The 230686-nt window shown below is 46.5% G+C and carries 187 protein-coding genes, 1 tRNA gene and 1 other RNA gene (2 of these 189 only partly in view); 113 read left to right on the top strand and 76 right to left on the bottom strand.

The genetic code is table 11. The annotated features are described in order from the left end of the window. From AC5JBY_RS23415 to AC5JBY_RS23400, 4 genes are all read left to right on the top strand, one after another. Nucleotides 1–1203 carry the final stretch of a tetratricopeptide repeat protein gene (locus AC5JBY_RS23415; RefSeq protein WP_495907090.1) on the top strand. 1824 nt of this gene lie to the left of the window's left edge, so only the last 1203 of its 3027 coding nucleotides appear in the window; its start codon lies beyond the left edge, outside the window; it ends in the stop codon at nucleotides 1201–1203. A gap of 66 nt (nucleotides 1204–1269) precedes the next feature. Beyond that, complete coding sequence (locus AC5JBY_RS23410) at nucleotides 1270–2928, top strand: TonB-dependent receptor (protein WP_495907089.1); 1659 nt, start codon at nucleotides 1270–1272, stop codon at nucleotides 2926–2928. Nucleotides 2929–3060: 132 nt separating this feature from the next. Continuing rightward, nucleotides 3061–3693, top strand: coding sequence for a hypothetical protein (locus AC5JBY_RS23405; RefSeq protein WP_495907088.1), 633 nt, complete (start codon nucleotides 3061–3063; stop codon nucleotides 3691–3693). Nucleotides 3694–3727: 34 nt separating this feature from the next. Then, nucleotides 3728–4621, top strand: coding sequence for a class I SAM-dependent methyltransferase (locus AC5JBY_RS23400; protein ID WP_495907087.1), 894 nt, complete (start codon nucleotides 3728–3730; stop codon nucleotides 4619–4621). Here the strand turns inward: AC5JBY_RS23400 and AC5JBY_RS23395 are convergent, their stop codons facing one another. Further along, the gene (locus AC5JBY_RS23395; RefSeq protein ID WP_495907086.1) at nucleotides 4622–5449 is read right to left on the bottom strand and encodes a glutaminyl-peptide cyclotransferase; all 828 of its coding nucleotides are present in this window, start codon (nucleotides 5447–5449) and stop codon (nucleotides 4622–4624) included. A gap of 412 nt (nucleotides 5450–5861) precedes the next feature. Here AC5JBY_RS23395 and AC5JBY_RS23390 point away from each other — a divergent pair, with 412 nt between their 5' ends. Next, nucleotides 5862–7115, top strand: coding sequence for a M43 family zinc metalloprotease (locus tag AC5JBY_RS23390; RefSeq protein WP_495907085.1), 1254 nt, complete (start codon nucleotides 5862–5864; stop codon nucleotides 7113–7115). Between the two features lie 3 nt (nucleotides 7116–7118). Here AC5JBY_RS23390 and AC5JBY_RS23385 read toward each other — a convergent pair whose 3' ends face one another. Then, nucleotides 7119–8246, bottom strand: coding sequence for an NAD(P)/FAD-dependent oxidoreductase (locus tag AC5JBY_RS23385; protein WP_495907084.1), 1128 nt, complete (start codon nucleotides 8244–8246; stop codon nucleotides 7119–7121). A gap of 118 nt (nucleotides 8247–8364) precedes the next feature. On the opposite strand from AC5JBY_RS23385, the gene AC5JBY_RS23380 reads away from it, so the two are divergent. Beyond that, nucleotides 8365–9087 carry a DUF4197 domain-containing protein gene (locus AC5JBY_RS23380; RefSeq protein ID WP_495907083.1) on the top strand — a complete coding sequence of 241 codons (723 nt, stop codon included), beginning with the start codon at nucleotides 8365–8367 and terminating at the stop codon, nucleotides 9085–9087. A gap of 171 nt (nucleotides 9088–9258) precedes the next feature. On the opposite strand, the gene lpdA is transcribed toward AC5JBY_RS23380, so the two are convergent. Next, nucleotides 9259–10662, bottom strand: a complete 1404-nt coding sequence (lpdA, locus tag AC5JBY_RS23375) for a dihydrolipoyl dehydrogenase (protein ID WP_495907082.1) — start codon at nucleotides 10660–10662, stop codon at nucleotides 9259–9261. Nucleotides 10663–10853: 191 nt separating this feature from the next. Between lpdA and AC5JBY_RS23370 the strand changes: the two genes are divergently transcribed. From AC5JBY_RS23370 to AC5JBY_RS23350, 5 genes are all read left to right on the top strand, one after another. Next, nucleotides 10854–11987, top strand: coding sequence for a serine hydrolase domain-containing protein (locus tag AC5JBY_RS23370; RefSeq protein ID WP_495907081.1), 1134 nt, complete (start codon nucleotides 10854–10856; stop codon nucleotides 11985–11987). Between the two features lie 41 nt (nucleotides 11988–12028). Further along, nucleotides 12029–12766, top strand: coding sequence for a bacillithiol biosynthesis deacetylase BshB1 (bshB1, locus tag AC5JBY_RS23365; protein ID WP_495907080.1), 738 nt, complete (start codon nucleotides 12029–12031; stop codon nucleotides 12764–12766). Nucleotides 12767–13030: 264 nt separating this feature from the next. Continuing rightward, nucleotides 13031–14104 (top strand): fatty acid desaturase family protein, encoded by a 1074-nt coding sequence (locus AC5JBY_RS23360; RefSeq protein WP_495907079.1) that lies wholly within the window; start codon nucleotides 13031–13033, stop codon nucleotides 14102–14104. Between the two features lie 188 nt (nucleotides 14105–14292). Continuing rightward, nucleotides 14293–15168, top strand: a complete 876-nt coding sequence (locus AC5JBY_RS23355; RefSeq protein WP_495907078.1) for a carbon-nitrogen hydrolase — start codon at nucleotides 14293–14295, stop codon at nucleotides 15166–15168. Nucleotides 15169–15249: 81 nt separating this feature from the next. After that, a complete protein-coding gene (locus AC5JBY_RS23350; protein ID WP_495907077.1) occupies nucleotides 15250–16293 on the top strand; it encodes an agmatine deiminase family protein in 1044 nt (347 codons plus the stop codon). 90 nt (nucleotides 16294–16383) lie between these two features. Here AC5JBY_RS23350 and AC5JBY_RS23345 read toward each other — a convergent pair whose 3' ends face one another. The 3 genes from AC5JBY_RS23345 to AC5JBY_RS23335 all read right to left on the bottom strand — a co-directional run bounded on the left by AC5JBY_RS23345 (nucleotide 16384) and on the right by AC5JBY_RS23335 (nucleotide 19529). Continuing rightward, nucleotides 16384–17238 carry a DUF2911 domain-containing protein gene (locus AC5JBY_RS23345; RefSeq protein WP_495907076.1) on the bottom strand — a complete coding sequence of 285 codons (855 nt, stop codon included), beginning with the start codon at nucleotides 17236–17238 and terminating at the stop codon, nucleotides 16384–16386. A 63-nt stretch (nucleotides 17239–17301) separates the two neighbouring features. Further along, nucleotides 17302–18921 carry a hypothetical protein gene (locus AC5JBY_RS23340; RefSeq protein ID WP_495907075.1) on the bottom strand — a complete coding sequence of 540 codons (1620 nt, stop codon included), beginning with the start codon at nucleotides 18919–18921 and terminating at the stop codon, nucleotides 17302–17304. A gap of 8 nt (nucleotides 18922–18929) precedes the next feature. Further along, nucleotides 18930–19529 (bottom strand): RNA polymerase sigma factor, encoded by a 600-nt coding sequence (locus AC5JBY_RS23335; protein ID WP_495907074.1) that lies wholly within the window; start codon nucleotides 19527–19529, stop codon nucleotides 18930–18932. 242 nt (nucleotides 19530–19771) lie between these two features. Between AC5JBY_RS23335 and AC5JBY_RS23330 the strand changes: the two genes are divergently transcribed. The 5 genes from AC5JBY_RS23330 to AC5JBY_RS23310 all read left to right on the top strand — a co-directional run bounded on the left by AC5JBY_RS23330 (nucleotide 19772) and on the right by AC5JBY_RS23310 (nucleotide 25434). Further along, on the top strand, nucleotides 19772–21094 hold the full coding sequence (locus tag AC5JBY_RS23330; protein WP_495907073.1) for a prenyltransferase/squalene oxidase repeat-containing protein: 1323 nt from the start codon (nucleotides 19772–19774) through the stop codon (nucleotides 21092–21094). An 82-nt stretch (nucleotides 21095–21176) separates the two neighbouring features. Continuing rightward, entirely contained in the window at nucleotides 21177–22643 is a 1467-nt protein-coding gene (locus tag AC5JBY_RS23325; protein ID WP_495907072.1) for a carboxypeptidase regulatory-like domain-containing protein, read from the top strand. A 95-nt stretch (nucleotides 22644–22738) separates the two neighbouring features. Beyond that, nucleotides 22739–23845, top strand: a complete 1107-nt coding sequence (locus AC5JBY_RS23320; RefSeq protein WP_495907071.1) for a carboxypeptidase-like regulatory domain-containing protein — start codon at nucleotides 22739–22741, stop codon at nucleotides 23843–23845. A gap of 25 nt (nucleotides 23846–23870) precedes the next feature. After that, nucleotides 23871–24659, top strand: a complete 789-nt coding sequence (locus AC5JBY_RS23315) for a polysaccharide deacetylase family protein (protein WP_495907070.1) — start codon at nucleotides 23871–23873, stop codon at nucleotides 24657–24659. Between the two features lie 559 nt (nucleotides 24660–25218). Then, nucleotides 25219–25434: a hypothetical protein gene (locus tag AC5JBY_RS23310; RefSeq protein WP_495907069.1), complete on the top strand. Its 216-nt coding sequence runs from the start codon at nucleotides 25219–25221 to the stop codon at nucleotides 25432–25434. 12 nt (nucleotides 25435–25446) lie between these two features. Here the strand turns inward: AC5JBY_RS23310 and xerD are convergent, their stop codons facing one another. The 3 genes from xerD to AC5JBY_RS23295 all read right to left on the bottom strand — a co-directional run bounded on the left by xerD (nucleotide 25447) and on the right by AC5JBY_RS23295 (nucleotide 27332). Continuing rightward, nucleotides 25447–26346, bottom strand: a complete 900-nt coding sequence (gene xerD, locus AC5JBY_RS23305) for a site-specific tyrosine recombinase XerD (RefSeq protein ID WP_495907068.1) — start codon at nucleotides 26344–26346, stop codon at nucleotides 25447–25449. A 12-nt stretch (nucleotides 26347–26358) separates the two neighbouring features. Continuing rightward, a complete protein-coding gene (locus tag AC5JBY_RS23300; protein WP_495907067.1) occupies nucleotides 26359–26859 on the bottom strand; it encodes a YkgJ family cysteine cluster protein in 501 nt (166 codons plus the stop codon). Between the two features lie 116 nt (nucleotides 26860–26975). Further along, on the bottom strand, nucleotides 26976–27332 hold the full coding sequence (locus AC5JBY_RS23295) for a YraN family protein (protein ID WP_495907066.1): 357 nt from the start codon (nucleotides 27330–27332) through the stop codon (nucleotides 26976–26978). A 38-nt stretch (nucleotides 27333–27370) separates the two neighbouring features. Between AC5JBY_RS23295 and manA the strand changes: the two genes are divergently transcribed. The 4 genes from manA (at nucleotide 27371) to AC5JBY_RS23275 (ending at nucleotide 30664) form a co-directional block, all read left to right on the top strand. Beyond that, nucleotides 27371–28591 (top strand): mannose-6-phosphate isomerase, class I, encoded by a 1221-nt coding sequence (gene manA, locus AC5JBY_RS23290; protein ID WP_495907065.1) that lies wholly within the window; start codon nucleotides 27371–27373, stop codon nucleotides 28589–28591. A 76-nt stretch (nucleotides 28592–28667) separates the two neighbouring features. Next, nucleotides 28668–29231 carry a DUF6580 family putative transport protein gene (locus AC5JBY_RS23285; RefSeq protein WP_495907064.1) on the top strand — a complete coding sequence of 188 codons (564 nt, stop codon included), beginning with the start codon at nucleotides 28668–28670 and terminating at the stop codon, nucleotides 29229–29231. Between the two features lie 231 nt (nucleotides 29232–29462). Beyond that, nucleotides 29463–29975 (top strand): hypothetical protein, encoded by a 513-nt coding sequence (locus tag AC5JBY_RS23280; RefSeq protein ID WP_495907063.1) that lies wholly within the window; start codon nucleotides 29463–29465, stop codon nucleotides 29973–29975. Further along, nucleotides 29972–30664 (top strand): hypothetical protein, encoded by a 693-nt coding sequence (locus AC5JBY_RS23275; RefSeq protein WP_495907062.1) that lies wholly within the window; start codon nucleotides 29972–29974, stop codon nucleotides 30662–30664. The genes AC5JBY_RS23280 and AC5JBY_RS23275 overlap by 4 nt, the downstream gene beginning before the upstream one ends. 61 nt (nucleotides 30665–30725) lie before the next feature. On the opposite strand, the gene rnhA is transcribed toward AC5JBY_RS23275, so the two are convergent. From rnhA to AC5JBY_RS23250, 5 genes are all read right to left on the bottom strand, one after another. Then, nucleotides 30726–31202, bottom strand: coding sequence for a ribonuclease HI (gene rnhA / locus AC5JBY_RS23270; RefSeq protein WP_495907061.1), 477 nt, complete (start codon nucleotides 31200–31202; stop codon nucleotides 30726–30728). 12 nt (nucleotides 31203–31214) lie between these two features. Further along, nucleotides 31215–31946 carry a C40 family peptidase gene (locus AC5JBY_RS23265; RefSeq protein WP_495907060.1) on the bottom strand — a complete coding sequence of 244 codons (732 nt, stop codon included), beginning with the start codon at nucleotides 31944–31946 and terminating at the stop codon, nucleotides 31215–31217. A gap of 101 nt (nucleotides 31947–32047) precedes the next feature. Further along, nucleotides 32048–32755 (bottom strand): choice-of-anchor J domain-containing protein, encoded by a 708-nt coding sequence (locus tag AC5JBY_RS23260; protein WP_495907059.1) that lies wholly within the window; start codon nucleotides 32753–32755, stop codon nucleotides 32048–32050. A gap of 25 nt (nucleotides 32756–32780) precedes the next feature. Then, nucleotides 32781–33611, bottom strand: coding sequence for a choice-of-anchor J domain-containing protein (locus AC5JBY_RS23255; protein ID WP_495907058.1), 831 nt, complete (start codon nucleotides 33609–33611; stop codon nucleotides 32781–32783). 118 nt (nucleotides 33612–33729) lie between these two features. Beyond that, a complete protein-coding gene (locus AC5JBY_RS23250; protein ID WP_495907057.1) occupies nucleotides 33730–35361 on the bottom strand; it encodes an acyl-CoA carboxylase subunit beta in 1632 nt (543 codons plus the stop codon). Nucleotides 35362–35481: 120 nt separating this feature from the next. Here AC5JBY_RS23250 and AC5JBY_RS23245 point away from each other — a divergent pair, with 120 nt between their 5' ends. Continuing rightward, the gene (locus tag AC5JBY_RS23245) at nucleotides 35482–36561 is read left to right on the top strand and encodes a DUF3810 domain-containing protein (protein WP_495907056.1); all 1080 of its coding nucleotides are present in this window, start codon (nucleotides 35482–35484) and stop codon (nucleotides 36559–36561) included. Here the strand turns inward: AC5JBY_RS23245 and dcd are convergent. Continuing rightward, nucleotides 36558–37094: a dCTP deaminase gene (gene dcd / locus AC5JBY_RS23240; protein WP_495907055.1), complete on the bottom strand. Its 537-nt coding sequence runs from the start codon at nucleotides 37092–37094 to the stop codon at nucleotides 36558–36560. The two genes, AC5JBY_RS23245 and dcd, sit on opposite strands and share 4 nt — an antisense overlap. 69 nt (nucleotides 37095–37163) lie before the next feature. Here dcd and AC5JBY_RS23235 point away from each other — a divergent pair, with 69 nt between their 5' ends. Then, on the top strand, nucleotides 37164–37802 hold the full coding sequence (locus tag AC5JBY_RS23235) for a 4'-phosphopantetheinyl transferase family protein (protein ID WP_495907054.1): 639 nt from the start codon (nucleotides 37164–37166) through the stop codon (nucleotides 37800–37802). Nucleotides 37803–37813: 11 nt separating this feature from the next. Here the strand turns inward: AC5JBY_RS23235 and AC5JBY_RS23230 are convergent, their stop codons facing one another. The 4 genes from AC5JBY_RS23230 to AC5JBY_RS23215 all read right to left on the bottom strand — a co-directional run bounded on the left by AC5JBY_RS23230 (nucleotide 37814) and on the right by AC5JBY_RS23215 (nucleotide 40651). Further along, nucleotides 37814–37981, bottom strand: coding sequence for a hypothetical protein (locus tag AC5JBY_RS23230; RefSeq protein WP_495907053.1), 168 nt, complete (start codon nucleotides 37979–37981; stop codon nucleotides 37814–37816). Continuing rightward, nucleotides 37974–38504, bottom strand: a complete 531-nt coding sequence (locus AC5JBY_RS23225) for a hypothetical protein (RefSeq protein ID WP_495907052.1) — start codon at nucleotides 38502–38504, stop codon at nucleotides 37974–37976. The genes AC5JBY_RS23230 and AC5JBY_RS23225 overlap by 8 nt, the downstream gene beginning before the upstream one ends. Before the next feature lie 72 nt (nucleotides 38505–38576). Further along, on the bottom strand, nucleotides 38577–39281 hold the full coding sequence (locus AC5JBY_RS23220; RefSeq protein ID WP_495907051.1) for an SH3 domain-containing protein: 705 nt from the start codon (nucleotides 39279–39281) through the stop codon (nucleotides 38577–38579). An 89-nt stretch (nucleotides 39282–39370) separates the two neighbouring features. Beyond that, a complete protein-coding gene (locus AC5JBY_RS23215) occupies nucleotides 39371–40651 on the bottom strand; it encodes a DUF2130 domain-containing protein (protein WP_495907050.1) in 1281 nt (426 codons plus the stop codon). A gap of 441 nt (nucleotides 40652–41092) precedes the next feature. Here AC5JBY_RS23215 and AC5JBY_RS23210 point away from each other — a divergent pair, with 441 nt between their 5' ends. From AC5JBY_RS23210 to AC5JBY_RS23185, 6 genes are read left to right on the top strand one after another with little or no spacing between them, the layout of a single operon-like run. After that, complete coding sequence (locus AC5JBY_RS23210; RefSeq protein ID WP_495907049.1) at nucleotides 41093–41638, top strand: phage tail protein; 546 nt, start codon at nucleotides 41093–41095, stop codon at nucleotides 41636–41638. Then, a complete protein-coding gene (locus AC5JBY_RS23205; RefSeq protein ID WP_495907048.1) occupies nucleotides 41605–42237 on the top strand; it encodes a phage tail protein in 633 nt (210 codons plus the stop codon). The genes AC5JBY_RS23210 and AC5JBY_RS23205 overlap by 34 nt, the downstream gene beginning before the upstream one ends. 40 nt (nucleotides 42238–42277) lie before the next feature. Next, nucleotides 42278–42820 carry a phage tail protein gene (locus tag AC5JBY_RS23200; RefSeq protein ID WP_495907047.1) on the top strand — a complete coding sequence of 181 codons (543 nt, stop codon included), beginning with the start codon at nucleotides 42278–42280 and terminating at the stop codon, nucleotides 42818–42820. Between the two features lie 24 nt (nucleotides 42821–42844). Further along, nucleotides 42845–43966, top strand: a complete 1122-nt coding sequence (locus tag AC5JBY_RS23195; protein WP_495907046.1) for an ABC transporter substrate-binding protein — start codon at nucleotides 42845–42847, stop codon at nucleotides 43964–43966. A gap of 3 nt (nucleotides 43967–43969) precedes the next feature. Beyond that, nucleotides 43970–44890, top strand: a complete 921-nt coding sequence (locus tag AC5JBY_RS23190) for a methionyl-tRNA formyltransferase (RefSeq protein ID WP_495907045.1) — start codon at nucleotides 43970–43972, stop codon at nucleotides 44888–44890. Between the two features lie 20 nt (nucleotides 44891–44910). Next, a complete protein-coding gene (locus AC5JBY_RS23185; RefSeq protein WP_495907044.1) occupies nucleotides 44911–47685 on the top strand; it encodes a T9SS type A sorting domain-containing protein in 2775 nt (924 codons plus the stop codon). A 44-nt stretch (nucleotides 47686–47729) separates the two neighbouring features. On the opposite strand, the gene AC5JBY_RS23180 is transcribed toward AC5JBY_RS23185, so the two are convergent. Both AC5JBY_RS23180 and AC5JBY_RS23175 read right to left on the bottom strand, forming a co-directional pair. Beyond that, nucleotides 47730–48497, bottom strand: a complete 768-nt coding sequence (locus tag AC5JBY_RS23180) for a response regulator transcription factor (protein WP_495907043.1) — start codon at nucleotides 48495–48497, stop codon at nucleotides 47730–47732. 12 nt (nucleotides 48498–48509) lie between these two features. Further along, nucleotides 48510–51710: a ligand-binding sensor domain-containing protein gene (locus tag AC5JBY_RS23175; RefSeq protein ID WP_495907042.1), complete on the bottom strand. Its 3201-nt coding sequence runs from the start codon at nucleotides 51708–51710 to the stop codon at nucleotides 48510–48512. Between the two features lie 347 nt (nucleotides 51711–52057). Between AC5JBY_RS23175 and AC5JBY_RS23170 the strand changes: the two genes are divergently transcribed. The 15 genes from AC5JBY_RS23170 to AC5JBY_RS23100 all read left to right on the top strand — a co-directional run bounded on the left by AC5JBY_RS23170 (nucleotide 52058) and on the right by AC5JBY_RS23100 (nucleotide 72991). Then, nucleotides 52058–55243, top strand: a complete 3186-nt coding sequence (locus tag AC5JBY_RS23170) for a SusC/RagA family TonB-linked outer membrane protein (protein ID WP_495907041.1) — start codon at nucleotides 52058–52060, stop codon at nucleotides 55241–55243. 19 nt (nucleotides 55244–55262) lie between these two features. Continuing rightward, nucleotides 55263–57140, top strand: coding sequence for a RagB/SusD family nutrient uptake outer membrane protein (locus tag AC5JBY_RS23165; protein ID WP_495907040.1), 1878 nt, complete (start codon nucleotides 55263–55265; stop codon nucleotides 57138–57140). A 20-nt stretch (nucleotides 57141–57160) separates the two neighbouring features. After that, the gene (locus AC5JBY_RS23160) at nucleotides 57161–57859 is read left to right on the top strand and encodes a DUF3823 domain-containing protein (RefSeq protein WP_495907039.1); all 699 of its coding nucleotides are present in this window, start codon (nucleotides 57161–57163) and stop codon (nucleotides 57857–57859) included. Nucleotides 57860–57920: 61 nt separating this feature from the next. Further along, nucleotides 57921–59768: a glycoside hydrolase family 2 protein gene (locus AC5JBY_RS23155; protein ID WP_495907038.1), complete on the top strand. Its 1848-nt coding sequence runs from the start codon at nucleotides 57921–57923 to the stop codon at nucleotides 59766–59768. 15 nt (nucleotides 59769–59783) lie between these two features. Beyond that, on the top strand, nucleotides 59784–61841 hold the full coding sequence (locus AC5JBY_RS23150; RefSeq protein WP_495907037.1) for a beta-L-arabinofuranosidase domain-containing protein: 2058 nt from the start codon (nucleotides 59784–59786) through the stop codon (nucleotides 61839–61841). A 9-nt stretch (nucleotides 61842–61850) separates the two neighbouring features. Then, entirely contained in the window at nucleotides 61851–62888 is a 1038-nt protein-coding gene (locus AC5JBY_RS23145) for a glycoside hydrolase family 43 protein (protein ID WP_495907036.1), read from the top strand. 29 nt (nucleotides 62889–62917) lie between these two features. Then, nucleotides 62918–65362, top strand: coding sequence for a glutaminase family protein (locus AC5JBY_RS23140; protein ID WP_495907035.1), 2445 nt, complete (start codon nucleotides 62918–62920; stop codon nucleotides 65360–65362). Nucleotides 65363–65465: 103 nt separating this feature from the next. Continuing rightward, on the top strand, nucleotides 65466–66113 hold the full coding sequence (locus AC5JBY_RS23135) for a hypothetical protein (protein WP_495907034.1): 648 nt from the start codon (nucleotides 65466–65468) through the stop codon (nucleotides 66111–66113). 2 nt (nucleotides 66114–66115) lie between these two features. Next, nucleotides 66116–67147 carry a LacI family DNA-binding transcriptional regulator gene (locus AC5JBY_RS23130; RefSeq protein ID WP_495907033.1) on the top strand — a complete coding sequence of 344 codons (1032 nt, stop codon included), beginning with the start codon at nucleotides 66116–66118 and terminating at the stop codon, nucleotides 67145–67147. 24 nt (nucleotides 67148–67171) lie between these two features. Further along, nucleotides 67172–68209 carry a phosphotriesterase family protein gene (locus AC5JBY_RS23125; protein WP_495907032.1) on the top strand — a complete coding sequence of 346 codons (1038 nt, stop codon included), beginning with the start codon at nucleotides 67172–67174 and terminating at the stop codon, nucleotides 68207–68209. Nucleotides 68210–68438: 229 nt separating this feature from the next. Further along, nucleotides 68439–69296 (top strand): hypothetical protein, encoded by an 858-nt coding sequence (locus AC5JBY_RS23120; RefSeq protein WP_495907031.1) that lies wholly within the window; start codon nucleotides 68439–68441, stop codon nucleotides 69294–69296. Nucleotides 69297–69331: 35 nt separating this feature from the next. Beyond that, complete coding sequence (locus AC5JBY_RS23115; protein ID WP_495907030.1) at nucleotides 69332–70165, top strand: hypothetical protein; 834 nt, start codon at nucleotides 69332–69334, stop codon at nucleotides 70163–70165. A 34-nt stretch (nucleotides 70166–70199) separates the two neighbouring features. Continuing rightward, nucleotides 70200–71036 carry a hypothetical protein gene (locus AC5JBY_RS23110; RefSeq protein WP_495907029.1) on the top strand — a complete coding sequence of 279 codons (837 nt, stop codon included), beginning with the start codon at nucleotides 70200–70202 and terminating at the stop codon, nucleotides 71034–71036. A gap of 113 nt (nucleotides 71037–71149) precedes the next feature. Then, nucleotides 71150–72250: a DNA alkylation repair protein gene (locus AC5JBY_RS23105; RefSeq protein ID WP_495907028.1), complete on the top strand. Its 1101-nt coding sequence runs from the start codon at nucleotides 71150–71152 to the stop codon at nucleotides 72248–72250. A 78-nt stretch (nucleotides 72251–72328) separates the two neighbouring features. Further along, nucleotides 72329–72991, top strand: coding sequence for a hypothetical protein (locus AC5JBY_RS23100; protein ID WP_495907027.1), 663 nt, complete (start codon nucleotides 72329–72331; stop codon nucleotides 72989–72991). Here AC5JBY_RS23100 and AC5JBY_RS23095 read toward each other — a convergent pair. The 4 genes from AC5JBY_RS23095 to AC5JBY_RS23080 all read right to left on the bottom strand — a co-directional run bounded on the left by AC5JBY_RS23095 (nucleotide 72939) and on the right by AC5JBY_RS23080 (nucleotide 79842). Continuing rightward, nucleotides 72939–74078: an efflux RND transporter periplasmic adaptor subunit gene (locus tag AC5JBY_RS23095; RefSeq protein WP_495907026.1), complete on the bottom strand. Its 1140-nt coding sequence runs from the start codon at nucleotides 74076–74078 to the stop codon at nucleotides 72939–72941. The genes AC5JBY_RS23100 and AC5JBY_RS23095 overlap by 53 nt on opposite strands. 17 nt (nucleotides 74079–74095) lie before the next feature. Continuing rightward, nucleotides 74096–78457: a CusA/CzcA family heavy metal efflux RND transporter gene (locus tag AC5JBY_RS23090; RefSeq protein WP_495907025.1), complete on the bottom strand. Its 4362-nt coding sequence runs from the start codon at nucleotides 78455–78457 to the stop codon at nucleotides 74096–74098. Nucleotides 78458–78557: 100 nt separating this feature from the next. Next, nucleotides 78558–78935, bottom strand: a complete 378-nt coding sequence (locus AC5JBY_RS23085) for a hypothetical protein (RefSeq protein WP_495907024.1) — start codon at nucleotides 78933–78935, stop codon at nucleotides 78558–78560. 61 nt (nucleotides 78936–78996) lie between these two features. Next, nucleotides 78997–79842 carry a carboxylesterase family protein gene (locus AC5JBY_RS23080; RefSeq protein ID WP_495907023.1) on the bottom strand — a complete coding sequence of 282 codons (846 nt, stop codon included), beginning with the start codon at nucleotides 79840–79842 and terminating at the stop codon, nucleotides 78997–78999. A 232-nt stretch (nucleotides 79843–80074) separates the two neighbouring features. Between AC5JBY_RS23080 and AC5JBY_RS23075 the strand changes: the two genes are divergently transcribed. Next, a complete protein-coding gene (locus tag AC5JBY_RS23075; protein WP_495907022.1) occupies nucleotides 80075–80764 on the top strand; it encodes a hemerythrin domain-containing protein in 690 nt (229 codons plus the stop codon). Nucleotides 80765–80859: 95 nt separating this feature from the next. Here the strand turns inward: AC5JBY_RS23075 and AC5JBY_RS23070 are convergent, their stop codons facing one another. From AC5JBY_RS23070 to AC5JBY_RS23060, 3 genes are all read right to left on the bottom strand, one after another. Next, the gene (locus tag AC5JBY_RS23070) at nucleotides 80860–81633 is read right to left on the bottom strand and encodes a M90 family metallopeptidase (RefSeq protein ID WP_495907021.1); all 774 of its coding nucleotides are present in this window, start codon (nucleotides 81631–81633) and stop codon (nucleotides 80860–80862) included. Between the two features lie 11 nt (nucleotides 81634–81644). After that, entirely contained in the window at nucleotides 81645–85022 is a 3378-nt protein-coding gene (locus tag AC5JBY_RS23065; RefSeq protein ID WP_495907020.1) for a DEAD/DEAH box helicase, read from the bottom strand. A 625-nt stretch (nucleotides 85023–85647) separates the two neighbouring features. Next, entirely contained in the window at nucleotides 85648–88914 is a 3267-nt protein-coding gene (locus tag AC5JBY_RS23060; protein ID WP_495907019.1) for a protein-glutamine glutaminase family protein, read from the bottom strand. A gap of 244 nt (nucleotides 88915–89158) precedes the next feature. Here AC5JBY_RS23060 and AC5JBY_RS23055 point away from each other — a divergent pair, with 244 nt between their 5' ends. Next, nucleotides 89159–90688, top strand: coding sequence for a TolB family protein (locus AC5JBY_RS23055; RefSeq protein ID WP_495907018.1), 1530 nt, complete (start codon nucleotides 89159–89161; stop codon nucleotides 90686–90688). A 158-nt stretch (nucleotides 90689–90846) separates the two neighbouring features. On the opposite strand, the gene AC5JBY_RS23050 is transcribed toward AC5JBY_RS23055, so the two are convergent. From AC5JBY_RS23050 to AC5JBY_RS22995, 12 genes are all read right to left on the bottom strand, one after another. After that, entirely contained in the window at nucleotides 90847–91485 is a 639-nt protein-coding gene (locus AC5JBY_RS23050) for a response regulator (protein WP_495907017.1), read from the bottom strand. Nucleotides 91486–91487: 2 nt separating this feature from the next. Beyond that, nucleotides 91488–93449: a 7TM diverse intracellular signaling domain-containing protein gene (locus AC5JBY_RS23045; protein WP_495907016.1), complete on the bottom strand. Its 1962-nt coding sequence runs from the start codon at nucleotides 93447–93449 to the stop codon at nucleotides 91488–91490. A 149-nt stretch (nucleotides 93450–93598) separates the two neighbouring features. Continuing rightward, entirely contained in the window at nucleotides 93599–94642 is a 1044-nt protein-coding gene (locus AC5JBY_RS23040; RefSeq protein ID WP_495907015.1) for a DUF4249 domain-containing protein, read from the bottom strand. A 9-nt stretch (nucleotides 94643–94651) separates the two neighbouring features. Beyond that, nucleotides 94652–97276, bottom strand: coding sequence for a TonB-dependent receptor (locus tag AC5JBY_RS23035; RefSeq protein WP_495907014.1), 2625 nt, complete (start codon nucleotides 97274–97276; stop codon nucleotides 94652–94654). Between the two features lie 22 nt (nucleotides 97277–97298). Beyond that, nucleotides 97299–98477 carry a FecR family protein gene (locus tag AC5JBY_RS23030; protein ID WP_495907013.1) on the bottom strand — a complete coding sequence of 393 codons (1179 nt, stop codon included), beginning with the start codon at nucleotides 98475–98477 and terminating at the stop codon, nucleotides 97299–97301. An 86-nt stretch (nucleotides 98478–98563) separates the two neighbouring features. Continuing rightward, nucleotides 98564–99172, bottom strand: coding sequence for an RNA polymerase sigma factor (locus AC5JBY_RS23025; protein WP_495907012.1), 609 nt, complete (start codon nucleotides 99170–99172; stop codon nucleotides 98564–98566). A gap of 161 nt (nucleotides 99173–99333) precedes the next feature. Beyond that, nucleotides 99334–100767 (bottom strand): TolC family protein, encoded by a 1434-nt coding sequence (locus tag AC5JBY_RS23020; RefSeq protein WP_495907011.1) that lies wholly within the window; start codon nucleotides 100765–100767, stop codon nucleotides 99334–99336. Then, entirely contained in the window at nucleotides 100760–103927 is a 3168-nt protein-coding gene (locus AC5JBY_RS23015; RefSeq protein WP_495907010.1) for an efflux RND transporter permease subunit, read from the bottom strand. The genes AC5JBY_RS23020 and AC5JBY_RS23015 overlap by 8 nt, the downstream gene beginning before the upstream one ends. A 24-nt stretch (nucleotides 103928–103951) precedes the next feature. Continuing rightward, nucleotides 103952–105034, bottom strand: coding sequence for an efflux RND transporter periplasmic adaptor subunit (locus AC5JBY_RS23010; RefSeq protein ID WP_495907009.1), 1083 nt, complete (start codon nucleotides 105032–105034; stop codon nucleotides 103952–103954). A 154-nt stretch (nucleotides 105035–105188) separates the two neighbouring features. Beyond that, nucleotides 105189–105596 (bottom strand): hypothetical protein, encoded by a 408-nt coding sequence (locus AC5JBY_RS23005; RefSeq protein WP_495907008.1) that lies wholly within the window; start codon nucleotides 105594–105596, stop codon nucleotides 105189–105191. Nucleotides 105597–105833: 237 nt separating this feature from the next. Next, entirely contained in the window at nucleotides 105834–108134 is a 2301-nt protein-coding gene (locus AC5JBY_RS23000; RefSeq protein WP_495907007.1) for a M1 aminopeptidase family protein, read from the bottom strand. A gap of 3 nt (nucleotides 108135–108137) precedes the next feature. Next, nucleotides 108138–111137, bottom strand: a complete 3000-nt coding sequence (locus tag AC5JBY_RS22995; protein ID WP_495907006.1) for a hypothetical protein — start codon at nucleotides 111135–111137, stop codon at nucleotides 108138–108140. A gap of 444 nt (nucleotides 111138–111581) precedes the next feature. Between AC5JBY_RS22995 and katG the strand changes: the two genes are divergently transcribed. The 3 genes from katG to AC5JBY_RS22980 all read left to right on the top strand — a co-directional run bounded on the left by katG (nucleotide 111582) and on the right by AC5JBY_RS22980 (nucleotide 115803). Further along, a complete protein-coding gene (gene katG / locus AC5JBY_RS22990; protein ID WP_495907005.1) occupies nucleotides 111582–113855 on the top strand; it encodes a catalase/peroxidase HPI in 2274 nt (757 codons plus the stop codon). Nucleotides 113856–114027: 172 nt separating this feature from the next. Beyond that, nucleotides 114028–114846 carry an SDR family NAD(P)-dependent oxidoreductase gene (locus AC5JBY_RS22985; protein ID WP_495907004.1) on the top strand — a complete coding sequence of 273 codons (819 nt, stop codon included), beginning with the start codon at nucleotides 114028–114030 and terminating at the stop codon, nucleotides 114844–114846. 117 nt (nucleotides 114847–114963) lie between these two features. Then, nucleotides 114964–115803 carry a helix-turn-helix domain-containing protein gene (locus tag AC5JBY_RS22980; protein ID WP_495907003.1) on the top strand — a complete coding sequence of 280 codons (840 nt, stop codon included), beginning with the start codon at nucleotides 114964–114966 and terminating at the stop codon, nucleotides 115801–115803. Between the two features lie 11 nt (nucleotides 115804–115814). Here the strand turns inward: AC5JBY_RS22980 and AC5JBY_RS22975 are convergent, their stop codons facing one another. Then, nucleotides 115815–116273: a DUF4268 domain-containing protein gene (locus AC5JBY_RS22975; protein ID WP_495907002.1), complete on the bottom strand. Its 459-nt coding sequence runs from the start codon at nucleotides 116271–116273 to the stop codon at nucleotides 115815–115817. Nucleotides 116274–116686: 413 nt separating this feature from the next. On the opposite strand from AC5JBY_RS22975, the gene AC5JBY_RS22970 reads away from it, so the two are divergent. The 6 genes from AC5JBY_RS22970 (at nucleotide 116687) to AC5JBY_RS22945 (ending at nucleotide 122968) form a co-directional block, all read left to right on the top strand. After that, entirely contained in the window at nucleotides 116687–116923 is a 237-nt protein-coding gene (locus AC5JBY_RS22970) for a hypothetical protein (RefSeq protein WP_495907001.1), read from the top strand. Between the two features lie 60 nt (nucleotides 116924–116983). Next, nucleotides 116984–118156 (top strand): HlyD family secretion protein, encoded by a 1173-nt coding sequence (locus tag AC5JBY_RS22965; protein WP_495907000.1) that lies wholly within the window; start codon nucleotides 116984–116986, stop codon nucleotides 118154–118156. After that, nucleotides 118134–120422: a peptidase domain-containing ABC transporter gene (locus tag AC5JBY_RS22960; protein ID WP_495906999.1), complete on the top strand. Its 2289-nt coding sequence runs from the start codon at nucleotides 118134–118136 to the stop codon at nucleotides 120420–120422. The genes AC5JBY_RS22965 and AC5JBY_RS22960 overlap by 23 nt, the downstream gene beginning before the upstream one ends. A gap of 40 nt (nucleotides 120423–120462) precedes the next feature. After that, entirely contained in the window at nucleotides 120463–121788 is a 1326-nt protein-coding gene (locus AC5JBY_RS22955; RefSeq protein WP_495906998.1) for a TolC family protein, read from the top strand. A 248-nt stretch (nucleotides 121789–122036) separates the two neighbouring features. After that, nucleotides 122037–122552 carry a VOC family protein gene (locus AC5JBY_RS22950; protein WP_495906997.1) on the top strand — a complete coding sequence of 172 codons (516 nt, stop codon included), beginning with the start codon at nucleotides 122037–122039 and terminating at the stop codon, nucleotides 122550–122552. Between the two features lie 23 nt (nucleotides 122553–122575). Then, nucleotides 122576–122968 (top strand): VOC family protein, encoded by a 393-nt coding sequence (locus AC5JBY_RS22945; RefSeq protein WP_495906996.1) that lies wholly within the window; start codon nucleotides 122576–122578, stop codon nucleotides 122966–122968. On the opposite strand, the gene AC5JBY_RS22940 is transcribed toward AC5JBY_RS22945, so the two are convergent. Next, nucleotides 122945–123403, bottom strand: a complete 459-nt coding sequence (locus AC5JBY_RS22940; RefSeq protein WP_495906995.1) for a hypothetical protein — start codon at nucleotides 123401–123403, stop codon at nucleotides 122945–122947. The genes AC5JBY_RS22945 and AC5JBY_RS22940 overlap by 24 nt on opposite strands. Before the next feature lie 398 nt (nucleotides 123404–123801). Between AC5JBY_RS22940 and AC5JBY_RS22935 the strand changes: the two genes are divergently transcribed. Next, on the top strand, nucleotides 123802–124221 hold the full coding sequence (locus tag AC5JBY_RS22935) for a DUF1801 domain-containing protein (protein ID WP_495906994.1): 420 nt from the start codon (nucleotides 123802–123804) through the stop codon (nucleotides 124219–124221). Between the two features lie 209 nt (nucleotides 124222–124430). Here AC5JBY_RS22935 and AC5JBY_RS22930 read toward each other — a convergent pair. The 3 genes from AC5JBY_RS22930 to AC5JBY_RS22920 all read right to left on the bottom strand — a co-directional run bounded on the left by AC5JBY_RS22930 (nucleotide 124431) and on the right by AC5JBY_RS22920 (nucleotide 126532). Further along, nucleotides 124431–124504 (bottom strand) — tRNA-Lys (locus tag AC5JBY_RS22930). A gap of 121 nt (nucleotides 124505–124625) precedes the next feature. Then, the gene (locus AC5JBY_RS22925) at nucleotides 124626–126083 is read right to left on the bottom strand and encodes an ATP-binding cassette domain-containing protein (RefSeq protein ID WP_495906993.1); all 1458 of its coding nucleotides are present in this window, start codon (nucleotides 126081–126083) and stop codon (nucleotides 124626–124628) included. Nucleotides 126084–126208: 125 nt separating this feature from the next. Further along, nucleotides 126209–126532 (bottom strand): carboxypeptidase-like regulatory domain-containing protein, encoded by a 324-nt coding sequence (locus tag AC5JBY_RS22920; protein WP_495906992.1) that lies wholly within the window; start codon nucleotides 126530–126532, stop codon nucleotides 126209–126211. Between the two features lie 622 nt (nucleotides 126533–127154). On the opposite strand from AC5JBY_RS22920, the gene AC5JBY_RS22915 reads away from it, so the two are divergent. From AC5JBY_RS22915 to AC5JBY_RS22885, 7 genes are all read left to right on the top strand, one after another. Further along, complete coding sequence (locus tag AC5JBY_RS22915) at nucleotides 127155–129296, top strand: M43 family zinc metalloprotease (RefSeq protein WP_495906991.1); 2142 nt, start codon at nucleotides 127155–127157, stop codon at nucleotides 129294–129296. Between the two features lie 317 nt (nucleotides 129297–129613). Continuing rightward, nucleotides 129614–131527, top strand: a complete 1914-nt coding sequence (locus tag AC5JBY_RS22910) for a DNA topoisomerase IV subunit B (RefSeq protein WP_495906990.1) — start codon at nucleotides 129614–129616, stop codon at nucleotides 131525–131527. A 3-nt stretch (nucleotides 131528–131530) separates the two neighbouring features. Continuing rightward, on the top strand, nucleotides 131531–132316 hold the full coding sequence (locus tag AC5JBY_RS22905; protein ID WP_495906989.1) for a class I SAM-dependent methyltransferase: 786 nt from the start codon (nucleotides 131531–131533) through the stop codon (nucleotides 132314–132316). 8 nt (nucleotides 132317–132324) lie between these two features. Next, entirely contained in the window at nucleotides 132325–133164 is an 840-nt protein-coding gene (locus AC5JBY_RS22900) for a DUF1835 domain-containing protein (protein ID WP_495906988.1), read from the top strand. Then, the gene (locus AC5JBY_RS22895) at nucleotides 133157–134524 is read left to right on the top strand and encodes a serine hydrolase (protein WP_495906987.1); all 1368 of its coding nucleotides are present in this window, start codon (nucleotides 133157–133159) and stop codon (nucleotides 134522–134524) included. The genes AC5JBY_RS22900 and AC5JBY_RS22895 overlap by 8 nt, the downstream gene beginning before the upstream one ends. Nucleotides 134525–134552: 28 nt before the next feature. Beyond that, nucleotides 134553–137075 carry a DNA gyrase/topoisomerase IV subunit A gene (locus AC5JBY_RS22890; protein ID WP_495906986.1) on the top strand — a complete coding sequence of 841 codons (2523 nt, stop codon included), beginning with the start codon at nucleotides 134553–134555 and terminating at the stop codon, nucleotides 137073–137075. Nucleotides 137076–137163: 88 nt separating this feature from the next. After that, nucleotides 137164–137883, top strand: coding sequence for a hypothetical protein (locus AC5JBY_RS22885; protein ID WP_495906985.1), 720 nt, complete (start codon nucleotides 137164–137166; stop codon nucleotides 137881–137883). Nucleotides 137884–137898: 15 nt separating this feature from the next. Here the strand turns inward: AC5JBY_RS22885 and AC5JBY_RS22880 are convergent, their stop codons facing one another. The 3 genes from AC5JBY_RS22880 to accD form a co-directional block, all read right to left on the bottom strand. Beyond that, entirely contained in the window at nucleotides 137899–138876 is a 978-nt protein-coding gene (locus AC5JBY_RS22880) for a hypothetical protein (RefSeq protein ID WP_495906984.1), read from the bottom strand. 98 nt (nucleotides 138877–138974) lie between these two features. Continuing rightward, the gene (gene smpB, locus AC5JBY_RS22875; protein WP_495906983.1) at nucleotides 138975–139412 is read right to left on the bottom strand and encodes an SsrA-binding protein SmpB; all 438 of its coding nucleotides are present in this window, start codon (nucleotides 139410–139412) and stop codon (nucleotides 138975–138977) included. 85 nt (nucleotides 139413–139497) lie between these two features. Next, nucleotides 139498–140409, bottom strand: coding sequence for an acetyl-CoA carboxylase, carboxyltransferase subunit beta (gene accD / locus AC5JBY_RS22870; protein ID WP_495906982.1), 912 nt, complete (start codon nucleotides 140407–140409; stop codon nucleotides 139498–139500). 391 nt (nucleotides 140410–140800) lie between these two features. On the opposite strand from accD, the gene AC5JBY_RS22865 reads away from it, so the two are divergent. The 6 genes from AC5JBY_RS22865 (at nucleotide 140801) to AC5JBY_RS22840 (ending at nucleotide 148974) form a co-directional block, all read left to right on the top strand. Next, nucleotides 140801–141505, top strand: a complete 705-nt coding sequence (locus AC5JBY_RS22865) for a succinate dehydrogenase cytochrome b subunit (RefSeq protein WP_495906981.1) — start codon at nucleotides 140801–140803, stop codon at nucleotides 141503–141505. Between the two features lie 62 nt (nucleotides 141506–141567). Then, nucleotides 141568–143541, top strand: coding sequence for a fumarate reductase/succinate dehydrogenase flavoprotein subunit (locus AC5JBY_RS22860; protein ID WP_495906980.1), 1974 nt, complete (start codon nucleotides 141568–141570; stop codon nucleotides 143539–143541). A gap of 41 nt (nucleotides 143542–143582) precedes the next feature. Further along, entirely contained in the window at nucleotides 143583–144347 is a 765-nt protein-coding gene (locus AC5JBY_RS22855; RefSeq protein WP_495906979.1) for a succinate dehydrogenase/fumarate reductase iron-sulfur subunit, read from the top strand. A 103-nt stretch (nucleotides 144348–144450) separates the two neighbouring features. Next, on the top strand, nucleotides 144451–144936 hold the full coding sequence (locus tag AC5JBY_RS22850; protein ID WP_495906978.1) for a VOC family protein: 486 nt from the start codon (nucleotides 144451–144453) through the stop codon (nucleotides 144934–144936). A gap of 102 nt (nucleotides 144937–145038) precedes the next feature. Then, nucleotides 145039–147183 (top strand): S9 family peptidase, encoded by a 2145-nt coding sequence (locus tag AC5JBY_RS22845; RefSeq protein WP_495906977.1) that lies wholly within the window; start codon nucleotides 145039–145041, stop codon nucleotides 147181–147183. A 171-nt stretch (nucleotides 147184–147354) separates the two neighbouring features. Further along, complete coding sequence (locus tag AC5JBY_RS22840) at nucleotides 147355–148974, top strand: ABC-F family ATP-binding cassette domain-containing protein (RefSeq protein ID WP_495906976.1); 1620 nt, start codon at nucleotides 147355–147357, stop codon at nucleotides 148972–148974. A 45-nt stretch (nucleotides 148975–149019) separates the two neighbouring features. On the opposite strand, the gene AC5JBY_RS22835 is transcribed toward AC5JBY_RS22840, so the two are convergent. Continuing rightward, nucleotides 149020–149841 (bottom strand): hypothetical protein, encoded by an 822-nt coding sequence (locus AC5JBY_RS22835; protein ID WP_495906975.1) that lies wholly within the window; start codon nucleotides 149839–149841, stop codon nucleotides 149020–149022. A gap of 204 nt (nucleotides 149842–150045) precedes the next feature. On the opposite strand from AC5JBY_RS22835, the gene AC5JBY_RS22830 reads away from it, so the two are divergent. Further along, nucleotides 150046–153555 carry a DUF8818 domain-containing protein gene (locus tag AC5JBY_RS22830; protein ID WP_495906974.1) on the top strand — a complete coding sequence of 1170 codons (3510 nt, stop codon included), beginning with the start codon at nucleotides 150046–150048 and terminating at the stop codon, nucleotides 153553–153555. Between the two features lie 64 nt (nucleotides 153556–153619). Here AC5JBY_RS22830 and AC5JBY_RS22825 read toward each other — a convergent pair whose 3' ends face one another. Continuing rightward, entirely contained in the window at nucleotides 153620–154597 is a 978-nt protein-coding gene (locus tag AC5JBY_RS22825) for a DUF8428 domain-containing protein (RefSeq protein WP_495906973.1), read from the bottom strand. Between the two features lie 231 nt (nucleotides 154598–154828). On the opposite strand from AC5JBY_RS22825, the gene holA reads away from it, so the two are divergent. Beyond that, nucleotides 154829–155827 (top strand): DNA polymerase III subunit delta, encoded by a 999-nt coding sequence (gene holA / locus AC5JBY_RS22820; RefSeq protein ID WP_495906972.1) that lies wholly within the window; start codon nucleotides 154829–154831, stop codon nucleotides 155825–155827. Nucleotides 155828–155830: 3 nt separating this feature from the next. On the opposite strand, the gene AC5JBY_RS22815 is transcribed toward holA, so the two are convergent. After that, the gene (locus AC5JBY_RS22815) at nucleotides 155831–156763 is read right to left on the bottom strand and encodes a bifunctional riboflavin kinase/FAD synthetase (RefSeq protein ID WP_495906971.1); all 933 of its coding nucleotides are present in this window, start codon (nucleotides 156761–156763) and stop codon (nucleotides 155831–155833) included. Between the two features lie 134 nt (nucleotides 156764–156897). On the opposite strand from AC5JBY_RS22815, the gene AC5JBY_RS22810 reads away from it, so the two are divergent. Continuing rightward, nucleotides 156898–158067, top strand: coding sequence for an AIR synthase related protein (locus tag AC5JBY_RS22810; protein WP_495906970.1), 1170 nt, complete (start codon nucleotides 156898–156900; stop codon nucleotides 158065–158067). A gap of 440 nt (nucleotides 158068–158507) precedes the next feature. On the opposite strand, the gene AC5JBY_RS22805 is transcribed toward AC5JBY_RS22810, so the two are convergent. Genes AC5JBY_RS22805 through AC5JBY_RS22795 form a run of 3 tightly spaced genes read right to left on the bottom strand, consistent with a single transcriptional unit; the run spans nucleotide 158508 to nucleotide 162334 of the window. Continuing rightward, the gene (locus AC5JBY_RS22805) at nucleotides 158508–160436 is read right to left on the bottom strand and encodes a M56 family metallopeptidase (RefSeq protein ID WP_495906969.1); all 1929 of its coding nucleotides are present in this window, start codon (nucleotides 160434–160436) and stop codon (nucleotides 158508–158510) included. Nucleotides 160437–160463: 27 nt separating this feature from the next. Further along, complete coding sequence (locus AC5JBY_RS22800; protein ID WP_495906968.1) at nucleotides 160464–161966, bottom strand: M56 family metallopeptidase; 1503 nt, start codon at nucleotides 161964–161966, stop codon at nucleotides 160464–160466. Nucleotides 161967–161968: 2 nt separating this feature from the next. After that, complete coding sequence (locus AC5JBY_RS22795) at nucleotides 161969–162334, bottom strand: BlaI/MecI/CopY family transcriptional regulator (RefSeq protein ID WP_495906967.1); 366 nt, start codon at nucleotides 162332–162334, stop codon at nucleotides 161969–161971. Between the two features lie 414 nt (nucleotides 162335–162748). Between AC5JBY_RS22795 and AC5JBY_RS22790 the strand changes: the two genes are divergently transcribed. From AC5JBY_RS22790 to AC5JBY_RS22775, 4 genes are all read left to right on the top strand, one after another. Further along, the gene (locus AC5JBY_RS22790; RefSeq protein WP_014217201.1) at nucleotides 162749–163606 is read left to right on the top strand and encodes a sigma-70 family RNA polymerase sigma factor; all 858 of its coding nucleotides are present in this window, start codon (nucleotides 162749–162751) and stop codon (nucleotides 163604–163606) included. A gap of 99 nt (nucleotides 163607–163705) precedes the next feature. Continuing rightward, nucleotides 163706–164575, top strand: a complete 870-nt coding sequence (locus tag AC5JBY_RS22785; RefSeq protein WP_495906966.1) for a DUF4249 family protein — start codon at nucleotides 163706–163708, stop codon at nucleotides 164573–164575. A 236-nt stretch (nucleotides 164576–164811) separates the two neighbouring features. Beyond that, complete coding sequence (gene trxB / locus AC5JBY_RS22780) at nucleotides 164812–165750, top strand: thioredoxin-disulfide reductase (protein WP_495906965.1); 939 nt, start codon at nucleotides 164812–164814, stop codon at nucleotides 165748–165750. Nucleotides 165751–165857: 107 nt separating this feature from the next. Beyond that, entirely contained in the window at nucleotides 165858–166214 is a 357-nt protein-coding gene (locus tag AC5JBY_RS22775) for a dihydroneopterin aldolase (protein ID WP_495906964.1), read from the top strand. Here the strand turns inward: AC5JBY_RS22775 and AC5JBY_RS22770 are convergent, their stop codons facing one another. Further along, entirely contained in the window at nucleotides 166215–167588 is a 1374-nt protein-coding gene (locus AC5JBY_RS22770) for an MATE family efflux transporter (RefSeq protein WP_495906963.1), read from the bottom strand. 101 nt (nucleotides 167589–167689) lie between these two features. Between AC5JBY_RS22770 and AC5JBY_RS22765 the strand changes: the two genes are divergently transcribed. From AC5JBY_RS22765 to rnr, 6 genes are all read left to right on the top strand, one after another. Then, on the top strand, nucleotides 167690–168538 hold the full coding sequence (locus tag AC5JBY_RS22765; RefSeq protein WP_495906962.1) for a DUF3822 family protein: 849 nt from the start codon (nucleotides 167690–167692) through the stop codon (nucleotides 168536–168538). Next, nucleotides 168529–169068: an RsmD family RNA methyltransferase gene (locus AC5JBY_RS22760; protein WP_495906961.1), complete on the top strand. Its 540-nt coding sequence runs from the start codon at nucleotides 168529–168531 to the stop codon at nucleotides 169066–169068. The genes AC5JBY_RS22765 and AC5JBY_RS22760 overlap by 10 nt, the downstream gene beginning before the upstream one ends. A gap of 75 nt (nucleotides 169069–169143) precedes the next feature. Then, the gene (gene bioD, locus AC5JBY_RS22755) at nucleotides 169144–169773 is read left to right on the top strand and encodes a dethiobiotin synthase (RefSeq protein ID WP_495906960.1); all 630 of its coding nucleotides are present in this window, start codon (nucleotides 169144–169146) and stop codon (nucleotides 169771–169773) included. After that, the gene (locus AC5JBY_RS22750) at nucleotides 169770–170339 is read left to right on the top strand and encodes a 5-formyltetrahydrofolate cyclo-ligase (RefSeq protein ID WP_495906959.1); all 570 of its coding nucleotides are present in this window, start codon (nucleotides 169770–169772) and stop codon (nucleotides 170337–170339) included. Before bioD ends, AC5JBY_RS22750 begins: the two co-directional genes overlap by 4 nt. Further along, nucleotides 170329–171405, top strand: a complete 1077-nt coding sequence (lpxK, locus tag AC5JBY_RS22745; protein WP_495906958.1) for a tetraacyldisaccharide 4'-kinase — start codon at nucleotides 170329–170331, stop codon at nucleotides 171403–171405. Before AC5JBY_RS22750 ends, lpxK begins: the two co-directional genes overlap by 11 nt. 10 nt (nucleotides 171406–171415) lie before the next feature. Beyond that, nucleotides 171416–173500: a ribonuclease R gene (rnr, locus tag AC5JBY_RS22740; RefSeq protein ID WP_495906957.1), complete on the top strand. Its 2085-nt coding sequence runs from the start codon at nucleotides 171416–171418 to the stop codon at nucleotides 173498–173500. Between the two features lie 35 nt (nucleotides 173501–173535). Here the strand turns inward: rnr and AC5JBY_RS22735 are convergent, their stop codons facing one another. The 5 genes from AC5JBY_RS22735 to AC5JBY_RS22715 all read right to left on the bottom strand — a co-directional run bounded on the left by AC5JBY_RS22735 (nucleotide 173536) and on the right by AC5JBY_RS22715 (nucleotide 177658). Next, a complete protein-coding gene (locus AC5JBY_RS22735) occupies nucleotides 173536–174147 on the bottom strand; it encodes a hypothetical protein (protein ID WP_495906956.1) in 612 nt (203 codons plus the stop codon). 31 nt (nucleotides 174148–174178) lie between these two features. Beyond that, the gene (locus tag AC5JBY_RS22730; protein ID WP_495906955.1) at nucleotides 174179–175264 is read right to left on the bottom strand and encodes a DUF3500 domain-containing protein; all 1086 of its coding nucleotides are present in this window, start codon (nucleotides 175262–175264) and stop codon (nucleotides 174179–174181) included. 62 nt (nucleotides 175265–175326) lie between these two features. After that, nucleotides 175327–176136, bottom strand: coding sequence for a helix-turn-helix domain-containing protein (locus AC5JBY_RS22725; protein ID WP_495906954.1), 810 nt, complete (start codon nucleotides 176134–176136; stop codon nucleotides 175327–175329). An 11-nt stretch (nucleotides 176137–176147) separates the two neighbouring features. Next, nucleotides 176148–176960, bottom strand: a complete 813-nt coding sequence (locus AC5JBY_RS22720) for an oxidoreductase (protein ID WP_495906953.1) — start codon at nucleotides 176958–176960, stop codon at nucleotides 176148–176150. Nucleotides 176961–177073: 113 nt separating this feature from the next. Next, complete coding sequence (locus AC5JBY_RS22715; protein ID WP_495906952.1) at nucleotides 177074–177658, bottom strand: M23 family metallopeptidase; 585 nt, start codon at nucleotides 177656–177658, stop codon at nucleotides 177074–177076. 64 nt (nucleotides 177659–177722) lie between these two features. On the opposite strand from AC5JBY_RS22715, the gene AC5JBY_RS22710 reads away from it, so the two are divergent. The 5 genes from AC5JBY_RS22710 to rnpB all read left to right on the top strand — a co-directional run bounded on the left by AC5JBY_RS22710 (nucleotide 177723) and on the right by rnpB (nucleotide 182616). Next, nucleotides 177723–178688, top strand: coding sequence for a polyprenyl synthetase family protein (locus AC5JBY_RS22710; RefSeq protein WP_495906951.1), 966 nt, complete (start codon nucleotides 177723–177725; stop codon nucleotides 178686–178688). A gap of 60 nt (nucleotides 178689–178748) precedes the next feature. Further along, on the top strand, nucleotides 178749–180473 hold the full coding sequence (locus tag AC5JBY_RS22705) for an amino acid permease (protein ID WP_495906950.1): 1725 nt from the start codon (nucleotides 178749–178751) through the stop codon (nucleotides 180471–180473). Between the two features lie 2 nt (nucleotides 180474–180475). Beyond that, complete coding sequence (locus tag AC5JBY_RS22700) at nucleotides 180476–181114, top strand: HD domain-containing protein (RefSeq protein WP_495906949.1); 639 nt, start codon at nucleotides 180476–180478, stop codon at nucleotides 181112–181114. 75 nt (nucleotides 181115–181189) lie between these two features. Then, nucleotides 181190–182212, top strand: a complete 1023-nt coding sequence (locus AC5JBY_RS22695; protein WP_495906948.1) for a Smr/MutS family protein — start codon at nucleotides 181190–181192, stop codon at nucleotides 182210–182212. Between the two features lie 16 nt (nucleotides 182213–182228). Further along, nucleotides 182229–182616, top strand: an RNA gene (rnpB, locus tag AC5JBY_RS22690) — RNase P RNA component class A. An 8-nt stretch (nucleotides 182617–182624) separates the two neighbouring features. Here the strand turns inward: rnpB and AC5JBY_RS22685 are convergent. The 5 genes from AC5JBY_RS22685 to AC5JBY_RS22665 all read right to left on the bottom strand — a co-directional run bounded on the left by AC5JBY_RS22685 (nucleotide 182625) and on the right by AC5JBY_RS22665 (nucleotide 186678). Further along, complete coding sequence (locus AC5JBY_RS22685) at nucleotides 182625–183719, bottom strand: tetratricopeptide repeat protein (RefSeq protein ID WP_495906947.1); 1095 nt, start codon at nucleotides 183717–183719, stop codon at nucleotides 182625–182627. A gap of 173 nt (nucleotides 183720–183892) precedes the next feature. Further along, entirely contained in the window at nucleotides 183893–184816 is a 924-nt protein-coding gene (locus tag AC5JBY_RS22680) for a CPBP family intramembrane glutamic endopeptidase (RefSeq protein WP_495906946.1), read from the bottom strand. A 118-nt stretch (nucleotides 184817–184934) separates the two neighbouring features. Next, the gene (plsX, locus tag AC5JBY_RS22675; protein ID WP_495906945.1) at nucleotides 184935–185876 is read right to left on the bottom strand and encodes a phosphate acyltransferase PlsX; all 942 of its coding nucleotides are present in this window, start codon (nucleotides 185874–185876) and stop codon (nucleotides 184935–184937) included. 29 nt (nucleotides 185877–185905) lie between these two features. Then, on the bottom strand, nucleotides 185906–186097 hold the full coding sequence (gene rpmF, locus AC5JBY_RS22670) for a 50S ribosomal protein L32 (RefSeq protein WP_495906944.1): 192 nt from the start codon (nucleotides 186095–186097) through the stop codon (nucleotides 185906–185908). Nucleotides 186098–186126: 29 nt separating this feature from the next. Continuing rightward, a complete protein-coding gene (locus AC5JBY_RS22665; RefSeq protein ID WP_495906943.1) occupies nucleotides 186127–186678 on the bottom strand; it encodes a YceD family protein in 552 nt (183 codons plus the stop codon). Nucleotides 186679–186933: 255 nt separating this feature from the next. Between AC5JBY_RS22665 and AC5JBY_RS22660 the strand changes: the two genes are divergently transcribed. The 7 genes from AC5JBY_RS22660 (at nucleotide 186934) to AC5JBY_RS22630 (ending at nucleotide 196223) form a co-directional block, all read left to right on the top strand. Beyond that, entirely contained in the window at nucleotides 186934–187410 is a 477-nt protein-coding gene (locus AC5JBY_RS22660; RefSeq protein ID WP_495906942.1) for a DUF4920 domain-containing protein, read from the top strand. A 136-nt stretch (nucleotides 187411–187546) separates the two neighbouring features. Further along, nucleotides 187547–189673 carry a TonB-dependent receptor gene (locus AC5JBY_RS22655; protein WP_495906941.1) on the top strand — a complete coding sequence of 709 codons (2127 nt, stop codon included), beginning with the start codon at nucleotides 187547–187549 and terminating at the stop codon, nucleotides 189671–189673. Nucleotides 189674–189751: 78 nt separating this feature from the next. Continuing rightward, nucleotides 189752–190006 (top strand): hypothetical protein, encoded by a 255-nt coding sequence (locus AC5JBY_RS22650; protein WP_495906940.1) that lies wholly within the window; start codon nucleotides 189752–189754, stop codon nucleotides 190004–190006. A 59-nt stretch (nucleotides 190007–190065) separates the two neighbouring features. Beyond that, the gene (locus AC5JBY_RS22645; RefSeq protein ID WP_495906939.1) at nucleotides 190066–190989 is read left to right on the top strand and encodes a glycerophosphodiester phosphodiesterase family protein; all 924 of its coding nucleotides are present in this window, start codon (nucleotides 190066–190068) and stop codon (nucleotides 190987–190989) included. Nucleotides 190990–191752: 763 nt separating this feature from the next. Then, on the top strand, nucleotides 191753–192307 hold the full coding sequence (locus AC5JBY_RS22640; protein WP_495906938.1) for a T9SS type A sorting domain-containing protein: 555 nt from the start codon (nucleotides 191753–191755) through the stop codon (nucleotides 192305–192307). Between the two features lie 68 nt (nucleotides 192308–192375). Beyond that, nucleotides 192376–195696: a beta strand repeat-containing protein gene (locus AC5JBY_RS22635; protein WP_495906937.1), complete on the top strand. Its 3321-nt coding sequence runs from the start codon at nucleotides 192376–192378 to the stop codon at nucleotides 195694–195696. 17 nt (nucleotides 195697–195713) lie between these two features. After that, a complete protein-coding gene (locus AC5JBY_RS22630) occupies nucleotides 195714–196223 on the top strand; it encodes a hypothetical protein (protein ID WP_495906936.1) in 510 nt (169 codons plus the stop codon). A 61-nt stretch (nucleotides 196224–196284) separates the two neighbouring features. On the opposite strand, the gene AC5JBY_RS22625 is transcribed toward AC5JBY_RS22630, so the two are convergent. The 3 genes from AC5JBY_RS22625 to AC5JBY_RS22615 all read right to left on the bottom strand — a co-directional run bounded on the left by AC5JBY_RS22625 (nucleotide 196285) and on the right by AC5JBY_RS22615 (nucleotide 198179). Further along, on the bottom strand, nucleotides 196285–197079 hold the full coding sequence (locus tag AC5JBY_RS22625) for a DUF2452 domain-containing protein (RefSeq protein ID WP_495906935.1): 795 nt from the start codon (nucleotides 197077–197079) through the stop codon (nucleotides 196285–196287). An 88-nt stretch (nucleotides 197080–197167) separates the two neighbouring features. Beyond that, entirely contained in the window at nucleotides 197168–197599 is a 432-nt protein-coding gene (locus AC5JBY_RS22620) for an META domain-containing protein (RefSeq protein WP_495906934.1), read from the bottom strand. Between the two features lie 157 nt (nucleotides 197600–197756). Then, nucleotides 197757–198179, bottom strand: coding sequence for a YqaE/Pmp3 family membrane protein (locus AC5JBY_RS22615; protein ID WP_495906933.1), 423 nt, complete (start codon nucleotides 198177–198179; stop codon nucleotides 197757–197759). A 239-nt stretch (nucleotides 198180–198418) separates the two neighbouring features. Here AC5JBY_RS22615 and AC5JBY_RS22610 point away from each other — a divergent pair, with 239 nt between their 5' ends. Beyond that, nucleotides 198419–199813 (top strand): sensor histidine kinase, encoded by a 1395-nt coding sequence (locus tag AC5JBY_RS22610; protein WP_495906932.1) that lies wholly within the window; start codon nucleotides 198419–198421, stop codon nucleotides 199811–199813. Here the strand turns inward: AC5JBY_RS22610 and AC5JBY_RS22605 are convergent. The 3 genes from AC5JBY_RS22605 to AC5JBY_RS22595 form a co-directional block, all read right to left on the bottom strand. Beyond that, nucleotides 199801–200562, bottom strand: coding sequence for a hypothetical protein (locus AC5JBY_RS22605; RefSeq protein WP_495906931.1), 762 nt, complete (start codon nucleotides 200560–200562; stop codon nucleotides 199801–199803). The genes AC5JBY_RS22610 and AC5JBY_RS22605 overlap by 13 nt on opposite strands. A gap of 22 nt (nucleotides 200563–200584) precedes the next feature. Continuing rightward, a complete protein-coding gene (locus tag AC5JBY_RS22600; RefSeq protein ID WP_495906930.1) occupies nucleotides 200585–202651 on the bottom strand; it encodes a hypothetical protein in 2067 nt (688 codons plus the stop codon). A gap of 146 nt (nucleotides 202652–202797) precedes the next feature. Continuing rightward, a complete protein-coding gene (locus tag AC5JBY_RS22595; RefSeq protein WP_495906929.1) occupies nucleotides 202798–203631 on the bottom strand; it encodes a dienelactone hydrolase family protein in 834 nt (277 codons plus the stop codon). A gap of 177 nt (nucleotides 203632–203808) precedes the next feature. Between AC5JBY_RS22595 and prfB the strand changes: the two genes are divergently transcribed. The 4 genes from prfB (at nucleotide 203809) to AC5JBY_RS22575 (ending at nucleotide 208003) form a co-directional block, all read left to right on the top strand. Then, nucleotides 203809–204901, top strand: a protein-coding gene (prfB, locus tag AC5JBY_RS22590) for a peptide chain release factor 2 (RefSeq protein WP_495906928.1) whose coding sequence is annotated in 2 segments (ribosomal slippage) — nucleotides 203809–203868 and nucleotides 203870–204901 — 1092 coding nt in all. Because the reading frame shifts where the segments join, the coding sequence is not laid out codon by codon here. A 25-nt stretch (nucleotides 204902–204926) separates the two neighbouring features. Next, nucleotides 204927–206558, top strand: coding sequence for an L-glutamate gamma-semialdehyde dehydrogenase (gene pruA / locus AC5JBY_RS22585; protein ID WP_495906927.1), 1632 nt, complete (start codon nucleotides 204927–204929; stop codon nucleotides 206556–206558). Nucleotides 206559–207141: 583 nt separating this feature from the next. Continuing rightward, the gene (locus tag AC5JBY_RS22580; RefSeq protein WP_495906926.1) at nucleotides 207142–207627 is read left to right on the top strand and encodes a TM2 domain-containing protein; all 486 of its coding nucleotides are present in this window, start codon (nucleotides 207142–207144) and stop codon (nucleotides 207625–207627) included. Nucleotides 207628–207679: 52 nt separating this feature from the next. Next, a complete protein-coding gene (locus AC5JBY_RS22575) occupies nucleotides 207680–208003 on the top strand; it encodes a DUF2752 domain-containing protein (protein ID WP_495906925.1) in 324 nt (107 codons plus the stop codon). A gap of 88 nt (nucleotides 208004–208091) precedes the next feature. Here AC5JBY_RS22575 and AC5JBY_RS22570 read toward each other — a convergent pair whose 3' ends face one another. Next, nucleotides 208092–208637, bottom strand: coding sequence for an outer membrane beta-barrel protein (locus tag AC5JBY_RS22570; RefSeq protein WP_495906924.1), 546 nt, complete (start codon nucleotides 208635–208637; stop codon nucleotides 208092–208094). Between the two features lie 345 nt (nucleotides 208638–208982). Between AC5JBY_RS22570 and AC5JBY_RS22565 the strand changes: the two genes are divergently transcribed. From AC5JBY_RS22565 to AC5JBY_RS22535, 7 genes are all read left to right on the top strand, one after another. After that, the gene (locus AC5JBY_RS22565; RefSeq protein WP_495906923.1) at nucleotides 208983–209579 is read left to right on the top strand and encodes a porin family protein; all 597 of its coding nucleotides are present in this window, start codon (nucleotides 208983–208985) and stop codon (nucleotides 209577–209579) included. Nucleotides 209580–209769: 190 nt separating this feature from the next. Beyond that, entirely contained in the window at nucleotides 209770–210324 is a 555-nt protein-coding gene (locus AC5JBY_RS22560; protein ID WP_495906922.1) for a porin family protein, read from the top strand. Nucleotides 210325–210470: 146 nt separating this feature from the next. After that, nucleotides 210471–210992, top strand: coding sequence for a bifunctional pyr operon transcriptional regulator/uracil phosphoribosyltransferase PyrR (gene pyrR / locus AC5JBY_RS22555; protein WP_495906921.1), 522 nt, complete (start codon nucleotides 210471–210473; stop codon nucleotides 210990–210992). Between the two features lie 69 nt (nucleotides 210993–211061). After that, entirely contained in the window at nucleotides 211062–211997 is a 936-nt protein-coding gene (locus tag AC5JBY_RS22550; protein WP_495906920.1) for an aspartate carbamoyltransferase catalytic subunit, read from the top strand. A 40-nt stretch (nucleotides 211998–212037) separates the two neighbouring features. After that, nucleotides 212038–212529, top strand: coding sequence for a pantetheine-phosphate adenylyltransferase (gene coaD, locus AC5JBY_RS22545; protein WP_495906919.1), 492 nt, complete (start codon nucleotides 212038–212040; stop codon nucleotides 212527–212529). Next, nucleotides 212526–212951: a hotdog fold thioesterase gene (locus AC5JBY_RS22540; RefSeq protein ID WP_495906918.1), complete on the top strand. Its 426-nt coding sequence runs from the start codon at nucleotides 212526–212528 to the stop codon at nucleotides 212949–212951. Before coaD ends, AC5JBY_RS22540 begins: the two co-directional genes overlap by 4 nt. A 10-nt stretch (nucleotides 212952–212961) precedes the next feature. Beyond that, nucleotides 212962–214002, top strand: a complete 1041-nt coding sequence (locus AC5JBY_RS22535) for an alpha/beta hydrolase family protein (RefSeq protein WP_495906917.1) — start codon at nucleotides 212962–212964, stop codon at nucleotides 214000–214002. Between the two features lie 21 nt (nucleotides 214003–214023). On the opposite strand, the gene AC5JBY_RS22530 is transcribed toward AC5JBY_RS22535, so the two are convergent. Further along, the gene (locus AC5JBY_RS22530; RefSeq protein ID WP_495906916.1) at nucleotides 214024–214650 is read right to left on the bottom strand and encodes an NUDIX hydrolase; all 627 of its coding nucleotides are present in this window, start codon (nucleotides 214648–214650) and stop codon (nucleotides 214024–214026) included. Nucleotides 214651–214711: 61 nt separating this feature from the next. Here AC5JBY_RS22530 and pyrE point away from each other — a divergent pair, with 61 nt between their 5' ends. Both pyrE and AC5JBY_RS22520 read left to right on the top strand, forming a co-directional pair. Next, a complete protein-coding gene (gene pyrE, locus AC5JBY_RS22525; protein ID WP_495906915.1) occupies nucleotides 214712–215347 on the top strand; it encodes an orotate phosphoribosyltransferase in 636 nt (211 codons plus the stop codon). 25 nt (nucleotides 215348–215372) lie between these two features. Beyond that, complete coding sequence (locus tag AC5JBY_RS22520; RefSeq protein WP_495906914.1) at nucleotides 215373–215735, top strand: heavy-metal-associated domain-containing protein; 363 nt, start codon at nucleotides 215373–215375, stop codon at nucleotides 215733–215735. A 3349-nt stretch (nucleotides 215736–219084) separates the two neighbouring features. Here AC5JBY_RS22520 and AC5JBY_RS22515 read toward each other — a convergent pair. Next, nucleotides 219085–219534, bottom strand: coding sequence for an LEA/WHy family protein (locus AC5JBY_RS22515; protein ID WP_495906913.1), 450 nt, complete (start codon nucleotides 219532–219534; stop codon nucleotides 219085–219087). A gap of 295 nt (nucleotides 219535–219829) precedes the next feature. Between AC5JBY_RS22515 and AC5JBY_RS22510 the strand changes: the two genes are divergently transcribed. From AC5JBY_RS22510 to AC5JBY_RS22485, 6 genes are all read left to right on the top strand, one after another. Beyond that, nucleotides 219830–220456 carry a WbqC family protein gene (locus tag AC5JBY_RS22510; RefSeq protein WP_495906912.1) on the top strand — a complete coding sequence of 209 codons (627 nt, stop codon included), beginning with the start codon at nucleotides 219830–219832 and terminating at the stop codon, nucleotides 220454–220456. A 167-nt stretch (nucleotides 220457–220623) separates the two neighbouring features. Further along, nucleotides 220624–224886 carry a PKD domain-containing protein gene (locus AC5JBY_RS22505; RefSeq protein ID WP_495906911.1) on the top strand — a complete coding sequence of 1421 codons (4263 nt, stop codon included), beginning with the start codon at nucleotides 220624–220626 and terminating at the stop codon, nucleotides 224884–224886. An 11-nt stretch (nucleotides 224887–224897) separates the two neighbouring features. Then, nucleotides 224898–225920: a PorP/SprF family type IX secretion system membrane protein gene (locus AC5JBY_RS22500; protein ID WP_495906910.1), complete on the top strand. Its 1023-nt coding sequence runs from the start codon at nucleotides 224898–224900 to the stop codon at nucleotides 225918–225920. A gap of 184 nt (nucleotides 225921–226104) precedes the next feature. After that, nucleotides 226105–228879: a TonB-dependent receptor family protein gene (locus AC5JBY_RS22495; protein ID WP_495906909.1), complete on the top strand. Its 2775-nt coding sequence runs from the start codon at nucleotides 226105–226107 to the stop codon at nucleotides 228877–228879. A gap of 26 nt (nucleotides 228880–228905) precedes the next feature. Further along, on the top strand, nucleotides 228906–229655 hold the full coding sequence (locus tag AC5JBY_RS22490; RefSeq protein ID WP_495906908.1) for a GLPGLI family protein: 750 nt from the start codon (nucleotides 228906–228908) through the stop codon (nucleotides 229653–229655). Nucleotides 229656–229698: 43 nt separating this feature from the next. After that, nucleotides 229699–230154 carry an FKBP-type peptidyl-prolyl cis-trans isomerase gene (locus AC5JBY_RS22485; RefSeq protein ID WP_495906907.1) on the top strand — a complete coding sequence of 152 codons (456 nt, stop codon included), beginning with the start codon at nucleotides 229699–229701 and terminating at the stop codon, nucleotides 230152–230154. Here the strand turns inward: AC5JBY_RS22485 and AC5JBY_RS22480 are convergent, their stop codons facing one another. Together AC5JBY_RS22480 and AC5JBY_RS22475 are read right to left on the bottom strand one after the other, a co-directional pair. Further along, nucleotides 230155–230391 carry a hypothetical protein gene (locus AC5JBY_RS22480; protein ID WP_495906906.1) on the bottom strand — a complete coding sequence of 79 codons (237 nt, stop codon included), beginning with the start codon at nucleotides 230389–230391 and terminating at the stop codon, nucleotides 230155–230157. An 83-nt stretch (nucleotides 230392–230474) separates the two neighbouring features. Then, nucleotides 230475–230686, bottom strand: the 3' end of a protein-coding gene (locus tag AC5JBY_RS22475) for a M56 family metallopeptidase (RefSeq protein ID WP_495906905.1). The gene runs 1663 nt beyond the window's last position; 212 of the gene's 1875 nt are visible here — the last part of the coding sequence; its start codon lies off the right edge, out of view; it ends in the stop codon at nucleotides 230475–230477.

Genomic DNA, 230686 nt, shown 5'->3' with positions numbered 1-230686 from the left:
AGCCGTAAGTATCCCACCTCAAGTCTCGTAGCTGATGCCAATATGGAAGTGGCGGTTACTTTGCTGGCCAATGAGCAATTCAGAGAGGCTATTCCTTATCTCAAAAATGTAGTGAGCGATCCCAACTCTTCGCTGAAGCCCAAGGCGCATCTGAAAATGGGTATTGCTTATTATAACCTGGACAATAATACGGAGGCGTTAAATCAATATACTACCATCCTGAAGCAGTTCCCCAACTCGCCAGAGGCTGATGCCGCATTGGAGAATGCCCGTATCATTTACATCGAGCAGGGTAAAACCAGCGAGTACGTAAACTTTGCGCGCACCATGGGTAAAGAGGTTACCAGTACACAGGAAGATGAGCTGGCTTACCAGGAAGCGGAAGTGCAATTCAACAATGGCAACTTCCCGGCTGCTGCCAAAAAGTTTGAAGATTACCTCGCTAAATTCCCTGAAGGAAAAAACTCGCTGGAAGCTTTATATTATAAGAGTGAGATCTATTTCAACCAAAAGGATTGGGCAAAGGCTGCTGCCGGTTATGAAATGCTGGCCGACAGGGTGCCGCATAAGTTTGGTGAGAAATCACTGGTTAATGCTGCCCGCCTTAACTTCTTCGACCTGAAGGATTATGCGAAGGCTGAAAAATACTTTATCAAGCTGAAAGATTTTGCTTCTTCCCAGGAAAACAAGCTGGAAGGTATGCGCGGTTTATTGCGCAGCCAGTACCAATTGCAAAAATGGGATGATGCTGTGACCAATGCACGCGACCTGCTCAATCAGAAGGGGATAGGTACGGATGATAAAGTGTTGGCTAACCTGGCTATTGCCAAGTCTCACCAGAATGCAAAAGAATACGATAAGGCCATCACTGCCTATCGTTCTGTAGTATCGCTCAGCAAATCGGCTTATGGCGCTGAAGCGCGATATGAGATTGCCAATAGTTTCCTGGCGCAAAACAGGATGAGTGATGCTGAGAAAGCGGCTTTCGAGGTGATCAATAAGGCTGGTTCTTATGAAAACTGGGTGACAAAGGCTTATATCCTGCTGGGTGATGTTTACTTCAAACAACAGGACTACTTCAATGCAAAAGCCACTTATCAGAGTGTGGTAGATAATGCCAAGATCGAAGAACTGAGGCAGGAAGCTGAACGGAAGCTGAAGGAAACGGCTGATGCAGAGAAGAAGAATAGTAAGGTAGAATAGGAAACGAGGCAGCAAGGCATTATGGCAACGAGTAAAACAATTAACAAGAATCGAATCAACTTGCAGATGAATAATAGATCACTTTTTAAGGTAGTAGCGATCGGTGCCTGTTTTATAGGAGCCGGTATAGCCTCTATGGCGCAGGATACTACCAGGCGTAAAACGATCGACATTACTTCTACTTTCAAGCCGGTATTGCGTGATGCTGCCAAGATCAACTTCAATGCGGCGCCCCCGCTGGTGGATACTTCGCGGCCCATGCTCAAATACAATATTCCTGTTCAAAACCTGTATTTCACGTATCAGCCTGCAGAGTTGAAGCCAGTGGCCTTGTCTATGGACTCGCTCACCGGCTGGCAATACAGCAATTTCATCAAAGTGGGCATTGGCAATGTGCACCAGCCTTATGTAAAAGCGGGTTTCAGCTTTGGTGATAATAAGAACAGCTTCTTCAATGTATTTGCCAATTATTATAACTCTAAAGGAGATAAGGAATTTCAAAAGAACAGCCTTGCCAGTGTAGGTGCGGCGGGTACTTATAAAACATCGCAGAACCTGGAGTGGAATGGTTCTATTGGTTTTAGTAGTGATGATTATTATTTGTATGGGTTCCGTCCTGAAACGCTTGTCTTTACCAAGAAAGACCTGCGTCAACGTTTTCAGACTATTGAAGCCAAGGTTCATTTCCGCAACCTGGAGCCAACAGAGTTTGGCCTCAACTATCATCCAAGTTTACGGATCAGTGTTTTTGGCGATAACCACGATATCAAAGGACGTGAGGCTAATACCGTGTTGAACCTGCCGTTGGAAAAGACTTTCGGCGATGAGTTTGCTTTTAAGCTGGGTGTTACTGCCGACCTTACCAACTACCGGATAGACAATGGCAGCAGTAAGTTTACTGATAATAATAACCTGTACCAGGTAGCAGCTGCCTTGCAGTATAAAACGGCTAACCTTTATATCCATGGTGGCGTGATCCCTTCCTGGCAGAACGATCGTTTCAACCTGTTGCCTAATATCATGGCCGATATCACGACCAATGATAAGCAATTGACCTTGCAACTGGGCTGGATCGGTCATTACCTTAAAGGTTCTTATCAGCGATTTGCTGCTATCAATCCCTGGATAGCACAGCCTGATTCATTGATGAACACGCGTGTACAGGAATTGTATGCTGGGTTCAAGGGTTCTGTGGCCGGGCATTTCTCTTACTCAGCTAAGCTGGGCTTGCAGAAGTTTACCGACATGGCACTGTTCGTGAACGATACTACAGATGGCAAGACTTTTAAAACGATCTACGACCCGCAGATCAATGCCGTAAACCTGCACACGGAAATAGGATATAGTATTGGTGAGAAATTCAATGCAACGGCGGCTGTCAATTACAATTGGTTTACCAAGGTTACGCGTGAAAATAAAGCCTGGGGCCTGATCCCCATCGAGCTCAACCTTGGGTTGCGCTGGCAGATCATGAAAGACCTGTGGTTCAATACTGACCTGTGGGCCTGGGACGGTCCTCGCTACCGCTTCAAGAACGGCGACGATGGTAAAAATGATCCTGCCTTCGACCTCAATGCCGGCGCCGAGTTTCGCATAACAAAGAATTTCAACCTGTGGCTCCAGATGAACAATATCTTCAACAGCAAATACGAGCGCTGGAACCAGTACCAGGTATTTGGATTCAATATATTAGGTGGTATAACCTATTCTTTCAATACCAAATAGTTACAGGTTTCAGGATACAGGTTGCATGGCTGTTGGTTTATGCAGTGATGACTTAGCAGATTGAAACGTGTAACATGTAACCTGTAACCCGTATCTTGCGCCCTTGTTCCTGTATTTTAAATCAGGTGGATTATGACTGAAGCGCTGACCAGCTATTTACTGCAACATAAAAGTATAAGTATCCCGGGCCTGGGCACCGTTTATATTGAACGGATACCGGCTCAGACGGATTTTATCAATAAGCAGATACTGCCGCCTTCTTATCATTTCCGTTTTGATAAATATTTCGATGCACCCGATAAGGAGTTCTTTACCTACCTGGCGCAGCAAAAGGATATTGCCGATTACGAGGCCATCAAATGGTACAACGAATGGGCTTACGAGCTGCGCAACAAGTTGCGTACGGATGAAGTGGTTGAGTGGAAAGGGGTAGGAGCGCTCAAGAAAGATGTGTCGGGTGAGATCGTTTTCGAAGCAGCAGGCGCCATTCCCTCCGGGCAACAACCGGCCCCGGCTGTGCGGGTGATCCATAGTAACACGCAACATACCATGCTGGTGGGCGACCGGGAAGTAACCCGTGAGATCGTTTCTGAAGAAGGCGTGGCTTATGAATATGAAGAAGAGCAACCTGTAAAAAATAACTGGTGGATCTATGCGATCATTATCGGCGCCATTGCCTTAAGCATCATCTTCTTTAATTTCTACCAAAACGGTTTTTCTACTTCGGGAACCGGAAATCAACAACATATCGCGACCGGGCGATAGCTGAGAGTCGAGAGTTTTCCCTTTCTTTGCAGCCGTGGAAACTGTTCATTATACTTCATGCCCGGCTTGTAAAGCCACCGCCATTCATAAGGTACTGCCCGTAAAAGATTATACGGTATCTCAGGAGCTTTTTGAGGTATGGCATTGTGATGCCTGTACCCTTCGCTTTACCCAGGATATTCCGGCGGAGTCTGTGATCGGTAAATACTATCAATCCGAGAATTATATCTCCCACACAAATACCAATAAGGGGCTTGTCAACAGGCTGTATCACATTGTCAGGAACTATACCCTTTCCAGCAAGAAGAAACTGGTACAGTCAGTAACAAAGCGTGCTACCGGCAACCTGCTGGACGTAGGGGCCGGTGTAGGGGCTTTTGCCAGCTATATGCGTCAGCAGGGCTGGCAGGTGACGGGACTGGAGCCTGATGCTGAAACGCGTGCGCGTGCGCAAGAACAAAACCGCATTGCTTTGCAGGACACCAGTGATCTGTTCAAGCTACCGGTGGGCCAGTTTGATGCCATCACCATGTGGCATGTGCTGGAGCACGTGCACCGGCTGCATGAATACCTCGATCAATTGAAGGCTTTACTGAAACCGGATGGTGTGCTATTGATCGCTGTGCCGAACTATACTGCGCACGATGCAGACTATTACCAGCAATGCTGGGCTGCGTACGATGTGCCCCGGCACCTGTATCATTTTTCACCGGCTTCCATGCGTGGGCTGTTACAACAACATGGTCTTACCGTGAAGGCTACCAAACCCATGTGGTTCGATAGCTTTTATGTGAGCCTGCTGAGTGAAAAATACAAGACCGGAAAGGCCAGTGTGGTCAAAGGCTTCCTGCGTGGTTTTATCTCCAATATGAAAGCCATGGGCCAGCGGGAAAAATGCAGCTCGCTGATCTATATCATTACAAAATAACTACTGTAGTTTAATCTCGTATAATGTGGGCCACTTTTTACCGGTAATATAGAGTTTGCCGGTGGCGCTGTCGTAAGCGATACCGTTTAATTCTGCTGCACCGGGATAAGCCGCTTTTGCTTCTTTGTCGAGGCTGTCGAAGTTCAGGTGTCCCAATACTTTGCCGGAGGCAGGGTCGATCTTCAGTATATAAGTACTTCCCCATTTGTTGGCGTAGATCATGCCATTCACATATTCCAGTTCATTGAGGTTACCTTCAGGATTGCCATTGTGGATCACGTTAACGGTGTATTTCACTCTTAAAGAATCGGGGTCGAGGTAATACAGGTTGCTGCTGCCATCGCTCATGATGAGGGAGGCTGTATCGTGGGTGAGGCCCCAACCTTCTTCAGTAGGCAATTTAAATTCTTTGAGGAGCTTAAAGGTTTTGGCATCGTATACAAATCCAACACCGCTCTTCCAGGTGAGTTGATAGAGTTTGTCTTTAAAGACCGTAATGCCTTCTCCAAAATGTTTCGACTTGTCGAGTTTGGCTTTGGGAGTCACTTTACCTGTGGCGCGGTCCACTACGCCTAATTCGGAAGGGTAGGGACTGCCGTCGTCGTTGCCGCCGGAGCTTTCCAGCAACTGACCATTATAGAATTCAAGCCCTTCGGTGAAATAGCTGGTATCGTGAGGTTGCTTGTTGGCGACTGTATAAGGAATGGCTGGTGGCAAGGCATCAGAATTTCCGGTGTTGGGAATATCGACCGGTTTGTCGGCGTCTCCGCTGCCGCAAGCCCAGGCTGTAAAAGCGATGGCAAATGCTATGTAGCTGATTTTCTTCATAAAGGATGTCCTCAAAACGTCAAAAATACAATTTGCCCCCAAGTTACGGGATATCAATTAATTGAAAATTTTGGTAAAACGGCTTTGATTTGTTGAAAAGATTTGCTTGCTTTACAGTAGCTTATCACCTGAATACCACTCTACAACGTACCTCTTTCCTTTCTCAACCCCATCCGAGTGGCTCGATGAATAGGTAACTCTGTGGACCAATTAGTAATTACACTTTCCTATTGTATTGTTTTATTGTCTTACTCCAATATCGTCTGATATAGTACATGGTATTGTCGTACCGTTTGTTCTATAGCAGATGCCAATGGCATAAGGCTATTAGTTGTTCAATATAGAATCTCCAATTCCTGCCTGAATATACCTCTTCCAGAACCTGTGACGACCACAAAAGAAAGTCGTTACCATGAAACATTTTGTACCTCTTTACCTCTTATGCTGCCTGAGCTTTCAGGTTGCTAAGGCTCAGCGTAACTGTGCTTCGCATGAGTACCTGCAGCAGCAACTGCAGCGTGATCCGTTGCTGGCGCAAAGGATTGCGGCTATTGAGTCTTTCCAGGGGCGCGATGTAATGCTCAATGGTGCTGAGGCGCCCACGCCTGCAGTTATTAAAATACCTGTAGTAGTGCATGTACTTTTCAATACGGCCAGTCAAAATATCAGCGATGCGCAAATAAAGTCTCAGATAGATGTATTAAACAAAGATTTCAGGAGGCTGAATACCGATACGGCGAATACACCACTTATGTTCAAACACCTGGCTGCTGATTGTCAGCTGCAGTTTGAGCTGGCTAAGATCGACCCTGATGGCAGGGCTACTACGGGTATTACTCGCAAGGCAACTTCTATTATGATGTATGGCCTGGATGACCGTATCAAGTTTACCAATAAAGGAGGTTTCGATGCCTGGGATCCGGACCGTTACCTGAATATATGGGTAGGTAGCCTGGCGGGAGGTTTGTTGGGTTATGCCAGCACCCTGGGTTGCGATAAATCGATCGATGGTGTTGCTATTTCTCCATCTGTTTTTGGCACTGTGGGAACAGCCAGTGCACCTTTTAACGGTGGTCGTACTGCTACGCATGAGATTGGCCACTGGCTGGGTCTGCGTCATATATGGGGCGATACTTATTGTGGCGATGACCACATCGATGATACACCTCCGCAACGGAGCGCTACACGTAAATGCCCCACGGGCGTTATCATTACATGCGATAACAATCCGTATGGCGATATGTACAATAACTTTATGGATCTAACGGATGATGCCTGTATGAACCTCTTTACGGCAGGCCAGCGTAATAAGATGCGTCAACTGTTTCAACCCGGTGGCGTTCGTCATGCACTGCTTTCTTCCAATGCGCTCACCGCAACGCCTATAACTGATCCTGTAAGGCCCATCGAGGAACCTGTTGTAATTGCTGCCAATGTGGTAAAGGTTTATCCCAACCCGGCCATTACGACCATTACCATTGAAGGAAAAGATGGTGAGCTGGTAGGTAAAACGGTTACTATCCGCAACCACCTTGGCCAGTTGGCCCTGCAGGTCAAAATAACCAAAGGCAATATGCCCATCAGTGTTCAGCACCTGCGGGATGGCATGTACTTTATTCGTATTGAAGGCTCAGGAGAAGTGACTAAACTGTTGAAAGGAAAATAACCATCACTTCATCATCTCAGCTACTTTTTCTCCGACGACGGGGGCGAGTGCTACGCCCATGCCGCTCATGCGCACGGCACAATATACTTGCGGTGAAACCTCTTTCATGATGGGCATCTTCTCGGAGCCCATGCCCATGATGCCGCTCCAGCGGTCGGTAATGGCATATTCTTTACCTGGGAGTATATAGCGGGAAAGAAAGCGTTCGAGCTCTTTCTGGATCTTGTCGGTCGTATTCATATCTGTCGTCCGCTCTTCTTCAAATGCTTTGTTGCGGGCGCCGCCCAGCAGCACACGGTTGCCTAAGTTGCGGAAATAATAATATCCTTCTTCATAGTGAAAGGTACCGTTGAGCTTTAGCCCGTTGATGGGCGTGGTAACGAGCACCTGGCCACGGGCAGGTATGATATCTACCTTCGGTAGCAGGTCTGCAAATGCGTTGGTGCAAATAAGTACTTTGGCTGCTGTAAAACGTAATGTCTGATTGGTGTACAATACTATTTTATCGTGTAGCTTTTCATAGCGGGTTACTTCTACGCCGTTGAACACGATCACGCCCATCGATTGCACCAGTTGCAGCAATGCCTGACACATTTTACCGGAGTGTAAATAACCTTCCAGTTTGTTTTCCAATAAATGAGCCACATGCTGAAAGCCAAATTCACTGATCTTTTTGTCGGAGAGCTTGAAGGTCTGGCTGGTTTTGATCACCTGCTTCAGCTTCTTGTTCACGGAGGCTACCTGTTCTTCGAGCGCCTCAGCGCCGGGATCATTATCGGATGCGATCAATTCATAACCTCCACACAATTCAAAGTCGATTGCTTTTTCATCGAGCACTTTTCGTATGCGTTGCAAACCCTGGTAACGCATGCTTACCAGTTCCAGGGTTTTGTCTTCTCCCATTTTATTGAAGTCGTCATGCAATTCTGTAACACTGCCAAAGCAGGCAAAGCCGGCGTTGCGCGTACTGGCTCCGGTAGGGATAATGCCTCGGTCGATAATAGCAACGGAAGTTTTAGGATTTTGCTTTTTGATATAGTAAGCGCTCCATAGACCTACGAGGCCACTGCCGATGATAATGATATCTTTAGGTGCGTAGAAACTTTCTTTTTCCCAGACGGAGATTTGCATAGTGGTCTCTTTAAGAATTTGCCCACACACATACGGTAAAAGCAATCAGAATATTGTACGTTTGTGTTTGATCTAAAACAAATTTACGCCAATCAGTACGCCCTCAAATTATTTCCTTATGAAAAAATCACTCTATGCTTTAATCCTATGCACTATTCTCTTGAATAGTTGCGAAACTGCCCACCAGATTCTTAAAGATTACGGACAAACTGCCAATGGCGGATTGACAAATGCCGACATTGTGTCGGGTTTAAAGGAGGCGTTGTCTGTAGGCGCCCAACAATCGTCAAATCAACTGTCGGCACTCGATGGTTTTTTCAAAAATGCAGCTATCAAGATCTTATTGCCCGAAGAAGCGCAGAAAGTAGAAAAGACTTTGCGTGATGTAGGTTTAGGTAGCCTTGTCGATAAAGCAATTCTTTCAGTGAATCGCGCTGCTGAAGATGCAGCCAAATCTGCAGCTCCCATTTTCATCAATGCGGTAAAACAAATGACCATCCAGGATGCATTGGGCATTTTGAAAGGTGGCGATTTTGCTGCTACCAACTACCTCAAGCAAAAAACTACTGCTCAGCTCACTGAAGCTTTTCGCCCTGTTATAGAACAATCACTCAGTAAGGTAGGTGCCACCAAATATTGGGCGGATGTATTTACTAATTATAACCGGTTTGCAACAAATAAGATCAATCCCGATCTCAGTGGCTTTGTTACCGGTAAAGCAATGGATGGCATCTTTTACCAGGTAGGATTGGAAGAACAGAAGATCCGTAAAGATCCTGTTGCACGCACTACTGAGATATTGAAGAAAGTATTTGGCAGCAAGCAGGCACAGGGGAGTTAGGTCAGTTCAGAGTCGGGAGTTCAGAGTTAAGACCCCGGGATTACAATAAATTTTCAAGTCGTCTTTTCGTTCCAACTTCAACCAATAAAAAAGCGGTTCCCATAAGGAACCGCTTTTGCTATGTAATTGTTTTGTATTTCTACTCACAACTGACCACTCACTACTCACACTTTACAGGTGGATCGCCTCACCGTATGCATGCTCGATAGCGTCTTTCACGCTTTCGCTGATGGTTGGGTGGGGGTGGATGCTGTTGAGTACTTCATGGTAAGTAGTTTCCAGCTTGCGGGCTACTACTGTTTCCACGATGACCTCTGTAACGTTGTATCCGATCAGGTGGGTACCCAGCCATTCGCCGTACTTGGCATCGAAGATCACTTTGGCAAAACCTTCGGTATGGCCGGCGCCTACTGCTTTACCAGATGCGCTCAGCGGGAATTTACCAACCTTGATCTCGTAACCAGCTTCTTTGGCTTGCTTTTCAGTCAAGCCTACAGATGCTACTTCGGGTGTGCAATAAGTACAGCCCGGTACGTTGCCATAATCCAGTGCCTCTGGCTGGTGGTTGTATTTCTTTTCGTTGTATCCGATGTTCTCCACGCAGATGATGGCTTCTTTGGAAGCTACGTGTGCCAGGGCCTGGCCGGGAGCACAGTCACCGATAGCATAAATGCCGGGAACATTGGTTTGATAATATTTGTCAACAGCGATCTTGCCTTTCTCGGTCTTCACGCCAGTCTCTTCTAGGCCGATGCCTTCGATGTTGGCTGATACACCTACTGCGCTCAATACTACGTCGGCTTCGAGGACAACCTCGCCATTCGCAGTTTTTACTTTTGCTTTAACGCCATTGCCGCTGGTATCCACGCTGGTTACTTCAGCGCTGGTGAGAATATCGATACCTTTTTTCTTGAGTTGCTTTTCCAGTTCTTTGGAGATGTCCTCATCTTCTACCGGTACGATCCTTGGCAGGAACTCAACGATAGTCACCTTAGTGCCCATAGCTGAATAGAAATAACCAAACTCAACACCGATAGCACCACTACCTACAACGATCAGGCTCTTGGGTTGCTCGGGCAGTGACATCGCCTCGCGGTAGCCGATGATCTTTTTACCATCCTGCTTCAGGGTGGGCAGTTCGCGGCTGCGGCCACCGGTAGCAACGATGATGTGCTTTCCTTCTACTACCTGCTTGCTGCCATCAGCTGCAGTTACTTCGATCTGGCCTTTGGCTTTAATTTTACCAAAGCCCATCACTACGTCGATCTTATTTTTCTTCATCAGGAACTGTACGCCCTTGCTCATTTTATCGGCTGCTCCACGGCTGCGCTTGATAACTGCGGCAAAGTCATGCTTACCGGATGCTTCGATTCCAAAGTCTTTCGCATGGTTGATATAGTCCATAACCTGGGCGCTTTTCAGGAGCGCTTTGGTGGGGATACAACCCCAGTTGAGACAGATACCTCCGAGGTTTTCCTTTTCGATAATTGCGGTTTTAAAACCCAGCTGTGAAGCACGGATAGCTGCCACGTATCCACCGGGGCCGCTACCGAGAACTACTACGTCGTATGCCATATGTGATGTACGATTTTAGATTTCTGATTGCTGAATATGAACACTTTACTGATCAAAAGACCAGCGAAGCTACTCGAAAATGGTAAAAAAGCCAAATGAGCTACTTCTAATAACAGTAAATGGCGCTCAGATGTTTATGCAGGGGTTCCGTGGAACTTTTTCAGTATCTTCCTTATTCAAGCCGCTATTACATGAAAAAGTTCTTCCGTATTTTCCTGTATTTCCTCCTGTTCATCATGATTGTTTTTTCTCTTTACGCCGTTGCCAGTGGCAAAACCTACCTGTTCAAAGCCATCTGGTACAACTATGTCGATATCGATGATTATAAAATATTCAAGAATAATACGGTGACCACCGATGTGCACCAGCCCTGGGATACGGCCGCTGCGTACAACAAGGCCAGCATGCCCGACACCCTGCAGCAAATGTTGAAGGACCTGGAGACAGTTGCAGTGCTGGTGATCAAAAATGATTCGCTGTTATTCGAGCAGTATTATGAGGGATACAATGACTCGTCGTGGTCGAGTTCATTCTCCGCTGCCAAAAGCATTGTCAGTCTGCTGATCGGTGCTGCGTTGAAGGAAGGGAAGATACATTCCTTACAGGACCCTGTAGGCAATTACCTATCCGAGTTTGCATCAGGTAAGAAAGCATCCATAAAGATCATCGACCTGCTGACCATGAGCAGTGGTACCGACTGGGATGAATCGTATGCCAGTCCCTTCTCAGTAACCACGCAAGCTTATTATGGAACTGATATTTACAAAGTGGCTACCAGTGTCAATGTCATTCATACGCCCGGAACGCTACACAGCTATAAATCAGGCGATACGCAACTGCTGGGCCTGATATTGGAAAAGGCAACCGGCAAATCACTGAGTGCCTATGCGGCAGAGAAACTGTGGCAACCCATGGGTGCAGAACATCCTGCACTGTGGAGTCTTGACCATACGGGTGGTCACGAAAAAGCCTACTGCTGTTTCAATTCCAATGCGCGCGACTTTGCCCGGTTTGGCAAGCTGATGCTCGACAGCGGCCGCTGGAAAGGCACCGAGATCATTACGCCGGAATACTATGCTGCTTCTATAAAGCCCTGCATGATACCCGATGAAAGCGGCCAGCCCTGTGATTATTATGGATACCAGTGGTGGATCTATCCGGGCCAGCCTATCTTCTACGCCCGTGGCATCCTTGGTCAGTATGTGATCGTGATCCCCGACAAAAAACTGATCATGGTGAGGCTGGGTAAAAAGCGCTCCGACGTGCGCATCAATGGCGCCCCGGCTGAAGTGAACGCCATTATCAATTGGGGGCGAACTTTTTAGCTTCTTTTACGTTTTACTACATTTGTCCTTTAATCTCAGGTATGAAATTAGATATTCTCGCTATTGGAGTACACCCGGACGATGTGGAGCTGGGCTGTTCTGGTACTATTCTCAATGAATTGAAGCTGGGTAAAAAAGTAGGTATCCTCGACCTTACACAAGGGGAGTTAGGTACCCGTGGAACCATCGAAACCCGCTATGCCGAAGCGGCTGCCGCTGCAGGCATACTGGGTGTTAATGTGCGCGACAACCTGAAGATGCGTGATGGCTTCTTCCGCAATGATGAAGAACATCAATTGCAACTGATCCAGGCCATCAGGACTTATCAGCCTGAGATCGTCATTGCCAATATATTGCACGATCGTCATCCCGATCATGGCCGTGCTGGTCAGCTGATTGCCGATGCCTGCTTCCTGTCGGGGTTGATCAAAATAGAAACGAAAGATGCAAAAGGTAATCCACAGGCGCGTTGGAGACCCAAGTACGTGTTGCACTACATGCAGGACTGGTTTCACGAGCCCGATATCCTGATCGATATCAGCGAAGTTTTCGAGCAACGCATGAAATCCATCGAAGCGTATGGTACCCAATTCTTCCCCGGTGGGGTAGACAACAAGGAGCCGCAAACCTATATTTCCTCTCCCGATTTCCTCGATAGTGTCATCGCCCGGGCGCGCATGCTGGGCAAGCGTATCGGCGTTAAATATGCCGAAGGCTTTGTGAGCGAAAAGAAGATCGGCATCCGGAACCTGGATGCGCTGGTTCAGGTTGAAACTTAATTTGCGAAATCAGGAAAAAATAACCCGGTCACGCTGGCAGTTAAACTTGTCAGGCTGTAATTGGTTTTTTCGCTAAAATGCTTGCTACCACTGTGTTTGAGCAGGCTTTGTCCTGCCGTCTTTTTACAGCTGTTTGTCCCGGATTTGTCAGATAAGTTAGCGTCACGCTAAAATTCCCTCTTTCGGCACATCTATTGCTTTTTTTTAAACGTTTATTACAAGGTTAAACGTAACTTTGCCAACCATTTATATAAATTGTCGATCATGTCAGCAGTGCCCAAGTTTACAACAGTTCAACACTCTTTCCACACAGAATTAAAGAAGCGCATCGGCTCTTACTTTGAAGAAGTGGGGAAATCTCAAACGGGTGACTATCCCATCTTCATCAAGGCGGTAATCCTGATGGTGGCATTTTTGTTGATCTATGTACACCTCGTATTCTTTACGCCTGCTGTTATCTGGCAGGTGCTCGAAAGTGTACTGTTGGGTGGTGTAGTAGCGGCTATCGGTTTTAATGTGATGCACGATGGTGCGCACGGTAGCTTCAGCAAATACAAATGGATAAATTCTTTCGCAGCATTTTCTCTCAATATTCTTGGTGGTAACAGCTTCATGTGGAATATGAAGCACAATGTGATCCACCATGCTTTCACAAACGTGGATGGTGTGGACGATGATATCGATATCCAACCCTGGATGCGCATGAGCTCTACACAGAAGAAATACCGTTTACACAAATACCAGCACATCTATTTCTGGTTCTTGTATTCGCTCCTGTACATCTTCTGGATCTTCGTACTCGATTATCAAAAATACTTCAAGAGCAAGATCGGTAATATGCCACTGAAGAAAATGAAGTTGTCCGATCACCTCGTTTTCTGGGGCTTTAAAGTATTCCACTTGTTTCTCTTTGTAGGATTGCCCATTTACATGGTAGGCTTCTCTTCCTGGCTCATCAGTTTTATCATCTTTACGCTGGTAGCTGGTCTTGTTCTGAGCCTGGTATTCCAACTGGCACACACGGTAGAGCATACTGCTTTCCCTATGCCCGATGTTGTTACCAACAAACTGGAAGATGAGTGGGCTGTTCACCAGATCAAGACCACAGCCAACTTCGCTACCCACAACAAACTGGTGAGCTGGCTGGTAGGTGGATTGAACTTCCAGATCGAACACCACTTGTTCCCCAAAATATCACACGTACACTATCCTGCTATCAGCAAGATCATTCGTCAGGCCTGCCAGGAATATGGCATTGCTTATATCGAGTATCCCCGGGTACGGTATGCCGTAGCTTCGCACGTAGCGTTCCTGAAGCAGATGGGAAGAGCAGCGTAGCACGGAAGTTGAAAAGTTAATAAGTTTATAAGACTGAAAGCCCGTAAGTGTCATCCACTTACGGGCTTTTTTGTTTACTCATTTTTCATTAGAAGCAGCTGGTTTTCCCCACGCAACTATTAACGGTCATTTTACGTCTTGTTCCCGGCTAAAAAACTATTTTTGCACTTCATTTTTAAAGAGCTATCATGTCAACAGTAAAAGTAGGATTGGTGCAAACGAGTTGCACCGCAAACAAGGAAGAGAACCTGCAGAAGGCAATCGCAAAGGTAAAAGAGGCTGCCGCCAAGGGCGCACAGATCGTTTGTCTGCAGGAGTTGTTTACTTCTCTCTATTTCTGCGATGTGGAAGATTACGAAAACTTCAAGCTGGCAGAACCAATTCCCGGACCTTCTACCGACGCGCTTAGTAAAGTAGCGAAGGAAGCCGGCGTGGTGATCATTGCTTCCTTATTTGAAAAGCGGGCACAGGGCCTTTACCACAATACTACAGCTGTACTGGATGCCGATGGTTCTTACCTGGGCAAGTACCGCAAGATGCACATCCCCGACGATCCGGCATATTATGAGAAGTTCTACTTCACACCCGGTGATCTCGGTTACAAAGTGTTCAAGACTAAGTTTGCCACTTTCGGCGTGTTGATCTGCTGGGACCAATGGTACCCTGAAGCAGCCCGCATCACGGCGCTGATGGGTGCAGAAATACTGTTTTATCCTACAGCTATTGGCTGGGCTACTTCTCAGGACGAAGCCACCAATACCGAGCAATACAATGCATGGCAAACCATCCAACGCAGTCACTCCGTGGCCAATGGCGTACACGTAGTGAGCGTGAACAGGGTAGGGCTGGAGCAAAACGGCGCTATGAAATTCTGGGGCGGTTCCTTTGTGTCCAATCCTTTCGGTTCCTTGATCTACAAAGCCTCGCACGACCAGGAAGATGTAGCAGTGGTAGAGCTCGACCTGCAAAAGACAGATCGCTACCGCACACACTGGCCTTTTATGCGCGATCGCCGTATCGACTCTTATCAGCCGATCACCAAACGTTATATTGACGAAGCGTAAATAATATTCAATGCTCAATGTTCAACTCAATATTTATTGAGCATGTACATTGAGCATTTCCTTTAACAGAATCAACCAGCAATGGAATCAACTACTCCAAAGAGTTTAGGTTATTATTTCCCCGCCGAGTTTGCACCACACATAGCCACGTGGTTAAGCTGGCCCCATAAGGAAGCCTCCTGGCCAGGCAAGATCGATGCGATCTATCCCTATTACAGCCAGTTTATACGTGAGTTGGCACTGAGTGAAAAAGTGCGCATCAACGTCGCAGATGAAGCTATGAAAGCTTTTGCACTTAAGTATATCCGCGAAGCAGGCGCCGATCTTAACCAGGTGGAGTTCTACATACATCCTACCAACGATGCCTGGTGCAGAGACCATGGTCCGGCCTTTCTGATCAATCCTGCTGCTGATATCAAAAAAGTGGTGGTAGACTGGGGTTATAATGCCTGGGGTAATAAATATCCTCCTTATGATCTGGACGATGTGATCCCCACGCTTATTGGCAAGCAGTTCAACCTGCCGGTATACAATCCCGGTATCGTAATGGAAGGCGGCTCTGTAGAGTTCAATGGCAAGGGTACTTTGCTTACTTCAACAGCTTGCCTGCTCAATCCCAACCGCAACCCACACCTGAACCAGGCGCAAATAGAAAATTACCTGATCAACTACTATGGCGTTGAACAAATATTGTGGGTAGATGAAGGTATCATTGGTGATGACACCGATGGACATATCGACGATACAGTGCGTTTTGTGAATGAGGATACGGTACTGACGGTGATCGAGGAGAACAAGCAGGACGAAAACTACGGACTGCTGCAACACAACCTGAAGCAATTGCAAGCGATGCGCCTGCTCAATGGCAAACAACTGAATATTGTTGAACTGCCGATGCCTGATGCCGTGGAGTATGAAGACCAGCGCCTGCCTGCCTCTTACGCTAATTTCTATATCGCTAACACCTCTGTGATCGTACCTACGTTCCGGTGCGATAAAGATGACAAGGCTTTGCATATCATCCAGCAATGTTTCCCCGACCGCAAGGTAGTGGGCATCGATTCTACAGAGATCATCTGGGGACTTGGCAGTTTCCATTGCCTGAGCCAGCAGGAGCCGGCGTAGAAGCAAGCGAACTCAAAATAAAAAAGTCCGTAAGTAGCATTTACTTACGGACTTTCTATTTATTGTACTCCTGACTTCTTACCGCTTTCCTTATCCCTTCACACCCAATGTAGCCAGCAACTTCTTGTTCAGCGCTACGTAATCATCGTTCTTGGCTTCTTTGGCCAGCTCGATGGATTTATTGGCAGAAGCAATCGCTTCTTTCTTTTTACCCAGTTTGGCTTCACACTTGGCTTTATTGTGCATTACCCAAAATGCTTTGGGGTTTTGTGCCGCAGCTTTGTCAAACCATGTCAGGGCTTTGTTCAGGTCTTTACCATTGTCGAGGTAATATTGAGCAGCGCTGGAATAAGGCTTTTTAGCTTCGTCGCCGTCGCCATTGATTTGCTGGTCTATCTGAGCCATTACCTTGGCGTCAATGTCATTGGAAATAGGCAGACCCACTACTGTTTTATCCCACTGAAGCTGCAATTCACATTTGAAAGCAGTAACGTTTACAAACTGCATGGTAAATGATTGCGCAGTAGTAGCCACCAGACGGGATTTCGCTTTTACACGTACCACATCATTCTCTTGCTTGTAAGCAGCAGGTGAAGTAATGTCGAGTTGTTTGGTAATGATAAAAGTCCACTCGGTAGCACCGGGGATACTTACGAGGCCATATTTACCAGCGGGTATTTTAGTGCCACCGATAATTACTTCATCGGTGAAGTTGAGCGTAGTGGCCTGGTTAGCGCCAGTACGCCATACTTTACCATAAGGTACCAGGTCGCCCATGATGGTGCGGCCTTTCATGGCAGGACGGGAATAGGACAATTCGATAGTGCCCAGGCCAAAATCCTGTTTAATGTATTGTGTTGGTGAAGGAGCCGGCGTCTTTAACTGTGCCTGGCCGGCAAAGGCTGTGATGACTGTAAATACAAATACGTTGATGAGTTTGCGCATGGCAATTAATTTTCGCAAATGTAATTGATATTACAGATGCAACATGCGTAGATACACCAAAGGTTAAAAACGGACCAGCACGGTCACTTTTGTCTTGCGGCCTTTGTTGAGCTTCCAGGCAGGGCCAGCCTTTATCAGGCGGAGCGCTTCATCATCATATGCTTTGTCGAGCGACTGCTCGATCTTGAAGTCTGATAGGTCCCCTTTCTTATTTACATGGAAAGACACGACTACCACACCGGTCAATTGGGGAGTGCCGGGAGGGGTTTGTTTGTTCTTCTCCAGGTATTGCTGAAACTCCAGCCAGCCATCTTCCGGCTGAGCATCCTGCACCATTACTTCGGGGTAATTGTTGCGGCTGATCACCGTAGAGTCACCCTGGCGAACTGTGCTGACACCCCGTATGCGGATGGCTTCATTAAGCTGGGGATTAGGCGCTTTTACGCCCAATTGATTCAGGGAAATATTATTATAATTGGCGTTGAAGCTCTGGGAGTTATTGAACAGCTGCACATTCTGCGTGTAATAACCCGTACTGGCCACAGCGATATTAAGCACGGAAACGGTGTCTTTCACTGGTATTTTAAACTGCCCCTGCCGGTCGGTATAAAAGATCCGGTTGTCTTCCGCCCGCAGTAATGCATTGGACAGCGGGTTGTTGGACTGATCGGTGACCCGGCCGCTGATGAAACCGCTCAACAACGCATTGGGGTTCTTTTTTGCCTGCTTTTCCGATAGCTCTTTGCGTGACCTGTTCATGGCCAGCTCTTCGGGTTTGCCATAAAAGTCACGTCCGTTGGAATCTTTCTTCTTGTCGGCAACAACGATCTGTTCAAAATCAGATGGCTTGGTCGTATATGTTTTATCCAGGCTGTTGTAAAATGCTTTGCGGCTGTTCGCGTTATCTACCGCCTTATACTGGTCAAATGTCCCGCCATTTACAGTATCGGCTTTCTTGAAGGCATAATTATGTTTGTCGTCAAAAGCTTGTTTGTTTTCCGCAAGACTTACTGCCGGCATGTCTTTCACAGGCTTAGCAGGAAGTTTGTCGTGCACAGCAGCAGGTTGGTTGGCTGCCACTTCTTCTTTTGCCTTCAGGTAAGGGAGTGGCTGTTCCAGTGGTGAAGCTGGATTACTACGCCAGTTGCTGTTGCCGGCGTCATTAGTTGAAACAGAAAAATGTTGGCTACTTACTATTGTAGAATCTGTAGCCGCCTTTGAAGTCGCCTTGTCTGCAACAGATGGTGCTGCACTATCTGCAAGAGTAAGTGGCGCTTCATTAGCATTTTGTTCCTGTGTTACCACAGCCAACTGTTTATCTGCGTTCTTGGCTTCAGATTGATTGAAGTAATTAAGCGCCCAGATACTGCCCGTAAGTACCACTACAGCCGCAGCAGCCACCTGCCACCATCGGAAGGCACGCACCGGCGCCACCACTTTGGTAGAATCCTCCTGGCGCGTTCTTTCGGCCACTTGTTGGCGTATATCCTGCAGGTGACCCTGAATGAGGGAAGCATCATGCTGCTCCAGCGTTTGCTGCATACCCTCGATCGCGTCGGCCAGAAAAGGATCTTCCAGCGCCGCTTTTTCGAGCTCGTGCATTTCAGCGGGCAACATCCCGCCCTCCAGGTATCGCTGGATATCTGCTGCCGAATATTGTTTTATATGGTCAGTAGCGGACATGAATCTTATTAACTTTTTAACCCGATCAACTTATCAACTTCTTCCCCCTTTTCCATGCAAATCTTCAGGTTTCTTTTCCCATTCTGTATATTACTACGTACTTTATTCAATTCCAGACCGGTTATATCTGCAATTTCTTTATAACATTTACTTTGGAGGTAGAACATTTCCACACTCTCTTTTTGCTCTGCCGAAAGCGTCTGCAAGCACCGTTCCATCTTCTGCAAATGCTCCTCTTTCAGCATCATACCATTCAGATGCGTTTCTTCCCCGGATTGCATACTGTCGGGGTTAAATTCCGTGGTTTTCAGATTTTTGGGTGTTCTCAGCTGCATCAGGCAGTAATTCTTGGCCAGGGTATACAGCCAGCTCTTGAAATTGTCCACCTGGTGCTTGGGCAGCTTCCGCACCAGCTCTTCAAATACCTGCATCACGGCATCTTTGGCTGTTTCAGGGTCTTTCAGGTATTTAAGACAAACGCCATATAAGAGGTCCATATACCGCTGAAACAGCGTGGCCAGCACTTCCAGGTCGCCGGAAGTTTGAAATTGCGCTACCAGCTCCTTGTCTGGCAACGCGTTATCGTGTATGTTTTTAATAAAGGCCACGCGCTGATAAAATTAGCAAAAGATATTTTAATAACAGCATAAGCATAAGACGCCCGTTACTATGGCCTTCCACGCCATTATAAAATTTTTAACAAAAGATATTCCCCGGCAGGATATGTAAATCCTGACAAAGCCACATCTCAGAGTTGATAGTAGTATCGCCTTTCGCCTTTCTTGGTGGGTCACTCTGAAGGGGTGGCCCACTTTTACAAACCTTTTTTCTTCATTAAATATTTATTGGCATGACACAACATTCAAAGCCAGTTGCGTGGTTATTGACGTGCACCGTCGTGGCGGGTATTGCCCTGGTGGCTTTTGTGCCGCGGTATGAAAACAAAAAAGCGCCCAGGCAGGTAATTGAGTGCGCAACACCAGAGAAAGCCTGCGTGTTCCTTGCACTTACAGGGCTTGCCCCTTTCGATACCAGTCAGGTAACGGTAAACAGTAAACTCATTGATGCTTCTTTGCGCAGTGGACTTAGTTGGCTGATGCAGGCCCAGCAGCAAAATGGTGGCTGGGGTGCGGGCAGCCACCAATACCAGAATATACGCGACCCACATGCGGTGCAATCCGATCCCGCTACTACAGCGCTGGTAGGGATGGCCTTGTTGCGCATGGACGAAAAGCCCTTCGAAGGCAAAGAAGGGGCAAGGTTGAAGAAAGCCGTTGATTACTTGCTCGAAGCGGTCAACAATACACCGGCACAAGCCGTAAACATTACTACCCTCACCAATACACAACCGCAAACGAAACTGGGTAAGAACATCGATGTGATCCTTACAGCCCAGTTCCTGGGCAATGCCTTGCATCACCTTGATAATAACAAAGAGTTGAAGAAGCAGGTAGAGAGCGCCTTACAGAAATGTGTAGAAAAGATACAGCATGGGCAGGATCATGATGGTGGCTGGAAAGAAGGAGGCTGGGCACCTGTTTTACAATCAGCACTGGCCAACAATGCACTGGAAGCAGCTAAAGACAGAGGCGCAAAAGTGGATGATAAGGTGTTGGAAAAGTCGAGGAATTACCAGAAGCAGAACTATGACATGAAAACAAACTCTGCCGTGACGGGTAAAGCTGCAGGTGTGATGTTGTATTCCGTGAGCGGCACTGCAAGGGCCAGCGCCCAGGAGGCCCGGAAAGCAAAAGAAGTGATCGAAGAAGCTAAGAAAAAAGGCACCCTCGACAAAAATGCCGAAGTGAATGAAGCCAACCTCGAAAAAGCCGGGCTCAGTAAAACAGAAGCGATGGGATATGCCACTGCCTATAAGATAAAAGGCGCCGCCGCTTCGCGGGCACAGGATGCTGATGTGGTCAGTGGGTTTGGCAATAATGGCGGCGAGGAATTCCTCAGCTATCTCATGACCGGCGAATCATTGGTGATCGGTGGCAATAATGACTGGAAGAGCTGGTACGAAAAAATGAGCGGCCGTCTGGTGCAGATACAGAATACTGATGGAAGCTGGAATGGCCATCACTGTATTACCAGCCCGGTATTTTGTACTGCTACCTGTTTGTTGATCCTGTCGATCGATAAGGATATAGAGTTCCTGATCAAGACGAAGTGATGAGAATGTGAGTGGTGCTATTCACCACTCACATTTATGCATTTCTTCCGGTTACTGCATCTAACCTTAAAATCTGCTGTTTATGTCTGCACCTTTACACATTGATGTTAAGCAACCATGTCATGAGAATTGGCAGCAAATGACCCCCAATGAGCAAGGTCGTCATTGTCTTTCATGCCAGAAAACGGTGGTGGATTTTACACTTATGAGCGACCAGGAGATTCTGCACTATATCTCTAACGCTTCATCGTCTGTATGTGGTCGTTTCTATAATCACCAGCTGGATAAAACATACGAGGTCAAGAAGATCAAGCCGGCTTTCACCTTCCGTTATGCGTGGAACCTGATAACAGCAGCCTTTCTCCTCACCGGCAGTGCTGCGTCTGCTCAGGTTAAGAAAAAAACAAAGAAGAAGGCGGGTGTGAAAAAAGAATGGGCCTTTAAGTTTAAGTTAGAAAACTTGGTTGGTTCGAAGTACTACCTCACAGATTTGCCTTTTCAGGAGCCAATATCCTTTACGACGATCGGTTTTACTACGATTAAGGAACCAGTTCATTATGAAATATATGGTAATGTCATTACAACTGAAGCCGGGTTAGAGAACCTTATTGAACCTCCACTTAAAATGTTTGGCTTCATCCGTGACAACTATACCGGGAAACCCATCGATGCCGCCACTGTACGGCTGAAAGGTGTAAAAGCAGGTGTTGAAGCCGGTGAGGATGGACGCTTTGAATTTCCAATCGTCGACATCAGTGGAAAAGTTACGCTGGAAGTAACAGCCAAAGGTTATGCGACAAAAGAGTATGAGGTGGATGTAAACAGCTTCAGGGCTATGAATTTCTCTTTGGAGAGCGATGGATCAATTGTATATGATGCCGAGCGTAGCCGGGGCATGACGATGGGAGAAGTAGCGATAGAACCGGTCATGGGCAAGGTGGTAGTACAGGATACTGTATTGGTGGAGTCTGTGCCGGATGAATCCGAATGCAATGGTGTCATCATGGGAACGCCTGTTGTTCGGACACTGGATGTTATAAAAGAAGACAAGGTACCCGGTACAGTCAAACCGATAATTTATGATAGTCTGCAACCTGTAGAAGTAGTGGGCTATCCAGCTATCCATTGCACACGGGGAGTTCCTAATCCGCCTATTAAAAAGGCTGATATGCCCATATCGATGGATAGCCTGTTGAGCGGAAAACTAATAAGTTTCTCTGCCACATCTGTAGTAACGACGATAGAAAAAGTAAAGCCGGAAGAAAAGGAATGGTTGCCGATTAAAGCAGAGGTACGCATTTATCCAAACCCAATAACACCAGGTAATCCATTCAATATTAGCCTGAACCTGGATAAGACTGGTGAATATAAGCTGGAATTGATGGATGCTTCCGGCAGGGTAGTGTATGTGCAGGTATTACAGATAGCACAAAAGGGACAAGTCGTCAATATACCCACGCAATCATCGTGGAGCCATGGCATATATTGGATACGTATAACCAATGCCACTGATAGAAAAGTTTACCAGGCTAAGTTGTTATTGCAGTAACAGCTACGCGCGGTGAGTTTAGGACCGAGAGCCTGAGCTTTGTGTATTCACTTCAATTCCTGCATCTACATGGTAAATCACTAAACACTTCGTTTATGTCTACACCCGTACACCTGAACATCGAAGAACCATGTCATGAAAGCTGGCAACTAATGACGCCCAACGGGCAAGGCCGCCATTGTTTATCATGCCAGAAAACAGTAGTAGACTTTACGCTGATGAGCGACCAGGAAATCCTCGATCATATTTCCCGCGCATCCTCCTCCGTATGCGGCCGTTTCACCAGTGGTCAATTGAATAAAACATACGCTGAAAAGAAAGTCAAACCTGCTTTCACCTTCCGTTATGCCTGGAATGTATTGGTGGCCACTTTTCTCTTGACAGACAGCGCAGCAACAGCGCAATCGAAGAAGAACACCAAAAAGAAGGAGCCGGCTGAGCAACAGATTAAAGATATTTCCTTACCAAAGGATATCGTCATGGGAGCTTTTATGGAAGCTCCTACAAGGAAGATTACCGGCACAGTGGTAGATGGTACCACTGGTCTACCGTTAGGCTTTGCTTCTGTTCGTATAAAAGGAATTGAAACGGGTGTGTCAGCCAATGACACCGGCTATTTTAATATAACAGCACCTGCAGGAAAGAATACAGTAACCGTAATAGTAAGTGCGATTGGGTATGAAGACAAAGAATTTAAAGTGTCTGTATACGGCTCTAAGAAATACAAGATAGAGATGGTCCGGGAATTGAAACCAGTAGAAGTAAAAGGTGTAACGATGGGCAAAATAGCGTCCATAGAAGCGCCACCTATTGAGGAATGTGGGCCGGTCGATCATACTGCATTGCTTGGAAGAACTGCAGGAGTAGTAGCAGTTACAAGGAGAGTAACGAAGGTTGAAAAAATAAAACGAGAGGTGAAGGATTGGTTGTCTGGTAAAAAGGATGTACGCATTTATCCCAATCCGGTAATGCCGGGCAATACTGTCAATATCGGCCTGAACCTTAATAAAGGGGGAGACTATAAATTGGAGCTTACAGATGCTTCCGGCCGAATAATGCATGTGCAGCCATTAGAGATAGTGCAGAAAGAACAAGTAGTTAACGTGCCCACGCAATCATTGTGGAGCCATGGTATATATTGGGTACGCATAACCAATACGACTGATAAAAAAGTATATCAGGCTAAGCTGTTGTTGCAGTAGTGCGGTTTCTTTTTTACCTTCAGCCATGCGCACATCGATCTTATTGTATGTTGTAATATGTCTTTTATTTCCGGTATTTTCTTTTGGCAGGCAGGTTACTATCCGAACGATCAAAGGACAATCACCTGTCAGGCAGATCGATTATGCATTTCCGCATATCGTATACGGCGCTAATAAAACTGTTGCCACTAAGATCAATCATGCGCTTATAACCGACTTTTTGGAGATCGACCCTAAGAAAGTGCGTAAAAGCATTTTTGAAGCGGTATGGCCGCAGGAAGGAGTAGGAATACCAGCTTTTCTGAGCGAAATATCCTGGGAAACGCATACCAACACCTCAAAACTGTTCAGCCTGGCAATTTCGGCAGAAGGTTGCGGTGCTTACTGTGAACCCTTCACCAATTACTATTCTTTTGATCTTAAAACGGGTAAGTTGCTGGCGCTTGACCAGTTATTTACACAAGAAGGGCAGCGTCGTTTGCTCGACTCTGTTAACCTGCTAAAGAAGCACGAGCTACAAACTGCTGTTAAGCACTTGCAGGTATCCTTACAGGATACAGCCCAAAAAGAAGATCACGAAAGAGCAAAAGAAGCAATTGAAATGTACCAGGAATGCCTGGAGTTGGGAGGCGTTGAATCGATACAAGATTTGTCTTTCCACCTGAAAGCGAATTCCCTGCTCATTCATATTGGTCGCTGTTCGGCCCACGTGAACAGGGCGTTGGATGATGTTGGTGATTTTGAGTTTTCCTTTAGGCTTGCTAATTTGAAACAATACCTCACTCCTTATGGTCGTCAGTTATTGATGCAATAAACACGGCCATTTAAGTGTGCAGGTCTTTGCTCTTCGCCACAAATTTGTCCTGTTGTTGCAGAAAGATCCTTCCACACAATGATGAATCTGGGCGGCGGATTTCGTAAATTCAGGTAACGCCTTCGGTCAGGCCGCTCAAGGCGGCCAGACTGGATTAAGATTGAAAACCTTATAGTTATGCCGGCAAGCCCTTTCCTCCTGCCATCGTTTGTCTACACTTAACTAACATCCTTATCGAGACCTTACCGAGACCTTACCGAGACCTTATCGAGACCTTATCGAGACTTTATCGAGACTTTATCGAGACCCAGTTCCTGGGCAATTCCTGATCAGACCCTGATCAAACCTATACCAAACCCCGATCACATTCATATTCCCTCATCGCCTCCGGTGTCAGCCCGCTACCTATTAGTAGCTCTATCCATGTGCCATCCTTGTAGGTTAAAGCGCACTTTAGGCCGCCGGAAGCAAAGATGGAAGAGCTTTCAGGAAGGGATGGAAGGCCAATGGCATGCTGTTTATGTTTAACTTTGTAGTGTTTCAATCTAAATAACTTTGTATGAGTCAGGCATTTGTAAAAGAGGAGGATGGCCAGTGGCTGCACGATCTGCCGCCTACATTACCCGCATTGATCAATTACCTCACCTGCGACAATAATGGTGTCCGGGATGAAATAAAGACTTCCTCCAGAAAAGATGGCAAAGAGTTACACCACATGAGCAATGGGCTTAACTATTATGTGAGCGATGCCGGGCAGTGGGCGATTGAGTGGTAATAGCTGTACGCCCTATTTGAAGGCCGGGTGGAAGCGTTGAAGGGTGTCACGCAGGAAGTCCCGGTCGAGGTGGGTGTAGATTTCGGTAGTTGTAATACTTTCATGGCCAAGCATCTCCTGCACGGCCCGCAGGTCGGCGCCGCCCTCCACAAGGTGGGTGGCAAAGGAATGCCGGAAGGTATGCGGGGAAATATTCTTCGTGATACCAGCCTTCTTCACCAGGTCCTTCAGCATCAGGAAGATCATAACCCGGGTCAGCTTACTGCCCCGGCGGTTGAGGAATAAAACATCTTCCTGCCCCTTTTTGATAGGCATGTGCACACGAATATCGTTGCGGTAAATATTGATGTACTTGGTGGCCGACTCACCGATAGGCACCAGCCGCTCCTTATCACCCTTACCGATCACCCGGATAAAACCTACGTCGAGGTGCAATTGAGATAACTTCAGGTTTACCACTTCGCTTACCCGCAATCCACAACTATACATCGTTTCCAGGATGGCCTTGTTACGCCCGCCCTCGGGTTTGCTGAGGTCTATCTGGCCAATGATGTTTTCTATCTCTTCAAAGCCCAGCACATCGGGCAGGGCCCTTTTTAATTTGGGTGCTTCCAGTAAAACGGTGGGGTCATTAACAACGATCTGCTCCAGCGAGCAGTATTTGTAAAAAGCGCGGATACCCGAAATGATCCTTGCCTGAGAGGTGGGCGTCATGCCAAGTTCTGCCACCCATTTAATAAATTGCTGCAGATCGGTCAGTTCCAGCGCTGCCGGATTCTTTTCAATACCATTTTGTTGTAGGAACTGTGTGAGCTTGTCGATATCACGGCCATAAGCTTCCACGGAGTTTTCAGACAGTGATCGCTCCAGTTGCAGAAATGCCCTGAATCCCTTTTTATACGGTTCCCACATGGCTTCACGCCGTTATTTATTATTTACCTTCTCCACCATCTTCTCTACGAGCTTGTAAGTAGCCGGGCAATACTCCACGTTCTGTTTGAACACGTGCATATAATCTACCATGCGCCGTTTGGTATGATGGGGGAAGCCGGAACAATCACGCGGGCGTACCTCGTAAATGGAGCATTTATTATCCTGCAGGTTCAGGAACTGACAGGGCTGACTCTTATTGATCCAATCACCATTGCGGTCTTTATACAGCCATTTCTTGCGAAACTCTTCATCCTTCATGCCGAGGTGACGGGAGATACGTTTGATATCCACGCCTGTAAATGTAGGGCTCATCGTCTTGCAGCAGTTGGCGCAGGCAAGGCAATCCGTCTCCTTCCATACTTCCACATCAGTCTCTGTAGCCAACTGGTCGAGCCTGCGGGGAGGATCCTTTTCCAGTTTGGTAAGGAACCGCCTGAATGCTGAGCGGTTGAGCAGCATGATCTTTTTGAATGAACGAAGATTAAAGGCCATTAGTAATTAGCTGGATTAGATGTATTGAATTTCTTTGATGCAATATAGGGAAAGTCCATAAGCCAGGGAGATTAGATGTCCGGAAGATACTCACATGATTTACTAACTTGCTAACCTCATAAGTATACGTCTTCAATATAAAAGAATGCCGGCTCCTCCTGGTCTGTCAGTATAATGGAGAGCACATCATACTGTACCCGTTTCCATTGTGGATGCTGATATTGAAAAGCAACCCCTGCGGTAACGATGCTCCTGATCTTTTTATGCGTGACACTTTCTTCAGGCAATCCAAATGCCAGCGATTGACGCGTTTTTACTTCTATGAAATGAAGTACGGAAGATCGTGTGGCAATGATGTCTATCTCATACTGTTCATGCCGCCAATTACAATGCAGCACAGTGAATCCCTGTCGCTCCAGGTAATTCACAGCTAATGCTTCTCCCTTTTTACCGGTTTCATTATGTTGGGCCATGACAAGCTTTTTGTAATATTGTGCCCTCAAACAGGATTATGGACAATAGTACAAAAATAAGCAAGCTTCAGGGAAAGGTTCAACCATATGCATGGGGCGGTTCACAGTTTATCCCCAGTTTATTGCAACAAAGTAATACCGATAACAAACCATTCGCTGAATATTGGATGGGCGCCCACGACAATGCCCCGGCTGATGTAATAGATGCCAACGGTCAAAAGCAACCATTGAACACCATTGTGGCGCAGAACCCTGCCGGTTTGTTGGGTAAAACAGTGAATGACCGTTTTGGCCGGTTACCCTACCTGTTCAAAGTGCTGGATGTAAAAGATATGCTGTCCATACAGGTGCACCCTGAAAAGAAAGCAGCCGTAGAAGCCTTTGCCGCAGAAAATAAACTGGGTACACCCCTTGCTGCATCCAACAGAAATTATAAAGATGACAACCATAAGCCGGAACTGATGCTCGCTCTGAGCGATTTCTGGTTGCTGCACGGCTTTAAGCCCGCCGCTGCGTTGAAGAAAGTATTGCAGCAAACACCGGAACTGCAATTCTTGCTGCCCGTTTTTGGAGAAGGGGATTATGCCGCTTTGTATAAGACGGTGATGGAAATGCCACAGCAGGCCGTGAATGATCATCTGCAACCACTGCTCGACCGCATTCTTCCTTTGTATGAAAAAGGCGAACTGAAAAAAGACCAGGAAGATTTCTGGGCCGCCCGCGCCGTTAAAACATTCTGCGAGCCGGGCCGTACTGACCGCGGTATTTTTTCTATTTACCTGTTCAATGTACTGCACCTGGCTCCTGGCGAAGCTGTTTTCCAGGACGCAGGCATCCTGCACGCCTACCTCGAAGGACAGAATATGGAGATCATGGCCAATTCAGACAACGTATTACGCGGCGGATTGACCAATAAACACATCGATGTAAGCGAGCTGATGAAGCATGTACGTTTTGAGCCGGTGGTTCCCAACGTGATCAAAGGCACGCCCGGTAGGGTAGTAGGAGAGGACATCTTCCTGACACCAGTAAATGATTTTGAGTTGCACCGCCTCACTTTACAGGCCGGCAAGTCAATCAAGGTAACTGCCACTACTGCCGATATCTATTTCGTATACGAAGGCAGTGCGCAGGCCACAGCTGGTAATGACCAGGTAGCACTCAAAAAAGGTGAAGCCCTGCTGGCCAAAGCTGGTACAGAAGTAACATTCACCAGCACGGAGAATACGGTGATTTTCACGGCTACAGTGCCTGCATAAGAGCCAGAAAATCAGCACAGTCGGAAAAGCCCGACTTTCGGTCTTTTTAATTATTTTTGCCCTATCAATTCCGCATATGAAACTGAACAAGTCGACTCTTATCTATCTCGTTGTCATGATCGTTGTAGCGGCAGTATGCCGTACTTTCGGATTAGGTGCACCGCAAATTGCTATGGCATTGTTTGGCGGCATGGCTATCCAGAACAAGGGATGGGCTTTTGGATTACCCCTCATTTCTCTTTTTATCTCAGATGTTATCTATCAACTGTTATATGTAAATGGTTTGACACCCATTAGCGGATTCTATGATGGCCAATGGGTTAATTACCTGATCATGGGGTCTGTTACATTGGTAGGATTGCTGTTTAGAAAGGTGAATATTACGAACATCCTGCTTGGAACACTCATGGCGCCTGTTTACTTTTTCATCGTATCCAACTTTGCAGTATGGCTGGGCGTAGGAGTAGTTATTTACCCACGCACCTGGGCCGGACTGGTACACTGCTATAGTGAAGCAATACCATTCTTTAAGGGTTCGTTGATAAATACATTTATCTTCAGTACCATCTTCTTTGGCGTATACTACCTGATCAACAAACGCAAACCGGTAGCACAGCAACAAGCTGCTGTAGCTGCATAAGAAACCGGGTTGCACAACATATAAAAGCCGGGCATTCACATCGAATGCCCGGCTTTTTCTTTTGGGCTTAAGGTCTTTTATCTTAATACTCATTCTCATTCGATAAGCCACTTTTGATTGCAAATCAATTGTTTGTGTAGAAGTGGAGTAGGCTGCGGCAAGTCGTAGACGTATGGAGAATTAACTATTGTTCTCTGTTCGCGATTTGCGAACAATGTGTATATTTGCTCTATGAAAGCACAAAGCTCGATGCGCCCACAGGACATCGTCATCTTACTTAAGATGTTAACTATCCAGGATGCTGGCTGGCAGTACCGTGGTTTGGCAGCTTCGCTTTTTATTTCGATCTCAGAAGTATCCGACTCTCTTGTCCGTAGTCATGTAGCGGGACTCGTAGATGAAAGCAAGCGCCACGTTCACCGTCAATCGTTGATGGAGTTTCTTGAATATGGCATCCGTTATGTTTTTCCACAGGTGCCAGGCAGTATGGTGACTGGCATTCCCACAGCACATAGTCACGCATTCTATAAACAACATTTCTCCAGTGAGTTTAATTATGTATGGCCTGATGAAGATGGAGACATTCGGGGATTAGCTATTCAACCGCTTCATAAAGGAGTGCCCAAAGCCTGTGGGCAGGACGAGCTTTTGTATAAACTGCTGGCAAGCATTGATGTGTTGCGTGTAGGACGTGCACGTGAAAAAGAGCTTGCGTTAAAGCAACTAAAAAAAGCCATATTATGAGTCATGCCGACAATGTTGCCAGGATAAAAATGGTGTATGATGCACTGGAAGAAATTGCCGGAGAGGTCGTGTTTGTTGGAGGAGCTACGGTTTCTTTATACGCAGACCGGCCGGCAGGAGAATCACGACCAACAGAAGATGTGGATATACTGGTTGAAGTTGCTGGCAGAAAAGGCTACGCGAATATCGAAGATAAATTGCGGAAGAAGGGTTTCGCACATGATGCAAGCTCACAAATTATTTGCCGTTATATCATCAATAGTGTGGTAGTGGACGTAATGCCTACCGATGAGAACATTTTAGGCTTCTCCAATAGATGGTATGAACAAGCATTTGCTACTGCACTGAAGTTTCCTCTGGATGATGGCTATAATATCTCTATCATGCGGCCGGCATTTTTTCTGGCCACCAAGCTGGAAGCGTTTAAAAATAGGGGTAGAGATGATGGCCGGCTTAGTACCGATTTCGAAGACATCGTGTTTGTGTTGAATAACAGAACTGCGATTTGGCAAGAACTGGAAGACGCCGCACCGGAAGTTAGAGCCTATTTGCGCGAAACATTTTCAGTACTAAGCAGCGGCAATTACCTGCGCGAGTGGCTTGGCGCTCACCTGGAATACAATGAACAAAGACGTGTTCAGGATATTTTGAGAAATATAAACTCCTTTGCCCTCGCGGAACGATATTAAGCGTCCGAGCCTCGTACACTTGCCTTATCAACTTTTCAACTTGTTAACTGATCAACTTGACCTACCCCGCTTCTCCCGATTCATACCCCTGATCCACCTGCAGGTTCCTGCCATCGGCAGCAGAGGTGGCCAATTCATCACAGCGATTGTTGTATACATTCTCTGCGTGGCCTTTTACCCACACAAAGCTGATATTGTGTTTTAGAGAGAGTTGGTGATAGCGCATCCACAGGTCTCTATTCTTCTTCCCACCACTAAAATTGGTAGCGATCCATTTCTTCAGCCAACCTTCCTTTACAGCTTTTACCACATACTGGCTGTCAGAATAAACAGTGATCTTCAAACCTTCGCGGTTCAACGCCTCCAGTGAGGCAATCACCGCCAGTAACTCCATCCGATTGTTGGTGGTGCGGCGGTATCCGCCGGAGAGTTCCTTGCTTTTCCCACCATACATTAAAATAGCGCCATAACCTCCGGGACCCGGATTGCCGCGCGAAGATCCATCCGTATAAATAACCAGTTCTTTGTTGTTCGTCAAAATAACAGTCGATTAAAGCGTTTGAAAAGGGTATCGTTTTATTACCGTACACCAGGGATTCAGGTACAGATGATCAATAGGTATGATATCCCTGCTTACGATCTGTTTTTCGGTCAACTTGAAATGCCGTTTGATCAGCTTAAACTTATTGCGATCAGTGATGCGGTCTGTGGCGATCAGGATCTTTTTGTTAGTGGCTTGCGCCAGCCCTTTATAGATCATTTCCGAACAATACATCGCTGTATCGGTAGCAAGGTCAAATCGCAGATCAAATGCCACCTGCTGCCGGTATTGCTTGTCGAGATAGGCCAGGAATTTGGCTTTCTCAGCATCCGCCATATTATACCTCGCTACGGCAAACCCCAGGTTTTTAGCTGGATTACAAAAGCTGTCCAGTAATTCCTTACGCACTTTATCATGTATATGCTCATGATCCGGCTCCACGTGGTAAACATAGATCTTGCCACTGTCTGCAAAAGCGATCCCTCCGTGTGAATAAGTCCTGTCTTGTTTTGATAGCGCTTTGACTTGCTCACTGGCATAATCCGTACCGGTACGCAATACCAGGTCGCCGGATTGAATAGTCACCTTGGCATCCTTCAGTAGAGAGTCATTGGCTTGCCGCACCTGCTGCATTTCCAGCGCTACTACATCCGTTGTAGTAGCAGCTTGTTCTGCTCCGTTGCAGCCTGTAAGGGCCATTAGGATAAGTAAGGATAATATGGGAGAGATCAGGCGGTGCATTTACAAACAGGTATCAATGCGGCAATGATCGGCAAAAATGGACAATAAAAAAAATCGGCCCTGCTGGCGACAGGACCGATAGCAATGATGAAAAATAGGTTCTATTTACTGGTAAATTCAAAATCGTCGATACCTACCTGGTCACCGTAGGAGCCACCGGGACCGCCATCTTCTATAAAATACCGGAAAGCAATGCGTCCTTTCACGGTGCCGGTAATGCCGGCAAGCGTAAAGGTATATTTCGTCCATTCGATCGGGTAATCGACACCCATCGATTCATTAATATCCAGCAGCTTAATAGAGAAATCGCCAGTAGCGGTAGCGCCTTTACCGGGATTAGCATTACTGGTGGAGGTATTGAGCCACACCTGCATCCTGTCTGCATAATCGCCTTTGCTGCGGGAATAGAAAGTGAATACGTCGCCATTCTTCATATCGGTGGGTGGAGAGATCAGCCAGGCGCTCAATACGGCAGCGCCTGCTCCGCAGTTCATATCTACACTTACATATTCATTCTGACTAAAAGTTCCTGAATAGGCGGGAAACCCTACCACTTCATCACCCAGTTTACCACCGTATTCAAAGCGTCCTTGTCTCCAGGCAGTAGGACCAACGGGGTCACTGTTGTTGATGATCACCCATCCTTTTTTGGCGATGTTGCCTACAGTGTCGAATGATTCTTTGTATGATTTGGAAACAACGGGCGGTGGTGCAGGCTTTTCAGTTTCCTTAAAATCTTTTTCGCAGGAAACGATCAGTACGATCAATAGGGTAAGGCTTGTCAAGGAAAGGTATAATTGCTTATTCATAAGAATAATTTTTGAGGCCCGGGAATTAAGGTTTACTACTCACAAAAGCTACACTGTCGATGCCCACCGCGCTACCATTGCCCGTGCTGCCGGCATCGAGCGTGTAATAGCGGAAGCCAAATCTTCCTTTGACGGGCTTCACAAAACCAGTCAGTGTAATTTCAAACTTCGTCCAGTTGGCCGGGAAGGCCTTGGGATCGAAATTGGCCGGATCATCGGTAGCAGTTGCATAATCAAACCAGTCGTTGGCAGCATTGTACTTGGGTGGATTGATGGAATGGATCAGTTCAAAATCACCCCGGTCGGCATAATAATTAAAACCGGCAGAGCGTGGGTCTAAAGATTCACCCACATTGGTGCCATCGTTTTTACGGTTGATACAAATTTCGAGGTTGTTGCCATAATCCTGGGCAGCGCCTGCAGCGCCATATAAGGCGCAACGTGTGTAGAAGATGATCTTATCACCATTCTTCATCCATACTGGTGGGGATATCAGCCAGTTACTGGCTACGCTGGCACCGCCGGAAGTAACTTCTGCATCACATACTACATAACCTGCATAAGAACCCCGGGAAGAGAAAGCGGGAAAGAGCGGCATAACGATTGGCAGACCACTCTGTGTTGTCTGAGGACCACTGGCTTGTATCCAGATGTGGGAACCTTTGGGATTGCTGTTGTTGAGCGGTATCCAGCCACGGTGCCAGGCACTGGCCACAGTATCAAATTCTTCTACAAATGATTGATCAGGAAGCGGAGGTGGGATAAGGGACGCCGGATCATCCTTGGTACAGGCTGTCATTCCTATGGCAATGACATGTAAGGACAGGACGATCCTCGTCAGAGTAAATTTTCTCATGTGCACAGTAGATTTGGTAAATGATTACAGTGAAAATAACGAATTTTCAGTAAAATCTCAAATCTACCTACTCACCCTTAAACCGGTTGTTAGATACGGTTAGAGTAAGAGGAAACCACTACACCTGTATCACGCCGGGGTTGAACGGTGCCATGTACGGTTGATGATTAGCGGCAGCCAATCCTTCGGAAATTACCTGGCGGGTTTGCAGCGGATCGATGATGCCATCTACCCATAACCGTGCAGCAGCATAATAAGGACTGGTTTGCTGATCGTACCGGCCTTTTATTTCATTCAGTAATCGCTGTTCCTCTTCCGGAGTCACTTCTTTGCCTTTGGCCTTCATACCGGCTACCTGTATTTGCAGTAATGTTTTAGCAGCCTGTTCGCCTCCCATTACGGCTATTTTAGCACCGGGCCACGCAAATATGAAACGGGGATCATAAGCCTTACCACACATGGCATAGTTGCCGGCGCCGTAAGAGTTGCCTACTACGATGGTGATCTTGGGCACAACAGAGTTGGCCACAGCATTTACCAGCTTGGCGCCATCTTTAATGATGCCGGCTTGTTCGCTGCGTGAGCCTACCATGAAGCCGGTAACGTCCTGCAGGAATACGAGCGGTATCTTCTTTTGATTACAATTCATGATGAAGCGGGCTGCCTTGTCGGCACTGTCATTGTAGATCACACCGCCCATCTGCATTTCACCCTTTTTGCTTTTCATCATCTTACGCTGGTTGGCCACAATGCCTACTGCCCAGCCATCGATGCGTGCATAGCCGCAAAGAATGGTCTTACCATAATCCTGCTTGAACTGGTCAAACTCTGAGTTGTCTACCAATCGCTCGATGATGTCCAGCATATCATAGGCCTTGGTAGCATCAGCGGGAATGATGCCGTATATCTCAGAAGCTGATTTCTTGGGCGCAGCAGGAGCAACGCGATCGAAGCCGGCAGCATCAGGCCGCAGGCCCAGTTTGCCAATGATCCTTTTTACCTGGTCGAGACATTCCTGTTCAGTGCTGAACTTATAATCGGCAATCCCGCTGATCGCAGTATGTGTAACGGCGCCACCCAGCGTTTCACTGTCCACATCTTCACCAATGGCAGCCTTTACGAGATAAGGGCCGGCAAGAAATATAGAGCCATTGCCTTCTACCATCAGCGTCTCATCACTCATGATCGGCAGGTAAGCGCCACCGGCCACACAGGAGCCCATCACGGCAGCTATTTGAGGAATACCCATGGCACTCATACGGGCATTGTTGCGGAATATACGTCCAAAGTGTTCCTTATCGGGGAATATCTCATCCTGCATGGGCAGGAAAACACCGGCACTGTCAACAAGATATACCACCGGCAGGTGGTTCTCCATAGCGATCTCCTGCATGCGCAGGTTCTTTTTACCGGTAATGGGAAACCAGGCGCCAGCCTTCACTGTTTGGTCGTTGGCAACGATCATACATTGACGGCCGCTGATATAGCCAACACCGGCCACCGTACCACCAGAAGGACATCCACCCTGTTCCTGGTACATCTCATAACCTGCAAAAGCGCCGATCTCAATAAAAGGAGTGTCTTTATCGCGGAGGTATTCAATACGTTCACGGGCGGTGAGCTTGTTCTTTTCCCGTTGCTTCTCGATGGCCTTTTTGCCACCACCCAAAGCCACCTGGTCAAACCGCTGGCGCAGCTGACTCAGGGATAGTTTCATAACATCTTCATTCTTGTTGAATTCCACATTCATGGTGCAAGCGTTTGCATGCAAAATAAGCTTTTCGTGGAAACCTGACAGAGTTGGCCGATTTATACAAGTTTAACGTGAAGACTTTACCCACCCAATGAAGATTTTACTATTTTTAAAGCAATGTGGAAGAAAAATAAGACAATCGTTATATTATTGGCGGTGGCAGTTCTGATCAAAGTATTTTCCCTTTTCCCGGACGCGGTAGAGCGGTATTATACACATGGACTGTACTCCTTTACTTCAGCAGTACAGCGTATCCTGTTTGGCTGGATACCTTTTAGCATCGGTGATATTTTCTATGCAGTTGTGATCCTGCTTCTGTTGTATAAAGTCTACGATCTCATCAGGCGACTGCGGAAGAAGCAAGCCAACCGGCAGTACTGGCTGAGTGGGGGACGGTTATTCGTGCTGATCTTTTTATGGGTATATATATCCTTCAATATCCTGTGGGGACTGAATTATAACCGGCACGGCATTGCTTATGATCTTGGCTTGGCAGAGACACATTATACTAAGGAAGACCTATTGACGGTAATGAACACGATTGTCGAGAGATTGCACACATTGGATTCAACAGGTCGCGTGAACCGGGAGTCGATGAATAAAAAGAGAACGCTGTTCAATGGAGCAGTAGACGCGTATGATAGCCTTGCGCTGCATCAAAAGGGTATCCAATATTCCTTTAAGTCAGTAAAGCCTTCTTTGTATAGCTACCTGGGCAATTACCTCGGGTATTCGGGCTACTACAATCCCTTTTCAGGCGAAGCGCAGGTCAACACTACCATGCCGGTATTTGTACAGCCTTTTACAGCTTGTCATGAAATAGGCCACCAGTTGGGCTATGCCAAAGAGAATGAGGCCAATTTTGCAGGCTATTTAGCTTCCAAATCATCTGCCGACCCAACGTTCCGCTATTCCGTATACTTCGATCTGTATTCCTATTCCTGGTATTATCTGTACCGGCAGGATTCAGTGTTGGCAAGGCAGCTTACGACAACTTTGCCAGTAGGTGTAAAGAAAGATTATGCTGAGTTGAAGGAGTTCCTGCGGCGGCACCGCAACCCGGTAGAAGCAGTAATTGATAAATTATATGGGCAATACCTGAAGGCCAACCAGCAGCCTTCGGGTAAGCTGAGTTATAATGAAGTCATTGCCTGGCTCATTGCGTATTACAAGAAGTACGGCAAGGAAGCGATCTAAAACTTATTCTTCCACATCATACTTTCAATCGGCCTGTTGGGCTGACCACTGTATTTAGCGTTCTGCTTTTGATTGTATTTAACCTCGATCTCACCTTCCACAGGGAAGTAGATCAATTGTCCCACGGGCATGCCCGCATACACCTTTACAGGCTGTTTTACAGATATCTCCAGTGTCCAGTTGCCACAGAAGCCTACATCACCCTTTCCGGCGGTGGCATGGATATCGATACCCAGGCGACCGGTGGAGGATTTACCTTCAAGGAAAGGTACGTGAGCATGGGTTTCGGTATATTCCATCGTCACACCCAGGTAAAAAATATGCGGATAGAGTACAAATCCGTCGTCCGGAATATCGAAAGACTCTATGGTATTGTGTTTTTTGGCGTCAAGAATATGTTCGCGATACGTAGCCAGCGTTCTGCCGAGGTGCACATCGTATGAGTTACTGCCAAGGCATTCCCTCGAATACGGCTCGATCTTAATGGTTCCTTTCTCCATTTCTTCCAATATGCGCTTGTCCGACAAGATCATGTGGTATGCTTATTTTATATTTGAGGTGAATTTAACTCAGTGAGCGAAAGTAAATGCTAAAATTGTACAGTGGCGCTGTTTTATCAACATAATATCAACGGGAATACAAAATTGGGGATTTGGCGCATTGAAGAGCCGGAGTCCTTTTTTCTGGAAAAAGTGCCGCTGAAGCGGGATGTATCGCATCCCTACAAGCGTTTGCAGCACCTGGCAGGACGTTACCTGCTGCCCATCCTCTTTGAAGATTTCCCCCTTTCGGAAATACTGATTGCCGACACCCGCAAGCCTTTCCTGGAGAGTGAGCGCTATCACTTTTCCATTTCCCATTGTGGCAATTTTGCCGCAGCCATCGTAAGCGACACCCATCGGGTGGGAGTGGACATCGAGCTGGTGACACCCCGCTTACGCGGCATTTCGGAGAAATTCCTGCACCGCGACGAAGCCCTTTTCCTGCAGGAGTGGGAGGCCTTGCCACAAATACACCTGGAACTGACCACGCTGCTGTGGAGCGCCAAAGAAGCCATCTATAAGTGGTATGGAGCAGGTATGGTCGATTTTAAAGAACACATGCGGCTTTGTGGTCCAATCGTGTCAGGCGTCAATGAATGGGTTACCATGCCCTTTGAATTCAGGAAGCATGAGGCCATCCCCATGACTGTAACCGCCCGCCTCTTTGATCAACTCGGCCTGGCGTGGGTGGTAACTTAATTAATTTTTGATTAGGAAGCTTTCTTGACTTTATGTGCAGTAGAAGATGCTGCACGGGCTTTGCGGAAGATGTCGCCCGTTTTACGTTCATGGTTCTTTTGAGAAAGGGCTGACTTCTTTTCCTGAGTGCCTACAATCCGCACATCATCTAATTGATTATATTTCTTTTTGTCAGTCATTGAAGTAACCTTTGTAATACGAATTTACTAAATTTTTCGCTTCTTCTGTGAAAATTCCCATACGATTATGTCCATAAAGTAGTTGAGCCCCAAGCTTTTCGATGTAGTGGTTGATCAACTTGGTTTTAGCTGTAAAAGCTACAAAGCCATCAAAACCCAATTCAAAGCTCATTTTGCAGGCAAAAGCAACAAGATTGGCGGCTACACCTTCGAATTGTTTTTGCGAACCGTAATTATGAGGAGCATTTTCAATTAAGTGCAGTTCGATGTATTGCTGACTTTTGATAGGCTCCAGACTTATCAGGCCTTGTACTTGTGAGTTGCCTATCATCGTTAACTTATATACCTGATGGTTAGCTTCACGATATGCTGCTTTCCAGTTAAAAAGCCAGCCATCTTTCTTGTGGATCTTACTTATCTCTTCCTTTGTTACTAATTGCAATACAGTTGGAAAAGTTCTGCGTGTAGATTTTTCTTCAATGCAATCAGTTATTTTATCAATGATGAATACCTGCTCTGGCATCAGGCAAATTACATAAAAAGTATTAAATATAAATCATATGTGATTGCTTGCTGGTAGTGTATTTTATATGACTTAATCCCCTGCCATAAACGTATTGATGATCCACTTGCCCTTCTTCTTTTCCAGGATCAGGCGGTAATCACATATATCCCAGGTGAGGTCGTTGCGAACCCAACCGGTAAGCTTGCCATCGAAAGTTTGAATGTAGGTCCAGTTGTCTGAATTGCCGCCGGCCGTTTTAGATACAGGCTCATCTATTACTTTCACGATATCATAGCTCAGCCTGCCCAGGTTGGCCGATAACCTGTCTGGGCTCTTGCGTACATTGGCATCCGGCGATATGATAGTAAGACACTCCCCGCAGCCACCACAATAGTTAGTGCCGCCCTTCATGACAGACATGCCCATCACATAAGGAAATACAAACTGGCTACGTAGCTTGCTATCAAAAATGCCACCAAGGCCGATCACAGTCTCCAGGTTCTTCCACACTTTGGACGAAGGGAATTGTGGCGCATAGATCTCCTTAAAACCTTTGATATTGTTGTGTGAGTCTTCTTTGCGTTCTGCATCTTCAGCCGTTACTGTCACAGTAGGGCTCAGCAGTTTCAACAGGGCAGGAGCGTCCTTGCGGGCAATCACTGCTTTGAGCGTGTCTACAAATACTTTCAGGGAACTGTCTTTATTAACTTCATTACGGGGCGGATACTTATATGTTTGTGCAGAAGCTATCAACCCGGTCAGTACCAGCGCAAAAACCAATGTATATTTCTTCATATCAAAGCCTTAAATCGACCGCAAGTATACAGCTTTTTCGAAACCAAAAATCGTAGTCCCGCTTCACGGGAGCTCGTTGCTCGAAGCAATTATTCTTCCAATAGATCCGGTTCGTCCAGTAAATTCAATTGTATATTATCACTGCCCGCAATACCCTCGATGGAGCCTTTGATATGAGCGGCATTCAGTAGCACTTTCTCCAGTTGCTTTTCCCTGGCCTTCCACATTTTTTCCATGGCGTCCCGCTCGCGTTGTATAGACAGCTTCATAGACAGAAAGCCTTCGCGGATAGCTTTCCATTGCTCACCAAATTCATTACTGGTAAGATAGTCATATAGCAGATGCATTTTGTCGCCACGGTTTTCCTGCGATTTGGTAGCATTGAAGATCCGGATGATGCCATCGCGTAGTACATGTGATAGTGCTGTTACTTCACTAAAAGAACAGATCCAGATGCCTTCCAGTTGCCCAAACTTGTTCAGTTGCTCGGGTAGTGCCTGTGTCACGATCACTGCTACATCAGCTGTGGTGCTGCGCATATCGGCTTTCAGCTTTTCAATCCAGGCCTTATCAAAATGCTTGGTGCGTTTACTTTCATAAATGATGCGGCCACATTCCTGGCCAAACTGGTTGCGGACAGTTTGAATACAGTCTGCCCCACGTATACCTTTTCCTACTTCACTGATCATATCGAAAGGAAAGGCTGCCTTCAACATTTCTTCTAATGCCAGTTCTTGTATCTCTCCCTGCAGTTGCATAGAGCCCTGCTCAGCTTTGCGTTTCATCTCTTCAATGAGCCGTTTCTGGTCCTCGAGTTGTTTCTCCAGTTCCTTTTGGCGTAGTTGATGTTCCACTTCCTTGGCAGCTGTTTTCTCTTCTTCCAGTTTTCTTAACTCTTCCGATAGTTTGCTCCTTTCCTCCTGCAGTTTACGTTGCACGCTTAGTTCCAGCTCGGCTTCCCTGTTTTTGAGCGCCTGTTCTTTTTGGAGAAATTCAAGCTCCTTCTGCCGGGCCAGCTTCAGCTTCTCTTCGTTGTCTTTATTATTTTGCGTCAGCAGGTTCAATTGGTTCTCATAATCAGCACTGATACTCTTGCGCAGATTTTCTTCCAGCGTCTGTTGCAGCTTTACTTTTTCTTCCTGTAGCTTTTTAGTGTATTCAGTGGCGGCTGCCTGAGCCTGTTGAGCCAACTCTTTCTCGCGCCGGCTGAACTGCTCAGACTGCTCCTTCTCTTTCTTCGCAGCTTCATCCGTCACCTGCTTCTTATAAGCTACCATCTGTTCGCGCAGTTCCTTCTTATATTCTTCCGATACAGCATCTTCAATATCAAACTGATGCCCACATTTCGGGCATTTAATATCCGTTGCCATCCTGTTGTTTTGGCGCAAGTTAATTAAAAAGGAATTGGGAGGGTATTTAGTGCATTTTCATGGCGTAGTAACAAAAAGATAATCTTGATCTGTTACAGGTATATTTTACTAACGGTAACAGCGTAGTACTACGCAAAAATGAAAGTAAGGTGACCTGATTGTATATAATCAAATTTACCTACATTTACGACCTGTTTAGCAAATAGCGATCCTCCACTGATTAGTCCATACCGGGTAAACACACTGACTATTTTCTGAAAAGCAACTTTTACTAACCCCACCTAACCATTGACAAGGCAGCTCGTGTGCCCTGTTATATCCGTATACCTGTTTGGTTAATGCTCCTGTTTAAGTAATGACTGGTTTTGGCCCTGTTAAAAAAGTAAGCACTTTTTTGACACAGTATTTCTTTGCATTTACATAAAACCTAAACTTTCTATTATGAATGGAATGATGGCAGTCGTTACCTGCTTTGCAGGCGATTTTGCGCCAAAGACCTGGGCGTTTTGTAGTGGACAAATATTAGCGATCGCTCAAAACCAGGCATTGTTTTCTTTACTGGGTACCACGTATGGTGGAAACGGGGTTACTACTTTTGCTTTGCCGGATTTGCGTGGCCGCACAGCAGTCGGCATAGGACAAGGGATTGGGACAGCCAATTATTTCTTAGGCCAGCAAGCCGGTAGCGAAACTGTTACCCTTACTACTTCTTCCATGCCCGCACATGTGCACACGGGAACTGCCAATCTAAAATTGGAAGCCGACTCCACCGCTTGTGCTGATCCGGCGCCCGACTTTAACTACCCGGGACCTTACACAAATGCTTATGCGGCTGCACCTACCAATGGGGCCAACATGCTTGCTCCCAAATATCTGTCGGTAACGATCGGATCAACCGGTAATGGTCAGCCTGTACCCGTGCTGAGTCCTTACCTCGCCATCAACTACATCATTTGCCTGCAGGGAGTATACCCCAGCCGCAATTGATCATCATTGCTCCATCTATTCCTACATTATTAAAGCACAACATCATGTTTGAAGATCAATATTTAGCCAACGTTACCATCTTTGCGGGCACCTTTGCACCACGTGGGTGGGCATTTTGCCAGGGACAACTTATATCTATTGCAGAAAACTCAGCCCTCTTTGCCCTGATAGGTACTATTTATGGAGGAGACGGGCAAGTAACTTTCGCCTTGCCCGATCTGCGCAGCCGCGTGGCCATTCACGCCGGACAGGCCCCTGGTTTCTCAAATTATGAATTAGGGCAAGCGGCGGGTGTAGAAAGTGTGACCCTCGTCACAGGCCAGCTTCCTCCACATACGCATGCTTTTGTGAGTATTTCCGGTGCTCCAACCGTCAATACTACTGCAGGAACTGTATCTGATCCTACCAATGCGGTGCCTGCCCTCGTATCGGGCACCAACGCCTATGCAGCAGCAAGCACTGGTAATGTTATGGCCACATTTACCTGTAATACCAATACAGCTGTAACGGGACAGAACCAGCCCTTTGCTATTCAATCGCCCTATCTCGCTATGAATTATGTCATTTGTATGGAAGGTATTTTCCCTTCACGCAACTAAGCTACTAACACCATCTCTAACGCATTAAACACATCATACTATGAATGGCTTTATAGGATCTGTAACACTGTTCGCCGGCAGCTTTGCTCCCAGAAACTGGGCGCTTTGCCAGGGACAACTCATTTCAATTGCCAGCAACACTGCCCTGTTCTCTATTTTAGGAACTACCTACGGTGGCAACGGTACTACCACCTTTGCTTTACCCGATCTGCGCGGCCGTGCCGTGGTGGGAGCTGGCCAGGGGCCAGGATTGTCAATGTATAGCCTTGGACAAATAGGCGGTACCGAAACTACCACACTATTATCATTTAACATTCCGGCACACACACATACGGCTGCTGTACAAATACAGCCTAATGCAGCTTCTGCGGCCGATCAGCCTTCGCCGGGCAACGATGTATATGCAACGGCAGCTTCTGGCGAGCCATTTTATGGTCCCGCACCTACTGCGCAGATGCAAGCTTATCCAGGTACACTCACCACGGCTTCGACGGGTAATTCGCTTCCTTTTAGCAACCTGCATCCGGAGCTTGCATTATGTTATATCGTTTGTGTGCGCGGCATTTTCCCTGCCAGGAATTAATCATTATACGTTTAAAATACCATTATGTCCCTGTCCATAGGACTATTATTACCAAGATCTACTGACTATCCGGCATTGGGATTCGATATACTGGATGGCTTACGATACAGTACCGCTATCAATAACCAGGATGAGTTGCGCATCATACCTGAAAATATAGGATATGGAGAAGACCATGCCCTCAATTATGCAAAGGCTGAAAAGCTGTTATTGCAGGACAATGTGGATGCCATCATCGCCTATTGCAATGTAGCCAATGCTGAACCATTATACGGTTTGGCTGCGGCTATCGGCCGTCCATTCATCTTTGTTGATCCGGGTATGCAATTGCCGGAATTATCGGCACAACCCTATTGCTACCACATCTCTCTACAGGGTGTTCATGCCTGTCGCATAGCCGGCTATCTGGCGGGCGAAAAAAGCCGTAAGGTATTAATGGCTACTTCCTTCTATGATGGCGGTTACCGGGGGCCATGGGGCTATACCCGTGGTCTTGAAGAAGCAGGTGGCAGCGTTTGCGGCAATTATGTAAGCGGTTATAAAGAAGCAGAATTCAGCATCGATGCTTATATCGAACTACTTGGTCATTCAGGCGCTCAATCTGTGGCAGCCTGCTTCAGCACTTACCTGGCCGATCTGTTTATAAAAGCACTTAAGCAAAAGAACCCTTCTGCCATAGCATTACCTTTTTATTGTTCACCCTTCATGGCCGAAGAACAGTTACTTGCCAAATGTGATTTTCCCGGAGGTACTTTCCATGCCATTGTACCCTGGGGTTCAGGTCTGCAGGGAGAGGCGCAACAGTTGTTTACAAACACGATACTGAAAGAGAAAAAAAAGAAAGCCAACATCTTCCATTTACTGGGTTGGGAGGCTGGCATTGTGGCGTTACAAGCCCTGCGCGAAGGAGCAACAACATTAAATGGATTTTCCTACGCCAGCCCGAGAGGTGCGGTCACCATCCATCCACAAACGCAGTTTACCTATGCACCTTTATATAAAGCGGAGATCATGGGCGGTGAGCATAATAAATGTATCCTGCATATCACGGATGCCATAACTGTTACAGCCGCTGATCATGAAACGGTACACAAGGACAAACCTGACATGGCGTCCGGATGGAAGAACAATTATCTATGTATATAACCTATGAGAATCGCCATACTTTGTAACGACAGGATAGCCTTACCTGCATTGCATCAACTGCTGGCTACCGGTCTGGTAGTAGCGGTGGGCGTACCGGCGCTCAACCAGCAAATACGATTGCTGGCTGAAAGCGCCTGTGCCCGTGCAAATGTACCGGTACAGGGTTTTCGCAAACACAGCATAGCTGCCGATCTGCCGGAGTGGATAACCCGCTACCGGCCCGATGTAGTATTGGTAAAAACATTTCCCTATCTCATACCAGCAGAAGTGATCCACATGCCCCGGCATGGCTTCATCAACTTTCACTATGCCCCCTTGCCTGAATGGCGGGGCTCCAATCCCTTGTTCTGGATGATACGTAATCAGGCTACAGCAGGAGCTGTCACTGTGCATGAAATGACGGAAGAGTTTGATGCGGGGCCTGTACTGCTGCAACAACCAGTGCCGCTGATGCCGGATGTGAACTTTGGCCTTTTCTATACGCAGCTTGCTTACGCGGGAGTACATGCATCGGGTATGTTACTGAACGGGCTGCTTTCGGGAACCCTGCAAAAGAAAGAGCAGGACCCCGTAAAGGCCCGCTGGTATGGTAGGCCGGCGCCTGAGGATCTTTTTATCAATTGGAATACCATGAATGCCGGCGAGATCAATGCGCTTGTTAATGCCTGCAATCCCTGGAACAAAGGGGCAGCCACGCGTTGGAACGATTGGCTCTTTGGTATCAGCCATGCTGCCGTAATCGATCAGCCGGGAGGTGAAAAATTACCCGGTACAGTGCTTTCTGTTAATGCAGGGCAGGGGCTTATCGTTGCGTGCAAAGATGGTAAAGCTATTAAAGCCGAAGTGGTCTATTGTGAAGAAGGATTTTATCCCGGCCACAAACTGGCAGCTTTCGGATTACAACAAGGACATCAACTTACTTGAAAAATACCTAAAACCTTCATATGAAAAATAAACTGTACGCTGTACTACCTATTTTATTGCTAATAATAACTCTGTCAGATTCGATCAATACTCAGGCACAAGGCTGGGGTTATCGTGCTGGCTACGGCACAACCGACGGAGGCCAGGAAAGAGGGCTTGCCATCGCTACTGATGCTTCCGGAAATGTATACATTACCGGTAGTTATGTAGGCCCGGTCAATTTTGGTACTGGCCCATTACCAGATCCCGGTAACAATGAATGCTATGTGGCTAAATTCAATTCCTCCGGTGTATGCCAGTGGGCAGTTAGTTTTGCCGGTGCAACGGGTAATGATGTAGGATTTGCTATTGCTACTGATGGTACTTCCGTCTATGTAGGAGGTAATTTTTTGACTAGTATCACCGTGCCTCCATTAGCTCCTGTAGCTGGAACAAGTTTAGATGGGTTTATCGCAAAGCTCAATGCAAGCACTGGTGCAGGTATATGGGTATCTACTGTCAATGGCAGCAGTGTTGATAATGTGCAGTCGCTTTGCCTCGATGGAGCTGGTAACCTATATGCGGCTGGCAACTTTTTCGTAGGCGCCACTTTTGGCTCCTTTAACCGTACTGTTAATGGAAGTACTTCCTCCGATCTTTTTGTAGCACAGTTGAATACTACTACAGGTGCCTTCAATTGGGTAAGCACAGGCGGTTCGTCTGCTAATCCCGATAATGCCCAGGGAAGTAGCATTACTTATGTTTCAGCCCTCAACGAGGTCGTCGTTACGGGCAGTTATACAGGTGCTACTGCTACTTATTCTACAACTACACCAGCCTCATCTGTTGTACTCAACAATGCCGGTGCGGCAGATATTTGCCTGCTTGAACTTAATGCTGCTAATGGTGCATTCCTAAGTGGTGCAGGCATTGGTGGTGCGTCGGGAGAAGAAGGATTAGGCATTACCTATGATGCATTTACGGGTGATGTGGTACTGGGAGGGTATTTTCAAAGTGCCAGCATCACCTTTGGGTCTAATCCTGCATTGAATAATTCCGGCGGTACACAGGATGCTTTTTATGTACGGTATAGTCCGGACGATAACACCTTCGTTTGGTCTAAAGCAGCTGGTGCTACGACTGGTACCGATAGGGTGACTGGTATCACTTCCGATGGCGCCGGCGGCATTTTGATGGTGGGTTATTTCTGGGGCACCCTGAGCTTGCCCACCAACCTCGCGTCTCCTGTTTCGATTACCAATAGCCGGACTTCTGGTGAGGATATTTTTCTGGCGCGTGTGAGTGCCGAAACGGGTAATGGCCAATTGCTGGGGCAGGGAGCGGGCGCCAGTGGCAGCACTACCGGCAACCAGGGATTGGCAATAGCGCTTGGCTCGGGCAATAATCCCTGGATCACCGGCAGCTACACCAGCGATCTGACACTTTCACCATTGGCGGTACTGCCATTTGTAGGAAGTTCAGATATTGTATTGGCCCGGTTCAATAATCCTGCACCATTGACTGCCACCCAATCACAAACCCCCGTTACCTGTAACGTAGGCTGCAATGGTACTGCAACCGTTACTCCATCCGGTGGCGTCACTCCTTATACATATGCCTGGACACCCAATGTAAGTACTACCGGAACAGCTACCGGTTTCTGTGTGGGTGCTACGCCGAGTGTTACAGTAACAGATGCCATTGGCAATACTGTTACGAAGAATTATACCATCACCATGCCTGCCACGCAATTGGCTACTGCCAATACGACCAATACGACCTTCGTAGTATCTGCATCCAACAATAATATCTACGATGCAAGCTGTAACCTCATTGCTACCCTGGTGCCCAATGGTGGCAGCCAGGTAAGTGGTACGGTCGCAGCACGTGTGTGGTTTGAGTCAGGAGTACCTGTCTATCCTGCAGTTACTGGTAAGCCCTATGTGGCCAGGCATTATGAGATACAGCCTGCTACCAATGCGGCCACAGCTACCGGTAGAGTAACACTTTATTTTACACAATTAGAGTTCGATAACTTCAACGCTGCTCCGGGTAGCACAGCTAACCTGCCTACCGGTCCTTCAGATGCTGCAGGTAAAGCCAACGTGCGTTTCAGCAAGTTTGCCGGCGCCAGCAACAATCCTGCGACTGGTTTGCCCGGTACCTATACGGGTACAAAAGCACTGATCGATCCCGTAGACAGCGATATTATTTGGAATGCTACACTTAACCGTTGGGAAATTAGTTTCAACGTTGTTGGCTTTAGCGGCTTCTTCCTGCAGACAAGCACGTATATATTGCCTGTGACTTGGGTGTATGTTAATGGATCACTCAATGCCCAGGGCCAGCCTTTGATCACCTGGAAAGTACAGGAAGAGCAGGTAGCTTCTTACAGCATTGAAAGAGCAATAGAAGATGAGCCATTCATAGCTATAGCCACGATCACTTCTAAAGGCAATGGAGAAAATGAATATAGCTTCCAGGAAATACAGGCGCTCGCTGGTAAAGCATCTTATCGTATCAAACAAACAGACCTTAATGGACGTACCACCTACAGCCGCATCCTGTTGCTGAAGAGCGATCGTAAAGGCTGGGTAACTTTATATCCCAATCCTGTTAAGGGCGCAGCTACGTTGAATGTTACCGATAAAGAACTGATCAACACTACGGCTTGCCTGTACGATGGAACAGGCAGGGAGTTACAACGTATACAGATCACGCAAAGCGTTACCATCCTCCACATGGAGCAATACAAATCCGGCGTGTATACATTAAAGCTGAAGAATGGACAAACGATGAGAATATTGAAAGAGTAAGTATATTGAATACAAAATTAGAGAGCCCTGGCAAGCGTAAGCTGTCAGGGCTTTTTATTCATGCTGATATATTCAGTAGGCGTAATGCCAAACTGCTTCAGGAAGTTCCTGCCAAAGTTGTTCTGCGAATTATAACCCACAAGGTCGGCTACTTCATATACTTTATGCTGACCACCGGCCAGCATTTCAGCAGCTTTCTTCAACCGGGTAATATTGATCAGCTCATTGGGCGTAAGGTTGGAAATGGATTTGATCTTACGATATAGAGTAGGGCGGCTCATGTTCATGATCCGGGCCAGTTTCTCCACGTCCAACTCAGTATCTTCGAGGTGATTGCGGATAGATTCATTCAAAGTCTCCAGGAACTGTTCATCGGCAGTAGAGTAAGCCATACTCTTGATATGAACAAGAGGCGAGTTGGCAAAGTACTCCCGTATCTTATTACGGTTACTGAGCAGGTTGGCGATCTGCACTTCGAGGTGTTCCGGAGAGAACGGCTTTTCAATATACGCGTCAGCTCCCAGTTTCAACCCTTCGATCTTTGATTGTAAAGTATTCTTGGCCGTCAACAGGATGACGGGGATATGACTGAAGTCGAAATTGGTTTTGATCAGGCGACAAAGTTCGAAGCCATCCATGCCTGGCATCATGACATCACTCACCACCAGGTGCACAGCCTCTTTGTCGAGAACAGACAAAGCCTCCTGGCCATCGGATGCTTTTAAAACAGCATACTGAGCTCCCAACACTTCCGCCAGGAATTCAATGATCTCTTCATTGTCATCAACCAATAAGATGGTGGGTGGTGTCATAGCGTATAGGGTTTATTGGTTTGTTGAGATGATTGAGTTGTCGTTCTGCTCAAGACCAGTACCATTATTAGTGGGCAGCAAAGGTAAGCTGATCACAAATACATTCAAGTCATGATTATCCTCTTTGAAATACAGGTTCCCTTTAAGCAATTGCGCCAGTGAACGGGCAAGTGCCAGACCGATACCTGTTCCCTTTTGCTTTTCCGTTTTCTTGAGCCGGAAAAAAGGCTCGAATATCTTTTCCTTCATATCATAAGGGATAAGGTGGCCATCATTGGCAACCTCGATCATGAACAAACTGTCTTCCTGGCCAAAAGGTAACAATTGTACATGTACCTTTCGGTCGGCATACTTAATGGCATTGCTGAATATATTACTGAATATCTTATTCAAGGCCTCCAGATCAGCCATAGTATACAGCGGCTGCGAAGGTAACTCCATAGTGAATTGCAAATTGCGTTCCTCTGCCAGCGGTTTGAAGTTGGCATAAGTTTCTTCCAGCAACTCGGAAATGTTGATAGGCGTAAAGTTGAGGCTGAAACCCTTGGTCTCCGTTTGCCGGAAGTCCAGCAGCTGATTCGTGAGGTCGATCAGACGGTTGGTATTACGTTCCATGATCCGCAGGCTGTTGTGTAGATCAGGGCTTTCATCCGACTTCTTGATCACCTTTTCCAGCGGCCCTTTTATTAAGGTCAGCGGCGTTTTTATTTCATGCGCCACATTGGTAAAGAACTCTATCTTGGCTTGGTATAGCTCCTTCTCTTTCTCGTGCTCCAATAGTTCCAGCTTGCGTTTGTTCTTCTCTTCCGTTCTCCGGTGATAATTACGTATAATATAGAACACGATCAATACGCCAATTAAAGAATACACGGCATACGCCCAGGTGCTGGCCCAGAAAGGAGGCAGAATACGTATTTGTAATTGCGCAGTTTGACTGTTCCATTGCCCGCTACTATTGGCTGCCTTTACTATAAAACGATAAGTACCTGCTGATAATCCGGTAAAATATACTTTGCGGTTCGACTTCAGATAGGTCCAGTCTTTGTCCAGTCCTTCCATCTTGTACATATACTCCGTACGCTCTGGTGAAGTATAACTTAGTGCAGCAAAGTCGATGCTGAAAGTAGAAGCGGTATAGGGTAGAGTAATGCGGTTTGTTTGTATGACGGACTGAGAAAGAGGAGACTCCTTTTCATTGATGATCAACTCCTGGTTATTTACCTGTATACCTGTGATATATACTGGAGGAACAAACCAACTTTTGGTGAATTCATCAGGGTTGAAGCTGATCAACCCCTTTACACTACCAAAATACAAACGCCCATTTTTATCTTTAAAGGCCGAACTATAATTAAACTGATCGTTCAACAGCCCATTACTCTTGGTGTATACCTGTATATTGTTTGTTAAAGGATTGAGGCAGGTAAGCCCACGCGTGGTGCTTATCCATAAATTATGCTGATTGTCTTCCCGTACAATGAAAACAAAGTTGCTGGGCAATCCATTCTTGGTCGAGTAACGTTTCCCTGTTTTGGTGGCATGATTATACCGGTACAAACCGCCCCCTTCAGTGGCTATCCATAAATTATGATTACTGTCCTCGAAAACATTATTTACAAGAGGGCTGCTGAGGCTATTGCTATCATTGGGATCGGGACGCAGGCTGCCCTTTTCACCGGTGGCGGTATTGTAATAAACAACGCCATTACCAATAGTCGATAACCAAATAGTCCCGGCATGATCTTCGAGAATACCATGTACGGTGATACCTTCCTGTATAGCTACAAAATCATCCGTTTGCTTATCATACCTGAACAAGCCCAAAGGAGTGCCGGCCAGTAATTCACCAGCCCTCGTTTTATAAAAAGTGATGACAAAACTTGCAGGGAACGAAGAAGAACCATCACGTCGCTTGGAATAATGGCGTATCACTTTTCCGGTGCGGATATCCATCACATCAACCCCATGTTCAAAAGTACCGATCCATAATTCATTACCCATAGCCTGCACACCGTGGATGTTGGTATACGAAATCGTGGAGCGGTTACCGCCGGGCAGGTAATGCGTTATCTTCCCGGTAGATTGTTCCAGTTTATTCAGCCCCCCGTCTTCTGTACCAATCCAAAGATTACCATACTGGTCTTCACACATGGCGCGTACGGCATTGCCGCTGATATTATTCAAAGCGCTGCCCGGGAAATACTTTTGGAAAGCAGTATATTGATGAGGGAAATAGTTGACGCCACCAAAATAAGTACCCGACCATATACCACCTTCCTTGTCTCTGCAAAGCGAATAAACGGCGTTATCGGCAATAGAATAAGGATCATTAAATTGTTTGCGCAGGTTCTTCAGGCTGCTATCCCTGATATTATAAATATAAACACCCGATTCCGTGGCGATCCAATATTCTTCACCTCCATAATGTACAAAATCACGGCCATATACGATCGAATTATCGGCATTGTGAGTAACGACGTCTATATACTTTCTACTTGCAATATCGAAAAGTTTGATACCCTGGTGGGCAGTACCGATCAAAATTTGCCCTTTGTTGGTAGCATAGAGCTTGCCGATCCATTTCGATACGATGGGAGTAGTTTCATTAAATACATCATACCCTTCGAAGCTGTCAGTGTCCGGATGATACCGTAGCAGCCGGCCATCGGTGCCGGATGTCCATATTTGTCCTTCGGGTGTAACGCAAGCTGTAGAAAGCTCAATCTCAATACTGTTGATCCGTATCGGGATAGAATCTTTTAGCTCATTATACCTGTATAGCCGTAAGCCCAATATAAACCACAGATTACCATCCTTGTCAGAAGTAATATCCCGCACATCAGACCAGCCGGTGCTTTTTATGAAACGAAAGCTTTCTGTTTTTGCATTATACCGGTATACACCTTCGCGGGTACCTACCCACAAAGTACCCTTGGGATCGACATGCAGCGAGTATACGAAATTGTTGCCCAGACTGGTGCTATCGGAAGGATCGGGGCGGAATATCTTGAAGGTAATACCATCAAACCGGTTGAGACCATCTTTGGAGCCAAACCATAAAAAACCTTCCTTATCCTGTACAATGCAATGCACCGTGTTGTGAGAGAGGCCGTTCTCTACCTGGTAATGCCTGAAATAATAGCCCTGCCCATATATAGAAGATGTGCAAAATACAAGCAGCGCAATCGTTATGCAAATGACATTACTTTTCAAGCAAACGGCAGTTGAGTTTGCACAAATATAACAAGATAAAAGAACCACGTTGCATCCAGGCCTGGATTGCGCAGCGGACAGCGGGTTTAACCGGCTCAAGGTCACGACTTTCGTAGCAAATACGTGTTAGCACTGGCACTTTGACGACCTGTATAATTTGACCTTTTTGCTTCAAATACGCCTGAATTTGAGACATTTTGGGGAAACTATGAGACGAATAGCCACGCCCGTAAAAAAGATTAATCCAAATTTTACAGCAAGATTGCTTGGAGGCACGAACATGCCTAAGTGATTGTGCCTGCTTATGCAAACGTTTACATTGTTTTTTAACTAACAATTACTGCTGTATGAAACTATCTGCCAGGAGTTTTTCATCCGGCTGCAGGTTATCCAAACTGCTACCTGCACGAACCGGTATCTTTACCTTCTTCCTTTTGTTTTTTTCTTTTTCACTTACTGCCCAGGATAAAGTGCCTGTAACGGGAACAGTTCTCGACAGCGCAGGCAAAGCTATCCAGGGAGTTACTGTGTCGGAAAAAGGGACCCAGAACGTTACTGCCACCAATGAGGGTGGTGTATTCTCAATTCAAGTAGCCGGCGCCAATGCCGTGCTCGTTTTCACGTATGTTGGCCATACCCCCAGAGAAGTACGGGTAGGCAATCAGAAAAATCTTAGCGTTTCCCTGCAGTCGGCCAATGCCGATCTGGGAGAAGTAGTTGTCGTGGGATATGGCTCCCGCAAAAAGGAGTCGTTGACTGGCGCTATTTCTACAGTAACATCCAAAGACCTTGAGCGTGTACACGGAGGTTCTACCGTGAGCTCTGGCCTGGCGGGTAAATTGCCGGGCGTAACATTCCGTATGCCCGATGGACGTCCTGGTGCCAGCGCTTCCATCCAGATCCGCAACATGGGCGATCCCCTGTATGTAATTGATGGTATCCAGCAGGACGCCGGTCAATTCAACAACCTTGCACCAAACGATGTGGAAAGCATTACAGTACTGAAAGATGCGTCTGCCGCCATCTATGGTGTGCGCGCCGCCAACGGCGTAGTGGTGGTTACTACCAAACGCGGTAAAGTAGGCAGCCGCAATACCATCAACATCGATGCGTATACAGGCTGGCAAAACTGGTCACGCTTCCCCAAAACAGTAAACGCCTACGAATGGCAACTCGGCGTTTTGGAAGCAGATATGAACCGGGTGAACCCTTCTACCAATATGACGAAGGCTGAACTGGAAAAGTGGAAACAAGGTACCGAGTACGGTTACCGCAATTTTGACTGGTATGACTTCATCATACAGAAGAATTCTCCACTTACCTCCATGAACGTGAATGCCACAGGAGGATCAGACAGGATCAACTACTACCTGTCCGTTACACGCCTCGATCAGAATTCCGTATTAGGTCGTGAATTCACGTTCAAACGCACGAACGTACAAAGTAATATCGATGCCAAGATCTCCAACCGCTTCAAAGTGGGCATGCAGATCAATGGCCGTATCGAAACCCGTGATAATCCTGGTGTACCCGGTGGTGATGACTACTGGGCGCCACGCTTTGCGCTTTTCCGCAACCGTCCTTACGAACGTCCTTTTGCCAACGATAATCCGGAGTACCTCAATGACATTGGTCACAATGCCGAAAACTGGGGCCTGCTCAATAAAGCAAAATCCGGTTACTGGAAGCAGGACTGGCGTGTGATCCAGCTCAACTTCACCGGCGAGTACACTACACCTATCAAGGGCCTTACTGTTCAGGGAAAATATTCTTACTACCTGGCAGATATGGTTACCAACGGACATGAATATACCTATGATGCCTATACTTTCAATCCGGCAGACAGTACTTACAAAAGGACTGGTGGTAGCGACAACCCCTGGAGAGAGCGCATTGTAGAAAAAGTGTTCAACCAGGTAGCTCAGTTACAACTGAACTACAGTAACACCTTCGGTCGTCATACAGTAGGTGCGACGCTGGCCACAGAACGCATTGACAGAAGGAACATCAGGACCTTCCAGCATGCGGTGCCCAGCATCAATGAGCTGCCCAACCTGCAGTTTCCTGATATGGACGCCAACCAGTTTGATGACTATGATCGTCAGGAAGCCCGCTCAGGCTACGTAGCCCGTGTAAACTATAGCTATGATAACAGATATTACGTAGAGTTTTCAGGTCGCCGTGATGCCTCCTGGAAATTTGCACCTGGCAAGCGGGTGGGCTATTTCCCCAACGTTTCTGCAGGCTGGAGAATTACTTCAGAAAGATTCTTCGAACGCATGACGGGTGGTAACAGCGTCCTCTCTGATCTTAAAATAAGAGCATCCTATGGTGAGTTGGGAGATGACAACGTACCCAATCTCGGACCTTTCGATTACATGGCTGGCTATAACTATAATGTAGGCCGCTCAATATTCAACGGTAATACGGTGCTCGGCGCCCGCAACCGTGGTGTACCTGTCACCAATATTAGCTGGTTCGTAAGTACCATCACCGACGTTGGTGCCGATTTCTCTTTGTTCAATGGCGCTCTCACAGGTACAGTAGACTACTTCTACCGCAAACGTACTGGTCTTCGTGGTCGCAAATATGATGTACTGGTGCCTTCTGAGCTGGGATATTCATTGCCTGATGAGAACGTAGAAAGTGATGCCGTATTAGGTGGCGAAGGTTCATTGAACTATACTGGTTCGATCGGTGAGGTAAAGTTCAATGTAGGTGGCAACCTTTCTTTCGCCCGCAGAAAGTTCCTCGACTCTTACAAGCCAGTATATGGCAACTCACTGGATAAATACAACAACGGACGCGAAAACCGCTGGAGCGATATCTATTGGGGATACGAAGTGATCGGCCAGTTCCAATCGATGGAGCAGATCAACGACTATCCTGTAAACATCGACAACGAAGGCAACCGGACCCTCCTGCCCGGTGACCTTATATACAAGGATATCAATGGCGATAAGAAGATTGATGGCAATGATGTTCGCCCAATCGGGTACGTAGCCAACAGGAACCCGAATGTGAACTTCGGTTTCACACTCGGCTTCAACTTCCGTGGCATCGACTTCACGGCTGATTTCTCCGGAGGCTCCATGTATACCTTTGGTCAGAACTGGGAAATGAAATGGCCTTACCAGAACGGTGGTAACCTGCTGCGCCAGTTCTTCGACAGCCGCTGGCACCGCGAAGATCCCTTTGATGTAAACAGCAAATGGATCCCCGGCAAATATCCGGCGCTGCGTTTCAACCAGGGCGGTCATAGCAACTACCGCGATGGTAGCTGGCAGTCTACGTTCTGGACTACCAACGTAAAATACCTGCGTGCAAGAACAATTGAGCTGGGTTATTCTTTGCCTAAAGAATGGCTGCAAAGAGCAAAGCTCAACAAGGTGAGATTTTATGTCAACACCTATAACCTGTTCTCTATAGATAATCTGAAGGACATAGGGATAGAACCCGAAGTAATGGACCCCAATGGTCTGCAGTATCCCCAAAACCGCTTTATCAATTTTGGCGTAAACCTGTCCTTCTAACCACACAATTGTAGGCAATATGAAAAAGTACTTCTCAGCAATTATACTATCCGCAGCCCTGTTTAGCAGTGGTTGTGTAAAGGAAGATGACTTCCTCGATAAAAAACCTACCGATATCCTCCTCGATGAAGCGGTATGGAAAAGCAAGAAACTTGTACTCAACGTACTCGCAGATCTATATGACCGTATACCCAATTTTCAGGCAATAGATGGCTACTGGAACTACGGCAATTTCAACGAAGGTTTTATATCACGCAATGGCGATCGCTGGCGTTTTCAGAACAACGACTGGGGCTATGGCGAATGGGGTATGTGGGATTATGGGTACATGCGCGATCTCAACATCGCCATCCAGAAACTGGGCACAGCTACAGAACTGGAAGCTGTTGACCGCAACCTCTTCTTAGGTGAAACACGTTTCCTGCGTGCTTTGCTCTACTTTGAAATGGTAAAGAGAATGGGCGGGGTGCCTTTGATCACAGAGCCTATGACCTACGACTTCAGTGGCGATCCTACACCATTGCAACACCCCCGTGCCAAAGAAGCCGATCTCTATGATTTTATCATTGCTGAGTTGGATGCAGTGACAGCCATGCTGCCAGATGCACCCGGTGATAAAACAAGAGCTACAAAAGGAACAGCACAGGCCTACATCAGCCGCATAGCGCTGTATGCAGGTTCCATTGCAAAATATGGTGGCACTACACCATCCGTAACATTGGCTGGAGGCGAAGTAGGTATACCAGCTGCAAAAGCAAACACCTATTACAACAAAGCCCTCACTGCTGCCAAAGCAGTACAAGGTTATTCCCTGTACTTGAAAAAGCCGGGAGACCTTGCCGACAATTTCGCCAACATTTTCCTGGATAAAGGCGGTAACCCCGAGGTGATCTTTGCCGAAGACTACAAATTGAAAAGCGGTAAAGTACACAACTATACGATCGACAACCAGCCCATGTCTATGACCGAAGAAAGCTTTGGCAGTGGGCTCAACCCGGCGTTGAATCTTGTACAGGAATTCGAGCTGCTCAACAACACATATGCACCCCTTAACAATACAAACGGTTCCGACTTTGTATACTACGATAATCCGTTGGACATCTTCGCAGGTCGTGATGCACGCCTCGCTGGCACGGTTATTCTACCCGGCGCCAACTTCAGAGGCAGGCCGGTAGACATCTGGGGCGGCTACATGCTGGCCGACAAGACGATCATTTCCGGCACCAACTTCGGTGCACAAAAAACACTGCCTGGCAAAACCGCACCGGAAGTAGTGGTGGGAGAAGATGGCCCTATCCCAGGCCTGGAATGGAGTGCACAAACTGGTTTCCTTGTTCGCAAATGGCTTGACCCCAACGCAGGCGCTGGTTCCCTCGGTACCGCAAGCGATGTATGGTACATCCGTATGCGCTATGCCGAAGTATTACTCAATGCGGCAGAAGCTGCCTTTGAACTGGGACTTCCCGAAGCCAAAGATCACATCAACCTGGTGCGTCGTCGTGCGGGCTTTACAACCGATCTTACTGCAGTAGATATCACTTTCGACAGGATTGTACATGAAAGAAGGATAGAGCTGGCGTTCGAAGATCATATCCTTTGGGATAACAAACGCTGGAGACTGGCCCACAAAGTATGGAACGGAAGCGCCATGACAGAGGCCGATCTGAAAGCCAACATCGGAAAGTCGGACAAAATATATACACAGGTATTTGGCCTTACACCCTACAAAGTCTACACGCCAGGTGTACCGGCTACCAATGGAAAATGGGTGTTTAAGATCGAAAAACCCAACGCAGTAACAGGAGCCGACAGGTTCAGGCTCGGAAACTATTACTCCTACATTGGCGATGACGTCATCAATAACAATCCTAAGATTGTCAGAAATCCGAATCAATAAGTGGTTAAAAAGGTCAACTCATGAAAAAGATAACTAATTATATACTGCTGATTGCCGCTATAGGCTGCTTCGCATCCTGCGCAAAAGACAATTACGACGCGCCGAATGCCACATTGAAGGGACGTATCGTATACAACGGGCAACCCATCAATGTAGAATACAATCAGGTACGCTTTCAACTCTGGGAGAGCGGCTATGTCAATGTAAAACCCATCGATGTGACCATTGCGCAGGATGGTGGCTACTCGGCCATGCTCTTTAATAACACCTACAAACTTACCTTCCCGGGTGGTCAGGGACCGTTTATGACAAAACAAAGCGGCGCTGCGAAAGATACCATCGTGGTAAACCTGTCAGGCAACCAGGAACTGGACATCGAAGTGCTGCCCTACTACATGGTGCGCGATGCACAGTTTACGGCTTCTGCAGGCAGTATAGCGTCTACTTTCAAGCTCGAAAAGATCATCAACGATGCCAATGCCAAGAATATCGACAGGGTGACATTGTACATCAATAAAACCCAGTTCGTGTCCGAGGGTAACAACGTGGCTAAAACATCTATCAACGGAGCCGATATTACAAACCCCAACAGTGTAAATATGAGTGTAGCAATACCAGCACTGGTGCCCGCTCAAAACTATGTATATGCACGTATCGGGGTTAGGATTGCCAACGTGGAAGATTGGATCTTCTCTGATGTGAAGAAAATAACATTCTGATTCAGGTTCGTATTATTATCATTTTATTGAATAGATTTAGTGTAACAAATTCTAATTTATCATGCGTAGAGTGCCCGTCCTTTTTTTACTGTTGATTGTAACTACAGCCCTGAATGCTCAGCAACCCTGGCAAATAGTGCCAGGGAAGATTACTACCGAATGGTCTGCCAATGTAAACCCTGCGAGTCCTTTGCCCGAATATCCCCGCCCACAACTGGTGCGGAAGAACTGGCAAAACCTCAATGGCCTTTGGCAATACAGCATCTTGCCCAAAGCACAGGAAGAAACCATCCCTGCTACTTTTGCAGGTAATATCCTGGTGCCATATGCGGTAGAAGCATCCCTGTCAGGCGTAGGAAAAACAGTAGGGAAGGACAGCGTACTCTGGTATAAAAGGGTCATCGCTACCCCTGTTGTTAAAAAAGGCCAGCAGGTTCTCTTGCACTTTGGTGCGGTCGACTGGCGTTGTGCGGTATATGTCAACGGACAAAAAGTAGGCACACACCAGGGGGGCTATGATCCTTTTTCTTTCGATATCACAGCAGCCCTGAAAAAAGGAAAACAGCAGGAAATTGCAGTATCAGTATGGGACCCTTCCGACCAGGGACCTCAGCCTCGCGGCAAACAAGTGCGTAAGCCCGAAGGCATTTGGTACACCCCGGTAACAGGTATCTGGCAAACAGTATGGCTCGAGACAGTAGCATCCACCTACATCGTGTCTACCAAACAAACGCCCGATATCGACACCAAAACACTGAGCATTGAAACCAAAGTAGCCAACGCGCAAGCAGGCGACCTGGTAAAAGTGACAGCGTTGGATGGTACTACCAGGATCACTGAACAGAGTGTTACAGCTGGTGAGAATATCAAATTGTCTATCGACAATCCAAAACTCTGGACACCGGAAAATCCTTTTCTCTATGCACTCAAGATTGAAGTGTTGCGTGCCGGAAAAGTAGTAGACGAAGCCGACAGCTATTTTGCCATGCGCAAAATATCTATGGGCGTTGATGACAAAGGCATACAACGCATGCTGCTCAACAACAAGTTCGTATTCCAATATGGCCCTCTCGACCAGGGCTGGTGGCCTGATGGTTTGTATACTGCACCTACCGATGAAGCCCTCAAATTCGACGTAGTAAAGACCAAAGAAATGGGCTTCAATATGATCCGCAAACACGTAAAAGTAGAACCCGCCCGCTGGTACTACCACTGCGATCAGTTAGGTATCCTTGTTTGGCAGGATATGCCAAGTGGCGACCTCCATGCCCGCTGGGAAAACCGTCCCGGTATAGAAGGCATTGGCTATGATATGGAGCGTTCAGCCGAATCGGAAAATATCTTCCGTACAGAGTGGACGGCCATCATGGAAAGCCTCCACAACTTCCCCAGCATTGTGGTCTGGGTTCCCTTCAATGAAGCATGGGGACAGTTCAAGACCAAAGAAATTGTAAACTGGACAATGCAGAAAGATCGTTCACGCCTCGTAAATACAGCCAGCGGTGGTAACTTCCATTTAGTGGGACATATCGTTGACTTACACAATTATCCTTTACCTGCTATGCCAACGGCCGACCTGTTTGGCGCCAATTACGTACTGGTATTGGGTGAGTTCGGCGGTCTCGGATTACCACTCGAAGGACACACCTGGCAGGATAAGAACAACTGGGGCTATCGCAGCTATAAGAACCAGGAAGAACTCTTTACAAACTATTCACAGCTCGTCGATAAATTCCCGGCATTGATCAAAAAAGGATTGTCAGCCGCAGTGTACACCCAAACCACCGACGTGGAAGTGGAAACAAACGGCCTGATGACATACGACAGAAAAGTATTTAAAATACCAGTTCCCAGCTTGAAGCAAGTACACAATAAACTGTACGATGTGAACCTGGTAAAAATGAAATAACTCTTGAGTCACGCAATGAACAAGTATAAAAAACAGGCTTTGCTGACGATTGCTCTGCTGGGTTCGGTATATGCCGGCACCCAGGCACAGACGAGCCTGAAAGTAGAAGTAGTAAACAAGCCCGACAATACAGTTCTCAACAAATACTATATAAGCAACAAAGCGCCATTACAACAACAGTATTTCGTCAAGCTGCCGGTCACTGCGATAAAGCCCGGAGGCTGGCTCAAAAAAATGCTGGAGTTGCAACGGGACGGTCTCACAGGTAACCTCGGAGAGATCAGCATTTGGCTGTCGAAGCACGACAATGCCTGGTTGCACAAAGACGGTAAAGGAAAATATGGCTGGGAGGAATTACCCTACTGGCTCAAAGGATATGCAAACATTGGCTACATGCTGCGCGATCAAAAGATGATCAAAGAAGCCAAATTCTGGCTTGATGCAGCTATGGATAACCAGCGTGAAAACGGTGACTTTGGCCCCCTCGTTAACCGGAATGGAAAGCGGGACCTCTGGACCAATATGCCGATGCTGTGGTGTTTGCAATCATACTATGAATATGCACAGGATAAGCGCGTACTTGACCTGATGACTAAATATTTCAAGTGGGAGCTGTCATTACCCGATGATCAGCTGCTGGAAGACTACTGGGAAAACAGCCGCGGAGGTGATAACATATACAGCGTTTACTGGCTGTACAACCATACCGGCGAAGCCTGGTTACTCGATCTGGCAAAAAAGCTCCACCAGAATACGGCCAACTGGACGCAAAAGAACAACCTGCCCAACTGGCACAATGTGAATGTGGCGCAGTGCTTCCGTGAGCCGGCACAGTATTCACTCCTGAGCCGCAATGAAAGCGATCTGCAGGCCACCTACGATAACTTTAAATTGATACGTGATATCTATGGACAGGTGCCGGGCGGTATGTTTGGCGCCGATGAGAATGCACGTAAAGGCTACGACGATCCACGCCAGTTGGTAGAGACTTGCGGCATGGTAGAACAAATGACCTCCGACCAGATGTTACTTTGGTATACAGGCGACACCAAATGGGCGGAGAACTGTGAAGATGTAGCCTTCAATACATTCCCAGCCGCGTTTATGCCCGACTATAAGGCCCTGCGCTATTTAACAGCACCCAACCATGTTGTGAGCGATAGCAAGAACCATGCGCCGGGCATCGACAACAATGGCCCCTTCCTCATGATGAACCCTTTCAGCAGCCGCTGCTGCCAGCACAACCATGCGGCAGGCTGGGTATATTATGCAGAAAATAGCTGGATGGCTACGCCCGACAACGGATTGGCCGCACAGCTCTATGTAGAAGGAGAAGTAACAGCCCGCGTAGGCAACAGCAACACGGTTACGATTGTGGAAAATACACGTTACCCTTTCGAAGAGTCAGTTGAGCTTACTATTAAAACTGCCACCGCCACCAACTTCCCCTTATACCTCCGCTTGCCGGTATGGTGTAAAAAGCCGGTGGTAAAAGTGAACGGTAAAGCCGTGACATTTGAGGCAACGCCGGGTGGTTATGTAAAACTAACCAACCAATGGAAGGACAATGACCGTATATCCTTACAGTTCCCTATGGAGTTGGAGTTGCGTACCTGGGATAAAAACAAGAACAGCGTGAGCATCAATCGTGGACCGCTCACCTATTCGCTGCAGATACAAGAGCGCTATGAACAAAAAGACAGCAAGGCTACCGCCATCGGCGATTCCAGGTGGCAGGAAAATGCTGACCCAACCAAATGGCCTTCATTTGAGATCTATCCCGCTACCCAATGGAACTATGGTCTGCTGCTGAATACACAACCCTTGGATAAAACATTCACGGTAGTGCGCAAAGCTTGGCCAAAAGACAACAATCCATTTACCCTTGCAGGTGCGCCCATTACATTGAAGGCGAAAGGAAAACAGATACCTGCCTGGACCATCGATCAGTATGGATTGTGCGGATTGTTGCCACAAAGCCCGGTAGCAACAGGCGAACCAGTTAAAGAATTAACACTTGTACCAATGGGAGCAGCCCGCTTGCGGATAGCAGCCTTCCCCGTAGTACAATAAGCAAAGCATATGAGCAGGTTAAGCATTTTCGGTTTATTGTTAGTTTTAGTCGCAGTTAAAAGTGCGCCGGGGCAGACAACCGGCGCCACTTTTTCCAACCCCTTGCTGCCTGCAGGAGCCGATCCTTTTTCTTTTTATAAGGACGGCTATTACTATTACACCCATACCACAGGCAACCGTATCGATATCTGGAAGACAAAGAACCTGGCCGATCTGAAAACTGCCCAACGCAAAACGATCTTTACACCGCCACCCAACACAGCCCATTCCAGGAACCTGTGGGCTCCGGAAATTCATTACATACAGGGCAAGTGGTACGTATACTTTGCAGCCGACGATGGCCGCAATGAGAACCACCGCATGTATGTACTGGAAAATACGGCCGCCGATCCACTGGAAGGCAACTGGACATTCAAAGGCAAAGTGGCCGATCCTTCCGATAAATGGGCCATTGATGGCGATGTGTTTACCTGGAAAGGACAGCTATACATGATCTGGTCGGGATGGGAGGGAGACACCAATGGTGAGCAGGACATCTACATTGCCAAAATGAAGAACCCCTGGACCATTGAAGGCAATCGCGTCAAGATCGCGGCCCCACAGTTCGATTGGGAAAAGCACGGCGATCTCAAAGGCGATCCGCCCCACGTAAATGTGAATGAAGGCCCCCAGGCACTCATGAACGGCGATAAGCTGTTCATCATCTTTTCAGCCAGTGGCTGCTGGACGGATTTTTATGCATTAGGCGTGTTGAGCTTCACCGGCAAACAGGATTTGCTGGATGCAGGCAGCTGGAAAAAACATCCGGAGCCATTCTTCAAACAATCGAAAGAAAGCGGTGTTTATGCACCGGGACATAACTCATTCTTTAAATCACCGGATGGCAAACAGGATTGGATACTGTACCATGCCAACGATGCACCAGGGCAGGGATGCGGCAAACAACGTTCGCCACGTGCACAACAATTTACCTGGAGCAAAGAAGGTATGCCCCAATTTGGAGAGCCTATAAAAGTGGGCATACCGCTCCCGGTACCGTCCTTTTAACACCTAACAATCTAAAACAGGAATAAATAATGAAAAAAGCGCTGGCAATTGGTTTGGCCACCCTTCAGTTAAGCAATGCATTAGCACAGGAAATGCGTGCTCCTGCGTACCCTTTGATCACACACGATCCCTATTTCAGTGTATGGTCCACTTCAAACAAATTGAATGAGTCCACCACCAAACACTGGACAGGCGCCGATCAGTCCTTGCTGGGATTGATCAATGTAGATGGAACAGTGTATCGCTTCATGGGCGATGTAGAGAAAGTTTACAATACGGTGATCCCTGCTTCCGACGAGAAAGCATATGACGTAGCATATACAGAAAGTGAACCCGCAACTGGCTGGATGAACCTTTCCTTCAACGACAAAAGCTGGAAACGTGGCGGAGCGCCTTTCACAGATAACAGCTCCACTGCCAAAACAGTATGGAGAAGCCACGACCTGTGGGTACGTCGTGAGTTCACGCTGGATAAAACAGACTTCAACAAACTGTTCCTGAAGATCAACCACGACGACAATGCAGACGTATACCTCAACGGCGAAAAGATATACAGCTATGTTGGCTGGTTGAATAAATTCCAACACTTTGCAATACCGGAGTCTGCTAAACGCAAACTGGTAAAAGGGAAGAACGTACTGGCCCTCCATATAGTGAATACCCGGGGCGGTGCCTGGATGGATGCTGGTATAATGGATGAACCCAAACAGCAACCAGGTGGCAACATAAAATTGGCTACCCAGGATAACGTAACAGTAACTGCCACACAAACAAAGTACAACTTCACGGCAGGTAAAGCATCCCTTTCACTCACTTTTACTTCTCCCTTATTGCCTGACAACCTCGATCTGCTGTCAAGACCTGTAACATACGTTACAGCAAAAGTGAGTTCTGTTGACGGCGCAAAGCATGACGTACAAGTGTATTTTGGCGTGTCTTCTTCGCTGGCAGTCAATACACCCCAACAGGAAGTAAAAGCTGAGCAATACAATGCCAATAACCTGTCGATCCTCAAGGCTGGTACCATTGAACAACCTGTGTTGAAGAAAAAAGGCGATGATCTGCGTATCGATTGGGGCTATCTGTATGTAGCCGCTGGCGAAAACACTACACCACTCCAATACATTGCTACAGCTGCAGAAGCAGTGAATGCTTTTGGTCCCGCTAAATACAAAAGAGCTACCAAACTGGAAGGCAAACAACTTATGCTGAGCACAGTTTTCAAAGGATCGGTAAACACTGGTTCCGACTTTTCAAACGTATTACTGATAGGATACGATGACCTGTATGCCATACAGTACTTTGGCCAGAATCTCAAGGCCTGGTGGGCGCAAAAAGGCTCAACCATCGACCAGGAACTGTCGCATGCGGCTACTGATTATAAGTCCATCATGGAAAAGTGCGAAGCGTTCGATAAAAAACTGTACAACGAAACCTTGAAAGCGGGTGGAGAACAATATGCCCAACTGTGCGAATTGGCTTACCGCCAAAGCGTATCGGCACACAAAGTATTGAAAGACCCACAAGGCGAGATTCTCTTCCTCTCAAAGGAGAACTACAGCAACGGTTGTATCAATACAGTCGATGTTACTTATCCTTCAGCGCCTTTATACCTGGCATACAATCCTGATCTGCTGAAAGGCATGCTCAATGGCATCTTCTACTATAGCGAAAGCGGAAAATGGACAAAGCCTTTCCCGGCGCATGACCTCGGTACTTATCCCATGGCCAATGGCCAGCTGTATGGTGAAGACATGCCGGTGGAAGAAGCAGGCAACATGATCATCCTCACTGCAGCTATTGCCAAAGCAGAAGGCAATGCCAACTACGCAAAGAAACATTGGAACACCCTTACTACCTGGGTGGGTTACCTTGTAAGAGATGGATTTGATCCTGCCAACCAGTTGTGTACGGATGACTTTGCCGGCCATATGGCCCGTAACGCCAACCTCTCCATAAAAGCGATCATGGGTATTGCAGGATATGCCATGATGGCCGGCCAGTTGGGCGATCAGGCTACAGAGAAGAAATACCACGATACAGCAGTGGCCATGGCTAAGAGGTGGATGCAACTGGCGGCAGATGGCGATCATTACACACTCGCCTTCGAAAAGAAAGGCACCTGGAGCCAGAAGTACAACCTGGTTTGGGATAAGTTGCTGCACCTGAACGTCTTCCCGAAAGAAGTATACGAGAAAGAAATAAAGTATTACCTTACTAAACAACAGTCATTCGGCCTGCCGCTCGACAGCCGCCGCACATACACCAAATCCGATTGGATCATGTGGACGGCAGCACTGACTGACAATCAGCAGGATTGGAATGCATTTGTACAACCATTGTACAAATATGCGGCAGAGACCAGTACCCGTGTGCCGTTGTGCGACTGGCATGAAACTACCGACGGTAAGCAGGTAGGTTTCCAGGCCCGCAGCGTAGTAGGAGGATATTTCATTAAATTGTTAGATAAATAACTGCAGTGAATGGTGGGTTGCCCTGCAGCATAGCACAATAGCAGAACAGGCGACTCACCATTCACCATTTATAACGATTGCCAAAACCCCCCAATGCTTGTCTATGAAAAAGTACATTGCCCTCTTATCGCTGCTCATCGTGATACAGACATATGCCCAATCAGACAACAAGATCGGGGGCACTACAATTATCCACTACGTCTTAGATAATTTCTATCCCGGAAAAGTCTACATGCAGTCAGGTGAAGTAATCAGCCGCATGCTCAATTACAATACACTCACCAAAGAAATGATCTTTGAAGAAGGAGGAAAATACCTGGCCATTGCCAATCCCGAAAAGGTAGACTCAGTCGTAGTGGCTGGCCGTACCTTCATCTATGTCGATAAAAAATTCTACGAATGGATTGCGGGAACCACTAACAAGCTATATGTAGACTATCAATCTACCATTGTTGAAGAAGGAGTGCCTACCGGCTATGGTAATTCTCAGACGGCTTCAGCCCACACAGTAAAAACATTGGTAGGCTCAGGACTTGTCTATGGCCTTAAATTGCCGGATGATTATAAGGTAAGCACAAAGATCAATTACTACCTGATCAAAGGAAAAGCATACGAGAAGTTTGCCAACGCCCGGCAGCTCACATACATATTGCCCGATAAAAAACAACGCATCAACGATTGGGTAAAAAACAATAATACCAACTTTAACAAGCCCGCAGACCTCATTGCATTAGTAAACCAGCTTCAATAGCTATGAGCGAACCCGTTGTCAGAACCACCATATTGGATATAGCACGAGCATTGAATGTTGCTGCGGCCACTGTATCACGGGCGCTGAACGATCATCCGGCCATTAGCGATGCTACCCGCGAAGCAGTGAAGCGGGCGGCCAAGCAGATGAATTACCAGCCAAATAAGATCGCCTCCTCACTCCGCTCAGGAAAATCCAAGATCATTGGTGTCATCATTCCCAGTGCAGAGATCAACTTCTTTGGTTCTGTTATCCATGGTATAGAAAATGTAGCCAGCAGGAACGATTACAATGTACTCATCTATCAATCCAACGAATTATATGAACTGGAGAAAAAAGCAGTGCAAACATTCCTCCGGTCAAGAGTAGATGGGGTGCTGGCCTCCATTTCCAAAGAGACCATCAACCTGGGACATTATGCCGATCTGAAGACCAAAGGCGTACCGCTGGTATTATTCGACCGGGCACACGATTCCTTACAGGTTCCGGCCGTGGTGGTTAATGATTACCTGGGAGCCTTCAATGCCACCAGGCACCTCATCGAGCAGGGCTGTCGCCGCATTGCTCATATTGGAGGACAGCAACACGTCACCAATTTCAACCAGCGGCTGCGAGGCTATATAGATGCCCTGAACGTGCACAACATTGCAGTCAATGACGACCTCATTGTATATGGAAAAGTGAGCATAGAATCGGGTAGGGAATGCATGAAACAGCTCCTGCGCCATAAGCCCGATGCAGTATTCGCAGTAGAAGATTTCACTGCACTGGGTGCCATGCAAGCCATCAAAGAAGCAGGCGTCAGCATCCCCGACGAGATTGCCATTATTGGTTTCGCCAACGAAATGTTCAGCGAATACCTGACCCCTTCCTTGTCTACCGTCAACCAGCATACCGTACGCATGGGCGAAGAAGCTGCCAGCCTTTTCTTCGATATCTTCAATAAGAAAATAGCACTTAAAGCACCACCCCGCAAATTCATCCTCGAACCCGAGATCATCTGCCGCCAGTCCAGCATTAAACATATTAAGTAGTATCTTACAGGCAATACCTGCAATATGCTATCCCGCAGACAATTCCTGTTATCCACTGCTGGTCTGTTCCTGGCGCAAGTATGTCGCCAGGCCAGAGGCGAAGGGTGCTTGTACCACAATGCTGACAATAACCTAATGACCGTACTTGGTTCGCGGCCTTCACATTCAATGGGCACTACCTTAATCCACGAACACCTCCTCGTCGACTTCATCGGAGCCGATAAGATCGGCTACGACCGCTGGAACAAAGAAGATGTGATCAAGCGCGTATTGCCCTACCTCGAAGAAGCAAAAAAAGCAGGCGTCAAAACCTTCTTCGATTGCACGCCCGCCTTCCTGGGCCGTGACCCGCTTCTGCTGAAAACATTGTCAGAAAAAAGCGGACTACACATTATTACCAATACAGGATACTATGGAGCAGTAAACAACAAATACCTGCCCGCCTGGGTAAAAGAAGAGACGGCAGAATCGTTGGCCCAACGCTGGATCAAAGAACACAAAGAAGGTATAGAAAACACAGGAGTACGACCCGGCTTTATTAAGATCAGCGTCAACGAAGGAAAACTCTCCGAGTTGCACCAGAAATTAGTGAAGGCAGCAGCTCTCACACACCTCCAAACGGGGCTCACCATTTGCTCCCATACCGGTAAAGCACCAGCGGCTTTTGAACAGATAGATATATTAAAGAACAACGGAGTAAAGCCAGATGCGTTCGTTTGGGTCCATGCGCAGGCAGAATCAGACAAGAGCCTGCATATAAAAGCAGCGCAAATGGGTGCCTGGGTTAGTCTCGATGGCATAGCCTGGGGCGATCATGAAAATTATGCTGATTCCATTATCCGATTAAAGCAACAACAATTATTACACCGCGTATTGATCTCGCATGATGCAGGCTGGTACAGGCCCGGAGAGCCCGATGGTGGCCAGTTTACCGGGTTCACAGCAATCTTTACAAAACTGCTACCCCTATTGGAACAAAAAGGATTTACAGCAGCAGACACTAAACAGCTATTGGTAATAAATCCTGAGATAGCCTTCACAACAGGAGTAAGGTCAGTTTAATAATAAAACAGTAATGATTAAATCATCAAGTATTGATTAGAATATTACTTATCTTTAAATAACTGTTATAATTCAACCTGCCGTTTGCACCCAGCCGTTCCCTCCTAATAATCTATGTCCTCAATAATCCGGAACATTTCATTTTGGCTATCCCATAGCCAACCAATCTTCTTATGACCTTCTCTGTACCCGTCAGGACATTTACTTTCTTCACCTATTAACCTTCTGTATGAAAAAAATTACGATCGTATGCCTGTTGGCTATTGCCAGCTGTGTTATTTCATCTTGCCACAAACCAGATTACCCCTGCAAAAAGTATTGCCAGATCAAAAGCATTGAAGACATCTACCAACCCAACCCTTTCACTACTACGGATCGTGTTACTCGGTATGCTTACAACAGACAACGGCTACTTGATTCACTCACTGTACGGCCAATCACTGGCACACAACCGCCCCTCAATGTTAGGATAAGCTACAACAGCCAGGGCAAACCGGTAGGGTTAGTAGGCCCAAACGTTACCTATAAACTTATCTACCAAAGTGGACGCGTAACAAGAGTAGACCAACTGGGCACGAATGGTCAGTATCAGTCACTATATACTTTCGTGTATGATACACAAGGCCGCATCATAGAGCGCCAGGATGCATCCAGTGCCTTGCGCTTTGAATACGAAGGCACATCCAAAAACTTCAAGCGCAGGTTGGATATGCAACACATTCGCCCGGGTGAGCCGCTGGAAATATTTATGGCCTATGAGTATACCTATGATGATAAAGTAAACCCCATGCAAACCTGGCCCAACACGACACTGTTACCCTTTTACTTTGACATTGTAGCAGGAGCCGGTCGCCAGTTTGAGCCCATCCCCGAAAACAATTGGGTACGCCAGAATGTAACAGCCAATTTCCGTGGAGCACAGTTGCCATTCCGGGAATACCTGTACACCTACCAATATGACGATGTTTATCCCATAAAATATGATCTGCTGCTCCTGACCCGCAATCCCTTTATTTCAATAGTTGATACCACCAGAGGCACCACCCGATTTATGTACGATTGTCAGGGCAGCGGAGCCAATTTTTAATACATAAACTTTCTTAACCTCCACAACCTTTATTTATGAAAAGGATGAACCTTTTGCTGCTGTTACTGGCAGGCTGGGTAAGTATGACCATTTCCTGCCACAAGCCCGATTTCCCACACAACAAGCTTTGCCAGCTTACCATGTTGATCGATTCCACAAATATTTACGGAAGAGAATACCGCTACCTGTACAACCAGCACCGGTTGCTCGATTCCCTTGTTGCCCGGGCCACCTTTAATCCTATTCCTGCGGTAACATTGAAAATGGGATACGATAACCAGAAACGACCCCTTACTTTCCGGGATAATTATAACAACATGCATAAGTACGTTTACCAGGCGGGACGTATTATACGTGTGGATGGACTGGGCACCGATAACCAATACCATACCTTATATACATATACGTACGACAATCGTGGCAGAGTGGTTAGCCGGATATCTGGTTCCGAAGTGCTGCGCTGGGAATATGATGGTCCTTCCAATAATTTCAAAAGGCGTCTGTCATTCCCGCCATCTGACCTTACAACTCCAACGTTGATCTATGAGTACACCTATGATAACAAGCTAAATCCCTGGAATACCTGGCCCAATACCACACTTTTTCCCTTTTACTTTCCGCTTCTTGAGATCAATACAGTACAGTATGAGCCTATAACACAGAATAACGTTGTGCGCGAAACCGTGAAAGGCAATGTCGGAGATGGCACTTATTTCATGTTCCGGGAATCCATTTTCGCTTATCAGTATGATGACATATACCCGGTAAAACGAACAGCCCGTTACCTTAGCTACTTTGTGGCTGGGGGTAGCCAGGAAACACCCGGCGTAAGCCATTATTACTACGATTGTAAAGACGATATACACTAACAAACTCTATTCATTTAACCATCAATCTTTCTGTATGAAAAAAATCAGCTTAGGATTACTTGTATTTGCCAGCTTCATTGTTCTTACGCTCTCTTGCCACAAACCAGGAGAATGGCCCCACAAAAAATGCCAGATCAGCACTTTTATCGACTCTTCACAGACTTTTGGCCGTGTATACCATTATATGTACAATGAAAAACGGCTCATGGATTCATTTACTATTGGGGCCACCTTTACTCCTGTAGTTTCCTTGAGATTAGGTATTGGGTATAATAACCAGCACCGCCCGGTAACAGTGAGCATCAATAACGTGAACCACTATAAATATATATACCAGCAAGGCCGTATTATACGTATTGATGAATTGGGGCCAGACAATCAATACCATCCCTGGATGAACTTTGTATATGATTCGCGCGGCAGGATTATCGAACGTACCGGTGGGCAGGAAGCTTTGCGTTGGGAATATATTGGTAATACCAACAACTTTAAGCGCCGAATAGTTTTCGATCCCAATAACTCCTCATTCCCGGGAATAATCTATGACTACGTATACGACAACAAAGTGAATCCTTTTACAACCTGGCCCAATTCCATCCTGAACCCTTTCTTTATACCCAATGATGATATCTTCCAGGTCTTTGAACCCATACCCGACAATAACGTTACCTATCAGGGAGTTACTGGAAAACTGCCAGACGGAGCACCATTTAAATTCCGCGAAACATTCTATACCTACACCTATGATGACGCATATCCGGTAAAACGTACAACACGCTTCCTTACACATGATCCCAATACTGGCCAAACCAACGAGACCAAAGGATCAGGATATTACACGTACGACTGCGCCGGTGACGACGCACATTAAATAGTCAGACCGCTCCAGGCGGCCAGACTAATGCACAGAGGAGACATCTTTTTGAGAGATGTCTCCTCTAACTTTTTCCCCTAATCCCTATATTGCACCCCAAATAAAATACGGTGGAGCCTTTCAAGAATATTTACAACGATACCTTCTTCAACGGATTTACAGCAGTACTGAATAAGACCCTTACAGGATTCGACAAGAAACGCTTCCTTAAAAAAGTCTATGATGATGCCTGGGAAAGCAGAGAACTGAAGCAGCGCATGAAACACATTGCACTGGTGATGCATGAGTTTATGCCCGCAAAATACGAACAGGCAACAGGAAAGATCAAGGATATCATCACCACACTACGAAAAAATGGTATCAACGGCGGATTGGAATACATGATCTTTACGGAGTATGTCGACAACTTCGGTATCGATCATTACGATACCTCTATGGAAGCATTTGAATTCATTACACAATTCATCAGTTGCGAATTTGCCATACGTCCATTTATCCTTCGCTATCCCGAAAAGGCAATGAAACAAATGCTGGTATGGTCAAAACATGAGAGCCTGCACGTACGCCGTTTTGCCAGTGAAGGCTGCAGGCCACGTTTGCCCTGGTCGATGGCATTGCCCTTCCTCAAAAAAGATCCTTCACCCATATTGCCAATACTGGAGAACCTGAAAGATGATCCATCAGAGTTCGTCCGCAAGAGCGTAGCCAACAACCTCAATGACATCGTCAAAGACAATCCAGAGGTGGTATTAGGCATCGTAAAAAGATGGCAGGGACACTCACCACGAACAGATTGGATCATCAAACACGGCAGCCGTACCCTGCTGCGCAAAGCCAATCCGCAGGCCATGAAGATATTTGGATTGGCCGTGGCCGATAAGATCGTGGTAGATAAGCTGAAGCTGGAAACCAAAAGCATCAGTATTGGCGAAGCCATGAGCTTCTCCTTCACCCTCACCAATACCGGCGCAAAACCCATTAAGCTCCGGGTGGAATATGGCATCGATTATATGAAATCCAATGGCAAGGCCAACAGGAAACTGTTCAAGATCACCGAAAATACTTACCAGCCAGGTCAGGCCTATACTTTTAAACGCAACCAGTCATTTCGCAACCTCACTACCCGAAAACACTATGCTGGCCAGCATGCCCTGTCCATTGTGATCAACGGACAGGAGTTAGCCACAAAAAAGTTTATAGTTACGGGATAGGGAAGTCAGGAGATCAGGAAATTAACCCTAAATTAGCTGAAGCCGGAACCCCTCGTCATCAGTTAATAACCCTTGCGATTGAAAAAAGCCCCTCTTCATAAAGTCTGGCTACTCACGCCCTTTATTGGGTTCTGTATTTTTATCATCATGTATGTAGTAGCTGCTGCATTGTACCCCGGCGGTTCCGATGAAGATAAAAATGCCAAAGGATTCAGCATACTGCACAATTATTGGTGCGAACTATTAAGCGATCGGGCTGCCAATGGCAAATACAATCCAGGCGGGCGGGTAGCTATATGGGCAATGGGCATACTTTGCATAGCATTGGCCGTTTTCTGGTGGATAACTCCAAGACTTTTCAATCCCAACCGTTGGTATACCATCTGCATTGGGTATGCAGGTATATTGGCCATGCTCATCACGCCATTCCTTTCTACAAAATACCATGACCTGGTCATCAACCTTGCCAGCATACCAGGTATAACAGCCATGATCACAACATTCGTCGCCCTTTATAAGAACAGGTGGTACAAGCTGTTTGCATTTGGAATATTTTCTTTAATGCTGATAGGTCTCAACAACTATGTTTATTACACTGGCTATTGGCTTTATACCTTACCTGTCTTACAAAAGGTCACCTTCCTGCTCGTCATGACCTGGATGAGTATTATCACTTGGTTGATTTATCTTACTCCTCCCCGCTATTCTTCATCTTCATCAACAGCGTATAAGCATTCTTGATCACAACATTCCCATCCGGTAACGCACTCTTGATCTCCGTAAACCCGTCGGTAGCTACGCCTGTTTCAACCGGCAGCAGTTTATATTGATTATTACCCTGTTCACTGAATACATAATACCGGTTATTCCATTTCACGATTGCCTCTTCAGGTACGGCTGTTACTTTGGCATTGTTCAGCTCGATAGCTGCATTCATGAACATGCCAGGCATTAGCCCCTTGGTGCCATGTTCCAGGTGACAATGCACTTCTGCAGCGCGCTCTTCATCGATAGAAGGCGTAATGAGGCTCACGGTGGCAGCATATTTATTATCCGGGTTACTGTTGGTATAACAAGTGAGCTTTTGCCCAATAACAAGGTTGGCAGCATTGTTCTCAAACACAGTAAGGCTTAGATGCAAGTCATCCGGACTGATCAATTCAAAAAGCACATCAGTAGGACTTACATACTTGCCGGTATTCACATTCACCTTACTAACAAACCCGCTGATCGGTGCATAAAGATGAATGCTCCGGGAAATATTGTTTTCGTTCAGCCCTTCAGGATTGATGCCGATCAGGCGGAGTTTCTCAGCCAGAGAGCGCAACAAGATCTTCTGACTTTCAAACTCACTACGAGATTGCTGGTACACTTTATCACTCACAGCTTTGGTGGCATTCAACCCTTCTTGCCGAGTAAAGTCAGCTTGTGCAAAAGCCAGCCGGCTTTTGGCAGTAAGATAGTCCTGCTGAAGCTGAATATATTGTTGGTCCTCCAGTGTAGCCAGAATAGCCCCCTTGCTTATTTTAGCGCCAGGCAGCAGCGTAGCCTTCTTCACATAGCCACCCAGCGGCACGCTGATGGACACTATATTTTGCGGCGGTACATCTACCACACCGCTTACCTGTAAGGTCGTATGCATGGGCCTTGCTTCCACTTTACCGGTTACGATACCGGCATTGCTGGCTTGTACAGCCGTGAGCTTTACCACGTTCTCCTGCACCTTCAGCGAGTCGTTTGATGGAGCAGCCGCTGTGGGAGCAGGTTGATCCTTGCATTGAGAGAATAGGGTGATAAAAACAAGCGCTGATATTATTCGTTGTTTCATGATCATTCTTTTTAAACTTAATTGGAAGCAGTTAATTTTTCAATTTCAAAAGCAGCATCATTCCGTTGCTGCACGGCGTTATAATATTCGCTGCGTATTTGCAAAGCCTGATTTACCAGGATCACCCAGTCGAGATAACCGGTTTCTCCGGCCTGCAGCCGTTGCGTGGCAGTATGAATAATGGTGTTGGCATTAGGCAACAGCGTTTGCTGGTAATCCACCACGAGTTGGCTACTTTGCAGGTATACCTGCGTAGCTGCTTCCAGGCTGGCGTTGAGCTGTTGTCGCGTGGCCGCCGTTTCCTGCATTCGTTGACTTACCTGAATGCCGGCAGCTTTGATCCGGGAACGTTGAGCCCCGGAAAAAAGCGTAATGCCTACACCCACATTTACAGATGAGAAACGTTTGCTGCCACCGAAGTACATTTCATCCCCCTGTTTGCTGGTCTGCCAGCCAATGATTGAAGAATTATTGTACCCTGCACTGAAACTGGGTAGCAACTTGCTTTTCTCCAGTTTATGCTGTTCTGCAGCAAGTGCAGCTTGCTGTTCTTGCAATTGCACAATAGGGGAGGAAGATACCAGGCTGGTGTCGGGAATGGTAGCCAGGGCATATAAAGCAGTATCTGCTATTGGCTCGGGTTTATAAGTGCTGTTGATTAATAACCTGAGCTGCGTTTGCAACACCTGGTGGTCGGTGGCCAACAGGCGCAATTGACTGCCGATCTGCTTGCGCTGGTTCTCGATGGTGGTCTTCTCCAATACATCGATATCCCCGGCCTGAAAACGTTGTTGCGATTTTTGCAGCAGGCTGCTATACATACTATCAGCTTCTTGCAACAACCGGCGCTTTTCCTGCAACACCAGCATTTCATAAAACACTTGCTTTACAGTTGCTTTCAGTACTACCACTTGCTGTTGACGATTGGTTTCACTGATCAGCACATGCGTCTTGTTAATACTCCGCTGATGTTTATACACACTGGGAAATTGTATACTCTGCGAAATGGAAAACCGGTTATCATTAGCGAGACTATTGAATCGGCCATATTCTACGTCCAGAGCAGTTTTCTCCAGGTCGAAGCTGCTTTTCTGCAAAGCCTTGTAATAAGCGATCTCTGTGCCAGCTACCTGCAGGCGCTGATTATTCTTTAAAGCACTATCGATAGCTGCAGACAATGTAATAGGTTGTTGAGCTTGTGCGGCAGCAGTACCCAACAACAGTGTCAGAGTAACGGCACGTGGTCGGCGTGCTTTAAAATACCGGAAGCCCTTTTCAAAAACGATATACAACACGGGCAGCAGGAAAAGTGTAAGCAGCGTAGAGATGATCAACCCGCCGATCACTACTGTAGCCAAAGGCTTTTGCACTTCACCTCCGGCGCCGGTACTAATGGCCATAGGAATAAATCCAAGAGAAGGCACAAGTGCCGTCATCAATACAGCCCGCAGTTTCGATTTGGTAGCATGGATCACGATACGCCGTACATCATGCCAGCCCTCTTGCTTCAACCGGTTAAACTCACTCACCAGCAAAATACCATTTAGCACAGCTACACCAAATAGCGCAATAAAGCCCACTCCGGCAGAAATGCTGAAAGGCATATCGCGCATCCACAAAGCCACTATACCACCTATCGCAGAAAGAGGAATAGCGGTATAGATCAGCAAACCTTGCTTGATAGAGCTGAATGCAAAATACAGCAGCAGGAAAATAAGTAACAACGCCACCGGCACCACAATACTCAGCCTTTCTTTGGCGGCATTCATATTCTCAAAAGAACCACCATAAGAAATAGTATATTCTTTAGGCAGGTTAAGCTGCACTTGCACTTTTTGCTGAAGCTCCTGCACAATGGATTGCACATCACGCCCGTTTACGTTGAACCCTACAATGATGCGGCGACGCGTGTTCTCGCGCTGTACCTGGTTTACTCCCTCAGTTTCTTCAATAGTAGCTACCATAGACAATGGAATTTGAGTACCCTGTTTAGTGGGCACCAACAGGTTTTGAATATCAGTCATGTTCTTACGTGCATCACCGGCAAGGCGCACCACCATATCAAACCGTTTTTCACCCTCATACACCTGCCCGGCTGTTTGCCCTGCAAAAGCAGTATTTACCACGCGGTTGATATCACTTACATTCAGCCCATATTTAGCCATGCCGTCACGGTTGTATTTGATCACCACCTGGGGCATACCCGTCACCGTCTCTTCATAAATATTGATAGCCCCTTGCACACTTTGAATGATCCCATTCAGCCGGTGCGCATAAGCAGCCAAAGTATCCAGGTTCTCCCCGAATATCTTGCACACGATATCCTGCCGGGCGCCCGTCATCAGTTCATTGAAGCGCATCTGTACCGGGAATTGAAAACTAACTGTGATTCCAGGCACTGCTTCCAGTGCTGTGGTCATCTTGGCGCTTAACTCAGGAAATGTTTTTGCGGAAGTCCATGCTTTCTTGGGTTTCAGCACTACGATCATATCACCAGCTTCAAAAGGCATCGGGTCAGTGGGGATTTCAGAACTGCCGATCTTGGTAACCACCTTCTCTACTTCAGGAAACTCCTTCAGCAATATTTTCGAAGCCTGTTGAGTGGAGTGGATGGTATTGTTCAGGTTACTACCGGTCAGCAACCTTGTTTCCACGGCAAAATCACCCTCTTCCAATTGAGGAATGAATTCGCCACCCATACGGCTGAGGATCATAACTGCACCAATGAACAGCGTCAGTGTAACAGCAATGATAGATTTGGGATAACGTAGTAACCGGCTCAGCATGGGTTGATACCGGCGCTCCAGCCAGCCCATCAACCGGTCGGTCATGGTACGCTTATGATTGAGTTTTTTACTCAGGCACAAGGCGGCCATCATGGGCACATACGTTACAGACAGCAGAAATGCTCCAAGGATGGCAAAAGCAATAGTAATAGCCATCGGCTTGAACATCTTACCTTCAATACCTTGCAGTGAAAGAATAGGCAGGTAAACAATCAGGATAATAATCTGGCTAAACACGGCCGACTTGATCATGGCGCCGGTCGATTTCGTAACCTCCACATCCATTTGCTCCTGGCTGATGCGCGAAAGATGCCTGAAATGTTTGGAGTGAGAGAAACGGTGTAAAATAGCTTCCACCACGATCACCGATCCATCTACGATCAATCCGAAATCGATAGCCCCTAAAGACATAAGGTTGCCACCCACGCCAAACTTATTCATCAGGATAATGGCAAACAACATCGACAGCGGAATAACAGAAGATACGATCAGTCCCGCGCGAAGATTACCGAGGAAGAACACCAATACAAGGATCACGATCAAAGCGCCTTCCAACAAGTTAGTCTCCACGGTCTCGATAGCATTGTTCACCATTTTGGTTCTGTCAAGAAATGGCTCGATCACCACGCCCTCCGGCAACATCTGCTGGATTTCCTCCACCCGCTGCTTGACCCTTTTGATCACGGCTGAAGAGTTTTCTCCTTTCAACATCATCAGTACTGCACCGGCCACTTCGCCTCTGTCATTATAGGTCATTGCACCGTAACGGATGGCGGCGCCATATTGCACAGTGGCCACATCGCGCATCAGCAGTGGCGTACCATTATTCAGCGTCTTCACTACGATCCGTTGAATATCCTCGATGGCAGCCGTAAGCCCTTCACTCCGGATATACAATACGGTAGGCCCTTTTTCTATATAGGCGCCGCCGGTATTCTCGTTGTTCTTCTCCAGCGCATCAAAAACATCGGCAATGGTGAGGCCGTAAGCCTTCAATTGTTCCTGTCGAACAGCGATCTCATATTGCTTTAGCTGGCCGCCAAAGCTGGATACTTCAGCTACGCCCGGCGTGCCCATCAGTTGCCGCCGCACGATCCAATCCTGGATGGTACGCAGCTGCATCGCACTATACTTCCCTTCGTAACCGCTTTTGGGTCTCACAACATATTGATAGATCTCGCCGAGGCCGGTAGATACAGGCGCCATCACGGGCGAGCCGATGCCTGCGGGTATTTCCTGTTGCACCTGTTGCAATCGCTCACTGATCTGTTGCCTTGCCCAGTATACATCCGTAGCATCGTCAAAAACAATGGTCACCAGCGAAAGGCCAAAACGCGAAAAACTGCGTACCTGCTTCAAGCCGGGAATATTACTGCAAGCCTGCTCGATGGGAAAAGTAATGAGCCGTTCAATATCCGGCGCGCCTAATGAGGGAGATACAGTAAGAACCTGCACCTGGTTATCGGTAATATCGGGTACGGCATCGATGGGCAGCCTGGTCACTTCATAGCTGCCCCAGGCGGTGAGCGCTATAATAAATAATCCAATAACCAGCTTATTCTTTACAGAAAAGCTGATAATCTTATTCAGCATAATAGATGAGTCTGATTAAATAAATGAATACAGGTAGCTAAGCATTGCACAACAATACATGCCTAACAAACCTTCAAATCCAATAAATTTTAAGTGCAGACTACATGCGGGGAGGACGGAACAATGAGCCCAGAGCAGGCTGAGGGAGAACGTCATTATCGAAGACCGGCTGCACAACTACATTAGTAAATTCCGGGTGTTGAGCAATGGCCGGTTTAATAGCAGGAATAAGTGGATGATCGATAGACTGGAGGTTGACCCTTTTGTAAGGCAACTGCATGTCCCGGTCGTCATCATTATCATTCATATCGTTGCCTCCATAGTGCATGGCGAGGAACTGAACAAATCCCACACGTTCATCGAGTCGGTGATGCTCCATGAAGTGGGCCACCAGTACCGGAACCTTTAAAAACTGGTTCAGGGAAGTGTCATTCAATAACAAAACGAAAAACAATATGTACAGGCACCCTTTTTTCACCGGGGCAAATATAATCAAAAAGGGCGCTTGATTCGCGATCAGGCGCCCCTTTTGTGCCGAGTTACCGTTTGTGGCTGAGCATCCATTCATAGATGTTCACGCCGCCTTCCTTATAGGCTGGGTCCGATACTTTGGTCCAGCAATCATGTTGCATTACTGCATCAGAGGTAGGGAAAATAGTTTGCTTGGCAGGTATGGCCGGTTTATAACCATTGATAGCAGCTATAAATGCCTTGGTCTCCTGTGATAAGATCATCTGGTCTTGCTCGTTGTGAAAGCTCCATACAGGCAGGTTTTTATCGGCAATACCTTTTACTGCTGCAGGCAGGTTGTAATTAAAAGCCCCTGCCATAGTTACAATAGCAGCCGGTTCTGTGGGATAATTAGCCGCGAATTCCGCAGCCTGACGTCCACCGAGACTAAAACCTGTTAGATAAAAGTAAGATCTGTTGACACGATACTTGGAATAGGCATAATCTACAAAAGCCCGCAAGTCGCTAAGAACGGGGCCACTTTTAAACTGAGGGATCAGCACAACGAAAGAAAAGTGCTGGCCGTTTACCGTAAAGTCGGGTGGAAGCTTTTGTTGCTTTAGTAAAAGTCCGATGCCTTCATTTAATACTCTCGGCAGCTCATCTTTGCTGCCATTACCAAATTGTCCCGCTCCGGGAAGAAAGATCAGTACGGGATATTTGTTTTGATTTTCATTATATGATGCCGGAAGCGCTTCATAATAACCGCCAATAGTGCTGCTGATGTTTTGCGTAACAGGCGTTAGAACAGCAGGTTGAGTTTCAACATTGGTGGGAAGATCGTCGGCATCATTACCATCATCCTTATTACAGGATACTACAAGTAAGGACAGGCTTAACCAGGTAGCCAGCAGGTAGTGGATTTTCGTCGTCATATGTGGGAGGTTGAGTTTTCTGTAGAGTACCTATACATATACGAAAACTATGCCCGATAGGTTGAGGAGATCCTGACCCATTAACCAGCATATAACAGATAGCAATTTAGATTCAAACCACTTTTTGTGGCAATTCATGACGCCTATACCACAATTAACGCAGCCCTTCATTGTCCCCCCGAGCTAATAACAGGAAATTTGTATTGTCAAATGAACATTTAAAAAGTAGCAAATGGAAACAAAAAGGTATAACATCTTCAATCTCATTCACAAAGCCCTCCGCTCCATGATGTTCGAAGCGGCTACAGCAATTCAGCAAACAGATTTCACCAACCGCGACGAGGCCATCGTTACCATACAACGACTTGAAAAAGTATTGGATGCATTCGATGACCATGCAGACCACGAAGACAAGTACATTATGCCAGCCGTAGAGCGATATGCTAAACCACTCGTTGATGAATTGGAAAGCCAGCATGTGGTAGATCATGAGCTCACCCACAGCCTGCGTGATGCCATCAGCCAGTGGAAAACAACACAAGAAGAAACACTTATGGTAGAGATGGGACTGAAGATATTGTACGATTTCAACGAGTTTATCGCGTTCAACCTCAGTCACATGAACAAAGAAGAAGTAGAATTGAATGCAGTACTCTGGCAATATTACAGCGATCCTGAAATAATGCACATATCACATACGCTGGTAAGTTCTATCGAGCCTACCATACTATTCGAAACAAGCCGCTGGATGATGGCTTCCATCAACAGCCAGGAAGCAATTGCATGGCTCAAAGGCATTAAGCACAATGCGCCACAGGAGGTGTATTCATTATATATGAAGCTCGCCCAGGAAGAGCTACCCGAAAGCAGATGGCAGATAATAAAAACAGCCCTGACGAAAGGATCATTACAGATAGCCTAAATAGATTTTGTAGCGCTAAAGTGGCTCGCTTTACTGTCAAAGGGTGGGTCGCCCTCGAAGGGCGGCTCACCCTTTGACAATGTAAGATGGGGTTTCTATTTTAAAGCAGGTGGTAAGAAAATGCGCTTTAATAAGTCATACAGTTCAGGATGCTTCTTTTCCATCTCGGCCGGCTTTTCAAAGAAGTATTCAGACACAACAGCCAGAAACTCCGCTTCATTTGTAGTGCCATAATAATTAATATCAGAACGCCCTTCACGTATCAGCTGCATTTCTTCGTGAATACGCTTAAGCCAGGGCTTGGCATATTGATGAGGGATAAGCGCTTCGGGTAGGCCATCGGTAGAGCCATCAGATTTATCTACGAGGTGCACAAATTCATGGATAGCAGTATTGTGTTTATCCGGTGTATTCCGGAAACCATCCCGCACATTTTGTTGGGAAAGGATCATTACATTTTGCATGGGGCCGGTACCTACCATGCCCAGGATATTGCGGTCCTTCGTATCCTGCTTAAACTCATCATCGAAAGAACCGGGATACAACAGCACTTCATGAATGTTCCTGTATTCCCAGTCCGGGAATGAAAAGATGGGGATAATGGCGCCGGCAGCTACTAACGCGCGGTCAATATCTTCTACAGTGGTGTTCACGCCTGTGATGTGTACCTTTTCCAGAAACCCAATTACCCGTTTCTCAAATTGTGCTTTTTGTTCCACATTCAATGCCTGGTAGAAAGCCACATGCTCCTGCAATAAGGGCTGTATCGTCTCAGATGACAGCGTTGGAAATGCCTTCTTCCTCCTGAAAGCAAGCGACAGCAACACTCCCATAATAGCGATCCCCGCAATACCTATAATAGTTTCCATGTAGTAAACATTTACATCAATAGTTCAAGTAGCTCATCTTTCGACAGCGTATTCAACAACGAGCTGCCGCCCTTAACAAGGTCATCAGCCAGCGACTTTTTGGTGACCTGCATCTTTTGTATTTTTTCTTCTACAGTACCCGGACAGATAAGCCTGATGGCAATCACCTTTTTATCCTGCCCGATACGATGTGCACGGTCGATAGCCTGATTTTCCACAGCAGGGTTCCACCAGGGATCAACAAGGTATACATAATCCGCTTCCGTAAGGTTGAGACCAGTACCACCAGCTTTCAAACTGATTAGGAATACCCGCTTCTCAGGATTGCTTTGAAAAGAGTTGACAGCAGCGCCCCGGTTGCGTGTGCTGCCTGTAAGTTTCTCAAAACCTATATCACGGCTCACCAATTCTTTTTCGATCAGTTCCAGCATCGATACAAACTGAGAGAACACAAGTATCTTATGATGAGGAGATTTCGTTTCGATCTGTTCTATCAACGTATTGATCTTGGCAGAAGAGTGACCAGTAAGATCATCCTCGGCCAGTAGTGCAGGAGAATCGCAAATCTGCCGCAACTTGGTAAGCCCCTTCAATACGTTCATAGGGCTTTTCTTCAGTTCTTCATTCGTAGCGGCAGAAATATACTCCCTGAACTCTTTTTCATATACATCATACAGCTTGCGCTGCTCTTCATCCATTTCACAGAGCAATACCATTTCCGTTTTCTCCGGCAATTCAGGCGCCACTTCCTGTTTCGTTCTTCGTAGTATAAAAGGCTTTACCTTCTGATGCAGTTCCTCCGCCCGTTTGATACTCTTGAAAGTATCGATAGGGACAGAATAAACATCCCTGAAGTATTGCTTGTTGCCCAGCAGGCCCGGACAGGCAAACGATAACTGGCTGAATAGATCAAATGTATTGTTCTCTATGGGTGTACCGGTGATAGCAATTTTATTACGTGATTGCAGTAACCGCACAGCTTTATACCGTTGCGTTTCAGGATTCTTGATGTTCTGCGATTCATCGAGGAACACATAATTGAACACATAATCCTTTAGGAACTGTATATCCGATAATAGCGTTCCGTAAGATGTCAATATGATCTCATACCCGTCAAATGCGGCTGTACTTTTTATCCTGCCGGCACCGTGTACAGTATATATCTTGATAGAAGGAGCAAAGCGAGCCACTTCCTCCTGCCAGTTGAAGATAAGTGTGGAAGGAACCACAAGCAGATTGGTATTCACTTTCACTTTGCCCCTTTGCGAAAGTATAAAAGCAATGATCTGTATGGATTTACCAAGACCCATATCATCAGCCAGACAGCCACCAAAGTTGAGCTCATCCAAAAAGTTGAGCCAGTTCAATCCCGCCTGCTGATAAGGGCGTAGTGTGCCCTGCAATGCAGCAGGTACGGCCACTTCCTGCACGGCATGCAGGTCCTGCAGTTTGTTACGGTACAATTGTACTTCTTCTACAACAGCTGCATCCACCATGGCATCCTCATACAACTGCTCAACAGTCGAAAAATTGATCTTGTCGATGCGGATAGTAGCTTCATCGATGATCTCTGCATTGTTGAAGAAATGCGTAAACTTCTCCAGCCATTCAGCCGGAAGGATACCCTTGGTGCCATCATCCAGTTGAATGTACTTATTATGATTACGAAGCGATTTATATATCTGTTGCAGCGTAGCCTTCTGTTTACCAAATTTTACTTCCACCTTAGCATTGAACCAATTGATGCCAGTTAGCACCTTGATATCAATCTTTGCTTTGTGCGGGTTCAGCTTATTACCCTCCAGTTCATTGAAGCCTAAAACAGTAATACCTTCCTTACGCCATTCCTCAAACACATGCAGGAACCAATCTTCCGATAAAAAACGATCACGATGCAGGTACCAGTAGTGAAGATCATTTTCCAGTTGCTCGTCAAAGTGCGGGTGCTGGTTCAGGATCAGCGACGTAAAAGCTGCTTCAGCTGTATCATCCCGTTTTACCAGGAACTCCTTACCATGCTTGTCTACGCCATGCACCGGCTTCTTGGTGCGGATAGGGATCTCAACATCTCCGTACCGCATCACGGGGATGATCATCACATAATTCTTCAGGTCAGATAAATAAATGATGCGCTGCGGAGCATGATCAAAGCCCTGCTGCTCCAGTTGAGCACGCGTGCCAGGCTTGATATACTCATACCCTATATTGATCTTTTCTTCCAGCTTGTCCAGCAATTGCGATTTGAATTCCGCATACTTGCTGCTATGGATCAGGAAATGACTCTTTTTCTTCAGCAGTTCGATGATGCCCAATGCTTGCAGCTGATCCACGAGGTACAGGTTATCATCAACCTGCACGAAATACGTGAACCGCAGGTTTAGATCACCCAATGCATATTCCTTATCATCGAGGATCAGGCGGCCGCCTATAGAATAAAAATCACCTTCCTGTGCCACCGACAATATGATTCGGCCTGGAAGGGGAGAAGCTTGCACAGGAACCACAGAAGTAGCAGTTATATTATCAGACACTTCGGGAACATGACAATAAAAGCGATAATGCAATGGATTCCTGGTAATAGCTTTCAATGCAATGAGGTCCGATTGAGACCGTTTGGCGGCAGGATGAGTTTGGAATTTATGAACAGCAGTATAAAATTTCAAACATTCCGGATCATCCGAGCTCCACGCAAGCTCCAGCGGCGGCACCGGCGTCATGGGATTTTTGATCTTGCCTTCTTTCGATACTGCAGCACTATACAACTCTATGAGCAGGTGCTTATGATACTTGTGTTGCTTGAATACCACGCATACGGTTTTGCCAGTGGCTTCGGGATCTTCTTTAGGAAGAGTATCCGGTGCAGGATACAATACCTGCTGCATAGCTTTAAGGGTATCGGGGTTCACCGCCAGCAATGCTGACTGTCGCGGAGCAATAGATAACCTGCCATTTTCAAATTGCAGCGTAAAGAATTGGTCCAGGTCCGTGGAGGCAGATAGTCCATAGTCAACGGCAAACTTCTTCAGCTTTTCATGCCGCTGTTTCGTAAAGAAAAATACACCAAACTCTTCCTTACGAACAATAGCCGTCAATACCTGCGCTTCATGTTGACACAGCTGCTGCGATTTATGGTCACAGGTACAGGAAACCAGCAGTTGCTGCTCTTGCAACAAAACCGTTACTGGTGGAAAAGGAGGATTATCATACCGGCTGATAAAAATACCGTGACCAACTTCAAGACTATGAGGAATAATATGCTGATATTCCCGCGCTTCCACATAGCCGGCACTGTGTTGCGCTATGAGCGTTTCAGTAAGCTCTCCAATCGGAAATCTTTTAAAATGTGTTCCCCCGGAAGAGTGTGTTTCCATGCCGGCGTGCTGCTCCATAAGCCAGCAAATATCGGGTATTTTTTAAGGCATTAATAGTCGGGTTATTTTCCTTTAAACAGTGAAATCCGAGCACCCCTTGTACGGGGGTAAAACTCCCCCCCCCCTTGGTCGGGCCTTAGACCAATTGAGTGCGGAAAGTATCGAAAGTGACCAATTATCACAATCTGTCTCCACATAGATCGGAACACATCACCACACATTTGAGCCCATTACTTTTAGCACTACATTTGTTTGACTACGTTATAAATGACAATTGGACAGCAGAAGTGACAGAACGAGTGATTGGGCAACCAGATCAGGCAAAGATGAAGGCTGGGTAGAGTATAGATGAGGTATAGATACCCTATAGATGAAGTATAGATAGAGTATTGAAATAGCGTAGTTGACTAAAACGTGCAGTTTTCACCAAAAACAGCAGGGCTGCTGGTGCCCCTGCTTCAATATAAATATAGTTCTTTGAATTAACAGTATTGCGATAGACATCGCGAAAGTATTTCATACCCCAAGTGACACCTTTTCAAAAAGTGTCACCTGGGATATGGCTGTTTCACACTAACTGGCGCAAGTATGCAGCCTGGCTTTGTGTGGCTGCGTACTTGTGCCTGGTAAGTCAACCAGCCTATCAACTGCGCCCACGACTAAAGACCGCTGCCACAAGCGCAACAACAGCACTGGCTATAAGCACTCCCACCAGCTGCGGCGTACGTAGCCCACCGATCAAAAGCCCGCCGAGGATCACAGCACCATAGGCAGATCCAATAAGCAGTGCTTTCAGCATGCGCCCTTTATCAGGTTTGCAATGCTTGATCCAATAGGTGCCGGCTGCGATAAGCAGGGCAGCCACAACAGCGCCAACGATAAGCGGCAATTGATCACTCAGGGCGCCCAATGCTACGATCAGCATGATCAGCAACACGATGGTCAAGAGCCGCAGGTTATTACACTTACTACGCTTCTCTTTCCAGTCGCCGGCAGGAGAGGCTACAACAATGCTCGAATCACCACCCAATGCATCCACGCGGCTACCGATAATGTTCACATACCGGTTGAATACAGGATGCCAGCGATTGTTGAGCGGAATAGCCCGCAATATCCAGCGCAGGTTCGAAAGCAGGATCTCTTCATGCACCAGCATATGCTCCTTCGTGGTAACAGGCATGGTAAGTTGGAAAGAACCAAGCACACGTCGTCCACGCAGTGGTACACTGGCTTCACCAACATGCGTCAGCGGTTCTCTGGGTACATTGCCCGTTATCTGGTGGATCACGGTAGTAAAAGATTGCCCCTTCTTCACGTTCGAAGGCAGATCGATAGAGATGAGCGAAGCGTAATTGGCGCCTTCACCAGCGGGTATAGGAATATAAGTGATGCCACCAGTTTCACAGCGCAGTGTATGCGCATCGATGCGCACGAGCTCATGATGGCGGTAATGTTTGATGGCCAACGCCAGGATATCATTCGTATCGATGCCGGGAATATACAAAGTGGCTGCACAGCCAATAGGTGTATTGCCCCAGTCGACCATGATCTCATCAGGCAGTTCTTCACTGCCCTGCCTGGCCCGCGTAGGCTTGATCTCGAAAGTATGCGGAATACGGTGCGAAGCAATAGCTCCGGGATTATCAGATTGCACAATAGCCAGGTTCCTTTGCGCCAGCTTATCCGATGTGGAGGGCGATGCGTTTGCAGGAATAGGTATAGGATCGAAAGCGATCTCTGCCACGAGACACTGATGTTCATTACGAACAAGTTCCTGTATCGACTTCCGGCTTGCTGAGGGATAAGGGCCGTCGATGGGTGATGCAGGATTTACCGGAAAGTGCTGTTGTGTTTGGTTGATATCGAGCCAGCACCCAAAATACCGCACCACTTCAGCCCCACCAGCATTAGGAGGAAGAACTTGTACGTTAGCAGGATCAGATTGATCAGCCATTGAGGTAGTTAGTGTATCCACGCGTGGCGCAGCAAAACAAGGGATAGTTACAGTCTCGCCACCAACTATACCCAGCAGCGGCTTGGTGCTGCCACCTTGCGTGGTACGACGGTAAGTAGTACCCTGGTTAAACTCCATCGAAGTCGAAGAAGTTTGGAACAGACGGAAGAATACACGCACATTGGTAGCCGAAACAGATAAAGCCCGGTAACGCACTTTGGCCACGGCAAAGTTGTATACGTTCACACCACCTATCGATTGCGAAAGCTCCAGCCGCGAAGTCTGTTGATCGGTAGAAATATTCCCTTCGAAAGTTTGTCCGGCGGTGTTGCCCGTATTGAGATTATTGATCACATTGGTAATGAAAGCAGAACCATCAGCAGCCATGGCGGCATTGAACTTCGATTCACCCGTTCTGATCTGGAATACACGGAGGTCAGTACTCAACCACGAAGTAGCTCCATCTATTTCATAAGGATTAGGCTGTTTGATCAGGTAGAGCTTGGAGGTGCCCATGACTGTGCTGATAGATGCCGACAGATTTATTTCCGCCAGCTCAGCCACAAACCCTGTAGAACCTGTAAAGCTGATCTGATATTTCCACGTAATGCGCTGCGGGCGATTGAACTTGGTAGGATACTCCAGTCCCAGGTTAGGCATCAGCCCAATGGTCATTTGCGCTACGGGAGAGGTAGGCGTTAAATTGGGGTGTATATTCGGTATCCCCGATAAGGTGGCTGAGGTAATGCCCAACTCAGCAGGCGTAAAGCCTTCAACTACCACATATAAAGCAGCCTCTATTACTGCAGGATTGCTGGTAAACAACATGGCGTCCACTTCATCCTTTGAAATAGTACTCCGGTCGATGATGAAAAAACATTTCTTTACGATTGGGCACGAATAAGGCGAAGGCCCATAGTCGGCACACAATTCATTCAGGAATAACCTATACATCTCCATCTGGCTGTCTGCTGTTGATTGAGAAGCAGTACCTGAGGCGAGATAACTATACGCATCCCAGGAAGAAGGAGTAAGCGTAGCAGCAGGATCACTTTGCAGTCCTTTCCAGAAGTCCACGGTTACTGGTTCCGTACACAATGAAGGATCGATCACCATTTTAACATCCGCCCCGCCACCTTCAGGTGTCACCATGAGCGTAGGAGCTACGTGCCAGAACCATTTTACTCCACAGTCTGGTACATTGGAAGAAGCGGCGATCAGGCTGAGCCCGCCACTACCCGTTATCCATATCTTTTCAGGAGTTTCCCCTTCTGCGATAAGCTTGTAACACATCAGGTGCGCCCTGATCCAGCAACCATCCCGTGGGTACTTGAAAGGAATGCAAGGGCTGGTAGCCGAACACGGTGTACAAGTATCGGCATTCATCATGTTGAACAGCTCCACCGCCCTGTCCCAGCTAACCGGAGGGTCCGGAACCGGCGGTGGGGGAGGCTCCGGGGGACCTTCATTACCATAGGAGGGAGGCAACGGCCGCACATCGATGATCTCGAAATCCTGGTGCGTGGCAGTCACCAATATCGTTGTATCCGTATCCTTGGCCTGCTGCAATGCATCCAGCATATGCGGAAAGTCCGGGTGATGCCGGTTCAGGTAATGAGTAGCTTGGGAAGTGCTCAAGCCGATGTACACAACTTGCTCATTGTCCGAAGGCTGGATTTGTATGACGTTGGCAGCCTTGGGTATGTACAACTTGATAATGAAATTGGTATCAGGGTCGATCTCCACGTATACAGGCCTGTTATTCACCTGCAGGTAGTCAAGCATGTCGGCCCACACAGTTGCACGCCGGTGGCCCAGGTCCAGCACGGCCTCCCGGTCATAATCGAATTTAACGGCAACAGGAGAAGGGCGTTCTGCCAATGCCGAAGTTTGCATGGCTTGTTTCAGCGGTAAAGCATTCCTGATCTTGCCGAGGTATACAGAAGGTTGAGGCATATAAATATGCTTTAAAGGTTAAGTACAATAAAAAGATAGAAGGCCGGCAGGGCCGGGTACGTTGCGGCAGGAAAAACAGGCTTAAAAGGTAGGACCGTAAAGGTAGGACAGACACAGGCCGCTACAATACCCTTTTAGTAGTATTCACACTACATGCACTATTTTAATTAATAGTGCGGTTATGGTAACAACAACAAAAGAGGATTGGTAAATTAGGGGATACGCAAACCCACATGCTTCCATTATGAAATACCTGACCATAACTGCTATGCTATTGTGTTACATCCCTTTAATGGCACAATCCGGTACCATAGGCATTTTTCAGCGCAACGCCGATATCGGTAACCCTGCTATCAAAGGCGCTGTAACCTGGAACAGTAAGGACCAATCCTATAACCTCAAAGGCGGCGGATACAACATCTGGTTCAACCGCGACGAATTCCAGTATGCCTGGCGCAAGGTCAATGGCGATTTCATACTCACGGCCCATGTAAAACTGTTAGGTGCTGGTACCGACCCACATCGCAAAATAGGCTGGATGGTGCGTGCAGGTGAGCAGGAAGATGCTGCGCACATGAGTGCCGTAGTTCATGGCGATGGGCTCACAGTATTGCAATGGCGCCGGGCTAAAGGAGCATCCATGCGCGATCCCCACGACCAGCGCGCTACCATAAAGAAGCACTCAACCATTTTGCAACTGGAACGCACAGGCAGAACATTCATCATGCGCATGGCCAATCCCGGCGAACCATTACAGGAAGTAGGCCGCACCGATAGCATCGATATGCCGGATGATGCCCTGGCAGGACTATTCATTTGCAGCCACAACGCGAGTGTGATGGAAGAAGGCATGGCCTGGAATGTACGCATCGAGAAAACAGTACCCGATATACACAACGGATACCGCGATGGCATACTGGCCAGCCGCCTCGAACTGTTGAATGTATTTGATGGCAAGAGAACAATTATCCATGAAGACGATGGCAGGCTGGAAGCACCCAACTGGATGCCTGATGGAAAGAAGCTATTATTCAATAAAGGCGGTTCATTGTACACCATACCCATAGAAGGCGGCACACCGGAGAAGCTGAATACAGGATTCGCCAACCGCAACAACAATGACCATGTTATCTCCTTTGATGGAAAGAAGCTGGGCATCAGCCATCACCGAGATGGAATGCCGGGAGGGGGATCTACAGTTTATTACTTACCCCTGACAGGCGGCGAGCCAATACTGGTCACCGATAGTACACCTTCCTATTTGCATGGATGGAGTGTAGATGGAAAAGACCTCGTCTATACAGCTTTGCGTTCAAGCAAGATTCCCGCATACAATATTTACAAAAAGTCTATCAACGGAGGACCGGAAGTGGCCCTCACCACCAACAAGACCGGCTTGTCTGATGGCCCTGAGTATTCACCAGACGGAAAGTATATCTATTACAACGCCAACCAGAGCGGCACCATGCAATTGTGGCGCATGAAAACAGACGGCAGCGCGCAGGAGCAGATCACCTTTGATGAGTACAACAACTGGTTCCCCCACATATCACCCGATAACAAATGGATCGTATTTATTTCTTTCCCTACTACAATCAATCCCGATGACCATCCATTTTACAAAAGAGTAATGCTGCGCCTGATGCCAATGAGCGGCGGTGCACCAAAAGTGATTGCTTATTTATACGGAGGCCAGGGCACCATCAACACCCCCTCCTGGAGCCCCGACAGCAAACGTGTAGCTTTCATCAGCAATACCGGCCTATTCAAATAAGAACAAGTAGTCAGGCCGCTCAAAGCGGCCAGACTGAACCGTGTAGATAGTGATCTGCAGCGCTAAGGGATTGCGAAGCGCGAAGCTCTGCGAGGCTTGTAGCCTCGCAGCCCTATTCCATTGCCTTTGGCAATAGCATTGCCGTAGGCAACAAGTATCTATTTCTGCTGCGACTCCAGCGCCCGTATACCTTGCGCTATCAACTGGCTGTTTTGCATCGCCCACTTCAACAAAGCATTGTTGCCCTCTTCCAACTGCAGCTTGCGGCAAATAGTGTGGCGATGATTCTTGATGGTATAAGGACTGAGAAAAAGTGCCTGGGCAATATCCTTGGTGGTCTTTTGCTCACTGATGAGTTGTAAAATATTCAGCTCGGTAGCGTTGAACTGACTGGCTGCATTGGAGATTTTTTCACCGGCAGTAGGGTGTTGTTGTATCCTGTTCATCACCAGTTGTACACCGGCAAAAAGCTGGGCCTCGTCTACTGGCTTGATAATGTAGTTGGCGGGGTTCGTAGCAGAAGCCTGCTCGATGATACCCCGGTTTTGATAAGAAGTGATATAGATGACTTCAAAAGCATATTCACGACGCAGTTCGGTAATGAGGTCAATACCCGATTGGTCACCCTGCAGGTTGATGTCGCACAATAAGAGGTGAGGTAGCAATTGCGGCATCGCCGCCTTGGCCTCGCTTGTCGATACCGCAATGCGGGTAGTACAGGAAAAGCCCGATACCAGTTGTTGCTCTATAAAGCGGGCTATGATGATCTCATCTTCAATGATCAGTACGCGTACCATAATTATACAGGAATTAAAAACTGATAAGTCAACCCGTGGCCATTTTCCACGGATATTTTTCCATTCATTTGCCGGGTAAGATCATGGACCAGCGAAATACCCATCGTGGCAGGATAGCCCGACGATCCCTTTTCCATTCCTATACCATTATCGGCATACATAAACTGCATGGTGCGCAAGTCTACGTGTTGAATGTTTATGTTAATAATAGGATGCTCGTGGTACTCACCAAAAGCATACTTGAAAGAATTCGTCAATAATTCTGCCAGAATAAGGCCAAACGACAGCGCGTATTTACCCTGAAGCTGAATGCCATGATGTACATCCAGCTGAATATTTACCTTGTTCTGCGTATCATAAATACGTTGCAGGTGATCAGTGATCTCAGACGTAAACTGTTGAATATGTACCGATGACTTTTCGTCGAACCACAACAACTTTTCATTTACCAGCATCATGGCCTTGATCTTGGCCATATTGCCCTTCAGGATTTCGCGGGAGGCCTCATCGCTCACCATCGGCACCTGCAGGCTGCTGAGGCCATACAATAATTGCAGGTTGTTCTTTACCCGGTGGTTCAGTTCATTGATCAGCGTTTCGATCTTGATATTCCTGTCAGCCAGCAAAGCCTGTTGTTCAGTAAGATGCTGATTGGATACCCGCAGCTCAGAAGTACGGTTTTCCACCTTTTGTTCCAGGATGGCATTCTGGTATAGCTGCAGGCGGTTGAGCTCTTTAAGCGCCGCATGCTTGTCTATTTCATGCTGCCGCAGCTCTTCCTTCAGGCCCGTTGCAAAAAGCAGGAAGATGGCCAGCGTGGTAAAGTTGGTGATATAAGGAGCAAACTGTAGCGACCTCTCCCGCAGGAAAGCCGAACTGAATACAATGATGAGCGCGCCTGCAAAGAATAGCAATAGCCCATAAGCCATATACCGTTGCGCACGGGTGAGCCGGTGCCAGCACAGCCACAAAGAAGCGATGATAAAACTGAAAGGAATGGCAAAAGACCACAAGTTGATATTGTTGGCCAGGTTGAAATTGCCGGTAAAGTAATCGATGCAAAGGCCCGTAATGGTGAGCAGTATCAGTTCCACGATCAATATCCTGCCGATCTTATACAACTTGGGATTATGCTGCTTCATCTGCCAGAAATCGATCAACAACATATAAATACCAAAGCTGCCGAGGTGAACAAAAGTGACGTTGAACAGCCAGCCCATGAAAGGATTTTCAGGGAAAAACCACTCGATGAGATAGCCACCCGTGGCAATCCCGTATAAGCCGATACCGGTCATGTAACACAACAGCCAGAGATAAGGCCGGAAGCGGCTCACCAGCCAGGATAAGATGGTATAGATGAGGAACACCGCCACGGCCCCCTGCGACCAGGCATCGATCAGTTGCATAGTATGCAGCTGACTTAGAAAAGGATCCTTTTGTTGCAGGTAGAAATTGAATGACGGTGAGTAATGCTTGGTATGGTGCACCTTTAGCAGCAGTTCATAAGATTGGCCTGCCTGCAAAGGCAATAAAGTATAAAGCCTGCCATCCTGGGCAGCAAGCCGGCTGCGCTTTTGGAAAGCACCAGCCTGCCGATAGAGTATACAACGATTCCCCTGATACAGATATACATCCACAAAAGTGAGGCTTCTGAAAGAGAGCATCATGTCGGCAGTTGCCCCGGTTGCATTCTTAACAGGAATACGGAGCCAGTAAAAGCTAACAGCCGATTGCTGAACAAGACTGTCAAGGGAAACAAACTGAGCAAAGTGTTGGCGGGCAGTGGCCGTGTCGGACGAATTAGTAGGATCTTCCCAGATGGTAGCGTAAGGATTGAGCGAGGTCTTTTGAGCTACCTGTTCAGCCGTTCGAAGCGTCAAGGTGTCCGCTTTGCAGGGAATAGCTGCAATGAGGAACAACATCAACCACAGTGCGTGTTGGCGGGTCAAGGGAGCGATCGACATGTATCAAATAAAAATGCAATATAGTGTATCCTGTAACAGAAGCCAAAAAGCACCCTGAGTGCAGGGCGCTTTTTAATTTCCTAAGGGTAGGACTAAGGTATTTGGCGTGTAAGTAGACAAAATTTGCGGACAACGATCGGGAGCGATGCTTACCAGGAATAGATCAGCTTATCGGAAATAGTAGTGGCATAAAATAGCCCCAGCGCTCCGCCACTGATATTGCTCCGGGCTGAAGCCGGCGCCGGCTTGTAGATGTTTCCATTGGTCTCTAACTGCTTGTTCGTGGTATTGAAATAATCGTAAGCCTCTTTGGTTAAAGAATGCAGCCTGATCTGCAAGGGTGTGCCGGAATATCGTACGTAAGGATAATAATCGATGTAAGGGTAATGCCCTTCGGGCACAATAGGATATTGAATATTCAAAGGCAGTTCACGAACAGCAGCGGAACTTGTCTCGCCAGTTAATAACCTGTCATCGAAAACATAATAAGGAAGCACATTGAAAGTAGCATGAGAATAAATGCCCGGCGCCAGAGCATAGTCATACCGGTAGGCATTAAGTGTGAGGCTACGTTTGAGTGCATAATAGTTCTTTTCATTGGGAGGGTCTTTGAACCAGGCCACCGCTACAGTGCCCGAGTTCAGGTACGGGCTAAGCGTTGTATCCCTTACCCATTCCACGCGCTCCAACGGCGCCACTGGTGGCATATAGGCCGAAGACCGGAATACCGTATCGTTGATCTGCACTTCGAGGTGATAAGTATGGCCCGGTAGACCTTTTATTTTCGTAGTATGGTAATACCCACGTTCATGTGTAGTAGCACGATCGTCTACCGTGGTAAAGACAGAATCGAGACCAGTATAGTTGATAGAATCCCGGAAGTAATATACATACCGGTCGATAGTGGGTGGGCTGGGAATGAGCGTATCCTTGATGCCGGCATCATCCGTAATGATGACCAGCGCGTTTTGTACAGCTTCAGCACTATCACGCCACGGAAAATAGGGATCGGGATTAGCTGTCAGGCCGGTCGACTTCGTGACCCGCACATAATAAGGGCCCCACATATTACTGATCCTTCCCTCGATAACATACAAAGGCTTTACCGCTTCCTGGGCCAAATTAAAATCTTTGGTACAACCTGTAATGGCCATCACAAAAAGAATACTCACTATAAATGCTTGAATACGCATGACTGTCATTTAGAATTTAAAATTGTAAGTGATGGAAGGAATGACCCCACCGAGATATACCGCGTACGGTTTGAGGTAGGAATAATTGTCTGGATCTTGCCTTACAAATAGGGCAACTACGTTTTGCCGATTATAGACATTGTAAACGCTGAGCACCCATTCATCCTGCCATCTTCTTTTCTCTCTGAGTTTGCCATGCCAGGTCACACTAAGGTCAAGCCGGTGGTGAGCAGGTAAAGCATAACCATTGCGTGTACTATAATAGGTGAAACTCATTCCATTAAAAGCATAGCTGCCCAGCGGCATGGTCGTACGGTTGCCGCTACGGAATACCCAGTTGGCCGAAAAGCTAAGTCTTTTGGAGAGCGTTTGATTGTATACCACCGAAAGATTGTGCCGCCGGTCATAACTGGCCGGGTACCATTCATCGTTGTTGATACCATCGATCTGGCGCGAAGCCTTCGATAAAGTGTAACTAATCCATCCGGTGGCCACGCCTTTATTCTTTTTCACCAGCAACTCCACACCATAACCCTTGGCTTGTCCGGTCAACAATTGCGTCTCTACTTTATCATTTAAAAACAGTTCTGCGTTGTCCCGGTAATCGATCACGTTGTAAGATTTCCGGTAATACAACTCCATGCTGGCCTCCCAGGCCTCTCCGGCAAAAGACCTGTATATTCCTGCTGAAAAATGATCGGCATACTGCGGCTTGAAATAAGCATCAGAAGGCATCCATAGATCAGAGGGAAGGCCTACAGAAGAGTTGGTCAGCAGGTGCTGGAATTGATAGTTCCGGCCATAAGCAACCTTCAATGAAGTGAGTGTAGATAATAAGAACCGGACAGTAGCCTTGGGTTCAGCCCCAAAATAAGACTTGACGATCTTGCCCTTACCATAAAAAGTACTGTCCACAACAGCCGAGGTATCGGCATTATACCGGTACACCATGGCATCACCCAGCGCCGCAAAGCCGGTGGCACGTATGCCATAAGACACACTGATCCTTTTGTTTATTTTCTGTTCATGATTGAGGTAAGCAAACGCCTGCACCGACTTGCGATTGTTCAGTGCAACACTTTGTGCCGGTGAATGGTCTGAATCGGGAAGCGTTTTGCCGGGCAACACATCCTGCCCTGTAATACCGGCGCCGAATTTCAACAAGCTATTCTTGTTGGTGCTCCAATCGAAATCAGTCTTCAAGGTTACTTCCTTAAGATTGGCCCGCCAGGATAGATCACGCGCGCCGTCCAGTATGTAATGTGTGTACTTGTAATTACTGTACAGCAGAGAAGTATTGGCAAATAAGTGGGAATTGAAAATATGGTTCCAACGGGCGGTTACTGTGGTATTGCCCCAGTTCATACGTGTGCCCATATCGAGCGGAAAAAGATAAAAATTATCATGCCCTGTATAAGCAGATAGATAAAGCCGGTCGTGGCTGCCAAGCACCGTATTGAACTTTGCATTCAGGTCGTAGAAAGATATCTTGTTACTGTTGGTGCCGGCATCGATGATCCCCAACTTATAAGCAGTATTCAATACGGTACCAGTATTACTGTACCTGCCGGAGATCATGAAAGAAGATTTCCCCTTTTTGATAGGCCCTTCATAAGTAAGCCGGCTGGCGATTAAACCAACGCCACCGGAGAATGTGTGCTGCTGACTGTTGCCTTCCTTCATGCGGATATCTATTACAGAAGATAGACGCCCGCCATACTGTGCAGGAAATACACCCTTATAAATAGCCACATCCTTCAGGGCATCGGCATTAAAAGCAGAAAAGAAACCAAGACTGTGTGTAGGATTATACACCGGCGCTTCGTCTAACAGGATCAGGTTCTGATCGTAGGAACCTCCACGCACCGATAAATTGGTAGTCCCTTCCGCTGCAGCCTGAATGCCCGGTAAGAACTGCAGGCTTTTCAGCACATCCGGCTCACCGCCACCCATGGCTATCTTTTTAATTTCCGCCGTGCTCAGCCGGAGATTGCCGGTTACCACATTTTGCACCATGCTTTTCTTGCCCGAAGAAGTCACCATCACCGCCTGCAAAGTATCAGCTTCTTTTACTTGCAGACCTATATTGCGCCGGTGGCTTTCATCGACACTTACCTGCTCGCTCAGGTTGTTGAATCCCACAAACGATCCACTCAGTGTATATTCACCGGCAGGCACCGTGAGCGAATAAAACCCATATGCATTGGTAACGGTAGTGTAGCTGTTATCGCCCGATAAGCTGATAGTCGCGCCGATGAGTGCTTCGCCGGATTGAGCGGCAGTTACAATACCAAATACAGTAGCTATTTCAGAAGCCTGGCGGCGTTTCTTTACCAGTATCGTGTTTTGTAACAGCTCATAATACAAGCCGTTTTTGAGCAACAGATCATCCAGTACTTTCTTAAGAGAAACTTGTCGCTGATGATACTGCAGGTGCTTGATGTCTGAAACATCAGCCGTTTTGTAAGTAAATTTAAAAGACGTGAGCTTTTCTATTTTCGCCAATGCCTCTTTCAGCGTTGCATTGTTGAGCTCGATGTTGATGGTTACTTTACTGATGTCTTGTCCCTGGGTACGGAAAGTTGACAACAGGGCACAGAGCAAGGGTAACAGACAAATGATTATCCGTTTCATAAGGTTGAGTATAAGATTGCTTTTATTCGATTATGTAAATGCCATCCTTTTTTGAAAGGCGAACTTCCATGAGTGCGCATAAAAGTTCCAGTGCGCGCTGCATGCCAGTTTTTTTCTCTAAGCGCAGTGTGACTCGTGCTTTCTTGAAGGTGTTATTTCTGATAGTTACGGAGTCCTTGAATACTCTTTGCAGGTCAGCAACAACGGTTTCCAGTGCTTCATCATCATAGATCAGGTCACCCTGTTTCCAGCCAGCTATCAGTGCAGTATCGACAGCCTGGCGGTGTACCACTGTATCAGCAATTAACTTTACCTGCTGTCCCTTTTCAAGAATGGCCAGCGTTGTATCGGCGGTGGCCACTTTTACTTTACCCCTTTGAACAGATACAATTTTGCTTTTCTCTCCGGGATAATCCTTGATGTCGAAAGCAGTTCCTAATACAGAAGTGGTGAAAGAACCCGAGTGAACGAGGAAAGGATGCTGAGCGGCATGTTGCACATCAAACCATGCCTGGCCCGATAAGTCTACGATCCGCGCTGCATTGGCAAAAGCAGTAGGGAAGCGAAAAGAAGAAGCGGCGTTGAGCCACACCTGGCTGCCATCACTGAGCACCACTTCGTATTCACTGCCGCGTGCGGTAGAGATCACATGATAGCTGCTGGTATCAGCAGCACCGGCGCCGGTATAAGTGATCCGGTTATCCTGTTTGGTAATGGTGACAGTGCCCAGCGTGGCAATGGTTCCGTTCTTTGCTTCGTCAAGCATCAACTGAGTGCCATCCGGGAGTGTAAGCATGCTTTTCGCCACCGGTGTGAGCGCCAGTGAAGGGATATTCTTTTGTACACTTGTAATGTCAGGCCCTTGCCGGTTGATGAAGAAATAGACCACCGTGCTGATCAACAACAATACAGCCGCCGCTGCAGCCCACCGGTATATAGGGAGCGTTCTCCGCGCAATGGTTTTGACCGGCGTAGCAGATGGCCTGTCGATAGCTACGATGTCCTGTACCATTTGTTGCCACACAGCCGGGTTAGCAGGCACAGCCGGCGTTTCCTGCTGCATCAGGTCAGCCAGCACCGTATTGAACAATTCCCGGTCAGCATCAGCCTGCAACAGCATACTAAGCTCCTGTTGCTCTTCGGCTGAGAGGCTACCGGCGAGGTGTTGTTGTAATAAATAAGTTAACCGTTGCTTTTCCATGTTAGTGAGTAGGGAAGGCATTGTTGCCTGCTCCCTATAATAAGAAGCACGGGCAGCCAATTAGGACTATCGGCCCGAAAACTTTTTTATTTTTTGCCAAACAGCAGTAAAAGCACCGAAAGCGTGATACCCGATTGAGCCAGGTATTCCCGGATAGACTTTAAAGAAGTGACAAGGGCATTCTTGACGGTGCTGGGCGATAGCTGCAACTCATCGGCGATCTCAGGGATGGTCTTGCCTTCATGCCGGCTTAGCTGGTATATCCTCCGGCGTTGTGGCGGCAGCAATTCCACGGCTTCCCCAATAAGCCGGTTCAGCTCTCGTGCATCAAGGTATTCATGCGTAGTATCCAGCGGGGCTGGTTCAACAGAAAGTTCCTGGGAGAACTTATTAACCAGCATGCTTTTCCGGAGGTAAGTGTAACACTCATTGGAAGCTACCTTAAACAGCCAGCCGCCCGGATTATCGATGCTGTCCAGCTTATCCCGGTTGAGCCACACCCGGATGAAAGTTTCCTGTATCACCTCTTGCGCTGCATGCTCCGAGCGGGTGAGTTTAAGAATAAAGGGATGCAGCCTCGATAAGAATAGATGGAATAATTGCTCAAAAGCCTTCTCATCACCAGTGGCTACCCGGCTGAATAATTGCTTTTCTTCCTCCTGTGATACAGGGCTATGTTGGCTGTGGTTGGTCAATAAAAATAGCTTTGAACAAATGCGGTCGTTCCGCGAAGATGCAGAGAACACGGCATTTTTCAAAAGCGGTACCCTAATCTTAACACAAATGATTAAGTAGAGCATTAAAAAAATGGCCTGCAAAAGCAGGCCATCCTTAAAAACCCTATTAAAACACAATCTTAATTCCAGCCACCGCCTAATGCCTGGTAGATGTTCACCATGGCATTCATCTGCTGCTTCCTGGTTTCGATCAGTTCAAACTTCGATTCAAGCGCATCACGTTGTGTCATCAACACCTCCATATAATCGGCACGAGCCGATTTGAACAGGTCGTTTGAAATGTTGATGGATTGCGTAAGTGCCTCTACTTGCTTAGACTTCAGATCGTAACTGTTTTTCAGGTTGCCGATCTTCGCCAACTGATTAGCCACTTCCACATAGGCCTTCAGGATAGTACGTTCATAGTTGTACACCGCCTGTATCTGTTTTGCATTGGCATTGAAATAAGTAGCCTTGATCGCATTCTTATTGACCAATGGCGCCATTAATTCACCAGCCAGTGAATACAATATCGACTCTGGTGTTCTTACGAGGTAGGCCGGATTGAAAGCCTGGTAACCGATACCGGCAGAAATACCCAATGAAGGATAGAACTGCGCCTTGGCCACCTGGATATCTATTTTGGCAGCTGCCAGTTCCAGCTCAGCCTGCTTGATATCAGGTCTGTTGGCCAGCAGCTGTGATGGCAGGCCAGCATGGATATCTCCGGGTAGTGCCGTATCGAAGCTTTGGGCATTCCGCACAATAGGCTGCGGCGCGCGCGCCAGCAGGAAATTGATCCTGTTCTCTGCTTCCGTGATCTGCTGCAGGATATCATATTGAAGACTGCGTGTCTTGAATACTTCCGCCTCAAACTTCTTCACAGCCAGTTCCGTAACACGCGTAGCTTCCTTCTGCGCCTTCACGATTTCCAACGCATTGGTCTGGATGTCGATATTTTGCTTCACGATAGCCAGCTGATTATCGAGCGCCAGCAATTCATAATAAGAGTTGGCGATTTCTGCGATCAGCGTAGTGATTACGAAGTTCCTGCCCTCTACCGTAGCAAGGTACCTTGTCACAGCTGCTTTCTTGGCATTGCGCAGTTTGTGCCAGATATCTACTTCCCACGTAGCATACACACCTACCGTAAAATCGGGTAGGGGATCAGGCGTTTCTTTACCCGGCTTGATCTCGATGTTCTTCTCAGTAGCCCCCTGCATGGTATACCGGCCTGGTTTTTCAAGACCAGCTCCGCCTCGTATATTAACGAAAGGTAAATACTCCCCTTTACGCGCCTGTATCTCATTCCGGGCGATCTCGATCTCCTGCAAGGTGATATTGAGCTCCTGGTTGTTCTTCAAAGCCGTATCGATCAGGGTAGCGAGATTGGGATCGGTGAAGTAAGCACGCCATTGGATCGATGCCGGGTTGGTCGTATCCTGAGAGTTGCCGTAAGCCGCAGGCAGCGACTTGTTCTCCGTTTTCCCTGTTAAAACGGGCACCTTACAAGCTGCATACGCGAGCGCAATACAGCCTATCCCTAAATAAGTATATAATTTGTTTCTAAACATTGTGATCGATTTCTTCTGTTAAGGGATTTTCTTCCTCGTCTTTAATCAGCTTCCGCTTTTCTGCCATCTTGCCAAACACATAGTACAATCCCGGAATGACGATCACCCCGAATACAGTACCCAGCAACATACCACCTGCAGAAGACGCACCGATGGTACGGTTACCAATAGCGCCCGGACCTGTTGCGAACAACAGCGGTATCAAACCGGCAATGAAGGCCAGCGAAGTCATCAGGATCGGGCGGAAACGCACTTTGGCGCCTTCGATGGCCGCTTCCAGTACGGTAGAGCCTGCCCGGTGTTTCTGCACGGCAAACTCCACGATCAACACCGCGTTCTTACCCAACAGACCCACCAGCATTACCAGACCCACCTGCGCATAGATATCGTTGGCCAGTCCCATCGCTTTGATCAGCAGGAACGAACCGAACACACCAGCAGGCAGCGAAAGGATTACGGCAAATGGTAACAGGAAGCTTTCGTATTGAGCCGCAAGGATCAGGTATACGAACCCTAACACGATCGCGAAAATAATGACCGCTTCATTGCCGCGTCCTGCTTCATCTTTGGAAAGACCTTCCCAGTCGATGGCATAACCACGGGGCAATGTTTTGGCTGCTACCTCCTGAATGATCTGGATGGCTTCACCACTACTGTAGCCGGGAGCGGGCTCACCCCTGATCGCCGATGAGTTGTACATATTGTAGCGGGTGATCTCATTCAGACCATGCGACTTCTTGATCTTCATGAAAGCAGAATAAGGTACCATCTCATCATGATCATTCTTTACATACAGTTTCATCAGGTCATCAGGCAGCGCCCTGTATTCCGGAGAAGCCTGAACGAATACTTTGAAATAAGTACCGAATCGGATAAAGCCAAGCTCATAACTACTACCGATCAATACAGAGAGGTTGTCCATCGCTTTACCAATGGAAACGCCCTTTTGCATCGCAGCCTGGTTGTCGATCTCCAGGTCATATTGAGGATAGTTGGCACTGAAGAAGGTGAATAAACCCGTCAACTCCTTGCGCTGCTTCAAGGCAGCCATGAAGTCGTCGTTCACTTTCTCCATACTCGTGAAGTCATCACTGTTTGTTTTATCCAGTAAGCGCAGCGCGAAACCACCAGCAGCACCATAACCGGGTACGGCGGGAGGTCCGAAGAACTCGATGGTCGCGCCGGGTATTTCGTGTGTCTTTTCTTCCAGCTCATGGATGATCTCATTGACTGAATGTTTACGTTCTGACCAGTTTTTCAGGTTGATCAAGCAGGTACCGGCGTTGGAACCACGCCCTTCCGTCAACACCTCATAACCTGCCAGCGCCGAAACAGACTGAATACCTTCCACATGCTCTGCGATCTCCTGTACCTCATGCGCCAGGTGGTTAGTCCTTTCAAGCGTGGAGCCCGGAGGCGTTTGAATGATGGCGTAGATCATACCCTGGTCTTCGTTGGGGATGAAGCCCGCAGGCAATCCCTTACCAATACCGAATATGCCGAAGCCAAACGCCAGCAACATGCCAAAAGTGATCACGCGTCGGTTGGCAATCAGTTTCAGCAACCCTGCATACCGGCCCGTGAGTTTCTCAAAGCCTCTGTTGAAAGCATCGAGCATTTTATCGATCGGGCTCTTCTTCTTGGGCTTGCCATGATTATTCTTCAATAGAATAGCGCAAAGTACCGGCGTAAGCGTTAACGCCACCACACCCGATAGTACGATGGCCGTGGCCATGGTGATGGAGAACTGTCGGTAGAAGATACCCACCGGGCCCGACATGAAGGCAACGGGGATAAACACCGCGGTCATTACAAACGTAATGGCCACGATGGCGCCGCTGATCTCATGCACCACCCTGTAAGTGGCCTGGTAAGGCGAAAGATTCTCTTCATGCATCTTGGCGTGTACAGCTTCAATAACAACGATCGCGTTGTCCACCACGATACCGATAGCCAGTACCAGCGCGAACAAGGTGATGAGGTTGATGTTCAAACCAAAGAGCTGCATAAAGAAGAACGAACCCACCAGCGATACGGGCACCGCCAGCGTAGGGATGAGGGTAGAGCGCCAGTCGCCTAAGAACAGGAACACCACGATGGCCACCAATATGAAGGCCTCACCCAATGTATGCAACACCTTTTCGATAGAAGCATCGAGGAAGGTAGATACGTCATAACTGATCTCGTAGTCCATGCCCGGAGGGAAAGAACTGGCCTTGATCTCATTCAGCTTTTCCTTGATGGCCTTGATTACATCACTGGCGTTACTACCATAGGTCTGCTTCAATACGATCGCCGCAGAGGGGTGACCGTTCAGGTTGGAATAGATATCATAATACTCACTACCCAGCTCCACATCGGCTACATCTTTCAGGTGCAGCAATTCACCATTGGAGTTGGCGCGGATAATCACATCCTTGTATTGTTCCGGCTGGTTATACCGGCCCTTGTAAGTCAATACATATTCCAAGGCTTCTGAACGCTTACCGTCGCTTCGGCCCAAACGGCCGGGAGAACCGATGATACTCTGGCTGCCCAGCGCTTCCATCACTTCTTCAGTAGACACATTGTAAGCGCGCATCCGGTCGGGTTTCAGCCACACACGCATCGCGTATTGACGGCTACCGAGGATCTGCGCGTTACCTACACCCGTTACACGCTTTAATTCATTTAAGATATTAACGTTGGCATAGTTGTACAGGAACTTCTCATCAGCCTTGGGGTCTTTACTGTACACGTTAACATACATCAACATGTTTGGCTGAAGAATGTTAACGATGATACCTTCCCGCTGTACGAGGATGGGCAACCTGTTGGTCACCTGCTCGATACGGTTCTTAACGTTCACCACCGCCTGGTTGGGATCGGTACCAAGATCGAATACTACTTGAATGTTGGCCTCACCCGCACTGGTGGCATCGGAAGTCATGTACTTCATGCCCGGTACACCGTTCACGGCTTTTTCCATGGGGATGAGTACAGACTTTACCAACACGTCGGCACTGGCGCCGGGGTAAGATACACTAACGATTACCCGGGGCGGCGCAATAGAAGGGAACTGCGAGGTCGGCAGGGTATTGATGGCCAGTACGCCCATGAAGATAATCATAACAGATATGACTATCGCGAAGACTGGCCGCTTCATGAATATATTAAACATCTCTTGTTTTTTTGGGTACTTGCATTATTCCGTTGGCAACTTCAAATGAGCGACTACTGTCCTGGGCTCTGCGAATTCAAAGACGATCTTTTCATTGTCCTTGACCTTGCGGATACCTTCCAGCATAACCTTGTCGCCATCGGCAATGCCTTCTTTGATCACATAGAGATCGGGCATTTCAGCGGCAATCGTAATGGGCGTTAAGTGAGCTACATTGTTTTTATCTACGATGTACACATACTTTTTGTCCATGATCTCCAGCGTTGCTTTCTGGGGGATGATCAACGCGTCTTTCAGGTGCTCTTTCATGAGAATGCTACCGGTTTCGCCATGCCTCAGCAATCCCTCATGGTTGGGGAAAGTGGCCCTGAAAGCGATGTTACCGGTTTCGTTGTTGAACTCACTCTCGATGGTTTCTACCACACCGGGGTGTTTGAACAATTCGTTATTGGCCATACGCAGGCTTACAGCCAGCTTACCTTTGGTCTTGGCCTGGGCAGCAAAATTCAGGTACTCAGGTTCAGACACGTTGAAGTAAACCCACATCTCACTGTTGTCGCTCAGGCTGGTAAGCAGTTCGCCTTCCTCTACGAGGCTACCCAGCTTTAAATGCAGGCGGTCGATCAGGCCGTCGAAGGGCGCTCTGATCTGTGTAAATTCGAGGTGAACTTTAGCCAGTTGCAGTTCGGCTTTCGCTTTACCGAGTTTTGCCTGCGCCATGGCCAGTTCATTTTTAGATACGATGTTCTTTTCAACAAGCGGCTGTGTGTTCTGCACTTCAATTTCAGTAGCGTTTACTTCCGCCTGTGCTTTCTGTAGTTCAGCTTCATAGATCTTAGGCATGATCCTGAAGAGGAGCTGACCTTTTCTTACAAACTGACCTTCATCTACGAGAATCTCTTCGAGATAACCTTTTTCCTGCGCTCGCAGCTCGATATTACGTATGGAACGTATCTGGCATACATACTCATTGGTTACCGTGGTATCCATTTTCAGCGGGCTGGTAACGAGGAACTTTGTTTCTTCTTCTTTTTTTTCTTCCTTGTGTTTGCAGCTTGTGTAAGTCAATGCTCCACACAAACTCATGAGAATAAAAATTCGCTTCATAAAATTAACAGGGGCTTATCCAGCTTTGCTCGATAAATCTTTTTTAGTTGAAATGAAATCACCCGGCCCAACAGCTAATAAGCCATGGAAAACGAGCCTTACATAACGATGGTGGAAAGGTGGAGGCAGGATTAGTTGCCTTGAAGATGCAGGATCATATCCTGATCACACGATGGAGGATAAATTTATTGGAAGAATGGTAAGAAAAGTGTTCACAAAGGGGGAGCGGAGCATTGAGATATGGCAGGCAATTGCCGGCTGTCAGCCCATCGAGAAAAGAGATGGAGCCATGGCCGCCTGATGAACGTTTTTTGAAAGATTCGGATTCCTCGTCCTCCTCTTCAATTTCTTTGGCCTCAGGAAAATCTCCTGTACTGCTATTGTCTGATGGATAGTTCTTACTGATCCGTACCCTGCCATCATGTTCACCACACGAACTGGCCTGTACAGGTCTTTCAATGTGTTGCTGATGGAGATCGTATAGACGCTGCTGGTGTGCATGACTATAGCTTCCCCACAGGAGAAAACACAGTGATATGATAAATCTGATTAAAACCCTCATCGTCTGGTCTCAGAAAAAATAACAGTCATTCAATATGGCTGAAAAAAATAAAGCCTTTCTATGGAATATGGAAAGGCATCGTTTCTCTTGCCACATTATTAAAAACAGTTGTTGATGATCTGTATTTCTATAGCAAGCGGAGTAAAATTAATAGTAATGCGCAAAAAGTCGGGGCATACCTTTGTAAATGACTTGTTAACGGGGCCGTTAAAAAGCCCCGTTAACAGCCTGAAATGCTTACCGGACGTGTATTTCAACGGCAATACCGCCAGTTATCTTTTTGGTTTTAATATGTCTTTGTACAATATGAGTTTTAAAAACCTCTCCTTTCTTCGTATTAGGCGGAACATCCACCTTTAAGCCGGCCACGGTTTGATTGTGTACAGGCAGTGAGATGGTCAGCGCAGCCTTCTTTCCTTTGGGCATAATGGCCTGTAAGGCATAGGGATATCTCTTCCTGATAAGTTCGGGGTTATCAGAAGTAAGCATCTTTGTTTTGTACACCGTACCCTTATCCTGAAGATGAGCGCCACACTCAAGCTGTGCATCATCTGAATGTAGATGATTATGTGTATTATTTTCAATGCTTAAAGGCACAAGCTTCACGCCTTTGTGGTGGCTGAAGAAATCCTTGGAAGGATGTACGATACTTACGGGGTAATCTGTCACCCTGCTATCCCGCCATATTTCCAGCTCATGCCTGTCTTCCTGTCCCAGCAGTACGTTGATCAATACGAACGGAATGATGATGAACATATCAGGCTGCAGGTTTACGATCGTTAGGTTTTTTTGCGCCAGGTTATTGTGCTCCCAAACATGCAACCCGGATGCAGGATGATCGTTGCGACTGATAACAGACGCCAGCAGACAGGAGTGGGTACCGGCTGGTGGCACTTTGGAGCGTGGCCAGCGTGCCTTCACGATCCTTGTCTCGCCAGGGCCAAGATCAAACTCTGCTTTGGCTGCTATGCAGGGTAGAAAATCACCGGGGTACACAAACTCAGTACCGGCAAATGATTTGGCATTGAAGGTCACCACAAAGTGTCGGGCAGTGCCCGTTGCAGCTTTGTTGCGTACACGCGCATAAAACCAGTTGTCCTGTCCATATTCCGGCGCCTGGTGAGTAGTAAGCCCATCATCCACATTGCGTATCCACAGATCAGGCGAATCCCAGAAAGCGCCATCCGTAAAGTTACCACCGGGATCAGGAGCATTGTCTTTCATCCAGAGATCAGGCGCAGGAGAAGGATTGGGTAGGTTGTATACAAAGCGGTGAAACGCATCTACCAATTGATCATTGTTGTGTTGCGTGAGTAAAAACTCTTCCAGCATGGCAGTAGATGCCGGGTTGCCTTTGTAGTACTTGTAAAACTCACGCAGGCTATTGTTGAGGGCGCTGGTACCCAGCAGAGAGGCCATGCCTTGCCAAAACCTGTTACCGTCCGAGTAAGAGTTGTTGGGAGTCCTGCGTTGGAAAGGATCGCGCGTGCACAACAAGATGGGCGGATCGGTAAAGTCGAAAGGAAGTGCATCATCACCGCCATCATCATGGAAGGACGTATATGCTTCATCCCACCAGCCATCGGCCTGACCAGCAGGTTTTACGCCGCGGGCAAACCAGCTATGAAAAGTTTCATGCAGCAGCGCGCCGCTGCTGGTAGTGGTGCCCCCTTCATACTCCATGCCGCCACTGCCATTAAAGAAAGCCACGAAGCGGTTACCATGCACGTAAGCACCATAGTTATTCTCATTGTCCTGCAGAAAACTTTTGATGTTGTTGATCTCCGTGGTAAGATTAGTGCCGCTTCCGCTGGGTTTCCACGCTTCAATCGTTACCAGGGTGCCAGATACAGGTAAGACAACCGTATCCGTTTGCGATTGCAGCGTGTCCGATGCTCTTATTTCCAGCATGGGCGATAGGGCGGTAAAACGGGCGGGAAATGTCAGGCTCCAATGATTGCTGCCAAGGTTGGTGACCTGGGCATTCGTAATAACGGAGTGCGCAGCCAGCGTATTGGTGATCTGCACAGTGAGCTGTAGGGTAAACTGGTCGAAGATGAGGTTGGCGGGCAGCCATGCTTCGAGGTAACGGCCTGCATTAAGGTCCGACAGGCCAAATACGAACCGCAGCTTGGGGCCGGGCTGCCATTCAATGACGGGCAAATAAGTGCCGCCCAATTGTGATTGCGGCAACGCCAGATTATATACTACGCGCAAGGTGTGCACAGAGCCTGCAGCCTGCACCGATTCAATAATGCGCAAGCCGGTATTGGCGCCACCACCAAAATCATGCAGCGCAATTTGTGCAGGAGCGAATACGGATCCATCCAGCCATGCCTGTGAGATCGTTTGCCGCAGGTCGAAGAAGGGATTACCTGCCGTGGGACCTACTGTATATTCAATAGTGGCATCGACTGAAGTAGTAGAAGTGCTACCATCAAAAATGATGGTAGCACTGATATTCTGGATGTCGATGGGCACTGCAAGTAAGCCGTCTACCGTTTTTGCCGGAGGGGCTATATGGAAGTTCGTTGCCATGCATTAACATTTACAATCGTTATTCAACTCGATGTCCAATGAGATCTTCTTTACACATACCTTCTTTACTTCGGCATCACCGAGGTGCAGGCACTTCAACAACTCCTGTGCTTTGTCATTGCACTTGTTGTCGCCTTTAGTACCGCCGGGTATGTAACCAGGTACTTTCTTATCCGGGTCGAGCCGGTAAACCATACCACCGAGTGATATATCGTTGCCCAACAATTCTACAGTGATATCCTTGTTGTCCGCATTCCTTACCTGGTCTGCCGTAAAGTCCTTACCGGGTATCAGGTTGATCACGATCTCTCTTTTCTCTCCGGGCTTCAGCACAAACTTGTTTCCGCTGATGCCTTCAAACGCTAACTTCCAGCCTGCGTCTGCCAGGAACTTCGGCAGTTCTGTTTTCAATTCCATGGTAGCGCGCTTGCGGAAAGAGTTGCCGGCATAGAAGATATGACGGTTGAGTCCGAGCATCAGGCCATCCTCGCCACCGCCACCGGGCAGGATGTTTACGTTGCGCTGACCCACGTTGTTGTCGTTGGGCACCAGGCGCCATTCTTCAATGGTTTCACCACCGGTGAAGTTGTCGATATTGCTGGGGTCGCCGGGCGCTGATACGATCATTAGTACACAGTCGTGACCATAAGCGTTCACGTTAGGTATCCATTCAAATGGTCCTACGGTGATCTCCGCTGCGTTGTTGGCAGCGATGCTGGCGATGGGTAAGCCGGGAGCTGCTGGCATTTCAGTAAAATCGTTGGGCCAGGTGAGGCCAGCGCCGGGTAAGCTGTGGAAGGCGCGCACGTTTACATTGGTAGCCGCTTGCGTACCCCTGTTCTTTACTTTGCCATACATATAGTTGGTAACGCCGGGCAAGGCATCTTCATGACCGGGCAGCCCGTCGGGATTGTTGCGGTTCCACATCGACATATTGCCCCAATGCACTGCCTGGAATTGGTATTCACCATTACGGCCATCGTTGATGTATACATCTACTGCCGGAGGTGCACCTTCAGTGATAACGGGTGTAGGCGCACCGGCGGGCTGATAACAACCTTGTTTTTCAAAAGCCCAACGGATCACCTTGTTGTAAGCACCGCCTGAAATGCCTTCACTGGTCCAGTTCTCCAAATCTGTATCCTGCATTTCCTCACACCATACCTCCGGATCATTGGGATTGGTGCCGGGTGTAAGATTACCAATGGTGCGCAGGATGAGATACGTGGCTGCACGGGAAGCAAATTTCCTGCGCCCCAGGTTGCTGTGATCACCACCGATAGAGCGGTATATTCTGAAGTGACAGGTAGCCAGAATTTGTTCACTGCCATAGCCGCCTTCATCACCACTTACCGTATTACCACTCATATCAAATACCGGTGTGCCACCCCATGCCCAGGCCGCCACAGTGCGGTCAAACCGGCGCTCATAGCTGCCGGGAGGTATGGGCCGGAAGGGTGCATACCTGAAGCGTTCAGGTAAAGTGCGTAGTGCTGATTCCGGATCCATTTGTATGCAGGCCAGACTGTCTCCTGCACTATGTGAGAATCCGAGGTTGCCCGAGTTAACGTGATCACCCAGTGTACCGTGCCCACCCATTTCATGCCAGTGTACCCAAGGGTCTACGGCACGGCCCAAAGGATTGCTGGTATCAGAGAGGTCGCAAAGTGCAAAACACATGTGATCTGTACCGCCGCTACCATTGTATGACCAGTGCGCATTGATAGTAGTACCCATGCCACGATGGTCGACAGGAATGGGGAAAGTGGTGCCATCAAAATAAGTAGCGATAGGGAAGCCGAGGCTTTCTATTGTTCTGAACAATTCTGTTTCGTGGTAATAGGCATTAACCGCTGCAAAGTTATCTGTGCGTGGGCTATAGTCGAAGTCATTGCCGGTTGGTTGAGTAGGAGGGGCTATGTTGGGATTTTCTACATTCTGGATCACGACATAGGTACCACTGAGGCTTTGTGTGCCGGCCACTGGTGCTGCAAGGTTGTTGAGTGTCTCGCTGCTGTCGTGCATAGCCAGCGTAGCGCCGGTTGATGAAGCAACAACAGTGAGGTCGCCGGATGATACCATAGGATCTTGCTTAAACACAAGACCATTGACGCCACAGGTCATACATTCAATGTACAGGATGGAATTGGTAGCCACTTCTACGAGTATCAGCCAGGTCACGTAACCATGATCTGCTTCGTATTGCTGAAATATAATTTCAGCAACGAGATAGGTTTGACCGTTATGGATGCTTTCATCCACTGCGGGCAGTTGGGGGAAAGTATGTTCGTGAAATTCTTCTGACACTACGGCATTGTCTGCTCTCCTTTTAGGTGGTGCAGGTTTATCTCCATAGCGTTTCTCTACATCATATTTATAAGCGAAGAAGCGGCCGTTCAGGTAGCGTGTTCTTTCTGTGGCAGCTGCTGCGGCATTCTTTTTAACAGCAGTTTTCGGTGCTGCTTTACCGAATGCTTTCATCATAAAAGTATCAGTTTCAGAGGCGGCATCCTCGCTCACTACCTCGTTGCCAGCCAGCTTCATCGCACTCATGGTACGGAATAGCTGTTTGTACCGGTCAATGTGCTTGGGGTCGGGCAATTTACCTTTCAGCCCGTTCTCGCTGTTGTTGGTAGAGCCTACTACCCGGTAAGGGTTCTGTTTTATTTTCACCGCGAAACCTTTGCGCCATACGGGTACATTGAGAAATGTTTGTGCGTAGGCTATTGTATGACCATCGAAAAGATGTTTATCTTCTGCAAACTGGTATTCTATATCCTGTTCACGCGGATCAAAGTGTGATGCTTTCTGGTGCAGGTTCTTTAACTGAGCTTCGGGTATCTGGTACACTTCAGACCATTGTTGCAGGTATTCGGCAGCGATAGGTCTGGGCGCTGCTTCCTCACTGAACCAATATTCCTGGCTGTGACGGATGTGCTTTACTTGCTCGTTGTCATCAATAGACACGTGTGCCTTCAATGAAGGCCGGTAGGTGGTTTTCATTGTAATTTTCAATGTTGGTTATATAATTCCCGTTGTAAGAATGGGCAATAAGAACATGCCTGGCAAAACCCAGGAAGGCTAATAATCAGATAATGATAATAATTGGTTGGATCTGTTATACTCCTTAAGATCTCCTTTGGCAGGGATAAGAGAGACAGCTTAAGAAAGCAATATGTGTGAACGGCAGGGAGAAAAAATTACAGACCAAAGCTACGTGCTGTATACACGAAAGTCAATAGCCTGTTAGTAGTATTTTATAGTATTGTGTATGTACTACTCTTTGTGGAATCCTGTGTTTCGGCAAGGTTAATTTATTGATAGGTTTTGGCTATTGAAGTATAGAATTAATTGATGTTGTTTATGTGCCCAAAATCCTAATTTTACCGGCCTGCGTAAATAACTACAAGCAGGCAACTGTTCTTTCAATATCAAAATCTTACAACAATGGGAAAAGAATCTAACGACATCAGCAAATGCCCGTTTCATAATGGCAGTATGAAGAACAATGTTGGCGGTGGCGGAACCAGGAATCGTGACTGGTGGCCCAACCAATTAAAGTTAACGATCCTGCGTCAGCATGCTGACAGGTCAAACCCAATGGGGGAGGATTTTAACTATGCCGAAGCTTTCAAAAGCCTCGACCTCGAGGCGGTGAAGAAAGACCTGCATGCGCTCATGACCGATTCTCAGGAATGGTGGCCGGCAGACTTTGGCCATTATGGTCCCTTGTTTATCCGCATGGCATGGCACAGCGCCGGTACCTACCGCGTGACCGATGGTCGTGGTGGCGGTGGTGCAGGTCAGCAACGTTTTGCTCCCCTCAATAGCTGGCCCGACAACGTGAGCCTCGATAAAGCACGTAGGTTGCTGTGGCCCATCAAACAAAAATATGGTAACAAAATATCGTGGGCCGATCTGATGATCCTTACTGGTAATATAGCATTGGAGTCAATGGGCTTTAAAACATTTGGTTTTGCCGGTGGACGTCCCGATGTATGGGAACCCGATGAAGATGTGTACTGGGGTTCAGAAACTACCTGGCTGGGTGGCGACATTCGCTATGCACATGGTTCTCCCGGTGTGGTGGAAGGACATGGCGTAGTAGTATCAGATGACGATGCTGATGGTAAAATACATTCCCGCAACCTGGAGAAGCCGCTGGCGGCTGTACAGATGGGTTTGATCTACGTGAACCCTGAAGGGCCTGATGGCAATCCTGATCCTGTGGCTGCTGCTAAAGATATCCGTGATACGTTTGGCCGCATGGCTATGAACGATGAAGAAACAGTGGCGCTGATAGCTGGTGGCCACAGCTTTGGTAAAACGCACGGTGCTGCTCCTGCTACACACGTAGGCAAAGAGCCTGAAGCGGTAGACCTGGAATTGCAAGGTCTGGGCTGGAGCAATAGCTATGGTTCTGGCAAAGGCGCCGATACTATTACCAGTGGTCTTGAAGTAATATGGACAAAGACACCTACCAAATGGAGCAATAACTTCTTCGAGAACCTGTTTGGTTTTGAATGGGAGCTCACCAAGAGCCCTGCCGGTGCCCACCAGTGGGTAGCTAAAAATGCAGAAGGCATTATTCCTGATGCATATGATGGTTCAAAGAAGCATAAGCCAACCATGCTGACTACCGATCTTTCCTTACGCTTTGATCCGGCGTATGAGAAAATATCCAGGCACTTCCTGGAAAACCCCGATGCTTTTGCCGATGCATTTGCACGGGCATGGTTTAAATTAACACACCGTGATATGGGACCACGTGCCCGTTACCTCGGTGCTGATGTGCCGAAAGAAGTATTGCTTTGGCAAGACCCTATTCCTGCAGTTGATCACAAATTGATCGATGCTAATGATGTTGCAGCGTTGAAGTCAAAAGTATTGGCATCTGGATTAAGCGTAGCTGAATTAGTTTCCACTGCCTGGGCTTCTGCTTCCACCTTCCGTGGCTCCGACAAGCGCGGTGGAGCTAACGGAGCGCGTGTTCGTCTGGCTCCTCAGAAAGACTGGGGGGTAAACAATCCGGCGCAGCTGCAAAAGGTGTTGGGTAAACTTGAGGGCATCGCCAAAGAGTTTAACGGTGCGCAGAAAGATGGTAAAAAAGTTTCGCTCGCCGACCTGATCGTTTTGGCTGGCGGCGCTGCTGTTGAAAAAGCTGCAAAGGATGCAGGACATGATATTACTGTTCCCTTTACTGCTGGCCGTATGGATGCTGCCCAGGAACAAACAGATGTTGAATCTGTTGGCTACCTCGAGCCACTGGCTGATGGCTTCCGTAACTATCGTGGAACTAAGTTCCGCGTATCTACTGAAGAGCTGCTGATCGATAAGGCGCACCTGCTTACGCTTACTGCTCCTGAGTTGACAGTACTGGTAGGTGGCATGCGTGTATTGGATACCAACTTCGATGGTTCCAAACATGGCGTGTTTACAGCACGCCCAGGTAAGCTCACCAATGACTTCTTCATCAACCTGCTCGATATGAACACGGCCTGGAAGGCTGCCGGTGAAGACCGCGAACTGTATATTGGCAGTGATTGCACTACCGGTCAACCTAAGTGGACCGCTTCCCGTGCAGACCTGGTGTTCGGTTCCAACTCAGAACTGCGTGCTGTTGCGGAAGTATACGGAAGCTCCGATGCGCAAGGCAAGTTCGTGAAGGACTTTGTTGCTGCCTGGAGCAAAGTAATGAACCTCGACAGATTTGATATATAGCTTGATTGTAAAGTTTAGTTCCTAATACGCAAAGCCTCCGTTATCGGAGGCTTTGCTTTTTATTGCCAACGTTACAGCTCTCAGGTAAAAATGTATCAATCTTCCCCACTTCTGTATAAATCGATCTGCGCCGGCCGTTCTAAGTTTGCCTTATCATTTTAAAACAATAATAATGGCAAAGACAATTTTCATTACCGGTGCTTCAAGGGGCTTCGGTAAACTATGGGCCGAGGCGCTTTTGCAACGCGGCGATAAAGTAGTAGCCACTGTACGCGACCTGCGTACGCTGGATGATCTGGTACAGAAATACGGCAACAATATTTTACCACTGCAACTGGATGTTAACGACCGCAGTGCAGGTTTTGCAGCTATCCAAAAAGCAAAAGCTCATTTCGGCAGTATCGATGTGCTGATCAACAATGCGGGTTATGGCTTGTTTGGTAGTGTAGAAGAGACTTCTGAAAAGGAAGCCCGCGAACAGATGGAAACCAATTTCTTCGGTTTGTTGTGGCTCACGCAGGCGGCATTACCTGTTATGCGTGCACAGGGGCATGGTCACATCATCCAGGTTTCAAGTATATTGGGTCTCATCACTTTACCCGTGTTGGGACTGTACAACGCTTCTAAATTTGCCGTAGAGGGTTTAAGCGAGACATTGGCTACTGAAGTAAAAGGTTTTGGCATTAATGTTACGTTGATCGAACCCAATGGTTATGCCACCGACTGGTCGGGCGCTTCAGCCATACAAACAACAGCCATGCCTGCGTATGATGGAGTGAAGGCTGCTTTTCAGGAAGGGTTGGTTGATGACATATGGGGCGTTCCGGAGGCTACCACAGCTGCTGTGATCAAACTCATTGACAGTGAAAATCCTCCTTTGCGCTTATTCCTTGGTAAACATGGGCTTCCGTGGGTTAAGCAAGCTTATGAAGGTCGCCTGGCCGAGTGGAATAACTGGAATGAGGTGGCATCTGCCGCTCACGGCAAATAGTTTTAATGAGTTGTTAATAACATAATCTACGCCGCATCCGGCGTAGATTTGTATAATTTTTAGATCATGCTGCATTTTAAGAGTTTGTCTGAGATACACCGGTTTAACGGTTTTCCAATGCCTGAGAATCCGCTCTTCAGTGCTTACAGGTGTTTACGTACCTGCGATTTTGGTAACAGGGAGTTTACTTCCGATTATTATATGATCGGATTCAAGAAGCTCAAGGCTGGTGTGATCATGTATGGCCGTACTAAATATGATCATGATAATGGCAGCATGATGTTCATTAAGCCCCGGCAGGTCATCGAGTTTAGAAGTGTGGAATATGAGGAAGACGCTTTTATTATGTTTATTCACGAAGATTTTCTGCATGGGCATGTGCTGCACAATGCCATCAACAAATATGCTTTCTTTGATTATGAAGCCAACGAAGCACTGCATCTCTCACCATCGGAAGAAAAGATCATGTGGGACCTGTTTCACAAAATAGAAGGTGAATACCACAATAATACAGATGAATACAGCCGGGATATCATACTTGCGCATATTGACTCGATGCTGAAATATTCACAGCGGTTTTACAAGCGTCAGTTTATTAACCGCACTGAGATATCTGGTAAAACAGTATCGAAGTTCAATGATGCTTTGGCGGTTTATTTCAAGAATGGCTTGCTGGCTGCTCAGGGATTACCTACTGTCAACGCGCTGGCATCGAAGCTGAATTTATCACCCCGTTACCTCAGTGATCTGCTGAAGCAGGAAACGGGTAAGACTGCCATCGAGCTGATCCATATTTACCTGATCAACGAAGCCAAGAACCGGCTTAAGACCGATGATCAGCGCATCTCTGAAATAGCGTATGAGCTTGGTTTTGAAAACCTGCCTTATTTCTCCCGGCTTTTCAAGAAAGAGACAGGTTTTAGTCCCAACCAGTATAAAAAGAAGCTGATCAATTAACGGAAATGATTTCACTGCTCAAAGGCTGGCTTCGTCATGCTCCAGAAGTTGTCCAGGGCTATGATGCGAGGCTTCAGGAATGAAATGATAGTTGCCCAATCGGACTGGTTAAGGACGTTTACTCCCTTGAGTGTTTTGCTGATGGTACTATTGTTTTTACCAGTCATTTCTCCATTTGCCTGTTGCCATTCCCAATCCTGTTCTTCCAGCGAATCCTCCAATATACCTTTCAGTTGCAGGAACTGATCGTAGTGTGATTGTTGTATGGTGGCATTATTATTCGATAGCAGGATCATGATTACAGCGTGGTCACGATCAGCATCCATTTTAAAGCTGATGCCCGGCACGCCGGTTTTATAGTTCAGCCAGCTTACCGGCATTCCATCAGCCGACAATACCGGGCGCATATACTTGCCAAATGCTGTCCAGAAGGCTTGCCTTAATTTAGAAATTTCCTCTCGGGTATACATATGAATAATAGTATATGCCAAAACAAAAGTAAGGTTGCTTTTGCAAACCATCTTCGATATAGGTTTAAAGTATGGGTAATAAAAGTTGATAGTAGAATTAGTTACTCAGTTTGTGGAGCATTCTTCTGTTCATTTGCTTTGATCTTTCCGGAAAAAAACTTTTCGCATAAAAAATATTTTTCTTCACAACTACCCGGTGATCTTGTCATTTCGTGCAAAAAAAGCAGTTTTCTTGTAGAAGAACCCCAGATACGTAAAAAAGAACCATAAAGTTTTGTTGGCCACAATCCTGTTTTTTGGTGCTCAGAATGGCATGTTATTCGTTCACTCTTAATCGAATCATTTGAAGTAACATTCAACGGGGCATGCTGAAAACCCGAAATAGAGTAGGCATCATTACTAATATTACGATTATGAAAACGAGAAACTTAGAACTCCAGGAAATGCAGACAATCAATGGTGGTGGTATCTTTGGTGGTAACCATGGTTCCAGCAATTCAAGCTTCAATCTGGGCCTTGGTCTTAGCCTCGGTATCGAATCAAGCAATGAGTACGAAGGTGGTCGTCATCACAACAACTCCAGCTCCAGCAGCTTCAGTCTGGGACTTGGACTGATCAGCAACCTTGGCTTCTCTTCCAACCGTCATTAATCTACAAACTATAGAAAAGGGATAGCCAAACAGTTATCCCTTTTCTATTATAGTTGCACTATGCCTGTTAAAAAACAAATAGTTCCCTTTGTATTGATGCCCCATCCTGTGGAGCAACAGCTTGCTCATGATCTAAAGCATACAAGGATCGTATACATCATTATTCTTTCTTCTTTGTTCATAGCTTTTATATTGTTGTTTGTTATAAAAACAGATGTCACGGTGAAAGCTGGCGGAAGCATAAAATCCCTGGCTGAGAAAAACGATATTAAGGTGCCGGCTGATGGTGTTGTAGACTCCTTATTTATTAAGGAGAATGCATACGTAACGGCAGGTCAGCCATTGATGAAGGTGCGAACGGAGGCATTGGAGCAAAAGGGCTCTGCTATGAGTGGACAACTTAAAGATATTGAAGACCGTATTAATGACCTGAAGATCCTTACGGCTGGAAAAGCTACTGGCTTGCGATCTTCCCTGTATTTACAGCAATATAGATACTACGTACAAAAATTAGCTGATGCTAAGAACCGGTATAACCTGGCCTCAAAAAATTTCAGCCGCTACGCTTATCTCTACGAAAACAATGCTGTATCACAATTGGAATATGATAATGCCTCTTTTGAAAAGGAGACTGCAGCCAGTGAGGCTGGCCTTGTTAAGCAGCAACAAATAAGCCAGTGGCAAACTGAGTTGAATGCTCTTACTAATCAAAAGAAGGATCTTTCTGCCGATCTTGGCGTAAATGAGGAATATAAGTCACAATATCTTGTCAAAGCCCAGGTGAGCGGTACTGTGCAGGACCTTAAGGGTATACAGCCGGGAAGTTTTGTTACAGTGGGTGAGGTGCTGGGTATTGTATCTCCCGACAGTGGACTGATTGCTGAAACATATGTTTTACCTAAAGATATCGGCCTGATCAAAAAAGGCAACCCGGTCAGGATGCAGATAGACGCATTCAATTATAATTCCTGGGGCACCATTGACGGAAAAGTAGAAGCTATATCCGGAGATGTATTTGTTCAAGGGCAGCAACCTTTTTTCAAAGTCCGTTGCCGGCTCGATAAAACCTCTTTGCAGTTGAGGAATGGTTATACCGGTCAGTTAAAAAAAGGAATGACCGTGCAGGCGGGTTTTAAGATTGCAAGGCGAACCATTTTCCAATTGTTGTACGATCAGACAAGTGACTGGCTAAACCCAAATAGTATGAATCATGAACAGTCAGCAAGCAAATAGCAATTCATTTTTCTACCGGTTAACAAACCTGTTTTCATTTAACAGGATGAACCGGAAGAAGATACAGGTAAGGCAACAGGATATGACTGATTGCGGTGCAGCTTGCCTGGCTTCTGTATCTGCGTGGTATGGTTTGAAATATCCTATTGCGCGGATCAGGCAGTTTGCGGGAACCGATAAAAAGGGAACCAGCATATTGGGCCTGGTAGAAGCTGCGGAAAAGCTTCATCTTTCTGCTAAGGCAATCAAAGGTGAGCCTGAAAGTATTATGGAAGTGCCCCTGCCTGCTATTGCTCACGTGGTACTGCCCAATGGACTCCATCATTATGTGGTGGTATATGAAGCGAATGAAAAGCTGATCAGGGTTATGAACCCCGGCGATGGCCTTATGGAAGCAATTCCGAATACACAATTTCAGCAACTATGGTCAGGCATACTGGTATTGCTGGCTCCCTTGCCGGAATTTGAAGTCGGAGATAAGACTGTGTCCGCACTTACCCGTTTCAGAGAATTGATGAAACCTCATAAGTCAGTGCTGATCCAGGTGATGATCGGCGCACTTTTTTATACGCTTCTGGGCTTGGCTACTTCGATCTATCTGCAAAAAATAATAGACAATATCATTCCGGATGGTAACCAGCATTTACTAAATCTGCTAAGTATCATTATGATTGGCATTTTACTGGTGCAGGTTTTTATTAATTATGTAAGAACGTTGTTGACTATGCAAACCGGCCAGCAGATAGATGCGCGGCTCATTCTTGGTTATTATAAACATCTTTTGCGGCTTCCCCAGCAGTTCTTCGATAATATGCGAACAGGTGAAATTATCAGTCGTATGAATGATGCGGTTAAAATAAGGGCATTTGTCAACGAGGCCCTGGTATCATTTGCCATAAACGTTTTCATACTCATCTTTTCCTTTGCACTGATGTTTACTGCCTATTGGAAGCTCGCTGTTATTATGCTGGTGGTGATACCACTGTATGTTCTTATTTATTATGTCTCTAACAGGCTAAATAAAAAGACGCAACGGAAAATGATGGAGAACAATGCCGAGCTGGGCGCTCAGTTGGTAGAGTCTGTGAATTCGATCAGTACCATCAAGCAGTTTTCCCTGGAAGAATACGCTAATATTAAAACAGAAAACCATTTTGTAAAATTTCTTGGTTCAATATGGCAATCGGGCTATAATAACCTGCTCATTGGTACTGCAAGTAGCTTAGTATCTGGATTGTTTGTCGTGGTCATGCTTTGGGCAGGTACCAGCTTTGTGCTCAACCGGTCTCTTACGCCGGGCGAGTTGCTTTCTTTTTATGCACTGCTGGGTTATTTTACCGGACCAGTGCTTTCCCTGATAGGAATGAATAAAACGATGCAGGATGCCCTGATTGCATTTGACCGGTTGTTTGAGATCATGGAATTGGATAAAGAGAAGTATGAGAACAAGGTGCAGTTGGAAAAGGAGATGGCTGGCGGTGATATAGTATTGAAAGATGTAAAGTTCCGTTATGGCACCCGTGCCGATGTATTTGAAAAATTATGCCTCACCATTCCTGCTGGAAAAACAACTGCTATCATTGGCGAAAGCGGAAGTGGTAAAACGACCTTACTGGCTTTACTGCAAAATATTTATCCTTTGCAGGGCGGCACTATCAGTATTGGGGAATATGATATCAAATATATAACGCCCGATAGCCTGCGTAATGTAGTAAGTGTGGTGCCCCAAAAGATCGATCTTTTTGCGGGTACGGTACGGGAGAATATTGCTGCTGGTGAATTTGAGCCGGACATAAAGAAGCTGATCAATACCTGTAAAAAGATAGGCATACTGGATATGATTGAGTCTCTGCCTAATGGATTTGAGACTGTGTTAGGAGAAAATGGCGTGAACCTGTCTGGTGGTCAGCGGCAACGACTGGCCATTGCCCGGGCGCTTTACCGTGAACCGAAAATACTCATCCTGGATGAAGCTACTTCGGCGCTTGATAGTTTGTCGGAAGAGAAGATACAGGAGGCTTTGCTGTTATTGCAGCAGGAAGGATTGACCATCATTGTAATTGCTCACCGGCTTAGTACTGTGTTATTCGCAGATAAAATTCTTGTATTACAGCAGGGACTTTTAGTGGAAGAAGGTGATCATGATTCATTGATTGCGCAGCATGGTCATTATGCCCAGCTGTGGGATAAGCAGTTTCCTGTGCTCAAAAAGACAACCGCAGGAAAAAGAAGTACTACTGTAAGGAAAAACCAGACAAAGACATAATTACAAGGTTTTATTACTATACGATTAAATAAAATATACTATGGTCCGTAATTGTATACTTATCCTTGTTCTCTGTGTCAGCTACATAGCTGTTCATGCACAGGGGCAATACAAGCTTACATTGCAGCAATGTATCGATACAGCACTCAGGAAAAACATCGAGATCAGGCAAGCGAAATTTTCAGCTGAGGCTGCAGAAGTAAATCTCCGGCAGGTGAGGACCAGGCAACTTCCGGCAATTTACGGTAATGTTGATCAGGCCCTGAATCTTGGCCGCAATGTTGACCCATTTACAAATGCCTATGTGAATGAGACTGTCGCGTATGGCATATATGGGGTATCGGGTGATGTTATTATTTTCAATGGTTCCAATATTCGTAATACTATCCGGCAATCCGAAGCAGCGGCTATCGCTTCTAATAAGGATGTGCAGCAAAGTAATCGTCAGATAACGCTTAATGTACTACTTGCATACTTGCTGGTATTGAGTACGGAAGAACAGCTGGCTATGGCAAAAAATCAGGCAAGATTGAGTAATGAACAGTTGGACAGAATGGAGTTGAAAAAGAAAAAGGGCGTCGCGGCTCTTTCTCAGGTGACTGATTTAAAGGGACAGTTATTAAATGATAATCTGGCAATCGTTGATTTGCAAAATACCCTGGAATGGAATAAGATGGAACTGGCGCAGCAGATGAATATTCCTTATAATAAAAATATTGTACTGGAAAGTATATCTGTAGATGAATTGATGGGAGCTTACCAGAAGAATAGCCAGGAGGTCTATGCTGCTGCTTTGAACGATTTTGCCGCCATCAAGGCTGCTGAGTTGCGCACCAAAGCTGCTGAATATGGATTGAAGGCTGCAAGGGGATTGAAATATCCTCAGATCTTTGCAGGATCGACTATATCTACGGCTTATACAAGTTCTGCCAACGTTGCTGCACAGAAAGTATCATTCTCCAATCAGTTTGTCAACAACCGGGCTGCCAATTTTGTAGTAGGTGTTCGCATTCCTATTCTTGCCGGTAACATTAAAAATGATATCAGGCTGGCTGATATTAACTTGCGTAATGCAAGCCTGATCGAGGAGAAAACTAAAATGCAGGTTTGGCAACAAATAGAGCGTGCCTATGTAGCTATGACGAATGCTTATACCCGCTACCAGACGCTGTCCAGCCAGTTAGAGGCTTACAAAGTTAGTTTCAAGGCTGCTCAGGCAAGGTTTGAGACAGGCGTAGATGGTTCATCTGTCAATTACCTGATTGCAAAAAACAATCTCGACAGGGCTAATATCAACTTTGTCAATGCCCGGTATGATTTTATCCTGAAGACAAAGACACTGGACTTTTATCAAAATATCAGATAGTGGCTGGCTTATGATTATCCGCGTTTACCAGCTATCTTGTCACTTTGCAGTTCCATGCTATTTGAGGGCCCTGTCTTTACTATTTTCCGGATGGCGTGAGTCATAGTAGCGTTTGTTTGTGTGACAAAGCCTCAAGTGAATGGCATACAGGAAATTGTCGTAAAGTGCCTTCTTACTGACGCAAATGCCCCCGAAGTGAGTAATCTGCCCATTTTACCTTCGTTCCATCACTAACACAGTAAACGAACATGAGTAATATTAACAACACCATTGCCGGACTTGAATTTGCACAGATCGGCTGGGTAGTCCCGGACATTCACGCGGCTGTAAAATTCCTCTCAAGTGCTTTGGGCATTGCTGGCTTTCACGAACCGCAACACGTACGAGCGCAGGACTTGGATATGACTTACCATGGCAAGGTGGTGCCTGCTGAATGGCTGACCACGCAGACTTATAATGGAGGCAGTTTTATCGAGCTTGTTCAGCCTTTATCCGGCCAGAGCATGTTTCATGACTACCTTGCAAAATATCCTGCAGGCGGCACACAGCACCTGGCATTTCGTTTGCCGGTTAGCGATTTCGAGCGTATCACCAGCGAGCTTCGTGAACAGGGTTATGCAGTCATCAGTGAAGTGGATCACCCTATTGCACGCATGGCTTTCTTCGATACTTATCAAACGCTCGGCGTTGTCACCGAGATCATGGGTATCACACCGGAAGGGTGGGTAGCGATCAAGCAAATGGAACAGGCCGGACAAAAGTAATTGGTCACTCAAAACTCAAGAATATGAAAGCGAAAATGATATGGGCTAATTTCAGTGTAAAGGATGCAAAGCGTACCCATCAATTCTATACACATTTGGGATTTACTCCCAATAAGTCCAGCGATCCCAAACTGGCCAGTTTTCGTTTTGGTGATAATAATTTTGTGATCCACTTTTTTGAGCAGGGTTCACAAATAGATGAGTATTTATCCTCCGGATCAAAAGTCAGCGAAATCATCTTCACCCTTTCTGCAGAGACAGAGGCGGAAGTGAAGGAGTGGGCAGATAAAGTAAAAGAAGCCGGCGGTACCGTTTTTAATGAAGCGGGTAGAGACTCAACCAATCACTATGGTTTTGCCTTTGCTGATCCTGATGGCCATAAATTCAACATATTATTGATGGAGAAAGGGATGTGATAGCGTCCTGGATGAACCTCTGTCAGGAGGCCGGTCGTCTATCATTGAAAAGTCTCCCCGGCGAAGCGTACGCAACAAACGACGGTTCATACGTACTTTGAAATGCGTAATCACTTGTTCTTCTGTTTGTGAGACTTTCGCAATCGCTCGTTCTTCTCCCAAACGCTCGCAGAAGATATTGATCTCTTGTGGCGTGTAGCGTTGCTGTAGCCATTCCAATACATCTGTTTCTTTCCATCCAAACTTTAGCCAGGTCATGGCTTCGCCGGTTAACTTGCGGTATAACGCATGCTGCTTTCGATGGGCTGGTATGTTTGCATACACCGTCGAACCAATGCGAGAGGCTTTCGCCAGCAGGGTAGCATATTCCATCGTCTTACGGAAAGCAGCATCCTTCTTCACGCGCTCACCGGTCAAGGAACTACGACTGCGCATAAAATACCGTCCATGCATCTTGTAGATGCAAACGGGGCCAATAGTGCCTGTAACGAGTGGTATGCCTTCAAGCCTTGCGATAGAATGATTGTTTTGTGCAAAGTTAGCGTGGCCAAACGCCCTTTGGGAATTTATGTCGTGAAGTACATAAATGTTGGGGTGGACTCCGACAATGGTTGGGGTGAAAGCATGCGTTTAGCGGACCGGTCCTGGCTCCAATCATGTGCCATCCTTGTGGGTTAAAGCGCACTTTGAGCTGGATTACCCTTACCTGGAGCATGGATAGGACAAGGATTGGCGTGATCTACCCCTTAGATCGTCGCATTTTCCACCCGTAGGTTCGGAAAGGGCGCGATACATTTGGGAAACCAATCTTTAACCGGTAATTTATATTTCATATGAGCGTAAAGCAACAAATTAAAGAATATATTACCAGCCAACCTGAGGCAAAACGTAACGACATGCAGACGTTGCATAGCGCTATTCTGAAGGTAATGCCCGGATGTAAATTGTGGTTCCTGGATGGTAAAAACGAGGAGGGTAAAGTTGTTTCTAATCCTAATATCGGATATGGCTCCCGCATGATGGAATATGCCGGTGGAAAAACCAGGGAGTTTTATCAAGTTGGAATGAGTGCCAACACCACCGGAATCTCTGTTTATATACTTGGCATAGAAGATAAGACCTACTTAGCCCAAACGTATGGAAAGAAACTCGGCAAGGCCAGCGTGACCGGCTATTGCATTAAGTTCAAAGCGCTGAAAGATATAAACATCAATGTACTTGAAGAGGCGATAAGATATGGGGTGGAGGGATAGCATAGAAGCAATGGCTGTCATGAGATTTTAGCGAGTACCTGGTCTCTGCGGTTTGATAAAGTACCGCTTACTTTAATTGTCTTTATCGTTCCCACTAACGTCGTTTTACCGACGTTGTGAGCGCCGAGTATAGCAATTTTCATATGTCAGTCAGGCTATGGAGTACGACAAAATAAAACAGGTTCGCATTTGCGAACCTGTTTCTTTTGTGACCCCCCTGGGACTCGAACCCAGGACCTACTGATTAAGAGTCAGTAGCTCTAACCAACTGAGCTAGGGAGTCTAATCTTTCCTTCTAAAAAAGCACCGCGAGCGGTTCAAATCGTAAAAGGGATTGCAAAAGTAAGAAAAGACAACGATATAGAACAAATTTCTCTCAAAAAATGTGGTTAGCTATCTGCAAATCAGATAGTAATTGTTCCTTTTCCCTTCTCCAGTTGCAGGAATTTGTCTACACAGGCCGGGATTTCCGCGCGGTAGTGACTCACATATACCAGCGTGGTCGGCGCTTTGGCGCAGATGGTGTCTACCAGGTTGCGGAACAATTCCGTGTGGGCAGCGTCCAGTCCCTGACAAGGCTCGTCCAGTATCAGCAGGGCAGGACTCTTGATCAATGCCCTCGCCAGTAAGGTCAATCTTTGCTCGCCGGCAGATAGCCTCGACAGGCCGTGATGGGCTTTCTTATCCAGTTGCATGAGCTTGATCCACTGGTACACCAGCTCTTCCTGTTCCGCGGTCAGCACTCTGAACAATCCAATAGTATCGAACAGGCCCGAAGCAATGGCCTGGAAGCAGGTAGCGGTGAAATCGAAGTACAAATGCATCTCGGGCGATACGTAACCTGTCTTTTTCTTGATGTCCCAGATACTCTCTCCACTGCCTCTGCGCCGATCGAATAAATAGATCTCATTGGCATAGGCTTGTGGATTGTCGCCGGTGATGATGCTTAGCAGAGTAGACTTGCCTGCGCCATTGGGGCCAGACACGCTCCACCGCTCTCCGCGCTTTACTTCCCAGTTAATATGATCCAGGATATGTTTACCCTCGTATTGTATGGTTACATCAACCATCTTAATGGCCGTGGAGAAGTCTGCATCCGGCTCCCCGATCAACGTTTGTAATGCCTCCTCTGTAATGGGCAATGATATTTTTTCTGGTGCAGGTGCTTTGTATTGCGCTATGGGGACTGCATTGGTAAGGCCGCCGTTTTGTAAGGTTGCCACATGCGTAATGCAGGGAGATAACTGATCGGGCGTGGTGATGAGTAACAAGGTGATGCCGGTAGTGCTGATCTTTTGCAGGATATCATGCAGCACTTCTCTTCCTTTTACGTCAAGGCCCACAAAAGGATTGTCCAGCACCAGCAGTTTGGGTTGCTGCAATAAAGCGATGATCAGCTGTAAGCGTTTATTTTCTCCGTTGGAAAGTTGTATCAAGGGTTCTTCCATCAGGCTGGTGACCTGCAACAAGGACACCCATTGTGCGGCCTGCTCTTTGTTGGCAGGAGTGATGTATTGCGACAGTTCCTGTGCTACTGTGGCTGTTTGTTCGGCATCGAAGGAGTTGAATCTTTGCTGGTAATAAAAATCACTGCGGTTGGTGAGGTCTTTGAAGCGGTGTTGTTGTTCTACTATTACGATGGAGTGGTGGTAGGTTTCTGGAGTGCCGAAGGAAGCCTGAATATGCCCGCTGAAGAAATGTTTGCCGGTCAGTGTGTGTGCCAGTACTGTTTTACCGCTGCCGGATTGTCCGGTTATAGCCCAATGCTGCCCTTCATAAATGGTAAGATCGATATTATCTAAAACTTTTTGTGCGCCCAGCTTTACTGATACCTGTTCCAGTTGCAATAATATATCCGCCATGGTGTTCTTTGCTTGAAAATTCCGGCAAAGATAGGGTATAAAAAAGCACACCACGGCTACAGGATGTTACTCCCGCTCCGTGGCGTGCTTTGAGTAAGGATCAATAAACTATATCAAATGATAGACTATTGTTCCAGTTTGATTTCGCCAATGTCAGTAGGCTGTCCGTCTACTACTGTAACTCCATCTTTCGCTGCATTCTTGTAAGGCGGTTTAGCCTCGATGATCACACGATATGTACCGGCTTTTGCACCAGTAATTTCAAATGCGCCTTTATCGATGGTCGCTTTTAGTGTGTCCGTGCCAGACAGAGCCCATGCACGTACAGCACCATCAGCGGGTGATACAGTACCTTTTACTGAACTTGTTTGTACAGCCTGGAATGCGAATAATCCTGCAGTGGCGGCAACAATACCTAATCCCACCATTCTTGACTTGATGCTTTTCATAAAATCTAAAATTATAGGTTAATAAAAATGGTTACTACTTAACTAATATAAAAGAGCGTTCTTACGGTTCGGTTGTTCGTGGAGTCATAATAGTATAGACAAGGACTATGCCATAATCTTTCTTCATGTATAAAAATTAAATTAACAACTCTTTGCGAGCGCATAAGCCATTGCAGTGTCTTTTATGGCACGATTGTTTTAACACGTGATCATAGATGCATGAGCAAAAAAATCTACACTGCTTGTTTGAAAATTTATTGTTGTTGTGCTTTATATTTTATTGAATAGAAGTGCATCGTGGTTGAACACCGCGTTATGCTGATCAAATGAAAGTCTGATCCGGTGATCATAATACCTCTTATCATTAAATGATTTTAATTCCATCAAGTTATAAAAGAAGGCATAGCGTCGATAAGGTGCCTATCTGCCTGTTTACCGATATATTCTGCCTGCTCATCCTTTTTATAATGGGACAGCTTCTTACTTTCTGTAATTTGTGGTTGTAATCGATGCCTTCAAAATGCAGGCTGGCAGACAAAATACCCAGTTTCCTCGATTTTAGGACCAGCCAGCCAACAGTTTGGAAACATCCTACGTAGTTAATCATAATAAACACTTTCGCATGTTGGCCGCTCACCGATACTTCCTGCCTACCGTAGCTTTGTTGCTGGTGTATTGTATTGGCTTTGCTCAGCAAAAGGAAAAGACCGGCCGTTGTGCAACGGTTGAAGTATTACAAAGTGCACTGGAACGCAATCCCGCTTTAAAAACCAATTTCGAACGATCGCTACAGGATGTAAGGCAGGCTACTGTGCAGCGCAAGCAGTCAAACCTCCGGGAGACCGGAGAGCCCATGTACGTGCCTGTAGTATTCCACATCGTATTGCAAAATCCAAACCTGGTGACGGATGCGCAGGTGTTGGCTCAACTGGATTCGCTGAATAAGGATTTCGCGGGCATCAATGCCGACTCTACTAAAATACCGGTTGATTTCAAGGCGCTTTTTGGCAAGGGGAGAATTCAATTCAAGCTGGCGCAACGTACGCCTAATGATGAGCCTTCTACCGGTATCAACCGTTATGTTACTACTAAAAGCTCCTATGCGTATACCGACAATACGCTTAAATATACTGCGCAGGGTGGGGCTGATGCCTGGGACCCTTCGCGCTATCTGAATGTGTGGCTTACCAATATTTCCGGTGGCATATTGGGTTATGCTACTTTTCCCGGCGGCAGTGTCACCGCAGAGCAGGGGGTGGTGGTATTGTACAGAAGCCTGCCGGGCGGCACGGCGGCGCCTTATAATAAAGGCCGTACGCTTACGCATGAAACAGGCCACTTCTTTTTCCTGTATCATATCTGGGGTGATGATGATGGCGCCTGCACCGGCACTGATTATATAGATGAAACACCCAACCAGGCGGAAGAGACTGGTGGTTGTCCCAGTGGTGTTCGTACAGACGATTGCACTACGCAGTCTCCGGGCATCATGTACCAGAACTTCATGGATTATACCGATGATGCCTGTATGGTGATGTTTACGAATGAGCAGGACGAGCGCATGGAAACAGCTTTCACGATGTACCGTGCATCATTGCTTACCTCCAATGGCGCCGATCCTGTGGTGCTGAAGAATGTCAATGCTTCTTTACGCAGCATCAATACACTTTCCCGTATTTGCAATGCCAGCTTTTCACCTGCTATTACGTTACGTAATCTCGGTGCACAAGTGCTTACTTCGGCCAATATCTATGTAAGTGTTGATGGAGGCACGCCTATGCGCACGCAGTGGACAGGTTCACTGGCCAGTCGCTCAGCGATCGATATTACCCTTTCCAGCCTTACTGTAAATACCGGCAGGCACAATCTTAAGATTTATGTGGCCGATCCCAATGGTACAACAGATGGTGAACTGACCAATGATACACTGACTTCTGCTGTTGAATATTATCCTCCGGTTGAGCCGCCATTATCCGAAAGCTTCGAAGGCAATACATTCCCGCCGCAAGGCTGGGATATTGTAAATCCGGATGGTTTCTTTACCTGGGAAAAGGTAACCGGTGTAGCTAAAACAGGCAATGCGTCTGTAGTGATGCGCAACCTACAATATGAACAGAATGGTCCCAGGGATTACCTGCGACTGCCACAGATCAATATAAATTCCGCCGACTCGGCTTTCCTTTCTTTCCAGGTGGCGGCAGCAGTACAAACTGATCCTTCTACACCGAACAATGTGTGGGATACCTTACAGGTGCTCGTCAGTACCGATTGTGGTAATACGTACACCAGCTTGTATAAAAAGTGGGGCAGTTCGCTGGTGACGCGCAAAACGGCTGTTACTACATCCTTCGTCCCGCTCTCCTCTGAATGGAGGAAGGATTCTGTTGACCTCACTGCTTACATCGGCCGTGGGCCTATCATGCTGGCTTTCCTGAACAGCTCAGAATTTGAGAACAATATTTACCTGGACGATATCAATGTGAATAAGGTGGTCATTAATCCGAACCTGAAAGAAAAAGGTATCCTGGTGACGCCCAATCCTACCTCTGGTGCGCTGAGCGTTCAGTTTTACCCTAATCCGACCAACCTGAAAGGCATCGGTATTTATGATGCGGCCGGGCAAAGGATCGTAGAAAGAATGATTGGCAATAATGGCTCGACCAGGTATGATTTCGACCTCAGTCCTTATGCCAATGGCTTGTATACTGTGCGTATTGTGTTCAGCGACAGGACGGTAGTGCACAAAGTGATCAAGAACCGCTAATTGGGTTATCTGTGTTAATAAGGCTAAACCCGGTTTCCCGGCACAAGGGTGCTGTTGGAGCTGGGTTTTCCACATTTATGCCGGCGCAACGGCCAAAATATGATGCAAATTGTTCATCATCAACAGCTTTTTTCCACAAATCGTTAATATTTAGCGCAAAGGGCTTGTGACCTGCTTTTGCTATATTTGCCCGTCCCTGAAAAGGGGCACAGGGCACTGCCGTGTCCATGAATAAGTGTAAAAGGTTTATAACCAATACTATATAAAACCCGAGTTAATAACCAAAAAGATTGCTCCGCCCGGCGGAGGATTGGAATATGGCAAAAGAAAAAGATAGCAACCTGTTTGATTACAACGAAGAATCGATCCGTAGCCTTGACTGGCGGGAGCATATTCGCCTGCGCCCCGGTATGTATATCGGGAAACTGGGCGATGGCAGCAGCCCCGACGATGGTATCTATGTATTAATAAAAGAGGTGATCGACAACTGTATCGATGAGCATACCATGGGTTATGGTAAGCACGTGGATATCACGATCGAGGGTAAAACTGTTACCATACGGGATTATGGTCGCGGCATTCCGCTCGGTAAAGTGGTGGATGTAGTGAGCAAGATCAATACCGGCGCCAAATACGATAGTAAGGCGTTCCAGAAGAGTGTGGGCCTTAACGGTGTGGGTACCAAGGCGGTGAATGCCCTGAGTAACTACTTTAAGGTAACGGCTTTCCGTGAAGGAAAAGAAAAGACCGCTGAGTTTGAACGCGGCGTGTTAACAAAAGAACATAAAGAAGTAAAGACGACTGAAGAGAACGGTACCATGGTGTCTTTTGTACCAGATGATACGGTGTTCAAGAACTTCCATTTTATTCATGAATACCTGGATGGTCAGCTCTGGAACTATTGTTACCTCAATGCTGGTCTGGTCATCAACCTCAACGGTAAGAAATATGTGAGTAAGAATGGCTTGCTCGATCTGTTGCATCGCAAGACCAATGAGGATGAGTTGCGCTACCCCGTTATCCACCTTAAAGGCGAGGATATCGAAGTAGCGATTACACATGAAAATCAATACGGCGAAGAGTATTACTCTTTCGTGAATGGTCAATATACAACGCAGGGTGGTACGCACCTCGCGGCTTTCCGGGAAGGGTATGTAAAGACCATCCGTGATTTCTTTAAGAAGGATTATGACGCGGCGGATATCCGTGCCAGCATTTGTGCGGCGGTGTCTGTTCGTGTTCAGGAGCCGGTGTTCGAGAGCCAGACGAAAACGAAGCTGGGTTCACAGGTGGTATTCGATGGTGGTCCTACCATGCGGAACTTTGTAGGTGATTTCCTTTCGAAGGAGCTGGACAACTTCCTGCACCGTAACCCCACTACTGCTGAAGCGTTGAAGAAACGTATCGAACAGAGTGAGCGCGAGCGTAAGGAGTTGGCGGGCATCAAGAAACTGGCCAATGAGCGGGCGAAGAAGGCTAACCTGCACAACCGTAAGTTGCGCGACTGTCGCTATCACCTCAATGATGAAGCAACCGGTAAAGAAAAGGATACCATTTTAGAAAAACAAAAGGAGAGCACCATCTTCATTACGGAAGGTGACTCTGCAAGTGGATCTATTACTAAGGCCCGCAGTGTGGAAACGCAGGCGGTATTCAGTTTGCGTGGTAAGCCGCTGAACTGTTTTGGCCTTACCAAGAAAGTGGTGTATGAGAACGAAGAGTTCAACCTGCTGCAACATGCGCTCAATATTGAAGAAGGGTATGAAGGGTTGCGTTATAACAATATTGTGATCGCTACCGATGCCGACGTGGATGGTATGCACATCCGCCTGTTGCTGATGACTTTCTTCCTGCAATTCTTCCCCGACCTGGTGAAGAACCAGCACGTCTATATTCTGGAAACGCCTCTGTTTCGCGTTCGTAACAAACAGGAGACTATCTACTGTTATGACGAAGGTGAGAAGCAGGCTGCCATCAAAAAGCTGGGGGGCAAGCCGGAGATCACGCGCTTTAAAGGGTTGGGTGAAATTTCTCCTGATGAGTTTGCCCGTTTTATCGGTGTAGATATGCGCAAGGAGCCGGTGATCATCGAACAGGGAGAGCATATTCAGCAACTGCTGGAATATTATATGGGTAAGAACACGCAGGAGCGTCAGGAATTCATCATCGATAACCTGAAAGTGGAGCTGGACCTGGTGGAAGAAGAAGCTGCAACTGAAAAGAAGGGATAATCTATGTTTGAATTTCATGCCGACAGGAAGCGATACTTTGATATTCAGCGTGAGAATGCGTTGAAGTATGTGATTCCGTTTATCGAGGAGCGGGTTCCTGTGAAGCCTGGGCAGCGCGTGCTGGAAATTGGATGCGGTGAGGCTGGTGTGTTGCTGGCTTTCCTGGAAAAGGGCTGCACCGGAGTAGGGGTGGAACTGGATTCTCCACGTCTGGTTCATGCGGCCGAATGGACGAAGGAATATGTCGATGCCGGTAGAGTACAATACATAGATAAAGACATTTATAAAGTAGATGTAGAGCGGGAATTGGGAGGTAAGTTTGATATCATCATCCTGAAAGATGTTATCGAGCATATTCATGATCAGCCAAAGCTGATCGCTGAGATGAAACGGCTGTTGCAGCCAAATGGGGTGATCTTCTTTGGCTTTCCGCCCTGGCAAATGCCTTTTGGTGGTCATCAGCAAATGTGCCATGGCAAATGGTTGAGCAAACTTCCCTGGTATCACCTGCTGCCGAGAGGCCTGTACCGTTACATCCTGAAGCGGAATGGAGAGCCGGTTGATGCACTGCTGGAAATCAGGGATACACGTATCTCTATAGAGAAGTTTGAAAGGATTACCAAAAAGACAGGTTATAAGATCAGTTTGAAACGGCATTACCTGTTCAATCCGATCTATGAATATAAATTTGGCTGGAAGGCCCGGGAGCAGTTTCCGATCATAAGGAATATTCCCTGGCTAAGGAATTTTGTAACGACTTGTGTTTACTATCTCATAACACCTGAATAACTGTTGTAATGATCCATATCGTTTTTAATGAAGCTGATGTTGATGTGCTGAAAAAGGCCATCGAGCTGGATACATCCCTGGAAGGAGATGTCATTCAGGTAAAAGATGATTATGCAGTAGGTCCGTTGGCTGGCATCTATACTACTGAAGGTATTGAAGCGCGCAGGCAATGGTGGCGTGATGTGCTGGCCGGTGGCGATTATGCCGGCAAGGTAGATGAGGGAACCATCGATGATAATAAACTGGTGGCCGATCTGATAGAACGTTTGCAGAACGATCCTGCCGAACTGGTGTGGATATGGGCTGCTCAGAATAAGCATGATGTGAGTGGTTATTACTGGCTGATGAGTCAGCTGAAAGATTTCCAGAGCAGGATATATATATTATACCTGAACAACCTGCCTTTCATCAATGAAAAGGGATTGATCTTTTATCCTGAATGGCTGCATGTTATTCCGCCCAAAGAGTTCCTGAAAGCAAGGAAGCTGGCACGCCCTATCACGCTTAGTGAATTTGAAGTAGATCCGGACGAGTGGGCCAAGTTGCAACAGGAGGAGGGGAAAGGTGTACGCTTGCTGGAAGGGGGCAAAAAGCTGTCCCAACAGGATTATACCTATTATGATGCCGACCTGCGGAAATACATTACCGGCGATTGGCAGAAGGCGTCAAAGATCATTAACCAATTCCTGAGCAAGAATAAGCAAACCACTGGCGATGCTTATGTATTATGGCGCCTGAAGACACTGTTGTCGACAGGAGAGTTTGATGTACAGGGTGAGGTAAGGAATATGAAAGAGTTTGAAGTAAAGAATAAAGTTGCGCAAACTGCGGAGGCGACCAATGCTTAAGCGAATCATGAAATATAAGTTCTGGCTGGCGCTGGTGATCGCTTTGCAGTTTTCGGGCAGCGTCAATACGGTCAATGCCCAATCGGATGCAGACAAGATCAATGAGCTGTTGACGGCTTATGCCCGGCAATACAAGTTCAATGGCACTGCATTGGTGGTTAGCAAAGGCCAGGTTGTTTTCAGCAAGGGATATGGATTTAAAAATACGAAGGACAGTACGTATAATGATGTGAACTCCATCTTTCAGATAGGTTCTGTCACCAAGCAGTTTACGGCCACCATCATCCTGCAATTGCAGGATCAGAAGAAGTTGTCGCTGCAGGACAAGCTCAGTAAATACTTTCCCGCATTTTCATGGGCCGATTCCATTACCATTGAAAACCTGCTGACGCATACATCGGGTATTTACAACTATACCAAAGACAGTAAGTTTATGACCACTGAGGCTACTAAACCTGCCTCACAGGAAAAGATCTTTGCTTTGTTTAAGGATAAGCCGCTGGCATTTAGACCGGGTACTGACTTTTCTTATAGTAACTCCGGTTATATGTTGCTTGGATATATCATTGAAAAGATTACCGGGCAGCCTTATGAACAGGTTGTTCGTGAACGCATCTTCAAGCCACTGGGGATGACGCATAGTGGCTTTGATTTTGCCCATTTGACTGATCCCCATAAGGCTACTGGTTATTCACTGTATACGGAAAAGATAAAAGTGCCGGCTGTTATTGTAGATTCTACAGCCTCTTTTGCAGCAGGTGCGATCTATACCACTGTCAATGACCTGTGGGAATGGCACAAGGGGCTGATGAAGAACACGGTCATCAAAGCAGCTTCGCAGGAAAAAGCTTATACGCCTTATAAGGGAAATTATGGCTATGGCTGGATAATTGATACCATCTTTGGTAAAAGACGCATATCGCACGATGGTGGCATATTTGGGTTTGTTTCTGCTTTTGCACGTATTCCGGCAGATGATGCCTGTGTAGTGCTGCTGGCCAATATGGGTACGGGTTCATTAGGCGACATCTGCGAGGGGATATTGTCCATCCTGTATAATCAGCCTTATGAAATGCCGAAGGAAAAAGTGGCTATTAAAGTAGATACGGCCATTCTGCAGCAATATGCCGGTGAATATGAATTAAAGCCTGGATTTACCATTACCATATGGGTAGCGAATGATGGATTGAAAGGAAGGGCAACAGGCCAGTCCGAATTTGACATGTTTGCCGAAACGCAAAGCAAGTTCTTTTTAAAAGTGGTAGATGCTTCTGCAGAGTTTATAAAAGATGCCGATGGAAAAGTCATTACAATGATCTGGACACAGGGGGCATCCATATCAGCGAAGCGAATAAAATAAATGAGCATTTAGCTTTATAACATTATCTATGGCAAAATCAAAAATAAACGAACAGGCTTTTAATCTTGACAGTGGGTTGACGGGTCAGTACAAGACCTGGTTCCTGGATTACGCTTCTTATGTAATCCTGGAAAGAGCGGTGCCTGCTGTTGAAGATGGGTTGAAACCCGTGCAACGGCGTATCCTGCACGCCATGAAGGAAATGGATGATGGCCGTTATAATAAGGTGGCCAATATCATCGGTCAGGCCATGCAATATCACCCGCATGGTGATGCCAGCATTGGTGATGCGTTGGTAAACATGGGTCAGAAAGACCTTTTGATCGATACACAAGGTAACTGGGGTGATGTGCGTACGGGGGATGATGCGGCTGCTGCCCGTTATATCGAGGCGCGCCTCAGCAAGTTTGCGCTGGATGTAGCTTTCAATGCCAAGACCACTGATTGGGCCCTGAGTTATGATGGCCGTAAGAACGAGCCGGTAACGCTGCCCATGAAATTTCCGCTGCTGCTGGCACAGGGTGCGGAGGGTATTGCAGTAGGTCTTGCTACAAAAATATTACCGCACAACTTCATCGAGTTGATCGAGGCAGCTATTAAATACCTGCGCGGTAAGAAGTTCGAGTTACTGCCCGACTTCCAGACCGGTGGTATGATTGATGCTACTAATTACAATGAGGGTAAGCGTGGCGGCAAGGTACGTGTACGTGCACACATCGAAGAGCTGGATAAAAAGACCTTACTCATCAAGGATGTACCTTATGGTGTTACTACTGCCCAGTTGATGGACTCTATTGTGAAGGCCAACGACCAGGGTAAGATCAAGATCAAGAAGGTAACGGATAATACTGCTGCTGAAGTAGAGGTGCAGGTTGATCTGGCGCCTGGTATTTCTCCGGATATTACCATCGATGCGTTGTATGCTTTCACGGATTGTGAAGTAAGCATTTCACCCAATGCCTGCGTGATCGTTGAGAAGAAACCTCAGTTCCTCAGCGTATATGAGTTGCTACGCTTATCGGTAGATAGGACCAAAGATCTACTGAAACGTGAATTGGAGATCAAGCTGGCCGAGCTGCAGGAGAAATGGCATTATACTTCATTGGAAAAGATCTTCTTCGAAGAAAAGATATATAAAGAATTAGAGAAGAAGCACGAAACCTGGGATAAGGTGTTGCTGGCCATCGCCAAGGCGTTTGAGCCGTTCAGAAAGCAGCTGAGGCGCGATATAACCCGGGAAGATATAGTGAAGCTGACAGAAAAACCGGTACGTCGTATTTACAAGCTGGATATCGATGAGCTCAATGATCAGATCAAAGGGTTGGAGAAAGAGATCAAGCAAGTGAAGCATGACCTGAATAACCTCGTTGATTTTACGGTGGCGTACTATGAAAATCTGCTGAGCAAGTATGGTAAGGGCAGGGAGCGTAAGACAGAGATCAAGCAGTTTGAAGCTATTCAGGCCAAGCAGGTGGCCATCGCTAATATCAAGCTGTATGTGAACCGCGCTGATGGTTTTGTGGGCTCAGGTTTGAAGAAAGATGAATTTGTAGGTGATGTATCTGCGCTGGATGATGTAATCGTATTTACCAAGAGTGGTAAGATGAAGATCGTGAAGGTGTCTGATAAGGCTTTTATCGGTAAGGACATCATTCACGTGGCCATCTTCCAGAAGAATGACGAGCGTACTACTTACAATATGATCTACGTTGATAGCAAGTCTGGCATTGCTTATGCCAAGCGCTTCAACGTAACTGGTATCACACGGGATAAGGAATATGACCTTACCAAGGGTGATGAGAAGAGTAAAGTGCATTATTTTACGGCTAACGCCAATGGCGAAGCGGAGATCGTAAAGATCGTATTGAACCCTAATAGCTCTGCGCGTAACAAAGAGCTTGATTTTGCTTTTGAAGAGCTGGAGATCAAGAACCGCAGCAGCATGGGCAACCAGGTTACCAAGTACCCTATTAAGAGTGTTAAGTTCAAAGAAGCTGGCCGCTCTACGCTGGGTGGCAGGAAGTTGTGGTTCGATGACCAGTTTGGCCGCTTAAGTACGGAGGCGAAGGGTGAATACCTGGGCAGCTTCCAGCCGGAAGACAGGTTGTTGGTCATGTATCATGATGGCACTTATCAAATAGCCGATCAGGAACTTACCCGGAAGTTTGATCCCGAGCAGGTGGTAGAGATGGAGAAGTTTGATCCTGAGAAAACGGTTACTGCTATTTACCTCGATAATGATAAGCAGCAGTTCAATGTAAAGCGTTTCAAGATCGAGACCACTACGTTGAACAATAAGTTTACGTTTATCAAGGAAGGGGAGGGTAATTACCTCGAAGCGGTGACCACGCACCCTGAGCCTATTGTGATGATCAAATCGGGCCGTGGCGCACAGGCGCGTACGCAAAAGATCAAGATCAATGACTTTGTGGAAGTGATGGGCTGGAAAGCGGTTGGTAATAAGCTGGCTGACTTTACGAAGAGTACTGAATTTGAATGGACCATGAAGGTGATCAAGGAAAAAGATTCCGATCAGCCTGAGCTATTTTAATCCAGGCTCCATACATGCATAAGATTGCAGGGCTGCCCTTCGTTAATGGGTAGCCCTGTTTACGATACCTTAACCCAAATCGTGTATAATGAAAAGGATTTTACTCTATTGTCTGGTGATTGCGTCTTTGGCTACCAGTTGTAGCAAAGAGATCAGTGTTGAAACCAATGGCAATGGACCGGGCGGCGGCCCCGGAACTGGTGGGGGCGGTGGCGGTTCGTCATCCGGGAATGATACTTATCAGCCTGTTTCTAAAAACAGCACCTGGAAATACGTACTTACTGGTGTATTCCCAGGGGAAACAACTATAACCAGCACAGGTAATACAAGGGTTGTAAATGGCCTCTCCTGTTTCGTGTTTACAAGCACAAGTACTATTGCCAATGCTGCGGGCGAAGGGTTGTTTGCAATCAAAGATCATAATTATTATACAGTTCAGAAAGGGACTTCTCCCAATACGGGCGCTGCGTTTGATGTTAACCTCTTATACCTGAATGATACTGCTTCTGTTGGGTATAAGTGGAGTTATGAAGCTGGCCATGGTAACGGATTTACGGCCATTATAGATGGAGCCATCATTACAAAAGGAACCACAATGACAGTGGAAGGAAAAGTTTATAATGATGTGATTCGTACGGAAATGGTACTCAAATATGATATACCGATGCTGGGAGTATTGACATTTGCGACCTACGATTATTATGTGGCAAAGAATATCGGCATAATAAAGGTAGATTCAAAGGGTGATCCGGTATGGGGAGGCGGCTTACTGTCGGAAATGAACCTGGTTAGCCATTCTATAAAATAATAGTCAATTAGCGCGTCACTTCTTTTTCTTGCGTAGCCGCACCAGTGCATTTTGGTGGAGGCTGCTGGACAGGTACATTTCGTACCGGTGTTTTCCGTCTGTAATGACCATAAGGGCTGTATTGGGGGGGTATTTACCAAGGTTTTCAGCAAACATACCTATCTCACTTACCGGTCTTTTATCATCGAGCACTACATAGAGCGTGATCGCTTTTGCACTCAGTTCCTGCTTTACCATGATGGGCGTTTTATTCAATAACACGCTAATGGTGTCATGGTCGATATCGCCGTTATCGTAAAAGCTGATGCGGATAGAGTCTCCTTCTATTTCCAACTCCTGTGTATAGATGTTCTTCCTGCTCTCAAAGTTTTCTACGAGTTTCTTTGCAACTACATCCTCTACTTTGGTGGGAGTTAATACCAGGGAGTCTTTGGCAAATGTTGCTGTAGAGGTTGCCGGCTTGTCTTCAGGCGTATTGGCAACAATCACATCTTCCTGTTGCGGTTTCCAGAACTTCTGACCGGTTACTACATTGTCCAGCATGCTGTCCTGATCGGCAGCGATGTCCAACGTAAAGCTGGTGCGCAGTTCGGGGCAGGTATATTTATATTTGGGTTCGGTGAGAAAAGAGCCGCTAAGGGTGCTTTGGGCCTGGCTCACCATCAGTTTACCATAGAAGTTCATAGGGCATTCAATACCGCCGCGTGTAGACGAGCTGTAATGAAACATGGATAGGTTGGGGATCGTTACTTCGCGGGTTGTTTTGTTGTAACTGCCGCGCACAAAGAAGCTTTGATAACTGTCCTTGAAGTAATAACCGAAAATGCCTTCTACTTCGTCGCCTTTTTGTTTCAGGATAAATTCTGTGAGGTAGTTATTCTTAGTGCCCTGGCCTACTACATCGGCCCTGCCAAACCAGGCGCCGGTTATTGTTTGTGCTGCCACGTGGTGGGCTGCAAAAAGTGATAACAGGAGAAGCGTGTTTTTCAGCATACGTGAAATTAAGGAGAAAAAATCAAGCCAGTTTCATTTGGAGTCTTGAGTTCTGTACTGAGAGCCGAACGTCCACGCTTGGGAATAGAAATGGGGGATTATTTCATGTACCGCTTCAATTCGCGGTCATTATCGCGTTGCTTGATGGTCTCACGTTTATCATACAGCTTTTTGCCTTTGCCCAGCCCGATCTCTATTTTGGCCAGGCCGCCTTCGTTAAAGAAGATACGCAAAGGAACGATCGTATAGCCCTTTTCTTTAACCTTGCCTTCAATCTTGCGCAATTCCTTTTTTTGTAGCAAGAGCTTCCGTTCGCGAATAGGGTTGTGGTTGTTGCCGATGCCGTGGGAGTATTCTGAAATGTGCAGGCTTTTGATCCACAGCTCGCCTTTCTGAAAATAACAATAACTATCATTAAAGCTGGCCCGGCCTTCGCGCAAGGCTTTTACTTCGGTGCCCAGCAATACAAGGCCTGCATCGTATTTGTCTTCGATGAAATACTCATGGTAGGCCGATTTGTTGCGAATTTCTGACATGGTGAATACAGGAGGCCGGAAGTAGGAGGTAAGAGAATTACCTATAACGTACTTACTTCCGGCCTCTTATTGCTTACTTCGTACTTTAGTTCTTAAACAATGAAAGCACAGTCGCCAGTTTGTCTTTCAACTCTTTGCGGTGTACGATGAAATCGAGGAAGCCGTGCTCCAGCAGGAATTCACTGCGCTGGAATCCTTCGGGCAGGTCCTTCTTGATGGTTTCTTTGATCACACGGGGGCCGGCAAAGCCGATAAGGGCGCCGGGTTCTGCAATGTTCAGGTCGCCCAGCATACCAAAGGAGGCTGAAATGCCGCCGAAGGACGGGTCTGTCAGGAAAGATATATATGGAATACCGGCATCTGTAAGTTGGGATAACTTACCTGATACCTTAGCCAATTGCATCAGTGAAAAAGCGCTTTCCATCATGCGCGCACCGCCCGATTTACAAATGATCATCAGGGGTATGCGGTGTTCCAGGCAAACATCGGCTGCCCGGGCTATCCGTTCTCCCATCACACTGCCCAATGAGCCGCCGATGAACTCGAAGTCCATACAGCCCACTACCAGGTCCAGCGATTTGACCTTACCTCTGGCAACGCGGATAGAGTCGGTGATATCGGTCTTGGCCCAGGTTTCCTGCAAGCGTTTGTCGTATGACTTCAGGTCGGTAAAGTGAAGGAAATCCTTGGAACGGATATTTTCAAACAGGACCTCGAAATGGTCCTCATCGAAAATGACATCAAAATATTCGGAACTGCCAATGCGGTGGTGGTAATTGCATTTGGGGCAAACAAACATATTTTCCCGGAGCTCGGTAACGGTGCATATATAACCACATTCCGGGCATTTGCTCCAGAGTCCTTCAGGTGTTTCTTTTTTTTCGGCGGTGCTGGTGAGAATTCCCTTCTTGATCCTTTTGAACCAACTGCTCTTCGTTTCTTCACTTTGTCCTTCTTCTCCTGCCAGATTGGCCTCAAAATCCTCTTCTTGCTTCATTAGGTCGATTTTAAGGGGGCTAAGATAGGTATTTTAGAATAAGTGAAAGAACTACAGCGAAAAGTGCGCCTGAAATGGATAAAATAAGTAAGTGGAGGAGGATGCGGAAAACGTGTCATTATTACAGTAAGGAAAAATGTTAACCGTTATCAATCATATATTGACCACATGGAATAACGAAATGATACCATTAATTGTATATATAATAGGAATTTTTTTACCGAAATATGATATTTCACGTTGCTGCGTTATTTTTGCGGTCGAAATCAGCCGAATAGATCACCTTGCCTCACGATGAATCCAATATAACTCATCCTGAGACTCGCCCAAGCAATCAATTATTTACAGATGGGACCACAGTTCCATCCGGCACTAAAAGGAAATATAAACGATGAAATGGTCTGCCTTCTTTACGTCCTCCATTGGTAAAAAACTGGTAATGAGCTTAACGGGTGTCTTTCTTATCACCTTCTTAGTTGTACACGCGGGGATCAATGCCTGCATTTTCGCCGATTTTTTCGATCCTACAGATGATGGAGAAATGTTTAACCGGGCTGCTCATTTTATGGGTTCCAGCTGGGTGATCCGCGCTGCAGAGATCGGTCTCTTTGCTTTTATCCTGCTGCACGTTATTCAGGGTTTTGCAGTAGAGATCCAAAACCGCAGTCGCCGGGGTGTAGGCTACGCCAAGCAAATGGGCAACAAGGGTAGCAAATGGTACAGCCGTTCTATGGGCTTGCTGGGTACTTTGCTGTTGTTGTTCCTGATCATGCATATTTCTCACTTCTGGGTGCCTTCCCGCATCACGGGGTTACCCGAAGCTTCTTATAATCCTGAGCACCACGACCTGTTCATTAAAATGATGGTGACATTTGAGAATCCTTTCATCGTTATATTATATGTGCTGGGTTGTATTTCCCTGGCTTATCACCTGGCGCATGGTTTTCAAAGCGCCTTCAGGACGCTGGGTGTATTCAACAAGCGTTACCTGATCTTGCTTCATGGTGTTGGTCTTGGATTTTCCATCCTGATACCATTGGTATTCGCACTCATGCCTATTGCCATGCATTTTCAGTGGATAGGTTTACAGAATTAAGCAAACAAAAAATTACTCTGGTGGCTTGCCTCCGGATACATTCAAAACCATAAATTGGTTATATGTTGAATTCAAGAATTCCAGCGGGTCCTTTAGAAGACAAGTGGACAGATTATAAAGGCCATTGTAAGCTGGTGAACCCGGCCAATAAACGCAGCATCGAGATCATTATCATTGGTACTGGACTGGCTGGCGCTTCGGCGGCAGCAGCGCTCGGTGAACTGGGTTATAAAGTGAAAACCTTTTGCTTCCAGGATTCTCCCCGCAGGGCTCACTCTATTGCTGCACAAGGTGGTATCAACGCTGCCAAGAATTATCAGAATGACGGTGACTCTGTGTTCCGTTTGTTTTACGATACTATTAAAGGTGGTGACTACCGCGCCCGTGAAGGCAACGTACACCGTCTGGCCGAAGTAAGTGCCAACATCATCGATCAGTGTGTGGCGCAGGGTGTTCCTTTTGCCCGTGAGTATGGTGGTTTGCTCAGTAACCGTTCTTTCGGTGGTACGCAGGTTCAAAGAACTTTTTATGCTGCCGGCCAAACCGGTCAGCAATTATTGATAGGTGCTTACCAGGCGTTGGAACGTCAGGTAGCACTGGGTAATGTGACACAGTACTCCCGCCATGAAATGCTGGACATCGTTAAGATCGATGGCAAGGCACGGGGTATTATCGCCCGGAACCTGGTAACAGGTCAACTGGAGCGTCATTTCGGACACGCTGTATTGTTGTGCAGTGGTGGATATGGCAACGTGTTCTACCTTTCAACCAATGCGATGGGTAGCAACGTTACTGCTGCCTGGAAAGCACACGTGAAGGGTGCTTATTTCGGTAACCCTTGCTATACGCAGATCCACCCCACTTGTATCCCTGTGAGTGGAGACCACCAGTCCAAGCTCACGCTGATGTCGGAGAGCTTGCGTAATGACGGTCGTATCTGGGTGCCTAAGAAGCAAGGCGATAACCGCCGCCCCAGTGAGATCCCGGAAGATGAAAGAGATTATTACCTCGAAAGAAGATATCCTGCTTTTGGTAACCTGGTACCGCGCGACGTGGCATCCCGGGCTGCTAAAGAGCGTTGCGATGCCGGTTATGGCGTAGGTACTTCCAAACAGGCTGTGTACTTAGACTACGCAGCGGCCATCGAGCGTTATGGAAAGATAGAATGCCGTAAGCTGGGTATCGAAAACCCATCTGCCGATGTGGTGCGCAAGCAAGGTGTTGCTGTAGTAAAGGAAAAGTATGGTAACCTGTTCGATATGTACGAAAAGATTACCGGTGAGAACCCTTACGAAGTGCCGATGCGTATCTATCCCGCGGTACACTATACCATGGGTGGCCTGTGGGTTGATTATGAACTGATGACCACTGTGCCCGGTCTCTATGCGTTGGGTGAAGCCAACTTCAGTGACCACGGTGCAAACCGTCTTGGTGCTTCTGCGCTGATGCAAGGGTTGGCTGATGGATATTTTGTAATTCCTTATACCATTGGTAACTACCTCGCTGATGATATTCGCACCAAACCTATCCCCACTACTGATCCGGCTTTTGAAGCAGCGGAAAAAGAAGTGAGAGACCGCATCGAGAAACTGATGGGCATCAAAGGAAAGCAAACAGTAGAAAGCTTCCACAAGCGCCTTGGCAAGATCATGTGGGATAAATGTGGCATGGCGCGTAATGAAAAGGGATTGCAGGAAGCGATCGTTGAAATACAGCAACTGAAGAAAGAATTCTGGAGCGATGTACGTATCCCCGGTGGTATCAATGAAATGAACCCCGAGCTGGACAAAGCGAACCGTGTAGCAGACTTTATCGAACTGGGCGAACTGATGTGTAAAGATGCCCTGAATCGTAGAGAAAGCTGTGGTGGTCACTTCCGCGAGGAGTCTCAAACCGAAGAAGGGGAAGCAGCACGCGACGACAACAACTTCCAGTATGTAGCTGCCTGGGAATTCAAAGCTGATAGCCAGTGGGAACTGCACAAGGAAACGTTGGAATTTGAAGTGGCCAAGCCATCTCAACGTTCTTACAAATAATCAAAAGTAAAGACACTTATACCCGGACTTAATAATATACTATGGAGCATTATAATATGAATCTGACCCTCAAGGTCTGGAGACAAAAGAATAAGGATGACAGGGGACAATTTGAAACCTACCAGGTGAAGGATGTTTCTTCGGAAATGTCTTTCCTGGAAATGTTCGACGTATTGAACGAAGAGTTGATCCGCGAAGGGAAGGACCCCATCACTTTCGACCACGACTGCCGTGAAGGTATCTGTGGCGCCTGCTCCATGTATATCGATGGCCGTCCGCATGGCCCCTGGCAAGCCAACACTACCTGCCAGCTTCACATGCGGGCTTACAAAGATGGCGATACCATCGTGGTAGAACCCTGGAGGGCTAAGGCTTTCCCGGTGATCAAAGACCTGATGGTAGACCGTTCTGCCTTCGACCGTATCATCCAGTCTGGTGGTTACATCTCTGTAAATACCGGTAACCCGGTAGATGCCAACGCTATCCCCATCGAAAAAGACAAGGCTGACCTGGCTTTCGCCAATGCTGCCTGTATCGGTTGTGGCGCCTGCGTAGCTGCTTGTAAGAACAGTTCAGCCATGCTCTTCGTATCTGCCAAAGTAAGTCACCTTGCCTTGTTACCTCAGGGCGATCCAGAGCGTAAAGACCGTGCTATCAATATGATCGCACAGATGGACAAGGAAGGATTTGGTGGCTGTACCAACACCGGTGCCTGCGAAGCAGTATGTCCTAAAGAGATCTCTATCAGCAACATTGCCCGCCTGAACAGCGAGTACCTGCGTGCAGGATTGACGATCGACAAATAAGGATTGACTGATAATATATTATCTTATCTATTGATAGAAACCGGCTTAAGGGCCGGTTTTTTCGTGCTTCAACTTTTCAACGCCAATTGTTGTTACTTTAGGGATGGAATACAAAGTCCCTTCTCAAACCCGTATTGGGCATGTGCACCTTAAAGTGGCTGACCTCGATAAGTCGCTGGCTTTTTATCGCGATCTGTTGGGATTTGAGGTGATGCAGCAGTATGGCTCTCAGGCCGTATTTATTTCTGCCGGCGGTTATCATCATCATATTGGTCTTAACACCTGGTATAGCCGCAATATGCCCCCGGCGCCACAAAAAGCCCCCGGCCTGTTTCATACGGCTATTTTATATCCCACCCGTAAAGACCTCGCCATCATTCTTAAACGGTTGATAGATGCTCAATATCCGTTGACAGGTTTGTCTGACCACGGCGTATCGGAAGCAATTTATCTTGATGATCCCGATGGAAATGGTGTGGAGTTGTATTGGGATAAACCCAGGGAGGCATGGCCGCTGGACGCCTCAGGTAATCTCCAAATGGTAACTGAGCATCTCGATGTGAAGGGGCTGCTGGCGCAAGCAGAGTAATCATCGCTACCCATTTCCCTTGAATTTTCTTTCTTTACACCAGAGGTAGTATTAGCTGTCTTGGGAATGAGTACTTTCATTCCCACTAAATTTACCTGCTGCATGAAAAATCTATGTTATTTGTTTTTGGCTGCCGCATCGGTGGCGGCCTGTAATCAAAGTTCTACTACCATGAAACCATATGAATGGCCAAAGGATCTTAAGACGCCTGTTGTTGACAAAGAACCCAAAGAGTTTAAAGCGCACGGCGATGTGCGTATCGATAATTACTATTGGCTGAACCAGCGCGAGAATGCGAAAGTGATCGACTATCTCAAAGCAGAAAATGCTTATCTCGATACCATGATGTCGGGCACAAAAGCCCTGCAGGAAAAGCTGTTTGCTGAAATGAAGGGGCGTATCAAGGAAAAGGATGAGTCATTGCCTTTTAAGAATAATGGCTATTGGTATTATTCCCGTTTCGAAGAAGGCAAGCAGTATCCCTTATTCTGCCGCAAGAAGGAAACGCTGGATGCTCCTGAAGAGATCATGCTCGATCAGAACAAGATGGCCGAAGGATTCAAGTACTATTCTGTGGGTGGCCGTGTAGTGAGCGACAACAATGAGTTGCTGGCTTATACCGTGGATTCTGTTAGCCGCCGCTTATACGGTCTGCGCGTAAAGAACCTGAAGACAGGTGAGATCTATCCTGAGAACATTCCCAATGTGGAAGGCGGCAGCGTGGCCTGGGCTGCTGATAACAAGACCATCTTCTACGTTAAGAAAGATGTGACTACTTTGTTGGGCTACCAGGTTTGGCGCCACGTATTGGGCTCCGATGCTCAAAAGGATGTGATGGTATATGAAGAGAAGGACAACCGTTTTTACATGGGGCTATTCCGTAGCAAGTCGAAGAAATATATCGGCATCGTTTCCGATCTCAACAATGTATCTACCGAATACCGCCTGTTGGAAGCTGCCAATCCTACCGGCGCTTTCAAGGTATTTGAGCCACGCCAGGACAACCTGCAGTATACCGTGGAGCACTTCAATGATAAGTTCTACATCGTTACTGATTGGGAGGCGCCCAATTATAAACTAATGGAAACGCCTGAAAATGCTACTGCGAAAGCAAACTGGAAAGAAGTGATCGCTCATCGCAAAGATGTATTCATTTCGGGCCTCACTGTATTTAAGGATCACCTCGTATTAGGCGAAGTAAAAGATGCCATGAATCAGATCCGTGTCATCAACCTCACCAACAAGAAGGATTATTATGTCTCTTTTGATGAGCCGGTATATACAGCATTCGTGAATGTGAATCCTGATTTCAATACCAACATTTTACGCTTCTCTTATACATCCATGACCACGCCTTCTTCCATTTATGACTATAATATGGAAACACAGCAGCGTGAGTTGAAGAAGCAAACAGAAGTGTTGGGTGGATTTAAGAAAGATGAATATGCTTCTGAGCGCATCTGGGCTACTGCCCGTGATGGTGTAAAAGTGCCTATATCGCTGGTGTATAAAAAAGGTATGAAGAAAGATGGCAGCAATCCTTTATTGTTGTATGCCTATGGTTCTTACGGTTCCAGCATGTTCCCAGGTTTCAACGGCAACGTGATCAGCTTGCTCGACCGTGGTTTTGTATATGCTGTAGCGCATATACGCGGTGGCCAGGAAATGGGCCGTCAGTGGTATGATGACGGTCACCTGTTCAAAAAGAAAAACACGTTCTACGATTTCATTGATTGCGGCGAATACCTCATCAGTGAAAAATATACAACCAAAGAACACCTGTATGCCAATGGCGGCAGCGCCGGCGGTTTGCTGATGGGTGCTATCACCAACATTCGTCCCGACCTGTGGCATGGTGTGGTGGCTGACGTACCCTTTGTGGATGTGATCACTACCATGAGCGATCCTTCTATTCCGCTTACTACGGGTGAATACAAAGAGTGGGGTAATCCAGCTGATAGTGCGGAATACTTCTACATCAAGTCTTATTCTCCTTACGATAATGTTGAAAAGAAAGCTTATCCCAACTTGCTGGTAACAACAGGTTTGCACGATTCTCAGGTGCAATATTTTGAGCCTGCCAAGTGGGTGGCCAAACTGCGGGAACTGAAAACCGACAGCAACATAGTGCTTTTCAAAACCAATATGGAAGCAGGCCACGGTGGTGCATCCGGCCGGTTCGATTACCTGAAGGATGTGGCACTGCGCTATGCCTTCTTCCTGGCATTGGAGGGAAAAGTGGAGTAAAGGAAAGTTGACAGGTTCACAAGTTGATAGGTTGATAAGGTAACTGGTTGATATACAGGGGGACGGATTTTAATACCGTTTCTTTGAAAATCAGGTACTTATCAACCTATTTACTTGTCAGCTAATCCACCTAATTATCGTACCTTTGCGCCCTGAAATTCCCTCGTAAATATGATATCGGTAAATAATGTAACGCTTTCGTTTGGTAAGCGCGTTTTGTTTGATGAAGTAAACCTTTCCTTTACAAAAGGCAATTGCTATGGAGTTATTGGCGCCAATGGTGCCGGTAAGTCTACTTTCCTGAAAATTCTGTCTGGTGAGATCGAGCCTAATAAAGGCACGGTAGACATTACGCCCGGCGAACGGATGGCTGTGTTGAACCAGAACCATTTCGCATTTGACGAATCCACTGTATTGAGTACGGTGATGATGGGGCACAGCAAACTGTGGAAGGTGATGCAGGAACGCGATGCGATCTATGCCAAGGAAGACTTCACCGAAGAAGATGGTATCAAGGCTGGTGAACTGGAAGGCGAGTTTGGGGAGATGGGCGGTTATACTGCCGAGAGTGATGCTGCTACTTTACTGAGTGAGCTGGGCGTAGAAGAAGAAGTACATCAAACGCTGATGAAAGACATCAGTGGTGCGCTTAAAGTACGCGTATTGTTGGCGCAGGCCCTGTTTGGTAATCCTGATATCCTCATTCTCGATGAGCCTACCAACAACCTTGACGTCGTAACTATTTCCTGGCTGGAGAACTTCCTGGCCGAATATGAAAATATTGTGATTGTTGTATCTCACGACCGTCACTTCCTCGACTCTGTGTGTACGCATGTGGCTGACGTAGATCGTCAGAAGATCAAGATCTACACTGGTAACTACACCTTCTGGTATGAAAGTAGCCAATTGGCTGCCCGTCAGCAGGGAGATAAGAATAAGAAGATGGAGGAAAAGCGTAAAGACCTGATGGACTTTATCGCGCGTTTCAGTGCCAACGCTTCTAAATCCAAGCAAGCCACTTCCCGTAAGAAGGCATTGGAAAAGCTGGTTATCGAAGATATCACGGCTTCCAATCGTAAATATCCTGGTATCATCTTCAAGCAACTGCGTGAAGTAGGTAACCAGATATTGAATGTAGAACAACTGTCTGCATCAACAGTGGATGGTCGTAACTTATTCAAGAATGTAAGTTTCACTGTCAATAAAGGCGATAAGATCGCTGTGGTAGCTGATGACCAGATGGCGGTTACTGCTTTCTTTGAGATCATCAATGGCAAGCAGACTGCCGATAGCGGTAAATTCGAATGGGGCACTACGGTATCTAAAGCCTACCTGCCTAATGACAACTCCGAGTTTTTTACCACCAGCTATAACCTGATGGATTGGTTGCGCCAGTATGTGCCACCGCATGTAACTGATGTGGATGAGCCTTTCCTGCGTGGTTTCCTGGGTAAGATGCTGTTCAGTGGAGATGAGATCATGAAGAAAACATCTGTATTGAGTGGTGGTGAGAAAGTGCGTTGTATGATCAGCCGTATGATGTTGCAAGATCCTAATGTGGTGATCCTCGACGAGCCTACCAACCACCTCGACCTGGAGTCTATTCAGGCTTTTAACGAAAGCATGGAAAACTTTAAAGGTATTGTACTGATCACTTCACATGACCATACCTTCCTGCAAACCGTGGCTAACCGCATCATCGAATTGACACCTGCCGGTGCTATCGATAAGCTGATGACCTTCGATGAATACCTCGAAGAAAAACAAGCCCGGAAGCTGAAAGTTGCTTAGTAAGTTTTGATAATATTTACAGGGCTGGCAGATTGCCAGCCTTTTTTATTTACCAAGGCGTAAGCTAAAGCCGGTTTGCATGTTAGCGGCATAAGAGCCAAGATTAAATTGGGCATACAACGTTGCTCTGTGTAGTCTTAAATGGACGGTCTGCGAAAAATAGGTTGGGGTAATGCTGTGTGAAACATCATCTCCCTGGAGCGTTTGGGGAGATACTACGCAGGCCATCTTATATCCCAACGCCTTATCATCGTCGAGACGACCTACTACTTCTGTAAAGAAGCTCATCGTGAAATAGTTGTTTTTCCGGCTTACAATATTGGCGACACCATCGGGTAAATCCTTTCTAAAGTCGAGGTACTTGCCAAACTCACTATTCCAGGATAGTTCGGTGCCGAATGCCCTCCACTCACTGCTCCGGCTAAATGGTACCACCACATTGATGCTACCCATCAGTCCCCAGGCGCCAAAAAACTTGTTGCCCGACCGGCTATTAATCGCTATTTCGTCGAATGGCCTGAAGCTGTTCGTTCGGGGAGTGTTTGTAGTGTCATTGGAGGTGATATATGGCCGTACGTCGTAAACACCCAGTGTTGTGTTGGCGCCGTAAGAGGCCTGGAACATGCCGAAATTATGACTTCTGTGCAGAGAGCCGCTAAAACTCCAGGTATTATCGTGCCATCTGTGATTGGCGCCGCCCACCATAAAGTTGATGCTGGCATAAGTGGCTGCGGCTATACTATCACTTTGTAAAGGGGTGGCTTTATAACTGCTGGTATTGCTGTGCAAGGGGCTTTGGTAAAAAGCATATTGCCGGCAGCCGGTAAATACGGTGATCAGTACGGCGAAGGGTATAAAATTCCTCATTGGTGTAGGGTGTCAGGTAAGCTATTGACACGATTATAGGCTGCGGCGTTGCACGCGGCTTTCCCAGTGCCTGATAAACAGTATAAAAGCCCGTGTTGAGGCAATAAAATCCTAATTTTAAGCGCTATAAACAGCGAGCAGCCTTTTCCGGAAGCCATGTGCCTTCCACTTCCGTAAAAGGATTCAGTAAAACGAAATTGCACCTTGTTGATCGGGAGGATATTGATACTCGCTTTATTGTGTCTACCCTTGCTGCAGCCGGCATTTGGCCAGGCTCCGCAGACAGGTAAACCTTTGTCCAACCTCCGCAAAAAGATCATCCTCGCCAACCAGCATGTTGTGCAGCTGGATACCTTAAGCATCATTCCCAAAACATTGTTCATTCCGGGCGTTCCGGATAGCCTTTACAGCCTCGACTTTGTGCGCGCCCGGCTTACCTGGAAAGCAAAACCAGTGCTCGATACCCTGACGGTCTATTACCGGGTATTTCCTGCAAAGCTGGATGCTGCCATGAACAGGATGCCTTACGACAGCATTATGAACAATTTTATCGGGCAACCATTTATGCCCAACTATGCTGGGGTGTCGCAGGCGGAAGGGTTCTTCAACTTCGGGAATATCAATTACAATGGTAGCTTTGGGCGGTCTATCTCGTTTGGTAACAGCCAGGACGCAGTAGTTTCTTCCAACCTCAACCTGCAATTGAATGGCTTTCTGGCTGATAGTATCGAGATCGTTGCAGCCATTACCGATAACAATATCCCTATTCAACCGGATGGCACTACCCAGGAGCTGAATGAGTTTGACCGCATCTTTCTTCAATTCAGGAAAAAGAACTGGCAGCTAAGCCTGGGTGATATCGATATCCGTCAGCAAAAGAGTTATTTCCTCAACTTCTATAAACGCTTGCAGGGTATCTCCTTCGAGACGCAAACCGCTATCACGGATAAGATCAGCAATAACCTGTTGGTGAGTGGTTCCATCGCCAAAGGAAAATTTACGCGCAATGTATTCAATGGCCAGGAAGGTAACCAGGGGCCATACCGTTTGCAAGGGGCAAATAATGAATTCTTCTTCGTTGTGCTGGCCAATACTGAACGGGTATTCATCGATGGAGAATTGCTGCAACGGGGCGAAGACCAGGACTATGTGATCAACTACAACACAGCCGAGATAGCCTTTACGCCCAAACGAATGATCACCAAGGATAGGCGTATCCAGGTGGAGTTTGAATATGCCGACAGGAACTACCTCAACTCGAATATCTACCTGGCCGATGAGGTGAAGCTGGGACAGAAAGCGGCATTACGAATAGGCTTTTTCAATAACGCAGATGCCAAGAGCTCACCCATCAACCAATCTTTGGACCCGCAGCAAAAGCAATTTCTGAATACCATTGGCGATAGTATTTCAAGGGCTTTTTATCCTACTGCCGACCTCGATACTTTTGCTGCCGGTAAGATTCTTTACAAAAAGATCGACACTACATGGAATGGTGCACCTACCCGCGATTCCATTTATGTATACAGCACTAACCCCGATAGTGCCCATTACAGTTTATCATTCATCGATGTGGGTGTAGGGAATGGCGATTATATTCCTGATCTCAATGGCGCCAATGGAAAGGTATACCGCTGGGTAGAGCCTGTTAATGGCAACAAACAGGGGCAATACGAGCCGGCTGTATTACTGGTAACTCCCAAGAAACAACAGCTTGTGAGCATTGGGCTGGACTATAACATTACGAAGAACACGATCCTGAATACAGAGGTCGCCATGAGTAGTTATGATGTAAATACATTTTCTTCGAAAGATAAAGGGAATGATAAGGGTTACGCTGGTAAAGTGCAATTGAAGAATACCTTACCATTTAAGTCTTCCAAGATTGGATTGCAGTTGGTGACAGAAGGAGGGTTTGAATACGTGGAAGCAAGGTTCAAACCACTGGAAAGATTAAGGAATGTAGAGTTTACACGTGACTGGGGATTACCGCTCCAGGTAACGTCCGATAATGAGGCTATTGCTACTGGCGCCGCCCAACTGGTGGACGCCAAAGGCAATTCTCTACGCTACCAGTTTACGCGTTATAACCGGGGTTCCGGTTTTACCGGGGTCCGTAATACAGTGGCGCACACTCATAACATCAAAGGCTGGAAGCTGAACAATGTGTTCATGTATTCAGCGGTAGATGCTACTACAGATAAAGGTTATTTCCTGCGCCCTACCATCGATATCTCACGTCAGTTTCCCCGATTGAAGAATTACACCCTGGGACTTAATTATTCGGTGGAGCATAATGAGATTCATAACAGGTTTTCCGACAGTGTCTCATTCCAAAGTTTTTCCTTCGAAAACTTCCAGGCGTCTATTAAATCAGACGGATCAAAACTCAATCGCTGGGGCGTTATTTATTTTACTCGTACGAATGCTTATCCGCTGGGAAAAGAGTTGGCTACTTCCGACCGCAGCCACAACGTCAATGTTTTTGCAGAGTTGCTTAAAAACGAAAGGCACCAGTTTCGCTTCAACGGTACTTACCGAACGCTCTCCATCCTGAATGATAAGGTAACCACACAGAAGCCCGATAACAGCCTCCTGGGCCGGGCAGAGTACTTGGTGAATGAATGGAGGGGATTGCTAACAGGTAATGTCCTGTATGAAGTAGGTGCAGGGCAGGAGCAGAAGCGTGATTTCGCTTACCTCGAAGTACCTGCCGGACAAGGGGAGTACACCTGGATCGATTATAATAATGATGGCATACAACAGCTTAATGAGTTTGAAGTGGCCCTGTTCCAGGATCAGGCAAAATACATCCGCATCTTCACGCCGACCAATCAATTTGTAAAAGCTAATTACAACACCTTCAACTATACGGTGGGTTTAAATCCCAGGTCCGTGATTAATATGGCGGAAGCAAAGCCTTTCATGAAGTTATTGGCCAATTTGAACCTGCAGTCATCTTTGCAGCTTAATAAGAAAGAATTAGCCAAAGGCATTGTACAGTTCAATCCTTTCAAGGCTCCGCTCAATGACACATCGTTAATCACCCTGAACTCCATATTTATCAATACGCTTTCATTCAACAGGTTTAGCCCGAAATGGGGCTTTGATATCAACAACTCACGCAACACCAATAAATCCCTGCTTACGTATGGCTATGAAAGCCGTAAGCTGGATGAATGGAACCTGCGGGGGCGCTGGAATATTACCCGGATGTTCATGCTGGAGCTGAGTGGAAAAACAGGCATCAACCAGCTCATCAGTTCCAATCCAAAATTCGACAACCGCAATTTTAAGATCGATCAATATTCCATAGAACCCCGGTTTACTTTTACCAAAGGGGCCAGTTTCAGGGCAATGGTGGGATACAAGTATGCTGATAAGAAGAACCAGACAGGCAGCCAGGAGAAATCATTGTCGAACTCGATCCTTTCCGAAGTAAAATATAACATCCTTCAAAGTACTTCTATACAGGCGCGCTTTACTTATAACAATATTACGTTTAGTTCACTCGATGCTACGCCCAATACCAACTCTCCGTCATCTTACATCATATTGGATGGATTATTACCCGGTAAAAACTTTTTGTGGAATTTGGACCTCACCAAGCGATTGTCCAACAACCTTGAAATGAACATCCAGTACGAAGGTCGTAAGCCAGGAACATCGAGGATCGTACATATTGGAAGGGCGGCCATCAGGGCTTTGCTGTAAAGACATAAAAAAACGTCCCGACAATTTGCCGGGACGTTTTTTTATAGATCTTATAGAAAGATTATTAAGAGAAGAGACCACCTTTCTTCAGCTCACGAACGCTTTCGCCGATCTTGAAGCCGTTGTGGTAAACTTCGATCTTGTAGTTACCTTTCTTGAAACCGCTGTTTTGTTTCCAGGGATATTCTACGTGTACTTTCTTACCAGTTTCGATAGTAACAGGCATTTTGAAAGTGTAGAACTTGTCACCTTCTTCACGGGTAGTGAAGGTGCCAGAACCCAGTGCTTCAACAGTTACAGGCTTACCTTCTGGGTCAGTTACTGCAACATATACGTCAGTAGAACCAGCTGGTGCGATACGGTTGTCAACATCGAAAGAGATAACCAGTTTGTCTACGCGTTTTGCTGTAGTAGTTACTTTTTCGCGACCACCACTCTTTTCGTTGATAGGAGTGATACCGATGTTTGAAGCGTTCAGAGTAGAAGCTACGTCTACTTTCTTTTCCAACTCTACCTTAGCGGTAGTAGTTGTAGTAAGATCAGTAGTAAGCTTTTCCTTGTCGGCTGTCAACTGAGTTTTTTCAGTAGTCAGCACTTGATTTTCCTGAGTCAGACGGGCAACTTCTGCTTCCAGATTACCGATCTTAGTGTTCAACTCAGTGATTTGAGAAGCCAGTTCTTTCTTCTCTCTTTCAGTCAGCCTTTCTTTTTTCAGTTTGGCTGCGATGTTATTCTTCATCTTTTGGATCTCGCTGTTACGCTCGCTCAGTTTACCTTCCAGTTCATTGTTATAACCGGTCAGTGAATCAAGACGGATAACTGCGGCATCAAAACTCTTTTGCAATTCATTCTTTGAGGAGTCAACTGCAACATATTGAGTTTGCAAAGACGTAATCTGTTGGTCAGACTTGTTCTTGTCCCACAGGAAATAACCCCAGGTTCCGAGGATACCAACGGCCAATAAGCCGATGATAAGGTTTTTAGAATCCTTTTTAGGAGGTTGATTTTGTGGACTGGCTGATGGATAATTGGTTGTGCTCATAATTAATATGTGTTTTCAAAAGTTTAAAATTTGGGTTGTAACCCCTATCATTCAGGTTGTCGATATTGGGTTAGTCCAAAACCATGCCAGAATTACCCGAGCAAGGGTGCATGGCGGGGTCAAAAACGCTGAAATGTAGTGTAGTATTGTGTTTTGGCCCTGTATATTTACTCCCCAAACTACCCTTTTTTTGGTGTAATATTGCACCAATTTCAAATACTTTACTTCCACATGTCTGCAGAAAAAATATTGTCTGATTGGAAAAAAAAACAGTTTAAGCCCGTTTATTGGCTGGAAGGAGAAGAAGATTATTTCATTGATAAGGTAGTTAATTATGCAGAGCATCATATCCTGAGCGAGGCGGAGGCAGGGTTCAATCTTACCATCTTTTATGGTAAGGATGCCAATTGGCCCGACATCATCAATGCCTGTCGCCGGTATCCCATGTTTGCCGACAAACAAGTGGTTTTGTTAAAAGAAGCACAACAAATGCGGGATATCGATAAGCTCGAGCCTTATATAGAAAATCCTTTAAAGTCTACCATCTTCGTCGTATCATATAAAGAAAAAAAAGTAGATGGCCGTAGTAAGCTGGCCAAAACCCTGAAAGAAAAAGGGGAGATGCTGACGACCAAAAAAATGTATGATAACCAGTTGCCCGACTGGACCAACGAGCTCGTACAATCCAAAGGTTATTCTATTTCCCAAAAAGCTTTGTTGCTGCTGGTGGATCATATCGGCAACGACCTGAGCCGCATCAACAATGAGATCGACAAGATGCTGGTGAACCTTGGTGACCGCAAAAGCATTACAGAAGACGATATTGAAAAGTATGTAGGCGTAAGTAAGGAATACAATCCTTTTGAACTACAGAGTGCGGTAGCTTCGCGCGACCTGTCCAAGGCCATGCGTATCATCCAGTACTTCGAGGCCAATCCCAAAGCGGCGCCCATACAGCTTGTGTTGCCAACCTTGTACAACCTCTTCAGTAAAACCTATATGATCTTTGGGCAGAACAGCTCTGACGAAAAAACCATTGCAGCCAACATCGGGGTCAATGCGTGGTTTGTAAAAGATTACTTACTCACTGCCAGGAACTATAAATACGAAGGTACAGAAGGCGCTTTGCTGTTATTGCATCAATATAACCTCAAAAGTATTGGGGTCAATGATGTCGGTACTTCCGATGCATCCTTGTTGAAAGAGATGGTAGCAAAAATGATGGCATAAATGCTATAATCCGAAGTAACGTAAGCTGACTTGCTTATCATTAGCCAGCGCTACTTTGAGGGATTCCAGGCCATCGAACTTTTCTTCTGCGCGGATATATTGCTTTATGTATACACGGAGTGTGCGGCTATAGATATCGGCATTAAAGTCAAACAAGTTCACCTCGATGGTACGCCTGTTATCGGTAATGGTAGGACGTATACCAATGCTCATCATGCCTTTTAGTGAGTTATGGCCTTCCACTTCTGCAGATACTACATAGATACCATTACCCGGCACCAGCTTTTCTTCATTTTCAATGCGAAGGTTAGCAGTAGGATAGCCCAGTACCCTCCCCAGTTTGTTGCCTTCCACTACGGTGCCTTCAAAAAAGAAGTCATAACCGAGAAGGGTATTGGCCTGCCCGATATGGCTTTCGAGGAGGGCTTGCCTGATGCGGGTGGAACTGACGGTATTTTCATCGATCACATGGCCTGGTATTTCCAGGAGCCGGAAACCCAGTCGCTCGCAATAAGTCTCCAGGAGCTTGTAATTGCCTGTCCGGCCCTGTCCAAATCGATGGTCATAACCGATAATGATCGTATGGGGGTGGAACTTTTCGATCAGGAAATGCTCTATATATTCCTCCGGGGTTTGTTGGGCGAAAGCAGGGGTAAAAGGAACAATCACCAGGTGGTCGATACCGTTCTTGTCCAGCAATTCAATCCTTTCTTCGATGGTATTGAGCAGGTGGAAAGCAGGCTGCTGGCCCGATACCACCTTGCGGGGGTGGGGGTGGAAGGTGATGATAACCGTTTCACCGCCTATCCGCCTGGCCTCCTGCTTCAGTTGCTCCAATATCTGCTGGTGACCCAGGTGTACCCCGTCGAATGTGCCTATGGTTAGCACTGCCCGGTTAAAGGCAGGTATATTATCGATTGAATAATAGACTTTCATAAATGCGGTGCTAAATTAGTCCGAAAGTCGGAAAGTCGGTAAAGTCAGGAAGTATCTTTGATTATTTATCGACATTCTTTCCGCTTTCGGGCTTACTGATTTACGGTCTTTCGGACTTTTCTTAGTTTTGCCGGATGAGTCTATATTCACAGCGGGGCGTTTCTGCTCAGAAAGAAGAAGTTCACAAGGCTACCGAGAAACTGGACAAGGGCTTATATCCCTATGCTTTTTGTAAAATATATCCCGATTACCTTACCGGTGATGCCAACTGGGTGAACCTGATGCACGCAGATGGCGCCGGCACCAAAAGTATCCTGGCCTACCTCTATTGGAAAGAGACTGGTGATATCAGCGTGTGGAAAGGCATTGCGCAGGATGCTATCGTCATGAACCTCGACGATCTCCTGTGTGTAGGTATCCACGACAACCTCTTATTCTCCTCTACCATCGACCGCAATAAAAAGCTCGTTCCGGGCGAAGTGTTGGAAGTAATCATCAATGGCACCCAGCAAATATTCGACGAACTGAAGCAATATGGTGTCAACATCCATTTCCTGGGTGGCGAAACAGCCGACGTAGGTGATGTAGTGCGCACGATTGCGGTAAACGGTACCATGACAGCCCGCTGGCCTAAGAACAAATTGGTGACCAACGAAAAGATACAACCAGGTGATGTGATTGTAGGGTTCTCCAGCTTTGGCCAGGCCAAATATGAGACTGCCTACAACAGCGGCCTCGGCAGCAACGGACTCACCAGCGCCCGCCATGATGTATTGGGTAAGTTCTATGCACAGCAGTACAAAGAATCATACGAAAACTCACTGAGCGATGAAGTCGTTTATATAGGGCCACACAGAATGACCGACCGGCTTCCGGCTCCCTATGCCGAGCTCAACGTTGGTCAATTGCTCCTGAGTCCTACGCGTACCTACGCGCCGCTGCTCAAGCAACTGTTCGAAAAACAGTTTGATGATATCCACGGCCTCATCCACTGCAGTGGTGGCGGACAGACCAAGTGCATGAAATACCTGCCCGGCGATTTCCGTATTGTAAAAGACAACCTGTTTGAGCCGCCTGTTATTTTCCAGGTCATACAAAAAGCCTCTGGCAGTGATCTGCGGGAGATGTACCAGGTATTCAACATGGGCCATCGTCTTGAAGTATTCACTACCGAAAAAGCGGCTGCCGGCATGATCAAAGAAGGTGAAGCATTAGGTATTGAAGCAAAGATCGTAGGCAGGGTAGAGGCAAGTGATAAGAAGGAATTGGTGCTTAAGATTGGCGGAGAAGAGATCGTTTACTAATTGAACAAGCAATCAGCACAGGTTGCTGAACATGATAAGCGAAAGCGGTACTTTCTACACGAAGTGCCGCTTTTTTATTAGATAGAATAAATAATAAGGGGCAAGTGGAAACCTGCCCCGTGTTAACAAAAGTTAACTTGCGTATAGAAAAAAAAGATTGAATTCAGTGTTTAAAAGACACGTAATGAAGTGAAATGTTTCAAGGGCTATGCCATTTTATGAAACATTGATAATCAATAGTTATTAAATAAATTAGTACTTCCTGGCTGACCGGTTACGATACATTATGTGCGCGTTTACGGACGTTCGCTATTGCTACAGGATAAGTTGAAAGGACATCTATTACGGTTGCCTGAAAACGTTATGCGAAGAAGGTTACAAACCACCGGCCATAGAAACTATGGCCGGTGGTATTAAGGCGAATGATAAAGTGAGCGTTATTAGTCTTCTTTTTGCAATTTGAAAGTAGCTTTAAAATAATAGCGGGCAGGAGTTACTTTGGTACCTTCCCTGAAAGGAGTGGTATTTTTTGCGGCGATCCGTAAGACCTCGTTCTTCATTTGTTGTTGTAAGTTTTCCGCACTTATGGTATTACCTGTTTGTTTGGAATACCCTACAATTACAATTTCCCATATTTTCCCTTCTACGGCAGTAGGTGCTTTATCGAATACTTCATAGTCAACCGGTTTACCGGATTCATCCAGTTTGAAAGAATACCATACAGAACCCTGGCCATCATTTTCTATCATGTCTTTGGGATAACGAAAGTTCTTGTTGAAAAAGCGTTGCAGTGTTCTGATGGTGGTATCTTCTCTGTACTCAAAGTTTGATGGCACGCCGACCACGTTTTTCTGGTAGTCCTGTATGGCCTGCAGTTGCAAGTCGATCTTTTTCAGGCGTTCTCCCTTTTGTGGATCATTGCCGGCTTCAAGCTCTTTTTTGAGAAGCGACAATTGTTTTAATTCGGTTTGTAGCTTCTGATGATCCTCATCGGTATAGTAACCCGTTTTATCATCTTTATAGTAGCGGGTCTTATCGTCGGTATAGTAACGAGACTTGTCATCGGTGTAATAACGGGTCTTGTCATCCTTGTAGTAATGGGCCTTATCATCCGTATAATAACGGACATCATTTTTGACAATCTTCTCTTTAAGAACGAATTCCCGCTTTGCCTGTAATTGCTTTTCCTGCATTTTCAGGTCATTCAATTCCTTTTGCAGCACGATGTCCATGTGCTCATCTTTTGTTTTATTCTGTTTCAGGATCTTCTGCAGCAATTCCTGCTTTTCCCGAACGATCTGCAACTCTGACCCTTTGAAACGCTCTTCAACAAAAAAGAATTCCTTTTCTTCCTTTGTTGGTGCTGTTGCCTGTGCCTGTTTCCATTTTTGCACTTTAATATAGGGCTGTGGAGCGGTGTCTGTAACAGACGCTATATTAAATCTATCAGTGTTATCCTGCTTTAGCGTAGGGGATTGCTTGTTTTCACCAGCATACAGGGCCAGCGAAAAGAAAAGTGTTATAGACAATGGGAGCACCATTACGCGGCTCCAGTAGCCATATTTTGTTTGATTAAGCTGAGTGATCATGGTAATTCGTCTTTTTAATTGATGTTGAAAAAACGGATGTGCAAGCGAGGCTGCGCGCGAAGCCATTACCTGCTCAACCAGTAATTCGGCATATTGATAGCGGTTGCTGCCGGAAGCAGCATATTGATCGGCCAGAAATTCGTGAATAGCTTTCAGTTCTTTCTTGATAAGATAAAAGAACGGGTTGAACCAACACAGCATCGTGATGATCTCTGCCAGCAGGATATCTGCAGTATGCTTCTGTTGCACATGAAATAGTTCGTGCCGGAATATCTGTTGTCCCTGCTGACTATTAAAATTCAATGCATCGTTCCAGAAGATAGACCGGAAGAAAGAAAAAGGCGTACCTGGTTCCTGTGTCTGGTAAAACTTCAGATCATTTACCCGTTCAAAAGGATACCGTTGCGATATCTTCCGGATGTATCCCAATGATCGGCCAAGCATGAACAGCAACACCAGGATACCCAACCCATACACCGTCCAAACCAGGTTGCCGGCCGTAAACAGGGTACTTGCTTCCTGCGTTGGAGAAGCCTGAGCTACTACTGGCGATACGGTAATGACCTGTGCAGTCCGGTATACTACCTGGTTCAGTGTGCCGGAGTCTTCATTGAACACCGGTATCTTGAACAACGGCAATACCAGTGAAAGTACAAGTGCTCCCAGCAGGTAAAACCGGTTATAATGATGGAAACGTTTGTTTCGCAGGAACAGGTGGTAATAACCAAACAGGATGCCTGAACAAAGGATCACTTTCAGAAAATACAACAGTATGCTCATACAACTGATTTGAGAGGTGATGGTCAACTATTTGCCGTAATCAGGATTATGTTCATTATAATTGAAGGAACGTACCAATTGGTGGCCGTCTCCCAGTCTGTCGAATTCAATGCTCAATTGTTGATTGGGTAACTCGAATTGCCAGGTTTCTGCATCCTTCTTGACAAAGATGTTTGTGGGTTTGCCGAACAATTGTGTGATCATCTCTCCGGTGGTTTGGCCTTCCTTGATGGATTTTACCTGCTCATAGCTGAGCTTTTGAGCAACAGATTTTCCAAACTGCACGTAGTTGAACGATTGGATGGTATCAGTATTTCTGTCAAACACGATGCGAAGTGATTTCCCGCCCGCCGTATAACTCCATACACTTTCGCCGGTCGAAAGCGTCTTTTGCCTGGGGGCGCCTAATTTTTCCTGCACCTGTTTCATATTAGTGATCTCTTTTTGCAGAAGCCTTGCGATAGTGATATCAGGCCCGTTCCCGGGGACTTCTTTAATAGTCTTGAATTCATAGACGGGCATTTTTTGCAGCTTAGTGCTTTTTACAGCAAGCATACCGCGATTGTCCGTAGCAAAATACATTTCCGCAGATAAGCCTTCAGGTAGTTTAGAGGCAACCTGTTGTGCCTTTACAGCAATCGTTCCGGCAAGCACCAGCACTACAGGCAGTGCCATAATCCGGCTCAGGTAGCCGAATCTCGTTGGGTTGGATGATAAGATCATGGTAATACGACGTTTTATGGGATGAGTGAAAAAATAGTGATTAAGCATTCTGTTATTGGCCTGGGCCACTTGAAGCACCAACAACTGGGCATAATCCGAAGGGTCGCTGTCGGCAGCAGCATATTGGTCGGCCAGGAATTCATGAATGGCCGATAGTTCTTTCTTCAGCAGCCAAAAGAAGGGATTGAACCAGCAGCCAATTAAAACAAGCTCAGTCAGCAGAATATCCAATGAATGCAACTGTCGGCAATGGAATACTTCGTGCCGGAAGATCTTTTGACCGGCTGTACCGGAAATGTCCAACTGCTGATTCCAGAATATGGAGCGGAAAAAAGAAAAAGGAGTTCCCGCGGCTGTAGTATTGTAAATAAGCAGCCCATTTATAGACGATGGCCGATACTGCCTGTGCAGGCGGAACAATTGATATAGGGCACGCACCAATGTTAGCAACAGCCAGGCTGCTCCGGCCCAATATAAGATCCAAAGGCAGTTTGCAGTGGTGATCATTGGTGTTGCCTCGATCTTATTAACTACAACAGGAATTGCCATTGTAGTAGGAGTGGGCGCACTTTCAGTTGGTAAGCTAATGGCCTGCACCACCCGATAGGCGGTCGACTGAACCGGTGCCTCCGGATCAAAGATTACCGGTAGGCTTGCCAACGGCAGCAGCAGCGATAGCGCCAGCGTGCCCAGCAAAAAGAACCGGTTATAGTGGTGAAACCGCTTGTTGCGGAGGAAGAGCCAGTAATAGCCCGTCAGTACTCCCGAGCAGATCACCATTTTGAGGAAATAAAGCAGGAACACCATAATTACTTGTTTTGGGCGTCACGGATTTGTTGCAGCAGAGCCTCCAGCTCTTGCTGGCTTAGTTTATTGTCGCTAACGAATTGCGATACCAGCTTGGCAGGAGAGCCTTCAAAATACCCTTTAACCAGCTGGTTCACGCTTTTCTTGCCATATTCTGTCTTGCTGATCCTTGGTTTGTACAGGTTGTTCCTGCCCTGCACCTCATACTCTATAAACTCCTTCTCTACCAGGATCTTCAAAATGGTGGCTACCGTGTTCGAATGGGGCCTGGGCTCTGGAATGTGCTCCATTATATCCTTCAGGAATCCTTGGCCAAGGTCCCATACAACCAGCATTACCTGTTCTTCTGCTTTGGTGAGCGGCTTCATAACTAATTTTTTAGTTGTAGCTCAAATCTATAACTAATTTCTTAGTTACAAAATAATATTTTAGGTTATTCACAATTTTTTTAGAGACGGATTTTGAAGCACAGGAATCTTGTAGTTACATCGTCTATAGTAGTGTTGGCGCGGTTTTCAGCTTATCACACGCAAACAGGCACAAACGTTTGCGTTGACATTCAATCCGGAATCTACCCTTAACAGCTTTGTTTTTATCCACAAAGGCTATGAGATTTCGTGATTGCGTGTTATTTTTGCAGACGGTTCTGGACGGATCTAACACATTAACAGCTCATTTTGCGGTTGATTTGCAACCTCCCCCTGAACTTTTCAGTCTATTTACTGTTGATACTGTACCCTGCCCCCAATTGACAGTTATTATTTTTCACTTAGAAATTTGATATGAGACAGCTCAAAATTGCTACCCAGATAACTAATCGCGACTCGCAGGCAGTAGAGAAATATCTGCAGGAAATTTCAAAAATCCCAATGATTACTCCCGAAGAGGAGACTGTACTGGCCCAGCGGATCAAGATGGGGGATCAGAAAGCGTTGGATAAGTTAGTACAGGCGAACCTACGTTTCGTAGTATCCGTAGCCAAGCAGTATCAGCACCAGGGCCTGTCCCTGAGCGATCTGATCAACGAGGGTAACCTCGGTCTGATCAAGGCGGCACAGCGTTTCGACGAAACCAAAGGTTTTAAATTCATCTCCTACGCGGTATGGTGGATTCGTCAGTCTATCTTACAGGCATTGGCTGAACAAGGCCGTCTCGTACGTTTGCCCCAGAACAAGATCGGTACTTACAATAAAGCTAATAAGGCTTACATGGCCTTCGAGCAGGAGCATGAGCGTGAACCAAGTACCGAAGAGCTGGCAGAGCTTCTCGAAATGAGCGAAACCGAGATCAATAATATCTTCCAAAGCAATACCCGTCACACTTCCCTCGATGCCCCTGTGCACGAAGCAGAAGATGTGGCTATGGGTGACCTGCTGGAAGGTGGTGATGATACAGATGATGATGTGATGAAAGACTCCCTGCGTAATGAAATACGCCGGGTGTTGAAATCACTCAGCCCACGTGAAGCAGAGATCGTAAACGCCTATTTTGGCCTGGATGGCGAAAATGGTGTTACCATCGAGCAGATCGGACAGAAATACGATCTTACTAAAGAGCGTATCCGCCAGATCAAGGAAAGGGCTATCAAACGTTTACAAAAGGCCCGCTACAGCAATGCATTGAAAGCCTATTTAGGTTAGTAATAGTACGTTAATCAAATAAAAGCCCGGTATGGTGAAAACCTGCCGGGCTTTTTGTTGCTATCTTTATAGCGTATGAGCATGATCGCGCGAATAAGTATGGCACTAATACTGCTGGTAGCCCTCGCTGCCTGCGAAAAAGCCATCACCTTTACGCCCCGTAATGCAGAGCCCGTAGTGGTCATAGAAGCTACTATCGAGAATGGCGAGGCACCCACAGTCATTCTTTCACGCAGCCTCAACTACTTTAGTGAACTATCGCCCGATTCCCTGGCCAACTCGTTTATCCGCAATGCCGAGGTCTATGTGTCCAATGGTGTCAAAACACACCGCCTGAAGGAATATGCTTTCCCCGCTAACAATGGTTATACAGTATATTATTACTCCATCGACTCGGCCAACCTGGCCACAGCCTTTGAAGGCGAATTCAATAAAAGCTACTCCCTGCAGGTAAAAACAGGAGGCAGGGAATACACAGCCACTACCACCATCCCGGCACTCACCAAAAAGATCGATTCCCTTTGGTGGCTGCCCGCACCCAATAATCCCGACTCATCGAAAGTCATCGTTATGAGCCGCACCACCGATCCGCCCGGCTTTGGTAATTATATCCGGTATTATACTCAGTCCAATGCAGAGTTCTTCTACCCCGGCCTAAATTCGGTATTCGACGACCAGATCGTGGACGGGAAAACCTATGATATCCAGATAGAACATGGCGTGGACAGGAATCAGTCGATCGATTTGGAGGAATATGCCTTCTTCTACCGGGGTGATATAGTCACGGTCAAACTCTGCAATATCGATAAAGCTACTTTCGACTTCTGGCGTACGATGGAGTACAATTATAGCAGCATCGGCAACCCGTTCTCATCACCCGTAAAGGTGCTAAGTAATATTAAAGGGGGCGGCCTGGGTTACTTTGGCGGCTACGCTGTTCAGTACTATACGTTGGTCATCCCGCAATGATTAGTTGATAAGTTTACAGGTTTAAAGGTTGAAAAGGGGGGTACTGCGAGTTTTTGTCCTGTCAACTTATCAACTTATTAACTTTTCAACTGCTCCCGCCCTTTTCAACCTGTCAACATATCAACCCGTTAACTGTTATAATAAGGTTATGCACAAGGAATCAAGGTTTGCCAAACCGGGCATTTTGATAACCCTTTTGCCTTTATTTTTGCCAAATTTCTTTTTAACACGCTACTATGGAAAGTGAAAAAGTACACTGTTTAATTATAGGATCAGGACCAGCAGGATATACAGCAGCTATCTATGCCGCAAGGGCCAATATGAAACCTGTGTTATACCAGGGCATCCAGCCTGGCGGTCAGTTGACGATCACCACCGAGGTGGAGAACTATCCCGGTTATCCGGATGGTGTACAAGGCCCCGAAATGATGATCCATTTCGAAAAACAGGCTACCCGCATGGGCGCAGATATCCGCTTTGGACTGGCTACTAAAGTAGACTTCTCTCAGCAGCCATTTAAAGTATGGATCGATGATGAGAAGCTGCTGGAAGCAGATGCAGTAATCATTGCAACCGGAGCTTCTGCCAAATGGCTGGGCCTGGAAAGCGAACAACGCCTCAATGGCTTTGGCGTTAGCGCCTGCGCCGTGTGCGATGGCTTTTTCTTCCGTGGTAAAGAAGTGGCGATAGTAGGAGCAGGCGATACAGCTGCAGAAGAAGCTCTTTACCTGTCTAAACTGGCAACTACAGTGCATATGTTCGTACGCCGTGATAGCATGCGCGCTTCCAAGGTGATGCAGGAAAGAGTACAACGTACACCAAACATTAAAGTATATTGGAATACGGAAACCGAAGAAGTAGTAGGAGAGAACAAAGTGGATTCGGTACGTATTAAGAATATCAAGACCAACGAATCACAAACAATTCCCATCAGTGGTTTCTTTGTGGCCATTGGGCATGAACCCAATTCAGCTGTTTTCAAACCATTCCTCGACATGGATGAAGCAGGCTATATCAAAACCATTCCCGGTACTTCCAAAACAAATGTGGAAGGCGTATTTGCTGCAGGCGACGTACAGGATAAGATCTATCGCCAGGCTGTAACGGCCGCCGGTAGCGGCTGTATGGCTGCCCTTGATGCAGAACGTTACCTGTCAGCCAAAGGGTTGGTTTAATTGCAATTAGTAGAAATACTGTGTTGCAACCGAAAAAATAACATTACAATTCCTTACTTCTTTCTAATTTGGCCCCCGTTCCGCAAGGCGGGGACCAAATTTCATGTATGGTTACTATTGAGCTGCACAACATTAGGTTACAGGCGTATCATGGTCTTTATGAAGGTGAACAGAAAACAGGAAGCCCTTACGAGGTAAGCCTGAAAATATCGTACGACGAGGGGCATGTTAAGTTCGACGACCTGAAGAATACCATCAATTATGTGGATGTATTTGAGGTGGTAAAACAAAGGATGAAGGTACCAACTCCCTTACTGGAAAAAGTTGCCGAAGGCATCATCCGGAAGCTCAAACATCAATACCCATTCACTACCGAGATCATCATCTCCATTTACAAATTAGAGCCACCCATCGAAAACATACAGGGCAAGCTGGGCATCACCATGCACAAAAAGTTTGAGTAGCTATATCTCCTTCTTCTTCCATTTTCCACTTCTAATATACCAATAGGAGAGGGTAAACATGGAAATCCAGTATAGCCCCTCAGACATCCAGCCCCAGATAATGGACAGGTTGAATACTTCCAACACGAGGTATACGTAGGTGCTATAAAGAATAATAGCTACGGCTTCAATGCCCAGGTTTACCGTCGAATTACCGGTGCCGGTTACAGCGTTCAGCCATATGGTAGAAAAGGACATCAATACCAGTGCACACGATACCACTCTTACAACAGGGATTGCATCAGTAATGAAACCTGGGTCTTGTCCATAAACAGATAGCAGTACCTGTGGGAAAATGTTTAGCAGGATCGCAACAACTACAGCAATGCTGAAACTAAGACGCACGATCTTTTTTACCAGCGTGATCACGAGGTCTTTTCTGCCCTGGCCAATGATGTTGCTCACCATTGTATTGGAAGTAGCAGCGAAAGCCCAGGTAAACACCCCGAAGAAACCAAACAGGTTGCGCATGGCATTGGAAATAGCCAGGTCGCGGTTGCTATGTCCGGCGGAATAACCATGCCGCTCGATGAGGATATAAAAGAATATCCAGCTGATGATGCTGATGGCATGTTGAAAAATAAGTGGAGAAGACTGTACCAGAATGAGCCTGGAAATAGCTTTATTGTACTTGAAGTGCTTATATAGAGAAAAACGTTTGCTGATCCCTTTTCGGTGGATCACGGCAAACACCACAAACATGCCGGTGGCTTCAGCAATCACTGAAGCAATAGCGGCGCCGTTGAAGCCCAAATGAGGAAACCCGAGCTTGCCATAGATGAGCGTATAGTCAAAGAAAATATTAGCGACAGTCTCTGCTATCGTACCGATCACGAGATACTTACTTTGGTTGGTGCCTACCAGCAGCGCATTGCGCATCTGGTAAATAAATAAGAAAGGCAATCCCCAGATGCGGATATACAGGAAGCTCATGGATTGCTTCAGCACGTTTTCATCATGCAGCGAGAACTTCAAAATGGCAGGAGCCAGCAGGTAAGTAATGGCAATACCAATTACGGCAATGGTGAGCGCGATCCGTACACCTTGCGAAAACAGTTTACCGATCTCTTCTACGCGGTTTTCCCCGGCACGGCGTGAGATCAATGCCTGCAACCCATTGTTCAAACCAGCACCAATAGCAGCGAAAATGAGATAATATACACCCGTCAGGCCGGCGGTGCCCAATTCCTGTTCACCCAGCCCGCCCAGGAAAATATTATTCGTAATAAAATTAATCTGAGGTACCAGTAAAGCAAAGCTGATCGGCAATGCGATCTTCAATATTTGACGGTTGGAAACTTCTACCCGTAGATCATCTGATAAAACAGTGGCCATAACTTAATTAGCTACCCCCTTAATGCTCATGTGCTTTTGGGAACCTGCAAAAATAGCGCACGTATGGCACAATTCGTGTATTATTGCACCTCCAAATAAATATGCTCAAAGCCACATTCGATATCATACCGGAAACAAACCGGCAGGAAGACATACAGAATAGCCTGTTACTCATGGAAGTGGGTGAAAAGGTATTTAGTTATGTGTTATACAACAAGCAGCAGCAGCGGTTTATGGGGCTGCGCCAGTATAACCTCGATTTCATGCCCGGCAAACCGGTAATGGAGGCTTTACAGGAAATCTTGGCCGGCGATGAGCTACTGCAGCTTCATTACCGCGAAGCATTCGTCATCTATCATTATACCGACAGCAACCTGCTACCCGAGAAACTCTTTCATATTGAATTGAATAAGCCGGTTACGGAACTGATCTTTGGCAATGCCCACAAGGGACTGCTGCTCAGTGAAAAAGTACCCGGCTGGAACGTATACAATATCTACCGCATACCCCGTGAGGCTCACGCCCTTATGCAGCACAAATTTGCTGCAGGCAAATACTGGCACTACTATACTATTATGCTTTCCGGCATAGAAAAAGGAACATACGGCGATGGAGTGATTAAAGTAGTGGTAGCATCCGACAGGATCGTGGCGGCAGTATTCAAGAATAATGCCCTTCAACTAATACAGACCTATAATTACGATACGCCCGACGACGTATCGTACCAGTTGTTGGCGCTGTGCGACCGCTTCAGTCTCGACAACGAAAAGGTGATACTTAAAATATCCGGCTTGCTCGATGAGCAATCCAAACTATACCAGGAGCTCTTCAAATACTTCCTCCGTATGGAGTGGGAGGCGCCAACCGCCAGCTCACGGCTGCACGAAGCATTTGAGGCATATCCGGCGCATTATTTTTCACCCTTGCTGAACATGGCCCTATGCGTATAATCAGTGGAGAATTAGGAGGACGGCGCATCAACCCGCCGGCTAAAATGCCGCATACCCGACCCACTACGGATATTGCTAAAGAAGGGCTCTTCAACATTTTACAGAACAACCTCGACATCGCTTCCCTCAAAACGCTGGACATCTTTGGCGGCACAGGCAGCATCAGCTACGAGCTGGCTTCCCGTGGAGCAGAAGACCTTACCATCGTGGAGAAAGATACAGCCATGTACGAGTTCATTAAAAAGACATCACAAGACCTGAAGCTCGAGAACTTCAAGGTGATCAAAATGGAGGTGTTCAAATTCCTGGAACAATGCACGGATAAGTTCGACTTCATCTTCGCCGGACCTCCCTACGCATTGACCACGATCGATGAACTGCCTAAAAAGATCGCAGAAAAACAATTATTAAAACCCAACGGCTGGTTTGTTTTGGAGCATACTCCCCGCAACAATTACGAAAACTACCCACTCTTCGTTACCGCCCGCAACTACGGAACTACAATTTTCAGCATTTTTGTAAATAAGTAAATAGGCATTAGCTGTTAGGTATTGGCTGTTAGCTAACAGCTAAAGGCTAAAAGCTAATAGCTAAAAGCCTTTATCATGAACAAGATTTTCATCACAGGAATAGGAACCGGCATCGGTAAAACTTTTATCTCAGCCCTGCTTGCCAAAGCACTGGAAGCAGATTACTGGAAGCCCATCCAGGCAGGATATGAAGACGGTACCGATAGTGAGTATGTACAGAATACGCTTAAGGGTACAGCTTCTATAATACATCCCGAAGTATACAAACTTAAAATGCCTGCATCGCCACACATAGCAGCGCGTGAAGAAGGCATTGACATATCCATTCAAAAAATTTGTGAACAGGTTCCGCCAATTAGTCGTAATTTGATCATCGAAGGGGCTGGAGGATTACTCGTTCCGTTAAACGGAACTGAATTTGTGGCAGACCTGATAAAAGCCCTGGGTGCGAAAGTGATATTGGTCAGTCGCAATTACCTGGGGAGCATCAATCACTCATTATTGACTGCCCGCGTGTGCAGGGAGATGGATTTGCCGGTGATAGGGTGGATATTCAATGATCAGTACCTTCACTATGAAGAAGAGATTGTACGCTGGAGCAACTACCCACTGATAGCATCTGTACCATATATGAAAACAGAAAACGGGAAATTTATCGAGGCTCAGACGGCTGCACTACAAAAGCAACTGAAAGGATTTCTATGATAAAAAAAACCGTTAGAAAAGACTACCTGCAACGCAGGATGGATATTCCCGAAGAAGACCTGCAACAGCAAACCGCCCTCATGGCGTTTAACTTTAAGAAGTTAACCTTCCCCCCTGTTAAATACCTGATGTCCTATTCACCCCTGCTGGCAAGGCGCGAATTTGATGTCTCCGTGTGTGAAGACATGCTCAAGCAGCAAAACCCTTCCCTGCAAACGGCCTGGCCCCGCATCGAAGAACATTCCTCCGAAATGGAAGCCACGCTGGTACAAAGAGGCGGCCTGTTTACCAAGAACCGCTACAATGTACTGGAGCCCATCAGCGGCGATACCATAGCCCCTGAATTGCTTGACGTGATCTTTGTACCCCTCGTTGCCTTTGATGAAAAAGGATACCGCGTAGGCTATGGCAAAGGATATTACGATCGTTATATGGCCCGCTGCCGGCACGATATAATACGCGTTGGATTCTCCTTCTTCGAGGCTATACGGGGCATCGAAGACATCAACCAATATGATGTACCTTTAAACTTTTGTATCACACCGTATCGTATTTATGAATTTTAATGCACCCTTGCTACGGCCAATACGGATCCTGCTGTTTCCTGTCTCACTTGTTTATGGCGCTGTAATATGGTTGCGCAACAGACTTTTTGATAAGAACATCCTTAAATCCTCCTCCTTCAACCTACCGGTTATTTGCGTGGGCAACCTTTCGGCAGGAGGCACCGGGAAATCACCCATGGTAGAGTTTTTGCTGAAGCACCTGCACAGCAATATGGAAGTGGCAGTACTAAGCAGAGGATACAAACGCAAGACCCGGGGCTATGCCCTCGCCGGGCCGCGCACCACTGCGCTGGAAATAGGCGACGAACCCATGCAGTTCCACCTCAAATTTCCGGACGTAACCATTGCAGTAGGTGAAGAAAGAGTGGTGGCCATACCCCAGTTGCTGCATGATAAACCCGATACAAAAGTGATCGTGCTGGATGATGCTTTCCAGCACCGTACCGTGAAAGCGGGTCTTAACATCGTGCTCACAGATTATAGCAATCTCTTCACCCGCGACTGGTTTTTGCCTACCGGCGACCTTCGCGACGAAAAGAATAGCTACAAGCGTGCCGATATAATGGTAGTCACCAAGTGCAGGCCCAACCTTTCCGAAGAAGAAAGAAAAGCCATCCTGGAAGAGCTGAACCCACTGCCGCACCAGCGGGTATTCTTTTCCACCATACGCTATGGCGTCCCTTATCACATCCTCCACAGGAATGAACAGCTCCTCAACGATTCCATGGAAGTATTGCTGGTAAGCGGCATCGCCAATCCTGCACCCCTTAAAAGATATCTGCAGGAAGTAACCAAAACCTACTATGAGATCCCCTACAGCGATCATCACATCTTCTCCATTGATGATCTGAAAGACATGATCAAGCGCCTCGATGCCATCCAGGCACCTAACAAGATCATGCTCACCACCGAAAAAGATGCAGTACGGCTGGTGAAATTTGAACAACAATTAAAAGAATTGCCTGTCTATGTAATTCCGATCGAAGTGCAGTTCCTCTTCAACGAACAGCAGGTATTTAGTGATTTAATCACTAAATTCATTCAGGAATTTACATACAGGTCTTAAACACTTACGGATGAGTAAGAAACAATCAAAGAAGAATAAGAACAAGAGTAAGAAGAAAAAATCGTTCAACGACCAGGATACACTCAAAGGAGTGCTGGACATTACACGGTCCGGAGTAGGGTATGTAGTGATACCCAATGCAGACAATGACATACTGGTGCGCCCCGGCGATTTTAATACAGCCCTTCACGGTGATACCGTGCGGGTAAGAGTGGTCAACAGCGGCGGCAGACAAAGCGGTCGCCAGCAGGGCAAAGTAGTGGAAGTGGTACAGCGCAAGCAGACCGAGTTCCTGGGCAAAATAGAAATAGGGAAGACCTTTGCCTTCTTTATTGCCGATGTCGACAAGCCGATGCCCGACATCTTTGTACCGCTCAACAACCTTAAAGAAGCAAAAGACAACGACCAGGTAATAGTGCGCATCGTAGAGTGGCAGCCCAACAAAAAGCCTGTAGGCGAAGTAGTACAGGTCATGGAAAAGGGTGATGCCAACGATATGGCGATGAAGGAGATTCTCATGCAGAATGGGTTCCCCCTGTTCTTCCCTGAAGATGTAATAGAAGAGACTGAGCGCATACCCGATACCATACCACAGTCAGAGATCGATAACCGCAAAGACGTACGCGAAATACTTACATTCACCATTGACCCGGTGGATGCAAAAGACTTCGACGACGCCATTTCCTTCCGAGTATTGAAGAATGGCAACTATGAAATAGGCGTACACATTGCCGATGTGGGCCATTACGTAGAGCCCGATACTGCGCTGGACAAAGAAGCCTACAACAGGGCTACATCAGTATACCTGCCAGACAGGGTGCTGCCAATGCTGCCCGAAAGAATATCCAATGAGCTGTGCTCCCTGCGGCCTAAAGAAGATAAGCTCACTTTCTCGGCCATTTTCCAGATCACTCCGAAAGGAGAGGTGAAACAACACTGGCTGGGTAAAACAGTGATCCATTCCGATCACCGCTTTACCTATGAGCAGGTGCAGGAGATCATCGAGCAGCAGGAAGGCTTATACAAAGACGAGGTATTGATCCTGAATGAGCTTGCCCAGAAATTCCGCAAACAGCGGTTTAAGAAAGGAGCTATCAACTTCTCATCACAGGAAGTACGCTTCAAGCTGGATGAAAAAGGAAAGCCCATCGGCATCATGATCAAAGAAAGCAAAGAAGCACACCAACTTATAGAAGAGTTCATGTTGCTGGCCAACCGTACGGTGGCAGAAAGTGTGTCGAAGGTCAAGTTCAACAAAAAGGATATACCCTTCCCTTACCGCGTGCACGATACGCCCGATGAGATGAAGCTGGAACCCTTTGCGGCATTTGCCCGTAAATACGGACATGAGTTCGATACCAAATCACCGGAAGGTATAGCACGGTCATTCAACCAGATGTTGAAAGATGTGCAGGGCAAACCCGAGCAGCATGTACTGGAGCAACTGGGTATCCGTACCATGGCTAAAGCTATCTACACGTCTGAGAACATAGGACACTATGGGTTGGGCTTTAAATACTACTGCCACTTTACCTCACCGATCCGTCGTTACCCTGACGTGTTGGTACATCGGGTGCTGTTTGATATTCTGAACGAGAAGATAGAGCCCGATAAGAAGATGGAGCAGAAATGCAAACACTGCAGCGACAAAGAACGCAGTGCCATGGAATCTGAACGGGCAGGCAACAAATACAAACAAGTGGAGTACATGCAGAACTTCCTGGGCGATGAGTTTGAAGGTGTCATCAGCGGCGTGGCCGCCTTTGGGTTCTGGGTAGAGACCATCGAGCACAAATGCGAGGGCCTGGTAAGCATCAACAGTCTGTTGGAATATGATGACTTCCGCCTTGTTGAAGGAGATTACAGTCTCGCAGGCATGCGCAGCGGCCGTAAATTCAGGATGGGCGACAAAGTACGCATCAAAGTAATTGCCGCCAACCTCAGCAAGCGCCAACTGGATTACGAATGGGTGATTACCGCCACCACGGGCGATGATAAGGTTGAAGTCAACCTGCAAAAGCCTGCTTACCCGATACCAAAAAAATCAGCCAAAGGGAAAGGAGGTCGACCCGGAGGTAAGGGCAAGAAAAAATAACAAACACAAATAGGGGGCACATAAGTGCCCCTTTTTTATTTCCTCTTATTTAACCAGAAACCAAGTGTAATGCGGGTTGGAATAAAGAATTGACCATCCCTTTGGGTAAATACCTCGCCATCGTTCACGTAGTTATCACCTCCAAATATATAGCCTGCGCCAATATTTACATCCACGCAGAGACGGCTATTGAAATTGCGCTGAAGCCCCCAGGTGACACCTACGGCATTGATGTTCTTCCGCTTGCTATCGATGTTTCCCATTTCATCCACATAATCCCGCTTGGCAAAAACTGTCCGGAAAAAAGGCGACAGGTAATTTGCACTATTCATATCTACTCTTTTGCCACGTTCTTGCCGGCTCCGGAAATTATAAAAATACCGATATTCCAGTGACAGCGTAGGGTCAACATAAAAGTGCGACAGAAATCCCTGCGAACTTGAATAACCAACACCTCCGGATAAACTTAAAAAGCCTTGCAGGTACAACGTTTGATATTTACCTACCCGCTTTTCATAGCCGAGACCGGGACTTATCAGGTTGACCCTGGTAATGTCTCTGACATCATCGGAAGATTCGGAATACTGTGCTGTACAATGGATGCCTGTAATTAATAGCACAAACGCGATGAGTGATCTTGCATTCATGTTTAGGGGTTATATTGTTTTGATGACTATACTAATGCGAGGCCTGGTAATGCTTTTTTAAAACATCACCGCCAAATTCATTGCCTTTCTCACGCCAGATGGCATGAATATGATTACCATCGTTGTTAAAACCACTGTTGTCAAATTCAATGAGGAAAGTAGGACCATTGATCACGAAGTAATGAGCCTTATGTTCCTCATAAGGGCCGATCCATCCAAAATAAACATTGCCAATGCCTGCCTTGATGATCTTGTCATATTCTGCAGTAGCCTTTTCGTATTCCAGGTTATAAACAAATTCACGAATGATCCTTTTCAATAACTCCTGTTGCTCTTTAGTAAGCACATCACCTTTTACACCCCAGTAATCGATCAACCGTTTTCCACTCTCGGCAGCGGTGATAATATCCCCCGGTACGTTTCCGCTCATCGTGGCCTTCTTTTGAAGTGCGGGCGAAAGAGCGTTGATGAGCTTAACACCCAGGTCTTCTTCCTGGCCAAGGATGCGCCAGCCGGCATATTCCGTGATACCATATTCAGCAGGGTCACTACCCACAAACATAGGCGTTACAGCAAGCTGTTGACGATTAAAAGTAAAGTTTAGCGAAAGATGATGCCCTTCCAGCTTAAAGCCCCAAATACTATCAGTAGAAGGATTACTGAACACGGCGAGGTAAAATTGTTGGTGGCTCCATTGCAATGCCCGCAGCTGCTTGTGAAGCCCATCATTGATCTCTTTGCGATTTAATAAAGTATCATAGTAGGCATTCAACAGGTTGTCCATGTGCATGATACCGGTAGCTTTCAAATATCCCTGAGAACTTAAAGAAGCGGAAAGAATGCGGTGCAATAGTTTACGTTGATCATCAGACAAGCTCCCAATATTGATACCTACACGCGGGCGAAGCCCTACCGGCAGGTTATTCCACTCCGTACGCATAGTGTCTCTGAAATCGACCAGTGCCCTTTTCTTCTGAAGTGTCGAAAGACCATCCACAAAAGCTGATACAGACTTCTTTATTTCTGTATGAAGGTCCTGGCTTTGTACATGAACAAATGCAAACACAGCAAGGGCAAATAGCAATAATTTACGGGGCATGATGTCGGTTGTTGCCATGTAAATTATTGATTTCTTAGCGACTGTCCAAAGGTGCCTTCCAAAGGCGGCCCATCTTTATATTACTGCACACTGGAGGGGGGATAACCAAACTGCTGCTTAAACGAAGTAGAGAAGTGCGAGAAGTTTTCAAACCCCACTTCGAGATACACATCAGAAGGCTTTTGTTTCTTCTGCGTCAGCAGGTAATGCGCATGTTCCAGCCGTTTGTGGTGCAACCATTTTTCAGGAGAAGTATCAAAGTGCTTTTTGAAGTCACGCTTAAAAGTGGCAAGGCTGCGACCCGATAAGGTAGCAAACCGGCTCATGGTTACATTGTACATGAAGTGGCGGTTCATGAAAGTGGCCAGGTCTATCTTGTGCGGCTCATGAAAATCAAACAGGATATCCTTCAATTGTGCATCATGGCGCAACAGCAAGGCAATAGCCTCTTCTGTTTTAAGTTCAGCCAGCTTTTCGGTCAGTTCATCAGGCGCATCGAAATAAGGCATCAACGAATTAAAGAAGCCTGCAATGAATGGATCTTTATCCAGTTCAATCATATTCGGGCCTTTATATACGGCAGCCGCAGTCAGCTCATGCTTTTGGTTATAAGCCCGCAATAATTCTTGTGGCAGCAGGATGCTGATAGAAGTAAAAGGTTCGCCGGTAATAGCAGGCAGTTTAAGCGATTTGGCCAGTTGATTACGCCTGATCAACCCCAAACTGCCTGCGCCGTATTTGAGCACACCATCATTGGTGTGAAACTGTATCTCCCCGGCTATCATATAACACAGTGCATGCTCTTGCACAAACTGTTCATTGCCCCTCTTCTGCGTCTCTATGCACGAGTATAGAATATTATACTGTGCTCTGTCGGTAATTGCTGGCATGATTACACGTGTTATTTAATTTGACTCATCATTAGTTTATCCATCATTCCATCCGAAAGCAACTTGCGGGCTATCAGCGTGAGATGGGCAAGGTAACCGACAGCGTACCGGGCTTTAGGTTTCTTTGCTTCAACAGCTTTAAGGACGAGACGGCCAATAACTTCCGGTTCAGGGTTTTTATTTTCTGTTCCCTTGAAAGCATCGGCAAACTTGCCGGCCATTTCCCGGTAAGCAGTAGCGCCCGAAGTTTTTACAAGACTGTCGAAAGCAATGCCGCCCCATTCCGATTTAATGCCACCCGGCTCTATTACGATCACATCGATACCAAAAGGCTTCACTTCATTGCGTAGCGAATCACTGAGTCCTTCCAGTGCAAATTTACTGGCATGATACCACCCGCCAAACGGGGTAGCTATTTTTCCGCCGATAGAGGAAATATTAACGATGCTGCCCTTACGTTGCGTGCGCATCACAGGCAATACCAACTGGATCAACCTGGCTGCCCCAAAGAGGTTTACTTCTAATTGATACTTTGCCTCAGAGAGAGGCACATCTTCAATAGCACCATAAGAGCCAAAACCTGCATTGTTGACGAGGATATCGATCCTTTTTTCAGCAGTCAGAATGTGGGCAATACCTGCCTGCATCGAATCATCATCAGTAACGTCCATGGCAAGCGGCTTGATGCCATGTGTAATAAGATCATTTAAACGGGTTAGCCGCCTGGCGGCACCATACACCGTATAACCATTTTGAGCAAGGACAAGGGTGGTGGCCTTGCCGATACCGGCAGAGGCGCCGGTCACCAATACTACCTTTTTCATACCTAAGCGTTTTTAATGTTTGTATGTCAAAGGTCGTCACGATGCCGGCCGGTGATTTTTGCCAGCAGCTCAAAGGTAGTTTTGTCAAAAGCTCATGAAGTGTTGGGAACAGCTCAGTCGTGTACACACTTATACCAGTTGCCGGGGCGTAAATATTTAATGCCCCTCCTTGTATAGAACCGTGTTAAGATCTGCCGGCCGGTAGCATCATTAATCTGAAAGTGTAAGTGCGGGAAAGCAGTATAGCCGGTATTACCTGAGGCACCAATATGCTGCCCTTTTTGAACAGCATCGCCCACCTTCACGAAAACACCATCCTTTTCGAGGTGCCAGTATTTGGCTACACTGCCATCGGGATGGCGAATGATGATATAGTTTCCATCTGCAAGATTCTCTTCTTTTAAGCCACCCTTATCACTGTCGCCCCTTGCTTCAATGACCACGCCATCACGTACAGCGCAAATCTTGCTGCCCTTTTTCATTTTGAAGTCGAGTGACAACTCCTGCCGGTGACTCATCTTGCTGTTGGAAGCCTGTATCAACAGAAAACTTTTCTTCTCCGCATAAGGCAGCCAGTAAACATAACTGGTATCATCCTTCCTTCGGCCTGTTTTCAGGTCCATGACTTCACTATCCGATAACTGGCTGAAGCCGGAAAAGGAAAGAAATATCAAGGTAAGTGCAAAGGCTACTTTCATGCGAGGGGTTTGGATATGAATATAACCAATTTTCAGCCTATCTTGCAACCCATACCTCACCACCATGCAGTCATTTGAAGCATTATCCAAAGAGTTCACACAAAAGTTCAGCATCAGGCATTTCCCGGAACAGCCCGCATCCTTATATGACCCCAACGAGTACTTCCTGAGTCTCGGTGGCAAAAGAGTGCGGCCGATCCTTTGCCTGATGGGCAATGAGCTGTTTGATGAGCTTGTGCCTGATGCATGGCATGTGGCTACTGCCATCGAGCTCTTCCACAACTTTACGCTCATACATGACGACATTATGGACAAGGCCCCCTTGCGGAGGAATATGCCTACCGTTCATGAGAAATACGGTGAATCAACTGCCCTGCTGGCTGGCGATGTGATGCTGGTAGTAGCCTACGATCACCTCAACAAAGTGAAGTCAGAACATCAGCGGAAAATAGTGAGCCTTTTCAATAAAACTGCTAAAGAAGTATGCGAAGGCCAGCAGCTGGATATGGACTTTGAAAAACAGGAAGTAGTGCACCTCGACGAATACATTCGCATGATAGAGCTTAAAACCTCGGTTTTACTGGCCGCCAGCCTGCAACTGGGTGCTATCCTCGGCGGCGCCTCCAGGGGCAACCAGGAGGAGCTATATGCGTTTGGACGCGAACTGGGCATTGCTTTCCAGGTACAGGACGACTACCTCGACGCATTTGGCGATCCCGCCAAGTTCGGCAAGCAGGTAGGAGGAGACATTATGTCCAATAAAAAGACTTTCCTCGTTATCAAAGCCCTTGAATCCTGTACGCCGGTACAGGTAAAAGAACTGAAGCGGCTGATGCAGGAAAATCCTGCAGATAAAGTAGACCGCGTGCTCCAGATCTTCCGCGATGGGGGAGTAGACAAATGGGCCTTTGACCTCAAAGAAAAATACATCACCAGCGCCTTTGAGCACCTGGACAATATCACCATCATATCCGGTCGCAAAGAACCCTTGATACAGCTGGCACACTTCCTCGTTCAGCGCGAGTATTGATTGCTTATTGGCCAAAAGCGGACTTTTCCCTAATTTCCACCCCTTAAACCCAACACCAGCATGGCCAATTCATTGTTCCGTACAAAAAAGGTTGATTCAATACTGGCAGAAGGAGGAGATGGGGAACACGGTTCCGGATTAAAAAGAGTACTTACTGTAAGGGACCTTACATTCTTTGGTATTGCGGCCATCATTGGAGCAGGTAGCTTCAGCAGCCTCGGGGAAGCCTGTTTTAAAGGCGGTCCGGGTGTAGTGGTGTTGTTCATTATTTGTGGTATAGCCTGCGCATTTACAGCATTTTGTTACTCAGAATTTGCCAGCCGCATCCCAGTGGCCGGTAGCGCTTATACCTATGCCTACGCATCCTTTGGCGAGCTCTTTGCCTGGATCATTGGCTGGGCCCTCGTCATGGAGTATTCCATTGGCAACATCTATGTAGCCTTCTCCTGGAGCGATTATTTTACATCCTTGTTGCACAAGATCAATGTGCATATACCGGATTACCTTACGTGCAGTTACCTCGAAGCTAAAAAGGCAGTAGCCAATGCTTCATCCAATACAGAGTTGATCAATGCGTGGAACTCTGCCCCTATTGTTGGCGGACTGCGTATCATTTTCGATCTGCCTGCCCTGATCATCAATATGCTTATCACGGCGCTGGTATATGTGGGCATTAAAGAATCCCGCAACTTCAGCAATGCCATGGTGATCCTGAAGCTGGTAGTGGTTGCGTTGGTGATCATTGTAGGAGCAGCCTACATCAATACTGATAATTGGTTCCCGGCAAATGATGCAGGCGTGCCCTCCTTCATGCCCAATGGCTTTGGTGGTGTTATGGCAGCAGTGTCAGGTGTATTCTTTGCTTACATCGGATTTGATGCTGTGAGTGTGCTGGCCGAGGAGAGTAAAAATCCTCAGCGTGATCTGCCCAAAGGCATGTCTTATTCCCTGGTTATTTGTACGATTGTATACATTCTGCTTGCACTGGTATTGACGGGCGTTGTCAACTACCGCCAATTTGAAGGGGTAGGAGACCCGCTGGCTAAAATATTTGAAGTAAAAGGAGTAGGTTGGATGCAAATGCTGGTAGCAGCTTGTGCGGTGGTGGCCATGACAAGCGTAATGCTGGTATTCCAGATGGGGCAGCCGCGTATCTGGATGAGCATGAGCCGCGACGGATTGTTGCCTCCTGTATTTCAGCGTATTCACCACAAATTCAAAACACCTTCCTTTGCCACCATACTTACCGGTTTGGTAGTGGGTATTCCCATCCTGTTTACCGATAAATCATTTGTATTGGACTTCACGAGCATCGCCACCCTGTTTGCCTTTGTGCTGGTATGTGGTGGTGTATTGCTGCTGCCACGTAAAGAAAAAGTGCCCGGACGGTTTAACATGCCCTACATCAACGGAAAGTTTATCTATCCTGTAATCGTATTCGGTAGTATGATCATCCTGGTTGCGTTGACTGATAACTACTTTGGCGACCTGTTCAATTATGACTTCTCGGGCGATGCTGATTATGCAGCAGGAGAAGTAACATTTATGGACCTTGCTATCCCCAAGATATCGCTTATCATCTTCTGGCTCGTTTGTATCATACTGAGCATTATAACCATCTTTAAAGAGTACTCACTGATACCACTTATGGGGGTTACCACCTGTTTATACCTCCTTACTGGTATGACCAAGAGCAACTGGGTATGGTTCATAGGTTGGTTGGCGATAGGACTGGTGATCTACTTTGCCTACGGCTATCGTAAAAGCAAACTGGCCAAGGGCTAAAAATGTCAGCCGATCTTAAAGAGATATGGTTCATCCTGTGTAGCAGGTATACCAGCAATGCTGAATTGATGGAAACGCTGTACAAAGAGCTTCACCGGAAGTACACTGGTTCCAGCCGGCATTACCACAACCTGCAGCATATTCGTGAACTGATCGGCTTATCGGAGCAGTATGAGCAATATCTGCAGGATAAAGACCTGGTACATTTTGCCATCTTTTACCACGACATCATATACAACGTTCTGCGCAAAGACAATGAGCAGCGAAGCGCTGTACGTGCAGTTAAGCGCCTTACGGAATTAGGTGTGCCTGCCAGCAGGGTGGAAGCTGTCGCGTTGTTTATCGAGGCCACTAAAACCCATCAGGTGCCCGAAACGGCGTCCAACAAGACGGACCTGACCTTTTTCCTCGATTTCGATATGGCCATCTTAGCGGCGCCCTGGGAGGCTTATAGTACATACACCGGCCAGGTGCGCCGGGAATACAAAATATACCCCGATAAGCTCTACAAGCCCGGCAGAAAGGCTTTTTTGCAGCAAACCCTGCAAACTACCTATATTTTTCACACAGCCGTCTTCCGAGAACAATACGAAGCCCGGGCCCGCACAAATATGGAAAAAGAACTACAAGCGTATATCTAAGAGATTTCCCACTCGCTCGCGGCTGGCTACACCCTATTCGCTCCCCATTTCCGCGAATTATAATAATTTTGCACCATGAAATTTCAGATAGGCGATAAAGTGGTGGTGCTCCACTCCAATGACGACGGAGAAGTAGTGGATATAATCAACGACAAGATGGTAATGGTCGATGTGCGTGGCGTGAAATTCCCGGCTTACACAGACCAGTTGGATTTTCCGTATTTCAAACAGTTTACACAGAAGAAGATTGTTCCGGATAACAAGCCCAAAAAGAAATACATCGACGATCTCCCGCGCGAGAAAAAGATCGTCAAGGACAAAGTGGTGGATGGTGTATGGCTCATCTTCATACCGGTGATGGTGCCCGATGAGTTTGGGGATGATGTGGTGGAAGAATTGAAAGTACGACTGATCAACAGAACACACACAGGCTATAAGTTCATTTATAAGCTCAATTATCAGGGGGAAACATCCTTTGAACTGCCCAATCAGGTGCACCCCTTCGAGGACTTCTACCTGCATGATGTACCGTTCGAAAACCTCAACGATAGTCCCACCTTCTCCTTCGAGTTCTCGTTGATGACACCCGATAAGAACAAGGCGGAATATTATGAGGCATCCCTGAAGCTGAAGCCTAAACAAGTCTTTGCCCGTATTGAGGAACTGAAGCAAAAAGGCGAGGCTATGTTTTCTTATAAGCTGTTTGATACTTACCCGCCACGGGTAGAGGAACCCAGCATTGATGTAAGTGTTTTGGGAAAAAAGGGCTTTAAGGTATACGACGTATCCCAAACCCGCCAGAACCTGGAGCCAGCTAAAAATGAGATAGACCTTCACATTGAAAAGCTGACACCCGATCCGGATGCGTTGGACAACTTCGAAAAGCTCGACCTGCAACTTCGCACCTTCGAGAAATATCTCGACCTCGCGATCCTGCACCACAAGCCTGCCTTCATCGCCATCCATGGTGTAGGCAGTGGTAAGTTGCGCGACGAGATCCACGAAATATTAAAGTACAAGAAAGAAGTGAAGAGCTTCTTCAATAAATACCACCCGGCCTACGGCTACGGTGCCACGGAGATCTACTTCCAGTATTAATTGTACCTTTGTACCAACTACAAACCGGGTTATCGCTTCCCGACCTTTGGTCGGGAGGAGGAAAGTCCGGACAGCATAGGGCAATGTACCGGTGAAGAGCCGGGCTCCGGTTTACTGGAGACAGATAGTGCCACAGAAAATAACTGCCTCACTTCGGTGCGGTAAAGGTGAAAACGTAGGGTAAGAGCCTACGGTGTTGTACAGTAATGTATGGCAGGGGTAAACCTTACATGCTGAAATGCCATGTATACCAACGGCCGAGGGCGGCTCGTCCGATCATCGCAAGATGACCGTTGGGTGGGTAGGCAGCAAGAGCCTGTCAGTAATGCCAGGCCCAGATAAATGATAACCGTATCCGTTTAACGACGGGTAAACAGAATCCGGCTTACAGGTTTGTAGTTATTATACCTTCTCAAAAAAACTTGAAGATCAATTGAAGGATAACGGCCAGTAAAGAGACGACAGAAATAGAAACCTGCACTTTTTGATCGGCAAGACTTTCCTTCCTTTTATAAATGTTCCTGATCGCCAGAATGGAAAAAAAGATAGCTGCAGCGGGTAGCAGTATAAAAAAGGCGATTTTCAACACCTTCACAAAAATATCACGTTTGCCAATGATTGTTTGAGCATTGATGAAGAACCTGGAATCGGGCGATATGGTTTTTAAATGATTGACGGCAGTAGTGGATTGGCCAAGCCGTGAATAAGCAACGTACAGGTTCCAGTTGGCAAGATCATAATAACGTGGATTGTTTTCAAATTGTCTGTAGTATGCAATAGCCCGGTTCACCTCCCCGTGATGCAGATAATAATTACCCATTTCAATCAGATAACTACCATTTCTCGGGCTTTTCCTGATAGCATCTTCCAAAAAAGTCTTATAGAGTGCATCATTGTTTTGGTATTTATAACATAGTGCTTTGGCAAAATAAGCCCGGTGATGTTGCGCATCACTGGCTATTGCACTGTCGAAATACAAATGAGCCTCGGGGTAATCGTGCATTTTTAAGAATCGCAAACCCTGTAAATAATGTATATCGGCTTCCGATACCATATCCTCTGCAGATAAAAAATGTTGTATCTCATCGGGGTTGATCTGCTGCAAATGAAGCGTGAATATTTCAGAGAATTTTTTGTACAAAGCATTGAAGTCGTCGGCTGGTACTTCAATTAAGTAAGGATCAGGTTTGGTGCGTTGAAAAAGACTAATGATAAAAGATTTGTTGGTAGCAGGATAAATATCGCTGATGAAATAATCTATCGAAACAGAACGTGTTGGAGAGATGATTGCCAGAATTTCATCAGGTTTAATACTGATACTGTCAATGCCAGAAATGAACAGGTTGTTCTCCTGTTGTACAAGAATACCAATATTCTGGATGATCCTATCGATTGCAGGAGATGATTGTCTGACCTTATAACCAATTATGAATTTGACAGCTGGAGGGTCTGTTGCTTTTGCCGGGATCAGGATATACATGCAAAAGATAAGTAGGTACCACTTCATAACATCTTGATTACCGTTAAGGAAATGAGCAACTAATTTGCGTTGTACGGAAAAAAAGCACGATGATAGTTATCCGGGATACGTGTAATGAAGATTGATTATAGGGAGGATAGTAATTAAAATTAAGAAAAGATGCTTGCAATAGAAATACCACTTTAGTAGTATGAAGTGGTTCAGTCAGCTATCGCTTTACCTGCCCATCCTGCTACTTCCATCAACCAGGCAATGCCCAGGTGCACGATCAGGCCGCCCCAAATGCTTCGGGTATGGTACACCACTACCCCCAGGATCATACCTCCAAAATAAGAAGTGATACATTCAAACAGCGGCTTACCAAAGTGAATAGCGCAGTAAAATGCGGCCATGGGTAAGATGGCATCTTTGCCTGCATACCGAACAAAGGCCAGTATCATGAAGCCACGGAAGAAGAATTCGATGGTGAGAAAGTCGATGCCATAAGCAAGCTCATACAGCAGCTTCCAGGGCCAGGAAGGAGTGACATAATCATCGATAAAAGCAACCCGCTGTACTTTGGGATACGTATGCTGAAAATCCGCCTGTGTGGCCGCAAACACCAGGAGTGGCACCATAAACAGCAACAACAGGAAGTAAGGCTTCACATCAAACCCCCGCCGCTGCATCCCCGCCACAGGCCCTTCATACTTGCCTACCCGCCATACCAGCAGCACCAATAGCCAGGCAAGCAAACACTTCAGCGGCCAGTTAAGAGTCAAATACCCATACCTGTCCCAGGGCTCCTCCAGGCCAGCTGTGAGCCAGCGGGCAATATCATCCGCTGAAACCTTAATAGCGAAGATCAAAGGACACGCAATCAGCAGCACATAAAAAAATCGGGGAGGATAACTTACATTGCTCACGAGCAGGAACTGCAGCAGCCAGGCACTGCCATATACAAACAGGAAGAAGCAAAAGAAGCCAGCCAGCCGGGCGAAAGTATCCATCGCCATCAGGTGCCGTTCAATACCGGTAGAGTAATTGATGTAAATGAGCACAGCCATCAGTAAGCTTACCGATGCCAGCACTTTCGTATTGAGCCCACGAATGTATTCCCGTAAATACCCGAGGATAAGTTTCATTGCAAAACGTCAGGTGAGGAGGAAAACAAACAACAAAGAATAAGCCAGTAATTCGCCGGCAATCGTAGAATTGGAAATAGGGGATGCTGAATCCGTAATTATGAAGTAAAGCTATCCTTTATGAAGTAAAGCTATCCTTCATCTTGCTCATCAGGTCAGATTCGATCATCTTCTGCGCTACCTTGATCATGTTGGAAAACGCTTTTGCATGCGATATGCCATGACCAATGATCACTGGCTTGGCCACACCCAGTACAGGCGTGCCGCCATAAAGCTCAAAATTGAACAGATCGAAATATTCGTGCTTGATGTCTTTACGGTGGGTAATGTCGTAGATCGATTCAGCCATCTTCAGGATCACATTACCGGTAAAGCCTTCACACACCATCACGTCGGCTTTATCTTCCAGTACGTCCCGGCCTTCGATATTGCCGGTAAAATTGATCTGGGTGTTGGCTTTCAGCAGGGGATAGGTATTCTGAGCCAGGATATTGCCCTTACCTTCTTCTTCACCGATATTCAGCAGTGCTACCCGGGGATTGGAGATACCCAGGATGTGCTGAGCATACAGGGAGCCCAGGATGGCAAACTGGTTCAGGTGTTCGGGCTTGCAGTCGGCATTTAAACCAACGTCGAGCAATAAACCTGTTTTACCGTTCTCTTTGGGAATGATGGTAGAAATGGTGGGGCGCTGAACACCTTCTATGGCTTTGATGCTGTACATGGCGCCTACCAGCATGGCCCCGGTATTACCGGCGCTGATAAACGCTTCCGTTTTGCCCGATGCCAGCAGGTGGAACCCGATGGCAATAGAAGATTGCTGCTTTTCTTTCAGCGCTTTGGTAGGATGTTCGTGCATGTCAATAACCTGTGGCGCATGCACTACTTTCACCCGGTCTGCAGGAATATTATATTCCTGCAGCAAAGGATTCAACTGTGCTTCATCACCGGTTAAAAACAATATTGCCGGACTATCAGTTTCCGACAAATATAGCTGGATACCTTTCACCGCTTCCAGCGGTGCAAAATCTCCACCCATCATATCTAAACCAATTATCATCCGGCAGGTAAGATTTGTACTAAAAAGGATTACTTAATGGGAGAATTTTCTACTACCACTTTACCTTTATAATACAATTTACCCTCGCTTGTGTGAGCGCGGTGACGCACGTGGATCTCGCCGGTAGTGCTGTCCTTGCTCAATGTAACCTTCTCAGCTTTGTAGTGAGTTCTTCTCTTCGCACCCCTTTGTTGGGAATGTCTGCGTTTGGGATTTGGCATGACCTCAAAATTTATAAACTACTAAAAAATCAATTGTCTCCTAAATCTTTGAACTTTTCCAATCCTTTCCATAAAGGATTTTTGGGAGCTTCGTTGTGCTGATCGTCCATTTTCTTCAGCACTGCCAGCACTTCTTTATTGCAGTGCGGGCCTCCCATTTCATCTTCACTGCACATCCGCTGCATGGGGATACTCAGGTTGATGAATTCGAATATCCAATCAGACACACGTAAGTGGCTTTCACCCCTGGATATATAATATACATCCGGATCTTCTTCCTGATCGTTCATTACTTCGGGGTCTTCCACCATCTTTACTACGATGTTGAAATCTTCCCAGAGTTGAAGCGGCAGGTTATTTCCACAGCGGTCACACGTCACTTCCAGTTGTCCGCCTATTTCAAACTTCAGCAACATAAAACCAGCCTTCTTGTCCAGCGTTAGCTTTACCTGGGCCTTGCAGTTGCGGAAGTCCTGCTGTGGATGATCTACAAAGAACTTATCGTCGATATTGTACTCAAACTCATGAATCCCCGGCTTTAACCCTACGAATGCGATATCAAAATTCCTGCGGCTACTCATGAGCATCCCTTTTAAAGAGTTTGCAAAGGTAGGGATAATCCACTAAAGATTAAGCCCTAAGAACAAAAAAGGCGTAAAATATTCCCACATTTGTTAGTAGGTTCGTATTGGCCTGTAAATCAGGCCCACAGGAATCAATTTCCCGTTTTCGATACACAATCTGGTGCGTTTTCCGCACCTTTGTAGTAACATTAAGAAGGAACAGGACAACGAAATGCCGGTTCCGTCAGTCAAAGTAAATTAAAAAAAGAACAGATGAAAAAGCTTTTATTACTGGTGGTAGCCGCCACAACCTTATCACTGGCCCAGGCCCAACCTCCCAAAGGACCTGCCAACCCCGGCGACGTATACGGAGCCCCCACTACATCTAAAGGTGCAATGGACATTGCCAAACTGCCCGCTGCCCTTGCTAAGAAAGACAGCATCGGCCAAACCAAGGTGATTGCCAAGGTATTGGACGTTTGCCCCAAAAAAGGCTGCTGGATGAAAGTGCAGATTGATGAAAACACGACCGCTTTCGTGAAAATGAAAGATTACGGTTTCTTCGTTCCCATGGACGTAATTGGCAAAACAGTAGTATTGGATACAGAAGCCAAACTCCATACCACTTCAGTAAATGAATTAAAGCACTACGCTGAAGACGCTAAAAAGCCACAAGCTGAAATAGACGCCATCACCGAACCCAAGAAGGAGATCCGTCTCCTTGCTAATGGAATACTGGTGTTGAAATAAATGAATTGTTACAATAAGAAGGCAGGCTATTAACAATAGCCTGCTTTTTCATTTTATAGAGTAGTATTGTAGGAAGCCGGATTGGGGCATTTGGGTAATTTATCCGTAATATTGACAATTATTATCAGCGATGCATATGAAAATATTTTACACTGTAGTCGGTACCTTACTCTGTTCAGGCGCTATGGCGCAAACGATCGATAGCCTCGAAACCATTGTGGTAACAGCACAGAAGAAAGAAGAAAAGCTGCAAAAGATCCCTGTGAGTGTAACAGCGATCACCTCAAGACAAGTGATAGATTATCGTTTGTGGAATACACGCGAGATCACAGCCATCGTTCCCAATCTCTATTCAGCCGATCCCGGCGATAACAGGAATGTAACTTCCATTCGTGGCATTACCACTACTTCCTACGACCCGGCAGTAGCTACCTATATCGACGGTGTGAACCAATTTGGACTGGACACTTACATTTCTCAGCTATCCGATATCGAACGCATCGAAGTATTGCGCGGCCCGCAGGGCACCTTGTACGGACGTAATGCTATGGGTGGTGTCATCAACATCATCACCAAACAACCGGGTAATAACATCACAGGCTTTGCAGAAGCCAACATCGGCAATTACGGACAACAACGTTATGCTGCCGGCATCCGCACTCCCCTGATCAAAAATAAACTCTACCTGGGTGTATCCGGTATGTACGATAAGCGTGATGGATTTTATACCAACGTGTTCAACGACAAAGATTTTGATCGCCAGCACAATGTTTCCGGCAACTACTACCTGAAGTATATCGCTAACCCACGTTGGTCTGTTACTTTCAATCTGAAGCACCTTGCCAACCGCAACAACGGTACCTTCCCCCTCGTGAACGGCGTGGAAGAAGCATTGGAACAACCATTTCAGCTGAACCAGAATGCTGTAACGAAGATGATCGATAATACATTCAACACGTCATTATCCATCAATCATACCGGCCACACATTTAATTTCAGTTCACAAACAGCCTGGCAGTCCAATCACCGGTATTACAACAGCCCCATCGATGGTGACTTTTCTCCTATTGATGGAATAACCATTATCAACGACTACGGAAAAGATTTTAATAAAGTAAAAGTATTCACCCAGGAGTTCAGGTTCACATCACCCACTGCGGCCGCCTCACCACTCAAATGGACAGCAGGTACTTACTTGTTTGTACTGGACAACCCGGTAAAACAGGCCACGCATTTCGGAGAAGATGCTCCATGGGTGACCGGCACTCCCGAAAAGAATTATGCACTCATCAATACTTCTAAAGGCAAAGGTTTTGGCATTGCCATTTATGGCGAAGCTAACTACGCGCTCAACAGACAGTGGGAAGTGATAGCCGGCCTGCGCTATGATTATGAGCGTAAGAAACAACAGGTGTTGGGAGAATACAAGCCCGACGACCAGCCGGCTCCTATTTTCGACTTTCAACCTGATACTTCAGCGAGAGCAAACTTCAGTGCCTTTTCTCCCAAAGTTGGTTTGCTGTACCACGCCGCTGCCAACAACGACCTGTACGTTACCTATAGCCGCGGTTACCGTGCCGGTGGTTTAACGCAACTTGCTGCTGATCCATCAACACCGCCTTTGTATGCTTATAAGCCTGAATACAGCAACAATATCGAAGTAGGTAGCAAGAACACTTTCTTTAGCAATAAGCTGCGTGTAAATGTCGCCTTATTCTATGCCACGATCACTGATGCACAGGTGCCTACGCTGGTGCTGCCCGATGCCATCACTATTACTAAAAACAGTGGAAAGCTCAACAGCAAGGGAGCAGAAATAGAACTGGCTGCATTACCCGTAAGAGGACTGGAAATAAACTACCAGGCGGGCTTTACTGATGCTGAGTACAAAACCCTGAAAGTGCCACAGGGTGGGGCAGAGGTAGATCTTTCTGGCAAGAAACAACTCTTTACTCCAGACATGACCTCTATGCTGGCCGTTCAATACCAGTTCCCTGTTATCGGTTGGCAAAATATTCAACTGATGGCACGTGGCGAATGGCAGTACATTGGCGAGCAATACTTTGACCTATCCAATAACATCCGTCAATCACCTTACAACCTGATCAATACCCGTGCAGGCATTCTAACCAAGTACGTAGACCTGCTTTTCTGGGGCCGCAACTGGGGCAACAGGAAGTACATCAGTTATGCTTATGATTTCGGTGCCGTTCACCTCGGAAATCCTGAAACCTGGGGCTTTACCCTGCGGGTGAAATGGTAAAAATCAGTAAATTTAGTGTGCTGCTATATGGGAAACCCGGTGCTTAACGAAACCCAACACACTAAAAAGAGGTTGACCATGGTGAATAAGGAAAAAGACAAACTCAAGATCAGTGCGGATAACAAACCGGCAATCGATGCCGGTACCACAGATGATGCCGCCAACGTGGCTGCTAAAGGAGCTGTATTGCCCGATCCCGAAGAGATCAAAATGCCACGGCCACATAAACCCGAAGAACACCGCACTGTTATAGATGGAGGTAAGCCGAAAGAAAACAATACCAAAGAAGATAGTGACGAATATAAGCCATTCGATTACCGGGGAAATAAATAGTTATTTAACCTGCTGATCAGACTGCACATTGTATATTTACGGCTCAACTATCGATCCCCATGAAATATACGCTGACACTGCTGTCTGTAACTTCGGTTATTGCAATGTTTGTCCTGTTTTCCTGTAAAACAACTCAAAAAACGGCTGCCATCAATCAGTTTCCCGCATTTTACAAAGAAGGCCATCGTGGCACAAGAGGATTGATGCCGGAAAATACCATTCCTGCAATGACAAAGGCCATTGAAGCAGGCGCCAATATCATCGAGGTGGATATCTACATTACCAAAGACAAGCAGGTATTGATAGCACATGATCCGATGGTGAATGTGAACCATTCATTCTATGAAGATGGAAGTGAGATAGCGAAAGAGGATGCTAAGAAGTATGTATGGCGGCAGATGAACTATGCGGACATCCGTAAGTTCGATGTAGGCTCCAAACCATATAACGGCTGGCCACAACAGCAGAAGATAAAAACATACATGCCACTGTTGGGCGAACTGATCGATTCTGTAGAAGCATTCACCACTGCCCATAAATTCACACCGGTTATCTATAACATCGAAGTAAAAACAAGCCTCAAATTCGACAGCCTCGATTACAATGCAGGCCCCGAGGAAATGATCAAGTCAGTGATGGATGTGGTGAACAGCAAAAACATTGGTAAGCGTTTCTATATTCAGTCATTCGATATGCGCCCTCTGCAGGTGGTGCACCAAAAATACCCAGGCGTTATAATCGGCTTCCTGACGGACTCCAAGACAGCGTCAGTGGACCAGAACCTGGCCCAGCTGGGTTTTACTCCTGAGATTTATAGCCCGCACTACAAACTGGTAACTCCAGAAGTGGTGAACGCCTGCAAGCAACATAAAATGAAGCTGGTGCCCTGGACTGTCAATACCGTTGAAGAAATGAAGGCCCTCGTTAAATTGGGTGTAGATGGTATCATTACTGATTACCCTAACTACTTCAGCCAGTTGTAAATCAAATACTTCCATCATTTCCCGCTTCCGTAAACACCTTTTACCGAAACCGTAACTATTTTATGCCTGCTCCGGGCCACATTTGCATGCAAGAAATCAGGTGGGGCCTCCGGAATGCTTTCCAGCGTTGAATTTAACGGATATGTGGACCTGAATTGAACATCATCACGCTCCACCCTTTTTTTCGAAATAGCTGTCACCCTGAGTTTATTGAAGAGTTGTAGAAGACAACCTGAGTAAACGCAGGGAGACATTAGACCGATACTAAGTCCTTTGAACGGTTCCATTTACCTATGAAGAAAAAGCTAAACCGGTTCCTTTAAAGGCACTAATTATTCGCAGAAGTCCTTCATTGTTGGAGGACTTCTGTTCTTTTACACATAAATACCACAAACAGGGAATTTTTTATATTTAAAAAACTCTCTATTTTTACGTCAGTTTAGATGATACCCACCCAGAGACTCCAACCGTAGCGTAACCATCCAGGTTATCACCCATTGCCCGTAAGCAAGGGCATTTACAGAGATCAAGACTTCCTTAGCCTGTTGTGTATTGACATTTCCGGATGATTTCCAGCTTGTTCACATGCCTGTGAGCGATCTATGATCGCATTGAATGTATTCCCCTGCGTTGCATGATACATAGTGCAACATGACCTTACTGTGCCTGTTCCTTTTCCATACAGCGTAATAATCGCTGCCATTGGGCAGCGGGCGGACATATATTCTGTATTGTTTAACCTTTAAAACACATCAACCTGCTTATGGGTAAATTTTACAAAGCATGGTGCGTGTTGCTATTGGCGGGTGCTACCTGGCAGGCAACAGCGCAGAGTGCAAAGCCTTTTGTATTGAACGCAGGAGGAGGATCTTTCAATGATCCCAATTCTTATTTCCACTTTGAATGGAGCATCGGGGAGCTCACCCTGATCAATGCCATGGCTCCGGCCGACAGCGTTATCCTGCTGACGCATGGCGTGTTACAACCTTGCACAGAGTTTGTAACCAAGTCAAACGCTTCAACGCTATTTGCTTCCGGCGAATACCGGCTCTTTCCCAATCCCACCGCTGGCAGATTTGAGCTGGACTTCTTTGTACGCGAAAGCGGACGCATGGAGTTGCAGCTGACAGATAGCTGGGGTAAAATACTTGAAAGAAGGGAGTATCAGTATGACGGTTGCTGCCGCATCGAATTCTTCAACCTCACGCCTTACCCGACAGGCACTTATTATGTAATAGCCAAATTATCTCCAAAACGAAATGATGGTAATGCAACCACACGCTACAGTGGCTTCCGTGTGGTGAAGATTGGTAAATAACGGCAATCTTATAACTACTGTTTTTTCTAATGATTAGCGTCTCTCTAAAACCATAAAACAAACAAATTATGAAGCGATTTCTATGCATACTCTTTGTATTGCAACTGGTGTCCATGATCACGATCGGGCAGGCGCCAAACCTCCTGAACTACCAGGGTGTTGCCCGTAACTCTGTAGGTAACGTCTTGCCTAATAAAGATATTAAGTTGCGGTTGAGCATCCGGGATGGCTCTGCTGCCGGTCCTATTGTATATACTGAAACAAGAACTGTAACTACTAACCCCGTGGGCCTGTTCAATGTGCAGGTAGGAAGCGGCGGTGCTACTAATATAACCGGCACTATAGGCGGGATCAATTGGGGTACAGGCGCCAAATACATGCAGGTGGAAGTAGACCCCAATAACGGTAATTCGTTTGTATCCATAGGTACCAATCAACTGTTGTCTGTTCCTTATGCCATCTATTCCGGCGGCGGTAATCCCGTAGGTCCTGCAGGTGGTGATCTTACAGGTACTTATCCCAATCCAACCATTGCAGCCAATGCAGTGACTACTGCCAAAATAAATAACGGCGCGGTAACTACTGATAAGGTGGCTAATGCAGCTATCACAACGGCTAAGCTGGCGGATGGCAGCGTTACCACTGCTAAGGTGGTAGACGCTAATATCACCACTGCAAAGCTCGCAGATGGTAGTGTAACTACTGCCAAAGTAGTGGACGCCAATATCACTACAGCAAAACTGGCTGATGGTAGTGTTTCCACGGCTAAGTTGGTTGACGGCAGCGTTACTACTGCCAAGGTAGCTGATGCTAACATCATAACAGCTAAATTGGCTGATGGCAGTGTAACTACTGCCAAAGTAATGGATGCTGCTGTTACTACTGCTAAACTGGCTGATAATAGTGTCACTACTGCGAAAGTGGTTGATGCTAATATCACAACTGCAAAGCTTGCGGATGGAAGTGTTGCTACTGCCAAAGTAATGGATGCTGCTGTTACCACTGCTAAGTTGGCTGACAATAGTGTAACTACTGCAAAGGTGGTAGACGCCAACATCACTACAGCTAAGCTGGCTGATGGTGCAGTGACACAGGCCAAGATCGATCCTGGTGTGATGTTTCCTCCCAGCGGTCCTGCGGGTGGTGACCTGAGTGGCACCTATCCCAATCCCGCTGTGGCAAAGATTATGGGCGTAGGTGTTTCAGCACTGGCGCCGGTGGCCGGACAAGTATTGAAATTCGATGGTATTAACTGGGCACCAGGTGCCATTGGTGGTGGTGGTTTTACACTTCCCTATGTAACACTCGAGAATAATGCAGGCACCTTGTTTTCCCTTACCAACGATGGTGATGGAACTTCTATAGAAGGTGTCAATAATACTACCACTTCAAGTATTGCTGCTGTACGTGGTATCATTAGCTCAACTTCACCTGGAGGTTTCTCTTCCGCCGTACGTGGTATCAACAACGGAACAGGTGGATTGGGTATTGGTGTATGGGGCTCACAGGCTGGTTCCGGATGGGGTGTTTACGGTGTTACGCCTAATGGACTGGGTGTATATGGAAATTCATCTGCCAATGGTACGGGTGTATATGCCAATAGTAATACTGGTACAGGTTTAACTGCTACTTCCAATAATGGTATACCTGCCAGCCTATCCATTTTCAACAACGCCAACAATAACAATGTACTCAATGCCAATTCTGTTGGTAATGGTACTGTGATCAATGTCTCTACCACTGGTAACGGAACGGGTGTATTTAGCTCTACAGGCAGTGGTTTTGGTGTGCATGGTATAACCAGTTCGCAAAGTTCTGCCGGTATCATAGGAGATAACAGCGGTGCCGGTGAAGCGGTAGTAGGACGTACTACCAGTAATATTGCAGGTGCTGTGGTAGGCCGTAATGATGGTGGTGGTTATGGGGTGCGTGGGTTTGTTGCCACCAACACCTCAGGTACTGCGGTAGGTGTACTTGGACAAATAGGTCTGAATAACAGTACCGGACGTGCTGGTCGTTTTGAAAACTTCAATGCTACCAACACGATGGGTAACACCCTGGAAGTGGAGACCAATGGCAACGGTAATATTCCCGATAATACACAGGGTAATGCTTCTTCATTCCTGGTTGATAATACTAATAGCGTAGGTGCTGCTGTTCGGGCAGAAGTGAAAACCATCTTCGGCAACTTTGGCGCAGCAGGTATCTTCGGTATATCCTCTGGCACCGGCGGCTTTGCCGGTTTGTTTCATGCTTCCAACACTTCAGGTAATGGTGCTTCATTGGTGTCTATCAACGATGGTAATGGCAACGCCATTACAGCTAATGCCAGCAAAGACGGTAATGGTATAGAAACCAATATTGATGGCGCTGGTAACGCTCTGTATGCATGGGTACCTTCTTTCGCTACTGGTAGAGCCGGCCGTTTTCAGATATATAATGAAGATAATGACAACGATGTAATAACGGTAAAAACTGTAGGTAATGGTACGGCTGGTAATTTCACGGTAGACCGTACTACAGGTACCTCTCCGGCAGTAAAAGGAGAAGTGAACTCTATGTTCGCCAACTTTGGTACGGCGGGTATTTATGGTATTTCTTCCGGTACGGGTGGTTTTGCAGGCCTGTTCCATGCCTCCAATCCGGCTGGTAATGGCCCTGCTATAGTGGCTATTGCTGACGGTAACGGTAATGGTATTACTGCGAATGCCTCTAATGGCGGCGACGGTATAGAAGCAACTGCTGACGGTACAGGTACAGCTGTTTTTGGTTGGGTACCCAACTTCGGTAATGGAAGGGCCAGCCGGTTCGTAAATTTTAATACAGGTAATACCAATGCAGTACTTACAGTAGAACAACATAGCAATGGATCTATTGCTCTCTTTAAAAGTGGTAACCCCGGAACTGTAAACGTAGCAAGGATCAACGCTGCGGGAAGAGGTTTCTTCAATGGCGGTACACAGGTTGGTGGCGCTGACGTGGCCGAGTTCTTTAATGTAACAGGTACTTCAAAGGCCTATGAGCCCGGAGATGTACTGGTGATTGCTCAGGATGCCGACAGAACAGTAGAAAAATCTACTGGTGCATATTCTACATTGGTAGCCGGTGTATATGCTACACGCCCGGGTGTACTGCTTTCTGAAGCACATATCGATGATAACCTCGATCATCAGGTACCTATGGGAGTTATCGGAGTCATTCCTACTAAAGTATGTATGGAAGGTGGAGCTATCAAACGTGGCGACCTTATAGTTACATCTTCTACAACTGGTGTAGCTATGAAAGCTGATCCTGATAAAGTAAAGGTGGGTCAGGTGATTGGTAAAGCTCTGCAGGATTTCAATGGACAGGGAGTTGGTAAGATCAATGTACTGGTAAGCATTAAATAAATACTAAAACAACACTTATGACATTCAAACATCAATATAAAGTAATGATAGGCGTGATGGTATTGCTGGCGCATGCCTTCATTGCCAATGCTCAGGACGACGAGAAGAGAAATACCGGCGAAAGCCTTGGAAAGCAGTTTCTCAACAACCGCGTACCGGGCATGCAATATGCTCCTGAGAAGCCAAAGATGCAAAGAAGGGCTACGGTTGCAGAACAACAGGAGAACCACGACGAAAGCAGTGGCATGCAACTGAAAAAGGGAACCATCAAGGGAATGCGTTTTGAAGGTGGTAGTGGGTTTACGCCAAATGCAGCCCGCAAAACAGTAAGAACGCAGGCTGCCGGGGGAGCATTACCCAGCGATCAGAAAGCAGAGCAAAAGACTACGCCTGCTGCCAATACTCCTGTAGCTCCTGCACAGGGTGGCGTTAAAGAATCGCTGGAGCATAAGAGCGCACCTGCTATACAGGGAAAAACGATTGAGCCGGGAGCAGTGAAAAAAGCAACGACAGAAAAGAAAGACTGATAAAAGTTCTGGAAAATCAGCTATAGCGTGTTGCGGAGTCCTATGTGGCTCCGCAACTTTTTTATACCATTTCCATCCAGGTATGATCGGCTAATAATTTTACGGCAGCAACAAAACGCTTGTAAGGACCTGCACCGCCGCCCCATTCACGGGGGCTTACCAGCGACAGCAGGTGGCTGCCATCGCTTTTCTCATATACGTAATAGGTTTGCCCGATCACGGGTGCAAAGTTGAGCTTGGAGTTATAGATCAGCATCGACAGCTCTTTGCGCTTTTGTATCTCCTGCGCCTGCAGTGCCAGCAGTTCAATTTGCTTGCGTATCTGCACCAACTGCATATTGGTTTGTTCTTCCATCGCAGTAAGCGCTTTGTGGCGTATCACACCTTCTTCATTAGGCTTGATCAGGGCGCCTGATACAGAAGCAGAATAGGGCAATACGCTCATCTGCTTGTGATAGTACTCAATATTGGTGTATTCGCGCTGGGCAGGTGTAAATCCTTTCTGGGTGATCTTAAGGTACCCATTCGGCATGATCTCATTCACCACCTGCAGGATAGGCTGGTTGTCCTTATAGAATTCGGTTTCGAATGTAATGCCATCGATGAATACTGCTTTACTGGTATCTGCTATCTCAGGATTCTCAAAGCTGTGTATCTGCCCATCGGGCACCAACAGGTATTTGGATTCGAAAGCCTGATTCTCCAGGGTTACCCAGTTCATGCTTACTGATAGTACACGATCGTTCTCTACGGATTCCACTTTATAGATGCCTGATAATGGGCGGTCTCCAAGCTCGTATACGCCTTTCTCGGGAAACAGCTGCCAACTGGCAAGGAAGTTATATGCTTGTACCATGACGCAAAAGTATAAAACCTTGATAAAACCAGACAGGCTTATCGAGTCAATAGCCAGGTAAACATGATCAGTGGATTGTTAGGATTAGTTATTGGAGGTACAGGGCTTCAAACGTGGCCAGTAAGTCCTGTCCTTTCAGTAACTCCAGTTTTGTGCCTGTGATACGATAATGCGTAGTAGTATTAAGTGCCTGGAATAATTTATTCTCCGTCTCCATGCCTTCCTGGCAAAACATTTTGGTGCTGCCAACGCCAGTAAAAGTAATGGCAGCTGCTTGCATAGTATATCCTCCGAAGTAGCTGTTGCAGCCGGCAAAGCCTTTGATGCGGCCAGTATCGAGTTGCAGGAATACGTCTTTTGATAAACTGGGCAGTCCATTAGGGAGGCTACTGAGGCTTATTAGTTTCCATCTTGTATTGGTGAGCGAGCTATTGGCTGTTTCTTCTTTAACGGGAATGGTCTTGCGTGCACAGCCAGCCAGGATACCAACGGCTGCCAATAATATTAATACCTTTTGCATAATGTATGTTTTTGTTGCTGAATAGATGCCATTCGGGTGGCAGATACATACTATGGTAAAGGGGATTAACAATTCTTTGCAATAGGGGAGGCCACAAATAAAAAGAGCTTCTGCACAAACGAGGGCAGAAGCTCTTAATAAGTTGTAAGAGGAGTTATTAAGCAGCGTCGAATACTACGAGCAGTGCATAAATAACACCTGGGATCCAGAAGATCAGGGTCAGGATCAGGCTGATCCAGAACTTGCTGTTGATCTCTCCTTCCTTGAGGTATACGGCCAGTGGTGGCAGCAGGATGGCCAGGATTGCCAGCAACACCTGGTCGCTCTCTTCTTTCTTGCCAGCCTTTTTATTGGCTTTGTAATCTTTGAATAACTTCTTGGCTTCTTTCAGGCGGTGCCTTCTCTCGCTGCGGGGCAGGCTCTTGAAATCTTTCATCGCGGCTTTCACATCTTCGGGGTTGGGCTCGCTGGCAGGTGTAGAGGCTGTAACGGGCTCAGTAGTGCTGGCGGCCATGCTAACAGGGGCTACTGTACCTACCATGATCAACAATACAAACAGGCGAAGGAAAAGTCTTTTCATAGTGATTAATTTTGGTATACAATGGCGTGAAATTAACATATATTTTTGATTCTCAAAGGGGAATTTGGTCTACAAGGTTGCGAGTCAGTGCTTCCGGGGCAGACCTGAAAGCATTAGATTTCCGGTAACTTATCGAGAGATACTTGCATGAGAAATGTTTTATAACTATCTTTCCTCATATCTCAAACCACCACCCCCTGATACGTTTCTATAAATTCAATCCTGCGAAATCATCCGGCTTGCATCCTTTTGGCCAGGCCTTTCTGCATTATTGGAACTTCATCAGATCTATAGGGGTTACTTCCGAGATGGAGGAGTACGACAAGCGCAGGTTGAGTATGTTCAACCAGCTTAATCTCTTTAGCATGCTGGCTGGTCTCATTTTAACCCTGGCCGGTATCTTCAGCAATGATCATTTACCTCCGCTGGTTTGGTATGTAGTATGTTCACCCCTTGCAATAGGCATAATTATACTTTGGCTTACTTACGAGCGGTATTATGAAGCTGCCCGCCTGATCTACTTTAGTGTTTATCCGATCGTTACCTGCCTGGTTTATCTCGGCAAGGTTGATGCGGGTGTGTCACTATTCTTTATCCTGTATGGGGTGATGTCTGTATTCTTTTTACAGAAGTTCAGGAGCATTGTATTTGCCTTTTGCTGGTCGGCTGCCTGCTATATTGTTGCTACAGTGGTACCACACAATTTTTATTTCAGATTGGCTACGGTCAACTACTGGCTATATGTATTTCATCATATTACGGCCCTGGGTTTTATCTTCTATACCCTGGTCCTGATCAAAAGAGAGAATGCAGATTACCAGCTGAGCCTGATGGCCAAGAGTAGAGAGCTGCACCGGCGCAACCAGGAAGTAGGGCGGCAGAAGCAGGAGATTGCGGAAAAAGCGCGCCTGCTGGAACAGCAGACAAAAGAGTTGACAGAGTTGAACCAGGTGAAGAACAAGCTCTTTTCTGTTATAGCGCATGACCTTAAAACGCCGATGTACGCATTGCGTAACCTGTTTTACAATATGCAGCGTTATAAACTCTCCTCACAGGAGATCCTGGATATGGTGCCCGGTATTGCTACCGAGATGAACTATACCACCAGCCTGATGGAGAACCTGCTGCAATGGTCTAAATCGCAGATGAAGCACGCCACTGTGAATCCCGAGGTGCTGGATGTGCAAAGGATGATGATCGATGTGTTGCAGCTACTGCAGCTTCAGGCGGAGAATAAGCAGGTATATCTTGAGTGTAAGCTGGATGAACCGATCTATTGTTTTGCCGATCGTGAGATGGTGAACCTGGTATTGCGCAACCTGCTGTCGAATGCGATCAAGTTCACGCCTAAGAACGGAACAGTATATATAGGCGCCACAGAAAAGTCGAAACAAGTTGAAGTCTTTGTACAGGATACCGGCATCGGCATGAGCCGGGAGAATATGCAACGCATTTTTGGTGATAACTACTATACGACCAAAGGTACCAACCATGAAACAGGTACCGGCCTGGGCCTTAAGCTCTGTAAAGAGTTTCTCGAAAAGAACGGTGGAAACATCTCCGTAGAAAGCGAACCGGGTAAGGGCAGTATCTTCTCTTTTACATTGCCCCGCTACGAAAATCAGGTGGCCTGATCTTCCGGCGAGAGAAGAGGATAAGCTATCCAGCCTCCTGGTAATGGTTCTTCTGTTCTCCATTCACTCCATCCATAATATTCATCACCACTGTAATTGGCTTCTGTGCCATAGTCGTTCAATTGATTGCCAAACAGGGACGCATGTACTGTATTCTCATTCTCTTCAGTAAAGGAATTGTAATGGCCTTTTAAGTACAGTGCGCTGATGGATAACGGCAGCAGCTTATAACCATTGAACTGTTCACGTACCAATTTTTCTGTTGCTTTAAAAGCTGTAGCAAAATCACCACTGGGTGAAGTGACGATGGTATTGATGGTGCGGATCATGCCATCAGGCCCTTCTGCATTGTAGACGGCTACAGCTGTTTCATCAACTCCATAGAGTGTAAAGAAAGGACCGGCAAGGCTCACTGAAAGTATTAGTTTTTGTACATGTGTGACCGTTTTATATTTGAAAGTGTTCAGTATAACTTCTGCAGTATAAGCGGGGAAATGAATGCTGCTGTAATCGAAAGTCTCTTTTTGTAACGTTTCCCCTATCTGTTGCCGGAAGTTGCGCCACGTTGCAAATTGTTGGTCCCCGAAAGCATGAACGATCAGTTCATTCAAGGCAATGGTACCTGGGTTTTGCTGTCTGAATCCGGGCCAGGTAATGTGATCCGTGCCTATGGGATAGTACTTGCCGATGGTTGTATAGACCGGCCAGTAATTATAATACTTCGCGTTGAATGAAAAATACTTTCTCACGGTAAGGTTTATTATCTCAAAGTTACATCCTGGCTTTGAAGCCCAATCCATAATATTGGCGGGAACCGGTGAGTGAGTTGGCGAATCTAAGGTCCTTGCTCTGGTATGGGTTCCGACTATCAGCATATATTTCCAGCCCTTGGGTTCCTTTCAGTTTGAACAGATATCCAATGTATATATTTTGCAATGCTACTACTTTCGTCCGTTCCCATGAAGTGCCCGTTCGGCGGGCTGGATCGGCAGGGTTGAAATAATAAACAAAGTCCAGGCCGGCGGAGAATCTTTTCCAGGAAATCCGGTTTACCCATCCGCCTGTCCAGGTAGTTTTATCACTGTTGAAATCACCTGTAAGAAACTGACTAAAGGGAGTACTAAGCTTTTCTTTGGATTTAGTTTTTATACTGGTGGCGTTGATGCCGGTAGTCCAATTGAATGCCTCTTTATTAACTACACTTACCATAAGGTTTACATGGTGCATATTGGCCGTAAGATCAGGATACAATAAGTGAACACCAGAAGGTGTGGCAAAATAGACTTCCGTTGTGTAGTTCCGGCGTTCAAATGAATAGTTGAAAGTTACCTTATCATTTAAAAGACCCAGCCGGGTGCCGGCCTGCCATACCCAATAGTTGCCATCAGGTTGTTGGTTAGGAGGTAGTGTAGGATTACTGACAGGACCACTAAACAGACTTGGGAAAACGATATTGTCTGCATGTCCATCCATACGTGTGGCATTGTCGCTTTGATTCGAGCTTTGTGCGTAAGACGCAAATAATTTCAGGCTGTGCAGGTTGTCGGGTTGCGCCAATCGCAATACATCCACACTGGTGCTTACAAAGGGTAGTATTTTTGTCGAACTGCGTCCATAGGTATTTGACCGGTTGACCAATACGCCCCCTTGTACATTAAAACTGTTTTTATAATACAGGTTAATAGAAGGTGTTATTAAAAAAGTTCTGCTATCCTGTTTATAGATAAATCTTTGAGAAGTATTAGAACCATTGTTGTTTTGGGCTGCGGTTGCTTCATAATCATTTTCTGTGTATCTGAACTGTACATTCACTGATGGATCAAGCGACCAATGATTGTTCAGTGTACCATGATAGGTGATTTGATCCATTAACAGCACCTGTTTGGTTTTATAGGTCATGTCCATTCGCTCGGTAATAACAGTAACGCCACCAGGCAAAGGCGAGACTTGCTTGAAATCTGTTTCTCCTGTTCTTTTATAAGCAGCATAACTGGACGTAAATTCATTGGTCAGTTTTTTTGATAATCCTGACCGGAGGCTGATGGTAGGGTTGAAGGCTGTTTGATCGCTATGCGTTTTATAATCTTGCCAATTGGTGCTCCATGTATAAGTTCGATCAATGTCTGCTACCTGTGGGGTTACATTTATGCTTACAGAAAGGTCGTGTGCATTGCCCAGCTTTGCATTGAGCCAGCCGTTCAGCCGGAAACGGTCATAATTGATAGGTTTACGGGAATCGATCTTGGTGACTTTGAGCAGTGGACTCACATCTCGCAGGTAGTTGGCGGAAAGGCCCATTTGTATATTCTTTCTATTCAGTCTGCCAGCGAGGTGGTATTGGTGAAAAAAGTTCTTTTCTGATGAATAAGGAGTTTCATACAGCCCCCGCCAATTGGTCTTTGTCTGAAAGCTTTGTCCGGCTACTGTTATACCTTGCGCACCAGTGTCTCTATTGCGGGTAGTCACTACAGCGAGTAGTTGCTGGCGGCTGGCGCCATTTACTTGTGTAAGTGCATTTTGAATGAGTGTTACTTCCTTAATGTCATAAATACTATAGGCATTTACATCATTGATCACAACGCCATCTATTACATATATGATATTGGCCTGACCGACGAAGTAACCGTATGTCCAGGCGTTAATGGCTTCACTCAGGTTGGTGAAGGGCATTCTTTCCAGCTGTTCTCCTTTGATGGTAATGGATTGTGTAAAGTCTTTTTGGAACTTCACCCTTCCGAGGTTGAGCTCGTTGTTGGTGGTGTCTGTTTGTGATGAAGCACTGTGGCAAAAACAAATTGCAGCAGCAATCGTAAGTAACGGTTTTAGGGTTTTGGTCATGTATTAGGGCGTTTGAGGCCGAAAGATAGCTGAATCTGTCAGGTAGCCCAAACCGTATGTGTTAAAATTGCCCTGTAAAGCGACAAAGGCTATGGCGCCGTAATCAACGGGCAGCCATAGCCTTTGTAATAAAAAGTTATATATGTTTATTTGAATATTCTGCCAAAGAAGTCCTGCATGTCTTTCCAGGAAGCTGTGTCGGCAGCAGCGTTGTATTTGATGGGCATTTTAAAGCGCTCGCCTGTTGCAGTTGCATTAGGGTTGGTAAATGCATGTGTTGCATCGGCATAGGCTTTAAAGGTGTAATCTGCACCGATAGAATCCATTTGCTTTTTAAAAGCGTCTACCTGTTCCTGAGGAACAAAGCTGTCGGCCAGACCATGGCATACCAGCACTTTTGCTTTCAGCAGGTTCTTGTCGGCTGGTACGCCGCGCAGGTCGCCGTGGAAGCTTACTACGCCACTTACCGGAGCACCCAGTTTGGCGGCGTTCAATACCATGGAACCGCCGAAGCAATAACCAATGGCAGCTATTTTGGAGCTATCTGTTTGTGGATAGCTTTTCAGCTTATTCAGGGCTGCCAGGAAGCGCATGTTTCCGAGGGCAGGGTTGGTGTAGAAAGGTGTTGCGTACTTCTGGGCGAGGGAAGGGCTATCGGCGATAGCGCCATTGCCGTACATGTCGGCCACGAAGGCAATGTATCCCAGCTTCGCCAGTTCACGTGCGCGCATTTTGGGATAGTCGTTCAATCCCCACCATTCCGGTATTACCAGTACGGCTGGTCTTTTGGCTGAATCTGCTTCGTTGTAAGCTACAAAGCCGACCATTTGGGTAGTGTCTGAATCATAAGTGACAGACTGTTCTTTGATTATTACTGTATCTTTTTTGGGGCCATCCGTAGTAGCGGCTGGTTGATCGCTACAGCTGGTAATGGTGGCGCTTACTGCCAGGATCGCAAGGCATAAAGGAATGTACTTCATAGTAATGCTGAATATTTGAGGTTAAATCAATCGGTTTTGTCAACGGCGCCCGAAGTTCGTGTAAAAGACGATTACGAGGCGCAATTTATCCGCTATTAATCAATGCTTAACCATAATTATTATGCCCGGCTTCCCGGCTTATGGGCCAAATCAACTAATCCTTATCTTTGCGCCCTTATGACACAAGAATCAATCAAGGCTATGAGGGACCGTGTAGTGGTCCTGAGGAGGTTTCTTTGACGTCGATAACAGACGTGATAAAATAAACCAGGATAAACAATTGGCTTTATCTCCCGGCTTCTGGGACGACAATAAGCGGGCTACCGAAATCCTTAAGAACACCAAACTGAATGAGTACTGGGTGAAGCTGTATGAGCAATCAGAGGCTTCAGTAGAGGATTTTGCCGTGTTGTTCGATTTCTGGAAAACAGGGGAGGCTTCGGAAGAAGAGACGCGCGAAGCTTATGACCGATCGTTGCAGCAGCTTGAAGAGGCGGAGTTCAAGAGTACCTTGAACCAGCCGGAAGATGAGCTGCCCGGCGTGTTGCAGATCAATAGTGGTGCGGGTGGTACGGAAAGCCAGGACTGGGCCGAAATGCTGGCCCGGATGTACCGGATGTATGGTGAGAAGCAAGGTTGGTCAGTGACCGAGCTGGACTGGCAGGATGGGGATGGGGCCGGCGTTAAAAGCGCTACCCTGCAGTTTGACGGTCCTTTTGCTTATGGCTTTCTGAAAGCTGAAAGCGGGGTACACCGGCTGGTGCGGATATCTCCTTTCGACAGCAATGCCCGGCGTCACACTTCCTTCGCATCTGTATACGTGTACCCCCTGGTAGATGACAGTATCGAAGTGGCGGTGAACCCGGCCGATCTGGAGTGGGAGTTTTACCGAAGCGGTGGTAAGGGTGGCCAGAACGTGAACAAGGTGGAAACGGCTGTGCGCCTGAAGCATATTCCCAGTGGTATCATCGTAGAGTGTCAGAAGGCACGTACACAGGGTGAGAACCGGGAAATGGCACTGCAGATGTTGAAGAGCCGCTTATATGAGGAGGAAATGCGCAGACGTGAGGCGCTGAAGAATGCCGCCAATGCGAATAAGAAGAAGATCGAGTGGGGCAGCCAGATCCGCAGTTATGTGTTCCATCCTTATAAGATGATCAAGGACCACCGTACGGATTTTGAGGTAGGTAACGTGCAGCCGGTGATGGATGGTGAGCTGGATGGCTTTATCAAGGCCTACCTGATGATGGAGAAAGAAACGCAGAGTTAATTTACTATATAAACTACATTGAACTATGAGCTTAGGTTATTTTTCATATCCTCTCCCTGTTAATGAGCCTGTTCTTAATTATGGCCCCGGTTCACCGGAGAAGAAAAGATTGAAAGAAGTATTGGCTGAGCTGAAAGGCAAGGAAGCTGATATTCCCATGTATATTGGTGGAAAGGAAGTGCGTACCGATAAAAAGGTTGCCATCCATCCTCCCCATGAAATAGCGCACACGCTTGGCTATTTTCATCATGGAGAAGAGAAGCACATTAAAGAGGCAATCGATGCGGCGCTGGCTGCCAAAGAAAGCTGGGCGGCCATGAGCTGGGAGAACCGTGCGAACATTTTCCTGAAAGCTGCTGACCTCATTGCTACCAAATACCGTCCTTACATGAATGGCACCACCATGCTGGGCCAAAGTAAGAATGCTTTCCAGGCTGAGATCGACAGCGCCTGTGAGATTGTAGACTTCCTGAAGTTCAATGTTCACTTTTTAAGTGAGATCTATAAGCAACAACCTATCAGTGGCCCCGGCATCCACAACAGGCTGGAGTTTCGTCCGCTGGAAGGTTTTGTACTGGCTGTTACGCCTTTCAACTTCACGGCTATCGGTGGCAACCTGCCTGCTTCTGCTGCTATGTGTGGCAACGTAGTGGTGTGGAAGCCTGCCAATACGCAAGTGTATTCTGCACAGATGTTCATGCGCATTATGCAGGAAGCCGGTCTTCCTGATGGTGTGATCAACCTGATCTATGTGGATGGTCCTACGCTCGGAAAGGTTTGCTTCAGCCACCGCGACTTTGCTGGTGTACACTTCACTGGTTCTACCGGTGTATTCAACAATATGTGGGAGACCATTGGTAAGAACATGTCTTCTTACAGGTCTTATCCAAGGATCGTAGGGGAGACTGGTGGTAAGGACTTTGTGGTAGCGCATAAGAGTGCTATTCCCGATGTAGTGGCTACTGCATTGCTGCGTGGCGCCTTCGAGTTTCAGGGGCAAAAGTGTTCTGCTGCTTCCCGTGCTTATATTCCTTCCAACATTGCTGCAGAAGTAAAGCAGAAGGTGATCGACGGTATCAAGAGTTTTAAAATGGGTACTGTGGAAGACTTCAGCAACTTTGTCAATGCGGTGATCGATGAGAAGAGCTTCGATAAGATCAAGTCTTATATCGATAATGCCAAAGCCGATAAGAATGCGTCGATATGGGCGGGCGGTACTTGCGATAAGTCAAAAGGTTATTTTGTAGAGCCTACTGTTATCGAGGCTAAGGACCCGCAATATGTAACCATGTGCGAAGAGATCTTCGGGCCTGTGTTGACTGTGTATGTATATGATGCGGACAAGTTTGAAGAAACGCTGGCACTGGTTGACAGTACTTCTCCTTATGCGTTGACTGGTTCTATCATTTCACAAGACAGGGCTGCAGTAGAACTGGCGACCAACAAGCTGCGGAATGCTGCCGGTAACTTCTATATCAATGATAAGCCAACGGGTGCTGTTGTGGGTCAGCAGCCTTTTGGTGGCGCCCGTGCTTCCGGCACCAATGATAAGGCTGGTTCTATTCTCAACCTCTATCGCTGGTTGAGTGCGCGGACCATTAAGGAAACTTTCACTCCTCCTACCGACTATCGTTATCCGTTTCTGGCAGAAGCATAACTGTCCGGTTTCGATACACATTTGATAAATTCTGAAAGCTGCACTTGAACGAGTGCAGCTTTTTTATTATTTGTCTCCCCTAAAAGGGGGAGAATGGGCATACACATGTTAATGGAATATTAAATATCAGTTTTTGTGTATGCAATATTTTTTTGCGGTTATACAAACTTGTTTATTTTTATAAGCGATAGCGTATTCTTTAACCCAACCCAGCAACTCTAACATGAAAAATATATACACCACACACCTAAGCAGCCTATTCGGGCGTTACCATCTACCGCGCAGTTAGTTTTTTGTTGTAGCAATTAGTTTTCAGGACAAGGCAGTTGATTCCATATTTCAGTCAGTTGGGGCTATAGAATAGCCAATTGATGTCATATAAGAGTTAATGCTCAATTAACCCTCGTTTACTTTGATTTGTAAACAAGGTTTCAGTTGGGTTGGCCACTGAATATATCTCAATGTCGTGTAGAAATTTATCACTATAAACAATTTCTCAGGGATAACGCCGAAATCCAAGAAAAGTCAGGCGGAGGAAGCTGAAAATCCAAAGAGTAAGCGCAAACCTAATTATCTTTTTATTATGAAGCTTTTTAAACCCTTAACATTGCTGGCGATTGCAGCATTTTCTGTACTGGTGTTTACTTCTGCTACCCCTGCCAGTGAGAAGCCAGTTGACCCCAAAGTAGAAAGAGCGGTAGCAGCCTGGGAAAAGGCAGCCGTTGATGGAAACATCACCAACAAGGAACTGAAAGGAATCGTTACTGAACTGAAAGGTGAAAAACTGACCCTGAAAGAAAAGATCGGCCTTAAACTTTTTGGTAAGAAGATTGCCAACAAAATGGAGTCTTTACCTGCAAGTGGCAACAAATCTCAGCTGATTGCTCTGTTGCTGTGCTTCTTCCTGGGTGGTCTTGGTATCCACAGGTTTTACCTGGGCTACACATGGCAAGGTATTGTTCAACTGCTGACTTTGGGTGGTTGCGGTATCTGGGCGCTGATCGACTTTATCCGTATTTGCACGGGTGATCTGCAGCCTAAGGATGACACTTACGCTACAACTTTATAATTTTTTCATAGAGGGCCGGGTTTGCCTGGCCCTTTTCTTATTTCCCTGAACCATGCAATTCCGTTACTATTTTACGATAGCCAAGCTGATCTTTATAGTTGCTGTGCCTGTTACGTTGCTGATATTGCCAGCCGACTTCTTCGATAATGGTGAAGCGGTTTGTTTATCGAAGGTGTTCTTCAATGTTGAATGTTTTGCCTGCGGCCTTACAAGGGCTTGTATGCACCTCATTCATTTCGAATTTGAAGAGGCTTTCGCTTATCACATGTGGTCGTTCATTGCATTTCCTGTACTGGCGATCTTCTGGGCACGATGGGGCTATAAAGAATGGAAGGCGTTTCGAAAGATGCGTGGGGCGCTACAACAGCCCGCCTAAGGGCTCATTTTGGTATGATCAACGTATTAAGGCAGGCCACCGGTACCAGGTGGCCTGCCTTTTTTTATTCGATAATTACTGTGTTCAATTACTTCTTTGCGCCGCCACCCAGGTGGATCTGGAAGCCAACGTTTACGCCGAAGTTGTTTTCCCTATCGGATTCACCTTCGTATTTGAAAGATTGATAGTTCAGTGTGAATTCGAGGGCTGTGTTCGGAGAAAGGAATATTGCAGGTCCTGCTGCGATGCTGAAACCATTCTGGCTGCTTTTATCACCTGCTCCTGCGCTTCCAAAAGAATAACCGGCATCTGCAAGGATGTTTACTTTATCAGCGGCTGGTAAAAAGTAATATCTGGCGAACGGACCTATCCATAAATTAGTGCTTGCTTTATCAGCTGCTTTGTTTTTAGTGCTGGTAAAGTTAACACGTAATCCACCAGCCAGCTTATCAATAAAGAAATAACCAGCATTGGGGCTAAGGTTAAAATAGGTCCATTTGTTAGCATCTCCATCACCTTGTTTAGATGAAGTGAAGCCTGCGTTACCACCAACTAACCATTGTCCTTTGTTTACCTGTGCGAAAACTCCTTGTACTGCAATCGTCATTAATGCTGCGAATAAAACCTTTTTCATTTTGTGGTTTTTTTAGGTTAATTAGAAAATGAATAAAAACTACATGTAGCAATTCTGTTATAAAAAAGGTATAATTAACTTTTTTATTGTGTGCAGGGTTATAAATTTTAGCAAGTATGCTGCATTGTTAGTGTGTAAGTAGAACATGTTATGTACTGTATCCGGGTGGTATTGTGTATTTCATACTCTATAATCGACAATTCATCCGCTGTATTAGCCGTCTAACTTACAAGCATGTGATACAGGTTATCGATTTGAAGCGTAAAACCACATTTTTATGTTATTGGCCACTGGGTTGTTTTAGCGCAGTTTTGCGGCATCAATAACCAATAAAAGATGTATAGCATGAAAAAGACTTTTTTGATCCTTATCCTTTCCGGCGCTTTCCTGGGTACTAAAGCTCAACAGATCAAGTATGGCGTTAAAGCAGGCGTGAACCTGGCCAATGTTGCCGGCGATGTAGAGGGCAACAAGATGAAGATCGGCTTCAATGCCGGTGCTTTTGCGAAGGTTTCTCTTACTGAAGCTATCAGTCTCCAACCTGAGCTGTTGTTGTCTACACAGGGTGCTAAGGAAGAAGCGAGCTTTGAAGGGATAAACTATAAGGTAAAGAACAATACTACTTACCTGAATCTCCCGGTGCTGGCTCAATACAATACTGCCAGCGGTTTTTATGGTGAAACCGGCCCCCAGTTTGGTTTCCTGTTGAGTGCTAAAGCTAAATCTGATGAAGGCAAACAGGATATCAAGGATGGCTTGAAGAAGTTTGACCTGAGCTGGGCTTTCGGCGTGGGTTACCTTACTCAATCGAATGTTGGTGTCAATGTACGTTATAACCTCGGTCTTAGCAATATGAGCGATTCTAAAGGTTATAATGAAGATGCAAAGATGAGGAACAGTGTTTTCCAAATAGGTGTATTCTACGTATTGGGAAGCAAATAATATTGTTGTTTTTATTAGTGTAGTGACCGGTCATCTTTTAGATGGCCGGTTTTTTTGTTAACCAGCTTTTAACAGCATAGCTATTTGTTCTTATGTCTTTCTAACAGGTATCCATACATATACATTTATACTGCGGGCTTAGGATAATAATTTTCCTAATTCTTCGTTATTGGGGCTGAAATCAAAAGCTATGAAAAAACTTGTCCTATTGATCGTATGTGTGGCTTCTTTTGTTGCAACACAAGCACAAGCTAAGTTTGGTATCAAGAGTGGATTCAACTTCGCCAATCTTACGAATGATATCGAAGGTGACATGAAGCTTAGTTTTTATGCCGGTGCTTTTGCGAACGTACCGGTAGCCAGTCGTTTTAGTGTGCAGCCTGAGCTTGTATTCTCTCGTCAGGGCGCCAAGTTTGATGATCCCGGTGATGATATCAAATGGCGGTTGAATTATCTCAACGTTCCTGTTATGGGACAGTATAATGATCCTTCCGGTTTTTATGCTGAGACCGGCCCTCAGTTTGGATTTTTGCTCAATGCCAAGTCAAAGGATGATGGCAATGTAGTAAGCGCCAACAGTTATTTCAAGTCATTTGACCTGTCGTGGGGCTTCGGTGCTGGTTTCAACTTTACAAAGCAGGCTGGTATCGGCCTTCGCTGGAACCTGGGTATGACGGACGTGTGGGAACATGCCGGTACTATGAACAACAGTGTATTGCAGTTGGGTGTTACTTACAGGTTGTAATTAATTACGGTATTATTACTAACTCATATTCTTTTAGGAGAAAACCACTGTCATTGGCAGTGGTTTCTTATTTTTATGGAAATTTTTCTCTTTAAAGGCTCCTGCTGTATTTTCCGGAATGCTTTGAAGTGAATAATATTTATGACATGAAAACGGTTTTGAACGAACAGCAACTGGCTTTTACGATCAAGCGTCTGGGTCACCAGATCCTGGAGAACCACGTAAATCTTGAAAATACGGTATTGATCGGCATTCAGCCCCGGGGTATTTTTGTTTCTGATCAGATTGTGCGGGAGATACGTGAGCTGGTGCCGGCTGATGTAGTAAAATATGGCAAACTGGATATTACTTTTTACCGCGACGATATCCGCAACTCGCTGCACGCGCCCAATCACACTGATATTCCTTTCAGCATAGAGAATAAGAATGTGGTCATCATCGATGATGTATTGTATACAGGCCGTACGATCCGGGCTGCGCTGGATGCTTTGATGGGCTTTGGCAGGCCGGCAAAGGTGGAGTTGTGTATCCTGATCGACCGCCGTTTCAGCCGCCAGCTTCCTATCCAGGCTGATTATGTGGGTAAATCCATCGACTCGATCATCTCGCAAAAGGTGCGGGTGTTTTGGAAGGAAAAGGATGGAAAAGAGGAAGTTGTGTTGTTGTAGAATGTTAGTATCCTGTGCTTTATCTTATTTTGTACCTTATATCTTTTTGCTCTAATTTTGCTGCCCGACATGCAACTTTCAGTTAAACATCTGCTCGGCATCAGGGATCTTACCCGGCAAGACATCCAGCTTATCTTAGATACTGCTACGGAATTCAAAGAGGTATTGCAGCGACCCATCAAAAAGGTCCCTTCTTTACGGGATGTGACCATTGTGAACCTGTTTTACGAGAATTCTACCCGCACGCGTATTTCTTTCGAACTGGCTGAGAAGCGCCTCAGCGCCGATACTATTAACTTTACTGCCAGTGGTTCTTCGGTTTCCAAAGGTGAAACCCTGCTGGACACGGTGAATAATATCCTGTCCATGAAAGTGGATATGGTGGTGATGCGGCATAGTGCCAGCGGCGCCCCCCACTTCCTGGCGAAGCATATTCCTGCGGCCATCATTAATGCCGGTGATGGTATCAACGAACATCCTACGCAAGGTTTACTGGATGCTTTCTCGATGCGGGAAAGGCTGGGTAAACTGGAAGGGCTGAAGGTGGCCATCATTGGTGATATTATGCACTCACGGGTGGCAATGAGTAATATTTACCTGCTTAAAAAGATGGGTGCTGAGATCATGGTGGCTGGTCCTCCCACGCTGATTCCAAAGTACATCAAGGAAGCATTTGATGTGCGCGTGGAGTACAACCTGAAGAAGGCGCTGGAATGGTGTGATGTGGCCAACGTGCTGCGTATTCAACTGGAGCGGCAGAACCAGGTACTCTTTTCTTCCCTGCGTGAGTATAGCCTGGCTTATGGTATTAATAAACGTTTGCTGGATAGTCTCAATAAAGAAGTGGTGATCATGCACCCCGGACCTATCAACAGGGGTGTGGAACTGGACAGTGATGCGGCTGATAGCAAACAATCTATCATCCTTCAACAGGTGGAGAATGGCGTAGCTGTTCGCATGGCTGCTTTATACCTGCTTTCAGGTGGGAGAGGTAGCATGAATTAACCTGGATGGAGTATTGCGCCTTGTTCCTTAAATTCTTCTTATGCAACAACGTATTGCTTTATTTCCCGGTACTTTCGACCCTATTACTATCGGTCACCTCGATATTATCAACCGGGCTTTGCCTTTGTTCGACAAGCTGATCATTGGTATCGGACGTAATATCAATAAGACGCCGATGTTCTCTGACGAGCAACGTATCAGCTGGATCAATGAGATCTACAAGGACACTTCCAAAGTGAGTGCTGTGTTGTATGAAGGGCTGACGGTGGATTGTTGCCAGAAAGTGGGCGCCAACTTCATTGTACGGGGCATCCGCTACGTTAATGACTTCGAGTATGAAAAGGCTATCGCGGATATGAACCGCAGCCTCGACAACAATATAGAAACTGTTTTTCTTACCTGCCTGCCTCAATTTACTTCTGTGGCTTCTACGCTGGTGCGCGATGTATTACGGAATGGTGGTGATGTGATGAAATTCCTGCCTGATGTAGTAGCGCGGTCTTTGGAACAGCGAAAGAAATACGAGATATGATCTGGTTTCATAAATCTGTAGGGGTTTCGGATATACAGCCTTTGGGCAAGAACACTATTGCCGAGGTGATCGGTCTTGAGTTTACTGAAATAGGGGCTGATTTTCTGAGGGGGCGTATGCCAGTGGATCATCGTACGCATCAGCCTTATGGGTTGTTGCATGGCGGTGCTTCGTGTGTGCTGGCTGAAACGCTGGGCAGTGTAGCTTCTGCACTGGTGATCGATCAATCGAAGTTTATTTGTGTTGGGCTGGAGATCAATGCCAATCATGTGCGCGGTGTGCGCAGTGGTTTTGTGACAGGCACTGCCAGTCCTATCCATATTGGCGCTTCTACGCACGTGTGGGATATCAGGATTACCGATGAGCGGGAAAAGCTTGTGTGCATCAGCCGGCTTACTGTTGCTATTTTGCCGAAAAAATAAGACCTTATCCATGCGAATAATTATCGTTTTTACACTGCTACTCCTTGCAGGTGTTTGTGCTGCGCAACCTACTCAGCCTGCCGATTATGGCCTGAAGGCTTTTTCCATACAGGATAAAAAATTAGGGACTATCAACTTTTATGTGTCGTCGGCAGGTATGGATTCCACCAAGCCTTTACTCCTGGCGTTGGATGGTTCGGGGCATTTTCCGCTGACGACTCTTGTACGGCTCAAAAAGCAGATGCGGGTGCTCAATTCTTTCGATAATGACATGTTGCAATTAGCTGATAAATTCCATGTTGTTTTTATCAGTAAGCCCGGTGTTGCTTTTTGTGATACGGTGGATATCGATGCGGACGATATGCACTTTGAAGATGTGGCTGAACGCCTGAAGCCTTCGGAAGAATATACCAGGCGGGCGGGTTTATACTGGCGGTCGGAAGCGGCTTCGAGGGTGATCGATTATCTCTGTAAGAAGCTTCCGGTGGATAGAAAGCAGGTGATTGTGTATGGGTATAGTGAAGGTGGACAGGTAGTGCCCCGGCTGTCTGTTATCAATAAGAAAGTAACTCATTGTGCGAGTATTGTTGGTGCGGGTTTGAATCAATTGTATGACTGGCTTACTGCGCAACGTGTGTTGGCTGCTAAAGGGGAGATCACTTATCAGGAAGCGCAACGGAGGATCGACTCTCTGATGGCTGTATTTGCAGACATTTACCGTCACCCAACTGCTACTGACAAGGAGTGGGAGGGGCATAGTTATTTGCGCTGGGGTAGTTATTGTACGGATATTCCGATGGAGAGTCTGACTAAGCTTACTATCCCCATCTTTATGGCTGTGGGGAGTAATGATAAGAACTCTCCTATATATGGGCTGGACTATGTGCCACTCGAATTTCTACGCCTGGGCAAGCAGAATCTTACTTATAGGGTTTATCCTACCGATCATTTCTTCAATGAGATTACGCAAGCAAACGGTAAGGAAGAAGTGATCAGTCACAAGCAGGCCATGATCGATGACCTGTTAAAATGGCTGGGGAAGGGGAAGTGAGCGGACGTTTACTTCGCTTTTTTAAAGAAATCCTCCTGTTGTCAATACATCTATAATCGAGGGGAAAGTATTGTTCATGTACTGCTTCACTTCTGCTGCAGGTACCCATTTTAATTGGGTGATCTGTTCTTCCGACTGGGGTATGAGTGCCTGCTGACCGGGTGCTTTCATCAGGTACCAGTGTGACTCTTTCAATATGTGTTTGCCGCTTTCATCGTAGGTGTGGTAGGTGACCAGCAATGGCTTTTCAAGTATTACCTTGGTGAGGCCTGTTTCTTCCTGTACTTCCCGAACGGCGCAGGCTTCGAGTGTTTCTCCCGGGTCGAGTTTGCCTTTGGGAAGGTCCCACTTGTTGCGGCGCTGCATCATCAATACTGCTCTTGCATCATTCAATACCAAGCCTCCGCCAGCCTGTACAATGGTAAACTTTTTGCGAAAGGCTTTTTCCAATTCCGTCAGATCATTGTGTACATAGATGCCTGCGTGTATCTTTTCCTGCTTCATCTCATGGATCATGGAGTTGACGCCTGGCGTAGAAAATTCATCGATCAAGACTGCATCATCGTGGTGTGCATAGGGCTCAATTTCAGGCGTAATCTCGTCTGTGAGGAACAAAGGTTTATCGTTGAAGTATATCTTGATGTGCATAAATAATTTTCCATTTTACCGCTTCAACCTTCAATTTCGCCGGACTGAATAAAATCTCTTTATGTCTCAGAACGAAAAAGCGGTAGCTGAAAAGCTTTTACAAATTAATGCTATTAAATTGAATCCGGGGGAACCTTTTACCTGGGCCTCTGGTTGGAAAAGTCCTATTTACTGCGATAACCGGAAGGTGTTGTCTTTTCCTTATATCCGTGATTTCATTAAATCGGAAATGTGCAATGTGATCTTTGAAGAGTATCCTGAAGCTGACTTGCTGGCTGGTGTAGCTACTGCGGGTATTCCCTGGGGGGCTATGGCTGCCGATCAGCTGAAGCTGCCTTATATATATGTGCGTCCCAAGCCGAAAGAGCATGGGCTGGGCAACCAGATCGAGGGTTTTTATAGTGCGGACCAGAAGGTGGTGGTGATCGAGGACCTTATTTCTACCGGCAAAAGCAGCCTCCAGGTGGTGGATGTGCTGAAAGCGGCGGGCGTGCAGGTAATTGGAATGGTGTCCATTTTTAGCTATGGTTTCCCCGTGGCTACGGCGGCTTTTGAGAAGGCTGGTATTGCTTATCGCTCACTGACTAATTATCCTGCTTTAATTAGCCTGGCTATTGAAAAAGGGCTGGTAACTGCTGATCAACAGGAGGTTTTGTTAAAGTGGAGCCAGGACCCTGGCAACTGGACCGGGAAATAGCTATATTTGGGAAAACTATGTCTGTATGAAGAAACTATTCCTATTGGTAGTGGCCATAACCGGCCTTCTGGCTACGGGTTTTGGACAAGTTAAGAAGGGCATCCAAACGGTTACTATCAAGACCCCTACGGTTCAATGTGAAAGCTGCAAAAAGCGTATTGAAGAGTTCATGAAGCGCGAAGATGGCGTGCAAAAGGTGAATGTGGACTTCAAAAAGAAGGTTACGAAGGTCACTTTTGTTGCCGAGCGTACGAATATAGAGAACGTAAAGACGGCTATCGCCAATGCGGGCTATGATGCGGATGATGTGACGGCAGATACCGAGGCTTATAAGAAGCTTCCCAAGTGCTGTAAGAAGCCTGAAGATGGGGGTGGTGGCGATCACTAATACTGCCAATCTTATTGACCATATTGAAAAGGCCGTCTCAGTAATGAGGCGGTTTTTTCGTTTCAGGGGGGCTTTGGGGTGGTTTCAGGTTACAGGCTACAAGTTACAGGGGGCGTTGTGGCAGGGCTCATACTGGCCTGATCCCTGTCTGATAGGTGTTTGGTATAGGTCTGATCCGGGTCTGGTAGGGGATTGCTATAGGGGTGGGTCTCGATAAAGTCTCGATAAGGTCTCGACAAGGTCTCGGTAAGGTCTCGATAAGGTTAGGGCAAAGTCCGGAAAAGGTCCGGGTAAGGTCCGGATAACCTCCGGATAAGGTCCGGATAAGCCTGTTAAATCAGGAGGGCCTGCCTTCTAAGGGGATGGGCAAGCGCAGGAGGCTTATTGGTAAAGTCTCATTCATAATCAACGTATTCCAGTTTTTGAAGCATGGAGTTTGGGTTTTGTGTCCTGCTTTTTCATATGAGTAATTTACGAAATCTGAAGGGCGATTCCATGCTTACTGCAGGCTATTTTTCTGCAACCGGATCGCAAAAGTAAGCCGCTCCGACGCTTTATAAGCGATACAGCAGGGAGGGATAGTTCGGTCTAAAATGCCCCTTGGAGGGCTTTTTTTGCAGGCTTTGGCGGCGGTTAATTTTGACTTGTTGTTGCCTGCTTTTAACTGGTCAAAAATGACACTCTAGTCATGACCATAGAGGGTTGTTGTAGGCAGAGGTTTTATGGGGCAAAATTGACCTTTGTAAGGGGGCCATCTGAGTGGTCAAACAAGACCTATATTCCGGAGGCTTTTCTTCTTCGTTTAGGTGAGTCAAACTTGTCTTCGTCAGGGATAGTTTTCTTGTGATAAATCGGGTAGTCAAATAAGACTTATTATTACCCTTCTTGTAATCCCTTCTTTTCAGGTCAAGATAGACCTTTCCCAAAGACATGACATACAGCCTTTTATAGGTGAAATATTCAGGGCTCAGGGAAAGCCTGAGGCCGTTTATGCAAATCTCAGGGGCTTCCGGGAGGGGTAAAATTGCCTTTTCGGGGTGGCTAAAACCGGTCAAAACAGACTGCAATTATTGGCGCTGAGCCCGGATGATGGTAGTCAAAATAGACCTGTTATCCTGTCTTCGATGCTCCTTTTGAGGTGGTCAAGTTTGACTATTTTACCGTGGTATTTTCGGCTGTCTTTTGTTCAAAAAACAGGAGGAGCTGGCGTTGGTAAGTGAATTTCTGCTCTTCAGGAAGTAGACAAAATAGACCTGATTGGGTTCGTTTTTGTTGCTTGTTACGGTGGTCAAACTTGACTTTTTTTCCCGGCGTTCTCCTTCGTTGTTTTATTTAGAAAAAGGGGAGGGCCTGCCGTTTTAAGGGAGATTTCTCTTTGCTAAAAAGTAGTCAAAATAGACGTATCCGGATGCTTACTTTCTGACTAAACCGGTAGTCAAAATTGACCTTCTTTTAAGCCCGGCTAGTGGAGTTGATTGAATAAAAAAAGGGAGGGTTTGAGGTTTTATAGACAATTTCTCTTTATTTAAAAGTGGTCAAAGTAGACGTAAATCTGTGCTTGTTTTGAGCTTATAAGGATGGTCAAATTTGCCTCTTTTCCTAAGCTGCCTACGGCCTATTTCAGTTCAAAAAAAGAGGAGAGGCCGCCGTTGTGAAGCGAATTTCGGATGTCTTTAAATTAGTCGAAATAGACTTGTTTTTAAGCCTGTATTCAGGCCTCGGGTGTGGTCAAATTTGACTATTCTCCTCATTGATCGCTGGCATTCTTTTCCAGAAAAAGGAGGAGGGCGCACCATTATTGGGCAGATTTCCGGTTTGGCAATTAGGGCAAATGAGACCTGTTTTTAGTGGGCCTTTTAGCTTGCGGTCAGGGTCAAAATTGACCAGTATATCAATGGTTTGTAGTCGGGGCGAATAGTCAATTTTGACTCTTTTTAATTGCTCAAAAGCCACCTTTTACAGGTCGAAAATTCAGGATATAGCCCCGGATCGAATCCGTTTAAGCAAATCTCAGGGCCTTCCGACGGGGTACATGTAGCTTCTTTTATACTAATTCCGGCGGTCAAAATTGACCAATTGGAGAGCTGTTAATTCAATCAGTAGTTAGTCAAAATAGACGTTTCGTGAGCTGGCCTTTGGCTTTCGGTTGTGGTCAAAATAGACCTTTTTGACCAGGCATTTATAGCGCGCTTTACCTCTAAAAAAGGGGAGGGTAGGCGAGTTTATAGCAGTTTTCGGGTTTAAAAAAATGGTCAAAATTGACCCTTTTGAGTGCACTCTTTCTGCATTAAAAATAGTCAAAATTGACCTCTGCTTATCAGGCACAAGCACCCTACAGCACTTAGCTATGCGGCATGCTTGCGCCAGTTGCGAGGGCAAAATTGACCGGGCCTGCGCCGCGTTAAAATCATTGTATATAGTCAAAATAGACCTTGGGGGAGTGGCTTTTTTTGGGGGCTGTTCAGTCGTGATTGCTGTATAAAGCGCAGGGCTTATTTGACTGTTTTTGGTAACTAAACTGAAAGTCAATGTCATTCTTAATAATGTCAAAATTGACCTTTTACGGGTGACCTCCTGGTTAGTAAAGCTGACCGGAATATGGAATTTAAAAGTAAAAATGCTGCTATCTGTAGTGTCTAAATTGACCTTTAAACTACCTGGCTTCTTGCCGCCTGGTACTGTCAAAAACGACCTCCTGCGGTGTTGTTGCTTGCTGATTCCGGAGCAATAAAAAGCCGATTTTCCGGTCAATATGTAATTAAAAACACCTGCGGCGATATGTCAAATATGACCGTTCAGCTCCTTCTTTTTCTGGGCCCTGTTTTTAAGCTATTCTGTTTTTTGAGGCCTCCCAAGTCTTTCAACAGCTGGTTTTATGTATGTCAAAAATGACCTTCCAACGGCGCCTTTCCAGGACGATTGGACGCTCTTTTTGGGACCGATCCGGGCGGGAGATGACCATACTCTGTTTAACTATTCTATTCGAATGAGGTCAAAAATGACCGTCGTTTTCGACCTCAAAAAATCGGAAAATTGCTAAAATCAGGGGCTAAAAATTGCTCCTTTTGTGACCTGGTTAGATGTCTTTGGGGCACCTGAATCCTGGAAAATGCATAATTCCGGGAAAATAAAAATGGGTCATTTTCGAAAAAATGACCCATTTCTGGTTTGTCTTTATCTGTAAAAAAAGACCGATCTCATCACAAAAATTGTTTAGCCCGATCCGGTCTTTTGATCTTATGTATAAATGCTGTTCGTCCGTTGAAATTTTTGGAGGTCATTTATGACCTTTTTTTGACGCGTATTTTATATCGCTAAAATGTCTTTTTTGACCTCCTGAGCTGTGCTTTTAAAACTTCAGTTTTTGGGCTCCTTCATACTTTATGGGGTAATTAATGAAGATCCCGCCCCGGCCAATCCGCGCTTTTCCATCCAGTTTGATCATCACTTCCTGCTGCCCTCCGGCCAATGTTTGTATCAATCCAATCGCTGTTGTTGACATATTGACAGTCATCTGAACGGGTAAATAGAAGGTGTCTTTCCTGGGAATTTTGATGGTTGAGTCGAGTGTACTATGTCCTAAAAAGTTGCTGTTGACATAAACATCGACCTCGGCATGCTTCATGGTGACGGGAAATTTGTTGGGATTATAGTATCCAACCTCCGCCGAAATGGTCGATTCTTTCAGGTCAAACTTGACCACTTTTGCGTTCCTTATTCCGAGGTAATCGAACCCTGTTGGCTTGGCGCAGGCTATGAGCAGGATGGGGAAGGAGGCTATTAGAAGCTTTTTATTCATGTCTATTTTTTGTGGACACAAAGTAGGGTATAAATTTTTTCTGCCAAAAACGGGGTTGTACATTTAGGAAAATCTTTGCTAAAAAGTTTAGAGATTTTTGGGCTCTTTTTGAATGAAAGTATTCAAAATCAATAACTAACTTGTTTAGCTTACAATTTTATGTTTATAAACTTAGTTTAAAACATTTTAGAGCCAACTATATTGAATTTTTATTTTAATGAAATTGGGTTGCAAATGCCCAAATTTCAAGAAAAATGAAGCAACCTTAAACAGTTTCTGGAACAAGTATTTAAAAATGAACTTAATAATTGAAATACAATATTTTGCACCTGCTATATTCTATAAAAAGGTAAATAAAATTTCGAATGTTGATTATGATGTATATGAGACTTATCAAAAAATGAGTTTTCGCAACCGATGCATCATTTTGGGCGGCGGCGGACCGGTTACCCTGAGTATTCCGCTGGAAGAAGGCCGGGGTCAACGGAGGTTGACCAGGGACGTCCGGATCGCCAACCGGTACCCCTGGCAGTCGCAACATTGGAAAAGCATCCTATCGTGTTACAACCGGTCGCCCTGGTTCGAATTTTACCGGGATGAGCTGGAAGGTCTTTTTCAAAAGCAGGTGGATTTTTTGGTCGACTGGAATTTGGCCTGCTGGGAATGGGCGTCCAAAAAATTGGGAATGGAGGTTGCGACCGGTACAACGAAGGAGTACCGGACTGACTATGATATGACAAAATGGCTTGATCTTCGAAATAAGTTATTACCAAAATCTATCATGCAAAATTTCCTGGAACCAGTGGTTTACCGGCAAGTTTTTGAGGACCGGACCGGGTTCATTCCGCACTGCTCCATTTTGGACCTGCTTTTTTGTGAGGGAAAAAATGCCCGCTCATTATTGGCTACCGATCCGAAATGATGAGCGCAAAGTTGATGGTGCTTTTTGATGGGTAAAAAAGGGCCTCATATAGCGCTTTTTATAATGCAATTTGGCAGGGTAAAATACCCTGGGGGATCTCACGAAGGCTGCCCTGAATTTCTTATATTGCAATAACACCCTTCCGTTGCCAAAACCGGAAGGACCCCATGAGAAAATCTATACTGCTTAGCTGCCTGGTAATTTTATCAACCTTATCCCGGGCCCAAGACTTTACCAATAAAGGGAAAGAGTTTTGGCTGGGCTATGGCAACCATCAGCAGATGTATAGTAATGCTCAACCCGGCATGGACGTTTACATAACCTCCGACGTCGATACTGAAGTCACCCTCGAAATTCCTGGTCTTGGTGTTACGCAGACCTTCGACATCTTCGCCAACCAGGTCCGGCAGATCGCTATCCCTTCCCGGGCATTTCTCGACAATGAAGGTTTATCCAATAAAGGCATTCATATCACGGCGCTTAAACCGGTGGTCGCCTACGCGCACATTTATTACGCGTCGGTGTCCGGAGCTTCGCTTTGTTTGCCGGTGGCTACCCTTGGCCGGGAATATTATTCGGTGAACTTCAAGCAGGAGGCACAGGCGGATGTGAACAGTAATTCTTACTCCTGGTTTTTTGTAGTGGCTACAGAAGACAATACCGAGATCGAGGTGATACCATCCGCCAATACCCAGACCATGACGGCAGGCCAAACTTATAGCCAGGTGTTGCAGAAGGGTCAGGTGTATAATGTTCTTTCTTCCACCGACCTCACCGGTTCTACCATCAGGTCGATCAACAATGGATCGGGTTGTAAAAAGGTCGCTGTGTTTTGCGGAAGTGGGCGTATCGGTATTGGTTGTCCTTCCGGCGGCGTCTCTTCGTCTGACAATCTTTTTCAGCAGATGTATCCTTCGAGTACGTGGGGCAAAAAGTATATCACTGTTCCAAGCGCTACCCGGCCGTTGAATTATTACCGGATCATCCGGCCCGATCCTGCGTCGGTAGTCAGGCTGGACGGCGCCGTCGTTCCTGCCGGTAATTTTACCAATAATTTGTATTACGAATTTTCAGATGCTTCGCCGCATATTATCGAGTCGGACAAGCCGCTCCTGGTGGCCCAGTATTTCACCACGCAGGAATGTGGGGAGCGAACGGGCAATGGTGATCCTGAAATGATCTACCTCAGTCCGGTGGAGCAAACCGTCAATAAGGTGACGCTTGTTTCCATGCGGCTGATCAATAATGTGAGCAATGTTCATTTTGTCAACGCCGTGGTGAAGAACAGTCCGGGAGCCATCAATACCTTCCGTATCGATGGTGTTGGTTATGCCAGTAGTTTTATGCCGCATCCTGTTGATCCGTCTTATGCGTTTGCCCGGATCGTCGTGGATGGTCCTGCGGCTCATACGATTACCTGCGACACTCCTTTCAATGCCATCGCTTATGGTTTTGGGCGTACCGAATCTTATGGGTATTCTGCCGGCAGTAATCTCAAGGACCTGTATCAGTATGTGTCCATGCAGAATGACTATGCTGTGGTCAATTTTCCGGCGGGCTGCAAAAACACCCCTTTCCGTTTGTCTATGACCTTCCCTTACCAGCCGACGGAAATAAAATGGGTGTTTGGGGCTACGCTCAATGCGATGGGATTTGTTGACGTGAATATCAATGTTCCTGTTGCTGATTCGAGCTGGGTGCTCGATGGCCGCACTTTGTATCGTTACAAATTGCCGGGTCAATATACCATCAGTACACCGGGCACTTATCCGATCATTGTGAGGGCTAATAATCCGACAGCGGACGGGTGTAATGGTGAGCAGCAGATCGATTACGACCTGGAGATCTTCGAGCGCCCCCGGGCCGATTTTTCTTTTACTCCAAAATGCCTGGGCGACCCGGTCGCTTTTACCGACCGGATCGACGGACAAGGGCGTAGCCTGATCAAATGGTTTTGGAATCTTGATGATGGGAATGTCAGCACGCTCAAGGATGTGACACACACTTATGCGGCCGCCGGTCAATATAAGGTGAAGCACTGGGGTATTACGGACATTGGCTGCCTGTCGGATACTGTTGAAAAAACAGTGGAATTGGCTTCTCTGCCGAACGCCAATTTTACCCTGTCTCCGGTGCATTGTCAGGACACGCTGATTACTTTTACCGACCAGTCAAATGTGACCGGCGGAACGCTGGCCAAATGGACCTGGGATTTTGGCGATAATTCGACGTCTACGGCAACCAATAATAACCCGCTCACGCATGCTTATAATACGCCCGGAAATTACACTGTGGGATTGGTGGTGGAAACGACTTTTGGGTGCAAGAGTACAGTGCGTCAATTGCCCATAACTATTCATCCAAAACCGGTGGTTGATTTTAGTCTCCCTGGCGCTGTTTGTCTGCCTGCCGGTACGGCTACTTTTGGAAGCCTGACCACCATCACCGACGGTACTCAAAATCTGTTTACTTACCTATGGGATTTTGGAGATGGTCAAACGGCTACCACCAGCAACCCGGTTTACCAGTTTACCGGTGTTGGGCCTTACAATGTGAAGTTGTCTGTGACCTCCAACAACCAGTGTATGGGCAGCCGGGTAAAGGCGCTCAATACGATCTATCCGCAACCTAAAGCCAGCTTCGATGTGAGTGGTGAGGTTTGCCTGGGGGCGGCTATTCAGTTTACCGACAGGAGTGATGGAAAGGGTAGTACGGTGACGCAGTGGAACTGGGATTTGGGCAATGCGCAGGCTTCTACCCAACAGAATAATACGCTTACTTATGCCACTGCCGACACGTTCGATGTGAAGTTGTCGGTGGTGACCGATAAAGGCTGTAAGTCCGATACGGCTACCCGGCAGGCCATTGTTCATCCTTTGCCTACGGCGGTGTTCAATTTTGCGGCGCCTACCTGTGAAGGTGCGCCGGTGGGTTTTACGGATGCTTCTACGCCCAATGCGGGCACGTTGGTGAAGTGGCAATGGTCTTTTGGCAATGGGAATACTTCCACGCAACAAAATCCTGCTACTACGTATGCTACGCCCAATACTTATACTGCCAGTCTGGTTGTAGAAAGCAGTAAGGGCTGTGTGAGCGCGCTGGCTTCACGGCCTATCATCATACACCCTATGCCTGTGCCCGATTTTACGATGCCGGAGGTGTGCCTGTTCGATGCGGTACCATTTACAAGTACCAGTACAATTGCTGATAACAGCGAGGCTCAGTTCAGTTACAACTGGAATTTCGGGAATGGCAATAGTTCTACTCAGGCCAGTCCACAACATAATTATGGTGCTGCGGGCGATTACCAGGTAAGTCTGTCCATTACTTCTAAAGACGGCTGCTTCAAAACTGTTACACATCCTTTGGCGGTGAATGGCGATGTGCGGCGGGGTGCTTTTGCAGTGCAAGACCCGGCAGTGCTTTGTGCCAATAAAGCGGTGCTGATCCAGGACCGTTCGGAGGTGGTGTCGGGTAAATTGATACGGGTAGAGATCTATTGGGACTACACAGGTGACCCCACCGTGAAGACCGTGGATGAAGATCCTGCGATCGGCAAATCCTACACGCATAAGTATCCTGATTTCGGTTCTCCGGCCACCCGGGCCTACCAGGTGCGTTATATCGCCTATTCCGGCGAAAATTGCTTCGAAACGGATGTGCAGACGATAACGCTCAAGGCAAGCCCTGTCGTTGAATTTAACGCTCTACAGGCCGTTTGTGAGGAGGTGACGCCATTTACGATCAATTCTACGCGTGAGATATTCGGCTTTAGTGGCACGGGCAGCATCAGTGGCCCCGGCATGAGTACAGATGGTATTACGTTCAGCCCACGTGCTGCCACGCCAGGACTGCATACGTTGCGGTACGACTTTATGGCTACCAATGGCTGTTCTGCTTCGCGTGAACAAACGATACGGGTCAATCCTACGCCTGTAGTTAATGCAGGGGCTGATAAGGGCGTGCTGGAAGGTGGTTTTGTTGTGTTGGATGGACGGTCCACTGGTTCAGAGCTGCAGTACAGCTGGACGCCTGTGACCGGTGTGGACAGGCCTGATAAACCAACGCCCAGGGTAAGCCCTACAGCAGATATTACTTATAAGCTGACGGTTGTTTCCGGCGATGGCTGTACGAGCAGTGATGAGGTGTTTGTGAAGGTGTTGAAGGAGGTTATTGTGCCCAATACGTTTACACCGAATGGTGACCGGATCAACGATACCTGGAAAATATTGTACCTCGAATCTTATCCGGGTTGCACGGTTGATGTGTACAACCGGTATGGCCAGCGTGTCTTCTTTTCCACCGGTTATGGCCGTGAATGGGATGGCACGATGAATGGTAATCCGCTGCCGGTGGGTACTTATTACTGGATCATCAATCCGAAGAATGGGCGGCAGCAGATGAACGGATCGGTAACAATCATAAGATAAACCTGTGTGGTATGAAGAGAATGCTTAACTGTTTATGGGGAGTAGTTTTTTGTTTGGGTGTGCAGGCTCAACAGCAGCCGCATTACACGCAGTATATACTCAATCAATATATTCTCAATCCGGCGCTTACCGGTATCGAAAACTATGTTGATATCAAGGCCAGTCACCGCCACCAGTGGGTGGGTTTCGATGGCGCGCCTGTTACTACGTATGTTACTGTTCATGGGCCTATTGGCAAAAAGGATTTCCGTACTTCGGCTACTTCTTACCGGGTGCCGGGCGAAAATCCGCGTGGGAAAAGCTACTGGGAAAATTATGAAGCAGCTGAACCGCACCATGGGATCGGGTTGCAGGTGATCAACGATCGTACTGGTCCGCTCAATCATTTTTCGGCATACGCTACTTATGCTTATCATATCGGTATCAGTGCACGTACCAGTCTGGCGGCAGGCTTTGGGGCCGGGTTTACCAATTTAAGTCTCAATACCAACAAGGTTTTCCTGGGCATACAAGCGCCTGTAGATCCGGCTGTGTATACCAGTGGCATGGTCAATAATTTCAAACCTGATTTCAATGCAGGGTTGTATCTATATTCTGCGGATTATTTTGTAGGCTTATCGGCTCAGCAGCTCATTCCGCAAAAGGTGAATTTTGCGGAACGTAGTGTGGTGGTGAGGGACGCCAAGTTTGTGCCTCACATCTTTGCTACGGCTGGTTATCGTTTTTTACTGGGCGATGATTTCAACCTGACTCCTTCTGCCATGGTAAAGTATATCCGTCCTTTGCCGGTGCAGGCCGATCTCAATTTAAAGCTGCAGTACCAGGACCTTGCCTGGATTGGAGCTTCTTACCGTACCGGGGAAGGGTTTGCGGGCATGGTGGGTATGAATATTTCCAACACGCTCAATGTGGGGTATGCGTATGATTATACTACTTCCAATCTTAATACGGTGAGCAAGGGCACGCATGAGATCATGATCGGGTTTCTTATTGGCAACAAATATGGCGACTGGTGTCCGAAGAATGTGTGGTAGTCTACCTTGTACCAACCATGGTACCATATTTTGCGTCAAGTATAACAAGACTGCTTGCTATTAGCAGACCTGATTGCCGATTATGAATTTCTTTTATTTGTTAAATAATTCATTAATCGGTTGTGCGGCAGGTTAAGCTGTGTGGGCAATTAATATATTTGAGCAACCCTAACCTTTAACCTGCATGTTGGCAGTCAACCGTTTAACCAAAACCTGTTTTGTCCTTTTTGTATTTATCCTGTCTGTTGTATCCGCATCCGCACAGAAAAATGTGCTCAAAGGATCGGTGGTAGATACTGCCGAGAAGAAGAATCTTCATTATGCGATTGTAGCACTCATCAACAAGGCTGATAGTACTTTATACCGCTCCATCCGCTCGAACGAGGAAGGTGTTTTTGGCTTTACAGGTGTACCTGCCGGTCGCTATACTGTGATGGTCTCTTATCCTAAGATGGCCGATTTTCTGCAAGACATTACTGTTTCCGATACTTCCAAAATAGACCTTGGCAAAGTGCCTATGACTACGGAAGCCAAGCTGCTCGAGGAGGTAGTGGTGCGGGCCGGTGTGCCTATCCGTATGCGAGGCGATACACTGGAGTATACGGCGGATAGTTTTGCCCTGAAGCCCAATCAAACAGTGGAAGAGCTGTTGAAGCGTCTGCCTGGTATTCAGGTAGAAAAGGATGGAAAAATAATGGCGCAAGGGCAGGAGGTGAAGACAGTATTGGTGGATGGTGACGAGTTTTTCTCTGATGATCCCGGGCTTGCGTTGAAATACCTGCAGGCCGGTGCGGTAGACAAGGTACAGGTGTTTGATAAAAAGAGTGCACAGTCTGAATTTACGGGGATCGACGATGGCTCGCGTAATAAAACAATCAATCTTAAGCTTAAGAAGAATAGTAAGCATGGTTATTTCGGTAAGCTTTCTGCGGGCGCCGACGGGAAGAATTATTATCAGCACGAGGCCATGGGAGCATTGTTCAACGGCAATAAGAAAATTTCGGTTTTCGGTACTGCTGCCAAAACCGGGGCTGCAGGACTTTCTTACCAGGATATGAGTAAATATGTGACGCAGGATTATGAAGCGATCGGTGATGGCATGGGAGGCGTTGCTTATTATACCAGCAATAGTGATTATGAAAGTGACCGGTATTGGGGTAATGGCCTGCCATCGGTATTGTATGGTGGCGCGCATTTTTCGGATAAATGGGGTGGCGACAAGCAAAAAGTATTTGCCAACTATCGTATTAAGGAGATCAAAGCTGATGGTTGGAGTAATTCAAACGGCTCTAACATTCTGCCAGACGGGACAGGCTTTTTCAATAAAAGTGATAGCCGTGAAAGTTCTTATAGTTTTTCGCAAAAGGCCAGTGGCAATTTTACAACGAAGCTGGATTCATTTACCACGTTGAAATTGTCGGCCAACGGTAGCCTTGGCAGGAATAATAATAACAACTGGTCCACGTCGGAATCCAAAAACGAAAAGGGGTTCCTTGTGAACAACAATGAGCAATCTTACAAGAACGAATCGGAGAATAAACGTTTTGGCAGTGACATTACGTTGCAGAAGAAGTTCAGGAAGGATGGAAGGACGTTCTCTTTTAGTTTTCAGCAGGAGCACAGCAGTAATATTACGGATGCGTATACTTTCAATGCTACCAATTATTTTGATCCGGCCAATGGTGATTTCAGGAGGGCAGATACGCTGAACCAGCTTCAGCAAACGCGTAGTCCATTTGAATCTTATGCGGTGAGGGGTACTTATACCGATAAGTTTACCAAAGAGCTGGGCATTTCGTTGGAGTATGGCTGGAAAACAGCTCAATCGTCCAACGTATTCAATACGTTCAACGATGTTAATGGGAAATATACGGCTCGTGTTGACAGTCTCAGCAACGATTATGATTTCACTGTTAATACGCACATATCAGCTGCCATGTTGAGCTGGAGCACTAAGAAAATGAATATTACTGCTGGTAGCAGGGTCTTCCATACCGGCATGGAGCAGGTTAATAATGATCTTAATAAAGGTGTAACGCGGCGGTTTATCAATTTTGCTCCTAACCTGAGTATTGGTCTGCGTGTTATCAAAAACACCAATATCGATATTGGTTATAACGGCGAAACTTCCCAACCTTCTGTTGATCAATTGCAGCCTTTACGCAGAACCAATAATCCTTTGTATGTACAGGTAGGTAACCCCGATCTCAGGCCTTCTTTCAGGCATACCGGCCGTGTATCATTCAACAGATTTAAGATGAATGGCAATTACATGTATGGTAGTCTTTATTATACTTATACAGATAATGCCATCACCATGCAGCGTTCTACAGATGCACAAAACCGTACGGTGAGCCAGTTCGTCAACCTGGATGGGGTTGGAATGCTCAGTGCTAATGTGGGTTTCAACTGGAACCTCAAGAAATGGAAGCTGCGTCCGTCTCTTTATTTCTATGGTAGCAAGGGCGGTGGTAATTCGGTGCAGAACGGCATCACTATTAAAAATGAGAACATTTCTTCCAGCATACGGGGAGGGTTGAGCCACGATTGGCCGAATGTGATGTCGACTAGTTACTCGAACAGCTTTACGTATTCTGTAGGCTGGTCTGACGCACCCAATAACCAAACCAACCGGAATTTCTCTCACACGCATACGCTGAATAATCGTTTCTTCTTGCCATGGGATATAGAGGTCGTTTCTGATTGTAATTTCCAGTTCCAACCCAAGAATAAAGCGTTTAACAACAATATCAATATTATTCAATGGAATGCTTCTGTGGAGAAGAAGCTGCTGAAGAATGAGCAGGGGGTAATCAAGTTTTCGGTAAATGATATCCTGAATCAGAATACGGGTTACAACCGGTATATTTCGGGTAACAGTATTAACGAGTCGAACAGGCTGGTGCTGAAACGGTATTTTTTGCTGACGCTGACGTGGAATTTTATGAAAACATTTTAATCACGAATCGAGTAAGATCGAAGTATATGAAACAAGTTATTCTCTTTTTGGTGAGTGTGTTCCTGATGGCGGAGGCTGTCGAGGCGCAGGATTTTATCACCCGCGGGAAAATTGAATATGAGATCAAGCGGAATAATAAAAAGGTGTTTGAGGAAGAAGGGGGGCGTAATAACTCCTGGACGATGACTTTACCCGAGTTTGACGTGACTTATCGGGATGTACTTTTTTCCTGGGACCGCTGGGTGTATCAGCCGGGCAGGATAGGGCCTACTCCTTCTTTCAGTATCAATGAAAACAGTGCTTATGTTGATCTTGGTACGAAGGAGATTGTTACCAAAAAGCGCTTTATCGACGATTATTTTATTTATGGCGACAGTCTGCCAGCTATCAAGTGGCGTATAGAACAGGAAACGCGTAAGATAGCAGGGTGGGAGTGTCGCAAGGCCATTGGACGCATCCATGACAGTGTATATGTGGTGGCGTTTTATTGTCCGGAGATCGTTACGCAGGGTGGTCCGGAGCTCTTTACCGGTCTGCCCGGAATGATATTAGGGTTGGCCATCCCCCGTTTTTACACCACCTGGTTTGCCACGAAGGTAGAGATTGCCAGCATCGATGAGTCGACTATTGCGCCACCCACCATGAAGAAGGGTAAGCAGTATAAAAAACGGGAACTGGCAGATGTATTGCTCAAGAAATACAAGGATGCGGGGTGGTGGAAAGACGTGACACTGGAAAAAGTAATGGCAGATATGAGTGATTATTTTGTGCGATGAGGTTATCATTCCACGCATTATATTTGCGCCTAAACTTGTCTACATGCGTTTACTAAGTATTGCTTTTTGTGCGGTATTGGCCCTGACGGTGGCCGGATGTAAAAAGAATGATAAAGAGGGATGTACCCCTGCAGCTGAAATCGATACCAAGATGCTGGCTTATATTTCTGCTAATGGCATTACTGCTACCAAACATCCCAGCGGAATGTATTACCAGATCATTAATGCTGGTTCCGGCGCTACTCCTACTATCAATTCGACTGTTCAGGTTACTTATTCTGGTAAATTCACCGACAATAGTTCTTTTGACAGTGGCACCACCAGCTTCCCGCTCAGTAATGTGATTGAGGGTTGGCAGATAGGTATTCCGCTCATCAAGAAAGGTGGAAAGATAAAGCTCATTATTCCTCCGGCACTGGCTTATGGATGTAGTAACTACATGGGTATTCCCGGTAACTCTATCCTTGTATTTGATGTGGATCTGCTGGATGTGAAGTAATTACTTCCAGGCCGACTGTATATACTTCCCAACTTCATTAGTCAGGCCTGCGGGCCGCTGTTCGTCAACTGTCCAGTTATTATTAGAAAAGGACAGGTTGCCAAACATTGTTTCGTTCAATACTACATGGAAAGACTTTGGCTTTCCGTCGGTTCCTTTTTTGTCTGAAGGTGTTACCCAGCCTTCATAATGGGTGCCTTCATAGTCGAGGACTATATTGAATGTTTTGTCGTTCATGTAAACGCCCATGCAATTCAGGGGCCACACAAAAAAAGACCACCCGTAAGGTGGTCTCTGGCTATGAATGTTTTATGTTTTTATCAGATCACTACGATCTTTTTCCTCTTTACGCTCTTTGCTTGTGTAGCTTTCTTTTCTGTTTCGCAGGTGGTAGCTTTTTGATTTTCTCCTAACCTGTCCATCAGTATCTGGTATTGTACCTGTTGTTGTTTCTCTTGTTTTTCCTGGCGGGCCTGGTTGTAGCGTTCCATCTGTAATCTCAGGGCTGCCTGCTCTTCGGCCATTTCGCGGC

The organism is Paraflavitalea sp., assembly GCF_059502485.1.
The sequence above is the reverse complement of the archived record's forward strand: the minus strand, read 5'-3'. Positions and strand labels throughout refer to the sequence as shown.

What these genes read in the sequence shown, in the direction of transcription:
- AC5JBY_RS23410 (WP_495907089.1), top strand. Translation starts at nt 1,270, where the DNA reads ATGAATAATAGATCACTTTTTAAGGTAGTAGCGATCGGTGCCTGTTTT.
- AC5JBY_RS23405 (WP_495907088.1), top strand. Translation starts at nt 3,061, where the DNA reads ATGACTGAAGCGCTGACCAGCTATTTACTGCAACATAAAAGTATAAGT.
- AC5JBY_RS23395 (WP_495907086.1), bottom strand. Translation starts at nt 5,449, where the DNA reads ATGAAGAAAATCAGCTACATAGCATTTGCCATCGCTTTTACAGCCTGG.
- AC5JBY_RS23390 (WP_495907085.1), top strand. Translation starts at nt 5,862, where the DNA reads ATGAAACATTTTGTACCTCTTTACCTCTTATGCTGCCTGAGCTTTCAG.
- AC5JBY_RS23385 (WP_495907084.1), bottom strand. Translation starts at nt 8,246, where the DNA reads ATGCAAATCTCCGTCTGGGAAAAAGAAAGTTTCTACGCACCTAAAGAT.
- AC5JBY_RS23380 (WP_495907083.1), top strand. Translation starts at nt 8,365, where the DNA reads ATGAAAAAATCACTCTATGCTTTAATCCTATGCACTATTCTCTTGAAT.
- lpdA (WP_495907082.1), bottom strand. Translation starts at nt 10,662, where the DNA reads ATGGCATACGACGTAGTAGTTCTCGGTAGCGGCCCCGGTGGATACGTG.
- AC5JBY_RS23370 (WP_495907081.1), top strand. Translation starts at nt 10,854, where the DNA reads ATGAAAAAGTTCTTCCGTATTTTCCTGTATTTCCTCCTGTTCATCATG.
- bshB1 (WP_495907080.1), top strand. Translation starts at nt 12,029, where the DNA reads ATGAAATTAGATATTCTCGCTATTGGAGTACACCCGGACGATGTGGAG.
- AC5JBY_RS23360 (WP_495907079.1), top strand. Translation starts at nt 13,031, where the DNA reads ATGTCAGCAGTGCCCAAGTTTACAACAGTTCAACACTCTTTCCACACA.
- AC5JBY_RS23355 (WP_495907078.1), top strand. Translation starts at nt 14,293, where the DNA reads ATGTCAACAGTAAAAGTAGGATTGGTGCAAACGAGTTGCACCGCAAAC.
- AC5JBY_RS23350 (WP_495907077.1), top strand. Translation starts at nt 15,250, where the DNA reads ATGGAATCAACTACTCCAAAGAGTTTAGGTTATTATTTCCCCGCCGAG.
- AC5JBY_RS23345 (WP_495907076.1), bottom strand. Translation starts at nt 17,238, where the DNA reads ATGCGCAAACTCATCAACGTATTTGTATTTACAGTCATCACAGCCTTT.
- AC5JBY_RS23340 (WP_495907075.1), bottom strand. Translation starts at nt 18,921, where the DNA reads ATGTCCGCTACTGACCATATAAAACAATATTCGGCAGCAGATATCCAG.
- AC5JBY_RS23330 (WP_495907073.1), top strand. Translation starts at nt 19,772, where the DNA reads ATGACACAACATTCAAAGCCAGTTGCGTGGTTATTGACGTGCACCGTC.
- AC5JBY_RS23325 (WP_495907072.1), top strand. Translation starts at nt 21,177, where the DNA reads ATGTCTGCACCTTTACACATTGATGTTAAGCAACCATGTCATGAGAAT.
- AC5JBY_RS23320 (WP_495907071.1), top strand. Translation starts at nt 22,739, where the DNA reads ATGTCTACACCCGTACACCTGAACATCGAAGAACCATGTCATGAAAGC.
- AC5JBY_RS23315 (WP_495907070.1), top strand. Translation starts at nt 23,871, where the DNA reads ATGCGCACATCGATCTTATTGTATGTTGTAATATGTCTTTTATTTCCG.
- AC5JBY_RS23310 (WP_495907069.1), top strand. Translation starts at nt 25,219, where the DNA reads ATGAGTCAGGCATTTGTAAAAGAGGAGGATGGCCAGTGGCTGCACGAT.
- xerD (WP_495907068.1), bottom strand. Translation starts at nt 26,346, where the DNA reads ATGTGGGAACCGTATAAAAAGGGATTCAGGGCATTTCTGCAACTGGAG.
- AC5JBY_RS23300 (WP_495907067.1), bottom strand. Translation starts at nt 26,859, where the DNA reads ATGGCCTTTAATCTTCGTTCATTCAAAAAGATCATGCTGCTCAACCGC.
- AC5JBY_RS23295 (WP_495907066.1), bottom strand. Translation starts at nt 27,332, where the DNA reads ATGGCCCAACATAATGAAACCGGTAAAAAGGGAGAAGCATTAGCTGTG.
- manA (WP_495907065.1), top strand. Translation starts at nt 27,371, where the DNA reads ATGGACAATAGTACAAAAATAAGCAAGCTTCAGGGAAAGGTTCAACCA.
- AC5JBY_RS23285 (WP_495907064.1), top strand. Translation starts at nt 28,668, where the DNA reads ATGAAACTGAACAAGTCGACTCTTATCTATCTCGTTGTCATGATCGTT.
- AC5JBY_RS23280 (WP_495907063.1), top strand. Translation starts at nt 29,463, where the DNA reads ATGAAAGCACAAAGCTCGATGCGCCCACAGGACATCGTCATCTTACTT.
- AC5JBY_RS23275 (WP_495907062.1), top strand. Translation starts at nt 29,972, where the DNA reads ATGAGTCATGCCGACAATGTTGCCAGGATAAAAATGGTGTATGATGCA.
- AC5JBY_RS23265 (WP_495907060.1), bottom strand. Translation starts at nt 31,946, where the DNA reads ATGCACCGCCTGATCTCTCCCATATTATCCTTACTTATCCTAATGGCC.
- AC5JBY_RS23260 (WP_495907059.1), bottom strand. Translation starts at nt 32,755, where the DNA reads ATGAATAAGCAATTATACCTTTCCTTGACAAGCCTTACCCTATTGATC.
- AC5JBY_RS23255 (WP_495907058.1), bottom strand. Translation starts at nt 33,611, where the DNA reads ATGAGAAAATTTACTCTGACGAGGATCGTCCTGTCCTTACATGTCATT.
- AC5JBY_RS23250 (WP_495907057.1), bottom strand. Translation starts at nt 35,361, where the DNA reads ATGAATGTGGAATTCAACAAGAATGAAGATGTTATGAAACTATCCCTG.
- AC5JBY_RS23245 (WP_495907056.1), top strand. Translation starts at nt 35,482, where the DNA reads ATGTGGAAGAAAAATAAGACAATCGTTATATTATTGGCGGTGGCAGTT.
- dcd (WP_495907055.1), bottom strand. Translation starts at nt 37,094, where the DNA reads ATGATCTTGTCGGACAAGCGCATATTGGAAGAAATGGAGAAAGGAACC.
- AC5JBY_RS23230 (WP_495907053.1), bottom strand. Translation starts at nt 37,981, where the DNA reads ATGACTGACAAAAAGAAATATAATCAATTAGATGATGTGCGGATTGTA.
- AC5JBY_RS23225 (WP_495907052.1), bottom strand. Translation starts at nt 38,504, where the DNA reads ATGCCAGAGCAGGTATTCATCATTGATAAAATAACTGATTGCATTGAA.
- AC5JBY_RS23220 (WP_495907051.1), bottom strand. Translation starts at nt 39,281, where the DNA reads ATGAAGAAATATACATTGGTTTTTGCGCTGGTACTGACCGGGTTGATA.
- AC5JBY_RS23215 (WP_495907050.1), bottom strand. Translation starts at nt 40,651, where the DNA reads ATGGCAACGGATATTAAATGCCCGAAATGTGGGCATCAGTTTGATATT.
- AC5JBY_RS23210 (WP_495907049.1), top strand. Translation starts at nt 41,093, where the DNA reads ATGAATGGAATGATGGCAGTCGTTACCTGCTTTGCAGGCGATTTTGCG.
- AC5JBY_RS23200 (WP_495907047.1), top strand. Translation starts at nt 42,278, where the DNA reads ATGAATGGCTTTATAGGATCTGTAACACTGTTCGCCGGCAGCTTTGCT.
- AC5JBY_RS23195 (WP_495907046.1), top strand. Translation starts at nt 42,845, where the DNA reads ATGTCCCTGTCCATAGGACTATTATTACCAAGATCTACTGACTATCCG.
- AC5JBY_RS23190 (WP_495907045.1), top strand. Translation starts at nt 43,970, where the DNA reads ATGAGAATCGCCATACTTTGTAACGACAGGATAGCCTTACCTGCATTG.
- AC5JBY_RS23185 (WP_495907044.1), top strand. Translation starts at nt 44,911, where the DNA reads ATGAAAAATAAACTGTACGCTGTACTACCTATTTTATTGCTAATAATA.
- AC5JBY_RS23180 (WP_495907043.1), bottom strand. Translation starts at nt 48,497, where the DNA reads ATGACACCACCCACCATCTTATTGGTTGATGACAATGAAGAGATCATT.
- AC5JBY_RS23170 (WP_495907041.1), top strand. Translation starts at nt 52,058, where the DNA reads ATGAAACTATCTGCCAGGAGTTTTTCATCCGGCTGCAGGTTATCCAAA.
- AC5JBY_RS23165 (WP_495907040.1), top strand. Translation starts at nt 55,263, where the DNA reads ATGAAAAAGTACTTCTCAGCAATTATACTATCCGCAGCCCTGTTTAGC.
- AC5JBY_RS23160 (WP_495907039.1), top strand. Translation starts at nt 57,161, where the DNA reads ATGAAAAAGATAACTAATTATATACTGCTGATTGCCGCTATAGGCTGC.
- AC5JBY_RS23155 (WP_495907038.1), top strand. Translation starts at nt 57,921, where the DNA reads ATGCGTAGAGTGCCCGTCCTTTTTTTACTGTTGATTGTAACTACAGCC.
- AC5JBY_RS23150 (WP_495907037.1), top strand. Translation starts at nt 59,784, where the DNA reads ATGAACAAGTATAAAAAACAGGCTTTGCTGACGATTGCTCTGCTGGGT.
- AC5JBY_RS23145 (WP_495907036.1), top strand. Translation starts at nt 61,851, where the DNA reads ATGAGCAGGTTAAGCATTTTCGGTTTATTGTTAGTTTTAGTCGCAGTT.
- AC5JBY_RS23140 (WP_495907035.1), top strand. Translation starts at nt 62,918, where the DNA reads ATGAAAAAAGCGCTGGCAATTGGTTTGGCCACCCTTCAGTTAAGCAAT.
- AC5JBY_RS23135 (WP_495907034.1), top strand. Translation starts at nt 65,466, where the DNA reads ATGAAAAAGTACATTGCCCTCTTATCGCTGCTCATCGTGATACAGACA.
- AC5JBY_RS23130 (WP_495907033.1), top strand. Translation starts at nt 66,116, where the DNA reads ATGAGCGAACCCGTTGTCAGAACCACCATATTGGATATAGCACGAGCA.
- AC5JBY_RS23125 (WP_495907032.1), top strand. Translation starts at nt 67,172, where the DNA reads ATGCTATCCCGCAGACAATTCCTGTTATCCACTGCTGGTCTGTTCCTG.
- AC5JBY_RS23120 (WP_495907031.1), top strand. Translation starts at nt 68,439, where the DNA reads ATGAAAAAAATTACGATCGTATGCCTGTTGGCTATTGCCAGCTGTGTT.
- AC5JBY_RS23115 (WP_495907030.1), top strand. Translation starts at nt 69,332, where the DNA reads ATGAAAAGGATGAACCTTTTGCTGCTGTTACTGGCAGGCTGGGTAAGT.
- AC5JBY_RS23110 (WP_495907029.1), top strand. Translation starts at nt 70,200, where the DNA reads ATGAAAAAAATCAGCTTAGGATTACTTGTATTTGCCAGCTTCATTGTT.
- AC5JBY_RS23095 (WP_495907026.1), bottom strand. Translation starts at nt 74,078, where the DNA reads ATGAAACAACGAATAATATCAGCGCTTGTTTTTATCACCCTATTCTCT.
- AC5JBY_RS23090 (WP_495907025.1), bottom strand. Translation starts at nt 78,457, where the DNA reads ATGCTGAATAAGATTATCAGCTTTTCTGTAAAGAATAAGCTGGTTATT.
- AC5JBY_RS23080 (WP_495907023.1), bottom strand. Translation starts at nt 79,842, where the DNA reads ATGACGACGAAAATCCACTACCTGCTGGCTACCTGGTTAAGCCTGTCC.
- AC5JBY_RS23075 (WP_495907022.1), top strand. Translation starts at nt 80,075, where the DNA reads ATGGAAACAAAAAGGTATAACATCTTCAATCTCATTCACAAAGCCCTC.
- AC5JBY_RS23070 (WP_495907021.1), bottom strand. Translation starts at nt 81,633, where the DNA reads ATGGAAACTATTATAGGTATTGCGGGGATCGCTATTATGGGAGTGTTG.
- AC5JBY_RS23065 (WP_495907020.1), bottom strand. Translation starts at nt 85,022, where the DNA reads ATGGAGCAGCACGCCGGCATGGAAACACACTCTTCCGGGGGAACACAT.
- AC5JBY_RS23060 (WP_495907019.1), bottom strand. Translation starts at nt 88,914, where the DNA reads ATGCCTCAACCTTCTGTATACCTCGGCAAGATCAGGAATGCTTTACCG.
- AC5JBY_RS23055 (WP_495907018.1), top strand. Translation starts at nt 89,159, where the DNA reads ATGAAATACCTGACCATAACTGCTATGCTATTGTGTTACATCCCTTTA.
- AC5JBY_RS23050 (WP_495907017.1), bottom strand. Translation starts at nt 91,485, where the DNA reads ATGGTACGCGTACTGATCATTGAAGATGAGATCATCATAGCCCGCTTT.
- AC5JBY_RS23045 (WP_495907016.1), bottom strand. Translation starts at nt 93,449, where the DNA reads ATGTCGATCGCTCCCTTGACCCGCCAACACGCACTGTGGTTGATGTTG.
- AC5JBY_RS23040 (WP_495907015.1), bottom strand. Translation starts at nt 94,642, where the DNA reads ATGCGTATTCAAGCATTTATAGTGAGTATTCTTTTTGTGATGGCCATT.
- AC5JBY_RS23035 (WP_495907014.1), bottom strand. Translation starts at nt 97,276, where the DNA reads ATGAAACGGATAATCATTTGTCTGTTACCCTTGCTCTGTGCCCTGTTG.
- AC5JBY_RS23030 (WP_495907013.1), bottom strand. Translation starts at nt 98,477, where the DNA reads ATGGAAAAGCAACGGTTAACTTATTTATTACAACAACACCTCGCCGGT.
- AC5JBY_RS23020 (WP_495907011.1), bottom strand. Translation starts at nt 100,767, where the DNA reads ATGTTTAGAAACAAATTATATACTTATTTAGGGATAGGCTGTATTGCG.
- AC5JBY_RS23015 (WP_495907010.1), bottom strand. Translation starts at nt 103,927, where the DNA reads ATGTTTAATATATTCATGAAGCGGCCAGTCTTCGCGATAGTCATATCT.
- AC5JBY_RS23010 (WP_495907009.1), bottom strand. Translation starts at nt 105,034, where the DNA reads ATGAAGCGAATTTTTATTCTCATGAGTTTGTGTGGAGCATTGACTTAC.
- AC5JBY_RS23005 (WP_495907008.1), bottom strand. Translation starts at nt 105,596, where the DNA reads ATGAGGGTTTTAATCAGATTTATCATATCACTGTGTTTTCTCCTGTGG.
- AC5JBY_RS23000 (WP_495907007.1), bottom strand. Translation starts at nt 108,134, where the DNA reads ATGGCAACGAACTTCCATATAGCCCCTCCGGCAAAAACGGTAGACGGC.
- AC5JBY_RS22995 (WP_495907006.1), bottom strand. Translation starts at nt 111,137, where the DNA reads ATGAAAACCACCTACCGGCCTTCATTGAAGGCACACGTGTCTATTGAT.
- katG (WP_495907005.1), top strand. Translation starts at nt 111,582, where the DNA reads ATGGGAAAAGAATCTAACGACATCAGCAAATGCCCGTTTCATAATGGC.
- AC5JBY_RS22985 (WP_495907004.1), top strand. Translation starts at nt 114,028, where the DNA reads ATGGCAAAGACAATTTTCATTACCGGTGCTTCAAGGGGCTTCGGTAAA.
- AC5JBY_RS22980 (WP_495907003.1), top strand. Translation starts at nt 114,964, where the DNA reads ATGCCTGAGAATCCGCTCTTCAGTGCTTACAGGTGTTTACGTACCTGC.
- AC5JBY_RS22975 (WP_495907002.1), bottom strand. Translation starts at nt 116,273, where the DNA reads ATGTATACCCGAGAGGAAATTTCTAAATTAAGGCAAGCCTTCTGGACA.
- AC5JBY_RS22970 (WP_495907001.1), top strand. Translation starts at nt 116,687, where the DNA reads ATGAAAACGAGAAACTTAGAACTCCAGGAAATGCAGACAATCAATGGT.
- AC5JBY_RS22965 (WP_495907000.1), top strand. Translation starts at nt 116,984, where the DNA reads ATGCCTGTTAAAAAACAAATAGTTCCCTTTGTATTGATGCCCCATCCT.
- AC5JBY_RS22960 (WP_495906999.1), top strand. Translation starts at nt 118,134, where the DNA reads ATGAACAGTCAGCAAGCAAATAGCAATTCATTTTTCTACCGGTTAACA.
- AC5JBY_RS22955 (WP_495906998.1), top strand. Translation starts at nt 120,463, where the DNA reads ATGGTCCGTAATTGTATACTTATCCTTGTTCTCTGTGTCAGCTACATA.
- AC5JBY_RS22950 (WP_495906997.1), top strand. Translation starts at nt 122,037, where the DNA reads ATGAGTAATATTAACAACACCATTGCCGGACTTGAATTTGCACAGATC.
- AC5JBY_RS22945 (WP_495906996.1), top strand. Translation starts at nt 122,576, where the DNA reads ATGAAAGCGAAAATGATATGGGCTAATTTCAGTGTAAAGGATGCAAAG.
- AC5JBY_RS22940 (WP_495906995.1), bottom strand. Translation starts at nt 123,403, where the DNA reads ATGCGCAGTCGTAGTTCCTTGACCGGTGAGCGCGTGAAGAAGGATGCT.
- AC5JBY_RS22935 (WP_495906994.1), top strand. Translation starts at nt 123,802, where the DNA reads ATGAGCGTAAAGCAACAAATTAAAGAATATATTACCAGCCAACCTGAG.
- AC5JBY_RS22925 (WP_495906993.1), bottom strand. Translation starts at nt 126,083, where the DNA reads ATGGCGGATATATTATTGCAACTGGAACAGGTATCAGTAAAGCTGGGC.
- AC5JBY_RS22920 (WP_495906992.1), bottom strand. Translation starts at nt 126,532, where the DNA reads ATGAAAAGCATCAAGTCAAGAATGGTGGGATTAGGTATTGTTGCCGCC.
- AC5JBY_RS22915 (WP_495906991.1), top strand. Translation starts at nt 127,155, where the DNA reads ATGTTGGCCGCTCACCGATACTTCCTGCCTACCGTAGCTTTGTTGCTG.
- AC5JBY_RS22910 (WP_495906990.1), top strand. Translation starts at nt 129,614, where the DNA reads ATGGCAAAAGAAAAAGATAGCAACCTGTTTGATTACAACGAAGAATCG.
- AC5JBY_RS22905 (WP_495906989.1), top strand. Translation starts at nt 131,531, where the DNA reads ATGTTTGAATTTCATGCCGACAGGAAGCGATACTTTGATATTCAGCGT.
- AC5JBY_RS22900 (WP_495906988.1), top strand. Translation starts at nt 132,325, where the DNA reads ATGATCCATATCGTTTTTAATGAAGCTGATGTTGATGTGCTGAAAAAG.
- AC5JBY_RS22895 (WP_495906987.1), top strand. Translation starts at nt 133,157, where the DNA reads ATGCTTAAGCGAATCATGAAATATAAGTTCTGGCTGGCGCTGGTGATC.
- AC5JBY_RS22890 (WP_495906986.1), top strand. Translation starts at nt 134,553, where the DNA reads ATGGCAAAATCAAAAATAAACGAACAGGCTTTTAATCTTGACAGTGGG.
- AC5JBY_RS22885 (WP_495906985.1), top strand. Translation starts at nt 137,164, where the DNA reads ATGAAAAGGATTTTACTCTATTGTCTGGTGATTGCGTCTTTGGCTACC.
- AC5JBY_RS22880 (WP_495906984.1), bottom strand. Translation starts at nt 138,876, where the DNA reads ATGCTGAAAAACACGCTTCTCCTGTTATCACTTTTTGCAGCCCACCAC.
- smpB (WP_495906983.1), bottom strand. Translation starts at nt 139,412, where the DNA reads ATGTCAGAAATTCGCAACAAATCGGCCTACCATGAGTATTTCATCGAA.
- accD (WP_495906982.1), bottom strand. Translation starts at nt 140,409, where the DNA reads ATGAAGCAAGAAGAGGATTTTGAGGCCAATCTGGCAGGAGAAGAAGGA.
- AC5JBY_RS22865 (WP_495906981.1), top strand. Translation starts at nt 140,801, where the DNA reads ATGAAATGGTCTGCCTTCTTTACGTCCTCCATTGGTAAAAAACTGGTA.
- AC5JBY_RS22860 (WP_495906980.1), top strand. Translation starts at nt 141,568, where the DNA reads ATGTTGAATTCAAGAATTCCAGCGGGTCCTTTAGAAGACAAGTGGACA.
- AC5JBY_RS22855 (WP_495906979.1), top strand. Translation starts at nt 143,583, where the DNA reads ATGGAGCATTATAATATGAATCTGACCCTCAAGGTCTGGAGACAAAAG.
- AC5JBY_RS22850 (WP_495906978.1), top strand. Translation starts at nt 144,451, where the DNA reads ATGGAATACAAAGTCCCTTCTCAAACCCGTATTGGGCATGTGCACCTT.
- AC5JBY_RS22845 (WP_495906977.1), top strand. Translation starts at nt 145,039, where the DNA reads ATGAAAAATCTATGTTATTTGTTTTTGGCTGCCGCATCGGTGGCGGCC.
- AC5JBY_RS22840 (WP_495906976.1), top strand. Translation starts at nt 147,355, where the DNA reads ATGATATCGGTAAATAATGTAACGCTTTCGTTTGGTAAGCGCGTTTTG.
- AC5JBY_RS22835 (WP_495906975.1), bottom strand. Translation starts at nt 149,841, where the DNA reads ATGAGGAATTTTATACCCTTCGCCGTACTGATCACCGTATTTACCGGC.
- AC5JBY_RS22825 (WP_495906973.1), bottom strand. Translation starts at nt 154,597, where the DNA reads ATGAGCACAACCAATTATCCATCAGCCAGTCCACAAAATCAACCTCCT.
- holA (WP_495906972.1), top strand. Translation starts at nt 154,829, where the DNA reads ATGTCTGCAGAAAAAATATTGTCTGATTGGAAAAAAAAACAGTTTAAG.
- AC5JBY_RS22815 (WP_495906971.1), bottom strand. Translation starts at nt 156,763, where the DNA reads ATGAAAGTCTATTATTCAATCGATAATATACCTGCCTTTAACCGGGCA.
- AC5JBY_RS22810 (WP_495906970.1), top strand. Translation starts at nt 156,898, where the DNA reads ATGAGTCTATATTCACAGCGGGGCGTTTCTGCTCAGAAAGAAGAAGTT.
- AC5JBY_RS22805 (WP_495906969.1), bottom strand. Translation starts at nt 160,436, where the DNA reads ATGAGCATACTGTTGTATTTTCTGAAAGTGATCCTTTGTTCAGGCATC.
- AC5JBY_RS22800 (WP_495906968.1), bottom strand. Translation starts at nt 161,966, where the DNA reads ATGGTGTTCCTGCTTTATTTCCTCAAAATGGTGATCTGCTCGGGAGTA.
- AC5JBY_RS22795 (WP_495906967.1), bottom strand. Translation starts at nt 162,334, where the DNA reads ATGAAGCCGCTCACCAAAGCAGAAGAACAGGTAATGCTGGTTGTATGG.
- AC5JBY_RS22790 (WP_014217201.1), top strand. Translation starts at nt 162,749, where the DNA reads ATGAGACAGCTCAAAATTGCTACCCAGATAACTAATCGCGACTCGCAG.
- AC5JBY_RS22785 (WP_495906966.1), top strand. Translation starts at nt 163,706, where the DNA reads ATGGCACTAATACTGCTGGTAGCCCTCGCTGCCTGCGAAAAAGCCATC.
- trxB (WP_495906965.1), top strand. Translation starts at nt 164,812, where the DNA reads ATGGAAAGTGAAAAAGTACACTGTTTAATTATAGGATCAGGACCAGCA.
- AC5JBY_RS22775 (WP_495906964.1), top strand. Translation starts at nt 165,858, where the DNA reads ATGGTTACTATTGAGCTGCACAACATTAGGTTACAGGCGTATCATGGT.
- AC5JBY_RS22770 (WP_495906963.1), bottom strand. Translation starts at nt 167,588, where the DNA reads ATGGCCACTGTTTTATCAGATGATCTACGGGTAGAAGTTTCCAACCGT.
- AC5JBY_RS22765 (WP_495906962.1), top strand. Translation starts at nt 167,690, where the DNA reads ATGCTCAAAGCCACATTCGATATCATACCGGAAACAAACCGGCAGGAA.
- AC5JBY_RS22760 (WP_495906961.1), top strand. Translation starts at nt 168,529, where the DNA reads ATGCGTATAATCAGTGGAGAATTAGGAGGACGGCGCATCAACCCGCCG.
- bioD (WP_495906960.1), top strand. Translation starts at nt 169,144, where the DNA reads ATGAACAAGATTTTCATCACAGGAATAGGAACCGGCATCGGTAAAACT.
- AC5JBY_RS22750 (WP_495906959.1), top strand. Translation starts at nt 169,770, where the DNA reads ATGATAAAAAAAACCGTTAGAAAAGACTACCTGCAACGCAGGATGGAT.
- lpxK (WP_495906958.1), top strand. Translation starts at nt 170,329, where the DNA reads ATGAATTTTAATGCACCCTTGCTACGGCCAATACGGATCCTGCTGTTT.
- rnr (WP_495906957.1), top strand. Translation starts at nt 171,416, where the DNA reads ATGAGTAAGAAACAATCAAAGAAGAATAAGAACAAGAGTAAGAAGAAA.
- AC5JBY_RS22735 (WP_495906956.1), bottom strand. Translation starts at nt 174,147, where the DNA reads ATGAATGCAAGATCACTCATCGCGTTTGTGCTATTAATTACAGGCATC.
- AC5JBY_RS22730 (WP_495906955.1), bottom strand. Translation starts at nt 175,264, where the DNA reads ATGGCAACAACCGACATCATGCCCCGTAAATTATTGCTATTTGCCCTT.
- AC5JBY_RS22725 (WP_495906954.1), bottom strand. Translation starts at nt 176,136, where the DNA reads ATGCCAGCAATTACCGACAGAGCACAGTATAATATTCTATACTCGTGC.
- AC5JBY_RS22720 (WP_495906953.1), bottom strand. Translation starts at nt 176,960, where the DNA reads ATGAAAAAGGTAGTATTGGTGACCGGCGCCTCTGCCGGTATCGGCAAG.
- AC5JBY_RS22715 (WP_495906952.1), bottom strand. Translation starts at nt 177,658, where the DNA reads ATGAAAGTAGCCTTTGCACTTACCTTGATATTTCTTTCCTTTTCCGGC.
- AC5JBY_RS22710 (WP_495906951.1), top strand. Translation starts at nt 177,723, where the DNA reads ATGCAGTCATTTGAAGCATTATCCAAAGAGTTCACACAAAAGTTCAGC.
- AC5JBY_RS22705 (WP_495906950.1), top strand. Translation starts at nt 178,749, where the DNA reads ATGGCCAATTCATTGTTCCGTACAAAAAAGGTTGATTCAATACTGGCA.
- AC5JBY_RS22700 (WP_495906949.1), top strand. Translation starts at nt 180,476, where the DNA reads ATGTCAGCCGATCTTAAAGAGATATGGTTCATCCTGTGTAGCAGGTAT.
- AC5JBY_RS22695 (WP_495906948.1), top strand. Translation starts at nt 181,190, where the DNA reads ATGAAATTTCAGATAGGCGATAAAGTGGTGGTGCTCCACTCCAATGAC.
- AC5JBY_RS22685 (WP_495906947.1), bottom strand. Translation starts at nt 183,719, where the DNA reads ATGAAGTGGTACCTACTTATCTTTTGCATGTATATCCTGATCCCGGCA.
- AC5JBY_RS22680 (WP_495906946.1), bottom strand. Translation starts at nt 184,816, where the DNA reads ATGAAACTTATCCTCGGGTATTTACGGGAATACATTCGTGGGCTCAAT.
- plsX (WP_495906945.1), bottom strand. Translation starts at nt 185,876, where the DNA reads ATGATAATTGGTTTAGATATGATGGGTGGAGATTTTGCACCGCTGGAA.
- rpmF (WP_495906944.1), bottom strand. Translation starts at nt 186,097, where the DNA reads ATGCCAAATCCCAAACGCAGACATTCCCAACAAAGGGGTGCGAAGAGA.
- AC5JBY_RS22665 (WP_495906943.1), bottom strand. Translation starts at nt 186,678, where the DNA reads ATGAGTAGCCGCAGGAATTTTGATATCGCATTCGTAGGGTTAAAGCCG.
- AC5JBY_RS22660 (WP_495906942.1), top strand. Translation starts at nt 186,934, where the DNA reads ATGAAAAAGCTTTTATTACTGGTGGTAGCCGCCACAACCTTATCACTG.
- AC5JBY_RS22655 (WP_495906941.1), top strand. Translation starts at nt 187,547, where the DNA reads ATGAAAATATTTTACACTGTAGTCGGTACCTTACTCTGTTCAGGCGCT.
- AC5JBY_RS22650 (WP_495906940.1), top strand. Translation starts at nt 189,752, where the DNA reads ATGGTGAATAAGGAAAAAGACAAACTCAAGATCAGTGCGGATAACAAA.
- AC5JBY_RS22645 (WP_495906939.1), top strand. Translation starts at nt 190,066, where the DNA reads ATGAAATATACGCTGACACTGCTGTCTGTAACTTCGGTTATTGCAATG.
- AC5JBY_RS22640 (WP_495906938.1), top strand. Translation starts at nt 191,753, where the DNA reads ATGGGTAAATTTTACAAAGCATGGTGCGTGTTGCTATTGGCGGGTGCT.
- AC5JBY_RS22635 (WP_495906937.1), top strand. Translation starts at nt 192,376, where the DNA reads ATGAAGCGATTTCTATGCATACTCTTTGTATTGCAACTGGTGTCCATG.
- AC5JBY_RS22630 (WP_495906936.1), top strand. Translation starts at nt 195,714, where the DNA reads ATGACATTCAAACATCAATATAAAGTAATGATAGGCGTGATGGTATTG.
- AC5JBY_RS22625 (WP_495906935.1), bottom strand. Translation starts at nt 197,079, where the DNA reads ATGGTACAAGCATATAACTTCCTTGCCAGTTGGCAGCTGTTTCCCGAG.
- AC5JBY_RS22620 (WP_495906934.1), bottom strand. Translation starts at nt 197,599, where the DNA reads ATGCAAAAGGTATTAATATTATTGGCAGCCGTTGGTATCCTGGCTGGC.
- AC5JBY_RS22615 (WP_495906933.1), bottom strand. Translation starts at nt 198,179, where the DNA reads ATGAAAAGACTTTTCCTTCGCCTGTTTGTATTGTTGATCATGGTAGGT.
- AC5JBY_RS22600 (WP_495906930.1), bottom strand. Translation starts at nt 202,651, where the DNA reads ATGACCAAAACCCTAAAACCGTTACTTACGATTGCTGCTGCAATTTGT.
- AC5JBY_RS22595 (WP_495906929.1), bottom strand. Translation starts at nt 203,631, where the DNA reads ATGAAGTACATTCCTTTATGCCTTGCGATCCTGGCAGTAAGCGCCACC.
- pruA (WP_495906927.1), top strand. Translation starts at nt 204,927, where the DNA reads ATGAGCTTAGGTTATTTTTCATATCCTCTCCCTGTTAATGAGCCTGTT.
- AC5JBY_RS22580 (WP_495906926.1), top strand. Translation starts at nt 207,142, where the DNA reads ATGAAGCTTTTTAAACCCTTAACATTGCTGGCGATTGCAGCATTTTCT.
- AC5JBY_RS22575 (WP_495906925.1), top strand. Translation starts at nt 207,680, where the DNA reads ATGCAATTCCGTTACTATTTTACGATAGCCAAGCTGATCTTTATAGTT.
- AC5JBY_RS22570 (WP_495906924.1), bottom strand. Translation starts at nt 208,637, where the DNA reads ATGAAAAAGGTTTTATTCGCAGCATTAATGACGATTGCAGTACAAGGA.
- AC5JBY_RS22565 (WP_495906923.1), top strand. Translation starts at nt 208,983, where the DNA reads ATGAAAAAGACTTTTTTGATCCTTATCCTTTCCGGCGCTTTCCTGGGT.
- AC5JBY_RS22560 (WP_495906922.1), top strand. Translation starts at nt 209,770, where the DNA reads ATGAAAAAACTTGTCCTATTGATCGTATGTGTGGCTTCTTTTGTTGCA.
- pyrR (WP_495906921.1), top strand. Translation starts at nt 210,471, where the DNA reads ATGAAAACGGTTTTGAACGAACAGCAACTGGCTTTTACGATCAAGCGT.
- AC5JBY_RS22550 (WP_495906920.1), top strand. Translation starts at nt 211,062, where the DNA reads ATGCAACTTTCAGTTAAACATCTGCTCGGCATCAGGGATCTTACCCGG.
- coaD (WP_495906919.1), top strand. Translation starts at nt 212,038, where the DNA reads ATGCAACAACGTATTGCTTTATTTCCCGGTACTTTCGACCCTATTACT.
- AC5JBY_RS22540 (WP_495906918.1), top strand. Translation starts at nt 212,526, where the DNA reads ATGATCTGGTTTCATAAATCTGTAGGGGTTTCGGATATACAGCCTTTG.
- AC5JBY_RS22535 (WP_495906917.1), top strand. Translation starts at nt 212,962, where the DNA reads ATGCGAATAATTATCGTTTTTACACTGCTACTCCTTGCAGGTGTTTGT.
- AC5JBY_RS22530 (WP_495906916.1), bottom strand. Translation starts at nt 214,650, where the DNA reads ATGCACATCAAGATATACTTCAACGATAAACCTTTGTTCCTCACAGAC.
- pyrE (WP_495906915.1), top strand. Translation starts at nt 214,712, where the DNA reads ATGTCTCAGAACGAAAAAGCGGTAGCTGAAAAGCTTTTACAAATTAAT.
- AC5JBY_RS22520 (WP_495906914.1), top strand. Translation starts at nt 215,373, where the DNA reads ATGAAGAAACTATTCCTATTGGTAGTGGCCATAACCGGCCTTCTGGCT.
- AC5JBY_RS22515 (WP_495906913.1), bottom strand. Translation starts at nt 219,534, where the DNA reads ATGAATAAAAAGCTTCTAATAGCCTCCTTCCCCATCCTGCTCATAGCC.
- AC5JBY_RS22510 (WP_495906912.1), top strand. Translation starts at nt 219,830, where the DNA reads ATGAACTTAATAATTGAAATACAATATTTTGCACCTGCTATATTCTAT.
- AC5JBY_RS22505 (WP_495906911.1), top strand. Translation starts at nt 220,624, where the DNA reads ATGAGAAAATCTATACTGCTTAGCTGCCTGGTAATTTTATCAACCTTA.
- AC5JBY_RS22500 (WP_495906910.1), top strand. Translation starts at nt 224,898, where the DNA reads ATGAAGAGAATGCTTAACTGTTTATGGGGAGTAGTTTTTTGTTTGGGT.
- AC5JBY_RS22495 (WP_495906909.1), top strand. Translation starts at nt 226,105, where the DNA reads ATGTTGGCAGTCAACCGTTTAACCAAAACCTGTTTTGTCCTTTTTGTA.
- AC5JBY_RS22490 (WP_495906908.1), top strand. Translation starts at nt 228,906, where the DNA reads ATGAAACAAGTTATTCTCTTTTTGGTGAGTGTGTTCCTGATGGCGGAG.
- AC5JBY_RS22485 (WP_495906907.1), top strand. Translation starts at nt 229,699, where the DNA reads ATGCGTTTACTAAGTATTGCTTTTTGTGCGGTATTGGCCCTGACGGTG.
- AC5JBY_RS22480 (WP_495906906.1), bottom strand. Translation starts at nt 230,391, where the DNA reads ATGAACGACAAAACATTCAATATAGTCCTCGACTATGAAGGCACCCAT.